Genomic DNA, 171950 nt, shown 5'->3' with positions numbered 1-171950 from the left:
CGTCACCCGCGGCCGCCCAAAGAAAAAATCCGAACCCTAAACGAGGGTTCGGACTATTCCGATGTCCTGAGACATCACAGTGGAGCCGATGACGGGAATCGAACCCGCGTTCTCAGCTTGGGAAGCTGATGTTCTGCCATTGAACTACATCGGCATTGCTGCGCTAGCAGGCTAGCACCTGCGGCTCGACCGGCAGCCAACGATCGCGCCGAGCGTGCGGAATCGTCGGCGGAACCGCCGACAAGCCGATCAAACCGCACTGTCGGCGCTGCGGGCGATGCGCCAGCCGAGCGGATACGCTCGTCCGGTGCTGCTCTCCGATCGTGATCTGCGGGCCGAGATCGCCGCCGGCCGGCTGGCCATCGACCCCTTCGACGACGCCCTGGTCCAGCCGTCCAGCGTGGACGTCCGCCTCGACAATCTGTTCCGGGTGTTCAACAACACCCGCTACACCCACATCGATCCCGCCCAGCAGCAGGACGAGCTGACCACGCTGGTCGAACCCAAACCCGGCGAGCCGTTCGTGCTGCACCCCGGCGAGTTCGTGCTGGGCTCCACCCTGGAGTGCTGCACGCTGCCCGACGATCTGGCCGGCCGACTCGAGGGCAAGTCGAGCCTGGGCCGCCTCGGGCTGCTGACCCACTCCACCGCGGGATTCATCGATCCGGGCTTCTCCGGACACATCACCTTGGAGCTGTCCAATGTGGCGAATCTGCCGATCACGTTGTGGCCGGGTATGAAGATCGGCCAGCTGTGTCTGCTGCGGCTGACGAGTCCGGCGGAGCACCCATACGGCAGTACGCGAGTAGGGTCGAAATATCAGGGCCAGCGCGGGCCGACGCCGTCCCGCTCGTACCAGAACTTCATCCAGTCCGGTTAGCCCTTCGGCTGTGCCAACCGGCGCGCGGCTGCGATGAAGCCGGTATCGGCTGGCCCTGCGGGGGTACGGCCCTCAGTACTGGCCGATCAGCAGTGGGTGGAGGTTAGCTGTGGACATCGTTCTCGGGGTCTCGGTGGCCCCCTCGACCGTCCGCATGGTCCTGGTGGAAGGCGAAGGTGCCGACGGGGTCACGGTGGAGCACGACGACTTCGACGTCGGCGCCGACACCCAGAGCGCCCCGGAGCGGGTGGTCTCGGCGATCCTGGGCACCCGCGAAGGTGCTCGTGAGGGCGGCTACCAGCTCAGTTCGACCGGTGTGACCTGGAGCGACCCGGCCGAAGCCACCGCGCTGCGCGAGGCCCTGATCGGGCACAAGGTCGAGAACGTGATGCTGGTGTCGGCGTTCCTGGCCGCCGCCGCGCTGGCTCAGGCGGTGGGCAGCGCGACCCGCTACGCCCGTACCGCCCTGCTGTTCGTCGAGCCCGACGCCGCCACCCTGGCGGTGGTCAACTCCGATGACGGCGAGATCACCGAGGTCCACCGGCAGCCACTGTCGCCCGACGACGACAGCGCGGTCGGCGAGTTGACCGAACTGGTAGCCGGCGCGCAACGGCTGGAGTCGCGTCCCGACGGGCTGTTCGTGGTGGGGTCGGGCGGCGTCAATGTCGCGATGATCAAACCGGAGCTGGACAAGGCCAGCCCGCTGCCGGTCAGCGCGCCCGAGGAACCCGACATGGCGTTGGCCCGTGGTGCGGCGCTGGCCAGTGCGCACGCCCCGCTGTTCGTGTCCTCCACCCGAGCGGTGGCCTGGGCGCAGGACCCCGGCACCGGCTCACTGGATCCGGCGGTGGTCAGTTCCGGGTACGCCTACATCCCCGCCGAGTCGGTCGACTACAACGCCACCGCCGACATCGAGCCGCTGGCCTACAGCGCGCTCCCGGACTACACCGACAGCGGCTATCTTCCCTCGGCCGCCCAGCGCGTCGTCGACCAGCCGGAGCTCGTCGACTCCCGGCTGCTGGACTTCAGCACCGGAATGCAGCAGCGCGAACGCAAACCGATGCTGGTCACCGGCGGCGTCGCGGCGTTGTTCGTGGTCGGGGTGCTGGCGTTGGCGGTAGCGCTGGCGGTGGGCATGCGGGCGGCCAACCACCACGGTCCCGACGTGCGCGCCAACGTCGTCACCCAGAAGCCGTCGCCGCCCAAGGCCGCCGTCCCGCCGCCGGCCCCGGCGCCCTCGGCGCCGCCCGTGCCGGCCGCAGAACCGGCCCCCCCGAAGGCACCGGCCCCCGCTCCGGCGCCGGCCCCGCGAGCGCCGGCACCCCAGCCCGTGGCGCCGCCACCACCGGCGTTGCCGCCGCCACCGGCCGCGCCACCGCCGATCATCCCGAAACTGGAGATTCCCGGGCTCCCCGGTGGTCCGCCGATACTGGGCCCGCCCCGAGGCGGCTGGGGTCCCGGCAAAGGCCACGGCAAGGGCCCCGGCCGCGGTGGCCGCGGTGGTGGTGGTGGGATCCCGATCCCCATCCCGATTCCGGGCCTCCACTTCTGAGGTGGGGATTTATCTCGCAAACCGATAAGATGGGCTAATCAATCGGCGGCCGAAGGGGAGGAGGTGCAGTGGACATCGTGCTCGGCGTGTCGGCGGCGCCGCCGTCGGTGCGCATGGTCCTCGTCGAGGGAGAAAACGCCGGTGGCGTCACCGTCGACGAGGACGGCTTCGAGGTCGACACCGCGGGCGCGGCATTCCCCGACCAGGTGGTGTCGGCCATCCTGGGCACCCAGGAGAGCGCGCAGCAGGGCGGCTACCGGTTGGCGTCGACGGGGGTGACCGTCGCCGATCAGCGGCAGGCCGGGCAGCTGCGCGACGCCCTGGCCGACCGCCGGGTCGAGAACGTGATGCTGGTGTCGGCCTTCCTGGCGGCGGCCGCGCTGGCCCAGACGGTGGGCGGAACGATCGGCTACGAGCGGACCGCACTGATGTTCATCGAACCCCAGGGTGCGACGCTGGCGGTCGTCGACTCGACGGACGGCTCGATCACCGAAGTAAGCCGCGTGGCGCTGCCGTCCGACGACGACGCGGCGCTCGCCGAGCTGACCGCCCTGGCCGCCCGGGCCGGTCGGCTCGAGTCCCGGCCCGAGGGGCTGTTCGTGGTCGGATCTGGCGTCAATGTCGGCCTGGTCAAGCCCGAGCTGGACGCGGTCAGCGCGATCCCGGTCAGTGTTCCCGAGGAGCCGGACACGGCGCTGGCACGGGGAGCGGCGCTGGCCAGCGCTCATGCCCCGCTGTTCGACTCGTCGACGTCGGCGCTGGCCTGGGCCCGCGACCCGGGGACCGGCGTGATCGACCCGGAGCTGGTCGCGCTGGCCTACGCCCAGCAGGCCGACTACGACGCCACGATCGGGGAGTATGCGCTGGCCTACAGCGCGATCCCCGACGATGCCGACAGCGGCTACCTGGCCTTCGGCGATGCGGAAAGTACCGCGAACGTCATCGCCGCCGACTATCACCCGCCGAGTGCCGGCGTGCGGCGTGCCGATGAGCTCGAGCCGGCTCAGCGCCGCAACCCGTTCCTGCTGGCCGGTAGCGGCCTCGCGGCTTTCTTCGTCGTCGGGGTTGCCTCCTTGCTCGTGGCGCTGGCGGTCAGTATCCGGCCGACCGCATCCGAGCATCCCGCGCCGAGCCAACACATCGTCGTACCGACCCAGCAGGCGCCGGCACCGGTTCCCGAGGTGGCGCCCAAGGTGCCGCCGGCAGCTCCGGTACCGGCGGCCCCGGCACCGGCGGCCCCGGCACCGCCCGTTGCGGCGGCCCCCGCGGCGCCCGCGCCGATGCCCGCAGCTCCGGCGCCGGCCCCGGCCCCGGCCGCGCCGGCTCCGGCGGCCCCTGCGCCGATACCGATCCCGGTGCCCATCCAGGTGCCGGCCCCGCGGGTCGAGATTCCGTCGCCGGCGGCCCCGGCCCCGAAGCAGCCGGAGTTGCCGCCGATCTTCAAGCCGCCCGCCCAGAATCCCCCGAAGAACGACAATCCGTCGTGGCTACCCGGGAACAACGGGGGCGGCAACAAGAAGGACAACCCGTCGTGGCTGCCGGGCAACAACGGGGGCGGCAACCCGTCGTGGCTGCCGGGCGATAACGGCGGCGGCAACAAGGGCGGCAACCCGTCACCGTGGCTGCCCGGGGTCGGCACCAACGGCGGCGGCAACAACCCCTGGCTGCCGGGTCTGGGTGGCGGTGGCAGCGGCGTTCGCGGCGGCGGTGGCGGCTCGTGGTTCCCCGACTTCGGTGGCGGGGGTAAAGGTGGTGGCGGCGGCAAGGGCGGCTGGCCCTTCTGAGCGCCCCGATAATCCACTAGCCTGACGGCGTGGATTACGCCGCAGCATTGCTCGATGAGACCCGCGCTTTCGGCGAGCTGGTCCGCGCCGGTGATCCCGGGCTGGCGGTCCCGACCTGCCCGGAGTGGAATCTGACCCAGCTGTTCCGCCATGTCGGGCGGGGCCATCGGTGGGCCGCGCAGATCGTCGCCGACCGATTGGACCACGCACTGGATCCCCGTGACGTCGTCGACGGTAAGCCGCCGGCGGAACCCGACGCGGCCATCGGCTGGCTGAACGACGGCGCCCAACGGGTGCTGGACGCGGTCGCGCAGGTCGGCCCCGACCACCCGGCCTGGACGTTCCTCGGGCCGCGACCGGCGTCCTGGTGGGTGCGCCGCCGGCTGCACGAGGCGACGGTGCACCGGGCCGACGCCGCACTGGCGCTGGGCGGCGATTTCGCCCTGCCGGCGGAGTTGGCCGCCGACGGCATCTCCGAGTTTCTCGACCTGATCACGGTACGCGCCGGGCGCGACGGGCAACCGCCGCTGGCCGACGGCCAGACCGTGCACCTGCATGCCACCGATGACGGACTGGGACAGGCGGGCGAGTGGACCATCAGCCGGTCTGCCGACACCGCCGCGCTCGTCTGGTCGCATGAGCACGGCAAGGGGTCGGTGGCATTGCGGGGTCCGGCCCGCGACCTCTTTGTGGCGATCATGAGCCGGGTTCCGGTGGCCGACACCGACATCGTGGTATTCGGCGACGCGACGGTGTGGCAGGAGTGGGTCGAGCACACCGCCTTCTGAGGGCGATCCGGCACGGTAGTTTGCAGGGCATGAGCACATCGGAGATCGCAACCGTCCTCGCCTGGCATGACGCTTTGGCCGCCGGCGACCTCGACACCTTGGAGCAGTTGTCCAGCGACGGCATCGAGGTGGCCGACGCGAACGGCGCCGCGCAAGGCCATCAGGCGTTGCGGCGATGGGCAGCCGAAGCCGAGATCACCGCCGGCATCGGCCGGATGTATGTGCACGGCGGCGTCGTGGTGGCCGAATTGACCCCCGTCGGCGCCGGGTCCGCCCAGGCGGTCGCGTTCCGGGTGGTGCGCGATCAGGTGGCGGCGGTGTTCCGTCACGACGGCCTGGATGCGGCGCTGGCCGCCACGGATCTCACCGAGGCCGACCGGGTCGACTGAGCCTGCGCTGATGGCGGTTAGGCTCGACGGCATGCGCGGGATCATCCTGGCCGGTGGCTCGGGCACCCGCTTGTATCCGATCACGATGGGCGTCAGCAAGCAGTTGCTGCCGGTCTATGACAAACCGCTGGTCTACTACCCGCTGTGCACCTTGATGCTGGCTGGTATCCGCGACATCCAGGTGATCACCACCGGCCACGACGCGGCGGCGTTTCATCGATTACTCGGTGACGGAAGCGCATTCGGGGTCGACATCAGCTACGCAGTCCAGGACCAGCCCGACGGGCTGGCGCGGGCGTTCGTCATCGGCGCCGACCACATCGGCGCCGAGTCGGTCGCGCTGGTGTTGGGGGACAACATCTTCTACGGTCCCGGCCTCGGCACCAGCCTGCGTCGGCACCAAGCTGTCTCGGGTGCTGTCATTTTCGCCTACTGGATGGCCGATCCGTCAGCCTATGGCGTGATCGAGTTCGATGCCGACGGGACGGCGGTGTCGGTGGAGGAGAAACCGGCGACCCCCAAATCCCACTACGCGATACCGGGCCTGTACTTCTACGACAACGACGTCGTCGAGATCGCCAGGGGCCTAAAGCCTTCGGCGCGTGGCGAATACGAGATCACCGACATCAACCAGGCCTACCTCGAGCAGGGCCGGCTCAGTGTCCAGGCGCTGGCCCGCGGCACCGCCTGGCTGGATACCGGGACGTTCGACTCGCTGCTGGACGCCGGCGACTACGTGCGCACCATCGAGCGTCGCCAGGGACTCAAGATCGGCATTCCCGAGGAGGTGGCCTGGCGGATGGGGTTCATCGACGACGACCAGCTCGCTACCCGAGCCGATGCGCTGCGCAAGTCCGGGTACGGCGATTACCTGTCGGGGTTGTTGGAGCGCCGGTGACAGCAGGCTGCGCCAGCCAGCAGCGGTGAACACCTTTCAAGAAGGCGGCGGCAGTGGTAGAACAACCCGCATGAGGAACACCAGCCGGGTTGCGGCGGCCAGTGCCACGGTGGTCCTGGGGTTTGTTGCGCTGGGCGCGGCAGGGGTGGCACAGGCCGAGCCGCGCTACCACTGGTGCCCCGGCGAGCAGTGGAGCGGGTGGATGGGCTTCAACTGGAACACGAACTACTGCCACGACAACCACTATCTCGACAACGTTCCGCACGACCCGGAACATTGGCAGAACGGCGGCACTTACGATCCGGGCTGGCCACCGCCGCCGCAACCGCCCTATTACAGCCGGTAGCCCGCCAAGAAGTTGCCCAGCCGTTCGATGGCGCCGGACAACTCACGGGCCCACGGCAGCGTCACGATGCGCAGATGGTCCGGCGCGGGCCAGTTGAACCCGGTTCCCTGAGTCACCAGGATCTTCTCCTGCAGCAGCAGATCCAAGACCAGTTGCTCGTCGTCCTGGATCGGGTAGACCTCGGGGTCGAGTCGCGGGAACGCATAGAGCGCACCCCTCGGCTTGACGCAGGAGACGCCGGGAATCTCATTGAGCTTGCTCCAGGCCACGTCACGTTGTTCGAGCAGTCGACCGCCCGGCAGTACCAGATCATCAATGCTCTGATGGCCGCCCAATGCCACCTGAATGGCATGCTGTGCCGGCACATTCGGGCACAGCCGCATGTTGGCGAGCAGATTGATGCCCTCCAGGAAACTGGTCGCGTGCTCCTTGGGGCCGGTGATCGCCACCCAGCCGGCCCGGTAACCGGCCACCCGGTAGGCCTTCGACAACCCGTTGAAGGTCAGGCACAGCAGATCCGGCGCCAGGGCGGCCATATTCGTGTGCTCGGCGTCGTCGTAGAGGATCTTGTCGTAGATCTCGTCGGCCAGCAGCAGGAGTTGATGCTTGCGGGCCAACTCGGCGATCTGGCTGAGCACCTCCCGCCCGTAGACGGCGCCGGTCGGGTTGTTCGGGTTGATCACCACCAGCGCCTTGGTCCGCTCGGTGATCTTCGATTCCATGTCGGCGATGTCGGGCTGCCAACCCTGAGTCTCGTCGCACAGATAGTGCACCGGCGTCCCACCGGCCAGCGACGTCGATGCCGTCCACAGCGGATAGTCCGGAGCCGGGATCAGCACCTGATCGCCGTTGTCCAGCAGTGCCTGCAGCACCATGCTGATCAGCTCGGAGACCCCGTTGCCCAGATACACGTCGTCGACGTCGAAGCGGGGGAACCCCTCGACCAGTTCGTAGCGGGTGACCACCGCGCGCCGCGCCGGCAGGATGCCCTGCGAATCCGAATACCCCTGTGCGTCCGGCAACGCCTGGATCATGTCGCGCATGATCACGTCGGGCGCCTCGAACCCGAACGGCGCCGGGTTGCCGATGTTGAGCTTGAGGATGCGGTGCCCCTCGGCCTCCATCCGGGCGGCCTGGGCATGGATCGGACCGCGGATCTCGTAGAGAACGTCCTGCAGTTTGGTCGACTGCGCGAACGTCCGCTGCCGCAGCTGGCTGCCGACGGCAGGCCAGGGCATCTGGTGAGGCAACTGGTGAGCGGTCACGTCGACAATGGTCCCATAGCTGTCCAATCAAAATTTGCCCGAGAAACAAGTTGGGGCCGTATGTGCACCCACACGGCCCCAACTTGTTATCTCAGCGTTTGCCCGGCGGTCGTGCTCCGCGCTGGATTCCCAGGCCCTTCACGGCGGGCTGTTCGTTGGGGGCCTCCGCCGGGGCGGCGGCCTCCGGAGCCGCCGCGGGCTCGGTGGCCGATGAGGCCGGCTCCTCAGCGGCCGATGCGGGCTCGGCGGCCGCAGCGGCCGGTTCCGCAGCTGCCGGGGTTGCCGCGGCGGGCTTCTTGGCGCCCGGCTTGCGGGCACCGGCCGCCATACCCAGGCCCTTGACCGGTGCCGCGGGTTCGGCCGGCGCTTCGGGTGCCGCCGGTTCCGCGGGCGCGGCAGCGGTGGTCGCTTCCGGGGCGGCCGGAGCCGCCTTCTTGGCGCCCGGACGCCTGGCCCCACCGGCCATCCCCAGCCCCTTCGCCGGGGCTGCTGGAGCAGCGGGTGCCGCGGTGTCTGCCCCCGTGGCCGCCGGTGCCGCTGTGGCCTCGGCGGCCGGCGCGGCAGTCTTCTTGGCTCCCGGGCGCTTGGCCCCGCCGGCCATCCCCAGCCCCTTGGCCGGGGCCGCGGTCTTGGCCGCTGCTGCCGGAGCCGCGGCGGGTTTCTCCGCCGTCGCGGTGGCCGCGGCAGCAGGTGCCGGCGCCTCCTTCTTCGGCGCCGTCTTGACGCTCGCAGCGGCCGCCGCCGCAGCGGTGCCCTTCTCCGGCAACGTCACCCCGGACATGTCCAGCGAGTCCAGCAGCAGCTGGGCGATGTCACGTACGTCCACGCCGGAACGCCCGGAGGCCTCGATCCGGTCGTCGAGGCCGTCACTGATCATCACCCGGCAGAACGGGCAGGCGGTGGCGATGGTCGTGGCTCCGGTGGCCAGCGCCTCGTCCACGCGGTCGTGGTTCACCCGCTTGCCGATGTGCTCTTCCATCCACATCCGGGCGCCGCCGGCGCCGCAACAGAACGAGCGATCGCGGTTACGCGGCATCTCGACCAGATTGGCTCCCGCGGCGGTGACGAGCTCGCGCGGCGGCTCGTACACCTTGTTGTGGCGGCCCAGGAAGCACGGGTCGTGGTAGGTGACATCACGCGACATCGGCGTGACCGGTATCAGCCTCCGGTCCCGGACCAGCCGGTTGAGCACCTGGCTGTGGTGCAGCACCGTGTACTCGCTGCCCAACTGCGGGTATTCCCGCGAGATCGTGTTGAAGCAGTGCGGACAGCTGGCGATGATCTTGCGGTCTGGTCTCTCCAGGCCGTCGAACAACTCGTTGAGCGTCTCGACGTTCTGGGTTGCCAACTGCTGGAACAGGAACTCGTTGCCGGATCGCCGCGCCGGGTCACCGGTGCAGGTCTCGCCGGTGCCCAGCACCAGGAACTTCACCCCGGCGGCCGCCAGCAGTTCGGCGGTCGCCTTGGTGGTCTTCTTGGCGCGGTCCTCATAGGCGCCCGCGCAGCCCACCCAGAACAGGTACTCGAAGCCGTCGAAACTGTCGACGTCCTGGCCGTAAACCGGGATGTCGAAGTTGAGTTCGTCGATCCAGGCGGTGCGCTCGCTGGCGTTCTGCCCCCAGGGGTTGCCCTTGTTCTCCAGGTTCTTGAACAGCACGGCCAGCTCGGACGGGAACTCCGACTCCACCAACACCTGGTAGCGGCGCATGTCCAGGATGTGGTCGATGTGCTCGATGTCCACCGGGCACTGCTCGACGCAGGCGCCGCAGTTGGTGCACGACCACAACACGTCCGGGTCGATCACGCCGCCCTGTTCGGCGGTGCCGACCAGCGGGCGGGTGGCCTGCTCCGGGCCGGAGCCACCGATGCGCTCGAAGCCCTTCTCCGGCACATGGTGACCGGCCAGCGGTTTGGCGTCGGCCAGGTCGATGTCCATGTCCGGCGCGTCCTTGGTGCCGAGCAGGTAGGGCGCCTTGGCCATCCAGTGGTCACGCAGGTCCATGATCAACAACTTGGGGCTCAGCGGCTTGCCGGTGTTCCACGCCGGGCACTGCGACTGGCAGCGGCCACACTCGGTACAGGTGGCGAAGTCGAGCATGCCCTTCCAGGAGAAGTCCTCGATCTTGCCGCGGCCGAAGACCGCGTCCTCCGGCGGGTCGTCGAAGTTCAGCGCCTCGCCCTCGTACTCGATCGGCAGTAGCGGGCCCAGCCCGTCGGGCAACCGCTTGAAGGTGACGTTGATCGGGGCCAGGAAGATGTGCAGGTGCTTGGAGTGCAGCACGATGATCAGGAACGCCAGCGCCACACCGATGTGCAGCAGCAGCGAGACGGTCTCGATGGTCTCGTTCGCGGCGAGCCCCAACGGCTCCATGATCTTGCCCATCAGCTGCGACAGGTAGGCGCCGTTGCCGTAGGGCAGGCTGCCGGTGTTGACCGCGGCGCCGCGCAGCAGCAGGAAGGTCCACACCACGTTGAGGATCATGACCAGGATCAGCCAAGCGCCACCGTTGTGCGAGCCGTAGAACCTCGATTCCCGGCCCATCTCGCGCGGATTGCGGATGATGCGGATGATCATGAACGCGAAGATCGACAGCGTGACCGCGGTGATGAAGAAGTCCTGCAGGAAGCCCAGCGCATCCCACTGGCCGATGACCGGGATGGCGAAGTCGTGCTTGAACAGCTGACCGTAGGCCTCGATGTAGACGGTCAGCAGCACGATGAACGCCCACATGGTGAAGAAGTGCGCGATGCCCGGAATCGACCACTTCAGCAGCTTGGCCTGGCCGGCGACCTCACGGACCTGGGTCCACACCCGGGCACCGACGTCGGACACCCGTTCGGCGCCGACCTTCTGGCCGGACATGACCAGCTTGTACAGCCAGAACACCCGGCGTACGGCGAGAACTGCGACGAGCGCTGTCATGGACAGCCCGACGACCAGCCTGATCATCATCTGGACATTCTCGGTCACGGAGCGCCTCTCTCATCCAGAAGTTACCAGCCAGTAGCTTAGCTGAAGTTACTGATGGGTAACTTACCGTCTATCTTGCGCAATACCTGCTCAAGCGCTGCTTGATGCTCGCCCATAGTGCCACCCCGTTCTCGTGCAGCGCGACGCAGGCTGGCCTAACTGTATCGGTTTGCGACTGTTCGGAAGGGTTTTCGCGGCGTGGCAGCGCTATTGACCATCCGCCCCGACAGTGGTGGTCGGCGGCGCTGCGGTCGTGGTCGGGGGCTGGGTGGTGGTGGGCTGGGTGGTCGTCGGCGCAGTCGTGGTCGGCGCAGTCGTCGTGGGTTCGGTGGTCGTGGTCGGGGGTTCGGTGGTGCTGGTAGCCGGCGGTTCGGTGGTGGTGGTGGTGGTAGCCGGTGGCGGTGCCTCTTCCTGACCGGTGGGCGCCGGGGCGATCGGATTCGGGGCGGTCGACCCGACCGGGGGCGCCACGGTGGAGGTGACCGATGTCGTCGCCGGCGTGGTGTCGCCGGAGTCCTTGTTCACCAGCCGGACCATGCTCCACACCAGCGCGGCGATCAGCAGGGCGGTGAGCACACCCCAGCCGATGAGCGCGAGCGGCCTCAGGTACCAGGGGGCCGGCGGCGGTTCGGGCCAGCCGGGCTGCGCTCCGGTGGGCTCACGGTACTCGCTGTAGTAACCGGCCGGCTCGTCATACCTGTCGGCCCCGCGGTAGTCGTAGTCGGCCATCCGGGTCGGTTCGTCGTTGGGGTCGTCCGGCGTTCGTTCCACGCACACCGATGGTAGGTGCTGCTGCTGACGAAACCCCGCGTCGGCGGCTGACGACTCGCTGTGCCGTCTAGCGGGTGGCGCGGCGTCGCGCGACGAGCCCGAACACCGCCCGCCAGCCGAGCAGGAACACGGCGGTCACCGTCGACGCGACCGCGACGAACGACCACGCCACGCCCGTAGCGGTCGCCGCCCGCAACGCCATGCCGGCCAGCACCGTCGAGATCCAGACGATCACCCCGGTCGGGACGACGGCGGTCGGCCTGCGCCAGCCGCGGGATATCAGCCAGCCCAGCACCGTACCGCTCAGAAACGGCCAGGCCGTGGTTGCCAGGCCGCTGATATCGAGGCCCTCGTCGTGACTGCGGCGCCCCAGCGCGCAGAACACCAGGACGGCCACCACGTCGATACCGAGCCAGGCCGGATCACGCTGCGGTCGCATGCGGCGAGAGTACCGAGCCGGCCTACCGGTACGGCGGGATGGTGATCACCGTCGGCAGCTCGGGAACTTTGGGCACCGGCGGGATGGTGATCACCGACGGCAGCGACGGCAGGCGCGGCCGGTGACGATGCGTCTCGCTGGGCGCCGGGGGTTGCCGCGGCGGGGATTGTTGGGGTGGCGCCTGCCGAGGCGGGGGCGGCGCAGCGGTGGTGCTCGACGCGCTCGGCGGGGTACTGGTCGGACTGGTCGTGCTGGTCGGACTCGTCGTGCCGGTGGTGGTGCTCGAGGAGCTGCTCGCCGGCGCGGTACCGCCGTCCCCCGGTCCGCGGCTGGTCAGCTGGACGATGCCCCAGATCACCAGCGCGAGCATCAGCAGAATGAGTCCGAACCAGGCGGTCAGCACCGATCGTCGGCGAAACCAGGGGGTGGGCGCCGAGGCGGCGAAGTCCGCGGTGTCCGGATCGCCGGGAAGTTGCTGTTCGATCGGGGTGTAGGCGGGGTTGTACTGGGTCGGCGCATTGCCGGGCTGGTAGCCCGGGTCGCCGGGGTGGTGCCTGGGGCCGGCGGGGCCGAACGGCGCCGGCTGCGGCCCGGGCGGCTGCGGCCCGCGTTGCCCGTACTGGGTGGATCGGGTTGGGTCGTCCCCGGGTGTGCCGGAGCCGGGTGAAGATCCGAAGCGCGCCATTCCAGCGATCGTAACGGAAAGCGGTGGCTGCGGAGCTGGGCCAGAGGTCAGAATGTCTCGACCTTGTCGATGCTGACGAACATGCCGTGACCGGTGCGGTCGTTGGTGAATCGGGTGCCCTCGACGTCGGCGTCGATCTTCCAGCCCTCGGCGCGGTAGGTCAGGTAGTCGATGGTGACGACCGGGATGTCGCCGAGGTTGCCGAGCACCCACTGCACGGTGCCGTCGGAACTGACGCTGACACCGTTGGCATGCTCACCGCCCTTGAGCGGGCTGTTGGTGAACTCGGCTTCGCAGTCGACCTGCCGCGTCGAGATCTGGCATCTGGTCCGTCCGGACTTCGTCTCGATGAAGACGTAACCGTTCTCGTCCGGCGGTAGGGCGATGGCGTCGCCGGGCTTGCCCGGGGTGCTCGACGACGGCGGCGCGACGGGGGGCGAGGTGCTCGGCGGGGCGGTGGTGGGGCGGGGTGTCCGCAACGACGGCTCCGGTGGCCCGCTGCCGCCGGGCGCCGCGGTCGGGTTGCCGTCGACGGTGGTACTACAGCCGGCCAGCAGCAGCGCGGCCGCCAGCGCCAGTTGCCGGCTGAACGCCTTGGTTCTCGCCTGATCCGGTACCTGCACGCAGTCCCCCGCCGACATCGATTGCGCCACAGCCTACGCACCCTGTGACGTGAGTGGCTGCAGTGACGCGCGGTTCCGGGCGGCCGGCACCGACCGGTCGGCGGCAGCGAAATCCGGCTGCGGGAAATCCGATTACGAGAAATCCCGGAATGCCAACACGCCCCCGGCAACCGCCGTGACCGCGGCGAGCGCGTAGCCGAGCACCGACCACCAGCCCGCATGCAGGTAGGCGGTGATGGCGACGATCGCGATGGCGCAGAACACCAGCACCATCCCGTACAGCGGAGGCTTGGCTGCGTACCGGTTGCCGGGCATGTGGTTTCGGCCTCCTAACTCGTCCTACTCGTCCGCTTCGGATTGCGCGGCCACCGCAGGCGGTTGCTCGCCGGTGTCGGTGGGGGGAACGGCCGCGGCCTTCACCCGGTTACGCACCAGGTACCAGCCGGCGATCAGGCCTGGTCCGCCGACCAGCACCGCGGCGCGGATCCAGACGCCGTATTCGGGGTCGAACATCATCAGCACCACCACGGCGGCCAGGAACGCCAGGGTGACGTAGCCGCTGTAGGGCGCCAGTGGCATCCGGAAGGCCGGCCGCTGCAGATCGCTTCGCTTGGTCAACGACAAGAACCGCAGCTGGCAGGCGACGATCGTCGCCCATGCCGTGATCACGCCCAGGGCGGCGATGTTGAGCACGATCTCAAAGGCGTGCTCCGGGACGACGGCGTTCAGCGCGACCCCGAACAGGCCGATCGCGCCGGTCAGCAGGATGCCGCCGTAAGGCACACCGTTTCCGGACAGCGGTGCGGTGAACTTCGGACCGCTGCCGTTGACCGCCATCGATCGCAGAATCCGCCCGGTGGAATACAGGCCGGCGTTGAGGCTGGAGAACGCCGCGGTGAGCACCACCAGGTTCATCAGGCCGCCGGCACCGTTGAACCCGATCTTGGCGAAGAACGTCACGAACGGGCTCTCGCCGTGCTTGTAGGCGGTGTAGGGCAGCAGCAGCGACAGCAGTACCACCGAGCCGACGTAGAAGATCGCGATCCGGGCCACCACCGAGTTGATCGCCCGCGGCATGATCTTCTCCGGCTCGGCGGTCTCGCCGGCGGCGGTGCCGACCAGTTCGACCGCGGCGTAGGAGAACACCACACCCGAGGTGACCAGCACCACAGGGAGTAGTCCGGTCGGCAGGAGGCCGCCGTTGTCGACCCACAGGTGCAGTCCGGTGGACTCGCCGTCGACCTGGAAGCGCCCGCCCAGAAAGACGGTCCCGACGATCAGGAAGGTCACCAGGGCCACCACCTTGACCAGTGCGGCCCAGAACTCCAGCTCGCCGAAGAGCTTCACCGAGATCAGGTTCATCGAGACCACCGCCACCAGTGCGATCAGTGCCAGCACCCACTGCGGGACGACGTGGAACGCGCCCCAGTAGTGGAAGTACGTCGCGATCGCGGTGGTATCGACGATCCCGGTCATCGACCAGTTGAGGAAGTACAGCCAGCCCGCGACGAATGCCGTTTTCTCCCCGAAGAACTCGCGGGCATACGACACGAACGATCCCGAGGTGGGGCGGTGCACCACCAATTCGCCGAGCGCCCGCAGGATGAAGAACACGAAGATGCCGCAGATCCCATAGACCAGGAACAGGGCGGGGCCCGCCTCATGCAGTCGCCGGCCGGCCCCCAGGAACAGCCCGGTGCCGATCGCCCCGCCGATGGCGATCATCTGCACCTGACGAGGGTGGAGATCCTTGTGATAGCCCTCATCTTCGCGGGCCAGCGCGGCCGGCGGGGCCAGGTGAGGGTCGGGGACCATAGACATCGGTGCGAGGGTAACCCACCGGGCCGGTCGTGGGAGGCCGCCGAGCAGCGGTCCCGAAGGCGGTGTCAGCGCGCCGATCACCGCCGGTGTGCTCCGGCGGGTCGCGTGCCGGCTCAGTAGGCTCTGGTTGTCTGACGGGCCAAGCGGTGACCCCGAGTGGCGGGAGGTCGATCATGCGACCAGTTCTGTGGGGCCGGTGGGCGTTGCTGCACGGGCTTCCGCGGACGTTCCTGGCGGTGCAGGCGCGCCGCGGCGAACCCCTGGCACGGTTACTCGCCGGCCCGATGCGCGGCGGTGAGCCCGAGCCGTTGATCGAGCAGATTCGTGCGGCCGGAAGCCTGACTCGCACGCCGTTCGTCTCGGTCACCGCCGACCACGGGCTATGCCGAACCATCTTGCGCGATGACCGGTTCGGAGTGAGCAACCCCGCCAACATGAAGCTGCCCCGACCGGTTCGCTGGTTGATCAGCCGAACGGATCCGCAGTTGCCGAATCCGGCTGAACCGCCCTCGATGCTCATGGTCGATCCGCCCGATCACACGCGCTACCGGCGCGCCGTGGTGCGCGCGTTCACGCCTCGTGCGATCGAAAAGCTGCGCGCGCGGGTCGTCGAGATCACCGACGACCTGCTCGACAGTTTGGAATCCGCACCGCAGCCGGACCTGATCGCCGACTTCGCGGGTCCGTTGCCGGCTCGGATCATCGCCGAGATACTCGGCATCCCCGAGGAAATGCGGGCGCCGATGCTGAACCGGGGTGAACTCGGAGCGCCGTTGCTCGATATCGGCGTGTCCTGGAAGACATTTCGGCGCGCGATGCAGTCACTGCGGGATAGCGACCGTGATTTCGGCGACCACATCGAACGGTTGCGTGACGAGTCCGGCGACGACATCTTCAGCCAGGTGATCCGCGACGGAGACCTTGACCGGCGTGAACTGGGCGTGACGGCGTTGTTGGTCGTCGGCGCGGGATTCGAGACCACCGTCAATCTCATCGGCAACGCGATCGTGCTGTTGCTGCGTCACCGAGACCAGTTGGCGATGCTGCGTGAGGATCCCGAGTTGTGGCCGGGCGCGATCGAGGAGGTGTTGCGCTTCGACAGTCCGGTGCAGATGACGTCACGCAATCCGCTCTGCGACCTGGAACTCGACGGACACCGCCTCGCCGCCGGCGAAACGGTTGCGCTGCTGCTGGGCGGTGCCAACCACGACCCCGACGTGTTCGAAGACCCCGGCCGGTTCGACATCACCAGGGCCAACGCCAAAGAACACCTGTCCTTCAGCAGCGGAATCCACGCCTGCCTCGGGGCCAATCTGGCCCGCATGGAAGCCGCCATCGCGCTGCGCGCGCTGTTCGAGCGATTTCCCGACCTGGCGCTCACCGGCACCCCGACACCGCGGGGGTTGGCCACCTTGCACGGTTTCCGGTGCATACCGGCCACGACGGGTGCCTCGGCGCGCCCGACGAGTACTTAGCCGTGTCCCCCGCACCGGTCAGGGCGTGGCGGCTTTCCGGTTGACCAACCGGGCGCCCAACTCGCCGGGTCCGACGCGGTGACCTTCCGCGCAGCGGATCTCCACCGACGCATCGGCGTCGCAGCCCAGATGGGTCAGCCCTATCCGGCTGCGGTTGGGCAGGTGGCGTTGCCCCCACTGGAACATCGCCCAGACCACCGGCATGAAGTCGATCCCGGCCTCGGTCAGCACGTATTCGTCGCGACTGCGCTGGCCGGGCTCACGATACGGCCGCCGGGCCAGTAATCCGAGGTCGACGAGCTCGGCCAGCCGGGTGGCGGTCGCCGCTTTGGTGATGCCCACCCGGTGGGCGAAGTCGTCGAAGCGGGTGGTGCCGTAGTAGGCCTCCCGCATGACCAGCATCGCGGACTTGGTTCCGACGACCGCCATGGTCTTTTCGACCGGACACTCGCCGATCGCCGACCAGGAATCACGGTCGGCGAGCGCCCCCTGCAGAAAAGTCATCTCGATCACCTCTGAGTTGACTCTACTATACCCAGGGCGTATACCTGGGTATAGATAACAATACTCAGCGGGTAGGAGAATTCGCGATGACCGGATATCAAGGACGCGACGCCGTCATCGTCGGCGCCGTACGCACTCCGATCGGCAAGGGCAAGCCGGGCGGTGCCCTACACGGTGTCCTGCCCGCCGACCTGCTGGCGCACAGCTTGCGGGAATTGGTGCGGCGCACCGGCGTCGATCCGGCCCAAGTCGACGACGTCATCGCCGGTGCCGTCACCCAGGTGGGCGATCAGGCCGTCAACATCGCCCGCAACGCTTTGTTGGGAGCGGGTTTTCCCGAATCGGTTCCCGGCACCACCATCGACCGACAATGCGGCAGCAGTCAGCAGGCGATCAGTTTCGCCGCCCAGGGCGTGCTGGCAGGCGCATACGACATGGTGATCGCAGCCGGGGTGGAGTCGATGAGCCGTGTGCCGATGGGCAGCTCGGTGCTGCCGGGCAGCAATCCCTTCGGCGAGGACATGACGCGCCGGTATCCCGAAGGGCTGGTGCCGCAGGGCATCAGCGCCGAGCTGATCACCGCCCGGTGGGGTTTGTCCCGGACCGAACTCGACGAGTTCTCCGCAACCAGTCACGAGAAGGCCGCGCGGGCCACCAAAGAGGGGCTCTTCGACGAGGAGCTGGCTCCGGTCGCCGGCCTGACGACTGACGAGATCATCCGACCCGGCACCACCGTGCAGACCCTGGCGGGATTGCGGCCGGCGTTCTACGACGAAGCGGTGAAAGCGCGTTTTCCGCAGATCAACTGGGAGATCACCGCCGGCAACTCCTCACCGCTGTCCGACGGCAGTGCAGCACTGCTGATCACCAGCGGCGAAGCCGCTCGAAAGTTGGGCCTGCGGCCCCTGGCACGGATCCACACCACCACCGTCGTCGGGTCCGATCCGCTCTACATGCTCACCGGCGTCATCCCGGCCACCGAAAAAGTGTTGCGGCGTGCCGGGTTGACCCTGACCGATATCGACCTGTTCGAGGTCAATGAGGCGTTCGCCCCGGTGGTGCTGGCCTGGGCGAAAGAAACCGGCGCAGATCTGGCGAAGACCAACGTCAACGGCGGCGCCATCGCGATCGGGCATCCGCTCGGCGCCAGCGGCGCACGCCTGATGACAACACTGGTGAACGCGTTGCAGCACAGCGGGAAACGCTTCGGCCTGCAGACGATGTGCGAGGGCGGCGGCATGGCCAACGCCACCATCATCGAGCGCCTGGGCTAGCAGGGTCCGTCATGAGCACCGAACCGAACGTCTCCCGCACCGAGCGACTGGCCCGTCGCGTCGCCGACCTCTACGCCGCCGACGCCCAATTCCAGGCAGCGCAACCGGACCCCGAAGTCATCGCGGCGGCACGCCGGCCTGGTTTGCGACTCGCTGAGGTGTTGCAGACATTGGCCGGCGGCTATGCGGAGCGCCCGGCCGTCGGGGAGCGCGCCCGTGAGCTGGTGACCGATTCTGCGACGGGCCGCACCACAGCGCGGCTGTTGCCCAGGTTCGAGACGATCAGCTATCGGCAGCTGTGGGCGCGGGCGGGGGCGATCGCCGCCGACTGGCGGCACCACCACAGCCATCCCGTGCAGCCCGGCGATTTCGTCGCCACCATCGGTTTCGCCAGTGCGGACTATCTGACCATCGACCTGGCCTGCGCCTATCTCGGCCTGGTGTCGGTGCCGTTGCAGCACACCGCTTCTGCATCGCAGCTGAGGTCGATCGTCGGCGAGGTGCAGCCGCGGGTGGTCGCGGTGGGCGCCGCGTACCTGGAGCTTGCGCTGGAATCGGCGTTGGACGGCCCGTCGCTGCGCCACGTGCTGATCTTCGACCATCAGCCGAAACTCGATGCGCACCGGGAGGCGCTGGCACGGGCTCGCGAGCGCATCCGCGGCGCCGGCGTCCCGGTCGTCGTCGAGACGCTGGACGAGGTTGTTCAGCGAGGCCGCGCGCTGCCGCCCGAGCCGCTCTACACCGCAGGCACCGACGAGCGGCTGGCGATGATTCTCTACACCTCGGGCAGTACCGGCGCACCGAAGGGCGCTATGCACTCCGAACGGACGCTCACCAAGCTGTGGACGGCGGCGTCAACGTTTCTCTCGTCGTCGGAGACACCGGTGTTCAACGTCAACTTCATGCCGCTCAACCACCTCGGCGGCCGGCTGCCGTTGGTCTCGTCGTTCATGGCCGGCGGCACCAGTTATTTCGTAGCCGAGCCCGACCTGTCGACGCTGTTCGACGACTGGTCACTGGTGCGCCCCACCGAGCTTCCGCTGGTACCCAGAGTGATCGACATGCTCTACCAGCGCCACCGCAGCGCAGTGGCCGGATCGATCGCCGGCGGCGCCACCCCCGAGGCCGCGGAGGCGGACGCGGCGGCTGAGCTACGCGAGGGACTGCTCGGCGGTCGGGTGCTGGGCGGGTTCGTCGGCACCGCGCCGCTGGCTCCGGAGATGGCGGCGTTTCTCGAATCAGCACTGCAGGTACACCTCGCCGACGGCTACGGCTTGACCGAGGTCGGCGGGGTCGCCCGGGACGGCGCCATCCTTCGGCCGCCGGTGCTGGACTACAAGCTCGTCGACGTCCCCGAGCTCGGGTACTTCACCACCGACCGGCCGCATCCGCGCGGTGAACTGCTGATCAAATCGGCAACCGCCACGATGGGCTATTTCAAGCGCCCCGACGTCACTGCCGAGGTCTTCGACGACGACGGCTACTACCGCACCGGTGATGTGATGGCCGAGCTGGCACCGGACCGGTTGGCCTACGTCGACCGCAGCCGAAACGTGCTCAAGCTCGCGCAGGGTGAGTTCGTCGCGGTCGCGCGCTTGGATGCGGTTTTCGCCGCGGCACCCGGGGTGGGCCAGATATTCGTCTACGGCAACAGCGAACGCTCGTACCTGCTCGCGGTGATCGTTCCGACACGCCAGGTTCGCGAGCAATTCGCCGGCGACGCCGGCGCGCTGAAGGCCGTGCTCCGCGATTCGCTGCGGCAGACCGCCAAAGCGGCCGAGCTGCAGTCTTATGAGGTCCCGGTCGACTTCCTGGTCGAGACAGCACCCTTCACCGCCGCATCCGGCCTCGTCTCGGGCGTCGGGAAGCTGTTGCGCCCCGCGCTCACAGCGCGCTACGGCCGGCGACTCGAGCAGCTCTACACCGATATCGAGCTGGCGCAGGCGGACGAACTGCGTGCGCTGCGCAACTCCGCGGCCGACTCGCCGGTGCTCGACACCGTGCGCCGGGCCGCGGTCGCGGTGCTCGGCTCCGCGGGCGCCGACGTGGACCCGGACGCCCACTTCACCGATCTTGGCGGCGACTCGCTGTCCGCCCTGACGTTCTCGGAGCTGCTGCACGACGTCTTCGCGGTCGACGTACCCGTGGGAGTCATCATCAGCCCGACGTCAACCCTCGAGCAGCTTGCCGACCACGTCGCTGCGCAACGCGGGTCGGCGTCGACACGGCCCACAGTCGCCACGGTGCACGGGCCCGACGCCGCTGTTTTACGGGCGAGCGACCTACCCCTGGAGAAGTTCATCGATGCCGTGACGTTGGCGGACGCCGTGACACTTCCGCACGTCACCGGCGAACCGCGCACCGTCCTGCTCACCGGCGCCAACGGCTATCTCGGCCGGTTCATCGCCTTGCAGTGGCTGGAAAGGCTCTCACAGAGCGGCGGCACACTGATCTGCATCGTGCGCGGCAGCGACGACGCGGCGGCGCGGGTACGCCTTGAGCAGATGTTCGACAGCGGTGACGTAGCGCTGCGGCGGCGTTTTCGTGCACTGGCCGCCGAGCATCTGGAGGTCATTGCCGGCGACATCGGCGAACCGCACCTCGGGCTGGACACGACCACCTGGAATCGGCTGGGGCGCAGCGTGGATCTGATCGTGCACCCGGCCGCCCTGGTCAACCACGTGCTGCCCTACGAGCAATTGTTCGGCCCGAACGTCGTCGGCACCGCGGAGGTGATCCGGCTGGCGATCACCACCCGGATCACGCCGATCACGTTCCTGTCGACGGTGGCGGTTGCCATGACGGTCGACCCGGCTGCCTTCACCGAGGACGGCGACATTCGCGAGATCAACCCGGTACGGGCGATCGGCGACGGCTACGCCAGTGGCTACGCCAACAGTAAGTGGGCGGGGGAAGTGTTGCTGCGCAATGCGTTTGACCACTGCAGGCTGCCCGTGACGGTCTTCCGATCGGACATGATCCTCGCGCACCGTCGCTATACCGGCCAGCTCAACGTCCCCGACGCATTCACCCGACTGGTCTTCAGCCTGCTTGTGACGGGTATCGCGCCACGGTCCTTCTACGAGACGGGGGCCTCCGGTGAGCGGCCGCGCGCGCACTACAGCGGCTTGCCGGTTGATTTCGTCGCCGAGGCGATTGCGGTCCTGGGCGCGCGCGGTGCCGGCGGATTCCGATCCTTCGACGTGATGAACCCGCACGACGACGGTATCTCGTTGGACACCTTGGTCGATTGGCTCGGCGATGCCGGCCATCGGATCGAGCGCATCGATGACTATGACGCGTGGTTGGGGCGCTTCGAGACGGCGTTGCGGGCGCTTCCGGAAAAGCTGCGCCGACACAGCGTGCTTGCGCTGCTGGATTCCTACCGGAAACCGCAGCAACCGCTGCGCGGCGCACCGGCGCCGACGGCGGCCTTCCGCGCCGCGGTGCAAGCCGCACAGGTCGGTGACAACGACATTCCGCAGTTGTCGGCGGAACTGGTTGAAAAGTACGTCGCCGACCTGAAATACCTCGGCGTGCTGCCGGCCGGCAGTTCGACAATCGTTGAGACACAATAAAAAGGACGCTGAAAATGAATCAGATTCGAGCCGCCGCCGTGCAGATCAGCCCGGTGCTCTACAGCCGGGAAGGAACCGTCGAACGAGTGGTGGACAAGATCGAGCACTTGTCGCGCCAGGGTGTGCGGTTCGCGGTCTTTCCCGAAACGGTGATCCCGTACTACCCGTACTTCGCGTTCGTGCAGCGTCCGTTCGAGATGCGCCCGCAACACCTCACGTTGATGGAGCAGGCCGTGACGATCCCGTCGCCGGAGATCGATGCGATCGCAGCCGCGGCCAGACAAGCCGCAATGGTGGTGTCCATCGGTGTCACCGAGCGCGACGGCGGCTCGCTGTACAACACCCAGCTGCTGTTCGACGCAGACGGCAGCCTGCTGCAGCGGCGGCGCAAGATCATGCCGACCTATCACGAGCGGATGATCTGGGGGCAGGGCGACGGCAGCGGGCTGCGTGCCGTCGACAGCGCGGTGGGACGGATCGGGCAGCTCGCCTGCTGGGAGCACTACATCCCGTTGGCCCGGTATGCCTTGATCGCCGACGGCGAGCAGATCCACGCGGGCATGTGGCCGGGCTCGTTCGCCGGCGAGTTGTTCGCGCAACAGGCCGAGATCAGCGTGCGCAATCACGCACTCGAATCGGGTGCCTTCGTTGTGAACTCCACCGCCTGGCTGGACGCCGACCAGCAGACCCAGATCATGGCCGACACCGGGTGCCCGATCGGTCCGATCTCGGGCGGGTGCTTCACCGCGATCATCAGCCCGCACGGGGAGCTGATCGGTGAGCCATTGCGTTCCGGCGAAGGTGAGGTCATCGCCGACCTGGACTTCTCGCTGATCGATGCGCGCAAGTCGCAGATGGATTCGCACGGCCATTACAGCCGCCCGGACCTGCTGAGCCTGCGGGTGGATCGCACCCCGCGCGCCCACGTCCAGGAGCGCTTCGAAGAACCTGCAGCTGCCGATGTCGAGGAGATGGATCGTGTCGCAGTCTGATCCGCGCGAGATCCGGTTCTCCGGAGTCCGGGTGCGCTATGAGAGCACGAAGAGCTACGACGAGCTGGTGGCCGCATTGTTCGCCGACGTCGGCGATCGGCCGGTTCCGATCGAGGACATTGCGAAGGACTTCCCGAGCTGGGACGCCTATCGAGACGAGATCCAAACCCATGTCGGCCCAAGCGGATTCATGCTGTTCACGATCTTCGATCATGGCGGCTGGATCACCAAGGCCGGCATCAACCGAGAAGTGTTGCGGGTCATCATCGGCAACCCGCTGATCGCGATCACGATGTTGCGCCACGACGTGACGGCGGGCCTGTTCGCGCCGGTGGAGTTGCTGATCGTCGGCGAGGAAGACGGCAGCAGCAGTTTGACCTACGTCAAGCCCTCATCACTGATGGTCGTAGAACCCAACCCCGCGCTGCTTGCGGCCGCCGAAGGGCTCGACGCCAAGTTGGCGGCGCTGGCCGCGAAGGTCGCGGGATGAGCGCCGCCGAAGGCGGCAGGCGGATCTTCTTCGCGGGCGCCTCGGGTGTCGTCGGCAGTCGGCTCGTCCCGATGTTGGTGCAGGCCGGCCACACCGTCGGGGCGATGACGCGGTCAGCCGCGAAGGCCGACGGGCTGGCTTTCCTGGGTGCCCAACCGATCGTCTGCGACGTTTTCGACCGTCCGGGTCTGACCAGCGCCGTCCGCGCCTTCTCACCCGACCTGGTGCTGCACCAGCTGACGGATCTTCCCGACGACCTGGACGATCTGCCCGAGGTGTCGCTGCTCAATGCCCGGATACGGGTGGAGGGCACCCGCAATCTCCTCGGCGCGTTGGAGGGCTTGCCACCGACGAGGATCGTGGCCCAGAGCGTCGCGTGGACGATGCGACCCGGCCCCGAAGCCGACGCGGTGGTGACACTCGAGGAAGCCGTCCTCGCGGCGAACGGCGTGGTCCTACGCTACGGATTGTTTTACGGGCCCGGCACCTACTACCAGGGGGAACTCCCGCCGGCGCCACGCGTGCACATCGACATCGCCGCCGCGCGAACCCTCCAGGCCCTCGAGGCGCCATCGGGCATCTTGACCGTCGTGAGTAGCTGACCGTCTCCCGGGAACAAACCCCGGACCCGCCCCGTTGACCACTACGACAAGTTGAGTCGTACGCACTCAAGTCTGGGTTGACAGCAGGGCTGCCGGAGGCGCATCCTTGAGCGCAGTCCGCTCAGACTAGGGAAGCGTCTATCAGGGAGGAAACCACAATGGCTCGTGCGGTCGGAATCGACCTCGGGACCACCAACTCTTGCGTCTCGGTGCTGGAGGGCGGCGATCCTGTCGTCGTAGCAAACTCGGAGGGCTCGCGCACCACCCCGTCGGTCGTCGCGTTCGCCCGCAACGGTGAGGTGCTGGTCGGCCAGCCCGCCAAGAACCAGGCGGTCACCAACGTCGACCGCACCATCCGCTCGGTCAAGCGCCATATGGGCACCGACTGGAAAGTCGAGATCGACGGCAAGGACTACACCGCGCAGGAGATCAGCGCGCGGGTGTTGATGAAACTCAAGCGCGACGCGGAGGCCTACCTCGGTGAGGACATCACCGACGCGGTCATCACCGTGCCCGCCTACTTCAACGACGCCCAGCGCCAGTCCACCAAAGAAGCCGGCCAGATCGCCGGCCTGAACGTACTGCGCATCGTCAACGAGCCCACCGCGGCCGCGCTGGCCTACGGCCTCGACAAGGGCCACAAGGAACAGACCATCCTGGTCTTCGACCTCGGCGGCGGTACCTTCGACGTTTCGCTGCTGGAGATCGGCGAGGGCGTGGTCGAGGTGCGGGCCACCTCCGGCGACAACCACCTCGGTGGCGACGACTGGGACGACCGCGTCGTGGAGTGGCTGGTCGACAAGTTCAAGGCCACGTCGGGTATCGACCTGACCAAGGACAAGATGGCGATGCAGCGGCTGCGGGAGGCGGCCGAGAAGGCCAAGATCGAGCTGTCGAGCTCACAGAGCACCTCGATCAACCTGCCCTACATCACCGTCGACGCCGACAAGAACCCGCTGTTCCTCGACGAGCAGCTCACCCGCTCGGAGTTCCAGAAGATCACCCAGGATCTGCTGGACCGTGCCCGCAAGCCGTTCCAGTCGGTGATCAAGGACGCCGGTATCTCGGTGTCGGAGATCGACCACGTGGTGCTGGTGGGTGGTTCCACCCGGATGCCCGCGGTGACCGACCTGGTCAAGGAGCTGACCGGCGGCCAGGAGCCCAACAAGGGCGTCAACCCCGACGAGGTTGTAGCGGTCGGAGCCGCACTTCAAGCGGGTGTCTTGAAGGGTGAGGTGAAAGACGTTCTGCTGCTTGACGTCACCCCGCTGTCGCTCGGTATCGAGACCAAGGGCGGCGTGATGACCAAGCTGATCGAGCGCAACACCACGATCCCGACCAAGCGGAGCGAGACCTTCACCACCGCCGACGACAACCAGCCGTCGGTGCAGATCCAGGTCTTCCAGGGTGAGCGCGAGATCGCCTCGCACAACAAGCTGCTCGGCTCCTTCGAGCTGACCGGTATCCCGCCGGCCCCGCGCGGTGTCCCGCAGATCGAGGTCACCTTCGACATCGACGCCAACGGCATCGTGCACGTCACCGCCAAGGACAAGGGCACCGGCAAGGAGAACACGATCAAGATCCAGGAGGGCTCCGGCCTGTCCCAGGAGGAGATCGACCGGATGATCAAGGATGCCGAGGCGCACGCCGACGAGGACCGTAAGCGTCGCGAAGAGGCCGACGTGCGCAACCAGGCCGAGTCGCTGGTCTACCAGACGGAGAAGTTCGTCACCGAGCAGCGCGACGCCGAGGGTGGTTCGAAGGTTCCCGAGGACACCCTGGCTAAGGTCGACGCGGCCATCGGCGAGGCGAAGAAGGCGCTGGAGGGCACCGACATCGGCGCCATCAAGTCGGCGATGGAGAAGTTGGGCGTCGAATCGCAGGCGCTCGGCCAGGCGATCTACGAGGCCACCCAGGCCGAGCAGGCCGCCTCCGATGCCGCGGGCGGTGCGTCCGCCGGCGCTGATGACGTCGTGGACGCCGAAGTGGTCGATGATGGAGACACCAAGTGAGCGAAGGTAATCCACGCGAACCATCTCCGGAAACGATCACCGTCACCGACAAGCGCCGCATAGACCCGGAAACCGGTGAGGTGCGGGCGGGTGCTGCCGGGCCGGCTCCAAGCGAGCCGGCACCGGCGGCGCCGGTCGCCGATACCGGCGAAGTCGACCAGGTCGCGGAGCTGACCGCCGACCTGCAGCGGGTACAAGCCGACTTCGCGAACTACCGCAAGCGGGCGCTGCGCGACCAGCAGGGCGTCGCGGACCGGGCCAAGGCCTCGGTGGTGACCGAGCTGCTGCCGATCCTCGACGACCTGGACCGCGCCCGCAGCCACGGCGACCTCGAGTCGGGGCCACTGAAGGCATTGGCCGACAAGCTGACCAGCGTGCTCGACGGGCTGGGATTGGCAGCGTTCGGCGTCGAGGGCGACGAGTTCGATCCGCTGCTGCACGAGGCCGTCCAGCATGAGGGCGACGGAAGCCATTCGGTGATCGGCACCGTGCTGCGGCAGGGTTACAAACTCGGTGACCAGGTGCTGCGCCACGCCATGGTCGGCGTGGTGGACACTGTTCCGGACGGTGACCAGGGCAGCGGTGGGGACGAAGCCGGCGCCGACGACGAAGATGCCGGCGACGAGAATTGATCCAGGTGAGGAGGTGACGCGGCATGGCTCAACGTGAATGGGTCGAGAAGGACTTCTACAAAGAGCTGGGCGTCTCCTCCGACGCCAGCGCCGAGGAGATCAAACGGGCGGCCCGCCGGTTGCTCGCCGAGAATCACCCGGACCGCAACCCCGGTAACAAGGCGGCCGAGGACCGCTACAAGGCGGTGTCGGAGGCCAAAGAAGTGCTCACCGATTCGGCCAAGCGCAAGGAATATGACGAGACCCGTCGGCTGTTCGCCGGCGGCGGGTTCGGCCGGCGCTTCAACGGCGGTGGCGGTTTCGGCGGCGGCAACTTCGATCGGTTCAGCACCGGCGGCGACGGCGGCGAGTTCAACCTCAACGACCTGTTCGGTGCCGCCGGTCAGACCGGCGGCGCCAACATCGGTGATCTGTTCGGCGGGCTGTTCGGCCGCGGTGCACAGCAGCGGCCCAGCCGACCGCGGCGCGGCAACGACCTGGAGACCGACTCCGAGCTGAGCTTTTTGGAGGCCACCAAGGGCGTCGAGATGCCGTTGCGGCTGACCAGCGCGGCACCGTGCACCAACTGTCACGGCAGTGGCGCGCGGCCGGGCACCAGTCCACGAGTGTGCTCGTCCTGCAACGGCTCCGGCGTGATCAGCAGCAACCAGGGCGCGTTCGGATTCTCCGAGCCGTGTACCGACTGCCGTGGCAGCGGGTCGATCATCGAACATCCGTGTTCGGAGTGCAAGGGCACCGGGCGGGCGGCCCGCACCCGCACCATCAACGTGCGTATTCCGCCGGGTGTCGAAGACGGCCAACGGATTCGGCTGGCCGGCCAGGGCGAGGCGGGGCTGCGCGGTGCGCCGTCCGGCGACCTGTATGTGACGGTGCGGGTGCGTCCGGACAAGGTTTTCGGACGCGACGGCGACGACCTGACGGTCACCATCCCGGTCAGCTTCTCCGAACTCGCCCTGGGCACCACGTTGTCGGTGCCGACGCTGGACGGCAAGGTCGGCGTGCGGGTGCCGAAGGGCACCGCCGACGGCCGGATCCTGCGGGTTCGCGGACGCGGCGTCCCCAAGCGCGGCGGCGGTAACGGCGACCTGCTGGTCACCGTGAAGGTCGCGGTCCCGCCGAACCTGGAGGGCCACGCCCAGGAAGCTTTGGAGGCGTACGCGGCAGCGGAGCGGTCCAGCGGGTTCGACCCGCGGGCGGGATGGGCGGGTAACCGACCATGAGTAAATCCGAGAAGAACTCCCGCACCTTCCTGATCTCGGTGGCCGCCGAGCTCGCCGGCATGCACGCGCAGACGCTGCGGACCTATGACCGGATCGGTCTGGTCAGTCCGCGCCGCAGCGCCGGCGGCGGGCGGCGCTACTCCGAGCGCGATGTCGATCTGCTGCGTGAGGTGCAGCGGCTCTCGCACGACGAGGGTGTCAACCTGGCCGGTATCAAGCGGATCATCGAGTTGACCAACCAGGTCGAGGCGCTGCAGTCCCGGATCAAGGAGATGTCGGCTGAGCTGGAGATGTTGCGTGGCAACCAGCGCCGCGAGATCGCGGTGATGCCCAAGAGCACCGCCGTGGTGGTGTGGAAGCCGCGTAGTTCCTAGCTCCCACCTGGCGCGAGCAGACGTGAAAGCCCCTATTTGGACCGCCAAATGGGGGCTTTCACGTCTGTTCGCCGGGTGTTAGGCGACCCGGATGGAGAACTGCGCCACCTCGGGTTCGCCGCGACGCGCCATGCGGTAGCCGCCGCGGCGCAGCGCGTCGGTCGGTGCGGCCATCGGTTCGAAGCAGATCACGTCCTCGGTGGCCGGTGCGTAGATCTGTGCCGCCGGATAGCCCGCGTCGAAGTGGACCTCGATACGTCGGCCACCGCCGGACAGCGCGAACACCGCGCCGGGGGCCACGTCGTCGAAGCCGTCATCAAACACCTTCTCGCCCAACACCTCGGTCGCCGACGGGTAGGGCGCAGTCGCTCCGGTGGGGATGCCGCGGGTATCGACCATCCGCGAGCGCATCGGCGGTGTGTCGATGCGCCACTGCTCCCGGGGCACACCGGGCAGCTGTAGATACGGGTGGAACCCGAAGCACAGCGGCACCGCCGCCTCGCTGGTGGCAGTGACGCTCGTGCGCACCGTCAGCGTGCGGTCGGCGATCCAGGCAGCCAACCGCAGCAGATGCGGAAACGGGAAGGACGCCAACAGGTCAGGCCGCGAACCGAAGTCGAGCTCGGCGGTCAGCGTGGACGCCGACCGTTCGGTCACCCGCCAGCCAGGGTCGCCGGCGAGCGTGCCGTGGATCGGGGCGCCATGGGCGTCGGTGTGCACTCCGCCAGACCCCGGGGTGAGCGTGACCTCGGTGTCGCCGACGCGGTATAGGTTGCCACTCAAGCGGTTTGCCCACGGATACAACAGCGGAAGGCCCATGGTCTTGTGATCGGAGACGTAGGCCTGCAGTCCCCTGCGCTGCCCGAGCAGCTCCACACCCGCGTCGGACAGCGAGGTGCCGATCATGCCGGCGCCCGGGACGAACGTGGCCACCAGCTGCGACGACGGATCGCGTAGCGTGCAGGACTGGAAGGCGGTCATTATCACTCCGACAGTGGGTCGTGTTGAATACGTTGCGCCGGCGCGCCTTTAGCGAGCAGCGCCGCCTTGGTCGCCAGGGTCATCTCGGGCCCGCCGCAGATCAGGATCTGGCGATCGCTCCAGCTGCCGTAGCGGGTGACCACATCGGCCAGCCGTCCGGTCTGCCGCACATGCAGGCCCCGCGGCGGGGTCGCGTCGGGATAGTCGGCGGCCCAGCCGGGGTCGCGCGCGTACTCCGACACCGGGGTCACCGACAACCACGGGTTGTGCGCCGCGATCTGCCACAGTGTGGGCAGGTCGTAGAGCTCGCACGGGTACCGCCCACCGAAGAACAGGTGCACGCGCGGGTTCACGCCCCACCGGGTCAGGTCCATGATGATCGCCCGCAGCGGTGCCAGACCGGTGCTGCCGGCGATCATTAGCACGTCACCCGCGTCCCGGTCGACGTGCAGGCCGCCGTGCGGGCTGGACAGCCGCCAACGGTCACCGGGCCGGGTCTCGTTGACGATCGCGGGGCTGACCAGGCCGCCGGGGACCCCGCGCACGTGGAATTCGATCGCACCGGTCTCGTCGGCCGGGATGGCGGGCGAGAGGTAGCGCCACGAGCGCGGGCACTGCGGTACCTCGACTTTGACGTACTGGCCGGGATGGTAGGGCAGCGGGCGGTCCAGCTGGATCCGGACGACGGCCAGGTCCCGCGAGACCCGCAGCTGTTCGACGACGGTGCCGTCCCACCAGGCCGGACCGTCCTCGGCGTCGGCGGCACCGCCCATCACCCCGATGATCAGATTCAGTGACTCGCGGGCGGCGTCATCGACAGCGGGAACCCAGGAGGCTGCCAGCTCGTCACGGAGGGCGGCGTAGAGGGCTTGGCCCATGGCGGCGTAGTGGTGTTGTGTCACACCGTATTTACGGTGATCTCGGCCGAGTTGCGCCAGAAATGCGACCGGCTCCTGGGCGCGCTGGGCGACGAGTTCGCCGTACACCCAGCTCATCGCCTGGGCGAAGGCGACGCGGATGGCGGTCAGGTCGGCGGGGAAGAGGTCTCGAGCCGACGGGTCGGTGCCGAACCAGCGGATGAACAGGCGCCCGACGAAGCTGTCGCCGCCGCCATCGGAGCCGGCGAACGCGTTGCGCAGCACCTGCAGTGCGTCACGGTCGTCTAGGCCCACGGCCGCGATCTTATGCTGACCAGCGGTGATAACGGCTAGAGCGCGTGAATTCCGTTGTAGGTCACCATCGCACCGATGAGGACCAGGATGACCGCGAGTAGCGCGGCGTGTTGCTGCTCCATCCAGGCTTTGAGCCGGTTGAGCGCCGGATCGAACCGGTCGCTGGCTGCCAGGTAGCCCGCGATCGGGACCATGACCGTGGATGCGGCAACGGCCACGAAGAGCACGGCCGCCTGCCAGTTGCCCGTGGCCGTCAGTCCGGCGCTGCCGATGGCCAGGCCGGCAGCAGCGCACATGAACAGCACCTCGGGCCGGATCACGGCCAGTGCCACGGCCGTCAGGCCGGCCCGGGGCGCGGTCATGGAGGTGAATCTGCGCATCCAACCCGGCATTTCGCCGTGCCGGTGCCGGGTTGCCCAGCGGTAGCCGCCGAAGGCGATCAGCGCCATGCCGACCACGATCCGCAGCCACGACGCCCAGGTCGGCGGCGTGTCATTCAGGCCGCCCAGCAGGCCGGATGCGGCGACGAAGGCCGCGGTGAGGGCGGCCAGCCCGGCCAGCCAGCCGATGAGGAACGACAGCCCGGTCTCGCGCGGGCGAGCGGTGTGCAGCACCAGCACCGCGGGGATGACGGTGATCGGGGAGAGTGCCACCACCAGGGCGAGCGGAATCAACGTGGTCAACAACGAACCCAGGCCGGACGTCATGGCAGCACCGTAGCCGTTCGGCCCGCGGGCATCGCCGATGACGGCGCCGAACCGTCTGACACTTGCCATATACCCCTACCGGGTATACGTTCGCAGCAATGTTTCGACGGAAGGCGGATATGCCACCCAGGCCGCAATGTCCGGATCAGCGTCGGCCCGGCTCGGCGACGAGTCGCCGGTTCGGGGTGGCGGGCGTCATCGCCGCACTGGCCTGCACGCTGGGCTGCTGCCTGCCGGCGATCCTGGTGGCACTCGGGGTCGGCGCATCCGGGGCCGCAGGGATGGGCCATGCGGGGCACAGCGCCGGCGAGTCCCGGGGCGCCCTGCTCGACCTGTTGCACCGGGTCAGCCCGGCGCTGTTGATCGCGTCGATCGCGCTGGTCGCCGGCGCATTTGCGATGAGGCGTCGCGCGGCGGTGCTGCCCGCGCTGTTGGCCGGGGTGGTGTTGTACCTCAGCGTTCACGGTCAGACAGATCCCGCCGTGATGTATGCCGGTATGGCCATCGGCTACAGCGTCTGGATCAGCCTCTATTTCTGGACGCGCCGGTCAGCGCAGGCCTGCGAGCCCCAGGCGGGTGGCGTAGGCGCCGAGGTCGACGCGACTCACCGGGAGCCGCCCGTCGGCCCAGTCCAGGACCAGGGCGGTGAGCGCTCCTGACAGGGCGCTGGCGTGCAGGGCGCGGGTGGTGTCCGACATCGGATCGGTGACGCCTGAGACGCTGTTCGATCTACTCGATGCCACGCAGTCGGCCGGTGTGCTGCCCTCTGACCACAGTTGGCTGTCCCGGGCGTTGCTGGGAGCCTCGAAGCCGCCCCCGGCCGGCGCAGAACGCCGGCCGGGCACTGCGGCTGTCCTGAGTGCCGCCGCCGAAACCGGATAATTGGGGTTGAGCGGAACAGACTCAACCTTGACGACGTTGGACAACACGACAAGCATTTTTGGCGAGCCCTCGCAGGCCCGCTCTGACCCCGATATGGAGGTGTCGTGGACTCGTTCAACCCGACCACCAAGACGCAGGCGGCCCTGACCGCGGCCCTGCAGGCGGCGACCGCTGCCGGAAACCCCGAAATCCGGCCGGCGCACCTGCTGCAGGCCCTGCTGACCCAGAATGACGGGATCGCCGTGCCGCTGCTGGAGGCGGTCGGGGTGAACCCCGCGACGATCCGCACCGAGAACCAGCATCTGCTCGACCGGCTGCCGCAGGCCAGCGGCGCCAGCGCGCAACCGCAGCTGTCCCGCGAATCCCTGGCCGCGATCACCGTCGGTCAGCAGCTGGCCACCGAGATGGACGACGAGTACGTCTCCACCGAGCACCTGATGGTGGGTCTGGCCACGGGCGACTCCGACGTCGCCAAGCTGCTCACCGGTCACGGCGCTTCACCCGAGGCGCTGCGGGAGGCGTTCACCAAGGTGCGCGGCAGCGCCCGGGTCACCAACCCCGACCCCGAGGCCAGCTACCAGGCGCTGGAGAAGTACTCCACCGACCTGACCGCCCGCGCCCGCGAAGGCAAGCTCGACCCGGTGATCGGGCGCGACACCGAGATCCGCCGGGTGGTGCAAGTGCTGTCCCGGCGCACCAAGAACAACCCCGTGCTCATCGGTGAGCCCGGCGTCGGCAAGACCGCGATCGTGGAGGGCCTGGCCCAGCGCATCGTGGCCGGTGACGTCCCGGAGAGCCTGCGCGACAAGACCGTTGTCTCGCTGGACCTGGGCTCGATGGTGGCCGGCGCGAAGTATCGCGGTGAGTTCGAGGAGCGCCTCAAGGCCGTCCTCGACGAGATCAAGAACGCCGCCGGGCAGATCATCACCTTCATCGACGAGCTGCACACCATCGTCGGCGCGGGCGCCACCGGTGAGGGTGCGATGGACGCCGGCAACATGATCAAGCCGATGCTGGCCCGCGGCGAGCTGCGGATGGTCGGTGCGACCACGCTGGAGGAGTACCGCAAGTACATCGAGAAGGACGCCGCGCTGGAGCGCCGCTTCCAGCAGGTCTACGTCGGCGAACCGTCGGCCGAGGACACCATCGGCATCCTGCGCGGCCTCAAGGAGCGCTACGAGGTGCACCACGGTGTGCGGATCACCGACTCGGCGCTGGTCGCCGCGGCCACTCTCTCCGACCGCTACATCACTGCCCGTTTCCTGCCGGACAAGGCCATCGACCTGGTCGACGAGGCCGCGTCCCGGCTGCGGATGGAGATCGACTCCCGGCCCGTCGAGATCGACGAGGTCGAACGGCTGGTGCGTCGGCTGGAAATCGAAGAGATGGCGCTGAGCAAGGAAGAGGACGACGCCTCCAAGGACCGGCTGGAGAAGCTGCGCGCCGAATTGGCGGACTACAAGGAGAAGCTGGCCGAGCTGACCACCCGCTGGCACAACGAGAAGAACGCCATCGACGTCGTCCGCGAACTCAAGGAGCAGCTGGAAACCCTGCGCGGGGAGTCCGACCGCGCCGAACGCGACGGCGACCTGGCCAAGGCGGCCGAACTGCGATACGGGCGTATCCCCGAGGTGGAGAAGAAGCTCGAGGCGGCGCTGCCCAAGGCCGAGGCCCGTGAGCAGGTGATGCTCAAGGAGGAAGTCGGTCCCGACGACATCGCCGACGTGGTGAGCGCCTGGACCGGTATCCCGGCTGGGCGGTTGCTGGAAGGCGAGACCGCCAAGCTGCTGCGGATGGAAGACGAACTCGCCAAGCGGGTCGTCGGACAGCGCAAGCCGGTGCAAGCGGTCTCCGACGCGGTGCGGCGCAGCCGGGCCGGGGTCGCCGACCCCAACCGGCCGACCGGTTCGTTCCTGTTCCTCGGCCCCACCGGCGTCGGCAAGACCGAGCTGGCCAAGGCGCTGGCCGACTTCCTGTTCGACGACGAGCGGGCGATGGTGCGCATCGACATGAGCGAGTACGGCGAGAAGCACTCGGTGGCCCGGCTGGTCGGGGCGCCCCCCGGCTACATCGGCTACGACCAGGGCGGTCAGCTGACCGAGGCGGTGCGCCGCCGGCCCTACACCGTGGTGCTTTTCGACGAGGTGGAGAAGGCGCACCCGGACGTGTTCGACGTGTTGCTGCAGGTGCTCGACGAGGGCCGGCTCACCGACGGCCAGGGCCGCACCGTCGACTTCCGCAACACCATCCTGATCCTGACCTCCAACCTGGGATCGGGGGGCACCGACGAGCAGGTGATGGCCGCGGTGCGGTCCGCGTTCAAGCCCGAGTTCATCAACCGGCTCGACGACGTGCTGATCTTCGAAGGTCTCAACCCCGAAGAGCTGGTGCAGATCGTCGACATCCAGCTGGAGCAGCTGTCCAAGCGGCTGGCGCAGCGCCGGCTGCAACTGGAGGTCTCCCTGGAGGCCAAGAGGTGGCTGGCGCACCGCGGGTTCGACCCGATCTACGGGGCGCGTCCGCTGCGCCGGCTGATCCAACAGGCCATCGGCGACCAGCTGGCCAAGATGCTGTTGGCCGGGGAGGTGCATGACGGCGACATCGTGCCGGTCAATGTCGGCGTGGATGGCGAGTCGCTGATCCTGGGCTGACGCTCCCCCGATCAGGTCCCCCGCCGCGCGGCGGGGGACCTCTTCATGGGCCTGCTTGCGGATGCGATGACGAAGCTGATCGGTTACTCTAACGGCGCTGAGAAAGTCCGGGTTTTTACAATTTCGTCGTTAATTCAGAGGGGGCAGGCCATGTCAGGTCGTCGTCATCGCCTGGTCGGCGCCGTCAGTGCGGCGGGGGCGTTTCTTGCGCTGAGCGCGCCCGCGCCGGCGGCCCACGCCGACTGGGACGACCTGTTCCAGCCCATCCTCGACGCCTTCAGCATGGTCGACCCGGGCATTGCCGCCGACGCCGACCCGGGCAGCGCGTTGGCCTCGTTGGACACCCTGTTCGACGGCTGGTACCAGGACCTCGTCTACACCCCGCTCAACAGCATCGCGCCGTGGCTGTTCGGTTCGGATCTGCCGGGCAGTGCTGCCGACTACGGCCCGGACACCCCGGTTGCGGACCTCCCGTCGAGCTTCACCGTCCCGATGGAGGTCAATCTGACGACCCAGCCGGTGATCAACGTCTCGATCGGCGGCGGCGCACAGACAGAGGTGCTGGTCGACACCGGCGCGGCCGGGCTGGTCGTGCCGATCTGGAACATCAACCCCTTCGGCATTACCGGCCTGCCCACCGGCTTCAACATCGGCCAGTTCGGCGGTGCGCTGAACTACTTCTATCTGGAGCTGCCCACCACGGTGACGTTCACCGGCGTGGGAGGCGACACCGTCACCGCCGACACCACGGTGGATGCCGTGCTCTTCGCGTTCCCGGCGGACCTGAACCCCTTCGGTTCCTGGTCCATCTACGACTACCTGGCGGGCAGCTCCACCGGCATCTTGGGTATCGGACCCAACGCGCTCGGACCCACTCCCGACCACATTCCGACCGCTGATCTGCCGGGTGCTCTCGGCAACGGCGTGCTGATCGACCAGGCGAACAAGCAGTTGATCTTCGGCGACAACCCGTACGAGGGCGGCACCGTGATTGCCGGGTCACCCTGGGCGGCGCTGAAAGTGCAGCTCAACGACGGGCCGCTTACCAACGTCAACGCGGTGATCGACTCCGGCGGGGTCTACGGCACCATGCCGACCTCGGCGCTCGGCAACGTCACCCCGACCGCCGCCGGAACCCTGCCCAACGGCACCGACATCTCGGTCTACACCAAGGACGGCACGCTGCTGTACTCCTACACGGTGGGCTCGCAGGCGGGCGAGGTGCGCAGCCCGACAGTGATCAGCGGCAACAGCATGAACACCGGCAACTGGCTCTTCGGCCAGCAACCGGTGTACATCAACTACGGCGTGGAGGGCGGGCAGACCATCGTCGGCGGCACGCTGATCCAGGCCGGAAGCTGACCGCCCGACAGCTCCGTTTTTTTGGCTCTTTCTTGGGTGAATCCCCTGGTGCTCTAGGCCCCTGCCGGGGTTAACGTAACCGCTGTTGGTCGCGGCTGTCCGTGACCGGGGGAGGTTGCGGGTATGTCGGCAGCTCATCGGCGCCAGGTGATCGGTGCGACCGCGACGGCCGGGGCGTTCCTGGCGTTCGCGGCTGCGCCGGCGGCCAATGCCGACTTCGACGATCTGTTCCAGCCGATCATCGACGCGCTCAGTGCGGTCGACCCGGGCATCGCCGCCGACACCGACCCCGGTTCGGCGCTGGCCTCGCCCGACAGCCTGTTCGACGGCTGGTACCAGAATCTGGTCGCCACCCCGATCAACGATCTCGAGCAGTGGATTTTCGGTGGGGCCGCCGACGCGAGCACGGCCGGCAGCGCCGCCGCATCCGGCGCGGACGCCGCCGTCCCGGACAGCTTCACCGTCCCGTTGCAGGTCAACGCCACCACCGAGCCCGTGGTGGACGTCTCGGTAGGCGGCGGCGCGCCGGCACCCGTCCTGGTCGACACCGGCGCGGCCGGCCTCGTCATGCCGATCTGGGACATCAACCCCTTCGGCATCACCGGTCTGCCCACCGGTTTCAACATCGGCCAGTTCGGCGGCTCGCTGGACTACTTCTACGTCGAGCTGCCCACCACCGTCACCTTCACCGACGCCGCCGGCGACCACGTGACCGCCGACAGCACCGTGGATGCCGTGCTGTTCGCGTTCCCGGCGAACTTCAACCTGTTCGGCCCGTGGTCCATCCAGGACTACCTGGGCCCGGCCAACGTCGTCGGCGTGCTGGGGGTCGGGCCGAACGCGCTCGGGCCGACACCGGACAGCATTCCGACGGCGGCGCTGCCCGGAGCTCTCGGTCAGGGCCTGCTGATCGACCAGGCGAACAAGGAGTTGGTCTTCGGCGCCAACCCGTTGACCGACGGAACCTCGGTCGCCGGGGCGCCTTATGCCCAACTGGATCTCAGCATCAACGGCGGTACCCACCAGGCCGTCCAAGCGGTGGTCGACTCCGGCGGGGTGTACGGCACCATGCCCTCCTCGGTGCTCAACGGCGTCACACCGGACAGCAACGGCGGCCTGCCCGACGGGACGACCATTGCGGTCTACCAGCACGGCACCAACAACCTGCTGTACGAGTACACGGTGCACAACTCGAACACGGCGTTCAACTCCCCGACCGTGACCACCGGCGACACCATGAACACCGGCAACTTCCCGTTCGCCCAGCAGCCGGTCTATATCTCCTACAGCCCGACCGGCACCGGGACCACCATTTTCGGCGGCTCCAACGCCCTCGAATTGTGACGTTGACCTCTTGGAATCGTGGTGATACGCGGTTGTAACCGGCAAGCGTTCTCGCTTCCGGGCCGACAGCAGATACGCTAGGCGTAATGGTCCCGCTCTGGTTCACACTGTCCGCGCTGTGCTTCGTCGGCGCGGGCGTCTTGCTGTACGTGGACCTCGACCAGCGCCGCGGCCGCAGCCGGCGCCGTAGATCCTGGGCCCGCTCGCAAGGCTTCGACTTCGAACCGGAGTCCACCGAGATCCTGCGACGCTGGAAACGCGGCGTGATGTCGACGGCGGGCGATGCGCCCGTCCGCAACGTGGTGCTCGGTCAGATCCGCGGCGAGGCGGTCTACATCTTCGACCTCGACGAAGTCGCCACGGTGATCGCACTGCACCGCAAGGTCAGCACCAACGTCGTCGTCGATGTGCGGCTCAAGGGTCTCAAGGAGCCACGCGAGAACGACATCTGGCTGCTCGGGGCGATCGGTCCGCGGATGGTCTACTCCACCAACCTCGACGCGGCCCGCCGGGCGTGTGACCGGCGGATGGTCACCTTCGCCCATACCGCCCCGGACTGCGCGGAGATCATGTGGAACGAGGCGAACTGGACCCTGGTGAGCATGCCGATCACCAGCACCCGCGCCCAGTGGGATGAGGGACTGCGCTGCGTGCGCCAGTTCAACGATCTGCTGCGGGTACTGCCGCCGATGCCGCGCCGTCAGCCGGTCGAAGCGGCGACGGGGTCAGCCAAGCCGGCGAGCCGACGCAACGGACAGCCCAGCCACCCGCTGGGCTCGGGCGGTGCCGTGGACTCCGCCGAGGACAGCGCAGCCGATCAGGCGTCGTCGCCGTCCCGGGCGGTCGCGCCGCCGGCGGGAAACACCGCCGCGGCCGCCGAGCCGCGGTCGCGGCGCCGCGCCGCCCGTGACGAGCCGTCGGGCATGCTGCGCGCCCCGGCCCCGGGCCGCAACGGCCGGCAGACAGCGCACTATCAGCGCTGACGTCCGGCTTCGTTACGCTGTGGGCATGTCGCGTCCTGCCAGACCTACGGCCCTGGTCACCGGGCCTACCTCGGGACTTGGCGAAGGCTACGCGCGCCGTTACGCCGCCGACGGCTATGACCTGGTCCTGGTAGCCCGCGACGCCAAGCGGCTGAAGGCGCTGGCGGCCGAACTGCGCGGCAGTCACGGCGGTGACGTCGAGGTGCTGCCGGCCGACCTGGCCGACGCCGACGACCGGGCCAAGGTCGCCGAACGGCTGCGCGCCGGCGTGCGGGTGCTGGTGAACAACGCCGGTTTCGGCACCTCCGGAGAATTCTGGACCGCCGACCCCGAGCTGTTGCAATCCCAGCTGGACGTCAACGTCACCGCGGTGATGCAGCTGACCCGCGCGGCACTGCCGGCCATGATCGAGGCCGGCAACGGAACCGTCATCAACGTGGCCAGCGTCGCCGGGCTGCTGTCCGGTCGCGGCTCGACATACTCGGCCTCCAAGGCCTGGGTGGTGTCGTTCACCGAGGGCCTGGCCGGCGGGCTGGCCGGCACCGGGGTCGGCATCCACGTGGTCTGCCCGGGCTATGTGCGCACCGAGTTCCACGAGCGCGCCGGCATCGATATGGGCACGCTGCCGTCGTTCATGTGGCTGACGGTCGACGACGTCGTCGCGACCAGCCTGGCCGACATCGCCCGCGGCGACGTGATCAGCGTGCCGGGCCTGCAGTACAAGGCGATCACGACGGTCAGCCGGCTGATTCCGCGCGGGTTGTCGCGGACGCTGACCAAGACTTTCGGGCGGGGCAGTGGGCGCACTTGACAGCGGAGAGCGCGACGAACTGGCCGCGCTGGTCCGCGAACTGTCGGTGGTGCACGGGCGCGTCACGCTGTCGTCGGGCGCCGAGGCCGACTACTACGTCGACCTGCGCCGCGCCACCCTGCACCATCGAGCCAGTGCGCTGATCGGCCGGTTGGTCCGCCAGCTCACCGATGACTGGGAGTACGTGGCCGTCGGCGGCCTGACGCTGGGCGCGGATCCGGTCGCGACCGCCGTCATGCACGCCCCGGGCCGGCCGATCGACGCCTTCGTGGTGCGCAAGTCGGTGAAAACCCATGGCATGCAACGCCTTATCGAAGGAGCGGATGTGGCGGGGCGGTCGGTGCTGGTGGTAGAGGACACCAGCACCACCGGCGGGTCGGCGCTGACTGCGGTGCGTGCGGTGCGGGACGCCGGTGGGCACGTCGTCGGTGTGGCGACCGTGGTGGACCGTGCCACCGGGGCGGCGGAGGCCATCGAGGCCGAAGGTGTGCCCTACCGCAGCGTGCTCGGCCTGGCCGAGCTGGGACTGGGCTGAGCCGGGTTGTGCGGACGCTGATCCTGGCGGTGCTGGCGCTGGCCGTCGCGTGCGTGGCGGCCTGTTCGGCTCCCGCTGCGAGCGGCCCCTACGGCGCCCAGGGCGCGCGGATCGGCGAGGCACTGCCGTTGCTGGGCTGGGAGCTGACGCTGACCAACCTGCGCTGGGAGGTCGATTATGTCCTCGTCGACGTCAAGGCGCACGTCCCGGATCCGGGCGTCCCGCACCTCGCGGCCGGCGAACTCCGGTTCGGGATCTACGGCACACCCGCCCGCCCGGTCGAGGCGACCGGTCTGGGTAGCTGCGATGCGCTGGGGGAGCTGACGCCGGCGCCGCTGTCGGCCCGCGAACCCGACCGCTTGGACGGCACCGTGTGCCTGGGGCCACTCAAGGAACGCAGCGCGGTGCGCGGCGTCTACGCCTACTCGCCGGCCGACCGGATCAAGGACACCACGGTGGCCTACCCCGCGGCGTTCCCGGTAGGGCTGCCGCCGATCAACCCCTACGACACCGGCTTGGTGCTCACCCCGCAGGGGGTGGCGGCATACCGGGCCGACGGCGTCCCGCTGGCGCCGAGCGCCCTCGGTGACCCGAAAGCGTTCTCCGGCAACGGATACATGGTGTTGAGCCTGACCGCCGACGCGGTCGCGGGACAGTACCGCGACGACGCGGAGGCCCGGGGCGGGCCGCTGATGCTCGTCGCGGGTCCGGCGACGCCGATGCCCGGGCTGGGGCCGGATTGCCTGGCCTTTGGGTCGTCGGTGCTGATCCTGCCCGAGGCGTCGCTGAACTCGGTGCACGTACCGACGTCGCTGTGCACGCACGGTGAGATCAACGCCGCGGTGCTCTACGCCTCGGTGTCGGTGGTGGGCACCCACGCCGCCGTATGGGCCACGTCGTGACCGAGCGGGTGGGCGAACCCGGCCCCACCGAGTGGTTCCCGCCGGCCAACGGCGTCGGGCCGTGGCAGGGCGAGCCGCCCACCGATCCCCGCTACGATCCGGAACTGCTGCGCGATGGCGACCGCCGCAACGTCGTCGACGCCTACCGCTACTGGACCCGCGAGGCGATCATCGCCGACATCGACTCCCGGCGGCACCGGCTGCACGTGGCGATCGAGAACTTCGAGCACGACGCCAACATCGGCTCGGTGGTACGCACCGCCAACGCGTTCGCCGTGCACACCGTGCACATCGTCGGGCGGCGGCGGTGGAACCGGCGCGGCGCCATGGTCACCGACCGCTACCAGCGGCTGCGGCATCACGACCGGGTGGCCGGCCTGCTGGAGTTCGCCGCGCAACAGGGCCTGACCGTCGTCGCGGTGGACAACGTCGCCGGCGCGCAGCGGTTGGAGCAGACCGTGCTGCCGGGCGACTGCCTGCTGGTGTTCGGCAGCGAAGGCCCCGGCCTCAGCGACGAGATGCGTGCCGGCGCCGATCTGCTGGTGTCCATAGCCGCGTTCGGCTCCACCCGCAGCATCAACGTCGGGGTGGCGGCCGGCATCGTGATGCACAGCTGGATTGCCCGGCATGGCAACCTGGAAAACGCCTGGTAAGAGTCGCGCCTTACGGAGAGAATCCTCGACCGCATGGTGTGCTGACGGCATGGCCGGCAGCACGTTCAGATCGCTGAAGGTCTTCAATTATCGGCTCTGGGCGGGCGGGGCGCTGGTCTCCAACATCGGAATCTGGATGCAGCGCACCGCGCAGGACTGGCTGGTGCTGACCGAGCTCACCGCACGCAGCGGAACCGCGGTCGGGGTTGTCATGGGCCTGCAATTCGGGCCCCAACTGCTGCTGCTGCCCTGGACCGGCTATGCGGCCGACCGTTTCGACCGGCGCAAACTGCTGATCGCCACCCAGACGGCTCTGGGCGTCTTGGCGCTCGTCCTCGGCCTGCTCACCGTCAGCGGCGTCGTCCAGCTGTGGCAGGTTTACGTCCTGGCGTTGCTGTCGGGCTGCATCAGCGCGGTCGACATGCCGGCGCGCCAGACGTTCGTCTCGGATCTGGTGGGAGACGACGACCTCTCCAATGCGGTGGCGCTGAATTCCGCGTCCATCAACGCCGCGCGGATGATCGGTCCTGCCGTCGCCGGGGCGCTGATCGCAGCCGTCGGCACGGGGTGGGCGTTTCTCATCAACGCGGCGTCCTTCGGTGCCGTGCTCGCCTCGCTGGCGCTGTTGCGGGTCCGGGAGCTCTATCCCAACGCCCGTGCCGTCGGACCGGCCCGCGGCAATCTCATGGAGGGTTTGCGCTACGTCTGGGCACGTCCGGATCTGAAGGCGATCCTGTTGATGTTGTTTCTGATCGGTACCTTCGGGCTCAATTTCCCGATCTTCATCTCGACCATGTCGGTCACCGTCTTCCACGGCGGCGCAGACCAATACGGGCTGCTGTCCTCGGTGATGGCGGTCGGCACGCTCGCCGGAGCACTGCTGGCCGCGGGATGGGAGAGGCCCCGCTTCCGGTCACTGCTCTTCAGCGCGGCAGTCCTGGGTGTCGGCTTCGCGTTCGCCGCCGTCGCGCCCGATGTCTGGCTGTTCGGTGTCGCGCTCGCCGTGATCGGGGTGTCCACCCTGACGTTCACCAATGCGACGAACAGCCTGATGCAACTGACCACCGAGCCGGTGATGCGCGGGCGAGTGATGGCGCTGCGGCTGGCCGTCGCCGTGGGCACCACGCCGATCGGTGCGCCCGTCATCGGCTGGATAGCCGATGCGTTCAGCCCGCGCTGGGCGCTGGGTGTCGGCGCGCTGTCGGGGTTGGCCGCGACCGCCGTGGCGCTGGCCTACCTCGCGGGTCAGCGTCGTGGTCCGGCTTCTCGGTAGTCCTGGGATGGCAATGCCCGATACGGCAGGATCTACCGCTATGGATCTGCTATGGGCGAATCGGGCCGAGAGCGCCGAGGCCGCTGTCACCGCGAGACATCTCAAACCGCTCTGGCACCTCCCGGGCACCCACCTCGGTGTGGTGGCCTGGCCACCGGTCCGCCGGGCGCCGCACTGGCACTACTGGTGGCAGGCGCACCTGCTGGACTGCCTGGTCGACGCGCAACTGCGCGACCCGCAGCCCGAACGCGTGACGTCGATCAAGCGCCAGATCCGCACCCACCGGTTGCGCAACATGTTCCGCTGGACCAACGCCTACTACGACGACATGGCATGGCTGGCGCTGGCCATCCAGCGCGCCTGCCGGGTCACCGGGATCGACCGGCATCGTGCGCTGCGCACGCTGACCCGCGAGCTGACGGACTCCTGGATGCCCGAGGCCGGCGGCGGGATCCCGTGGCGCAAGGACGAGCAGTTCACCGAGCCGTTCTTCAATGCCCCGGCCAACGGGCCGGCCGGGATCTTCCTGGCGCGTGAACCCGGGTGGCTGCAGCGGGCCCAGCAGATGGGCGACTGGATCGACGCCACCCTGATCGACCCGGAGACCCATTTGGTGTTCGACGGCATCCGGTCCGGGTCGCTGGTGCGCGCCGAATACACCTACTGCCAGGGCGTGGTACTCGGCCTGGAGACCGAACTGGCGGTGCGCACCGGCGCGCCGCGGCATGCGGCGCGGGTGCAGCGTCTGGTCGCCGCGGTCGACAAGCAGATGGCACCCGGCGGGGTGCTCAAGGGCGCCGGTGGTGGCGACGGCGGGCTGTTCGCCGGGATCACCGCCCGCTACCTGGCGTTGGTCGTCACCGATCTACCGGGAGAGTCCCCCGCCGACACCGAGGCGCGCAGCACCGCGGCCGAACTGGTGCTGAGGTCGGCGCGGTCGGCGTGGGACTACCGGCAGTCGGTGGACGGCCTGCCGCTGTTCGGGGCGTTCTGGGACCGGCCCGCCGACGTACCCCGGGCCGACGGCGCGGTGGCCGCCTCCGTCGCCGGGGCGGTGTACGAATCCGAGGTGCCCGAACGCGACCTGTCGGTGCAGTTATCGGGCTGGATGCTGATGGAGGCCGCACACGTCGTAGCTGCCGCCCGCCCGCCTGGCTGACCGGGTGGGCTACTCGGGATTCTGCGTGCTGAGCGCGGACTCACCGTCGGGGGTCTCGGCCGCGCGATTCTGCCGGCGCGCCAGGTAGGCCTTGGTGGCCGAGAAGATCGCCGGCAGCAGCGAGACGAACAGGATCCCGATGATGATCAGTTCCAAATGGTCGGTGATGCCCGGCACCTTGGTGCCCAGCAGGTAACCCGTCAGGGTCATCCCGGCCCCCCACAGGATGCCGCCGACGATGTCGAAGGCCAGGTAGACGGGGTAGCGCATATAGGACACGCCGGCGATCGGCGGGACGAAGGTCCGGGCGAACGGCACGAAGCGGGCCAGGATGATCGCCACCGGACCGTACTTTTCGAAGAAGGCATGTGAGTCGGTCACATAGTGCTTCTTGAAAAAGCGGGAGTCTTCCTTCTTGAACAGCGCCGGACCGATACGACGGCCGATGAAGTAGCCGCACTGGTCACCCAGCACCGCCACAACCGCCACGGACGGCGCCAGCACCCAGATGTCGGGGTTGCCGGCGGCGGCCAGCAGACCACCGGTGACCAACAGTGATTCACCCGGCAGCAGCGGAAACAGCAGACCGGTCTCGATGAAGACGATCACCAGGATGGCCGGGAGTACGGCGTGCTCGAATACCCCGCCCTGCCCGATCCAGTACATCGGATCCAAGATGTGGGGCATCGCCGCCACCGTCATGCTCATGACGCACCAACATACCGGGGGCCATGAGCCAAACTGGCCCTGAGATACTTGATGTCAGTTTCGGTCAGCCAGGAGGAGAGTTCCATGCCCATCGCCACCCCCGAGGTCTACGCCGAGATGCTGGGCCGCGCCAAGGAGAACGCGTACGCGTTCCCGGCGATCAACTGCACGTCGTCGGAGACCATCAACGCGGCCATCAAGGGTTTCGCCGATGCCGGCAGTGACGGCATCATCCAGTTCTCCACCGGCGGCGCGGAGTTCGGCTCCGGCCTGGGCGTCAAGGACATGGTGACCGGCGCGGTGGCGCTGGCCGAGTTCACCCACGTGATCGCCGCCAAGTACCCGATCAACGTGGCGCTGCACACCGACCACTGCCCGAAGGACAAGCTGGACAGTTTCGTGCGTCCGCTGCTGGCGATCTCGACCGAGCGGGTCAAGGCGGGCAAGAACCCGCTGTTCCAGTCGCACATGTGGGACGGCTCGGCCGTGCCGATCGACGAGAACCTGGCCATCGCCGATGAACTGCTGGCCAAGGCGGCGGCCGCCAAGATCATCCTGGAGATCGAGATCGGCGTGGTCGGCGGCGAAGAGGACGGCGTGGAAGCCGAGATCAACGAGAAGCTCTACACCACCCCGGAGGACTTCGAGAAGACCATCGACGCCCTCGGTGTCGGCGACCACGGCGAGTACCTGCTGGCCGCCACGTTCGGCAACGTGCACGGCGTCTACAAGCCCGGCAACGTCAAGCTGCGCCCCGACATCCTCGGTGAGGGCCAAAAGGTGGCGGCGGCCAAGCTGGGCCTGGCGGCCGGCTCCAAGCCGTTCAACTTCGTCTTCCACGGCGGCTCGGGCTCGCTGAAGTCGGAGATCGAAGAGGCGTTGCAGCACGGCGTGGTGAAGATGAACGTCGACACCGACACCCAGTACGCGTTCACCCGGCCGATCGCGGCGCACATGTTCACCAACTACGACGGTGTATTCAAGATCGACGGCGAAGTGGGCAACAAGAAGGTCTACGACCCGCGCAGCTACCTCAAGAAGGCCGAGGCCGCCATGACCGAGCGGGTCATCGAGGCGTGCAACGACCTGCACAGCGCCGGCAAGACCCTGAGCTGAGCCCGCCTTCTACGACGAGCAGTCGCGAAAGCCCCCAAATCCAACGCGGATTGGGGGCTTTCGCGACTGCTCGCGAGGTTGTTACCCGCCGTGGGACTGGCAGATCTTCCACTGGTCGTCGCGGAACTGCAGGTCGAAGCTGCGGGTTGAGCGGACCCGCGGCGCATAGGCCATAAACGCGGTGACATTGGCTTCGGCGTGGCCGTCGTTGACCACGACCTCGTCGATGCTGGCGACCACCGGATACTGCTTGGCCGCCGCGATCCGGCGGTAGGTCTCGTCCCACGCCTTCTGGTCGTAGTTGACGTAGCGGTCGCGGATGTCGCCGCAGGTCAGGCTGCGCAGCGCCGCCAGGTCGCCGTTCTGCATGGCGATGTCGAAGTTCAAGATGGTGCCCCGGACCCGCTCTTCCTGCGAGGCGGCCTGCCGGTCGTCGCGGGTCAGCCACAGCGTGCCCAGCACCGCGACCACCGCCAGCACCACGATGATCAGGATCAGCGCCAGCACCCAGCCCCAGCTGCGGGACACGGTGGCGGGCAGCTTGGCGCCCAGTCGCGGCGGAATCTGTTGCGGTATCGCCTTTCCCGCATCACCGGCCTGCCGGGCGATGAGCTCGGTGTCGGCGTCACCCACCGACGGCATCACCTCGGTCGCCCCGTCGAACCCGGGCGCGGTGAACCGCCGCTCCGGCGGTCCGTCCGGGCCGGAATCGGTGGAGGTGGGTGCGGCCTCGGTGGCGATCACCTCGGTGACGGCATCGGCATCGACGTCGGAGGCATCCGACGAGGCGGTGTCGGCGGCCTCTGGAATGACCGTGGTGGCGGTGTCGTCGTCCTCCCCGGCGACGACCGGGTGCACGTCGGCGGTCTGATCGGGCTCGGTGGGCTGGATCGGGGGGCCATCGGGAGCGGAGTCGTGACCGGATGCGGGCGGAGCGGGGATGTCGTCGCGGTCGGGGCCCGATGGGTTCGGCATAAGCTACTGCTGTCCTCCCGCTAGCGAATCTGCTGGGCGCCAGCTTACTGAGCGAGGCGGCGCATCGCTTTAGTGGCTGGCCATGGACGGCACGGCACAATGGGCGATGTGACTCTCACCGGTGATCTCCTCAGCCCCGATCCGATCTTGCTTCCCGGCGACCCCGACGCCGAGGCCGGCCTGCGTGCCAACCAGGACCCCGCCGTTGTCGCGGCCGGGCATCCGTCGGCCTCGGTGGCGTGGGCGGCGCTGGCCGAAGCGGCACTGACCGAGGGCAAGGCGGTCACCGCCTACGCCTACGCGCGCACCGGCTACCACCGGGGTCTGGACCAGCTACGCCGCAACGGTTGGAAGGGCTACGGCCCGGTGCCGTACGCACATGAGCCCAACCGCGGCTTTTTGCGGTGTGTGGCCGCGCTGGCGCGTGCCGCCGATTCCATCGGTGAGACCGACGAGCGGGCCCGCTGCCTGGCTCTGCTCGACGGGTGCGACCCCGCCGCCCGCTCGGAACTGGGGCTGAGCTGACCGTGCGATAACCCCTGCAGGTCAGCATCCGATGGGGCAATCGCCGCCTTGCCCGGGCGGTTCCACCTGCACGGTGGCGTGGGTCAGGCCCCGGGCTGCCAGCACCGCCCGCGCCTCGCCGAGCACCCGGCCGGGGTCGGCAGTGGTGCGCAGGTGGGCGGTGGCCATGTCCTGGCCCGGAACCAGTGTCCAGACGTGGAGGTCGTGCACGTCGGTAACGCCGTCGACGGCGCACAGTGCCGCCCGTAGTTCGGCGACGTCGATGTGGCCGGGAGACGCCTCGGACAGGATCCGCAGCGCGTCCCGGGCCAGTGCGAACGCCCGCGGCAGCACCCACAGCGCGACGAACACGGCGACCACCACGTCGGCGTAGGGCCACTCGGTGGTGACGGTGACGACCCCGGCGATCAGCACCGCGACGTTTCCGACCGTGTCGGCGACCACTTCCATGTAGGCGCCGCGCACCGCCAGGCTGCGCTCGGTGTGCGACCGCAGCAGCAGGATGACCACGACGTTGACCGCCACACCGGCCAGCGCGATGACGATCAGCGGCAGGCCCGGCACATCCGGCGCGGTCCCGATGCGCCGGATCGCCTCGGTCAGGATGAATGTCGCCACCCCGACCAGCAGCACCGCGTTGGCGACCGCGGTGAACACCTCGGCGCGGTGCCAGCCGTAGGTGCGTGACGGCGACGTGCTGCCGCGCCGGGCCAGCATTACCGCGGCGACCCCCATGAACAGCGCGGCCAGGTCGGTGAGCAGGTGCCCGGCGTCGGCCAGCAGGGCGATCGAGTTGATGGAGATCGCGGTGCCCAGCTCGATGAAGAAGAACCCGGTCAGGATCGCCGCCCCGATGGCCATCCGGGACAGCCGGGCGTCGGCGTGATGGTGATCGTGACCGGTGGCCATGGCTAGCAAATATAGGTCGCGGCGCCGTCGCGGGGGCTGTGCGATCAGAACCAGCTGTTCCAGAACTGCGTCAGGCTCATCCCCCACGACACCAGCAGGCGCGGCACGGCGAACAGATCGACGAACCAGAGCACCAGCCCGAAGAATTTCTGGTTCAGCATCGGTGAGGAGATCAGCAGCACCAGCAGCACCAGCAGGCCCCACTGTGAGAACGGCGCCACCGCCCGCTGGGTGGCCGGGCTCAGGTGCGGCTCCAACGCGCCGTAGCCGTCCAGCCCGGGCACCGGCAGCAGGTTCAGCATCACCGCGGTGACCTGTAGGAAACCCAGGAACGCCAGACCGGAGAAGAACACCGGATGCGCCGGGTCGTAGAACACCCGGGTGGCGCCGAGCAGCAGCCCGGCCAACACCAGGTTGGCCGTCGGGCCGGCCAGGCTCACCAGACTGCGCCGCAGCGGCGTCATGAACGACGTCTGCACGTACACCGCACCGCCCGGCAGGCCGATGCCACCCAGCGCGATGAACAGCAGCGGCAGCACCAGCGACAACCCCGGGTGGGTGTAGCGCAGCGGGTTGAGGGTCAGGTAGCCGCGCATCTCCGCACCGCGGTCACCGAACCGCCAAGCGGTGAAGGCGTGGCCGAATTCGTGCAGACACAGCGACACCAGCCAGCCGGCGATGACGAACACGAAGACCCCGGCATAGGCCATCGGCCCGATCTCGCCGGCCGCGCGCCAGGCCAGCGCGCCGCCGAGCGCGGTCACGGCCACCAGCGCCAGGAAGACCGGGCTGGGCCGCACCGCCTGGCCACGCAGCGGGCGGACGTTCACGCCCGTGAACCTATCGGATCTCTCGGAGCTACCGGACCAGCAGCCAGTCGTCGATGTGGCGATAGAAGGTGGATCGTTTCACCGTCCGGGTGCCGTAGACCCCGTCGCGCACCACCAGCGCGCCCGTGGTGCCCAGTTGCGCGGCCCGGCCGGTCACCCAGTGGCGCACCCGCCCCCGCCGCGCCGGGACGCCGGCCCGCAACCCCGGCGCGGCGCCGATCGGTTCGATCAGCACTTCGGCCACGTCGCCGTCGAAAAGCGCGGCGTCGTCGACGATCCCCTCGCCGTGCAGCGTTTCGGCGCCGTCGATCGGTAGCCAGCGACCGGCGCCGGCCAGTGCGGTTCCGGCATCGTCGCGGATCAGCGGCACCGGGCCGGCGGTGCCGTGCCGGGCACGCCGCGCCGCCCGCCAGCCCGCAGGCAGCCGGTAGGCGCGGGTGGCGGCGGTGCGCCGCGGCGGCGCGTAGCCCAGCTCGACGTCCAGCCGCTCGGCGCGCAGCAGCCGGGTGAGCACCCGGGCCAGGTCAGGGTCATCCCCGACCACCACCAACCGGCGGAAGTGTTCGATCGCCGCGGCTACGGCGTGCTCGGTGTCGTCGCTGACCGGCACGGGCGGAAGCCCCCGTAACGGGCGGGGTAACGACCGCCCGGCAAACAGCAGAACGGCGGTTTCAGGGCCGCTAGTGGTGTTCAACGCGCTCCTTGTGAATCACTTCAGATAGGCTCAGACCCCGGCTGGACCACAGTAAGCCAAGACAGTTAGCGAGAAATCCATGCCGGCAATCGTCGTCATCGGCGCCCAGTGGGGTGACGAGGGCAAAGGGAAAGCCACCGACCTACTCGGCGAACGAGTGCAGTGGGTGGTGCGCTACCAGGGCGGCAACAACGCCGGCCACACCGTGGTGCTGCCCACCGGGGAGAACTTCGCGTTGCACCTGATCCCCTCGGGGGTGCTGACGCCGCACGTCACCAACGTCATCGGTAACGGTGTGGTGGTCGATCCCGGGGTGCTGCTCGACGAGCTGGCGGGGTTGGAGCGGCGCGGCGTGGACACCTCGCGGCTGTTGATCTCCGCCGACGCGCACCTGCTGATGCCCTATCACGTCGCCATTGACAAGGTGACCGAGCGCTACATGGGTTCCAAGAAGATCGGCACCACCGGCCGTGGCATCGGGCCCTGCTACCAGGACAAGATCGCCCGCATCGGGATCCGCGTCGCCGATGTGCTCGACGAGGAGTCGCTCGCTCAGAAGATCGAGGCCGCCCTGGAGTTCAAGAATCAGGTACTGGTCAAGATCTACAACCGCAGGTCGCTGGAGCCGCAGCAGGTGCTCGAGGACCTGCTGGTGCAGGCGGAGGGCTTCAAACACCGCATCGCCGACACCGCGCTGGCGCTGGGCGCCGCGCTGGACCGCGGCGAGCACGTACTGCTGGAAGGCTCGCAGGGCACCATGCTCGACGTCGACCACGGCACCTACCCGTTCGTGACGTCGAGCAACCCCACCGCCGGCGGCGCGGCCGTGGGCTCCGGCGTCGGACCCACCCGCATCACCACGGTGCTGGGTATCTTGAAGGCCTACACCACCCGGGTCGGCTCGGGGCCGTTCCCCACCGAGCTGTTCGACGCCAACGGTGAGTACCTGTCCAAGACCGGCGGCGAGGTCGGGGTGACCACCGGTCGGCAACGGCGGTGCGGCTGGTTCGATGCGGTGATCGCCCGCTACGCCACCCGGGTCAACGGCATCACCGACTACTTCCTGACCAAGCTCGACGTGCTGTCCACGCTGGAGACCGTGCCGGTCTGCGTCGGCTACACCGTCGACGGCAAGCGCACCGACGAGTTGCCGATGACCCAGGAGGAATTCGCCCGCGCCGAACCGGTCTACGAGGAACTGCCCGGCTGGTGGGAGGACATCTCCGGTGCCCGCACCTTCGAGGAGCTGCCCGCCAAGGCGCGTGACTACGTGTCGCGACTGGAAGAGATCGCCGGAGCGCAGGTGTCGTGCATCGGGGTGGGTCCGGGCCGGGAGCAGACCATCGTGCGCCGTGACGTGGTGCGGGACCACGCGTGAGCGACGAAGGGCCCGAGGAACTCGACCCCGACTACGCCAGCCACGGCGGGTTCCCGGACTTCGCGGTCGTGGACCCGAGCCCGGGCTTCGCGCGTTTCGTCACCACGATGCGGCGGCTGCAGGATCTGGCGGTGTCCACCGCCCCCGACGACGCCACCTGGGACGACGCCGCCGACCGCGCCGAAGCGCTGGTGGGGCTGCTGGAGAAGTACCCGGTGTCGCAGGCGGAGGCCCCGGCCGGGCGGGCACCGTCGCTGCCGGGCATGGGCAGCCTGCTGATGCCGCCGTGGCGTATCACCCGCTTCGAACCCGACGGTGTCTCGATGCGGGGCTCATTCAGCCGCTTTCACGTGGGCGGCAACTCCGCGGTGCACGGCGGTGTGCTGCCGCTGCTGTTCGACTGGATGTTCGGGATGGTGGTCCATGCCGCGAATCGCCCGATCAGCAGGACGGCGTTCTTGCATGTCGACTACCGCCACGTCACCCCGATCGACACCCCGCTGGTGGTTCACGGCCGGATCGACAAGGCCGAGGGGCGCAAGGCCTTCATCAGCGCCGAACTGACCGACACTGACGGCACGCTGCTGGCCGAGTCGCAGGGACTGATGGTGCGCTTACTGCCGGGGCAGCCCTAGCGTCGATCGCCCGCGCGGCGGAGCCGGGCGCTGGGGGCCGACGCCGTCAAGCTGAGCTCGGACCCGCGACGGTCATCGCGGCGAACAGCGCCAGGAATGACGCGGCGGGGACCGTGTTGGGGATGCTGTCGCGGACCCGGATGTGGGCGCCCACCGCGAGGATGAAATACAGCGTCAGTGCCGCGGTGGTCAGCCGGGCCAGCACCGGGAAGCGGCGCGCCGACAGCAGGCCGACCGCCGATGCGACCTTGACGATCGGCAGGATCGGGCGGATCTGCTCGGGACACTCCACGGTGTCGAGCGCCTTGGCGATGTAGGGCACCGGGATGGCGCAGAGCACGGCGTCGGCGGCCTGAAAGGCGGCCAGCCCGGTGTAGGTCTTCGGCGACGTGAGGGCACTCATGGGACCGACTCTAGGCGCGCACCACCCGAACCGCCCGCGCGGTCAGTCCAGGTTGAGCGTCGCCTCTTCCAGATCCAGCCCGTGCAACAGGGTGCGCAGCACCTGGTCGTCGATGCGGCCGACGTCACGCTCGTCGATCAGCGCCGCACGCTCGGCGGCCAGCATCTCCAGCCGCAGCCGGCGAAATGCGGCGGCGGCGGTCTCGTCGCTGTCATCGTTGCCCGGATCCAATCGCCGCAGCCGTTCCCGGGCCGCGTTGCGACGCCGGGTGTTCCAGGTGCGCAGCGCCTCGGCGGCGCGTTCGCTGGCCGGTGACGGCTCGCTGGCCGCCAGCACCTCATCGAGCCGGTCGGCGGCGGCCAGCGCCGCTTTGTCCTGCGCGGCGGCCGCGGCGATGGCGTCGCTGCGGTCCTCGTCGGTGCGGACGCCCAGCCGCCGGATCAGCCACGGCAGCGTCAGCCCGTGCAGCAGCAGGGTGCCGACGACCACCACGAAGGTCAGAAACACCAGCTGCGGCCGGCCCGGGAACCCCTGCCCGGCCAGCGTCGTCAACGGCACACCGAAGGCGGCCGCCAGCGACACCACACCGCGCATTCCCGCCCACGCCAGGATGAACACCGCCCCGGGAGTGGGTGCCGGTTCGCGTTGCCGAATCCTCGCCGACAGCATCCGAGGCAGGTAGGAGAACGTCACCACCCACAGCGCACGAACCAGCAGCGCCGTGATGAACACCGCGACCGATGCGACGGTCAGGGTCGAGAACCGCACGCCGTGCATGTTCTGTACCACCGTGGGCAGTTGCAGGCCGATCAGCAGAAATGCCAGCGACTCCAGCACCAGTTGAACCGCTCGCCACACCGCCTGGTCCTGCAGCCGGGTGGCGTAGTGGGCGCGGGTGAAACGCTGCCCGAGAATCAGGGCGGCGACCACCACCGCGAGCACCCCGGAGCCGCGGACGTCTTCGGCCACCAGATAGATGACGAACGGGGCCACCAGCCCGACCGCGCTCTCCACCAGCGGGTCGGTCAGCCGGTCGCGGATGATCACGATGAGCGCCCCGAAGACCACCCCGACCGCCACACCGCCGACGGCCGCCAGTACGAAGGTCGCCAGCCCCATGCCCCAGCCGGTTGCGACGCCGATTGCCGCGGCCAGGGCCACTTTGTAGACCGTGAGCGCGGTCGCGTCGTTGAGCAGGCTCTCCCCGCCCAGCAGCGTCATGGTCCGCCGCGGCAGGCCGACCCGGCGGCCGATGGCGGTGGCCGACACCGCATCCGGCGGGGCCACGACCGCTCCCAGCGTCAGCGCGGCCGCAACGGTGAACTCCGGCACGGTGAAGTAGGCGACCATGCCGACGGCGACGGTGGTGGCCAGCGGCAGCCCGACCGCCAGCAGCATGATCGAACGCCGGTTGCGGCGCATGTTGATGAAAGAGCTCTCCAGCCCGGCCGACCACAGCAGTGGCGGCAGGATCACGAACAGCACCAGGTCGGGGCGGAGCTCGATGTCGGGTACCCCCGGGATCAGCCCGACCAGCAGGCCGGTGATCACCAGTACCAGCGGCGCGGACAGCTGACGATGCCGGGCGATGGCTGCCACCAGTACCGCGCCCACCAGCGGACCCAGCAGCACCGCGTTCACCGTCGCCACACCCCCAATGCGTTTGCACCTTTATCCTTGAGCACCATGCAACATTGCCTTGGCGCGGGAGGGTAGGGCAGTTGAACGGGGAGGCCGAGGAAGGGCGGGAGTCCGAGACTGAGCGGTTGACCGCTGCCGGCCCCGGTCGGACCCGGGTGGCGCTGCTCGGCTCGGGTGAGCTCGGCCGCGAACTGGTGACGGCGCTGCAGCGGCTGGGCGCCGAGGTGATCGCCGTCGACCGTTACGCCGACGCCGCGTTACACCGGATCGCCGACCGCTCGATGGTGGTCGACCTGAGCGACAATGACGAACTCGCCGCGGCGATCCGGTGGTTGCAGCCCAAGTTCGTGGTGGTCGGTTCCGAGGTGGTGGCCACCGAGGCGCTGACGGCCGTTGTCGACACCGGCTTCACCGAATTGGTGCCGGGCATCCGCGGCGCCCGGCTGGCCGCCAACCCCGAGGGGTTGCGACGGCTGGCGGCTGATGAGCTCGGGCTGCCGACGGCGCCGTTCTGGTTCGCCGGCTCAGTCGAGGAACTTCGGGCGGTGGCGGAGCACGCCGGGTTTCCGATGGTGGTCAAACCGGTGATCGGTGCGCTCGGCGAGGGCCGCTCGGTGATGGTGCGGGACAGCGATATCGAACCCGCCTGGCAACGCGCGGTCGCGGCCGCCGGCCCCGGGGCAGACCCGCGGGTGCTGGCCGAGCGGGTGGTGGAGTTCGACAGCGAGGTCACGCTGCTGGCGGTGCATCGCGACGGCACCGACGGCCCGGCACTGGATTTCTGCGCACCCATCGGGCATCGCAGCGAAGAGGATCCGAATGGGCAACTGATGGTGGAACTTTGGCAGCCCTATCCGATGACCGCGGTGGCGCTGGACACGGCCAAGTCGGTCGCCGCGCGGGTGGCCCGGGCGCTCGGCGGACGCGGCCTGTTCGGGGTGCAACTGTTGGTTCACGGCGACGAGGTGTACTTCACCGGCGTCGACGTGCGCCCCTACGACGCGGCATTGCTGACACTGCGCACCCAGCGGCTCTCCGGTTTCGAACTGCAGGCACGCGCCATCCTCGGGCTGGCGGTCGACTCCATCATGATCTCGCCCGGCGCCGCCCGGCTGATCTACTCGCGGCGGCCGCCGGGTGCGGTCGCCACCGAAGCCACACACGACAGTGTGGCGGTGGTCGCCGATGCGCTCAGCGTGACCGAAAGTGATGCGGTGGTGTTCTCCCACCACGAGGGCCACCCCCGCCGGAGGCTCGGTTTGGCATTGGCCACCGGTCCGGACGTGGCGGTGGCCCGCGAACGAGCCGAGCAGGTCGCGGCCGTGCTGGGCAAGCTGTGGCCGTGACCCCCGCGGTGGCGTGAGCCCGCCGCGGGTGCGAGACTTCGGCAGGTGAGCTACGCAGGAGACATCACACCCGAGCAGGCCTGGGCGATGCTGCGCGACGACCCCAAGGCGACACTGGTCGACGTGCGCACCGACGCCGAATGGCGCTTCGTGGGACTGCCCGACCTGGCCGGCCTGGGCCGCGAGGTGGTCTGCGTGGAATGGGTGCACTCCGACGGCAGCCCCAATCTGGACTTCGCCCGTGAGCTGACCGCCCGGGTACCGGCCGGGCCGGCAGTCTTCCTGTGCCGCTCCGGGAACCGCTCCATTCCGGCCGCCGAGACCGCGACAGCGGCCGGCATCGCCCCGTCCTACAACGTGCTGGACGGTTTTGAGGGTCAGCTCGACGAGCATTCCCACCGCGGCGGAACCGGTTGGCGCGCACTGGGATTGCCCTGGAAACAGTCGTGAACGATCGGTCGCACTCGGGTTCATGCGCCGGTTCCAGCGTCGGCTCTCCTTCGTCGAGCCTCGCTGAACCGTCGGTCCGCGTCCCGAAACCGTTGCCGGACGGCGTCAGTCAGGCAACGCTCGGGGTGCGCGGCGGGCTGCTGCGCTCGCAGTTCGACGAGACCACCGAGGCACTGTTCCTCAGTTCCGGCTATATCTACGATTCCGCGGCCGCTGCCGAGCAGGCGTTCGCCGGTGAGGTCGACCGGTTCGTCTACTCTCGCTACGGCAACCCGACCGTCTCGATGTTCGAGGAGCGGCTTCGGCTGATCGAGGGCGCCCCGGCGGCGTTCGCGACCGCCAGTGGTATGGCGGCGGTGTTCGTGTCACTCGGCGCGCTGCTGGGCGCGGGCGACCGATTGGTGGCCGCGCGCAGCCTGTTCGGGTCGTGTTTCGTGGTCTGCAACGAGATCCTGCCCCGTTGGGGGGTCGAGACCGTCTTCGTCGACGGCGACGACATGGCGCAGTGGGAGCAGGCGCTGTCGGTACCCACCACCGCGGTGTTCTTCGAGACGCCGTCCAACCCGATGCAGTCACTGGTCGACATCGCCGCCGTCACAGAGCTGGCCCACGCCGCCGGCGCGAAAGTTGTGCTGGACAATGTGTTCGCCACACCGCTGCTGCAGCAGGGCTTTCCGCTCGGGGTGGACGTGGTGGTGTACTCGGGCACCAAACACCTCGATGGGCAGGGCAGGGTGCTCGGCGGGGCGATCCTGGGCGAGCAGGACTACATCGACGGTCCGGTGCAGAACCTGATGCGTCACACCGGCCCGGCGATCAGCGCATTCAACGCCTGGCTGCTGCTCAAAGGCCTTGAAACACTGGCCGTTCGGGTCGACTACGCCAATGCAGCGGCGTTGCGGATCGCGGAGTACCTGGAACAGCACCCCGCAGTGCGTTGGGTGCGGTACCCATTTCTGCCATCGCATCCGCAGTACGACCTGGCGCGCCGGCAGATGTCCGGCGGGGGAACCGTCATCACTTTCGAGCTCAGAACGCCGCGGGATGCCCCGGATGGCACGGCCAAACAGCGGGCATTCGAGCTGTTGGACAAGCTGAGGTTGATCGACATCTCCAACAACCTCGGGGATGCGAAATCACTGATCACCCACCCGGCCACCACCACCCACCGAGCGATGGGGCCCGACGGGCGGGCCGCGATCGGGCTCGGTGACGGGGTGGTGCGGATCTCGGTGGGGTTGGAAGGCGTCGACGACTTGATCGCCGACCTGGATCAGGCGCCGGGATAGGTTTCCGGTCAGTCGTTTTCGATCACGCCGGTGGCGTGTTGGGCACGGTCTTCGTAGGCACGCCGGGCCTCGGTGTCGAACTGCAGGAACACCGTGTTGTTGCCGGTTTTCTTGTTCAGCCAGCGGCGACCGCGATCCGGTAGCAGGGTCGCCAGGATCGCGGTGCGGCGCCCGAAGCTTGGCACCGAAACCAGGGTCTTCGGCTTGTCGAGCACCTTGACCACCGCGGCCGCGACGTCTTGCGGCTCGACCGGCTTCTGCGCGGCCGACGGCGTGGTGCCCGAGATCAATTCGGTGTTGGTGAACGTCGGCAGCACCGCGCTGACCGCGACGCCCTGCGGGGCGAACTCGTCGGCCATCGCGGTGGTCAGCCCCACCACCGCGAATTTCGTTCCGGCGTAGAGCACTTGGCCGGGTACCGCCACGATCCCGGCCATTGAGGCGATATTGATGATGTGGCCGCTGCGGCGTTTGATCATCTCGGGGAGCACCAGCTGGCAGCCATTGAGCACGCCGTAGAAGTTCACCTCGGTGGCTGACCGGAAGGTCTCCGGTGTCTGCTCGAGGAAGGGTCCGACCGGCATCACGCCGGCATTGTTGATCAGCACGTCGATGTGGCCGTCACCGTCGGCGCGGGCCTTGTCCAAAAACATCGAGAACGATTCGCGGTCGGTGACGTCAAGGGGGTGGCCGGTGACCGGGCTGCCGGTGCCGAGTTGCTTTACCGCCTCGTTGAGCACATGGGTGTCGCGGTCGCCGATGACGACGCGGGCGCCACGGCGCAACAGCGCGGTGGCGGTCGCCAGCCCGATGCCACGGGCGGCGCCGGTGATGGCGATGGTCTTACCGCGGATGTTGTCCACACCGAGAACTTAACAGGTGTCAAATTGTTCCGTCGAGGATCTCCCGATGCGGACCGGGGACCGGCGGGGCCTCAGGCCCAGCGGCCCAGGATCTCCCCGGCGTGCTTACCCAGGCTGACCTGCAATAGCGGGCCGAAACTGATCCGCCCGATGCCGAGCGGGCCGAACGAGGCCGGGTCGTCCTGGTCTGGTGCGGCGAGCGCGTTGACCGGCTTGGGCAGCCCGGCGGCCAGGGCACGCAGGGTGTCCGCGTCGTGGCGGCCCACCGGGTAGAGCACGTCGGCACCTGCCTCGGCGCAGTCGGTGAGCCGGGCTATGGCACGGTCGATGCGATCGGCGTCGTCGCCGTCCTTGCGCAGGAACAGATCGGTACGGGCGTTGATCACGATGTGGGTGCCCGCGCTATCGGCTGCTTGGCGCAGTGCGGCGACGTACTCGGCGTGCTCGGACGCCGACCGCAGTCGCTTGTCCTGGCTGTGCACCGAGTCCTCGATATTGGCCCCGACCACGCCGGCGTCCAACAGGGCTTCGACCAGCCGCTGGGGGGACTCGGCGTAGCCGGATTCGATGTCGAGTGACACCGGCACGTCGACGGCCTCGGTGATCTGGCGGACCCTGCCCAGCACCTCGGCGAAGGACATGCCCTCGCCGTCGCTGCGGCCCATCGACTCGGCCACCGGCTTGCTGCCGACCGTCACGGCGCTGAACCCGGCACCCACGGCCAGCTTGGCCGACCACACATCCCACACGGTGGGCAGGACCACCGGATTGCCCGGCTGGTGCATCGCCAGGAACGCCGCCGCCCGCTGCCCAAGAACCTCGTGACTCGTCATTTCTCCAACTCTTCCATGTGGTATTTGCTGGCCGACTGTCGGGGCGTGTTTTCGGCGAACCTTCCATCGATACGTGCCAACGGTCTGTGACTGTCAACGAAGTGTGGGCGTGAACTGAGAACTGCTGCACTGATCTTCGGCCGAAGTCCGAATTCGTAGTGGTGACGGTGGTGCAGGCGGCACGCTGATGTGCATCGGCGGGGAGGGTGGACCCGGTGGCGACCCTGGTGAGCCCGGGGCGACCAGCGCCAACGGCGGCAGCACCGGGACGCCCGGTTCGCCCGGTCAGCCCGGCGAGCCGGGTCCGCACGGCCCGCCGCCGAACAACCAGGACTGACGGCTCTCAGTCGTTCTGCTGATCCGAGATCGCCGCGCGCAGCTGGTATTTCACGACCTTGCCGGACTGGGTGCGGGGTAGGGCGTCGACGAATTCCAGCCGAATGGGCAGTTTGAACGCCGCCAGCTTGTCGCGGGCGAACTCACGCAGCTCCTCCAGCGCCAACGTCGCACCCGGGCGCAGCGCTACCACGGCGGTCACCGCCTCGCCCCATTTCTCGTGCGGGGTGCCCAGCACGGCGACCTCGGCCACGGCCGGATGCCCGTAGAGCACATCTTCGACCTCGGCCGGGTAGACGTTCTCGCCGCCGGAGATCACCATGTCCTTCACCCGGTCGATCACCCAGACGTAGCCCTCGTCATCGGCCTGGCCGATGTCGCCGGTGTGAAACCACCCCTCGGCGTCGATCACCGCGGCGGTGGCTTCGGGATTGCGCCAGTAGCCGGCCATCACCTGCGGGCCGCGCACGCAGATCTCGCCGCGGGTGCCGGCCGGCACCGGGACGTTGTTGGCGTCGACCAGGCGCACATCCGATAGGGGCAACACTTGATTGCCCGCGGCGCCGATCTTCACACCGACCTCGTCGGTGCGCAGCACCAGCGCCAGCGGCGCCGTTTCGGTCAGCCCGTAGCCCTGCGCGAACGGGATGTCCCGCTCGCCGTAGCGGTGGATCAGCGTCTCGGGCACCGGGGCGCCGCCGCAGACGAGGTACCGCACGCTGGACAGGTCGGCCTCGGCGAACTGCGGTAGTTGGGCCATGAACAGGAACATCGCCGGTACCCCGAACATGGTGGTGACCCGGTGTTCGGCGATGAGCGTCAGCGCTTCGGCGGGATCGAAGGCCGGCATCAGCACGATCCGGCCGCCCTTCTGCAGGGTCAGCAGGGTGGTGACGTTGAGTCCGCCGATGTGAAACAGCGGTGCGCAGACCAGCGACACATCTTGTTGGCTGGTGTCGAACGACAACAGCGCATTGATGTTGTTCCAGAACAGGTTTGCGTGGGTGAGCATGGCGCCCTTGGGCCGCCCGGTGGTGCCCGAGGTGTACATGATCACCGCGATGTCGTCGGGCTCGCAGAACACCGGGTCGGCCAGCGGAGCACGGCCGGCGAGCAGCGCGTCGGCAACCTCCCAGCCCGGCACCGGAGTCAGCGCGATCGCGCGTCGCAGGCCCGCCTCGGCGCGTATCGGGTCGATCACCGCGGCGCGTTCGGCGTCGGCCAGCAGCGTGTGCACTCCCGCGTTGTCCAGGATGTAGCAGAGTTCGTCGGCGGTGAGCCGCCAGTTCAGCGGTACGAATGCGGCGCCGATCCGGGCGGCGGCAAACAGCGTGACCAGAAAGTCGGGGTGGTTGAGGCCGACATAACCGACCCGATCGCCGCGGCGCATCCCGCCGGCGACCAGTTCGGCTGCCAGACGGTCGATACGGTCGGCGAAATCCCCATACGTCCAAGTGTTTTCGCCGAAAGTGATCGCCGGCAGCCGCGGCGTTGCCGCCGCCCGCCGAGCGATCCAGGAGCCGAGGTCGATCGCAGCTGTGGTCACCGGGTGAACGCTAGCCGCGCGGGCGTGCGCGGGGGCACGATTCGGCCGGGCCGGCCGCTCGGCGCAGGGCCGCGGCAATTAACGCTCGGCCTGATTTTTTATGCCTGCCGCCGCCGGCACTTCGGTAAAAGGTGAGAACGTCGGGCGCCATTATGTGGGTAACGGAATTATTCGCATTGATTTTAACTGTGAACCGGTGTGACGACCGTCTCAATTTCCCTTCTCACCTGGGGAAATGCTGGTCGATGTGCGGGCGGTGGCGTGCCGGGTGACGGTAGATGAACGGCCATTGAATTTTGTTGTTCGGCGAACTTTTCGGCTCGCGCATTTGGACTTTGAAGCGCTACGTTCATCCTCGCCGCGCTGACCATTGCCCGGCAGGTGAGGAAGGGCTTCAGGAGATGAGCGGTCGCCGGGTTGGCGGTTGGGGCCGAGGGGTAGTCGCGGCGGTGTTGGCGTTGAGCTCCTGCCTGCTGGCCGCGCCGGCCGCGCATGCCGACTTCGACGACCTGCTCGACACCCTGCTCGGCGCCGGTGTCGATGTGGACCCGGGCGCGCTGCCGGCAGATTCGGCCGATATCGGCGACCTCGGTGTCCTGCAGGACCCGCTGAGCCAGCTCGACCGGTTGTTCCACGACTCGCCGAGCTACGCCGACGGCACACCCCAGGAGCCCGGCGAGCCGGCCGCCGGCGCGCCGACCGACGACCCGTCCGACTCGACCGCGGGTGGCGAACACAACAGTGAGAGCGGCGGTTCCAACAACCTGCCGAACCTGCCGAAGTTCAGCATGCCCGGCAGCGGCTCCGGCGGCAGCGGTGGCGGCCCCGGCGGCGGCAGCGGCGCCGGACCCGGTGGTTCCGGCGGCTCCAACCCGGGCGCCGCGAAGACCAAGGCGAACACCAACGGAACCGGCGGCGCGCCGGTGACGCCGGCCCCACAGCCGTAGCCGGGCGGCGGCGGTAGCCGGGCAGCTGGCAGGCTGGCCGCGTGCCCGGTTCGATCTGCGACATCCTGCCGTCGGTGGCGGCCGCGCTCGGGGCGCCGGGCGCAACCGATCTGCTCGGCCTGCGCGAACGGATCGGCGAGGTGCGACGCGTGGCGGTGGTGTTGGTCGACGGGCTCGGCCACCACCTGTTGCCGCAGTTGGCGCAAGACGCCCCGCTGCTGGCCTCGGTGCTGGCCGGCACCACCGGTCAGCTGACCGAGCTGGCTTGCACGTTCCCCTCCACGACGCCGACCAGCCTGGTGTCGTTGGGGACCGGTGTGCGGCCGGGAGAACACGGGGTGCTGGGCTTCACGCTCAACGTCCCCGGCACCGACCGGGTGCTCACCCACATCTTCTGGCGAGACGACCCCCCGCCGGCGACGTGGCAGCCGGTGCCGACCTGGTTCGAGCGACTCCGCGACGGCGGCATCGCCGCCCGGGCGGTACTGCCGGAGATGTTCATCGGCAGCGGGCTCACCGAGGCCGCCTACCGCGGCGCGGAGTTCCGCCCGACCGCCAAAGGCGAGCACTACGCCGCCCGAGTCGCCGCGGAACTGGTGGCGGCCCCCGGCCTGGTCTACGGCTACACCGCGGCGCTCGATCACGCCGCGCACGTCTCGGGCATCGGCTCGCCGCACTGGCAAACCGCGGCCGCCAAGGTCGACGCCCTGCTGCAGCATCTGGTCGAGCAGCTGCCGGATGATGCCGCGCTGGTGGTCACCGCCGATCACGGCGGGCTCAACGTGCCCGACCCCGCCCGTATCGACCTGGATGCCGATCCGCGGCTGCGCGCGGGCATTCGGGTGGTCGCCGGCGAGCCGCGGGTGCGCTACCTGCATACCGAGGCCGGCGCGACTGCGGACGTGCTGGCGGCCTGGACTGAACTGCTGGCCGGGCGGGCCGTGGTGCAAACCCGCGAGCAGGCGGTGGCCGCCGGGGTGTTCGGGCCGGTGCGCGATCAGCACCTGGCGCGCATCGGCGACGTGGTGGTGACCTGCACGGGCGACACCGCGATCCTGGCGACCGAGCACGAACCGCCCCAGACGGCGCAACTGGTGGGCTTCCACGGCGGACTCAACCCGGTCGAGACGGCGATCCCGCTGATCACCCTGCGTTGACGCGGCGGCCACGGCGCAACAGTGCGAGTGGCACCCGCCATCGCATCAACGGTGAAGGGCTACTCCGAGTCGCCGTACTCGTCGAACCAGTGCGCCAGTTTGCCGCGCCGGCTGACCGCCCGCAGCCGTCGTTCGGCCGACGCGCGGGTCTTGCTGGTGGTGACGATGAGCAGTTCGTCGCCGACGGTGATCCGGGTGTCGGGCTGCGGGACGAAGGTTTCGCCCTTGCGGATGATCAGCGTGATGACACTCGGGTCGGGCAGCCGCAACTCGAGGACCGAGACGTTGTGCAGCTTCGATTCCGGCTGCACGGTCATCGTCAACAGCTCGGCCTCCAGGACGTCCAATGGCGCCGCTTCCACCTGGATCTCCCGGGTGGCGTCCCGCGAGATCAGCCCCAGCCAGCGCGCGAACAGTCCCAGGCTGGGACCCTGGACCACGGTGTAGACCACCACCAGGATGAACACGATGTTGAGCAGTCGGTAGCTGTCCGGCACGCCCTCCACGATCGGGAACGTCGCGAGCACGATCGGAACCGCGCCGCGCAGGCCCGCCCAGGACAAAAAGATCTGTTCGCGCCACGGCACCTTGAACCAGATCAGCGAGGCCACCACCGACAGCGGCCGGCTCAGCAGCAGCAGCACGGCCCCGATCAGCAGCGCCGGGACCAGTTCCCCCGGCAGCTGGCTGGGGCTCACCAACAGGCCGAGCAACACGAACAGGCCGATCTGCGCCAGCCAGCCCAGCCCCTCGGCGAACGAGCGGGTGGCCGCGCGGTGCGGCAGGCCGGAGTTCGCCAGCACCACCCCGGCCAGGTAGGCGGCGATGAACCCGCTGCCGTGCACCCAAGCGGCCGCCGCGAATGCCACCATGCCCAGCCCGAACGTCGCCAACGGGTACAGGCCGGATGCCGGAAGGGCGGTACGACGCAGCGTCATCGCCCCGAGCAGCCCGGCAATCAAGCCGATCGCCGACCCCACCGCCAACTCGAAGACGACGTCGGCGATGGCGTGCACCGGCGCGATCGTCAGCGGTGTGGTGCTCAGCATCAGAACTACGATCGCCGCGGGCGCGTCGTTGAAGCCGGACTCGGCCTCCAGCAGACCGGCCACCCGCCGCGGCAGCGGCAACACGCGCAGGATGGAGAACACCGCGGCCGCGTCGGTGGGTGAGACGATCGCGCCCAGCAGCAAGGCCAGCTGCCAGCTGATGCCCAGCAGCAGGTGTGCGGCCACCGCGGTCACCGCCATGCTGACCACCACACCCACCGTGGCCAGCACCGCCGCCGGCGCGAGCAGCTTGCGGATGTTGGCGAACTTGGTCGTCAAACCACCTTCGACCAGGATCACCGCCAGCGCGGTGGTGCCCAGATCGCTGGCCAGTTGTACGTCGGAGAAGTCCAGTCCCAGCCCGTCGTTGCCGATTGCCACCCCGACGAACAGGAACAGCAGCAGGCTGGGCAGGCCCACCCGGTCCGCGGCCCGGGTCGCGATGATGCTGGCCAGCAGAACCAGGCCCCCGATCAGCAGGGCCAGGTAGAGCTGCTCCAGGGTCATCTGATTCCCATTCGAACCGGCGGTGGTGGCCGAACCCGCTCGTGTGATTCGCTCAAAGACAGCGGGTTCGTGTTATCTGTCAGTAAATCAGTACTGCCGTCGCAACTGTGGTACACCCGGAGCAGCCGGGAGCGATGCGGGGATGAGGTGAGCGATCATGCGGGTGGGGATCGCCGGTGCCGGCGCGGTCGGGCGATCGGTGGCGCGGGAACTGATCGGCGACGGCCACCGGGTGCTGCTCATCGAGCGCAACCCGGCGCACTACGAACCCCATTCCGTTCCCGGGGCCGAGTGGCTGCTGGCCGACTCCTGCGAGCTGTCCGCGCTGCAGGAATGCGGCATCGAGATCTGTGATGTGGTGATCGCCGCCACCGGCGACGACAAGGCCAACCTGGCCACCGCCTTGCTGGCCAAGGCAGAGTTCGGGGTGGCCCGGGTGGTGGCCCGGGTCAACAACGCGCGCAACGAGCGGTTGTTCACCGAGGAGTGGGGCATCGACGTGGCGGTCTCCACACCCCGAGCGATGGTCGCCGCGGTGGAAGGCGCCATCGACGTCGGCCACCTCGTGCCGTTGATGGGCTTGCGGCGCGGTCAGGCCAGCCTCACCAAATTGACACTGCCCGAAGACAATCCGCTGATCGGGCGACTGATCTGCGACATCGCGCTGCCCGAGGGTGCGGCCCTGCTCGCGGTGCTGCGTGGCGAGTCGGTCATCCTGCCGCGCGCCGCCGACGCGCTGCGGTCCGGCGACGAGATGCTGTTCGCGTCGGTCAGCGGGATGGATGATCAGGTCCGAGCGGTCGTGCATGGGGTGCCGGCCGGCAAAAGAACGCTTTGACCGCCGTGCCGCCGCGGTGGACAGCCATGAACACGGCAGTTACTTCCGGGGATGACGCGGCCAGCCTGGCCGCGGGCGCCGGCGTCATCGCCACGGTGCTGGCCGCGGCGCGGGCCGCGGCGACGTCGCGCGAATTGATCAACGACCCGTTCGCCGCCCCGTTGGTGCACAAGGTCGGCCTGGAGTTCTGCATCCGGGTGGCCGACGGTGATCTGGACATCAGTCGGCTGGGCAAGGATGGCGGGTTTCCGCGGTTGGCGGAGTTCTCCGCGGCGCGCACCAACTTCTTCGACGCGTTCTTCACCGACGCCGCGCGCGGCGGGATCCGCCAGGCCGTGATCCTGGGGTCGGGACTGGACACCCGCGCCTACCGGTTGTGGTGGCCGGCCGAGACCACCGTCTACGAGGTGGACCATCCCGCGGTGGTCGACTTCAAGGCCACCACCATGCGTGACTGGGGCTGCGTGCCCAGTGTCAACCGTCGCGCGGTCGGTGTCGATCTGCGCAGTGACTGGCCGGCCGCGCTGCGGCGAGTCGGTTTCGACGCCGCAGCGCCTACCGCGTGGGTCATCGAGGGTCTGCTGGTCTGGTATGTGCCGTCGGACGCCCAGAATCGGCTGCTCGACGGTGTCACCGCACTCAGCGCGCCGGGCAGCCGGCTCGCCGCCGACCATGCGGTGCCGCCGAGTCGACCGCAGGCGGTGCATCACGAGTCACTCGTGGAGCGCTGGCGGCGACGTGGCCTGAGTTTGAGCGGGCCCGGACCGTTCTATTCCGGAGAGCACACCGACGTGGTGCGGCATCTGAAGGAAAGCGGCTGGGCGACGGTTGAATCCGGAATTGCCGAGCTGTTCTCCGTGGCGCGGCTGCCGCGGCTGACCGACCGCGAACTCGACGGCGCCCCGGCCGTGATCCGGTACGTCGCCGCTACACGAAGCTAGCCGCTGATCTCTCCCGGCGGGAGTGGCGCGGGAAGTGTTGCGGGAGAATTTATCTCGGATCACGTGACAACTTGTGCGAATCGCGTCACTATGCCGGCCGGTGGCCCCACACCGGCCGGAGTTTATACAGCGCTGGATAGGAAAAGCGTCAGGCGTCGAATAGCTTTGATTGCCACTGTAATTCGCGGTGGGAGTTATGTGTGCTGATCGCCACGGGGCCGGCGGTCGGTCTCCGGCAGTTTGTCCAGGGCGGGCTTTCGAAAACAATCTTGCAGTTCTTACACAGCAGATTCCCGGAAAGCGTCCCTAGGTTGATGGTTCGTCAATCGACGACCGACGCAACGGGGCGTGAATAACGTTTATTGCCAGGAGGTTACGTCGTGATCACACGCCGCTTCCCGCAGCTGTCTCTGCTCGATCGCCACGCCCTGGTGCCCGATTTCCACGGTGCAGCCCTCCGCGTTCCCCTTGATTCGGGACGGCCATGACGGGCGCCTCGTTCTAGGCCTGCTGGCCGACGTGTCCAAGCACCCACGCGAGTCACCGCCGCCCGCGGCATCGTCGCCGAAGGGAAACGCCGGGCAAAGCGTGAGTCTGTTGCGAAAAGGCGGGTGGAAATGGATTTCGGGACGTTACCGCCGGAGGTGAACTCCGGGCGGATGTACGCCGGGGCGGGCCCGGTGCCGTTGCTGACCGCGGCATCGGCCTGGAATGAGCTGGCAGCGGAGGTGCACGCCGCCGCAGCAGGTTACGGTGCGGTGCTATCCGACCTGTCCGCCGATTGGCATGGGCCATCCGCGGCGGCCATGACGGTGGCGGCTTCGCCGTACGTCGAGTGGATGAGCGGGCTGGCCGCCCGGGCCCAGCAGGCGGGGGCACAGGCGGCCGCCGCTGCCGCCGCCTACGAGGCGGCGTTCGCCGCGACCGTTCCGCCGCCGGTGATCGCTGCGAACCGCAGTCTGCTGCTGACGTTGATCGCAACGAACATTCTGGGGCTCAACACTCCGGCGATCGCGGCCACTGAGGCGCACTACGCCGAGATGTGGGCGCAGGACGCCGCCGCCATGTACGGCTACGCCGGCGAATCGGCGGCAGCCACCCGGCTCACGCCGTTCGCCGAGCCGCCACCGACCACCAACCCGGCCGGCATCGCCGACCAGGCGGGCGTCTCGGCGAAAGCGGTGGCGAGCTCGGGAAGCGCAGCCGGGCAGCAGGTTTCGCAGACGCTGTCAACGCTGCCGTCGCTGTCGGCCGCGCCTGCCGAGGCGGGCTCGGCGTTGCCGGGAGGTCTCGGCGCAGACCTGGCCAACTGGAACACCATCATGGCGACCCTGACGGGTGCATACAGCCCGCTGCTGGGGTGGTCGTCCATCCCCGGCGGCCCGTTGCTGTCCTTCGGGCAGATCTGGAGTTGGGCTATCAACGCGATGGGTGCCGGCTCCTACCTGGCCGGCCCCAAGCCCATCACCGGCGCGTTGACGCCGCTGTCCGCGATGGCGAACCAGACCATGCCAGCGGCAGGCCTGGGCGGTGCTCCGGTGACGGGCGCGCTGGGTCGGGCGGCGCTGATCGGGAAGCTGTCGGTGCCCACCGCGTGGGCCACATCCGCGCCGGCGATCCAACCGGTCGCCTTGTCGCTGCCGGCCGGTGCGGCCGCCCCCGCCATTGCGTTTGCCGGAGCGGACGCGTTGTTCAGCCAGATGGCGCTTTCCAGCCTGGCCGGACGTGCCATGGGCGCCGGCACCGGCCACGCAGCCGGCGTGGCGGTGAGCCGTGCCGGCGGGTGCGGGGTCAGTGCCGATGTCGTCGGCGCCATCGCAGCCGAGGCAGATCCCGCGGCAGCCACCATCGTGGTGATCCCGGAGCTCGGCGATGACTGACTCCCCGAGACCGGGCCGGGGCCCAGCACGCGCCGCCGGGGTGTGCACAACCAGAAGGGGGACGACCCAATGTACTTCGCGTTGATACCGCCCGAGGTCATCTCGGCGAACATCTACACCGGCCCCGGATCCGGGCCGCTGCGGTCGGCAGCGGCGGCGTGGGACCGGCTGGCCGGTGAACTGGCGGCTGCGGCAGCCGATTACGCCGCCGTGGTGGCGGGAGTGGCCGGTGAATCGTGGGCCGGACCGTCGGCCGAGTCGATGACGGCTGCGGCCGGCCCCTTCGCGCTGTGGATGTCGGCCACCGCGGGGAAGGCCGCCGAGGCGGCCGCCCAGGCGCAGGCCGCCGCGGCGGCGTACGAAACCGCCTACGCTGCCGTGGTGCCACCGGAAGCGGTGGCGGCCAACCGCGCCCAGCTGATGTCGCTGCTCGCGACGAACATTGCCGGGCAGAACGCGGCAGCGATCGCGGCGACCGAAGCCCAGTACCTGCAGATGTGGGCCCAGGATGCGGCGGTCATGCAGGGCTACGCCGTGGCGTCAGTGGCCGCCACGCGGATCAGTGCCTTCACCGAACCGCCGCAGACCACCGACGGCACGCCGGTCGGCCCGGCAGTCGCCACCGCCAACCCCCTGCTGCAGGCCGGTGCCGACCTCGCGACCGGGTATACCACGCTTTTCAACGACCTACTCGCCAGCCTGACCGGCTCATCGGAGGCCGGGGCGACGGTGGCGGCGATGTACTCGGCCGTCAGGGCTCCGCTCGGCTTCACCGCACAGTTCAACTACGTCTCCATGCTCGCCAACTTTCCCATTCAGAACTTCCTGAAGTTCGCGCCGCCGCTCGGACGTGCCCGCGTCGAGATCCCGGCGACCCGGCTGGGTGCCGGGCTCGCGCTGCCACCGGCCGGGGGACTGGCCGCGGCGGTCTCGGCCGGAACGGGCGAAGCCAACATGGTCGGGTCGCTGTCCGTGCCGCCGGCGTGGGCGGCACAGAGCCCGGCGATCCGGCTGGCGGTCAGCGCGGCGCCGGATGCCGCTGCGTCCGCGGCCATTCCCGGTGGCCTGCTGAGTCAGATGGCGCTCGGCGGGATGACCGGCAGCGCGGTCGGCAGCGTTGCATCCGGGTTCACCGCCGCGGCCGCGGGGCGGACCCGCGTCACCGCGGGCCGAGGCGCCAAGACACCCGCCCGGCTCGATCAGGTGATCGCCAAGCTGCGGCATCAACCCGACTCGGTGCAGCACTGGAACACCGACCAAGCCGGGTTGGACAGTCTGCTCGAGGAGTTGTCGCGGAAGCCGGGCATCCACGCCGTGCATCTGCGGGGCGCCAGAACGAGGGCGGCCGCGAAGCCGGCGACCTGAGGTCCACAACGAGGTGGCCCGCCTGCCGGCGCGGCTGATTTTCAACGGTGGTGATGATGGCGAAGAGAATCCCGGTGTGGGCGGTCGCGGCATTCGCGGTGCTGAGCGCCGCCCCGGCTCAAGCGGATCCCGAGGGCGCTGGCGATCCCGGCTTCCTTGCGGCCCTTCGGCAGTCGGGCATGACGTTCGCCGGCGACGCGCAGGCGATCGCGGCTGGCCGGGCGGTGTGCGGCCTGATCAGCAACGGGGAGTCCGGCTTACAGGTCGTCAAGGAACTGCAGAATGATAACGCCGCCCTGACGCTGGACGGCGCCGCGCAGTTCGCGGTGATCGCGGCGTCCGCGTATTGCCCCGGGCAGTTGACCGGTTCCAAGCGGTGAGCGCGCCGCCGAATGCCGCCTCCGTGACCGGGGACCGGTGCCAGACCGGGCCCCGGCGCGGTTCGAGGACTCGCCCTCGGTCGCGTCGGGGCCCGGTTGTGCCGTCAGTGTCGCGGCTAGCGTTATCCGGCCATGAACTCGGCGTAGGCCGAAGCCAATTCGGGCGGAAGCACCGTCGTCTGGCACTGCCGTTGCTTCTCACCGATCGGTGCCAGGATGCCACGCAGCTCGTAGTACTCCTGCGGGTTGGCGGTGAAATAGCTGCGCACGTCCGCTGCAGCCTGCGGCCGCGGCTGGCTGATCGCCTGGTTTACCACCGCATTGGCGCCGGGGTGAGTGCTCAGGTACTGCCGAGCCGAACCGGTGACCGAGTCGACGGTGCTGGTCACCGCCGCGGGACTGCAGTCCGGTGCCGCTGCGGCCGACGGTGCGGCGATCAGCGTGGCCGCAGTGGCGCCCAGCAGTCCGGCCCCGAGGCCGAGTCGCCGAATCATGGTGCCGTCGAGGGGTTTCGACATGGATGTTTCCTTCCGGGGGTGAATGGATGCAATTCCCGTCCGGAGCCCAAGGTACGCGCGGGTGTGGGCAGTGCGGTGTGTGCCGGGGCACACCCGAATGCGCGCTGCGCCAACAGGTTCAGCACCCGCCGGTCGGTTGCCGGAAAACGGGCCGCAGATGCGGAACCCATCGGTAAGGGGTCTCTTAAATTCCGGGATCAGCGCTTATCGGATCGTGACCTTAAGGTTTTCCCGCACGGTCGATTGCGGCCTCGGCTGCCTCTCGGATCGGGCCCCGCCACACGTCGCCGTGACCGGGCGCCAGCACCTCGGTCTCCAGCAACGCCAGCGCCGACAGACTGCGGATGCAGTCCTGCTGGCTGTGGCTAAACAATGCCGGCAGCAGCTGTGGTCCGGTGTGCGCCAGCACCGGGTGGCCGGTGATCAGCGCGTCCCCGCTGGCCAGCACACCGTCGACCAGATACGAGCAGTGGCCACGGGTGTGGCCCGGCGTGGGGATGGCGGCCGGCCGGCCGGGCAGGCCGGCGGCGATCTCCCCGGTCAGCGGCTGCGCGGACGGGATGCCCTCGCGGTTCAGGCCGCCGTTGCGCAGTACGTGCAGGCTCCACCGTGCCCAACTCGGCCGCCACAGCTGCGGGGCCACCGCCAGCGGCGAGGCCTGCTCCAGATACTCCCGCTTGGCGTGTCCCACCTCGTCGGCGTGGCAGTAGACGGGCGTTCCGTAGGTTTTCGCGAGCCAGATCGCCGCACCGAAATGGTCGACGTGGGCGTGGGTGAGCAGGACCGCGCGCACGTCGGCCGCGTGATAGCCGAGGGCGCCCAGCGACGCCAGTACGTCGGTGCGGTCGCCGGGGTAACCGGCGTCGATGAGCAGTACGCCGGTGTCATCGGTGACCAGCAGCCAGTTGACCGCCTCTCCGCGGGCCAGGTAGACCCGCTCGGTCACCGGAACCACTTCGACCAGCCTCGCACCCATGCCCGTGAGTCTAGGAAGATGGCGGGAGAGTAGAAAAGGTGGACATGGTGGAACTGAAACTCGGATACAAGGCATCGGCGGAGCAGTTCGGGCCGCGGGAACTGGTGGAACTCGGTGTGGCCGCTGAGTCGCATGGCATGGACAGCGCCACGGTCAGCGACCACTTCCAGCCCTGGCGTCACGAAGGCGGGCACGCCCCGTTCTCGCTGGCCTGGATGACCGCGGTCGGCGAGCGCACCAAGAAGCTCCAGCTGGGCACCTCCGTGCTCACCCCGACGTTCCGGTACAACCCGGCCGTCATCGCGCAGGCCTTCGCCACGATGAGCTGCCTGTATCCGCAGCGGGTGTTCTTGGGGGTCGGCACCGGCGAGGCGTTGAACGAGATCGCCACCGGCTTCATCGGTGAGTGGCCGGCGTTCAAGGAGCGGTTCGCCCGGTTGCGCGAGTCGGTGCGGCTGATGCGCGAGCTGTGGCGGGGCGACCGGGTCGATTTCGACGGTGACTACTACAACCTCAAGGGCGCGTCGATCTACGACGTGCCCGACGGCGGTGTGCCGGTCTACATCGCGGCGGGCGGGCCGACGGTGGCGAAATATGCCGGGCGCGCCGGCGACGGCTTCATCTGCACCTCCGGCAAGGGCGAAGAGCTCTACACCGAGAAGCTGATGCCGGCCGTCCGCGAGGGTGCGGCGGCCGCCGAGCGAGACGTCGACGCGATCGACAAGATGATCGAGATCAAGATCTCCTACGACCCGGACCCCGAGTTGGCGCTGAACAACACCCGGTTCTGGGCGCCGCTGTCGCTGACCCCCGAACAGAAGCACTCCATCGACGACCCGATCGAGATGGAGAAGGCCGCCGACGCGCTGCCGATCGAACAGATCGCCAAGCGCTGGATCGTCGCCTCGGATCCCGACGAGGCGGTGGAGCAGGTCGGCCAGTACGTCAGGTGGGGCCTGAACCACCTGGTGTTCCACGCCCCCGGACACGACCAGCGGCGTTTTTTGGAGCTGTTCGCCAGGGACTTGGAGCCACGGCTGCGTCGGCTGGCCTGAGGCCCGTCGGCGTCTGGCGTCGGTGTCGGCGTCTGGCGTCTGGCGTCGGTGTCGGCGCACACTCAACGCCGCGGCCGCACACTCAACCCGAAGCGACCAGTATCTTCTTGCCTTGGTGTGACGTTGATTGTGCGGTCATGGCGTTGAGTGTGCGGTTTGGTTCGCGACACGCCCAGAACGCCGTACCAAACCGCACATTCGAGGGCCGCATTGAGTTGGCCTAAATCGGCTGCTGCAGAGGCGGTTTGAGTGAGCGAAGAGGGCTCTTCATTCAGCAGGAGGCTGCTTAGTGCTCTTGTCGGTCTCGCGGCGGAGACTTGCGACGAGTATGCCGAGGACGAGGATGACCGGGACGCTGATAAACCAGACCGTGAGCACGAGAATTGGCCCCCAAAACGTTAGGCACAAGACAACCAGCCGCACGTATTCGCCACCGTCGGGAACTGGCGACGTATCCCGTGCCGTAACAATCAAGCCGAGCGACTCTCCAAGCCCCACAATCAGGCAGCACGCGACCGCGACTACGGCTACCGACCAGAGCGCCCGCCGCAGCGATGGTTTGGCGAAGTGGAGGCTCATCGTCCCATCCCTACTGTCGGGACAACGCCATTGAACGGATCGATTAGCCGCGTCGTATGTTCCAAGAATGGGTCATGGGCGAACGGGATTGCATTTTCAAGCTCCCACTTCCAGCTCGGCATGTCGGGACGAACAGCCGGGATTGAGGTGTCGCCGATCCAGTGGTGGCGTTCAAGACTGGTGGCTGGTCCTAGAGCGCTACCCGAGTTGGCGGGGGTCCATTGCAACTGGACTGGTCCAGCGCCATCACGATACTGGTACGTCTCCATGCTCGGGTAGATTGTGGTGCTTCCACCGAGACCTATCGTTCCGTCTGGCTTCGGATCGAGGGTGAGTCGTCCGTTCACCGTCGCGCCTCCCCAGAGGCCCATCGGATTCTCGTAGGCGTCGTGCGCGTTGTAGGCGATGGTCACCCGCCCATCTGGCGATTGGGCCACATGGACATCGGGCACTGCTGCCGCTGCGCCGCCGCGTTGTCCGTCAACCGCCGATGTGGGGTTCTGACGGACCACAACCAACCCGTTGTCGTAGTCAACGAACATCGATACTCGTGACGCTTCGACGTCCGCATTTGCGCTGGGCCCTCGGTTATCACCGAAATTCTGGGGAACGAACCGCTGCAGGCGGAGGTCAGTGGCGTCTTTCCATATGTTTGCCACTTTGTCAGTCGGGATGAACAGATTGGAACGAACAACGCCCTTACCCGGTTGCGGAGTGATCCTTCCTGCCACGATCTCTGGCGGCACCCCGTGGTAATTGGGGTCATAGCTGTTTGGGTCCAGCGCTGCCGCCATCCGCCAGTCGTTTTCGCTCACCGGGTCGCGTCCATACACCTTGTTGAACGCTTCTCGTTGGTTGTGGGCGCGGTCGGAGTCGGTTTTCCAGCGGTCATCCAGCGGCACCGCGTGGGGTTGCCCATCAGCAGCTTCTGCCCCACCGTCGGCGCCTTCCCCCGGGAAGGTGAACCCGTGCAGTCCGGCGGTAGTGGTGGTGATGTTGCGGGAAATTTCGCCTTCGTTGTTGACCAAGCTGACAACCCGGGACCTGATGAAGCTGGCGTGGCCTTCGGCTTCTAGCTCGCGTGCCGCCTGTTCCGCGGCGGAACTGTAGTACGTCCGGGTGTCGGTGACCGAGTAGTCCTCGCCGACCTGGAAGTCGTCGCGCTCGGCTTCGTCGACGGCGTCAAGCACCGATTGCTTGTTTCCGTCTTGGGCGTCGGCGCCGCTCTCGGCGATCCCGGCGGCGGTCGCACACATATCGGCGGGGTTGCGCACGGCCACCACATCGGCGGCCGCACGGTCCTGGAACTTCTTGGCACCCGCGCCCGTCCACTCGGTGCCGCCGGGGCGCACCGAGGCATCGCGGATCTCGGTGAACGCGGTCTCCCAGCTGCGGCCGAGATTTCTCCAGGCGGCGGCGCTGGTCTTGAGGTAGTTCCAGTTCGCGTCCTCGATCTCGGCAAGCGTCGGAAAGGTCATCGCGGCTACCTCGGTATCCCGAACCCAGCAGCCGCACCGTCGTCGATGCCCGAGCCGCGCGGGGCCAACGGGGTCAAGCCGGCGGGGCGGCGGGTGACTGCAGCCAGGGCGGCGGCGCCGTCATTGTCCATCGCCTCGTAATCATGAGCGGCCGTCGTGAGCTTGTTCGAGGTCGCCGTCATCCGTCCGCGCATCGCCGTCGCGGCCCTACTCCCGCCGGCGTTCGTGGTACTGACCGCCGCCGCGCTGTCCTGCCAGCTCGATGCAGTAACTGCGGGCGGCATCGGCGCGACCTGAGCCGCCAGCGCCTCGCAGCGCTGCGCCAACTCTCGCAAGCTGGCAGGGGTGACCTGCAGGGATGCCGGGGAGGTCATGAGAAGAGCGTAGCGAGATTTTCAACGATGTCAGTTCACGATATTGGGGGGACCGCTCCCCACGGGCGCGCGGAAGCTTCGCCGCGTCAGCTGGCCTGAGGCCCGTCGGCGTCTGGCGTCGGCGCACACTCAACGCCGCTGCCGCACACTCAACCCGAAGCGACCAGTATCTTCTTGCCTTGGTGTGGCGTTGATTGTGCGGTCATGGCGTTGAGTGTGCGGGCGGGCCCCTAGAACGTCGACATCGGCCGCACCGCGTTGGCCATGTCGACCAGCGCGTAGCGGTGCGCCTGCGTCGGGGCCAGCCGGGCCAGCGCGCGCAGCGCCATCTCCACACCCAGCCGCAGGCCGTGTTCGGTGAACGGGAACCCGAGGATGTGGTTCGTGCTCGCCTCGTGCTCGGTCAGCCAGTCCATCGCCGCGCCCAGCACCAGCGCCCGAATCTGCAGCACCCGCGGCTCGGTGTCCGGCAGTGCCTCCACGCGGCGGGCGGCGTCGCGGATCTGGGCCTCGGTGATCTCGTTCTTCGACGGTCCGGACAGCAACGTCACCGCGCTGGTCAAGCGCGCGGTGGTGAAATGCCTTGAGGTGGCCGGTACTTCGTCGAGTGTTCGAACCGCTGCGGTGCGGTCACCCTCGACCGAAAGCGCGCGGGCCAGGCCGAAGGCGGCCGAGATCACGCTGTCGTCGGTGCGCCACACGCTCTCGTAGAACGCGCGTGCGTCCTCGGTGCCGGCCAGCTCGGCGGTGGCGGCCAGCGCCATCTTGGGCGCCAGCTCGCCGGGGAACATGTCGAGCACCTCGGTGAAATCCTTGCGGGCGGCTTCGTAGTCACCGGTGAGCAGCTGGGCCACGCCCCGGAACCACACCAGCCGCCACCGCCAGCCGACCTGCTCGGCGAGGTCGTCGAGCTTGCTGGTCGCTTTGGTGACATTTCCCAGATCCAGCAGCGCGCGCACCTCCATCAGCGGCAGTCCGATGGACTCCGACAGGTCGATGCCCTCCGCTTCCAGCGCGCTGTTGCGCACCGCACGCAGCGAATCCAGCGTCTGCACCGGCTCGCTCAGCTCCATCGACGTCAGCAGCGGCGCGGCGACGTCGCCGGGGTCGATGAGCGGCACCTGCAAGGCGGTGATGATCTCGCGGGCGGTCAGGTTCTGCGAGTGCACATGCCCGTCGCGGTAGACGTCGGTGTGCGCGACCAGCAGGTGCTCGCCGAACGTGGAGCGCGACCTGGTGAACACCGACGACAACCCGGGCCGGGGTATCCCGGTGTCCCTGGCAACCACCTCACGCAGCACACCCATCAGCTGCGAGGACATCTCCTCCGCGGAGGTGAACCGCCGGCGCGGATCCGGGTCGATGGCACGGCGCAGCAGCCGGTGATAGGAGTCGTACTTCTGCAGCACCGGGTCGTCGTCGGGTAGGCCGTCGACGTAGCGGCCCTCCCGGGTGCGCAGCTTCAGGGTCAGCGCCGCCAGGGTGCGGCCCACCGTGTAGATGTCGGTGGCCACGGTCGGTCCGGTCCGGACGATGTCGGGTGCCTGGTAGCCGGGGGTGCCGTAGAGGTATCCGAACGAGTTGATGCGCGACACCGCGCCGAGGTCGATCAGCTTGAGTTGCTCGGCGGTCAGCACGATGTTCTCCGGCTTGAGGTCGTTGTAGACCAGGCCCAGCGAATGCAGATATCCCAGCGCCGGGAGGATCTCCAGCATGTAGGCGATGGCCTGGGCCACCGGCAGCCGGCTGCCGCGCCGCTGCTTGAGTGACTGGCCGCCGACATACTCCATCACGATGTAGCCGACCGGATCGCCGTGCGAATCCGGATGCTGGACGAAGTTGAAGATCTTCACGATCGACGGGTGGGTCACCTCGGCGAGGAACTGGCGCTCGGCCATCGCGATGGCCTGCGCCTCGGCGTCACCGGAATGCACCAGTCCTTTGAGCACCACCGGGCGCTCGTTGACGTTGTGGTCGACCGCCAGGTAGACCCAGCCCAGACCGCCGTGCGCGACGCAGCCTTTAATTTCATACTGCCCGGCCACCATGTCACCGGGTTTGAGTTGCGGCAGAAAGGAATACGGGCTCCCGCAATGCGGGCACCAGCCTTCCGAGGCACCCTTGGCGTCGCCAGTGGACCGGCCGACCGGCCGACCGCAGTTCCAGCAGAAGCGCTTGGCCTCGGCCACCACCGGGTCGGGCATCAGCGCCTCGAGGGGGTTGGTCTCGGGAACCCGGGGGATCTCCACCAGGCCACCGCCGAGCCGCCGCCGCGGTGCCACGGTACGCACCACCGCCGCGACGCTGGAGTCGTCGTCGGCCGAGATCGCCGCGTTCGAACCCTCGCGGGGGCGGAAGATCGCCTGGGTGGACATCGGCCGGCGTACCGACGACGATTCGGCCAGCACGTCGGCCCGCTGGGTGGCCGGGCCGTTATCGTCGAAGTCGCCGGACTCGGCGGCCGAGTGCTCGTCGGCGCCGCGGTCCGAATCGTCGCTTGTCATCAGTCCGAGTACCTCGGTGTAGGCGGCACCGGTGCCGGGCCGAGCACCGTCAACCACTTGCGGTACAACGTGTTCCAGGTGCCGTCGCGGCGGATGCGTTCCAGGGTGCCGTTGACGAAGCGGACCAGCCCGGTGTTGTCCAGGTTGATCCCGATGCCGTACGGCTCCTCGTCCATGCTCGGCCCGACGATGTGCAGATACGGGTCCTGCGACATCAATCCCGCCAGGATCGAGTCGTCGGTGCTGACCGCGTCGACCTGACGTTGCTGCAGCGCCACCAGGCAGTCGGCCCAGTTCACCACCGAGACGATGATCGGCGCCGGGCTGATCTGCCGGATGCGGCGCAACGAGGTGGTGCCCTGGGCGACGCAGACCCGCCTCCCGGACAGATCGGCGGCCTGGCGGATCGAGGAGTCGCGCGGCACCAGCAGCCGCTGATTGGCGACGAGGTAGACCGTCGAGAAGTTCACCAGCTTCCGGCGCCCGCAGGTGATGCTCATGGTCTTGACAACGATATCGACTTCGGACTTCTGCAGCGCCTCAATGCGTTCGGCGGAGGCCAGGATTCGGTACTCGACCTGCGACGGGGTGCCGAAGATGTCGCGAGCTACCTCGCCGGCGATGTCGACGTCGAAGCCGGTGATCTCTCCGGTGATCGGATCGCGAAAGCTGAACAGGTTGCTGCCGATGTCCAGCCCGACGATCAGCCGGCCCCGGTGGCGGATCTTGTCCACTGCGGCGTCGGCTTCGGCCTTGCTGCGGAACGGGCGCAGGCTGGCGGTGGCGTCGCAGTTCTCGGCCGGCTCCGGCTGCCGCGGCGGCTCGGGCGGCAACTCCTGCATGCCGGCCGGAGTGGGCGGCGGCAGTGTCGGCACCGCGGTCGGCATCACGAACTCGGTTCGGCCGCACCCAGTCAGCCCCGACAGCACCAGCACCGCGCTCAATGCGCACACGAGCAGTCGGGGCCTGCGCCGGCTCATCATTTGTACTCGTTCAGTCGAGGCCACAGGCCGAGCGCGACGGCGATCGCCGCCCCCAGGCTGAGCACTGCGCCCCCGACCGGGGCCACCGACAGCACCCGGCGGGCGTTCAGGACGTCGTTGCGCAACTGGTTGCGGCTGTGCTGCAGCGCCTTGTCCAGCGCCGCGTCGAGCTGGTCGAACGCCGGGGTGGAGTCATCGCCGCTGCCGCCCAGCGCTACCTGGGTGGCGGCCCGGTAGTTGCCGACGCCGATATAGGCGTTCATCCGGTCGTTGGCCTGCCGCCATCGGGCCAGCAGCTGCCCGGCGTTGGCCAAGCCGGCCTTGTCGACGGCGTCGCCACGGTCCAGGTAGCCCTCCAGTTGCTGTTGCATAGTGTCGATGCGCTGGTAGAAGGTCTGCTTGCGGGCCTCCTCGTCGCCGCGGCGGATCAGCGACAGGGTCTCGTCGGCGCGCGCCTGCTGTGCGGTGATCGCCAGGTTGGTGATCGCCTTGAGGGACTCGGCGCCGGTGTCCTTGGCGTTGCGGCTGCCCGCGGTGGAGATCACCAGGACGGTGCCGACCCAGATCACCATCAGCAGGATCGCCATCCCGCCTGCGACCAGACCGGGGTTGATCCGGCGCCGGGTGTGCCGTGCCAGCCAGCGATGCGCAAACGCGCCGAACAGCACGGTGGCCGCCACCACCAGGATCACCGGGGCGGGCACCCGGGTCGACGCGGTGGTCTGGCTGTCCACCGTCGCCGAGGTGGCCTGGTAGAGCCGCTGGGCGTCGGGCAGGATCGTGTGCTGCATCAGCTCGGAGGCTTCCGACAGGTAGGACGAACCGACCGGATCGCCCGACCGGTTGTTGGTCCGGGCTGTCTCGATCAGACCGGTGTAGACGGCCAGTCCGTCATTGATCCGCCCCAGCAGCTGCAGCAGCGGCTCGTCGTTCAGGCCCCCGGCCGCCCGGGTCACCGCCACCGCGGCATCGGTGATGGCGTGTTCGTAGCGCTCCCGGACGGCTCGCGGCTCGCCCTGGGCGATGAACGCGGTGGCCGCCGCCGCGTCGGCGACCGACAGCGTGATGTAGAGCCGTCCCGCCGCGTAGGCCAGCGGCTCGGTGTGGTCGAGCACCGTGGTCAGGGTGTTCTGCCGGTTGTTGATCGCGGTGGCCGTGGCGAAGGCGCTGATGCCGCCGAGGGTGGCCAGGATGATGCCGATGGCCAGAATCCGCCCCGGGGTGGTGGTGAAGAACCACCAGCGGGGCCGGGCCGATTCGATCGGCGACCGTAACCCCGCCGGCTCCGTTGACGGATGCGCCAACTCAACGGTCACGGGTATTCAGGCTCCATCCTGCGGTTGTTCGCGCCCCCAACGATAATAAAGGGATTCTAAGAGCGCAGCCGTCATCCGCGCCGACCTGCGCGGTGGTTGTTGCCGAATTGGTCTCGCGATCTCGCTACAACCGAGACATTGCTCGCCCGATACGCTTCCAGGCGTGCGTGGTGACGGCGATGGCTGGGCGTTTTCTGACACCGGCGCCCGCTTCTGGGGCCGGCACGGCGCAGCGGGCCTGCTGGTGCGGGCACCGCGACCCGACGGGACCCGCACCGTGCTGCTGCAGCATCGCGCCTGGTGGAGTCATCAGGGCGGCACGTGGGCGCTGCCCGGGGGCGCCCGCGACAGTCACGAGACCGCCGAGGAGGCCGCGATCCGCGAAGCCCAGGAGGAGGCCGGGCTGCCCGCCGACCGCATCGTCGTCCGCGCGGCCGTGGTCACCGCGTCGGCCAGCGGCACCACCTGGACGTACACCACGGTGCTCGCCGACGCCGACGAACTGCTCCCGGTAGTGCCCAATCGGGAGAGCACCGAGTTGCGCTGGGTGGCTGAGCACGAAGTCGCCGAGTTGCCCCTGCACCCGGGATTTGCGGCCAGCTGGCGGTCGCTGCGCGGGCTTTGAGCCTCGCAGCGCCATTCCGGCTCGGCGAACGTGTACTCAGTGCGAAAAACGCCGAAAAATCTCGCACTCAGTACACGCTCGGCGCAGTCGGGCTACGCCCCGGTGAGCGCTGCCAGCAGCGCCGAGGCCGCGGCCTGCGGATCAGGCGCGGCGGTGATCGCCCGCACCACCACCACCCGCCCGGCGCCGGCCGCCACTACCTGCGGCAGCCGCTCGGCATCGATCCCGCCGATGGCGAACCACGGCTTGTCGGCGCGCTGGTCCACGGCGAACCTCAGCAGCTCCAGACCCGGGGCTTCCCGGCCGGGTTTGGTGGGGGTGGGCCAGCACGGCCCGACGCAGAAGTAGTCGACCGGTTCGGTCAGCGCCGCGGTGACCTGCTGGCCGTCGTGGGTGGACCGGCCGATCAGCACGTCGGCCCCGACGATCTCACGCGCGATCGGCAGCGGCAGATCATTCTGACCCAGGTGCAGCACGTCGGCCTCGGCGGCGCGGGCGATGTCGGCGCGGTCGTTGACCGCCAGCAGCGCGCCGTGCCGGCGGGCGGCGGCGGCCAGGGTCTCCAGCGCTGCCAACTCGTCGCGGGCCTCCAGCGGACCGAACTGCTGCTCGCCGGGCGAACCCTTGTCGCGCAGCTGGATGACGTCCACCCCGCCGGCCAGTGCGGCGTCGGCGAATTCGGCCAGGTCCCCCTTTTCCCGGCGGGCGTCGGTGCACAGGTAGAGCCGGGCGTCGACGAGGCGGGTCAGACGATCTGAGCGTTTGTGCATCCCTCGACGCTAGCGGCTAGCTTGGTGAGTTGACACCGAGGCGGAAGGGAGCAGCTCATGCCCAAACCCTCGCTCGGGTCGCTGGCCGTGATCGGCGGCGGTGTCATCGGTCTGTCGGTGGCCATGCAGGCCGCCCGGGCCGGGTGGTCGGTGCGGGTGCATCGCACTGCTGACCCCGGCGCCTCCTGGGTGGCCGGCGGAATGTTGGCCCCGCACAGTGAGGGCTGGCCGGGTGAGGACCAGCAGCTGCGGCTGGGGCTGCGCTCACTGGAGTTGTGGCACGACTTCCTCGTTCGGCTGCCGGCCGAGGTCGTCACCGCCCGCGAATCGCTGGTGGTGGCCGCCGACCGCGCCGATGTCGCCGACCTGCGCACCGTCGCCGACTGGCTGACCGCACAGGGCCACCCGGTGATCTGGGAATCGGCCGCGCGTGAGGTCGAACCGCTGTTGGCTGCCGGTATCCGGCACGGCTTCCGGGCACCCACCGAGCTGGCGGTCGACAATCGCGCGGTGGTCACCGCGTTGATCACCGCCTGCGAGGAACTCGAGGTGGCGTGGGCGGGGCCGGTGCACGAGCTCGCCGAGGTGGCGGCCGACGCGGTGGTGATCGCCAACGGCATCGACGCCCCGGCGCTGTGGCCCGGCCTGGCGATCCGGCCGGTCAAGGGCGAGGTGCTGCGACTGCGGTGGCGCAAAGGCTGTTTGCCGGTGCCGCAGCGGGTCATTCGGGCCCGGGTGCACGGCCGGCAGGTCTATCTGGTGCCGCGCCCCGACGGCGTGGTGGTCGGGGCTACCCAGTACGAGCACGGCCGGGACACCGCCCCGGTGGTCTCCGGGGTGCGTGACCTGCTCGACGACGCCTGCGCGCTGGTGCCGGCGCTCGGCGAGTTCGAGCTGGCAGAATGCGGAGCCGGTCTGCGGCCGATGACACCGGACAACCTGCCGCTGGTTCATCGGCTCGACGAGCGGACGGTCGTCGCCGCCGGCCACGGCCGCAATGGTTTTCTGTTGGCACCATGGACTGCCGAACAGGTTGTGTCCGAACTACTTCCGGTTGGAGTGGAGCCATGATCATCGGCGGTGTCGACGATGCACAGCGTAGCGATGAGGAGGAGCGGCGCATGATCATCAACGTCAACGAGAAACAGGTCGAAGTGGCCGACGCGACAACGGTTGCGGCGTTGCTGGCGTCGATGGGCTACCCGGACCGCGGTATCGCGGTGGCGGTGGACCAGGCAGTGCTGCCGCGGTCTCGGTGGGCCACCACGCTGAGCGACGGTGCCCGACTCGAGGTGGTGACGGCGGTGCAAGGTGGTTGACGACGCGAAGCTGACCATCGCCGGGCGGGAGTTCAGCTCCCGGCTCATCATGGGAACCGGCGGGGCGCAGAGCCTGGCGGTGCTCGAAGAGGCGCTGGTGGCATCCGGCACCGAGCTGACCACGGTCGCGATGCGTCGTGTCGACGCCGAGGGCGGGACCGGCATGCTGGATCTGCTGAGCCGGCTGGGTATCACGCCGCTGCCCAACACCGCGGGTTGCCGCAGCGCCGCCGAAGCCGTGCTGACCGCGCAGTTGGCCCGCGAGGCGCTGGGCACCGAGTGGGTCAAGCTAGAGGTGATCGGCGATGAGCGCACCTTGTTGCCCGATGCCGTCGAATTAGTCCGCGCCGCAGAGCAATTGGTGGACGACGGCTTCGTCGTGCTGCCCTACACCAACGATGACCCGGTGCTGGCCCGCCGACTGGAGGACGCCGGGTGCGCCGCGGTCATGCCGCTGGGGTCGCCGATCGGCACCGGGTTGGGTATCGCCAACCCGCACAGCATCGAGATGATCGTGGCGGCGGCCGGGGTTCCGGTGGTGCTGGACGCCGGCATCGGCACCGCCAGCGATGCTGCGCTGGCGATGGAGTTGGGTTGCGACGCAGTGCTTTTAGCTACTGCGGTCACCCGGGCCGCCGATCCGGCCGCCATGGCCGCGGCGATGGCCGGCGCCGTCACCGCGGGATATCTGGCGCGCCGAGCGGGGCGTATCCCGAAGCGGTTCTGGGCGCAGGCGTCGTCGCCGGCGCTGTGGGAGCTGGCTCGCAGCGAGAATGGCCGGCCATGAATCGTTATGTCGCCCTGGGTAGCTCGATGGCGGCCGGCCCCGGCATCCGGCCCGCTGCCGCCGGCGCACCCCGGGCGGCGGGACGCTCGGTCCGCAACTACCCCCACCTGGTGGCACACGCACGCAACCTAGAGCTCGTCGACGTCACGTTCTCCGGCGCGACGACAGCGCATCTGCTGACTGAACGCCAGCACGGTGCACCGCCGCAGGTCGAGGCGCTCGACGGCTCGGAAACTCTGGTGACGATCACGATCGGCGGCAACGACGTCGGCTACGTGCCGCTGTTGATGGCCGCGGCGCTATTGCCCCGGCCCGCCCGGCTGCTGCCGCCGGTCGGTGCGCTCTTCGACCGTCGCCAGCGCCAGCAGGCCCTCGACGAGGTCGAAGCCGCGCTGCAGGCGGTCGGCGCAGCGGTACGACACCGGGCGCCGAGCGCGCGGGTGCTCTTCGTCGACTACCTGACCCTGCTGCCGCCGGCCGGGTTGCGGGCGGGCCGGCTACCCGAACACGTCGTCGAGCTGGCCCGCCACATCGCCGACGAACTGGAGCGGTACACCGCCGCCGCGGCGGTCGCCACCGGCTGTGAGATCGTGCGGGCCGGCCAGGCCAGCCGCGAGCACCATCCGTGGTCGGCGCAGCCGTGGACGGTGGGCGCGGGCCTGCCGTTGCCGTGGCGGCCGTGGCCATTTCACCCCAACCCCGCCGGAATGGCCGCGGTCGCCGACATGATCTCGGCCCAGCTAGGTGCCGCCGATTAAGTCGTAGCGCCGGGTGCGCCCGGTTTGCCGGGGGTGCCCGTATCGCCGTGCACGGTGCTCTGCCCGGCCTTGCCGGCCGGGCCGCCGAGGCCACCGGCCGCCCCGTCGCTGCCGGCGCCGCCGTTGCCGCCGTTGCCCCCGACTCCACCGTCGCCGCCGAAGCCCGCGCCGCCGCCGCCATTTCCGCCGTGACCGCCGTTGCCGGCGTTGCCGCCTGTGCCGCTGGCCGCACCTCCGTCGCCGCCGAGGCCGCCGCTGCCGCCGTCTCCGCCCAAGATGCCCAAAATGACCGGAGTGCCGCCGCCGCCGTTGCCGCCGTCGCCACCCGCGCCGCCGCGGCTGCCGGTCCCAGTCGCTGCGCCGCCGTCCCCGCCGGCCCCGCCGTGGCCGCCGATCCCGCCGTCGCCGCTGCCGCCGACCCGTCCGCCATTGCCGCCGTTGCCGCCCGCGCCCCCGATGCTGCCCGGCCCGGCGGCCGTGCCACCCGTTCCGCCGTGGCCACCGGTTCCGCCGGCACCGAACTGCTGACCGCCGTCGCCGCCGATCCCACCGTTACCCCCGGCGCCGGCTGTACCTGATTCGGTTGCCGAGCCGTGCCCGCCATCGCCGCCGGCACCCCCGTTGCCGAACAACGTCCCACCGGCGCCCCCGTCGCCGCCGTTACCGCCCGCACCCCCGTCGATCCCGGCCACGCCGTCGCCGCCGTCGCCGCCGTTGCCGAACAGGCCGGCGTGCCCGCCGTCGCCGCCGGCCGCCCCTGCCACCGTGGAGGTCCAGCCGTTGCCGCCGTCGCCGAACCACACGCCGCCGTTGCCGCCGTCAGGGTTGGCCTCGGTCCCGTCGGCGCCGTTGCAGATCAGGCCGCACGCGTCGGGGTACAGCGGCGCGAAGAGCTGGTTGAGCGGCGTCGTGAGCTGCTCACCGAACGGCGAGTCGAGCCAGTCCTGCAAGACCGCGTGCAGCGGAGTGTAGAAGTCGAACGCGAGATTACTGTCGGCCGGTCCAGCCAAGTCCCAGCCCGAGCCGGTGACCAGACTGTTGAAGTCTTCGGCCAGGCTGCCCCAGGCGCTCGGATCGAACAGATCGGTCAAGAAGTCGTCGATGTCGGCGTGCGCCGCCGGGGCTGAGGTCAGCGCCGCGAGGCCGACGGCTGTGAATATCCCCAGCGTTGCGGGCGCTGCCCTCAGCTCGGTGCCACGCCTCTGCCACCGGCGTTTCCCTGCGTTTTCGAGACGATGAGACATCGGGCCCGACCTTCCTGCGATGACTAGAGACTGCAGCGCACCTTCGCGACTCGCGCGAACCTCTGGACGGGAGAACCGTACTAAATGGATGTAACAATGCCTATATCAAACCTTGCGTAGACAATTTACGTATGCGGAAGTACCGTGCTGTTCCTAAGGCGCCTATTAGCCAGGCGTTACAGCGCTCGGGCGCCATGGGGAGAAACGGGGACAAGATGGATGTTCGTCGCGGCGTCACAGGCAGCGGGAGTTCAGGCAGGGGCGGTTCCGGTCGGCGAGGCCGGCGCATCGTGGGCGCCTCCTCGGCCGTGGGGGCGTTTTTGGCGTTCGGGTTGGCGCCGTTGGCGACCGCGCCGGTCGCCGGTGCGGACTTCGAGGATTTGTTGACCGATCTGTTCGATCCGGCCGCGTGGGGCAACTTGTCCGGAGACTTCGACAGCCTGTTCACCTCGTCCGGTTGGGACCTGGCGGGGTCGGCCGATGCCACCGACATGGCCCAGATGTGGGACACGGCCTTCTACACGCCGTTGCACGCGGCATTGCAGAACTGGATCGACTCTGACTTCGGTTCGCAGGTCAACAATGTGATCAACCAGTTGACCGCGCCGTTCACCGAGGGTTTCTGCGGCATGATCTGCAACGGTGTCGACGGCACCGAGGCTGACCCTGACGGCGGCAACGGCGGCCTGTGGTTCGGCGACGGCGGCGCCGGTTGGTCCTCGACCATCGAAGGCGTGGCCGGTGGCAACGGCGGGCACGCCGGCGGTATCGGCGACGGCGGTGCCGGTGGTGCCGGTGGTCTGGGTGCTGATGGTGGCGACGGCGGTCACGGCGGTGAGATGTGGGGCAACGGCGGCGACGGTGGCGCCGGCGGGGCGGCCACGGCGACCCTGGCTGCGGGTAACGGCGGCAACGGCGGCTCCTCGGGTCAGGCGCAGGACTTCTTCGGGATGGGCGCGCTGGGCAACGGCGGCGACGGCGGTGTCGGTGGTGCGGGCTGGAACGGGGTGGCCGGCTCGTTCGCCAACGGTGGTGACGGCGCCGGTGGTAACGGCAGCAACGGCGGCAACGGCGGCAACGGCGGCGCCGGCTCGTCGATCCTGGGTATCGGCGGCAATGGTGGCACCGGTGGTGCGGCCGGTAATGGTGGTGTTGGTGCGGCCGGTACTGCGGCGAACGTCAATGGTGGCGCTGGTGGTGATGGCGCGGCTCCGGGTGCCGGTGGTCAAGGTGGCACCGGCGGCAGCGCCGATGGCTCCAACGGTGCTCGTGGCGGTGGCGGCAATGGCGGTAACGGCGGGGCGGGGTATGACCCGTCCGCGGACGCCAATGCAGCGGCGGGCGCCTCCGGTGGCAATGGCGGTAATGGCGGTAACGGTGGTGCCTATGGCAACGGCGGTGCCGGTGGCAATGGTGGCACGGGTGTGGCTGGTGCCGATGCGGTTGCCGGGTCGGGCATCGCCGGCGGTGCTGGCGGCAATGGTGGCAATGCCGGTAGCGGTGGAAGCGGTGGCGCGCTGAGCGGCAACGGCGGTAATGCGGGCGTGGCCGGTAGGGGTGCGGCTGGTGGTAATGGCGCGGACGCCACCACGGCGGCCGGTGCTGCCGGTGGTGCCGGTGGACAGGGCGGTGTCGGTGGTGACGGTGGTGCCGGTGGCACGGCTGCGGCCGGCACGGCCGGTGCTGACAGTGATGGCGCCGACGGTGGTGCCGGTGGCGATGGCGGTACCGGTAACACCGGCGCTGACGGTCAGGTGGCAACTGATGCGGGCGGGGCCAACCCGGTCGTGAGCATCCCGGACGCCACCGGTCAGGCCGGTGGTGCCGGTGGTGCCGGCGGCGACGGGGGTGCCGGTGGCGCAGGCGGTGGTACCACCGGTGACGGTGGTAACGGCGGTGCGGCCGGTAACGGTGGTAACGGTGCTACCGGCGGTCGCGGCGGTGTGGTGAACGACAACATCGCCGAACCGAACAGCTACGGGCCCGGTGGTGCCGGTGGTGTCGGTGGTGCCGGTGGCAATGGCGGTGCCGCGGGCGCCGGCGCGGTCAACGGTGCTGATGGGCTCCTGGGCGTCGGCGGTAACGGTGGTAACGGCGGTACGGGTGGTTTGGCCTCGCCGTACTCGCACAACAACGCGGCGATCGATCAGGCGGCCGGCGGTCTGGGGGCTATCGGTGGTAACGGCGGTGCTGGGGGTGCCGGTGGTACCGGCTTGCACGCCGGTACTGGTGGTGCCGGCGGTGCCGGCGGCGACGGCTTCGTCGATGGTGAGCCCAGCTCTTCGGGCAGTGGTGGTGCCGGCGGTGCCGGTGGCGCCGGTGGTGATGCCATCGCGGTGGTCGACGGCGGTGACGGGATCGGCGGCAACGGTGGTGTTGGCGGTGCCGGTGGTGCCGGTGGAGTCGGCAACCTCAACGACGGCGTGATCTTCCGCCCGGGCAACAATGTGGTTCCCGGTGGTAACGGTGGTGACGGTGGCGCCGGCGGTAACGGTGGTGCTGGTGCTGGTGGTCATGACGGCAACGGCGGCGACGGCGGAGACGGTGGCACCGGCGGCGACGGCGTCGCCAGTGGTGGCACCTTCGACGATGGCAGCATCAACAACGATGGCGGTGACGCCGGCAGCGGCGGTAGCGGTGGAACCGGCGGAAACGGCTACAACTCCGGTGACGGCGGCAACGCCGGTGCCGGCGGCAACGGCGGTATCGGAGCCGCGGGCACTGTCGACAATCCCAATGGGGGTAACGGCGGCGACGGCGGCAACGGTGGCAATGCCGGTGTGGCGGGCACAGCCAACGGCGGCACTACCGGGGCTGACGGCGCTACTGCCGACGGCGGTGCCGGCGGTGCCGGCGGCGACGGCATGGGCAACGTGACCGGCGTGAGTGGCGGTGGCACCGGCGGTAACGGCGGCGCCGGCGGCGCCGGTGGCGGCGGCACTCACACCGCGGGTAACGGCGGTGCCGGCGGCGCGGCCGGAAACGGCGGCTCCGGGCAGATCGGCGCCGACCCGGTTACCGGCCCCGGTCTGAATCTCAACGGCAGCAACGGCGGTGCCGGCGGTATCGGTGGCGCCGGTGGCGCCGGTGGTACCGCTACCGCGGCCGACGGTATCGGTGGCAATGGGGGTCAGGGCGGCGCGGGCGGCAGCGGTGGCGTCGCTGGTGCTGCCCAGCACAACGATGCCGGGCATGCCTACTCCCAGCACGCTCAAGTCGGCGGCAACGGTGGTGCCGGTGGTGCCGGTGGTGCCGGCGGTGCCGGCGGTGTGAACGGCCATGTGGGTGACGGCGCCGACGGTGGCGCCGGTGGCGATGGCGGCGACGGCTTCACCGCCACGCCCACCGACTACAACGGCGGGCGGGTCGACGTCGCCGGTAGCGCCGGTAGCGGCGGCACCGGTGGTGCCGGCGGCGCCGGTTTCAACCCCGGTGACGGCGGTGCCGGCGGCAACGGCGGCAACGGCAATACAGCCACGGTCAACGGGCCCGGCGGTACCGGACCCACGGGAATCACCGGCAGTGGTGCCCTGCCTGGCGCCGGCGGTGATGGCGGCGCCGGCGGTGACGCCATCGGTGCCGGCACCGGTGGCACCGGGGGTGCCGGCGGCAACGGCGGTATCGCCGGAGGTACGAACGGCAACGTGGCCGCCGCGACCGGTGGAGCCGGTGGTGCCGGTGGCACCGGCGGATCCAGCGACACCGGGGTCGGTGGTACCGGGGGGACCGGAGGCGCCGGCGGTGACAGCGAGACCACGGGCGGCGGTAACGGAGGCTCCGGTGGGGCCGGCGGCCAGGGCGGTGCGTCCGGGGCCACAACCGGCGACCCCGGGGCGGCGGGCGACGCAGCCACGGGAGCCGCGGGCGGCGCCGGCGGTACCGGTGGCGCCGGCGCCCAGCCCGCGCCTTAGGAGTTACCCCCACGCAACGAGCGTGCGGGGCATCGTCGCTGGCCGCGTAGTGCAGTCGGCTAAGGCTGGGCTCGCAGCTCGCGTGTTCACCGGATCCGTGCGGCGCCGGCACCACCTGAGCGCTGCCGCGTGCCACACAGCCGGGAGGCAGGGGCCCGAGCCGTGCGACATCGGCGCGGCGTGTACACCGGCTGCCGTCGTGGTCCGGGCGCGTCGATTTCGGCCAGGTGCGTGACGGTCATCGCCATCAGGTTGCGGTCAGCCGTTCCAGCTGATCCGACAGATCCGAACGGCGGTCACCCATCTCGGGACGTGGCCGTCGTTCTGCATCCCGGCGTTGACGCGGTCGTTTCGTTCCTGTGACCCGGGCCTGACCTATCACAGGACGCCCCACCCACTAACGTGGACGCGTGGATTACCAGAAGAAACTGATGCCCGTCCTCGGCACCGCGCTGGCCGCTGCGCTGTTCGCCGGCGGCTGCAGCAGCACACCGCCCACCGCCGAGCGGGCACCGGATGCCGCCGCAGCCGCGGAGTTCGCCAAGACTCTGAGCGACAAGGTCACCATCGACGCGATGATGGGGCACCTGCAGAAGCTGCAGGACATCGCCAACGCGAACAAGGACACCCGCGCCATCGGTACTCCGGGTTACGACGCCAGTGTCGACTACGTGGCCAACACGTTGCGCGAGCGCGGTTTCGACGTGGAGACTCCGGAGTTCATCGCCCGGGTGTTCAAAGCCGAGACGGGCTCGGTGCGCCTCGGCGACAAGACCGTCGAGGCCCGGGCCCTGCAGTACAGCCTCGGGACCCCGCCCGAGGGTGTCACCGGGCCACTGGTCGCCGCGCCGGCCGACGACAGCCCCGGCTGCAGCGCCGAGGACTACGACGGGCTGACCGTCAAGGACGCCGTGGTGCTGGTGGACCGCGGAACCTGCCCGTTCAAGGAGAAGATGGCCATCGCCGTCGAGCAGGGTGCGGTGGCGATGGTGGTCGCCGACAGCGTCGACGAAGAGAAGATGGGCGGGACACTGGGGGAGAAGACTGAGGTCAAGATCCCCGTCGTGAGCGTGACGAAGGCCGACGGCGCGATGCTGCGCGGCGGCCACGGCACCATGACCGTCAAACTCGACGCCCACACCGACGACATCCCGGCCCGCAACGTGATCGCCCAGACCAAGACCGGATCGACCGAGAATGTGGTGATGCTCGGCGCCCACCTGGACAGCGTCCCCGAGGGACCCGGTATCAACGACAACGGCTCGGGGGTGGCCGCGGTGCTGGAAACCGCGCTGCAACTGGGGGATTCACCTGAGGTGAACAATGCGGTGCGGTTCGGGTTCTGGGGCGCCGAAGAGCTGGGCCTGATCGGCTCGCGCAAGTACATCGAGTCGCTCGACGTCGAGCAGCTCAAGAACATCGCGCTGTACCTGAACTTCGACATGCTCGGCTCGCCGAATCCGGGCTACTTCACCTACGACGGCGACCAGTCGCTGGACCCGACCAAGCGCGGCCAACCGGTGGTGCCGGAAGGCTCGGCCGGCATCGAGCGGACCCTGGTGGCCTATCTCAAGTCCGCCGGCAAGGAACCGCGCGACACCTCCTTCGACGGTCGCTCCGACTACGACGGATTCACCCAGGCCGGCATCCCCTCCGGCGGGCTGTTCTCCGGTGCCGAAGTGAAGAAGTCGCCCGAAGAGGCGAAGCTGTGGGGCGGTGCCGCCGATGAGCCGTTCGACCCGAACTATCACCAGAAGGGCGACACCATCGACAACATCGACCGCGATGAGTTGGCGGTCAATGGCCGGGGCGTTCCCTACGCGGTCGGGATCTATGCCCAGGATCTCAGCGGCCGCAACGGAGTTCCGGTACGGGACGACCGCACCCGTCACGTCGTCACCACGCCGTGATCTGCCGGGCGGCCGCCCTGCTGGCGGGTGCCGGCCGTGCCTTGACGCCGGCACGGACCACCCGCGGTCGATAGCGGTCCCCGGAGGGGGTTCGGCTCCAGTCGCCGAGGGCGGGCGGACACGCGCCCGGAACCTCTTGCCGCGCCGTTCACCTAGGTGTGTTAATAATGCTCTGAAAGTGACGGAGCTGGCCGGAGTTGTTAAGAGGTGGTTATCACGCTCGGTGCTACGAATGGCCCGGCCGGACGCACGGGTGGCCACATCAGACGGCGCCCGAAAGACCGCAAAGCCCAGATCACGCGTGCGGCTGCGGAGGCGTTCAGTGCACAGGGTTACCACGCGACCAGCATGGAGGCGATTGCCACCAAGGTTGGAATCTCGGCGCCGGCGCTGTACCGGCATTACCCGAGCAAGTACCAGATGTTCGCCGTCGTCGTTGGCGCGCTCGGTCAACAGCTGGAGGACCGTACCGCGTTCATCGACGAGATTCCCGACGCGGAATTGGAACAGGATCCCGGGGCGGTCCTGGACCAGATCATCAACACGCTCATCTCGTCAGCGCTCGACAACCGCGAGGCCGGCGGGCTCTACCGGTGGCAGGGCCGCTACCTGCAGCCTGCCGACAAGGCCACGCTGACGGCGCACATCCACCAGGTCAACCGGCGGGTGCAACGCCCGCTCAACGTGCTGCGTCCGGGATTGACCTCCATCGAGCGGTGGACCCTGTCCGCGGGCCTGCTCAGTATCGCGGGCAGCGTCGTCGGGCACCGGTTGCCGATCTCGGACGACGAGATCAGGCCGCTGATGCTGGACACCGCGCGGGCGCTGGCCGGCGCCGAACTGCCCCAACAGGGTGACGTCGGGGTCAATCGCCCATCGGTGTGGCGCATTTTCACGCCGGACGCCGGGCCGTACGAGGCGTTGCTGCATTCGGCGATCCTGCTGTTCGGTACCAAGGGCTACGCCGAGACCAGCGTCACCGAGATCGCCGACGCCGTGGGGGTCCCCGCCTCCGGCGTCTATCGGTACTTCTCGAGCAAGAGCGACATCTTGACCACGGGTCTACAGCGTGCCGTCGACCGGATCGGCGGGGAGATGTCGGCGATCGCGGGCGTCTTCGATGACCCGCGCGAGGTACTGGCCCGCCTGGTCGAGGCGTTCGTGGCCACCATCTTCGCCAATCCCGAACTGGCGGCGGTCTACGACACCGAGCGGGTCAATCTGGGGCCCGCGGAGCGGGACCTGTTGCGCGATTCGGAGCGCGCCTTCATCGACACCTGGGTGGGGCCACTGACGGCGGTGCGGCCGGAGCTGGACGTCCTGCACGCGAGGTTCCTGGTGCACGCCTTGGCCGCGCTGGTGGACGACCTGGGCAGGCTGGACCGGGAAGGGCGGTCGTACGGTGACGCAACAGCCACCGCGGCACCGGGTTACGCGCAGGCCGCGCTGCGCAAACTCATGGAGGCCGTCGCGATCGGCGACAACTGACGGGTCTGGAGCCGGATCAGCTTCCGGCTCAGGCGATCTGGTAGTCCTCCAGCGGGAATCGGGAGCCATCCCGCACCGCGTGGCGCACCGTGGTGGGCCGCAGCAAGGTTGCTTCGCCGCTCGGGTTGAAGTAGTAGGAGCGTGACCCTGTGCAGCTACCGGCGTAGAACACCGAGCGGTCCAACCGCTTGGTCATGTCGTCGAGGAAGCGGGTATTGGCAGCCTCGGTGACCTCGAAGGTCGTCGCGCCGCGGCGCTGCAGTTCGCCGAACAACCGGCCCATGTGGCGCATCTGGTACTCCATCGTGTTGAAGAACGACAGGCCGCAGAACGCGTACGGGCTGGCCAGGCTCAGGAAGTTCGGAAAGGCCGGAATCGACACGCCCTGGTAGGCCTGGAACCGGTTCTCCCGCCACCACTTTCCCAGGTTGCGGCCGTCGCGTCCGACGATCTCGATCGCCGGGAAGTTGGCCTCCCACAGGTCGAAGCCGGTCGCCAGCACCAGCGTGTCGATCTCGCTCTTGCGGCCGTCGACGGTGACGATCCCGTCCGGCTCGATCCGTTCGATGCCGGCCGTCTCCAGGTGTACGTGCGGTTTGTTGAAGCTGCGGTAGTAGTCGTTGGACCAACTGGGCCGTTTACAGCCGATGTCGTAGCTCGGGGTCAGTTTGGCCCGCAGTTCCTTGTCGCGGATCGAGATGAAGCGGTGGATCTTGCACAGATCCATCGCGGCGATCGACAGTCGGCGGAAGAAGGGGAAGTTGAGCACCCCGACGAAAGTCATGAAACCCAGCAGGCTGTCGGTCACCCACCGCAGCGCCCGCTGGGCCAGCGGGACCCGCGCGAACAGTCGCTGCACGACTGGGGAGAACCCGAAGTCCAGTTTGGGTGCCACCCAGATCGGGGTGCGCTGGTAGACCGTGAGGTCGCCGACCGTCTTGGCCAGCTCCGGGATGAGCTGCACCGCGGTGGCGCCGGTGCCGATCAAGCCGACCCGCCGACCGTTGAAGTCGTGGTGAGCGTCCCACGCGGTGGTGTGCACCACCTTGCCGGCGAAATCGGCGATGCCCGGGATGTCCGGGGTGTGCGGCTGCGACAGGAAACCGGTCGCGGTGATCAGGTAGCGGGCGCTCAGCGTGGCACCGTCGGCCAGGCTCACCTGCCAGCGCTGGGCTTCCTCATCCCAGCGGGCGCCCTCGACGGTGGTGTTGAACCGCATGTGGCGGCGCACGTCGTACTTGTCGGCGACGTGCTCGGCGTAGCGCTTGAGCTCTGAACCGGTGGCGAACAGCCGCGTCCAGTGCGGGTTGGGCTCGAACCAGTACGAGTAGGTGGTCGAGGGGATGTCGACGGCCAGGCCGGGGTACCGGTTGACGTGCCAGGTTCCGCCCAGATCGTCCTCGCGCTCCAGCAGGACCATGTTGTCGTAGCCGAGCTTTTTCAGCTCGATCGCCGCGCCCATCCCGCCGAAACCCGCGCCCACGATGACGACGTCGACCAGCTCGCTACTCATGAAAATCACGGTACCTGACTCACCGGTAACCAGCGAGGCTGACCGGCGGCTCTCAGCTGAGCAGTCGCAGGGCGGCGTCGACGGCCAGCGCCGGCACGTCTACGGCCTTGGCGGCCAGGTCATGGCGGGCGCCGCTGATCTCGACGACTTCGTGCCGGGCCGGGATCAACGCGGCCGCGGCGTGAATCTCCGGCAGCGTCCCGAACGGATCCGAGCCGCCATGGGTGAACACGGTGGGCACGCCGATGCCGGACAGGTGTTCGGTACGGCGGCGCTCCGGCTTACCGGGCGGATGCAGCGGGTAGGAGAACAACGCCAGTAGGTCTACCGGCACGCCCCCGCCGGCCACCACCATCGAGGTTTGCCGCCCGCCGTAGGAGTGGCCGCCGGCGATCAGCGGACCGCCGGCCATGCCGCGCGCGTATCCGATCGCCGCGACGATGCCGTCCCGGTCGCCGGCCCCCGACCCCGACGGCGGACCCTTGGGGCGGCGCCGTCGAAACGGCAGGTCGTAGCGGATCGCCAGGAAGCCGCGCTGCGCCCACTCGTCGCAAAGCCGCTGCAGCATGGGCGAATCCCGGTTACCGCCGGCGCCGTGTGCCAGCAGCACCACCCCGCTCGGCGTGCCGGCGGGTTTGTGAGCGACGCCGGCGATCTCGTCGAGGATCACCGCGACAACCGGAACAGCGGTGAGACCGGGCCGTGTCCGTGCCCCAGCGGGTAGGCGGCGCGCAGGCACTCGGTGACCCAGTCCTTGGCGAACGCCACCGCGGCGGGAACGGTGTACCCGTGCGCCAGTGCGCAGGCGGTGGCCGCGGCCAGCGTGTCACCGGCGCCGTGGTCGTCGGAGGTGGCTACGCGCGGCCCGGGGAACTCCTGGAAGGCGGTGCCGTCGAAAAGCAGGTCGGGGCTGTGCTGCTCCGACGGCAGGTGTCCGCCTTTGACCAGTACCCACTGCGGACCGAGGGCGTGCAGCGCCCGGGCGGCCGTCCGCTGGGTCTCGGCGTCGACCACCTCGACGCCGACCAGCAGTCGCACCTCGTGCAGGTTGGGCGTCACCAGTGTCGCCAGCGGAAACAGATTGTTGCGCATCGCATCCAGCGCTGACGACGCCAGCAGCGCATCACCGTGCATGGATGCCGACACCGGATCGACCACCAGCGGTACGGTCAGCCCCAGTTCCCGCCAGGTCTCCGACACTCCCGTGATGATCTGAGCCGACGCCAGCATCCCGGTCTTGGCGGCCTGGATCCCGATGTCGGGCACCACCGCTTCGATCTGGGCGGCGACGGTGGCGGCGGGAACCTCGTGAAAGCTCTTGACGCCGACGGTGTTCTGCACCGTCACCGCCGTCACCGCGACGCACGCGTGGACACCGAGCATCGCGCAGGTGCGCATGTCGGCCTGAATGCCGGCGCCGCCGCCGGAATCCGACCCGGCGATGGTCAATACCCGCGCCGGGGTGGATCCGGACGGTGCCCGCGGCAGGAACTCCACTGTGCTGGATGAGTGGCGACCCGCTTCGCCCGGCTCCGCCGCGCTTGCGATCACCACTGGGTCGGATGAGTGGCGACCCGCTTCGCCCGGCTCCGCCGCGCTTGCGATCACCACTGGGTCGGATGAGTGGCGACCCGCTTCGCCCGGCTCCGCCGCGCTTGCGATCACCACTAGGTGGAGATCGGAAGGTACACCCGGTTGCCGTGCTCGGCGAACTCGGCTGACTTCTCCTCCATGCCCCTGGCGATGGCGGCGTCGATGTCCTCCTGGGTCTGTAACCCGTGCTCGTCCGCGTAATCGCGAACGTCCTGGCTGATCCGCATCGAGCAGAACTTCGGACCGCACATCGAGCAGAAGTGCGCGGACTTGGCCGGCTCGGCGGGCAGCGTCTCATCGTGGTACTCGCGCGCGGTGTCCGGGTCCAGCGACAACGCAAACTGGTCATACCAGCGGAACTCGAAGCGCGCCTTGGACAATGCGTTGTCGCGGTCCTGCGCATGCGGGTGGCCCTTGGCCAGGTCCGCAGCGTGCGCGGCGATCTTGTAGGCGATCACCCCGTCCTTGACGTCCTTGCGGTCCGGCAGCCCGAGGTGCTCCTTGGGTGTCACGTAGCACAGCATTGCGGTACCGGCCTGGGCGATGATCGCCGCGCCGATCGCGGAGGTGATGTGGTCATAAGCCGGTGCGATGTCAGTGGCCAGCGGTCCGAGTGTGTAGAACGGCGCCTCGTCGCACCACTCCTCCTCCAGTCGCACGTTCTCCACGATCTTGTGCATGGGGACGTGCCCCGGGCCTTCGATCATCACTTGGGCGCCACGGGATTTGGCGATCTTGGTCAACTCACCCAGGGTGCGCAACTCGGCGAACTGCGCCTCGTCATTGGCGTCGGCGATAGAACCGGGCCGCAGCCCGTCGCCGAGGGAGAAGGTCACGTCGTAGCTGGCCAGAATGTCGGCGAGCTCTTCGAAGTTGGTGTAGAGGAACGACTCCTGGTGCCGCGACAGGCACCACGACGCCATGATCGAGCCCCCGCGGGACACGATCCCGGTGACCCGCTTGGCGGTCAGCGGCACATAGCGCAACAGCACCCCGGCGTGCACGGTCATGTAGTCCACACCCTGCTCGCACTGTTCGATCACGGTGTCGCGGTACAACTCCCAGCTCAGCTTGGTCGGGTCGCCGTTGACCTTCTCCAGCGCCTGGTAAATCGGCACCGTACCGACCGGCACCGGGGAGTTGCGCAGGATCCACTCCCGGGTCTCGTGGATGTCCTTGCCGGTGGACAGGTCCATGATGTTGTCGGCACCCCAGCGGGTGGCCCACACCATCTTGTCGACCTCTTCGCCGATCGAGCTGGTCACCGCGGAGTTGCCGATGTTGGCGTTGATCTTCACTTTGAACGCCTTGCCGATGATCATCGGCTCCAGCTCGGGATGGTTGTGGTTGGCGGGGATCACCGCGCGGCCGCGGGCCACCTCGTCGCGCACCAGCTCGGCGGGGAAACCTTCGCGGGCGGCGATGAAGGCCATTTCGGCGGTGATCTCACCGGCCTGCGCACGCTGCAACTGGGTGCCGCGGTCGCGCACCACGCCCGGCCGGGCCGGCAGGCCGCGGTGCAGGTCGATCACCGCGTCGGCGTCGGTGTACGGGCCGGAGGTGTCATAGAGGTCGAAGTGCTCGCCGTTGGTCAGGTTGACCCGGCGGAACGGCACCTTCATCACCGCGCCACCGGGGGCTTCGATCTCGCGGTAGATCTTCTCGCTGTAGGGGATCGGCCCGGTGGTCACCTGGGGCTCGATACGGACGTTCGCGACGTCGGTCATGTAAATGTCCTCTCCCTCGCCGGAATTACCCGGTCAGGTTCGTACGGTCGACGGCCCCGGCCGTCCTCTCAGCGCACAGGTTGCGCTCCCGCGGTGTGGATTTTCTGTACTGCGATCACTGCACTGCCACGCTATCGCAGTGTGATGCCCGGCGTAAGGCGCCGACCAGGGTGTCGACGCCGGGGATTAGGCATCCGATCCTTTGCATAGCTAATATATGCGCTTTGGGTCGGAGAATCGCGGGAGAGACGATGACGGCGCACGTCGAGAGGGTGACCGCCGACTCCGGGGCTGGCGCACCCGGCGGCCGCCGGTTGCGCTACGGCCGCGATCACCCGCGCTACAAGTGGATAGCACTGTCCAACACCACGCTGGGCGTGCTGCTGGCCACCATCAACGGCTCGATCGTGCTGATCTCATTGCCGGCGATCTTCCGCGGCATCGGGCTGAACCCGCTGGATCCGGCGAACGTGAGCTACCTGCTGTGGATGCTGATGGGCTACCTGTTGGTGTCGGCGGTGCTGGTGGTGTTCTTCGGCCGGCTCGGCGACATGTTCGGCCGGGTGCGCATCTACAACGCCGGCTTCGTGGTGTTCACGGTGGCGGCGATCGCGCTGTCGATCGATCCGTTCGACCTCGGCGCCGGCGCCCGGTGGCTGATCGGCTGGCGGGTGGTGCAGGGCGTCGGCGGGGCGATGCTGTTCGCGTCGTCGGCGGCGATCATCACCGACGCCTTCCCGGCCAATCAACGTGGTATGGCGCTGGGGGTCAACCAGGTGGCGGCGGTCGCCGGATCCTTCGTCGGCCTGCTGATCGGCGGGCTGCTGTCGGAGTGGGATTGGCGGGCGGTGTTCTGGGTCGGGGTGCCGATCGGGGTGCTGGGCACCGTCTGGTCGATGCGGTCGCTGCACGAACTCGGCGAGCGCGCACCGGCCAAGCTGGACTGGGCGGGAACGGTGACGTTGGGGCTGGGGCTGACCGTGGTGCTGACCGCCATCACCTACAGCATTCAGCCGCATGGTGATTCGCCGACCAGCTGGACAAGTCCGGTGGTGCTGGGTTCGCTGGCGCTGGGAGTGGCGCTGCTGGTGCTGTTCTGCGTCATCGAACTGCGGGTCGCCGCGCCGCTGCTCGATGTGCGGCTGTTCCGGATCCCGGCGTTCGGAATGGCCAACGTGGCCGGCCTGTTGGCGGCGATCGGGCGCGGCGGTATGCAGTTCATGCTGATCATCTGGCTGCAGGGCATCTGGTTGCCGCTGCACGGCTACAGCTTCGAATCCACCCCGCTGTGGTCAGGCATCTACCTGCTGCCGATGACGGTGGGCTTCCTGTTGGCCGGGCCGGTGGCCGGGTCACTGTCCGACCGGCACGGCGCCCGCCCCTTCGCCGTCGGTGGGATGGCGCTGATGGCGGTGACGTTCGTGGCGCTGGTGCTGCTTCCCGTCGACTTCGACTATCGGGTCTTCGCGGCGCTGGTCTTCCTCAACGGGCTCGGCGGCGGGATCTTCACCGCGCCCAACACCGCTGTGGTCATGTCCAGTGTCCCGGCCGCCCAGCGCGGTGCCGCCTCGGGTGTGCGGGCCACGTTCTTCAACGCCGGCACGTCGTTGTCGATCGGTATCTTCTTCTCCCTCATGGTGATCGGCCTGGCGAACACACTGCCGGAGGCGATGGGTGCGGGGTTAGAGCACCGGGGAGTGCCCGCCGAGGTCGCACAACAGGTGGCCCACACCCCGCCGGTGGGCAGCCTGTTCGCGGCGTTTCTGGGTTATAACCCGATCGGCGAACTGCTGGGGCCCTCCGGTGCGCTGGAGCATCCCGGTGTCGACGCCCAGATGTTGACCGGGCACAGCTTCTTCCCGCAACTGATCTCCGGGCCATTCCACACCGGGTTGGCGGTGGTGTTCGCCGCCGCGGCGGTGATGATGGTGCTCGGGGCGCTGACGTCGTGGGCGGCGCCGGGGCGTTACGCCGGCGAGCCGGTGAACCGGTCCGACAGCACCCCGGGCGCCGTGTGACGGTGCACTTCGACGATGCCGCCGGGTCGTGACCGAACCGTGTGGAAACCGGTGGGTGAGTTGAATTGACCCGGGCGCATTCCTGATGCACTATGGACCGTGCAAGCACCTCGTTAGGTGAGGCGTCTGCACGGACACAGGCCACTGACCCCGAACGTCGAAAGACGCCCCGGGTCAGGACAGCTCCTCCCGGCTTAAGGGTTGAGCCCAAGTGGCTTCCGATCTACGGACACGCCGTGCAGTGTCGAAGCTCTGACGAGTGGGGTGCGGTCTTCCGACGGTCGTCGGAGCTGCCTCCAATGCCTGCGGTGAAACCGGCACGCCCACGCGTGCCCGCGACCGAGAGGAGGTGAGGGACGCATGAGTTCCGGTGATAGTCCGAGCCGATATCTGACTTCTGTTCCGTCCCCATCCGAACGGTCGCATACCGCCTCCAGCTGAGCTCCGATTCCGGCCTCCAGCTGAGCGCGTAGCGGCGTTACGCGACTAGGAGGCCATCATCATGGTTGCAATCGCCTACACCGACATCCAGGCGCCGGCTCCGCGTGCCAACAGCACGGCGAAGAAGGTGGACACCCGCCGGGGTGCACCGGCCGCGCCCGCCTCAGACCCGGTGGTCGACATGGCCACCCGGCTGCTCAGTGGTCCCCTGCACCAGATGTATGCACTCTTGTGGCGCGTCGGGGTGCTGACCGTCGACCACTGAGTCGACCGAGGCCAGCTCGGGCGTCTGCTAGGCGTCCTCTAGGGCCTCGCCGAGTTGCTCGAGTACCTCGCTGCGGTGGTTGTTGGCCAGAATGTGGCCGGCGGCCACCGCAGCGGCTACCGGCCAGTCGATGATCTCGAACGCGGCCAGCAGCGCCAGCCCACCGTAGTAGGCCAGCTGCTCGGGTCGCGGCACCGTCACCTTGCCGAACAGCGGCAATTCGACCGCGAAGCCCTCGGCAGCCCGGATGTGGGCCACCGCTTCCCGCTGGGATGCGCTGCGCCGCGTGCTGTCCGCCATCATGAGCCTCCTGGTGGCGACGGGTCGCCGGATGATCGGGCCGCGGCCGTTCCGCGACGAGAGCCGGTGTCCCCATTGTGCACAAGCCGCAGCCGTGGCGCGGAGTGGCCGTCGGAGGTCGGGGTGCCGTCCGGCTGCCGCGGCGTGGGCACCATGAACTGGGTGGGTTTGTCCGCGGACTCGTGCAGGCCGGACAGCAGCTTGGGCACCACGGCCGCGCCGGCGGTGGCCACCGTCGCTGACCCCAGCGCCTGAGCCCAGCCCAACGGACCCAGCGGGGTGCAGCCCAGCAGCTGGCTGACGCCCGGAATGGAGATCAACGTCCCCATCGCGGCGAGCGAGCCGACCGCGGTCGCCACCACCAGCGGGTCATGGGAGTCCAGCAGCGTCTGGCCCAGCTGGGCGGCGACCAGCGACACCAGCGCGACCGTGGAGGCCCGCTGTTGGCGCCCGGTCATCGAGGCCAGCGCCCATGCGCCCACCGCGGCCGACGCGGTCGTCACCCCGCGCACCGCCACCGCGCGCCACAGCGCGTCGGGGTCCGGGCCACGCGCCGTGGAGGCCGCCGAGTCGTTCAGTTCACTGACCGCCAGCGCGGTCGCCGGCAGCGCGTCGGTGAGCATGTTCACCAGCAGCAGCTGGCGGGCGTTGAGCGGTGAGCGCCCGGTGAGCGCGCTGCCGATGATCGCGAACGCCACCTCGCCGGCGTTGCCGCCCAGCAGCACCCCGACCGCTGCCTGCACCCGCTGCCACAGTTCCCGGCCCTCGTCCAACGCGTCGAGCAGGGTGTGGATCCGGCCATCGAGCAATACCACGTCGGCGGCGGTGCTGGCGGCCTCGCTGCCGTGGGCGACGACCGCGATCCCGACGGTGGCGGCGCGGATGGCCGCGGCATCGTTGGCGCCGTCACCGACCATCGCCGACACCTTGCCGGTGCGCTCCAGCGTCTGCACGATCTGCACCTTGTTCTCCGGTGACATCCGGGCGAACACCACCCGCTCGGCTACCGCGACCTCCTGTCCCTTGCGGGACAACGCATCCCACTCCGCGCCGCTGATTACCTGATCGGCGCTGATCTCCAGGCCGAGCTCCCGGGCGATCGCGGTGGCGGTGACCGGGTGGTCGCCGGTGATGAGCCGCACCGGGATCTGCCAGCGGTCCAGCTCGGCCAGCAGGCCGGCGGCCTCCGGCCGGGGGGTGTCGGCGATACCGATCAACCCGACGAACGTCAGCGCATCGCCACAGAACTGGCCGATGTCCTCCGGATCCGGGTCCTCACCCAGTGCGGCGACCTGCGCTGCGGAGAGTTCCCGCCGGGCAACGGCGATCACCCGCAGCCCCTGCCCGGCCATACCCAGCACCGTCTTGCGGATCGCCGGGTCGCCGCCGCAGGCGGGCCCGACGACCTCCGGCGCACCCTTGACGGTCAACTCGGCGCCGACGATCGACGCCGAGTAGCTGCGGCCGGACCGGAACGGCAGATGGGCGACCTCGCCGCGATCGGGATCCACCACGCCGGCAGCCGTCGCGGCGTCGATGATCGCGGCATCGGTGGCGTGCACCTGCCGGCCGTTGGTGGTCGGGGCGGCCTGCGCCGCGAACGCCAGCACCTCATCGGTGGTGTACCCCGGCGCCGGTGTCAGCTGTGTCACCCGCAGCCGGTTCTGGCTCAGCGTCCCGGTCTTGTCGAAGCACACCACGTCGACGCGGCCGAGCGCCTCCACCGAGCGCGGTACCCGAACCAGCACACCGGATTTGGTCAGCCGCCTGGCGGACGCCTGCTGTGCCAAAGTGGCCACCAGCGGCAGACCCTCGGGGATCGCCGCGACGGCGATGGCGATGCCGGAGGCCACCGACTGTCGCAACCCGATACGCCGGAGGACGCCCAAACCGGTCACCAGGGTGCCCCCGGCCAGGCTGATCCGCCAGGCTTTGCTGGTCAGCAGGCTCAGCTGGTGCTGCAATCCGACCGCCGACTGCTCGCCGGCGACCAGGTCGGCGGCGCGGCGACTGTAGGTGTCGGCACCCACCGCGGTAACCAGCGCCAGGGCGGTACCGGTGATAACCGTGGTGCCCGCATAGATCATGCATTCGCGCTCGGCCAGGTCCGCTCCCGGCGTCGCCTCGACCTGCTTGACCACCGACAGCGACTCGCCGGTCAGCGACGACTCGTCGACCTCGAGGTCGTCGGCGTCGATCAAGCGCCCGTCGGCGGGCACCACTTCGTGCGGCCGCACCTCGATCACGTCTCCGAGACGCAACTCCTCGGCGGGGACCTCACAGTAGCCGCCATCGGGCAGCAGCCGGCGTGCCGGCGGAACCTGTTCGTTCAACAGCACATTGAGCCGCCGCTCGGCCACCAGGCGCTGCGCGGCGGCCAGCATCGCGTTGCCGCCCAGCACCGAGCCGACCAACACCGCGTCGACCGGTGATCCGAGCACCGCGCTGGCGGCGGCTCCCAGCGCCAGCACCGGCGTGATGGGGTCGGACAGCTCGCTGCGGACTGCCTGCGCGAACTGCCAGATCATCCGCGGCGGTGCGCTGCGCTGGGCGCCGCGACGGGCCAGGTCGACCGCCGCCAGCGCGGCCGCCGCAGCAGGGGCGTGTTGGTCCCCGGCCGGGATCTCCGGCTCGGGCGGCGGCAGCATCGCGCGCACCTGGTCCACCGACATGGCATGCCACTCGTGCACCGCCGCCGGGCGTGGCATCGAGGCGTCCACCGCGCGCCTGGCCAGCCAGTAGCCGGACAGTGCGCCGGCGGCCGCGCCGGTGGTCACCGGACCCGGTCCCTGGCCACGTACTCCCGGCAGCATCAACAGTGCGCCCAGTGTCGACGCACCCGTGGCGATCTCGACGCCACGGCGGCTGGCGGATCTGGCCGCCGGCAACGCGTGCAATATCCGCCACGCCGCGGCCAGGTCGCTCAGCAACACATCGGCGCACCACGGCGGGGCGCCCTGCTCCGGCAGCATGCCCAGCGCCACGTCGGCCGCGGCCAGGGCCCCGACGGCCGCCGCGGACAACACCGCGACGTCGTGACCGTCGGCCTGGTAGGCGGTCACCGCCGCGGTCAGCGCCTCGTCCACCGCCGCACCGTCGAGCGGGCGGATGTCGTCGAAGATCGGCCGCAACTCGCCGAGCGCCTCGGCTTCGACGGTGACCACCTCGACATCGGCGTGTCGGGCCTCGGTCACCACTGCGGCGGCCAGCGGCAGCAGTGCGGGCTGGAACGAGGCCTGCACCCCGGGACGCTGACCGATCCGGTGCCAGCCCGGTTCGAGTCCGGCGTCATCCAGCCGGGACTGGGCCTGTGCCCACACCGCCCGAAGCTCGTCGTCGTCGGCGCCGCGCACCTGCATCACCCGCAGGGTTTTGCCGCACAGCACCCGCGGGTCGATGACCACGGTGTCTACCCGGTCGAGCTCGCGCAGACTGCTCGGGCGCAGCACCACCGCGCCGTGCTGGTTGGCCAGTCCGCGGCCGAAGGTGGCGGCGAACGACTCGCGTGCGGCGCGGGTGCCCTTGGGCGCTGCCACCGCCGCGGCGGTGCCGGCGAGGTCGGGGCTGCCGGTCGCGGCGCCGATCACCCCTGCTCCGATCGCCTGCATCACGGCGCTGCGGTTCAGGTGGCGTTCGACCGGACCCGGCGGCCGGGGAACCGGCCGTGGCGGAATGGGCACCGGCGGATGGTCGGCGTAGTCGGCGAGCTCGGGTTCCCGGCGGCGCCAGGCGCGCTCGGCGGCACGTTCTTCCCCGGCACGCATCGCCTCCATCGACAGGTCCACCGCCAGCGCGGTGGGTGCCTGGTTGAGCGTGTGCACGCCCGCGCCGGCCAGCGACAACAAAGCATCGGTCGCCTGCTTGCCGATGTTGTCCTCGAGCAGTCGCCGCAGCCGCGGCTGGTAGTCGACGACGACGACGCCGGCCTCCAAGCCCAGCGGCAGCACCGGCAACCGCAACAGCCGGCCGACCGTCGCCATGCCCAGGCCGGCGACGTGGGCGCCGAGGCTGAGAGCGCGCAGCGCCTGCGTCATGCCATCGCCGGGCAGGGTGGCCGGTGGGCGCCGGCGGTCGGTCGGCCGGCGGTTCAGCGAGGCTCGACGAAGGAGAGGTGAAGCTGGGACCGCCGCATGAACCCGACGGTGCTGGGCCTCGGTGTCGCCGACCACGCGGCACAGCTCACGCAACGAGACGACGTCGCCGCCGGCGTCGGAGTCGAGTCCGACCACCAGCCGCGACAGCGGGTGATTCAGGCGGACCGAGGTGACCCCGGGCAACGCTCGGGCCGCGCCCAGCACGGCAGTAGCCAGCTCGTCCCCGGCCGGCCCATCGAGCCCGCGCACCTCGACCCAGGCCCGGGCCTCGCCGCGGAAACACCGCCGGGACAACACCCAGCCGTCATCGCTACTCGGGAGGACAGCGCCCGCGATGCCGGTCGCGGTCTGTACAGACGCGTCGACCAATGCGGAGGTGAGCTGGACACCGAAGTTTGCCGCGCGCAGCGGAAGAGAGTGCCTGACGGCACGGCCTAAATCCACGCGGGCCCGTTCAGTGGCGCGCGCGAGCGCTGCTGCTGCCGCTGCGGGCCGGTCGCGCTGCCGCCTTCTTCGGCTGCGAGCTGCGCCGCGTGGTCGACGAACCCGAGGGCTTCGTCGACTTGGCCGATTTCACCGACTTCAACGGCCGGGCCGTCGCGGTCGAAGCGGCCGGCGCCTTCGCCGACGACTTCGCCGAAGGCTGCGCCGGCGGCGCGCCGTTATCGGAGCGGTTCAGCTGCTTGAGCACCAGGGCGGTGCCGCCCACCGCCACCAGCAGTGGCCACTCGACCAATCCGGTGACGCCGAGGGCGCCCAGGGTCAGCGCGGCCGCGGGGGTCGAGTGGCTGCCGGTGCTCAGGCCGCGCTGGGCACCGCTCGCCGCCCCCTTCAAGCCACCGATTACCCCGTTGAGTGCGGCCCCGCCGACTGCGCCAGCCGCCTCAGTTGTCATGGTCGCCGCGCGAGTCGCCGCTCCGGCCACCTTCCGTACCGTCCCTGCGACGGCGTTCATGGGTATTCCCTGCCCTTCAAACGAGGCAATTTGGTTAACCCGATCCATCCTATGCGAATTTCGGGTGAACCCGCGGAATCCACAACGAATTCATATAACCCGAGCTTTCGGAGCCGGCTGGATGTCCACCAGCACCGGCGCGTGATCGCTGGGCGACTTGCCCTTGCGTTCCTCCCGGACGATCTCGGCGTGCGAGACGCGGGTGGCCAGCGCGGGCGAGCCCAGGATGAAGTCGATTCGCATGCCCTGCTTCTTGGGGAACCGTAGTTGGGTGTAGTCCCAATAGGTGTAGACACCGGGGCCCGGCGTGAACGGTCGCACCACGTCGAGGTACTGCGCCTCGGTCAGCGCGTGAAACGCCCGGCGCTCGGGCTCCGAGACGTGGGTCGCGCCGTCGAAGAACTCCATGCTCCACACGTCGTCGTCCTGGGGTGCGATATTCCAGTCGCCCGTCAACGCGATCGGCGCCGAGGGATCGTCACGCAGCCAGCCTTCGGCGGTATCGCGCAACGCGGCAAGCCATTCCAGCTTGTAGGTGTAGTGCGGGTCGTTCAGGGCGCGTCCGTTGGGCACATACAGACTCCACACCCGGACTCCGCCGCAGCTGGCGCCCAGCGCGCGAGCCTCGACCGTCGGGTCGGCGTCCGCCTTGGCCCAGGTGGGTTGCCCGGGAAACCCGATCTCGACGGCGTCCAGACCGACCCGGGAGGCGATCGCCACGCCGTTCCACTGGTTGTGGCCGACATGTGCCACCTCGTAGCCGAGTTCGTGAAACGGCAGGGTGGGGAACTGCGCGTCGGTGCACTTGGTCTCCTGCATCGCCAGCACATCGACGTCGGCGCGGGCCAGCCAGTCGGTGACACGGCCCACGCGAGTGCGGATGGAGTTGACGTTCCAGGTGGCCAGTCGCAGCGCAGTCACGCAGTCACCCTAGATCGGCGACCCACGCCGCTACCGCAGCAGCCGGGCGTCCAGGTAGCGGGTGCGGTGCTGACCGGCGAATCCGAGCGCCTCGCAGAACTCGAACGCGCCGGCGTCATCGCTGCGTACCTGCGCGTAACCGCGGGCGGCCCCCCGCTCGGCGCCCCAGGCATGCAGTGCGGTGCAGATCGCCCGCCCGTGGCCCTGCCGGCGGCGGTCCTCGGCCACCCACAGGGCGGTCACCCCCAGCCAGCGGGCGCCGTCCGGGGCCTGGGTGACCGCGCCGCGCCCGATGGCCACCCCGGCTATCGAGGCGAACACCAGCTCACCGTTGACCACCGCGGTCAGCGGCCCCACCGGGTCGTCGGCGGGCCAGTCCGGGCCGGGCCGGTCGGTCAGCGTCACCTGCTCGGGCGCGGACCCGGCGGTCAACTCGCCCACCAGGGTGCGGATCTCCAACCGTGCGGGAATGTCTTCCGGCAGTCGCAGCAGCCGCTCCGGGACCGCCAGGGTCGGGGCCAGATCCCGTCGGGCATACCAGTCGATGATCGCCGGGATGGTGCTGGTGTGGGCGAACATGTCCAGGGGCACAGCCGAATTCGTCGCCAATGCGGTACCGGGCCCGGCCCGCAGCAACCAGCCGTCGAGCCACTGGTGTTCGCTGCCCGGCCAGGCCAGCGCGGCAGCGTGCTCCACGGCGCGGATCGCTGAGTTCTTCACCGGCCGATCGGTGAGCCGGCGCACGTACAGCACGTCGGCGTGCCGGCAATCGTGGACCACCCCGTCCGACGAGCGGACCCGCACCACCGTCCCGGCCGCCTCCAGATGCCCCACCACGTCGCCCATCGGCGGCTCCGAACCGGGCGGCCGCAGGTAGCGCAGGCTCACCCGGGTGCCGATGGGGGGCAGTTCGACAGGTGGCCGGTTCATCACCGGACCCTCAGTGACCGAACGGATCGGGCACGTCGCCCGGCATCCACGACAGGCCCGGCACGCCCCAGCCGTTGGACTTCACCGTCCGCTTCGCCGCTCGGGCGTGACGGCCCACCAGCATGTCCAGATACAGCAGGCCGTCCAGATGCCCGGTCTCGTGCTGCAGCATCCTTGCGAACAACCCGGTGCCCTCCAGTGTGACCGGGTTGCCGTCGGCGTCCAGGCCGGTGACGCGGGCCCATTCCGCGCGGCCGGTCGGGAACGACTCACCGGGCACCGACAGACAGCCCTCGTCGTCGTCATCGGGGTCGGGCATGGTCTCGGGCCGTTCGGAGGTCTCCAACACCGGGTTGACCACCACGCCGCGGCGCCGCGTGGTCGAGCGGCGGTCGTCGGCGCAGTCGTAGACGAAGACCCGCAGCCCCACACCGATCTGATTGGCGGCCAAGCCGACCCCGTTGGCGGCGTCCATCGTGTCGTACATCGTGGTGATCAACTCGGCCAGGTCGGCCGGCAGCGAGCCGTCATCGGCGACGGGGACCGGGCTGGTCGGGGTGTGCAGGACGGGATCGCCGACAATGCGGATGGGTACGACGGCCATGACCGAAAAGCTTAAGTGCCCGCCGCCGGCACAGTGCAGCGGCCACGGCGACTCGCGGGGCCGGCTCCCGGTTCAACACCGCGTGCCGTGATTGAATATTCGCTCAGGACAGGCCGCCGAAAAACGCAACGAACGTTCGACCAAAGAACTTTCCGGAAGGGTCCAGGAAACGATATGGACGGCGCCATGGCGCAAGCGAATCGATCAGGGGACGATTCGGAACCCACTGACGGCCTGAGCCGTCGCGAACACGACATCCTGTCCTTCGAGCGGGACTGGTGGAAGTACGCCGGCGCCAAGGAAGAGGCCATCAAGGAGCGGTTCTCGCTGTCGGCAACCCGCTACTACCAGGTGCTCAACGCTCTCGTCGACCGGCCTGAGGCGCTGGCCGCCGACCCGATGCTGGTCAAACGGCTGCGCAGGCTGCGATCGAGTCGGCAGAAGGCGCGCGCCGCGCGGCGTCTCGGGTTCGATATCACTTGAGTCGCCCGGAACCCCTGATTGCTGGGGGTTTAGAGGTCGAGGCCTGCTCGTCGATACAGTGGGCGCAATGAGCGACCACGTTCCCGACTCCTCCAGACTCCCGCTGCGGGCCATGGTGATGGTGCTGCTGTTTTTGGGCACCATCTTCCTGCTGGTCGGATTTCAGGCGCTCGGATCGTCCGGCAACGACGACGACACCGGCCACTCGCCGGCGTCGAAACCCGTGACCACCACCTCCGCGGCGGCCACCACCGACCGCCCCGCCCACCGGTCCGAGGTGCGCGTCTACAACATCTCCGAGCAGGCGGGCCTGGCCGGGCACACCGCGGAAGTGCTGCGGGAAGCCGGTTGGAATGTGACCGACGTCGGCAACCTCGAGCTGCCCGAGGTCACCGAGACCACCGTCTACTTCGGTGACGGCCCGGGTGAGCACGACTCGGCCAATGCCGTGGCCGAGGTGCTGCACGCTGCCGCACAGCCACGCATCCCCGACGTGGCCGAGCAGCCACCGGGCGTCATCGTGGTGGTCGCGGGTTAAGCTCCTCGCATGGTCAAAGGTCACCGCAGAGTTGTTGCCGCCGCTGTCTTCGCCGCCCCGGTTGTGCTGTTGGCGGCGTGCAGCCCCAACGAGCCGCCCTCCGACGTGCCGGGCACCACGCCGGCCATCTGGACCGGGTCCCCGGCGCCGTCCGGCGCGGCGAGCGAGCCGGGCGAGTCGGGCGGTTCCGACAACCTGGTGGCGCGCCTGACGACCGTCGACGGCGGCCAGGTCGCAACCGCGAAGTTCGAGTTCAGCAAGGCCGGCGGGAAAGAATTCGCCACGATCACCGTGGAGACCACCAGCACCGGCGTGCTGACGCCGGGCTTCCACGGCATGCACATCCACAGCGTGGGTAAGTGCGAAGCCGACTCGGTCGCTCCCGGCGGCGGCGCGCCCGGCGCCTTCCTGTCGGCCGGTGGGCACTTCCAGGCGCCCGGCCACAACGAGCACCCGCAGAGTGGCGACCTGACCTCGCTGCAGGTCCGCTCCGACGGCAGCGCGCTGCTGGTGACCACCACCGACGCGTTCACCCGGCAGGAATTGCTGGACGGCGAGGGGACGGCGTTGATCATCCACGCCGACGACGACAATTTCGCCAACATCCCGGCGGACCGCTACACCCAGGTCAACGGCACGCCAGGCCCGGACCAGATCACACTGACCACCGGAGACGCCGGCAAACGAGTTGCGTGTGGTGTCATCGGCGCCGGATAGCCTGCCGAACAACAGGGCTTCATCCAACGCCCGAATCGAGTTCGCCCACTGTGCCCGACCCACCCTCGGTGTGGAGTGGGAGTTCGCACTGGTCGACGCGGCGACCCGCGACCTGAGCAACGAAGCCAGCGCGGTGCTGGCAGAACTCGGCGAAAACCCGCGCGTGCACAACGAATTGCTGCGCAACACCGTCGAACTCGTCACCGGCATCTGTGACAGCACCGGCGAGGCGATCGAGGATCTGCGCCAAACGCTGGCGGCTACCCGGCCCATCGTGCACAGCCGGGGCATGGAACTGTTCGGCGCCGGCACTCATCCGTTCGCGCAGTGGTCGGCGCAGAAACTGACCGACGCGCCGCGCTACGCCGAGCTGATCAAGCGCACCCAGTGGTGGGGCCGGCAGATGATGATCTGGGGAGTGCACGTCCACGTCGGAATCTCCTCGGCCTACAAGGTCATGCCAATTATCTCGTCGCTGCTGCTGTATTACCCGCACCTGCTGGCGTTGTCGGCGTCGTCGCCGTGGTGGGCCGGCGAGGACACCGGCTACGCCAGCAACCGGGCGATGATGTTTCAGCAGCTGCCCACCGCCGGATTGCCGTTCCAGTTCCAGACCTGGTCGGAGTTCGAGGGCTTCGTCTACGACCAGAAGAAGACCGGGATCATCGACCACATCAACGAGATTCGTTGGGACATCAGGCCATCCCCGCACCTGGGCACCATCGAGGTACGAGTCTGCGACGGGGTGTCCAACCTGCGCGAGCTGGGCTCGCTGGTCGCGCTGACCCACTGCCTGATCGTCGACCTGGACCGGCGGCTGGACGCCGACCAATCGCTGCCCACCATGCCGCCGTGGCACGTGCAGGAGAACAAGTGGCGCGCGGCGCGCTACGGGCTGGACGCCGAGATCATCCTCGACGCCGACAGCAACGAGCGCCTGGTCACCGAGGACCTCGACGAGCTGCTCAACCGGCTGGAGCCGATCGCGGCGCGACTGCACTGTGCCGACGAACTGGCGGGCGTCGCCGACATTTATCGAACCGGCGCCTCCTACCAGCGCCAGCGCCGCGTCGCCGAGGAGCACGACGGCGATCTGCGCGCTGTCGTCGACGCGCTGGTCGCCGAACTGGACATCGAGTGATGGAACTGCCGATGTTCCCGCTGGAGTGGGTGCTGCTGCCCGGCGAGGAACTGTCGCTGCGGATCTTCGAGAGGCGCTACACCGTGCTGGTCGGGGACCTGATGCACAGCGGCGATCCGCGGTTCGGGGTGGTGCTCATCGCCCGCGGCCGCGAAGTGGGCGGTGGCGAGCAGCGCAACGACATCGGCGCAATGGCGGCCATCACCGACTGCACCGAACTCGGCGGCGGCCGCTATGCGCTGCGATGCCTGACCGGCGAGCGGATCCGGGTCAGCCAGTGGCTCCCCGACGACCCCTATCCGCGGGCAGACATCGAGGTATGGCCCGACGAGCCGGGGGAACCGGTGAGCGACAGGCAGTTCGGGGAGTTGGAAGAACGCATCGTCGCGCTGCACAAGCGGATGGCGGTGGCCCGCCGGCGGTGGGTGACGGCCGGGCGCGACGCCATGCTGGGTGGCCGCCGGTTGCGCTCGCTGGACCCGGTGCAACGGCTGTACTCGCTGGCCTGCCGGGTCCCGATGGGCGAGGCCGACCGCTACGCGGTGCTGGCGGCGCCGTCGTTGTCCGACCGGTTGACGGCGCTGTACGAGGCGATCGAGACCGTATCGGCGCGAGTGGAATTCGATATTCCTCGTTGATCCTCCCCTGGCGCGAGCGTGCGTGTTTGCACACGACACGCCGCTTCCTGACGTGCAACTGCGCACGCTCGCGACCAGAGGGCCGGCGCTATTTCAGGCAGCTGCCCGCATCGACGGTGAGCGGAAGACCGGTGACGTAACGGGATTCGTCTGAGGCCAGGAACAACACCGCGTTGCTGATATCGACCGGGTCCACCCAGCCGATCGGCAGCACGTGCATCAGCTGCGCCACCACGGCCATGTCGTCGGGCCCGGGGCTCTCCAGGTCGGGGCGGAACAGCTTCATGGTGCCCTCGTTCATGAACAGCGGGGTGTTCACATTGGTGGGGTGCACCGAGTTGACCCGGATGAAGTGCTGGCCGAGTTCGACGGCGAAGGTGCGCATCAACCCGACCACGCCGTGCTTGGCCGCGATGTAGTGACCGGTGTGCGGGTAGGCCTTGAGGCCGCCCACTGAGCTGGTCAAGATGATGGACCCGCCGTTTCCCCCGGCGATCAGATGCGGCACACCGGCTTTGACGGTCTTCCAGACACCGGACAGGTTGACGTCGATCATGTCCTGCCAGTCAGCCTCGCTGGTCTTGTCCAAGGTGTCGCCGCCGTTGCCGATTCCGGCGTTGGCCGCGATGATGTCCAGTCGGCCCAACTGCTCGACACCACTGTCGACCGCGGCCTTGAGCGCGTCGAAGTCCCGCACGTCGACCTGTGCCGTCACGATACGGCGGTCCAGTCCCTTGACCAGGTCGGCGGTCTCGGCGAGGTCGTCGGGGGTGGCTGCGGGGATCTCCTTGCTACTGCTGATCCGGGCGCACACATCTACGGCGATGATGTCGGCACCTTCCTGCGCCAGTCGCACCGCGTGGCTGCGGCCCTGTCCGCGGGCCGCGCCGGTGATGAGCGCGACCTTTCCTTCGACTCGTCCAGCCATGTCTGCACCTCCGTCTGTTGTTGGTCGATCGATCAGCAAGGCTGGCACCAAGCCGCGACGTTGTCAACAGTGGGTGCAGCGGGTGGGCGCCGGCGGCTCAGGCGGGATCGGTCAGCCGGCCGAGCTGTCGCTCGACGAGGGCGCGCAGCTCGTGGTGGCCGTAGGTGACGTCGACGGCCTCCTCGTTGCACAGGCTGCGTGCGGTCTGCGCGATCAGCATGGCTATCGCGACAGGTGGATACTCGTCGAGGTCGACACCCTTGGCGCGCAGTGCCACCGTGACCGCGGCGGTCTCGATGTCGCGGACCCGCTCGGCGTAGGCCTTGAGTTCGGTCCGGATCGCCTTGCGATGGTTGGCCAACGCCATGAACTCGGTATTCAGGCTGGTCACGCGGGCATCGCTATTGATGGCCCATAGCGTCTGGAGCGGATCGTCATCGGTGAGTGCGGCGCGCATCCGATCAAGTGCGACGTCGGCGCCGGCGCGCAGCACCTCGACGAAAAGGTCGTCCATGGTGGGGAAGTAGTAGTAGACCAGGGCCTGTTTCACCCCGGCCTCGGCGGCCACCCGCCGGGACGTCGCAGCGGCATAGCCCTCGTTTCGCATGATGCGGGCGGTCGCTTCGATCAGCCGTCGCCGGGTGGCGCCATCGGTCGATTTCGCCTTGCGCGGGGCCGCCATTCACCGCGTCCCGAGGTGGTGATCGCTTGACCGCCCGTCGTCGCACGTGGTAGGCATGGGACATTCTAGCAATTTGATCGATCGATCAGCGCGACGAGGTCGTGATACGAGCGAAAGGGCGCATCGCGTGATGACGGATCTCGCGGCGGTGGACTACTTCTCCGACGAAGGCGTAACTCAGGATCCCTATCCCTATTACGAATACCTCCGCTCGAACGGGCCCGTCTTCGCCGAGCCGCATCACGGCGTCGTCGCCGTCACCGGCTACGAGGAGGTGCACGCCGCGTTCAAGGACCACGACTCCTTCTCGGCCGTCAACGCGATCGGTGGGCCCTTCCCGCCGCTGCCGTTCGAACCCGAGGGCGACGACATCACCGAGCAGATCGAGGCGCATCGGCATCTGTTTCCGATCTTCGAGCACGTGGTCGTCCAGGATCCGCCGGCCCATGAGCGGACCCGCGCGCTGCTGGGCCGGATCCTGACCCCGGTCCGGCTCAAGGAGAACGAGGACTTCATCTGGCGGCTGGCCGACCTACAGCTCGATGAGTTCATCGCCACCGGCCGCTGCGAGTTCCTGATGGACTACGCCAAACCCTTTGCCACGCTGGCGATCGCCGATCTGCTCGGGGTCCCCGACGACGACCGTGCCGAGTTCCGCCGGGCGTTGGGCGCCGGCGAACGCCCGGGTGCCCGCGTCGGCGCCCTCGATGGCGAGCCGGTGGGCCTGAACCCATTGGACTACCTCGACGACAAGTTCAACGGCTACATCTCCGACCGGCGGCGCAACCCCCGGGCCGATGTGCTGACGATGCTCGCGGAGGCCACCTACCCCGACGGGGCGATACCGGAGGTGATGGAGGTGGTGCGACCGGCGACCTTCCTGTTCGGCGCCGGGCAGGAGACCGTCACCAAACTGCTCGGGACGATGGTGCAGGTGCTCGGCGAGCAGCCCGAGCTGCAGCAGCGGCTGCGCGAGAACCGCGATCTGATCCCGCGGTTCATCGAGGAATCGCTGCGCATCCAGAGCCCGACCAAGATCGACTTCCGGCTGACGCGTAAGACCACCACGCTGGCCGGCGTGCCGATCAAGGCCGGCACCGTGCTGATGTTGTGCCTGGGGGCGGCCAACCGGGACCCGCGGAAGTTCGAGAACCCGGATGAATTCAACTTGGACCGCAAGAACGTTCGCGAGCACATCGCCTTCGGCCGCGGCATTCACACCTGCCCCGGCGCGCCGCTGGTCCGGGTCGAGGGGCGGATCACCGCCAACCGGATGCTGGACCGGATGCGCGACATCAGGATCAGCGAGGAGCACCACGGCCCGGCCGGCGACCGGCACTACCGCTACGAGCCCACGTTCCTGCTGCGCGGGCTGACCGCGCTGCACATCGAGTTCGACCCGGTCGAACAGTAGGCCGTCCTCGCCGCAACGCGTCATCGGAAAGGTCAGCAATGACTCTCAGCTCTGTGTTGGATGAAGTGCGTCTGCGTCCCGGCGCGGGCGAGGTGATCCCGATCGTCGATCCGGCAACCGAGGAGCAGATCGGCGAATTCAACGACGGCGGCGCCGAGGCCGTCAACGACGCGGTTGCTAGGGCCCGGGCCTCCTTTGATTCGGGTGTCTGGAGCGCGATGCCGGCCCGCGACCGCGCCAAGATCCTGTGGCGCATCGCGGATCTGATCGATGAACATGCCGATGAGCTGGCCCAGATCGATTCGATCAACACCGGGATGCCGCTGATGCAGGCGCAGATGATCGTGCCAACCTGCGCCGAGATCTTCCGCTACTACGCCGGCTGGTGCACCAAACTCAACGGTGAGGCGCACCAGGTGCAGATGAGCGGTGGCATCTCCGGCGCGCATGCCGACCTGCACGCCTACACCCTCAAGGAGCCCTACGGGGTGGTCGGCCTGATCTTCCCCTGGAACGGCCCGGTCTTCAACGCCTGTACCAAGCTGGCGCCGGCGCTGGCCGCCGGGTGTAGCAGTGTGGCCAAACCTGCTGAGGAGACGCCACTTTCTGCGCTGGTCCTGGTACGGCTGCTCAGCGAGGCCGGGGTTCCCGACGGCGTCGTCAACCTGGTCACCGGTTACGGGCACACCGCGGGAGCAGCGCTGGTCGATCACCCCGGCGTGCAGAAGATCGCGTTCACCGGTTCCACCGAGGTCGGCAAGCGGATCGTGGCGGCGTCGGCCGGAAACCTCAAGCGGGTCAGCCTCGAGCTGGGCGGCAAGTCACCGGTGCTGATCTATGACGACGCGGACCTGGACACCGCCATCACGATGGCCGCAATGGGCATCTTCATCCACTCCGGGCAGGGGTGCATCTGCGGGTCACGAATTTTCGTGCAGCGCGGTGTCTACGACCAGGTGGTCGACGGTATTGCCATGGTGGCCAACAACCTTCAGCTGGGTGGTCCGCGAGATGAGGGCGCCATGATCGGCCCGCTGATCAGCGAGAAGCAGCTCAACCGGGTGATGGGATTCATCGAGGAGGGCAAGCGCGACCACGTCGACGTCATCACCGGTGGGCACCGGCTGGATCGCCGTGGCTATTTCGTGCACCCGACCGTGCTGGCCAATGTGGATCCCGGGATGCGGCTCTACCAGCAGGAGATCTTCGGGCCGGTGGTCACGGTGCTGCCCTTCGACGACGACGACGAAGCCGTCGCGCTGGCGAACGACTCCGAGTACGGCCTGGCCGCCACCGCCTGGACCCGCGACCTGAGCCGCGCCCACCGGCTGGCCAAGCGGCTGGAGGCCGGAACCGTCTCGCTGAACTGCCAGATGGTCTTCGACCACTCGGTGCCGTTCGGCGGCTACAAACAGTCCGGCTGGGGTCACGAGTGGGGCCGAGACGGCGTTGAGAGCTTCCTGCAGACCAAGTCGGTGTACACGCAGCTGTGAGTGTTGCCCGAGCCCCTGCCCACCCCGTGAGTGAACTCGGTGGGCAGGACTTCAGTTCATACCGATGCGAATGTTTTTGATCTGCAGAAACTCGTGGAGCCCGTCGGCGCCTCCGGTGCGCCCGAATCCACTCTGCTTGTAACCGCCGTAGGGGCCCTGCGGTGAGATACTGCTGATGGTATTGATCCAGACCGAGCCGGCTTCCAGCTGCCGGGAGATCCGGTGGGCGCGCAGCAGATCGCGGGTGTGGACGAACGCGTTGAGTCCGTAGCGGGTGCCGTTGGCCAGTGCGACGGCTTCGGCGTCGTCGCGGAACCTCATCACGGACACGACGGGACCAAACGTTTCGGTCTGGGCCAGCGGCGAGGAGTTGTCGACGCCGCCGAATACCGTCGGCTCGATGTAGTAGCCCGATGAGAGCTCACCACCGAGCCGCCGGCCGCCGGCAAGAAGTTCCCCACTGCCATCAGTGGCTGCCCGCCCGATCACATCCAGGATGCGGTCGGTGGCGGCCTGGCTGATCACCGGACCGAACATCACCGTGGGATCGAGCGGATCGCCCACCTTGGCACGGCCCACCGCGGCCAGGAACTTCTCGACGAAGGTGTCGTAGACCGACTCGTGCACCAGCACTCGGCTGGCGCAGGCGCAGCTCTGGCCGGACTGCATCAAGGGACCCTGATGCGCGGCAAGCTGTGCCGCAGCGTCGAGGTCGGCGTCGGCGAAGACGATACTGGCCGACTTGCCGCCGAGTTCGGTGACGACCGGGGTGAGGTTGACGGCGGCGGCCTGCAGCACGCTGCGGGCGGTGTTTTCGCCTCCCGTGAAATGGATCTTGCGAATGCCGGGATGGCGCACCAGCGCATCACCGCCCGCTGCGGCGGCGGGCATCACGCTGACCAGCCCCGGCGGCATGCCCGCCTCCAGACACAGTTCACCGAAGCGCAGCGCGGCTAGCGGCGCGAGCTCGGAGGGCTTGAACACCACCGCGTTGCCTGCTGCAAGCGCGGGTGCAACGCACGATCCGGCGACCACCAGCGCGCCGTTCCAAGGGGCGATAACACCCACCACACCGTACGGTTCGCGTTCGATCAGGTTGACGTCGAAGGATTCGCTCACCGGCGTGCTGGAGCCGTGCGGCTTATCGGCGTAGCCCGCGAAGTGGCGTAGGAATCGCTCGAGCAGAATTGCGTTCCCGGCGAACGAGATCGGTACCGCATAGTCTTGGACGTTCAGCGCGGCCAATTCGCCGAGATGCTGGTGCACCACGTCGGCCAAGTCGATCAGCAGGTCGCGGCGTCGGTCGACGGTCAGCGCAATCCATTCTCGCTGCGCCTCTTGCGCTGCGGCCACGGCCTGGTGAATCTCCGCTGCGCCGGCCAGTGTCACAGTGGCGTTCGGTCGGCCGGTGGCCGGATAGATGTGGTCGTGCGTGACGGGCAGCGTCATGCATTGCCTTCCTCAGCCCACTCCTGCGTGACGCGCTGCTTCTGCTCCTCGATCACGTCGAGCAGTCGCGACGCCTTGGGCCAGCCGTAGTAGGCACCGAACTGCAAGGCGGCCTCATCGATTTCGTCGAAGGACACGTCGCGGCTCTTCAGGGCGGCGTAGACGTGACTGAGGATCGGGTAGGGGGCATCCTGAAACGCCACGCACGCCACGGTCACCAGCCGCCGCTGCTTCATGCCCAGCCCGGGCCGCAGCCACATCTCGCCGAAGACAAAGTTCAAGATCCCCGCGCCCGAGTACGGGTCGTCGCGGGCCGGCACGTAGGGCAGGCAGTTGACGTCCCGGAAGGCCTGCTCGCCGACGAGCAGGCGAGCTTCGGGGTCGCTCGGGGTGGACAGCGGCAGCAGTGGTGTCGGCGGCGGTACCGGTTCACCGCGCTCGGTGTGGATGCGCGCCCATTGTTCGTCGACGGTCATGTTGAACAGGGACGCCTTCGGCCAGCCGGCGTACACGGCGAAATGCAATACGGCTTCCCGCATTTCGTCGATGGTGACGTCGCCGCTGTGCAATGCCGCGTAGATGTGTTCGCGTAGCGGCTGCTCGGTGTCGGCTGCGGCCAGGCAGGGCAGCGCGATGAACCATCGGTCGCGGCGACGCAATCCCGGACGCTGCCAGATCTCGCCGAACACGAAGTCGAGCAGGGTTGCGGCGGGGGCGGCGGTGTCTGGGATCGGGAGGGCCATCAACTCGGCGAATGCGCGCGCTCCACGCCCCGCCTCACCGGAGGGTGGCACCGGCATCCACCTTGAACTCCAGCCCGGTCACATGCCGGGACTCGTCGGAGACCAGGAACAGCACCGCGTTGCTGACGTCGCGGGCCTCGGTCATGATGATCGGCAACGCGTTCTGGAAGATCGGGCCGAGGTCGGCGCGCTCGCCGTGCAGCAGGGCGTGCAGCGCATCCGGCCGCATCCCGGTCTCCACCCCGGTGGGATGCACCGTGTTGACCCGGACATTCACCGCTGCAAGCTCATTGGCCAATGCACGGCTCATGCCCACCACCCCGTGTTTGGACGCGGTGTAGGGCGTGTGCAGCGGGCTGCCCTTCAGCCCGGCCACCGAACTGACGTTGATCAGGCTGCCGCCGTGGGAGACCAGGTGCGGCAACGCTGCCGCGCAGGTGTTCCACGCGCCGATCAGATTGACGTCGACCACGGTGCGCCACTGCTCGGAGGTGGTGGTATCCCAGGTCCCACCGGTGATCACCCCGGCGTTGGCGACCGAGGCGTCTAGACCGCCGAGCTGGGCGACGCCGTCGTCGACCGCGGTCCGCAGCGCGGCGGCATCGCGGACGTCCACCACACGGGTGACAGCACGGCGACCCTGTTCTTCGACCAGCCGGGCGGTCTGCTCGAGGTCTTCGGCCGCGGCCAGCGGATAGTCGATCTCCGGCAGCGACGCGCAGATGTCCACCAGGATGAGGTCGGCACCCTCCTCGGCCAGCCGCACGGCGTGGCTGCGACCCATGCCCCGGGCGGCGCCGGTGACCAGCACCCGCTTGCCCGCCACCCGCTGACTCATAGCTTGTTGCAGAAGCCGGCGTCGACGGGGAAGGTCACCCCGGTGACGTAGCGGGCAGCGTCGGAGACCAGGTAGGCGATCGCGGCGCTGATGTCTTCGGGTTCGAGCATGCCGACTGGCATCGGATTCTGCAGATGCGGGCCGCCGTCGGGGTAGTGCTCCAGGAACGATGTCATGGCCGGGTTCACCGCCATCATGGTGTTGACCGCGGTCGGGTGCACGGTGTTGACCCGGATGCTCTGCGGGGCAAGGGCGTTGGCCAGTGTTCGCATTAAACCGACGATGCCGTGCTTGGACGCCGCGTAGCCCAGACCGCCGCCCTGCAGCCCGCCGAAACCCTTGAGCCCGGCCGTCGAGCTGGTGAACACGATCGACCCGCCCCGGCCGCCGGCGATCAGGTGCGGAATGGCGGCTTTGGCGGTGTGGAATGAGCCGACCAGGTTGACGTCGAGCACGTCGGTCCACATCTGCAGGTCTTCCTCGTCGGTCAGCTCGCGAAACGCCATGGCGGCGATGCCGGCGTTGGCGCAGACGATGTCGAGCCGGCCGAAGTGCTCGACACCGGCGTCTAGTGCCGCCTTCAGCGCTGCGAAGTCGCGGACGTCGGCGACCGAGCCGATCATCTTGCCGCCCTGCGCCTCCACCAAGGCGACCGTCTCGTCCAGCTCGTCGCGGGAGCCCATCGGGTAGCCGTTGGAGGCGATGTCGGCGCAGATGTCCACGCCGATGATGTCGGCGCCGTCGGCGGCCAGGCGCACCGCGTGGCTGCGCCCCTGCCCGCGCGCCGCCCCGGTGATGAATGCGACTTTTCCATCCAGAGAACCCATGCCCGTACGGTAACCTGGTTACTCAACGACGGCAAGGGGGTGAATCGATGTCCGGTCCGGACGATCGGATCCTCGGCATCGTGGTCGAGATCCTGGAAACACAGGGCTACGACGCGGTTCAACTCCGCGAGGTCGCCCGGCGCGCCCGGGTGTCGCTGGCCACCATCTACAAGCGGTATGTCACCCGCGATGAACTCATCCTGGCCGCGCTGGACGCCTGGATGGTGGAGAACCGTTACTCCGGCGTGGTCTCGCATTCGCCGGAGCCCGGGGAGTCGCTATATGCCGCGCTGATGAGCCTGTACCGCACCCTCTTCGAGCCGTGGGAGCGCCACCCCGCGATGCTGACGGCTTACGTTCGGGCCCGCTCGGCGCCCGGCGGTGAGAAGTTGGTCCGTCGAGGCCTCGACGTGGTGGGCCCCGCGATGCGGGCGGCGCTCTCCGACGTCGACGAAACCTTCATCGCCGACCTGGATGTCATCATCTCGAACCTGATCTATGGGCTGTCCGCCCGCTTCGCCGCCGGCGAGATCGCGATCACCGACATCCTGCCCAGCCTGGACCGAGCGGTCTACCGGCTCACCAGTGGATACGAGGCCAGCCGGGGCGGTTAGCGCCGGCCGCGACGTCGCCGCACCGGCCGATGGCTCCTGACGTCAGCGATCGGCGTGCGTAAAACCGGTGATTTGTGCGGTGTGTCGGCCGGGGACACGCACGCTCGCGCAGGGGATGGGCTAGCGGTTGTCGGCGAAGGATCGCAGCGCGTCGATCTGGGCGGGATCCAGTGAGGGTCGGACGGTTTCGCGCGCAGCGTTGATATCGGCCATCGTCACGTCGGCGGCGTCGATGGAGCGCCGCATCGCGGTCAGGGCCGCTTCGCGCAGCAGCGCCACGCAGTCCGCGGCGCTGTAGCCGTCGAGGTCGGCGGCCAGCGCGTCGAGGTCGACGTCGTCATGCAACGGCACGGACTTTCCGGCCACCCGCAGAATCTGGCGGCGGGCGTCGGCGTCGGGGGGCTCGACAAACACCAGCTTCTCCAACCGGCCCGGCCGGGTCAGGGCCGGGTCGATCAGCTCCGGCCGGTTGGTGGCGCCGACCACGACCACATCACGCAGCGGGTTGACGCCGTCGAGCTCGGTCAGCAGCGCGGCCACCACCCGGTCGGTCACCCCGGAGTCGAAGCTCTGCCCCCGCCGCGGCGCCAGCGCGTCGATCTCATCGAGGAACACCAGCGACGGCGCGGAATCACGCGCGCGCTGAAACAGATCCCGCACCGCCCGCTCGCTGCTGCCCACCCACTTGTCCATCAGCTCGGCGCCCTTGACCGCGTGCACGCTGACCCTCCCGGAACCGGCCAGGGCGCGCACCACGAACGTCTTGCCGCACCCCGGCGGGCCGTAGAGCAGCACGCCGTGCGGGGGATCGACGCCCAGGCGGGTAAAGGTGTCCGGGTGCTGCAGCGGCCACAGGATCGCCTCGGTCAGCGCCTGTTTGGTGGCTTCCATATCCCCGACGTCATCGAGGGTGACCGAACCGACCGAGACCTCCGCGGCCGCCGAACGCGACAGCGGACGGATCACACTGAGCGCCCCGATCAGGTCCTCCTGGGTGAGCGTGGGTGCCTCGTTGCTCTCACTGGCCCTTGACGCCGCCCGCAGCGCCGCCTCGCGCACCAGTGCGGCAAGGTCAGCGGCCACGAAACCCGGTGTGCGGTCGGCGATCTCACCCAGCGTCAGGTCTGCGGTGGGAACCGAGATGAGCAGGGTGGCCAGCAGTGCGGCCCGGGTCGCGCCGTCGGGCAAGCTCAGCCGGATCTCCCGGTCGCACAACTCCGGTGCCCGCAGCCGCGGGTCGACCCGGTCGGGCAGCGCCGAGGTGGCGATGAACGCCACCCCCTCGGTGGCCACGGCGGTGCGCAGTTCGGCCAGGATCAACGTCGCGACCGGCTCCGGCGGCTCGGGCAGCAGGGTGTCTACGTCGGCGATCAGCAGCACGCCGCCACCGTCGCGGACCTTCGCCACCGCCGAGCGCACCGCGGCCAGCCGGTCATCGGCGGCCAGCGCCCCGATCTCGGGCCCGTCGAGCTCGAGCAGCCGCCGGCCCTCGCACACCGCCCGCACCAGCGTCGTCTTGCCGACCCCGGCCGGCCCCGACACCAGCACCCCGAGGTTGGTTCCGGCGTTGAGCGTCTTGAGCAGCTGCGGCTCGTCGAGGGCCAGCTTGAGCCATTCGGCGAGTTTGGCGGCCTGGGCCTCGCAGCCCTTGAGCTCGTCGATGGCGATCCGGGCCGGACGTACCTGCGCGGCGGCCGACGGCTTCGCCGTGACGGTGCCGCCGTTGCCCCAGGTAACCAGGGAATTTGGTTGCACACTCACCGGTCCGGCGGGATCCACCCCGGTCACCGTCAACAGCTCCGAGGTCCAGCTGATCCCTACCGCGGACGCGAGTGCGGTGGTGGCCGCCGAGGTCGAGGTGCCCGGACCCAGATCGCGCGGCAGTAGCGACACCGCGTCACCGACGGTGAGTACCTTGCCCAGCAGTGCTTGACGCAAAGTGGCCGGCGAGACCGACTGCGAGGCCAGCTTCGACCCGCTCAGCGTCACCGAGCGGGCGCCGTAGACGGTGGCTGCGGCTACCACCACCTCGGTGCCGTCACGCAGACCGGCGTTGGACAGCGTGACGTCGTCGAGCAGCACCACGCCGGCCGGCGAGCCTGCCGTAGCCAATCCGGCCACCGCTGCCGTGGTGCGCGAACCGGTCAGCGACACCGCATCCCATTCCCGGATGCCCAGGGCGGCAACGGCTTCGGGGTGCAACCGGACCACACCGCGGCGGGAATCGACAGCCGAGGTGTTCAGCCGGGCGATCAGCGTGAGGTGGCGGGGGGAGGTCCGGGAGGCATCGCCGTCCCGATGCTCTTCAATAGAACCCATGCGGCCATTATCGGCATACCACCGCTCGTTGCTGTCGGCGATCGGCGCGGTCACGCTGCTGGCGATAGCGGTGCCGTCTCACGCCGACCCGGCGAACCCACTGGCCGAACTGGTTGACGCCGCCGCCGGGCGGCTCCAGGTCGCCGATGACGTGGCGGCGGTCAAATGGCGGACCGGCGGAGCCATCGAGGACCCGGCCCGGGTGCAGCAGCAACTGGCGAAACTGGCCGACGATGCCGCCCGCGACGACCTCGACCCCGACTACGTGCAGCGGATCTTCGGCGATCAGATCGCGGCCACCGAAGCCGTCGAGCACCACCGGTTCGCGCAGTGGAAACTGGACCCGGCCACCGCGCCGGCGAGCGCCCCCGAGCTGGCGGAATCACGGGCCCGCATCGACGGATTCAACCGCGAGATGCTCAGCCAGATCGGGCTGCGATGGCAGCAGCTGCATTCGCCGGAGTGCGCCGCCCGGCTCAACGAGGCGGTGCGGGAGGTCAGCGCCGCGCGCCGACTCGCCGAGTTCGAACACGGCGCACTGACGTCGGCGACCCGCGAGTACTGCTCCGGATAGCTCAGCGGCCGGGCTTGCGCAACCGCAGCCGGGCCATCGATTGCCCGCTGGGCCGGCGGATGCCCAACGGGCGGCGTCCCGGCTGCGACCGGCGGATCTCCCGGCGCGCGGCCCGGCGTTCCCGGGGAGCGTGCTCCCACGCCTCCGGGTGCGCGGCCACCCAGCGCTGGCTGCGGACCGAGAACGGAATGGTGCACAGGTAGGCCACGATCAGCACCAGCACCAGCACATACGGGAACAGGAACGCCGCGGCGGCCACCAGCGCCAGCACCGCCAGCAGCACCGCCGCCAGATGCGGCGGCACCGAGACGGCATGCATCTTGCGCATCGGGATCCGGCTGACCAGCAGCATCGACGTGCCTACCACCCAGGCGCAGGTGAACCACTGCGACGTCCACCAGCCGTCGCCGAACTGCAGTTTCGCGGCCAGCAGGCCCATCAGCGTGATCGCTCCGGCCGGGGCGGGCATGCCGACGAAGAACTCGCGGGTATAGGCCGGCAGAGTGGCGTCGTCGAGCAACGCGTTGAACCGGGCCAGCCGCAGCACCACGCACACCGCATACAGCAGCACCACGATCCAGCCCGCCGGCTGCGTCGACAGCAGCGACACGTAAATCACCACCGCCGGCGCCACCCCGAAGTCGACCGCGTCGGCCAGCGAATCGATCTCGGCGCCCATCCGGGATTGGGCGTCGAGGATGCGGGCCACCCGGCCGTCCAGACCGTCGAGGATGGCGGCCGCCGCGATCAGCGCCATCGCCACGTGCGGCTGGCCGTCCAGCGCGTACTTGATCGACGTCAGGCCGGCACAGATGGCCAGCACCGTCATCGAGCTGGGCAGGATGTGCAGGCCGACCGGGCCCCGGGTGCGGGTCGTCGGGTGGACCGGGTGGGCGGAACTCGTCATGGCAGCTGGGCCAGCACCGTCTCACCGGCGACCATGCGCTGCCCCACGCCGACCAGCGGCTGCGTCCCGACCGGCAGATAGACGTCGAGTCGGGAACCGAACCGGATCAAGCCGTAGGTATCGCCGATCGCGACATGGTCACCGGGCCGGATTTCGCAGAGGATGCGCCTTGCAACCAGGCCGGCGACCTGCACGGCGATCACCTCGGCGCCCTCAGCGGTGCGGATCCGCACGCTGTTGCGCTCGTTGTCCTCGCTGGCCTCGGTGCGGTCCGCCGACCCGAACCGGCCGGCCCGGTGCAGCACGTCGAGCACCTCACCGCCGACCGGAGCCCGCTGCACGTGCGCGTCGAACACCGACATGAAGATGCTGACCCGCGGCAGCGGAGTGTCGGGCAGGTCCAGTTCGGGCGGCGGGGTGGCGCTGTCGACCAGGCAGACCATGCCGTCGGCGGGGGCCACCACCACACCGGGGCGGGTCGGCGGTACCCGGCGGGGATGCCGGAAGAATCCGGCGCTGGCACCCGCGGCCAGTAGCCCGGCTCCGCGCACCCAGCGCTGCTTGCGGCCCAACGCCGCCACGCCCAGACCGCCGGCGACGAACGGCAAGCCGGCGGGGTGCATCGGCGGCACCGTCGAGCGCACGAGATCGATCAGGTGTCGCAGACCGCCGGGATCATCTGCTGCGCGGGGTCGTCTGGCCATCCGGCCATCTTAGAAGCTGCCGGCGGTTCACCCGGTGAGGTCCCAAACCTCCACCGGGGTGCCGATCGCCAGTTCGGTCACCTCGTCGGCGATGTCGAGCAGGCAGTTGGCCGACGCCAGGTAGCGCAGATGGTGGGAGGCCGGCGGGCCGTAGTTGGTGACCGTCCCGGTTTCGTGGTCGAGCAGGCCGCGCCGGAACTGCCGCCGGCCCGCCGGTGAGGTCAGTTTCTCGCTGAGCACGGCGGTGCGGCGCAGCCGATCCGGGGCGGGCAGGTCCATCGCGCGGCGCAACACCGGGCGGACGAACACCTCGAAGGACACCTGCGCGCTGACCGGATTGCCGGGCAGCGTGATGATGGCAGCCTCGCCGACTCGGCCGATCCCCTGCGGCATGCCCGGCTGCATCGCGACCTTGACGAAATCCACCCCCTGGTCGCCGTCGCGGCCGAAGACGTCCTTGACCACCTCGTAGGCGCCCGCGCTGACCCCGCCGCTGGTGATGATCAGATCCACCGCGCCTTCTCGCACGCCGTACCGGTCGAGCACCGCGGTGAACTCGGCGGTGTCGTCGGCGACGGTGACCGCGGCCACCACCTCGGCCCCGGCCTCGCGCACCGCGGCGGCCAGCATCACTCCGTTGGACTCATAGATCTGTCCGGGTTCCAGCGGGCTGCCCGGTTTGATCAGTTCACTACCGGTGGAGATCACCAGCACTCGTTGGCGGGGCCGCACCGTCAACTCGGCCAAGCCCAGTGCCGCGGCCAAACCCACCGCCGGTGGAGTGACGACCTGCCCGGCCCACAGCACGGTCGCGCCCTGCGCGACGTCCCCGCCGGCGCGGCGGATGTGACGTCCCCGGGCGGTCGCGGCACTGATCGCCACCACGTCGACGCCGCCGTCGGTGGCCTCGACGGGAACCACCGCGTCGGCGCCGAACGGAACGGGCGCACCGGTCATGATGCGGTGGGCGGTACCGGGTTCCAGCGTGGGCACGTCGGTGCGGCCGGCCGGAATGTCTTCGGCCACCGGCAACCGCACCGGGCTGTCCGGTGTTGCCGCGGCCACGTCGTCGGCAAGTACGGCGTAGCCGTCCATGCCGGAGTTGTCGAAAACCGGCAACGAGATCGGCGCGGTCACCTCGGCGGCCAGCACCAGCCCCTCGGCGTCGGCGAGCGCAACGGCGCCCGGCGGGCGGGCCCGGATCAGCTCGGCGACGGCCCGCTGGTGCTCCTCGACAGATCGCATGACGACAGTCTGACTCAGGCCGCGACGGTGATTCCTGTCAGTTCCTCGGAGACCGCCCACAGCCGCTGCTGCAGTTCGGGGTGTCGGACAGCTCCCGTGCCGGCGTCGGCAGCGCGGAGCGGTTCTGCCCGCGGAGGTGACAGCGCCGCGGCGCTGGGTCATTCTCTGTTGCATGGCGCCCAACGCAGACCGTCCCGCGGAGATCACCATGGTCGACCCCGCCAACCCGCCCAGTCCCCGCGCGCCGTTGGTGTGGGCGCTGGTCGGCGCGGTTCCCTGGCTGGTGCTGGCAGTGCTGCAACTGGGGTGGGCGGTCGCCGACGAGCGGCTGGCCTGGTTGCACGCCGCCGCCTTGGCGGTCACCGTGCTGGGGCTGCTGGTGTCGGCGGGCGTGGCACCGCTGTGGCGCTATCGCGTACATCGGTGGGACATCAGCGATCAGGCGGTCTACACCCGCACCGGCTGGCTGGTGCAGGAGCGCCGGATCGCGCCGATCTCCCGGATCCAGACCGTCGACACCTACCGCGGGCCGCTGGACCGGTTGCTCGGACTGGCCAATGTCCGGGTCACCACCGCCTCGTCGGCCGGGGCGGTGCACATTGTGGCGCTCGACGCTCCCGTCGCCGACCGCGTGGTGGCACAGCTGACCGATATCGCCGCGCTGGGTGCCGGGGACGCCACGTGAGTCGCGAGCCGGCCTGGCAGCGGCTGAGTCCGCGGATGCTGCTGGTGCATCCGCTGCACGAAGCGTTGCGCGAACTACCGCTGCTGATCGCGGTGGTGGTGTTCGGCTCGGCGACCGACAACTCCGGCTGGGTGCTCGCCGTGGTGGGAGTGATCGCGGTGGTCGGGGTGACGCGCTGGTTCACCACCACCTACCGAATCGAGCCCGACCCCGAAGCCGGCCGGGTCCAGCTGCGCTCCGGGTTGTTACGCCGGAAGGTACTTTCGGTGCCGCGCAACAGAATCCGCTCAGTGGAGACCGATGCTCGACTGCTGCACCGGCTGCTCGGGTTGACGGTACTTCGGGTCAGCACCGGCCAGCAGGCCGCCGGGGACACCATGTTCGAGCTGGACGCTGTCGAGAGCAAGCAAGTGCCGCAGCTGCGTCGAATCCTGCTGGCGCACACCGGTCAGCCGGCTCGAACCGCCGCCGGGCCGGTTGCCGCCCGCACCACGGTGTTGGCCCGGTGGAGCCCGTCGTGGCTGCGTTACAGCGCATTGAGTCTCTCCGGGCTGGTGACGATCGGCGCCGCGGTGGGCGCGCTGTATCAGAGCGGCGCCGGGGAGGCACTGCGCGATTCGGCGCTGCACCGGTCCTGGCTGGCGGCCGCCGAGCGGTTCGGGGCGCAACAGACGGCCGCGGCGATCGCCGCTCTGGTGCTGCTGGCGGCGATCCTGCTAGCGGTGCTGCGCTCGGCGCTGACCTACGGAAACCTGGTGTTGTCCCGCAGGTCCGGGGCGGCCGGAGATGTGCTGGAGCTGAGCCACGGATTGCTGCGGGTGCGGCAGCACAGCTACGACATGCGCCGGCTGCGCGGCGGCACGTTGCGGCGGCCCCTGCTGGTGCGGCTGCTCGGGGGCGCCCGGCTGGACGCGGCGATGACCGGTGTCACCGGTGCCGGCGAATCCTCCGTCCTGCTGCCCCCCTGCCCCCGAGCGACCGCTGAGCAGGTGCTGACCGGGCTGGTCGGCGACCCGGTGGTGGTGACCGGGCCGCTGCGCAGGCACGGGCCGGCGGCGGTCCGCCGGCGCTGGACACGGGCGATGATGCTGCCGCTGGTTGCCGGCGCGGCGTTGGCCGCTGCGGCGGCGGTCGACGGTGTTCCGGTGTGGTACTGGACGGTGTGGGGGGCACTGACGCTGGGCGCGGCGCTGCTGGCCGCCGATCGGGCCCGCGCGCTGGGGCATCGCGTCGACCCGCAGTGGCTTTCGGCCCGCACCGGCAGCTGGGAGCAGCGTCGTTACTGCATCGCCACCGCCGGCATCATCGGCTGGACCGTGCACCAGAGCTGGTTTCAGCGTCGCGCCGGGGTGGCCACCCTGATCGCGGCCACCGCCGCCGGCGTCAAGGCCTATCGGGTGATCGACGTGCCCGAGGCGTTGGCGTGGTCGGTGGCCGCGCAGGCTTCGCCCTGGGTGGCGCACAGCAAGTGGGCGCGCTGACCCGACTCGTTCACCTCGGATTGGGAGGTGCCGGGGTCGGGCGATGCCGCTGACCTGGCGCAGCTGTGGGACACCTACTTCTACATGCCGTTGCACGACAGTTTGCCGGCCTGGATCAACTCGGATTTCGGTGTGACGTTCGCCGAGCGTGTAACTGCTGCGAAATTTCGCCGGATTTCTCGCAGTCAGTACACGCTCGGCGAAGCGGTGTCAGCGGTGTCAGCGGTGTCAGAGCTACAACTGCCGGATGGCCTCGATCCGCGCCCGCAGCTGATCCGACGTCGCCGCCGCCACCGGCGGGCCGCCGCAGATCCGGCGCAGCTCGTTGTGAATCCAGCCGTGCGGCTTGCCGAGCCGGTGATGCGCCGCCGACACCAGCGCGTTGAGCTCATGGCGCAGCGCCCGTAGCTGACCGTGCGTGGTCACCGGCACCGGAGCAACCCCGCCGGCCACCTTGCTGCGCCGGTCCAGCTGCTCTTCTTGCCTGCGCCGTAACAGGTCTCGCATCTGGTCGGCATCCAGCAGCCCGGGGATGCCCAGATAGTCGGCCTCTTCCTCACTGCCGGCCGGAGTGGCGGTGCCGAACGAGGCACCGTCGAAGATCACCTGATCCAGTTCGGCGTCGGCCCCCAGCGACTCGAAGCTGTTCTCCAGCTCCGAGGGCTCGTCGCGCCGGCGCTCGGCCTCGGCGAACTCGTCGCGTTCGGACTCCCGGTGCGGTTTGCCCAGCACATGGTTGCGCTGCGCCTCCAGCTCACTGGCCAGCTGCAGCAGCGACGGCACCGACGGCAAGAAGATGCTGGCGGTCTCGCCCGGCCGCCGCGACCGCACGAACCGGCCGATCGCCTGCGCGAAGAACAGCGGGGTGGACGCGCTGGTGGCGTACACCCCGACCGCCAGCCGCGGCACGTCGACACCTTCGGAGACCATCCGCACCGCCACCAGCCAGCGACTGGTGTCCGCTGCGAACCGGGCGATCTTGTCCGAGGCGCCCGCGTCGTCGGAGAGCACCACGGTGGGGGCCTCACCGGTGAGCGTGGTCAACAGCGCGGCGTAGGCGCGCGCCGTCTTCTGATCCGAGGCGATCACCATGCCACCGGCGTCGGCCATACCGCCGTCGCGCAGCTGGCGCAGCCGCTTGTCGGCGGCGGTGATGACCGCCGGCATCCACTCCCCGCCCGGGTCCAGCGCGGTGCGCCAGGCCCGCGCGGTGTGTTCGGCGGTCAGCGGTTCGCCGAGCCGGGCCGAGTACTCCTCGCCGGCGCTGTCTCGCCAGCGGGCCTCGCCGGAGTAGGCCATGAACACCACCGGGCGCACCACGCCGTCGGCGAGTGCCTCGGGGTAGCCGTAGCTGTCGTCGGCTACCGAGCGCAGGTGGCCGGCGCCATCGGGCTCGTAGGTGACGAACGGGATGGGGCTGTCGTCGCTGCGGAACGGGGTTCCGGTCAGTGCCAGCCGGCGGGTGGCGTCGGAGAACGCCTCGCGGATGCCGTCGCCCCAGCTTTTGGCGTCGCCGCCGTGGTGGATCTCATCGAAGATCACCAGGGTTTTCGCGGCCTCGGTGCGAACCCGGTGCCGGGTGGGGTGGCTGGCGACCTGGGCGTAGGTGACGACGACGCCGTGATACTCCGAGCTGGTCTGCGCATCGGAGTTGCTGAATCGCGGATCCAGCGCGATGCCGTGTTCGGCGGCGGCGGTCGCCCACTGCACCTTGAGGTGATCGGTGGGCACCACGATCGTGATGCGCTCGACGGTGCGGTCGGCCAGCAGCTCGGCGACGATCCGCAGCGCGAACGTCGTCTTACCGGCGCCGGGGGTGGCCACCATCAGAAAATCGCGCGGCTTGGCGGTCAGGTAGCGCACCAGAGCCCGCCGTTGCCAGCCCCGCAAAGCCCGGGTGCTGGGCGCTGCGTCAGCCCGCACCCGGTCTCCTATCTGATCGAGATGCAGTCTAGGGCGATCGCAAGCGCGGCGCTTGCGCCGGGTGCAGCGGGTCGCCCTTGGATCTGAGGGCGATCGCAAGCGCGGCGCTTGCGCCGGGTGCAGCGGGTCGCCCTTGGATCTGAGCCAAGCCGATAGCATCGCTGACGTGTCCAGCCCGGGTGAGCCGGAATCCGTCCGCGTCGAGCGGTTACTCGACGCGCAGACCAAAGCCGCCGCGCTGTTCGACGAAATCGCGCGCCGCAATCTGGTCCGCCCGGGCGTCGGCGAGCGGCAACTCTCCGATGAGATCCGGGACCTGGCCGCTGACATGTTCGGGGTGACGCGGCACTGGCATAAGCGGGTGGTGCGCGCCGGGGAGAACACCCTGCAACCGTTCCACGCCGACCCGCCGGATCGGCTGCTGGCCGACGACGACATCGTCTACCTCGATCTGGGCCCGATCTTCGAAGCGTGGGAGGCCGACTTCGGTCGCACCTTCGTGCTCGGCGCTGATCCGGACAAGCTGGCGTTGCGCGACGCGCTGCCCGGGGTGTGGCAGGCCGGGCGGGCGTTCTTCGAGGCTCATCCCGACATCACCGGCGCCCAGCTCTACGACCATGTCGTCGGATTGGCCGCCGAGCGCGGCTTCGAGTTCGGCGCCCCGATCGCCGGGCATCTGGTGGGAGAGTTCCCGCACAAGAAAATCTCCGGTGACGACACCCGGTTCTACATCACGCACGGATCCGATGAGCCGATGCGCCGTACCGACCGCACCGGTCGGGTCTGCCACTGGATCCTCGAGGTACACCTGGTGAACCGGGCCCGCGGGTTCGGCGGTTTCTACGAGGAACTGCTGGACGTGCGGTGAGGTCCGGGTCAGACCGGATAGACCACCCCGGTCAGCTCCTCGGAAACGGCCCACAGCCGCCGCTGGAGCTCGACATCGTGAGACTTGCGGCTCGACGCCACCACCTTGGGGTGACCGCGGCCCTGGGTGAGGCCATCCGGACCGAAGTACTGCCCACCGAGCGCCTGCGGGTCGGTGGCCGCGCGCAGCGTCGGCAGCGCGCCCATGTCTGCGCCCTGAAACATCGGCTTGATCAGCGGGTAGGCGACCGCGGCCCAGCGCGGCAGGTGCCGCATCAGCTCGGTGTTGGAGCCGCCCGGGTGCGCGGCCAGCGCGATCGTCGTCGCATGCGGGGCGAGCCGTCGCTGCAGTTCATAGGTGAACAGCAGGTTGGCGAGCTTGGACTGCCCGTAGGCCTCGACCCGGTTGTAACGGCGTTCCCACTGCAGGTCATCGAAGTGGATGTCGGCGCGCAACCGGTGCCCGATGCTGCTGACGGTCACCACCCGGGAGCCGGCGACCGGCAACAGCCGGTCCAGCAGTAAGCCGGTGAAGGCGAAGTGGCCCAGGTGGTTGGTGCCGAACTGCAGCTCGAAGCCGTCCTTGGTCGTCGACTTGGGCGGGTACATCACCCCGGCGTTGTTGATCAGCAGATCGATGCGGTCGTGGTCGGACCGCAACTGCTCGGCGGCGGCGCGGATGGAGTCCAACGAGCTGAGGTCGAGTTCCTGCAACGTAACGCTGGCACCCGGGCTGCGCTGCCGGATGAGGGTCTCGGCGTCCCTGCCCTTGTCGAGGTTGCGCACCGCCAGAACCACTTGAGCACCCCGCGCTGCCAGGCCAGCGGCGGTCTCGAAGCCGAGACCGGTGTTGGCCCCGGTGACGACGGCGACGCGACCGGCCTGGTCAGGGATGTCGGCGGTTGTCCACTTGGCCACGAGGCCCTCCTGAGCTGCGGTAAGGTAAACGGGGCGGACGCTCCGGTTGGTTGCAACTATACGGAGCGGACGCCCCGCTTTGTCAACCGATGAGGATCTCAAGTGGCCCAACCCGCACGCCCGTTGCGAGCCGACGCGGCCCGCAACCGCGCTCGCGTGCTGGAGGTCGCCTATGAGACCTTTGCGGCTGAAGGGCTGTCGGTGGCGGTCGATGAGATCGCCCGCCGCGCCGGAGTCGGGCCCGGGACCGTCTACCGGCATTTCCCGACCAAGGAGGAGCTGTTTCGGGCGGTCGTCAACGACCGTATGCAGCACGTCGTCGACGAAGGGCGGGCCCTGCTGGAATCCGATGATCCCGGCATAGCGATCTTCACGTTCCTGCGCTCGATCGTGCTGCAGTGGGGCGCGACGGATCGTGGCCTGGCCGAGGCGCTGGCCGGTGTGGGCATCGAGATCGGACAAGCTGCGCCCGAGTCGGAGGAAGCCTTCCTGGCGGTACTCGAAGCGTTGTTGCGCGCAGGACAGCTGGCGGGCACGGTGCGACACGACCTCGGGGTGCGCGAGGTCAAGGCGATCCTGGTCGGATGCCAGGCCATGCAGTCCTACAGCTCCGCAGTGGCCGAGCGCGTCACCGACGTTGTCATGGACGGTCTACGGGCGCCGCGATAGTCGGCCGCCGTGCCTGATTGCCGGGCCCCGCAGCTCCTTGCACTCTCAAAGGGCGAGTGCTAAGAATGACGTTGGCACTCGCGACCGGCGAGTGCTAGGTCGGGACGGTGAGGTACGGGGCCGCACCTGCGGAGCACACCCAACGCCGTCCGTCGCGGGCACTGACCCGACCGACAAGACGTGCACCCCCTAACCGGAGGAATCACTTCGCAATGGCTAAGCAAATTGCGTATGACGAAGAGGCCCGTCGCGGCCTCGAGCGGGGCCTCAACGCCCTCGCTGACGCGGTCAAGGTGACGCTGGGTCCCAAGGGCCGCAACGTCGTCCTGGAGAAGAAGTGGGGCGCCCCCACGATCACCAACGATGGTGTGTCCATCGCCAAGGAGATCGAGCTGGAGGACCCCTACGAGAAGATCGGCGCCGAGCTGGTCAAAGAGGTCGCTAAGAAGACCGACGATGTCGCCGGTGACGGCACCACCACCGCCACCGTGCTGGCCCAGGCGCTGGTCAAGGAAGGCCTGCGCAACGTGGCCGCCGGCGCCAACCCGCTGGCCCTCAAGCGCGGCATCGAGAAGGCCGTCGAGAAGGTCTCCGAGACCCTGCTGAAGGACGCCAAGGAGGTCGAGACCAAGGAGCAGATCGCGGCGACCGCCGGGATCTCCGCGGGTGACCAGTCCATCGGTGACCTGATCGCCGAGGCGATGGACAAGGTCGGCAACGAGGGTGTCATCACCGTCGAGGAGGCGCAGACCTTCGGCCTGAGCCTGGAGCTGACCGAGGGCATGCGCTTCGACAAGGGCTACATCTCGGGCTACTTCGTCACCGACGCCGACCGTCAGGAAGCGGTCCTGGAGGACCCCTACATCCTGCTGGTCAGCTCCAAGGTGTCGACCGTCAAGGACCTGCTGCCCCTGCTGGAGAAGGTCATCCAGGGCGGCAAGCCGCTGCTGATCATCGCCGAGGACGTTGAGGGTGAGGCGCTTTCCACCCTGGTCGTCAACAAGATCCGCGGCACCTTCAAGTCGGTGGCCGTCAAGGCCCCGGGCTTCGGTGACCGCCGCAAGGCGATGCTGCAGGACATGGCGATCCTCACCGGTGGCCAGGTCATCAGCGAAGAGGTCGGTCTGTCGCTGGAGACCGCCGACATCTCGCTGCTGGGCAAGGCCCGCAAGGTCGTGGTGACCAAGGACGAGACCACCATCGTCGAGGGCGCCGGTGACTCCGACGCCATCGCCGGTCGGGTTTCGCAGATCCGCGCCGAGATCGAGAACAGCGACTCCGACTACGACCGGGAGAAGCTGCAGGAGCGGCTGGCCAAGCTGGCCGGCGGTGTTGCGGTCATCAAGGCCGGGGCAGCCACCGAGGTGGAGCTCAAGGAGCGCAAGCACCGCATCGAGGACGCGGTGCGTAACGCCAAGGCCGCCGTGGAGGAGGGCATCGTCGCCGGTGGTGGCGTGACCCTGCTGCAGGTGGCACCGTCGCTGGACGAGCTGAAGCTCGCCGGTGACGAGGCGACCGGCGCCAACATCGTCAAGGTGGCGCTGGAAGCTCCGCTCAAGCAGATCGCCTTCAACGCCGGCCTGGAGCCGGGCGTGGTGGCCGAGAAGGTGCGCAACTCGCCCGCCGGTACCGGCCTCAACGCCGCCACCGGCGAGTACGAGGACCTGCTGAAGGCCGGCGTTGCCGACCCGGTGAAGGTGACCCGTTCGGCGCTGCAGAACGCAGCCTCGATCGCGGCGCTGTTCCTGACCACCGAGGCCGTTGTCGCCGACAAGCCGGAGAAGGCGGCCGCACCCGCGGGCGACCCGACCGGTGGCATGGGCGGCATGGACTTCTAAGTCTGGTTGCACGACGAGGCCCGGTCCCCTTCGGGAGGCCGGGCCTTCGTCCATGTTGACGCTGCGCTCATGGCGCAAAAGTGCGAGTGAGGTGCGCCCTGAGCTCAGCGTCAGCGAGGATGGCGAGATGGAAATCCTGCTGCTGGGCACCGGCAGCGCCGACGGCTGGCCGAATCCGTTCTGCCGCTGCGCCTCCTGTCGATCGGCGACCGTGGTTCGTGGGCAGACCGCCGCGCTGGTCGACGACGTCTTGCTGCTGGACTGCGGGCCGGAGGCGCCGCGGGCCGCCGCCCGCTTGGGCCGATCGCTGGCTTCGGTGCGCCACATCCTGTTCACCCACGGCCACTGGGACCACGTCGGGCCGATGGCGCTGTTGATGCGGCACTGGACGGGGACGGATGCGCCCCTGGACGTGGTCGGACCGGCCAGTGCCCTCGAGCAGTGCCGGGACTGGGTGGGCCCCGACGACCCGGTCCGCTTCGTCGAGGTGGCACCGGGTGACGACGTGGATCTCGGGGACTATCGGGTTCGGGTGCTGGCCGCCGCGCACGGGACTGACCTCGGCGGCGACGCGGTGCTCTACGACCTGGAATCCGTTGGCGGTCGGATCTTCTGGTCCTCCGACACCGGCCCGCTGCCGGCCAAGACACAGGCCGCAGTCACCGGCGCTGCCTTTGATGCGGTCTTCCTGGAGCAGACGTTCGGTCACCACACCGCGCACGGCACCGAACACCACGATCTGCCCGCGTTCGCGGCCACCATCCGCCAGCTGCGGGACTCCGGCGCGATCACCGACACCACCGACGTGATCGCCGTGCACCTGAGCCACCACAATCCGATCGAGCTGGAACTGACCGCGGTACTGTCGAATTCCGGCGCGCGACCGGGACGCGATGGTGAGGTGGTGCGAGTGGGTGCAGCCGGTTCCTCGTCGCGCATCCTGGTGTTGGGCGGGGCGCGGTCGGGTAAGTCCGCCCACGCCGAGGCGCTGTTGGCCGCCGAGCCGGCGGTGACCTACCTGGCCACCGGTGGGGTGCGAGAAGGTGATCCCGAGTGGGCGGAACGGGTTCGGCTGCACCGGTCCCGGCGGCCGGCATCCTGGCAGACGGTGGAGACCAGTGATGTCGCCGAGGCGCTGCGCACCGCCGAAACCCCTTTACTGCTGGACTGTTTGGGCACCTGGCTGACCGCCCGGATGGACCTGCACCGAGCCTGGGACTCCGGCGTGCTCGACGGCGTACACGCCGATATCGACGAGCTGGTGACCGCCTGGCGGGCCTGCCCGGTGCGGGCGGTGGCGGTCAGCAACGAGGTCGGCAGCGGCGTGGTGCCGGCCACCGCCTCGGGGCGGTTGTTCCGCGACCTGCTGGGGGTGCTCAATGCGCGGATCGCCGCCGAAGCCGACGACGTGGTGCTGATGGTGGCCGGCCGGCCGCTCAGGCTCCCTGCGCAGTGAGCTTCAAGTCGACACAGTCGCTGTAGCAAGGGGTTTCGCCCGGGGATTGCGGAGTCGCGACCCGAATCAGCACCGCCCGGCTGGGGGTGATCGCTACACTGGCCAGCTCGCCGGCATCGGAGACCTCGGCAGTGCCGTCGACGATCACGGTGTAGCCGCCCGGGGCCGGCGGTGGCCACATCACCGTCACGTCGCTGCTGCGCGCCAGGTTCGCCCGGCTGCGCCGGCCGCCGAGTGCGCCGATGCGCACGGTCTCGCCGTCAAGCGTCGGCATCACCGGTACCGGGTGTGGGCGGTTCTCGGTGTCGACAGTGATCAGATAGGCGTAGTCGTAGCCCACCAGTTTCTCGGCGAGCCGGTCGAAATCCACGTTGGAGGTCATGAATTACCAGCCTAGTCTGCTTTGAGCTGCACGCAGTCGTGGACGGTGCCGACCGCCCGGCCGTTCTCGAACACCGGCCGGTGCAGCAGGGCCTTGGTCGGTGTCACCAGCACCGGACCGGCCGGATCGTCGGGCACCTCGGCCTGGCCGTCGACGACTAGCGAGTACTCGCCGACCTGGCGCGCCGGCCAGACCAGGGTGACCGCGTCCCGGGCCGCCATGTTCTCCCGGCCGTGGCGGCCAACCGGGCCGACAGCCACCCGGGCGCCATCAAAGGTCGGGGTGATCGTGGTGGTGCGCACCCGGTAGTCGTCGCCGACGGTGACCAGGAACGCGTAGCGGTAGCCGGGCAGCAATTCGCCGAGGCGGGCGAGGTCGACGGGCTTGGCCATGGTGTCGAGCATAGGGCGCTGCGCAGATTCGACGGCTCCCGAAAGCGGTTGGAGTCCGCGGCAGCGACTACCAACTCAGCCGGGGTTGGGTAGTCGCCACCCCGCCCGGGTAGTCGGAACCCTCAAGCCGCCCCGGAATCGGTAGTCGTCCCAGGGATGCTGCGTGTCGCCCGGCCGGACACAGTGGACGGGACCGAACCGGGATCGGATGAAGGGAGGGCAGGCATGGCCCCGCGAGGGTCAAGCGATTCGACCAGGCGTCAGTGCCGTCCGGCTGATTGTCGATCCGGCGGCAGACAATCCGGGTGATCTCGGCCAAGATGACGGTATGGAATTTCGCTACCTGGGCAACTCCGGCCTGCAGATCTCCGAGATCACCTACGGCAACTGGCTCACCCACGGCTCGCAAGTCGAGAACGATGTCGCCACCGCGTGTGTGCATGCCGCGCTGGATGCCGGCATCACCACCTTCGACACCGCCGACGTCTACGCCAACGGCCGTGCCGAAGAAGTACTCGGCGCGGCACTGAAAGGCCGTCGGCGTGAATCGCTGGAGATCTTCACCAAGGTCTACTGGCCGGTCGGCCAAGCGCCACTGGGCAAGAACGACACCGGACTGTCCCGTAAACACATGATGGAGGCCATCGACGGATCGCTGCGCCGGCTGGGCACCGACTACGTCGACCTGTATCAGGCGCACCGCTATGACTCCTTCACACCGTTGGAGGAGACGATGCAGGCGTTCGCCGACATCGTGCGGGCCGGCAAGGCGCTCTACGTCGGGGTCAGTGAGTGGACACCCGACCAGATCCGCCAAGCCCACGGGCTGGCCCGCCAGCTCGGGATCTCACTGATCTCCAGCCAGCCGCAGTACTCCATGCTGTGGCGGATCATCGAGCCCGAGGTGGTTCCGGTCTGCCGGGAGCTGGGCCTGAGCCAGATCGTCTGGTCGCCGATGGCCCAGGGCGTGTTGTCGGGCAAGTACCTGCCCGGTCAGCCCCCGCCGGCCGGTTCACGCGCCACCGACGAGAAGGGTGGGGCGGACTTCGTCAAACGCTTCATGACCGAGGACGTGCTGACCCGGGTACAGCAGTTGCGTCCGATCGCCGAGGAACTGAACCTAACGACGGCGCAGTTGGCGATCGCCTGGGTGCTGCAGAACGACAACGTCGCCGCGGCGCTGGTCGGGGCGTCGCGCCCGGAGCAGGTGACCGAGAACGTCAAGGCGTCCGGGGTGCGGATTCCCGCCGAGCTGCTGTCCCGCGTCGACGAGGTGCTCGGCGACGCGGTGACCAGCGACCCGGCGCTGGTGGTCAAGTCCACCCCGACACAACGACTGCTCTGAGTCGTCACACCCGACACAGAATCTGGCTGTGCGGGATCGTCAGCCAGCCGTCCGGGTGGCCGGCCCAGTCCCGCCATGCCCGCGAAATCGCCTGCAGCTTGGCCTGATCGGCGGCACCACTGTTCAGCAGCTGCTCGGCGATGGCGGAGTGCAGGATCCGATCGGCCCACATGCCGCCCCAATGCTGCCGCTCGGCCGGGGTGGCATAACAGGTGGCGCTGGCCGACGGGGTGACGTCGCTGAATCCGGCCGCGTGCGCCCAGGCCAGCAGGCGCCGGCCGGCGTCGGGCTCGCCGCCGTTGGCCCGCGCGGCATCACGGTAGAGCCGCAGCCAGTCGTCCAACTCCGCTGACGCCGGATACCAGGTGAACGCCGCGTAGTCGCTGTCGCGCGCGGCCACCATCCCGCCGGGCTTGCAGACCCGGCGCATCTCGGTCAGCGCGGTCACCGGGTCGGCGACGTGTTGCAGCACCTGATGGGCATGCACCACATCAAAGCTGTTGTCGCCGAACTGCAACGCGTGCACGTCGGCGACCACGAAGTCGATATTGTGCTGCCCCCGCTCTCGAGCGCAGGTGCGGGCCAGCTCCAGCGCCTCGGGCACCGGCTCGATGGCCGTCACCCGGCCCGGCGCCACGATGCCGGCCAGATCCGCCGTGATGGTGCCCGGGCCGCAGCCCACATCCAGCAACCGCAGGCCCGGCATCAGCGATCCCAACAGATAGGCCGCGGAGTTCTGCGCCGTGCGGGCACGGTGGGCGCGCAGCACCGACTCATGGTGGCCGTGAGTGTATTTGGGCTCCGGGTGCTCCGTCACATCCGACAACGCTACGCCGGCGCCGGCTGACGGCCGCGCACCAGCCTGCCGGGCCGGGCCGCAGTGGGCTTGCCGTGTTCGGCGATGATCTCACCGGCGACGATCGTCGCCACGTAGCCGTCGGCGGTCTGGTCGAGCCGACGTCCGCCGGCGGGCAGGTCGTAGGTGATGACCGGCTTGTGCAGCCGTAGGTTCTGGTGATCGATCACGTTGAGGTCCGCCTTGTAGCCCACTGCGATCCGCCCCCGGTCCCCGAGACCGGCGATGCGGGCCGGCGTCGACGTCAGTTCGCGGATGGCCGCTTCGATGCTGAGCCGACCGGCCGCGCGATCACGTGCCCAATGGGTCAACACATAGGTGGGAAAGCTTGAGTCGCAAATCATTCCGTAGTGTGCGCCACCGTCGCCCAGCCCCAGCACCACGTCCTCGCGATGCATCAGGGCGCCCACGGTGTCCAGCGAGTTGTCCCGAAAGTTCGCCAGCGCGTCCAGCAGGATCGCGTGCCCGTCGTCGTCAAGCAACCGGTCGTAGGCCTCCTCGACCGGGGAGACGCCGCGGGCGCGCGCCCGTGCCGCGATGCTCTTCGAGGGATCCGGTTCGTAATCGGCGTCATCGCCGAGCGGGTACGTCCACTCCCACGACTGGGCGAGGTAGGCGATCGGGTTCGCCGGCACGATGCTGGCCCGATCGGCCAGAATCCGCTGCCGGACATCTGGTTTGCGCATCTGAGCGACCCGCTCCGGCAACGGCAGCCCGGCGATCTCCCGGTAGCTGGGGTACAGCACGAACGGGTTGATGCTCAAATCGAGTCCGACCATGAGTCCGATCGGTCGCGGGAAGACCTGCGCGGTGATCTCAGCGCCGGAACCGTTGGCCTTCTCCACCATGGTGAGGGCGTCCTGCCAGACCGGTTCACCGGCGTTGCCGATCAACAGTGTGAAGGTGACCGGCAGACCCGCATCGGTCGCCGCGTCGAAAACCTGCTGCAGCACCGGCTGATACGCGCCATCGGGCAGGTCGGGGACGAACTGGATCAGGCCGCCGCCGCCATCGGCGATGCCGCGGCCGATCTCCAGGATCTCGTCGTAAGCGGCGTCGTAGCTGGGGATCTGGGAGCCGGTCCGGGTGCGATGGGTGACCAGCCGCGACGACGAGAATCCCAGCGCCCCCGCCTCGGCGGCCTCTTGCGCGAGTTCGCGCATCCGCGCCAGATCCGCCGGTGTGGCCGGTTCGCGGTCGACGCCGCGCTGTCCCATCACGTAGACCCGCAGCGGCGAATGGGGCAGAAACGCCGCCACATCGATGTCCCGCTGCCGCGAATCGACGGCATCCATGAACTGCGGGAAGGTCTCCCACGTCCACGGCAGACCGTCGGTCATCACCACGCCGGGGATGTCCTCGACGCCGGCCATCACGTCGACCAGCACCTCGTGGTCGGCGATCCGGCACGGCGCGAAACCCACCCCGCAGTTACCCATCAGCGCCGTCGTCACGCCGTGTGACGACGAGGGATTGAGCCGATCCGACCAGATCGACTGCCCGTCGTAGTGGGTGTGCAGGTCGACGAAACCCGGTGTCACCAGCAGCCCGGCCGCATCGATCACGTGCTCGGTGTCGCCGCTGACGGTGCCGACCTCGACGATGAGTCCGTCGCGGACCGCAACGTCGCCGACGTACGTCGGGCCGCCCAGCCCGTCGACGATCGTGCCGTTGCGGATGACGAGATCAGCGACGTGCGTCATCTACACAATCTACGACCGTTTCGGTACCTCATGCCAGGGCATTTGCGTGATCGGTCGGCAAAACGGACCGGGTCTGCGGCCTTGGCGCGTGGCTATAGTGAGTGGTTGGAGCAACCCTGAAGCCTGCAAGGGATATGGAGGGGCAAACCGATGGTCGCCATGGAGCGTCTCGACTCGGACGGTATCCGGGAGCTGTCCCAGCGGACCGACAAACTCGGTGTGCTGTCGGTCAGCGTGAACGCGGATCCGAGCGGTGATCCGAACCTGCAAGCCGCCGCCATCGATCTGAAGAACCGTTTCCGGGAATTGCAGCGCCGGGTGGCCGCGGAGTCCAATGACAGCGGCCAGACCGGCGCGGCGTTGGAACGAATCTGGCCGCGAATTGCCGAGCTGGCCGACCCATCGGGCGCTGGCCGAAGCCGAATCCTGTTCGCCGGACTGGGAGATGACTGGGTGGTGCAACTGCACAGCGCACTGCCGATAGCCAGTCGCGTGGTGTTGGACGACCGCCCGTTCATCCATCCGCTGCTCGAGGTGATCGATGAAGGCCGGCCGGCGGGTGTGGTCCTGGTATCGGCCGAGGAGGCTCGACTGCTCGAGTGGCGCGTCGGGACTCTTGAGCTGCTGAGCCAGATCGAGCAGCAGTACATCCAGGCGCCGCACGAGCGTGCCGGGCAGATCGGTGGCGGCCCGCACGGGCAGTTCAACACGCCGATGCGAGAACAGCGGCAATCGCGCGAGCAGGACCGCGCACACCGTTTCCTGGATCAGGTGACGACGGTGGCTGCCCGGCTGGCCGCCGAGCGGGGCTGGGAGAGAATCCTCGTCAGCGGTGGGGACCGCTGGAGTGAGCCGGCCGTCGCGAAGTTTCCGCAAGCGCTGCACGACCGGATATTCGTCGATTCCCGAGTTCTGGGTGGACTCGATGCCGCTGCGTTGCAGACCGCGGTGACCGATTGGGCCCACGAGCAGCACGGCGAGCGTGAACGACAACTGCTGGACAGTGTCGCCGAGGGCGCTGCAGCCGGACATGCGGTGGCGCTGGGGCTGTCGGAGGTGGCCGCGGCATTGAACGCCGGTCGAGTCGCACACCTGATCTATGACCCGGAAGTCCGTTACACCGGCAGGGTGGGCGCCAACGGGGTTCTCTACGGTGGCGACGAGGTCGGCCCGGACGGACCGGGAGAACCGGAGCCCCGGTTGACCGAGCGGCTGGTGGAGCGAGCATTGCAGACTGGGGCCCGGGTCAACCCCATCGAAGGAGCAGCCGACGGGCAGCTGCGCGATGCTGCGGGCATTGCCGCGCTACTGCGCTGGTGATGCCGGCAAGGTCTGGCAATGCCGGGGAGGATCGATGGACCCGACGACACCCCGGAGGCTGCCATGACCGATGCCGCGTTACAGGGTCTGCTGCGCGACGCGTTCACCCGGCTGGTCGAACACGCCGATGAACTCACCGACGGGCTCACCGATACGGTGGCCACCTACCAGCCGACCCCGCAGGCCAACAGCATCGCCTGGTTGCTCTGGCACAGCGCGCGGGTGCAGGACATCCAGGTCGCCCAGGTCGCCGGCGTCGAACAGGTGTGGACCCGGGACGGTTGGGTGGACCGGTTCGGACTGGATCTGCCGCGCGACGACAGCGGGTACGGCCACAGTGCGGCCGACGTCGCCAAGGTCCGCGCCCCGGCGCAGCTGCTGGCGGGCTACTACCGCGCGGTGCATGAGCTGACCCTGCGCTACGTCGACGGCGTCACTGCCGACGAGCTGGCCCGGGTCGTCGATACGCACTGGGACCCGCCGGTGACCGCCGGGGTGCGGTTGGTCAGCGTCCTCGATGACTGCGCCCAGCACCTGGGGCAGGCGGCCTACTTGCGGGGCTTGCAAGAGCCCGCACCGGGCTGGACTTGACACCTGTCGAGGCGGGTGCGACCCGGATCACAACCGGGACTAGCATGGCGTCATGACCGCCACCACGCCCGCCCCCGCCCTGTCCGGCACCGACACTGTGCTCAACCCCGCCACCGGGGAGGCTGCCGGTGAGGTCCGCTGGACCGATCCGTCCGACGTCGAAGCGATCGCCGCCGGACTGCGTACCGCCCAGCGCGAATGGGAGGGACGCGGCGCCAAGGGCCGGGCCAAAGTGCTGGCCCGGTACGCGGTGTGGCTCGGCGAGCACCGGGACGAGATCGAGAAGATGCTGATCGCCGAGACCGGCAAGTCCAGCACCGACGCCGCACAAGAGGTGCCGCTGCTGATCATGATCCTGTCCTACGTCATCAAGGTCATGGACAAGGCGATGGCCCCGGAGTCCCGGCCGGCAGCGCTGCCGCTGATGGCGATCAAGAAGATCGCGGTGCACTACCGGCCGCGCCCGGTGGTCGGGGTGATCGCGCCGTGGAACTACCCGGTCGCCAACGCGTTGATGGATGCGATCGGTGCACTGGCGGCCGGTTGCGCGGTGCTGCTCAAGCCGTCCGAGCAGACCCCGCTCACCGCCGAGTTGCTGCGCGAGGGCTGGCAGCAGGCCGGCGGCCCCGACGTGTTCGCGGTGGTCCAGGGCGCGCGCGAAGTGGCCGAAGCGGTCATCGACAACTCCGACTACGTGCAGTTCACCGGTTCGACGGCCACCGGGCGCAAGGTGGCCGAGCGGGCCGCGCAGCGCCTGGTGCCGTTCAGCCTCGAGCTGGGTGGCAAAGACCCGATGATCGTGTGCGAGGACGCCGACATCGACCTAGCCGCACACGCCGCGGTGTGGGGGGCGATGTTCAACGCGGGACAGACCTGCGTCTCGGTCGAGCGGGTGTATGTGCTCGAACCGGTCTACGACAAGTTCGTCGCCGCGGTCGTCCGCGACGTGCAGGCGCTGCAGTTGGGCGCCGGTGAGGGCACCCACTTCGGGGCCCTGATCAACGATCAGCAATTGGCAGTCACCGAACGCCACGTCAAAGAGGCACTCGCCGCGGGAGCGCGCGCACTGACCGGCGGTGAACGCGCAGCCGGCGCGGGCAGTTTCTACCCGCCCACCGTGTTGGTCGACGTCGACCACTCGATGGCCTGCATGACCGAGGAGACCTTCGGGCCGACGCTGCCGATCATGAAGGTCGGCAGCGTCGAGGAGGCCATCCGGCTTGCCAACGACAGCCCCTACGGGCTGAGTGCCTCGGTGTTCTCCGACGATGTGTCACGGGCCAAAGACATTGCCCTCCAGTTGGATTGCGGGGCGGTGAACATCAACGACGTGATCGCCAACCTGATGTGCACGACGGCGCCGATGGGCGGCTGGAAGACCTCGGGTATCGGTGCGCGGTTCGGCGGCCTCGACGGGATCCGCAAGTTCTGCCGGCAGGAGGCGGTCGTGTCGCCGCGCACCAGCGTCGGTGCGGGCGGGAACTACTACCACAATTCGCTCAAGGCGCTGGCCCGGATGAACGCGTTGATGACCCGGATGGCGCTGGCGCGCCCGCGCCGCACGGCCAAATAGTGCGCTTCCTGACGGCCGCCCTGTTCTGGTTGCTGACCACGGTGACATTGGCGGTGACGCTGCCGACGGCCTGGGCGCAGTGCAACCTCGTCGACGCCGACGGCTACGCGCGGCTGGCGCAGCGGGCCGCGGCCCAACCGGCCCTGCAAGATGCGGTCGCCGCCGAACTCAGCTCCCAGGCGGTTCGACTGATCCGTGCGCAAGGCTTCCCCATCAACCCCGCCCCGGTGCGAGAGGCGGCCGCCGAATACACCGCCGGCCGGTCGTTCCCGGCACAGTTCGTGAAGCTCAACCGCGACGGGCACGATTGGCTGCTCAGCGGCGATGACACCGGCCCGTGGGAGATCGACGTGGTGCCGATGTTGCGGGACAAGGCGTTTGCGCAGCTGTTGGACGACTACAACGTCGCGCTGCCGGCGTCGATGACCGTGCCGCTGACGCCGACGTCCACCGAGGTGACGCGGCCCGGCGGATTACACCGGTTCGCGGTGTGGGGGCCGTCGCTGAGTTTGGTGCTGGTGGCGCTGACCGGGTTGTGTGCGGCCTTGACGATCGCCGCGGCGCGGCATCGCGGCAGGGCGGTGGCGAGCCTGGGCGTGTCGGGGCTGCTGGTGGGCGCGGCGGGCTGGTCGGGGCTCGAGGTGGCGCGGCGCTACCTGAACCAGGTGCTCAACCAGGCGACCGGCGACATCCGCCGCATCGCCGACGCGGTGGCCGATGTGGCCGAAGCCAGCCTGCACCAGTGGCTCAATGTGTCGTTGGCCGCCGGCGCGGTCATGGTGCTGGTCGGGGTGGCTGTTGCGCTCGCGGGCGGGCTGCGCAAGTCGTCCTGAGTTCACCGTCCGTCGAGCATCCGCCACAGGAACGAGAAGCTCAGCGCCGACTTGAACGCCGCCTGCGCGTTGTCGGCCGCCCCGCCGTGACCGCCCTCGATGTTCTCGTAGTACCAGACCTTTTTGCCGAGCTTCTCCAGCGCCGCGGTCATCTTGCGGGCATGACCGGGATGCACCCGGTCATCGCGGGTGGAGGTGGTGATCAGCACCGGGGGATAGCTCGGTTCTGCCGAAATGTTCTGGTACGGCGAGTATTCGCCGATGAACGCCCAGTCGTCCGGGTTATCCGGGTCGCCGTACTCGGCCATCCAGGAGGCGCCGGCCAGCAGCAGGTGGTAGCGGCGCATATCCAGCAGCGGCACCTGGCAGACCAGCGCCCCGAACTGCTGCGGATAGGCGGTGAGCATGATACCCATCAGTAGTCCGCCGTTGCTGCCGCCGACCGCGCCGAGCTGCGCCACCGTGGTGATGCCGCGGTCCACCAGATCGGCTGCCACCGCGGCGAAGTCCTCGGCCACCAGGTGCCGGCCCTCCCGCATCGCCTGGGTGTGCCAGCCCGGCCCGTATTCGCCGCCGCCGCGGATGTTGGCCAGCACGTAGGTGCCGCCGCGGGCCAGCCACAGCCGGCCCAGCACCCCGTCGTAGCCGGGGGTGCGGGCCACCTCGAAACCGCCGTAGCCGGCCAGCAGTGTCGGGCCCGTCGCGTCCTGCGGGCGGACTACGAAATACGGGATCGCGGTGCCGTCCTTCGACGTGGCGAAGTGCTGACTGACCTCCAGTCCCCCGGCATCGAAAAAGGCCGGAGCGGACTTGATCTCGGTCAGCGGCCCGTCCGCCGGGCCGTGCAGCAACCGCGACGGGTGAACGAATCCGCTCGAGTCCAAAAAGATCTCGTCACCGGTGTCGTCGGCGGCCGCGATCACCGTGTTGGTGTTGGCCGGTACCTCGGCAACCGGGCGGCGCTGCCAATCAACCGGGCTGACCACCTCCACCCGGCTGGCCACATCGTGCAGCGTGACCAGCACCAGTCGGTCACGGGTCCAGGCGTAGTGGTGCAGCGCGGTGTGCGCGTCGGGCTCGAAGACCACACTCAACTGTGCTGTGCCCGCCAAGAATTGGTCGTAGTCGGCCGCCAGCAACGAGCCCGCGGCATACGAGGCGGTGCCGGTGTCCCAGTCGGTGCGCAGCTCAATGAGGATCCACTGTCGATGCACCGATAGCGACGCGTCGGTGGGCGCGTCGATGCGGATCAGCTCTTGACCGCCGGGGACGCCGCGTAGCTCGTAGACCTCGTCGTTGAAGAAGTCGATGGCCCGCGAGACCAGGGTCCGCTCGAACCCCGGCGTGCGATCGCGTCCGGCGCCCACCACCACATCGGTCGCCTCGCCGGCGAACAGCGTCTCGGCGTCGGCAAGCGGCTGGCCGCGACGCCACCGCTTGACGATCCGCGGATATCCGGAGTCGGTTAGCGAATCCGCACCGAAGTCGGTACCCACCAGCACGGTGTCCTCGTCCTCCCAGCCGATCCGCGACTTGGCCTCGGGCAGCTCAAATCCGCCAGCAGCAGGGGGGACGAATTCCCTGGCGGCCATGTCGAATTCCCGCACTACCGCCGCATCCGAACCGCCGGGGGACAGCGAGACCAGCGCCCGGGTGAGTTCGGGCTCGATGACGTTGGCGCCGCCCCACACCCAGTTCCGGCCGTCGACTCGACTCAACTCGTCGACGTCGATGATGACCTCCCACTCCGGTGCGCTGCTGCGGTAGCTGTCCAGCGTGGTGCGCCGCCACAGTCCGCGCGGATTGGCGGCATCACGCCAGAAGTTGTAGAGGTGATCGCCGCGCCGCCGCACGTACGGGATGCGGGCATCGGTGTCGAGCACCTCCAGCGCCGCCGTGCGCATCGCCTCGAAATCGTCCCCCGCGAACTCGTCGACGGTCGGGGCGTTGTGGGCGCGCACCCAGTCCAGCGCATCGTCACCGGTGACGTCTTCGAGCCACAGGTACGGGTCGGTCGTCGCGTCGTCAGCCATGACCGCCATTGTGACCGCGGCGGTAATGTGAGGTGCACAACACCGTCAAGGCAGAGGGAAGTACTGATGACCGTCTATGCACGTCCGGGCAGCGCGGCGGCGCTGATGAGCTTTGAGTCCCGCTACGGCAACTTCATCGGCGGGCAGTGGGTGGCGCCGGTCGGTGGTGAGTATTTCGAGAACATCACCCCGGTCACCGGTCAGGTGTTCTGCGAGGTCCCGCGCTCGACTGCGGCCGACATCGAGCTGGCCTTGGATGCGGCGCATGCGGCGGCGCCGGCGTGGGGCAAGACGTCCCCGACCGAGCGGGCCGCGGTGCTCAACGCGATCGCCGACCGCATCGACGCGCACCGCGAACAGCTCGCGGTCGCCGAGGTGTGGGACAACGGCAAGCCGATCCGGGAGGCGCTGGCCGCCGACATCCCGCTGGCCGCCGATCATTTCCGCTACTTCGCATCGGCGATCCGCACCCAGGAGGGCGCGCTGAGCCAGCTCGACGACGACACCGTGGCCTATCACTTCCGCGAGCCGCTGGGGGTGGTGGGCCAGATCATCCCGTGGAACTTCCCGTTGTTGATGGCCGCCTGGAAACTGGCCCCGGCACTGGCGGCCGGCAACGCCGTGGTGCTCAAACCGGCCGAGCAGACTCCGGCGTCGATCCTGTACCTGCTGAGCCTGATCGGTGAGCTGCTGCCGGCCGGGGTGCTCAACGTGGTCAACGGTTTCGGGGTCGAAGCGGGCAAGCCGCTGGCATCGAGCAACCGGATCGCCAAGATCGGCTTCACCGGCGAGACCACCACCGGGCGGCTGATCATGCAGTACGCCAGCCACAACATCATCCCGGTCACCTTGGAGCTGGGCGGCAAGAGCCCCAACATCTTCTTCGCCGACGTGCTGGCCGCCGCCGACGACTTCCAGGACAAGGCGCTGGAGGGATTCGCCGGGTTCGCCCTCAACCAGGGCGAGGTGTGCACCTGTCCGTCGCGGTCGCTGATTCAGGCCGAGATCTACGACGAGTTCCTGGAGTTGGCCGCGATCCGCACCAAAGCGATCCGGCAGGGCGACCCGCTGGATCCGGCCACCATGGTCGGCGCGCAGGCCTCCAATGACCAGCTGGAGAAGATCCTGTCCTACATCGAGATCGGCAAGGGTGAGGGCGCCAAGGTCATCACCGGCGGGGAACGCGCCGAGCTGGGCGGGGAACTGTCCGGCGGTTACTACGTGCAGCCCACGATCTTCGCCGGCCACAACAAGATGCGGATCTTCCAGGAGGAGATCTTCGGCCCGGTGGTCTCGGTGGGCTCGTTCAGCGACTATGACGACGCCATCGCCCAGGCCAACGACACCCTCTACGGGCTGGCGGCCGGGGTGTGGAGCCGCGACGGTAACACCGCCTACCGGGCCGGCCGTGACATTCAGGCCGGCCGGGTCTGGGTCAACTGCTACCACGCCTACCCCGCGCACGCCGCCTTCGGCGGCTACAAGCAGTCCGGGATCGGCCGGGAGAACCACAAGATGGTGCTCGATCACTACCAGCAGACCAAGAACCTGCTGGTGTCCTACTCGGAGAAGGCGCAGGGTCTTTTTTGATGGGCCCGTACTGATGGAGGCACCGGCCTGATGGGCGCACCGGAGCGGGTGCGGATCACCGAGGCGGCAGCCGCACTGCTGGCACGGCTGGTGGCCCGGCACGGTCCGGTGATGTTCCATCAGTCCGGCGGCTGCTGCGACGGCTCGGCGCCGATGTGTTACCCCGACGGCGACTTCATCGTCGGTGACCATGACGTGCTGCTCGGTGTGCTCGACGTCGCCGGCGGCGAGGTGCCGGTGTGGATCTCCGGGCCGCAATTCGGGGCCTGGAAGCACACCCAGCTGATCATCGACGTGGTGCCCGGCCGCGGCGCCGGCTTCAGCCTGGAGGCGCCGGAGGGGCTGCGGTTCCTGTCCCGGGCGCGCGCCTTCACCGACGACGAGAACGCCGCGCTGGAGGAAGTCCCGGTGATCACCGGGTCGCTACCGCGCTGAGCGGGATTGCGGTCGTAGAATCTGCTGGTGTGATTCCGCTGCCGCGCCCCTGGTTGTTGAGCAGCATCATGCTGGTCGGAGCCACCGCCGGTGCGCTGGCCGGGATCGGGGCGACATTGCTGGTCACCGCGCCGCTGCGCCCGGACGTCGTGATCGCGCTGGTGCTCATCGCGCCCACCGTCGCCGGGCTGGTCCTGGTGTTCGCCGCGTCGCGCCGCTGGGTAACCGGACTGGGTGCGTTTCTCCTCGCGCTGGGCCTCGGCTGGTTCGGGGCGCTGGCGGCGATCCAGGCGGTCTCGGGTGTCTGAGACCACCGACACCGGGGCGCTGCCGATGACCGAGCCGCACATGGCGCCGATTTTCGACACCGGCCCGCATCCGGCGCCGCTGCCCGGGGCGTCCGGCGAGCTCGAACCACAACCGGGGCTCGAAGCCCGGCCGGAACCGGAGCCGAACGAGCCCGAGCCGAAGGCCGGCCCGGCCAAACCGCCCAAGCCGGTCGTGGTCGAGGGGCAGTACCGCTTTCTCAAGTGGTGGCAGTTCGCGCTGGTGCTGGTGGGCGTCTGGATCCCGGCGGCCGGCATCGGGCTGGGGCTGTTCTCGTGGTGGTATGCGCTGGCCGACAAGACCCCCGCGGTGTTCGTCGTGGTGGTCTATGCGGCCGGGTGCGTGGTGGCCGGGCTGATCGTGGCGATGGTGGGGGAGAAGCCGCTGTTGTCGGCGGTCGCGCTCGCGCTGATGACGGCGGTGTTCGCCTCGGCCGTCGCCGCGGCCCCGCTGTACGGCCATCACTTCTGCCAGCACGTGGAGCGCTGCGTCGGCGGAATCATCCCGTACTGAACGGATTGGCCGGCCGACGATAGGGTGAGCGGGTGACCCACTATGACGTCGTAGTCCTCGGAGCCGGCCCCGGTGGTTATGTCGCGGCCATTCGCGCCGCCCAGCTGGGCTTGAACACCGCCATCGTCGAACCCAAATACTGGGGCGGGGTCTGTCTGAACGTCGGTTGTATCCCGTCGAAAGCGCTGCTGCGCAACGCCGAACTGGCACACATCTTCAACCGCGAGGCCAAGACCTTCGGGATCAGCGGCGAGGCCACCTTCGACTACGGCGCGGCGTTCGACCGCAGCCGCAAGGTCGCCGAGGGCAGGGTAGCCGGGGTGCACTTCTTGATGAAGAAGAACAAGATCACCGAGATTCACGGCTACGGCCGGTTCACCGACGCCAACACCCTGGCCGTCGAGCTCAACGAGGGCGGAACCGAGAACGTCACCTTCGACAACGCGATCATCGCCACCGGGTCCAGCACGCGACTGGTGCCGGGCACCTCGCTGTCGGCCAACGTGGTCACCTACGAGGAGTTGATCTTAAGCCGGGAGCTGCCGGGCTCGATCATCATCGCCGGGTGCGGGGCTATCGGCATGGAGTTCTCCTACATCCTGGCCAACTACGGCGTGGACGTCACCGTGGTGGAGTTCCTGGCCCGAGCGCTGCCCAACGAGGACGCCGACGTCTCCAAGGAGGTCGAGAAGCAGTTCAAGAAGCTGGGCGTGAAGATCCGCACCGGCACCAAGGTCGAGTCCATCAACGATGACGGTTCCGCCGTGACCGTCACCGTCAGCAAGGACGGCCAGAGCGAGGAGCTCAGGGCCGACAAGGTGTTGCAGGCCATCGGTTTTGCGCCCAACGTCGACGGCTACGGGCTGGAGGCCGCCGGGGTGGCGCTGACTGAGCGGCGCGCCATCGGCGTCGGGGAGTACATGCAGACCTCGGTGCCGCACATCTACGCCATCGGCGACGTCACCGGCCTGTTGCAGCTCGCGCACGTCGCTGAGGCGCAAGGCGTGGTGGCCGCCGAAACCATCGGCGGCGCCGAGACGATGTCGCTGGGTGACTACCGGATGATGCCGCGCGCCACCTTCTGCCAGCCGCAGGTGGCCAGCTTCGGCCTCACCGAGGAGCAGGCTCGCGCCGAGGGCTATGACGTGAAAGTGGCCAAGTTCCCCTTCACCGCCAACGGCAAGGCGCACGGGGCGGGTGACCCGAGCGGGTTCGTGAAGCTGATCGCCGACGCCCGCTACGGTGAACTGCTCGGCGGGCATCTGGTCGGCCACGACGTCTCCGAGCTGCTGCCGGAGCTCACGCTGGCGCAGAAGTGGGACCTGACCGCCGCCGAGCTGGCGCGCAACGTGCACACCCACCCCACCATGTCCGAGGCGCTGCAGGAGTGCTTCCACGGCCTGACCGGCCACATGATCAACTTCTGAGGTCTTGGTTCCACGTCACCCGTCACCTCGAGGCTGTGGTTGGCGCGGAGCTATCTCGTACTTTTGCGCGCTAACTACAGTCTCGGCGTTTTGAGGTCAGGGCATCAGCGCGAAAACCCCGCACCCGACCAGCATTCCGGTCAGGTTCGCACCGGCGTTGACGACGTCGTTGCCCACCCACCGCCACCCGGCGGACGGCTCGGTGGGGCGCCCGCAGTGCAGCGCGTCCTCCACGGTGGCCCCGCAGGATCCGCAGCGGAAGCGGGTCTGCACGGTGGCGCCGATCACGGTGTCCACCAGCGAGCCGGCGATACCGGCCGCCAACCCGACCGGCACCATCACCGGCCCGCCGAACAGGGCGCCGAACGCGCCCACCAGCAACGCGCCCAGCACCGTTGCGGCCGAACCCAGCGGTGACACCGCGCCGGAGGTGCCCTTGGGAACCCGGCCGCGCGTCCGCAGCGACAGCGGCTCGCGCCCGGAGAACCGCCCGATCTCCGATGCCCACGAATCGGCGATGCCGGCGGCGATACCGCCGATGGACACCGCGTACCACAGCGGGTCGCGGGTGAACGCGAACCCGATCACCGGTACCAGCACCGGAAGACCCGCGTTGACCGCCACCTGACTGATACCGCGCATGCCCGCGGCACGGCCGGGCCGGCGGTAGGCGGTGAGGACGCTGGTCAGCGAGAAGAACACCGCGGCCGGGATGATCCAGGCCCAGCCGCCCAGGCCGACGGCGACGCCGGCGATCAGGCCGCCGCAGAGTGCCCCGGGCAGATCCAGCCAGCGCATCCGGATCATGAACGGCACGATGGCGCAGCCGAATACCACCGCGGCCAGCCAGCGCAGCGCATCATCGGTCGACAGGTCACGCGCGACGTGCAACAGCAGCGCCACCCACGGCGTGATGAGCAGGTTGTCCGCCGCCGGCACCACCAGCAGCTCCACGGCCGCCGTTGACACCGCGACGAACAGCGAAACCGCCACCGCCATAAACGTATTCAGTTCAAGACCCACCCGGCAAAACACCCATGACACGGCGAACGCGATGGCCACGAACGCCACCGAGCCCTCCAGGGAGCGCACCCCGCCACCGGACGCCACCCGGTGTCTGCCGAACCGGTCCCCGACCAGGGCGGCACCCGCATCGGCCAGCCCCAGCACCACCACCCCGGTCGCGATCGCGACCCGATCCGGCCAGAATGCCAGCACCGCGATCAAGGCCCCGCCGGCGAACCCGACCAGCCCGTAGTCGCGGGAGCGGGTGCCGTCGAACACCCCCGGCACCGGAACCAGGCCACGCTCCACGATGAACGCCAACGCCACCGTCGCGGCGGCCAGCACACCTGCCACCACCGCTCCGTTGGTCAGCTCGAACGCGGCCGCGGCGGCGAACAGCCCGCACAACGCGTGCGGGATCTTACGGGTGACCAGCGGTCCAGCGCCCCGCCGCAGCAGCATCCGCCCGACCACGATCAGTACGGCGGCGATCGCCAGCGTTCCGCCCCCGGCGACGGCCAGATCGTGCCAAACGGTATCCGCCACGCAGTGCTACTCGTCGAAGTCCAGCGGCACCCGCAGTGCGCTCAAGGTGGCGGCCAGTGCGTCGTATTGGGATGTCAGCATCACGAATTCGATCAGCCGCGGACGATCCAGATGCTTCGACAACTCCGCCCAGGTGGCATCGGAGAGGGTGCGGGTGCCGACGAGTTCGTCAATCGCGGTCAGCATGGCGCGCTGGCGAGCGGTGAGCTCGTCGACACGGGGGCCGTCGGGGCCTTCGAAGATGCGCGCCTGGGTGTCGTCGTCGAGGCCGGCCGCACGGCCCATTCGGCGATGGTGCTGCAGTTCGTACTGGCTGTCACGCAGGTGGCCGACCCGCAGGATCACGAACTCGGTGTCGCGGGTGGACAGCTTGCCGCCCCGCATCAACATCCCGCCGAACGGCAGCCAGGACCACATCAATCGCCGGTGCTGGCCCAGCGTGGTGAACAGGTGCGCCCTTGGCACTTGCTGACGACGGGCGATGACTTTGCAGACCAGCCAGTTGGCGAGACCGAGGTCGCGCAGGCCGGGGGCTTCGGGGATGCGAGAGTTCACCGCTGTTGCTTTACCAGATACGGCGACACCGTGCTGCGGTGTTCGTTGAGATCAAGGTCACGGCCCAGCGCCGGGAACGCCCGTTGCGGGCAGTTGTCGCGTTCGCAGACCCGGCAGCCCGCCCCGATCGGGGTGGCGTTATCACCGTTGAGATCCAGTCCTTCGGAGTAGACCAGCCGGTGGGCCTGGCGCAGTTCGCAGCCCAGCCCGATAGCGAAGGTCTTGCCCGGTTGGCCCCAGCGCGACGCTCGGCGCTCGACGGTGCGCGCCACCCACAGGTACTTGCGGCCGTCGGGCATCTCCGCGATCTGCACGCCGATCTTGCCCGGGTTGCCGAACGTCTCGTAGACGTTCCACAGCGGGCAGGTACCGCCGCTGGAGGAGAAGTGAAAGCCGGTGGCCGACTGGCGTTTTGACATGTTTCCTGCGCGATCGACGCGGACGAAGGAGAACGGCACGCCGCGCATCGACGGCCGCTGCAGGGTGGAAAGGCGGTGGGCGATGGTCTCGTAGCTGACCCGGTAGAACGCCGACAGTCGCTCGATGTCGTAGCGGAACGTCTCGGCACTGTCGTGGAACTGCCCGTAGGGCAACACGATCGCCGCGGCGAAGTAATTGGCCAGCCCCAGCCTGGCCAGAGTCCGCGAGTCCTTCGAGGTGAACTTGCCCTCGTCGACCATCGCCGAGATCTGGTCGTCGAATTCCAGGTAGGCCAGCTCGGCGGCCATCTTGAAAACCCGCTGGCCCCAGGACAGGTGGGTGGAGATGTCCAGGGTCTTGGTCGTCGCGTCGTAGCGGTGCAGCACCGTGTCGCCCAGATCGATCCGGCGGTTGATGTGCACGCCGTGTACCTCGGTGAGCCGGTTGGCTAACTCGACGGCCAGCTCGCCCTGGTGCCGGCGCATCCGGGTGGCCAGCTGCTCGGCGGCGGTGTCGAGTTCGTGCAGGTAGTTCTGTCGCTGATAGAAGTAGTCGCGGACCTCTTCGTGCGGCATGGTGATCGCGCCGGTGCCGCTGCCGTCGGTGTAGCGCTCTTCGGTGGCCGCGGCGAGTTGGGCGGTGGTGATCCGGTAGCGGCGGTGCAGGTTGACCATCGCGCGGGCCAATTTGGGGTGGGCGCTGACCAATTCGGCCACCTCGGTCAGTGCGACGTCGATGTCCAGGTCGCGGTCCATGGTGACCTCGCGCAACTCGGCGACCAGCCGGGTGTCGTCCTGGGAGGCGAAGAAGGTGGCGTCGACCCCGAAGACCTCGGTAATGCGCAGCAGCACCGCCACCGTCAGCGGCCGGACGTCGTGCTCGATCTGGTTGAGGTAACTCGGTGAGATCTCCAACATCTGCGCCAGTGCGGCCTGACTGAACCCGCGCTCGCTGCGCAGCTGGCGCACCCGGGAACCGACGTAGGTCTTGGCCACGCCGCCGAGGTTACCCGTTGCGAAGGCCGCGTTCGCATTATTGGCATGGCATGATCGCTCAGGGAAATCTACGGGGAGCATCGCGATGCAGCAGACAGACGAGCCGACCGGTTTGGCCAAGGTTTTGATGCCGGTGCCCGACCCGCATCCCGATGTGTTCGACCGGCAGTGGCCGCTGCGAGTCGCCGACATCGACCGGGCCGGCCGGCTCCGGATGGACGCGGCTGCCCGGCACATCCAGGACATCGGCCAGGACCAGTTGCGCGAGGGCGGCTACCAGGAGACCCACCCACTGTGGATCGTGCGCCGCACGATGATGGACCTGATCCGCCCGATCGAGTTCCAGGACATGCTGCGGGTGCGGCGCTGGTGTTCGGGCACCTCCAACCGCTGGTGCGAGATGCGGGTCCGCATCGACGGGAAACGCAGCGGCGGGCTGATCGAATCCGAGGCGTTCTGGATCAACATCAACCGCGAGACGCAGGGCCCATCGCGCATCTCCGACGACTTCCTGGCCGGACTGAAACGCACCACCAGCGTCGACCGGTTGCGCTGGAAGGCCTACCTGAAAGCCGGTGACCGGGAGGACTCGGCCGAGATCCACGAGTACCCGATCCGGTTCACTGACATCGACCTGTTCGACCACGTGAACAACTCGGTGTACTGGAGCGTGGTCGAGGACTACCTGTCGAGTTACCCCGAACTGCTCGCGGCGCCGCTGCGAGTGACGCTGGAACACGACGCTGCCGTGGCGCTGGGCGACAAACTAGAGATCGTCTCGCATATTCACCCGGCTGGATCGACCGATCGCTTCGGCTCCGCACTGGCTGATCGTGCTGTTAGAACGCTCACATACGTCGTCGGCGAAGAGGTGAAAGCGCTCGCCGCGATCTTTCCGCTGTAACACGTTCTAGTCAGTACGGGCGTACTGCTAATACCCCGGTTGACCTGTGCGGATATGTTACCCGCCGGTAGCTTATTGCGTGCGCGCCACGACAGTGTGTCCCATAGATTCTTCGCAAACTTCGCATAACGCTCGTACTGTTTTGCCAAAGTTGGCAACGAAAACCAGTGGACCTGGGCTGATGTGCTGTGCCAAGGTCGCCTTAACACACCAGTGAATCCGTCGGGGTGTTTGGCAAATTCGAGAAGCGCCCGACGATCGCGACCCAGAAGGAGTAGCCATGTCGACCGTTGGCACGCCGAAGAGCCCCGAGCAGATCCAGCACGACTGGGACAACAACCCGCGCTGGAAGGGCGTCACCCGCACCTACTCGGCCGAAGACGTTGTCGCCCTGCAGGGCCACGTCGTCGAGGAGCACACCCTGGCCCGCCGCGGCGCCGAGGTGCTCTGGGAGCAGCTGCACGACCTGGACTACATCAACGCCCTCGGCGCGCTGACCGGCAACATGGCCGTCCAGCAGGTCCGGGCCGGCCTGAAGGCCATCTACCTGTCCGGTTGGCAGGTCGCCGGTGACGCGAACCTGAGCGGCCACACCTACCCCGACCAGAGTCTCTACCCGGCCAACTCGGTGCCGCAGGTGGTGCGCCGGATCAACAACGCGCTGCTGCGCGCCGACGAGATCGCCAAGGTCGAGGGCGACACCTCGGTGGAGAACTGGCTGGCCCCGATCGTGGCCGATGGTGAAGCCGGCTTCGGTGGCGCGCTGAACGTCTACGAGCTGCAGAAGGCGATGATCGCCGCGGGCGTCGCGGGTTCGCACTGGGAGGACCAGCTGGCCTCGGAGAAGAAGTGCGGCCACCTGGGCGGCAAGGTGCTGATCCCCACCCAGCAGCACATCCGCACGCTGACCTCGGCCCGGCTGGCCGCCGACGTGGCCGGCGTGCCGACCGTGGTGATCGCCCGCACCGACGCCGAGGCCGCCACGCTGATCACCTCCGATGTCGATGAGCGCGACCAGCCGTTCATCACCGGTGACCGGACCGCCGAGGGCTTCTACCGGGTGCGCAACGGCCTGGAGCCGTGCATCGCGCGGGCCAAGGCCTACGCCCCTTACGCCGACCTGATCTGGATGGAGACCGGCACGCCGGACCTGGAGCTGGCCCGTAAGTTCGCCGAGGGCGTCAAGGCCGAGTTCCCCGACCAGATGCTGGCCTACAACTGCTCGCCGTCGTTCAACTGGCGCCAGCACCTCGACGACGACACCATCGCCAAGTTCCAGAACGAGCTGGGTGCGATGGGCTTCAAGTTCCAGTTCATCACGCTGGCCGGCTTCCACGCGCTGAACTACTCGATGTTCGATCTGGCCCACGGCTACGCCCGCAACCAGATGAGTGCCTACGTCGAGCTGCAGGAGCGCGAGTTCGCCGCCGAGGAGCGGGGCTACACCGCCACCCGCCACCAGCGCGAGGTCGGTGCCGGCTACTTCGACCGGATCGCCACCACCGTCGACCCGACGTCGTCGACCACGGCGCTGGCCGGCTCCACCGAAGAGGGGCAGTTCCACTAATCTGCCGAGCAGACACGAAAGCCCCTTGGCACCGACGTGTCGAGGGGCTTTTGTGTCTGTTCGCCGTACCAACGCAAGGAGTGCTGTGTCGATCCAACGAGTGGGTGTCATCGGAGCCGGGCAGATGGGCGCCGGCATCGCCGAGGTGTCGGCGCGCGCCGGCGTCGGCGTCAAGGTCTTCGAAACCACCGACGCCCTGGTCACCGCCGGCCGCAACCGGATCGTCAAGTCGCTGGAGCGCGGGGTGAGCGCGGGCAAGATCACCGAACGCGAGCGCGACGACGCCGTGGCCAACCTGACCTTCACCACCGACCTGGGCGAGCTGGCCGACCGGCAGCTGGTCATCGAGGCCGTCATCGAAGACGACGTCGTGAAGTCCAAGATCTTCGCCGAACTGGACCGGGTGATCACCGACCCGGACGCGGTGCTGGCGTCGAACACCTCCTCCATTCCGATCATGAAGATCGCCGCGGCCACGGCTAACCCGCAGCGGGTGCTGGGACTGCACTTCTTCAACCCGGTGCCGGTGCTGCCGCTGGTGGAACTGGTCAGCACGCTGGTCACCGACCCCGCTGCCGCCGACCGCACCGAGCAGTTCGCCAGCGCGGTGCTGGGCAAGCAGGTGGTGCGCTGCTCGGACCGCTCCGGCTTCGTGGTGAACGCCCTGCTGGTGCCCTACCTGCTGTCGGCGGTGCGCATGCTGGAGTCCGGTTTCGCCACCGTCGAGGACATCGACAAGGCCATCGTCGCCGGGCTCTCGCACCCGATGGGCCCGCTGCGGCTGTCCGACCTGGTCGGCCTGGACACCCTCAAGCTGATCGCGGACAAGATGTATGAGGAGTTCAAGGAGCCGCTCTACGCCGCGCCGCCGCTGCTGCTGCGCATGGTCGAGGCCGGCCAGCTCGGCAAGAAGTCCGGGCGGGGTTTTTACACCTACTGAGCCTGGGCGGTCCGCCGCCAGGGCAACATCGGCGACGGGTGCGGCCCGGCCCTGAATTTCTCCAGCGACCCGCCCACTTCGACGATGCCGCACAACGCATTCCAGCTCAGCATCGTCAGGTAGTCGATCAGGTCGTCGGCGCTCATCCGCGGGTCCAGCAGCCACGAGTGGGTGGCCAGCTGCACCCCGCCGACGATCATGTAGGCCCACGGCTCGACCCCCTGGGTGTCCATGCCGACCACATTCATCCGACGGCGCAGCATCACCGCGAGCATCCGGGCGATGATGCGCTCGGAGTCGGCGATCACCTTGCTCTTGGACGCCGAGCTGTTGGCCATCACGAACCGGTACGGCTCGGGCTCGTTGGCCACCGTCTGCACGTACACCCGGATGATCTCGCGGACGAGGTCGAAGCCGTCCAGATTCGCCGACAACGCCGCCGCCATATTGGGGATCAGGGTGGTCTGCGCGAAGCGCATCATCACCGCGGTGGTCAGGTCGTTCTTGTCGACGAAATAGCGGTAGAGCACCGTCTTGGACACCCCGACCTCGGCGGCGATCTCGTCCATGCTCACGTACCGGCCCCGGCGCCGGATCGCCTCGATCGTGCCGTCGATCAGGTCGTTTCGGCGGTCGACCTTGTGCTGGTGCCAACGCCGCTTTCGACCATCGGTCTTGGCGGTGCCGGCCCTAGGCTGCTCTGCCACTATCGCGGATTCCCATTCACTAGACGTATTAGATAATACGGCGCGGTCCAGCAAACTTCGCGAGCCGGTAACAGTTACCGGCGGTTTAGCGAGGCTCGACGCCGAAGCTGGAATCGCCGCATATACCGAGCGGCAAAGATGGCGGATGATGGTGACGTGGTGCATCGAGACAACCGCCCGACGTGGCCGGGTGCTGCACGGACGGTGCAGTCGCTGGCAGAGTCCTTCGCAGACGCCGATCCGGCCGCCGACGCGGTACGGCTGCGCGATCTGCGCCGGATGAAGGTGGTCGCGCTGAGCTTTCTGCTCGGCGCGACCGTCGTCTTCCTGCTGTGCCGGTGGGCGCAGGCAGACGGCACCGCGTCGACCTGGGTGGGTTATGTCGGCGCCGCCGCCGAGGCCGGCATGGTGGGCGCCCTGGCGGACTGGTTCGCGGTCACCGCGCTGTTCAAGCACCCGCTGGGAATTCCGATCCCGCACACCGCAATCATCAAACGCAAGAAGGACCAACTCGGTGAGGGCCTGGGCACCTTCGTGCGGGAGAACTTCCTGTCACCGCCGGTGGTGGAGACCAAGCTGCGCGACGCGCAGGTCGCCGGGCGGCTGGGCAAGTGGCTCTCGGAGCAGGCGCACGCCGAGCGGGTGGCCGCCGAGACCGCGACCGTATTGCGGGTGCTCGTCGAACTGCTGCGAGACGAAGAGGTCGCATACGTCATCGACCGGATGATCGTGCGGCGCATCGCCGAGCCGCAGTGGGGTCCACCGGTCGGCCGGATGCTGGGCACCCTGCTCGCCGAGCATCGGCAGGAGGCGTTGATCCAGTTGCTGGCCGACCGGGCCTTCCAGTGGTCGCTCAACGCCGGCGAAGTCATCCAGCGGGTGGTGGAGCGCGACTCGCCCACCTGGTCGCCGCGGTTCATCGACCATCTGGTCGGCGACCGGATCCACCGCGAGTTGATGGACTTCACCGACAAGGTGCGCCGCAACCCCGACCACGAACTGCGCCGCAACGCGACCCGGTTCCTGTTCGAGTTCGCCAACGACCTGCAGTACGACGCGGCCACCATCGCCAAAGCGGACTCGGTCAAGGACCAGGTGATGGCGCGCAAAGAGATCGCCAAAGCGGCGGCGACGGCGTGGGCGACCCTCAAGCGGTACGTGCTCGAGGGGGTCGACGACCCGACGGGCGCGCTGCGCACCCGCGTCGCCGCCGCGGTGGTGCAGATCGGTGAGTCGCTGCGGGACGACGTCGAGTTGCGCGACAAAGTGGACAACTGGATCGTCCGCGCCGCGCAGCACCTGGTGGCCCAATACGGGGTGGAGATCACCGCGATCATCACCGAAACCATCGAGCGCTGGGACGCCGCGGAGGCCAGCCGGCGCATCGAACTGCACGTCGGGCGTGACCTGCAATTTATCCGGATCAACGGAACCGTGGTGGGTGCGCTGGCGGGGCTGGGGATCTACGCCATAGCTCAACTTATGTTCTGACCTGCGCTAGCAGGTGCTTGCAAAAGTTAGCACTAGGCCGTATCGTGGCATTTGTCAGCAGTCGTAAGTCCACGAAAGGGGTCCCCGGTGTCGCAGGATGAAAACCTCGCCGCCGTCGTCTCCACGGCCGCGGCGGACATCGGCAGCTTCATCCGGGCGCAGCGCGAAGCCGCGCAGGTGTCCATGCGGCAGCTGGCCGACAAGGCCGGGGTCAGCAATCCCTACCTCAGCCAGATCGAGCGCGGGTTGCGCAAGCCCTCCGCTGACGTCCTCAATCAGATCGCCAAGGCCCTGCGGGTCTCCGCCGAGGTGCTCTACATCCGGGCGGGAATCCTGGAACCCGGCGAGAAGAGCGAGGTCCGCGACGCCGTCATTTCGGACGCGGCGATCACGGAACGGCAAAAGCAGGTTCTGCTCGACATCTACAGCTCCTTCGTCCAGCAGAACGAAGCCGACGGTGAGGAGACGACACCTGCCTGATCATCCTTCGTCCTCCTGACCGACAAGCCAGAAACCCAACCGAAAGGAAACAGACATGGCCGAGAACCCGAACATCGACGAACTGAAGGCCCCGCTGCTCGCCGCAATCGGCGCCGCCGACCTGGCCCTGGCCACCATGGCCGACCTCGTTGCCACCCTGCGCGACCGCGCCGGCGATGCCCGCGAGGACGCCACCAGCCGGGTCGAGGAGAGCCGTGCGCGGCTGAACAAGTTGCAGGAGGAGCTGCCCGAGCAGTTCGCCGAGCTGCGCGAGCGCTTCACCGCCGACGAGCTGCGCAGGGCGGCCGAGGGCTACGTGGAGGCCGCCAGCGGCCGGTACGCCGATTTGGTGTCCCGCGGTGAGGCCGCCCTCCAGCGACTGCGCAACCAGTCCGGCCTCGATGACGCCTCGGCGCAGGTTGAGGGTTACGTCGACCAGGCCGTCGAGCTGACCCAGGAGGTGCTGGGCAACGTCGCGACCCAGACCCGCGAGGTCGGCGAGCGCGCCGCCAAGCTGGTCGGCATCGAACTGCCCCAGAAGGAGGAGGCCAAGACGGCTTCCCCGGCGGCTGGAGCCAAGAAGGCTGCCCCGGCTGGTGGCGCCAAGAAGGCTGCCCCGGCCGGCGGGGCCAAGAAGGCTGCCGCCAAGAAGGCCCCGGCCAAGAAGGCTCCGGCCAAGAAGGTCACCCAGAAGTAAACGCAGTTCGACGCCAAGGACGGTATCCGCATAGGCTTGCAGCGTGGTCGCTATGAGCCTGGTGGGTATCGTCCTTGGCGTTTTGCAGCTTGTCGTGTTCGCGACCGCCGTGTACGCGTTCGTCCACGCGGCGATGCAGCGCGCCGATGCTTACACCGCCGCCGACAAGCTCACCAAGCCGGTATGGCTGGTGATCCTCGGGGTGTGCGGCCTGTTGGCGCTGGTGCTGCAGGTGATGGGCATGGCGATCGCCGCCTGCGCGGCCGGGGTCTACCTGGTCGATGTGCGGCCCCGATTGCTCGAGGTTCAAGGCAAGTCTCACTAGCGGCGATGTTGCGTTCGATCCTGTGCGCGGCCCTGGCGGCCGCAGTGGTCGTTGCGGCGCCGGCCGCCGCCGAGACCGTGGCGTTCGTCGACCGCACCGAGTGGGTGAGTTACTCGGGCGGGTCGGGACTGGTCAGCCTGCGGGTGTATCCGACGCCGGCCGGCCGGGCCGCGGCGGCGCGGGTGGACGCCGCGGCCGAGGGGGAGCAGGCCTGGCGCGAAGTGCTCGCCGCCGCCCCCGAGGCCGACACCGTCAGCATGCGCGACCAGTTCCGCTGCCACTGGAACTATGCCGAGTTCGCCCGGCCCGGCAAGACCAGCTGGAACCTGGAGCCGTGGCGGCCCGTCGTCGACGGTGTGGCGATGCTCGAATCCGGCTGTAACCCCGGCGCCGCGGAAGAGGCCTTCTGATGTCTGCTCACCGGTGGGACCGTGCGCGGGTGGCCGCACTTGTCGACCACACCCTGCTCAAGCCCGAAGCCACACCCCAGCAGGTCGTCGCCCTCGTCGCCGAAGCCGCCGAACTCGGTGTCGCCGCGGTGTGCGTCTCGCCGTCGATGGTGGCCGTCGCCGCGGCGGCCAATCCGGCCGGCGTCCGGATCGCCGCGGTCGCGGGCTTCCCGTCCGGCAAGCATCTGCCGGTGGTCAAAGCGCAGGACGCGGCGCTGGCCGTGGCGGCCGGGGCGACCGAGATCGACATGGTCATCGACGTCGGCGCGGCGGCGGCGGGCGACTTCACCGCGGTGGGTGCCGACGTCGGCACGGTGCGGGCCGCCGCGCCCGACGCCGTGCTCAAGGTGATCGTGGAGTCCGCGGCGCTGTTGGAGTTGGCCGGTGAGGACACCCTGGTCGCCGCCTGCCGCGCCGCCGCAGACGCCGGCGCGGATTTCGTCAAGACCTCCACCGGGTTTCACCCGGCCGGCGGGGCGTCGGTGCGCGCGGTGAGGCTGATGGCCGACACCGTCGGCGGCAGCCTCGGCGTCAAGGCCAGCGGGGGCATCCGCAGCGCCGACGATGCGCTGGCGATGCTGGACGCCGGGGCGACCCGGCTGGGACTGTCGGGCACCCGGGCAGTGCTCGACGGGCTGGGCTAGCGTTTACAGCCTCGCGAAGCACTGGCTCGACGACGACGCCGGGATAGTGGCGTTCCGCGTCGAAAACTTCACCACCACACCGGAATCGGTGACCTGCGAGCTGTCGATATGGATCCCCAGCGGCAGGTCGCCGGTCACCTTGCCGGTGAGGTCATCGAGGTTGCGCTGCACGGTCTCGCTGTCCAGGTCCTTGCCCAGCGCCTCAAGCTCCACCACCTCCAGGTGCAAGCCGTTGTCGACGATCTGCGGCTTGACGGTGGCACGGTTGAGCAGGCCCTTGAGCTCGACGGTGCCGGCGTCCGGATCGGTGCTGACCTTGCCGGTGACGATGCTGCCGATCACCGGGACCACATCCTGAATCGACTGCTTGATGCCGTCCGCCGGCCAGGTGATGGTGCCGTCCAGCGACCCGATGGAGCCTTTGGAATCAGCGCTCTTCTGCACGTGGACGTCGCGGATGTCCAGGTCCAGCTGCATGCCCTTGGCTTTGCGGATCTGGTTGCCAGCGGTCTGCACCGAGATGTGCGGATAGTCGCCCCGCAAGTACTGGGCCAGCACCGGCGGATCGGAGGCGAACGACACCGTGGCGCTGTCCTCCGCTTCGCACTGGACCGCGTCTGCGACCAGGCTCTTGGCCCGGTGCGTCGCATAGGCCTGTCCGCCGAACAACGCGACCACCGCCACGACCAGCAGCACTGTCAGTGCCAGCAGCACTGCCGGCAGGCCGGTGAACCGATGCTTGTGATTAGCTGCCCCGGATGTGCTCATCACTGCAGGTTACAGGTGGGCAAAGCAGGGGTCGTCGCTCCGCGGGATGGCGGCGTCCCGGCTGGAGAACCGCGCCACCACGCCGGTGTCGGTGACCTCGATGCTGTCGGCGCGCACGCCGAGCGGGTAACGCTTCGTCAGTTCCCGGGCGAATCGGTCCAGCTCCGGCTGGATCGATTCGCGCGGCAGGGTCAGCGCGCCCAGGCCGGTGAGTTTCTGCACCTGCAGCGACAGGGCACCGTTGACCACCTCGGGCTTGACCACGACGGTGGCCAGGCCGAACGCGCCCTTGAGCTCCACGGTGCCGTCCTGGGCATTGGTCTTCAGATCCGAGACCAGGTTGCCCAGCAGCGGGACCATCGACTGGACGGTCTCCTTGATACCGGCCGACGGCCAGGTCAGGGTGGCGTCCAGCGCGCCGATGGTGCCCTTGGAGTCGCCGGTGCCGTGCAGGTCGACGTCGAAGATGTTGAGGTCGGCCGTCATCTGCTTGGCGTCTTTGACCTGGTTGCCCGCGGTGTGGATGGAGATGTTGGTGTAGTTGCCGGTGAAGTGCTGCCACAGGAACGGCGGCGTCACCCCGAACGACACCGTGGCCTTGTCGTGCACCACGCACTCGGTGGCCTTGGCCACCTTGTTGTCGGCGATCCGGCGGGCGATCAGTTCCGCGCCGATCAAACCGGCCAGTGCCAGTGCGATCACCGTGACGAAGATCAGGACCAGGGCCAGCGGATCGCGCAGCAACCTGGCCGGCCGGTGATCGCCGGCCGGGGTCTTGATGACGGTGGTGGGCGGCTCACCGGCCGGCGGCGGCGAAACCGGCGGTGCGGCCGGCGGCGGGCCCGGTGGCGGCGGCGCGGGCGCGGCGGGCGCGCTGGGAATCCGGGTGGTGGGTTCGTCGCGCTGCCCGCCGACCGGCATCTGCCGGGTCGGTGAGGCGGACGGCTCCGGCGGGGGCGGGGGTTTGCCCTGGCCGGGCTGCTGCTCGGGCTGGCCGCTGGGGCGCGCCCAAGGTGACTGGTCACCGTGGGGAGGTCCGGGCGGATTGCTCACCCGCGCGATTCTGCCTTACCGACCTGAACGAAGTCGGCACGGTTGCTCAACACGGCCAGCGTTCGGCGCGCCGTGGTGACCACGTCGAGGTCGATGTCGCAGACCAGCAGCTGCGGGGCCGCCTCGGCCGACGCCACCGCCTCACCCCACGGGGAGGCGACCAGGCTGTGACCCACCCCGGTCGGTGCGCCGGAGGAATCTGCCGGGCCGTCGGCGCCGGGAAAGGCCTGCCCGACGGCGGCGACGTAGCTGGTGGAGTCCAGCGCGCGGGCGCATGCCAGCAGTTCCCACTGCCGCAGTTTCCCCGGCCCCGCCCCCCAGGACGCGCACACCGCGATCAGCTGCGCACCGCGGTCGGCGAGTTCGGTGTACAGCGCCGGGAACCGGATGTCATAGCAGGTGGACAGGCCGACGCCCACGCCCTCGACGTCGATCACTACCGGATCGAACCCCGGTGCGACCGTGCGCGATTCGGTGAAACCGAACGCGTCGTACAGGTGAATCTTGTGATAGTGCGCGTCGGTTCCGGGCCCGGTGGCCAGCAGCGTGTTTCTGACCCGCCCGTCGTCGGCTGGGGTGAACATCCCCGTGATGACGGTGACGCCGGCCCGGTCGGCGATCTCGCGCACCCGGGTTGCCCAGGGTCCGTCGAGCGGTTCGGCGACCGGGCCCAGCGGCACTCCGAACCGGCACATCGCGGCTTCCGGGAACAGCACCAGCTGCGCGCCCTGTCCGGCGGCGCGCTCGGTGTAGTCGGCCACCAGCTCCAGGTTGGCGGCCGGGTCGGTGCCGCTCAGAAGCTGCGCACACGCAATCCGCATGACGCCAGCTTATTCCGGCCGGGGCGCGCCGCCGTGGCGCAGCCACGTCGAGGTGAACCGTTGCTCGGCGGCCACCAGCTCGGCCAGCTGGGCGCCGATGAAGCTTTCGATCTTGCCGCCCACCAGCGGGATGTCGACCTGCACCGTCGCCGTCAGCGTCAGCTCACAGCCCCCGCCGGCCGGTTCGAGCGCCGCCTCCCCGGACAGCTTGGCCGGTGCGCCGACGATCTTGCCGGTGACCTCCGCGCGCGCCCTGCCGTCACGCACCGGACGCCACCTCTCGTGGCGTGTCACATTCAGGTCGCCGGGGTGGAACTGCGCCGCCAGCGCGGGCAGCTTGTCCCGGTGTATGCCCTGCGTGGTGACCACGTCGACACCGCCGTCGGCGTCGACGGCCATCGAGTCCAGCGCCACCGTGTCGGCGCCGGAATCGGCGAGTCGGGCCAGCCAGTACCGCTCCTCGGCGAATGCGGCATACACCTGTTCGACGCCCGCCGGATAGTGCGCGGAGAGCGTGAATGTACGCGGCATAGCTGGTCAGGCTACCGTTACCGGCCGTGGCGGGTTCTGAGTTCGCGGGCGCGCGTGTCGCCGAGGCGGTGCCGTTGGCGCCGTTGACCACCCTGCGGGTCGGGCCGGTCGCCCGACGCGTCATCCGCTGCGCCGATACCGAGCAGATCGTGGCGACCCTGGGCGCCCTGGACCGCGACGGCGTCCGCCCGCTGCTGCTGTCCGGCGGTTCCAATGTGGTGATCGCCGATGACCTGACCGACCTGACCGTGGTGCTGCTGGCCAGCGACACCATCGAGATCGACGGCAATCTGCTGCGGGCCCAGGCCGGTGCGGCCTGGGACGACGTGGTCGCCGCCGCCGTCGCCGCCGGGCTGGGCGGGCTGGAATGCCTGTCGGGTATCCCCGGATCGGCCGGGGCCACCCCGGTGCAGAACGTCGGGGCTTACGGCGCGGAGGTCGCCGACACCTTGACCCGGGTGCTGTTGCTGGACCGCAGCACCGGCAGCGTGCGCTGGACACCGCCCGCGGAGTTGAACTTCGGGTACCGCACCAGCGTGCTGAAGCACTCGGATGCCGCCGTGGTGCTGGAGGTGGAATTCGAGCTCGACCCCGCCGGGCGCAGCGCGCCGCTGCGCTACGGCGAGCTGGCCACCGCGCTGGGCGCCGGTGACGGCGACCGTGCTGACCCGGCCGAGGTACGTGCCGCGGTGCTCGCGCTGCGGTCCGCCAAAGGCATGGTGCTCGACGCGGCTGACCACGACACCTGGAGTGTGGGCTCGTTCTTCACCAATCCCGTTGTGCCCCATGATTCCTACCGTCAGATCGCTGAATGTCAGGCCGGCCCGGTTCCGCACTGGGACGCGCCCGGCGGGGTGAAGCTGGCGGCCGGCTGGCTGGTGGAGCGCGCCGGATTCGGCAAGGGCTACCCGGGCGAGGGTGCGGTCGCGCGACTGTCCAGCAAGCATGCGCTGGCGCTGACCAACCGGGGCGGGGCGACCACCGGCGACGTGCTGAGCCTGGCGCGCACCGTGCGCGACGGGGTCCACGACACGTTCGGCATCATCTTGCACCCGGAGCCGGTGCTGGTGGGTTGCGCGCTGTAATCAACATCGCAGGTGGTCAGGCGATTCCGGCCGGTATCTTGGGATGGCGTGAACGTGACCCGGCGGAAGGCTCTGGCGGCGCTGGCGGCCGGTGTGCTGGCGCCGCAGGCGCTGGCGGGTTGTTTCGGCCGGGCCGGCAACAGCGCCGACAACGCGCCGCCGGCGGTGCCCGCCCTGTCCTTCGAGCCCCCCGTCGGCCAGACCGACGTGCTGCCGACCGCCGAGGTCACTGTCACGGTCTCCGACGGCTGGTTCCAGCGGGTGGCACTGACCAGCCCGGCCGGCAAGGTGCTCAGCGGAACCTTCAACCGGGACCGCACCCGCTACACCGTCACCGAGCCGTTGGGCTATGACGCCGTCTACACCTGGAGCGGGTCGGTGGTGGGCCACGACGGCAACGCCGTGCCGGTCGCCGGCACGGTCACCACGGTGACCCCGAGTGCGATCATCGACGGCGGCTTCCAGTTGGCCGACGGGCAGACGGTCGGCGTCGCGGCGCCGGTGATCCTGCAGTTCGACGGGCCGATCAGCGACAAGGCGGCCGTCGAGGAAGCCCTGACCATCACCACCGAGCCGCCGGTGGAGGGCAGTTGGGCCTGGTTGCCTGACGAGGTGCAGGGTGCCCGGGTGCACTGGCGCAGCCGCGACTACTTCCCGGCCGGCACCACGGTCAACGTCGACGCCAAGCTCTACGGCCTGGCGTTCGGCGACGGCGCCTACGGCGCCCAGGACATGTCGCTGCAATTCTCGATCGGCCGCCGTCAGGTAGTGAAAGCCGAAGTCTCCTCGCATCGCATCCAGGTGGTGCGCGACGAGGGCGTCATCATGGATTTCCCGTGCAGCTACGGCGAAGGCGACCAGGCCCGCAACGTCACGCGCAACGGCATCCACGTGGTCACCGAGAAATACGCCGACTTCTACATGTCCAACCCGGCCGCCGGCTACCACAACATCCATGAGCGGTGGGCGGTCCGGATCTCCAACAACGGCGAGTTCATTCACGCCAACCCGGCCAGCGCGGGGGCCCAGGGCAACACCAACGTCACCAACGGGTGTATCAACTTGTCGACCGAGGACGCCGAGCAGTACTTCCACAGCGCCATCTACGGCGACCCGGTCGAGGTGACCGGCAGTTCGATCCAGCTGTCCTACTCCGACGGCGACATCTGGGACTGGGCGGTGGACTGGGACACCTGGGTCTCAATGTCCGAGCTGTCGGGCTCGTCGACTTCCGGGCCGCCGCGCACCTCGCTGCCCAGCACCGCACCGGCCACCCCGACCGACGCCCCGACGCTGTCGGGTACCCCCACGACACCGACGACGAGGGCGCCGGCGACTACCCGTCCCGGCGGATAGCCCTGGTTGCAGAGGCCTGGTCGCGCGGGCGGATCACGATCTGGTCCAGGTCGACGTGCGGGGGACGGGAGGCCACGAACCCGATCACGTCGGCGATGTCGGCGGCGGTCAACGGGGTCAAGCCCGCATACACCGCGTCGGCGCGCTCGCGATCACCGTCGAAGCGCACCAGCGAGAACTCCGTTTCCACCATGCCGGGGGCGATCTCGGTGAGCCGCACCGGTTTTCCCAACAGTTCGCCGCGTAGCGTGCGGTGCAGCGCACTCTGGGCGTGTTTGGCGGCGGTGTAACCGGCGCCGCCGTCGTAGATCTCGAAGGCCGCGATCGAGGTGACGGTGATGATCAGGCCGTCGCCGGAGGCGATCAGCCCGGGTAGCAGCGCGCGGGTCACCTGCAGCGTGCCCAACACGTTGGTCTCCCACATCCACCGCCAGTGCTCGAGGTCCGCTTCGCTGACCGGCGCCAGGCCCAGGGCGCCGCCGGCGTTGTTGACCAGCACGTTGATCGAGCCCGAGAGCGAGTCGCAGACCCGGTCGCACTCCTCGGCCAGCGCGGCGACCGCGGCCTGATCGGAGACGTCGGCCACGACCGCGGTGCCGCCGATCTGCTCGGCCAACGCGCTGATCAGGTCAGCGCGACGAGCCACGGCGATCACGTGAAAGCCTTGCCCGGCAAGGGTTCTCGCGGTCGCCTCACCAATCCCCGAGCTGGCCCCGGTGACCACGGCGATTCGTTGCGCGGCTTGCTGATGGGGTTGCGTCATTGCTCCAACTCTAGGAGCCCGCCGGTGATGCTTCACCCCGCTCGACGTGAGCCGGCTCACCCGTTGGTACTAGGGCGCGGCTACCGGCGGAGGACCATGCCCGCCGCTTCCGCCGCTTCCGCCGGCTTCGCCGGCAGCGGGGTGCCCATCGTGCCCCGGCTCGCCGATGCTAATGACGGACGCCAGCGGCACGGACGCGAAATTATCACCGCCGTTACCACCGCGACCGCCGTCGCCGCCCGCACCGGCCGCTCCGCTTCCCGAACCGGCGTCGCCACCGTCGCCACCCCGACCGCCGTCACCGCCGTAGCCACTGGTCGCCGAGGAGTCGGAGCCGGCGGCGCTCGCACCGCCGCGGCCGCCGGAACCTCCGTTGCCGCCGTCACCGTTGTGCAGGGTTCCCGCTCCGCCGTTGCCGCCGTTGCCGCCGTTGCCGCCCTGACCGCCGTCCCCGGCGACGACGGGAGCCGAGCCGGTGACCGAGTTCTCCCCTCCGGTACCGCCTTGGCCGCCGTCCCCGCCGGCACCGCCGGTGATCCCAGCCCCGCCGTGTCCTCCATTGCCCCCGCTCCCGCCGGCGGGCGCGGGTTCGGCACTGCTGGCATCCGGGCCGGGGGCGCCCCTGCCGCCGTGTCCGCCGGCCCCGCCATCACCGTGGCTGCCGCCGTTGCCGCCGTTGCCGCCGTTGCCGCCGGCGTTGCCGCCGCCGGCAGGGCTCCAGCCGTTGCCGCCCTGCCCGCCGTTGCCCACGGTGCCGGCTGGGGCGGAACCGTCGGCGCCGTCAGCCGCCCGGGTGTGGCCATCGCCGCCGATCCCACCGGCACCACCGCCGCCCGTCGCACCGAGATCGCCGCCGTTTCCGCCGTTTCCACCGCCGGGATGCGTGCTGATGCCGGTGGCGCCGTTCCCGCCGTCACCGGGTAGCCCGCTGTTCCCGCCGTTGCCCCCGGCTCCGCCGGCCCCGTCAGCGCCCGCATCGCCGGCTCCGAGAACCTGTCCGGCGGCCCCGCCGTCGCCGCCTGCCCCACCGTTGCCGGCGTCGCCGCCGTTACCACCGTCGCCGCCGCTGCCGTCGGTACCCGCCCCGAACGCGCCCTGGGCACCGGTAGCTCCGGTGCCGCCGTTACCGCCGGCGCCGCCGTTGCCACCGGCTCCGCCGTTACCGGCATTACCGGAGATCGATCCGCTGTCACCACCGGCTCCGCCGTGTCCGCCGGATCCGCCGCCCATGCCGGCGCCACCGTGGACGTCGGCGGCATCGCCGGCCCTACCGTGACTACCGGTGCCGCCGTGCCCGCCGTCACCCCCGTTGCCGCCGTCGCCGTGATCGCCGCCGGTGCCGCCGTGGCCGCCGTTGCCGCCGTCGGCGGCACCGATGCCGTGGCCGCCGTGGCCGCCGTCGCCCCCGTTCCCGGAGGCACCCGCCTGCAGCGACGAGCCGTCCGCACCGGTGTCGCCATCGGTGGCGCCGTCGCCGCCGGCGCCACCGACACCGGCGAGGCTCGCGGCATCCCCGCCGACTCCGCCCGCGCCGCCGTCACCGCCGCCGGCAACGCCGTGACCCCCGTTGCCGCCGGCGCCCCCATGGCCACCTGCCGCGGCGTTCCCGCCGGCACCACCGCTCCCGCCGTCACCGTCGGTACCTGCCGACTGCAGGCCGAAGAATCCGGCCGCTCCGCCCTTGCCGCCGGCACCACCGACCCCGCCGTTGCCACCAGCCCCGCCGTCGGCGCCGTTGCCGCCGGCACCGCCGTTGCCGCCGAGCCCGTCGTTGATGCTCGGGTCGGTGACCGTGAAGCCGGCGCCGCCGGCGCCGCCGCTACCGCCGAGACCGCCGTCGCCGCCGGTTCCACCGCCGCCGCCGTTGCCGCCGTCCCCGGCGGTGCCGAACAACCCGGCTGCCCCGCCGTTGCCGCCGATCCCGCCCTTGCCGCCGACCCCGCCGCTGCCGCCGGCAGTGCCGTGTCCGCCGTTGCCGCCGGCGGCGCTGATGTCGGTTCCGGCGGCACCGGCCTCGCCCATCACCCCGGCGGTGCCGGTCGCGCCGGCGCCACCCGCGCCGCCCGCACCGCCGTCGCCGGCGTCACCGAACAAGAAGCCGGCCGCTCCGCCGGTACCACCCGCACCGCCGTCTCCACCGGACACGCCGGCGGCACCGGCGCCACCGTCACCGCCGTTGCCGATCAACCAGCCACCGGCACCACCGTCGCCACCGGCACCGCCGTCGCCGGCCGCATCCAGCGCGCCCAGCCCGCCCATGCCGCCGTTGCCCAACAGGCCACCGTCCCCGCCGGCGCCCACCGCGTAGCCACCGTCGGTGACCCCGCCGTGGTAGCCCGCACCGCCGTCACCGAACAGCCAACCGCCATCGAAACCATCGAGGTGAGCTGCCGTGCCGTCAGCCCCGTTCGCGATCATCGCCCCCAAGCCCAGCGCCTCACTGAGTTGGTTGAGGCCGGCCAGGATCGGGTCATCGGCGGCGATCCAGGCCTGCATGCCCTCGTGCAGCGGCAGCCAGATGGCCTGAACCCACTGCGAAACCGTCTCCTCGAGGCCGGCCAGCGGGGTCACCGCCATCGCGCCCAGCTCCCAGGAGGCTTCGGCGATGCCCGGGTCGAAACCGAAGACGCCCGCGACACTGTCGAGGACAGTGGCGATGACTTCGTCGAATGGATCGGCCTGCGCGGCCGGCGCGGACCACGGGGACATCCCCAGGGCCAAGAATGCTCCCACCGCCGTGCCGGCAGCCGCTCCGGCGCGTCGGGCCCGCCGGATTCCGGCGTGGCCTGAACGGTTTGTGCACCCGGGGTTGCGGCGACCAGCCATCGTTACCACGCCTCCTTGCGTACAGCTCACGGAAATATGATGTAAATCACATCTGTTCTCAAGGTAGCCCTCGTCGGGCCCGGGTACGGCTGGAATTTGCAAATCCGTCAATACCGGGGCCGTCGGCTCGCCCCCGGTGGTCGTGATACATTTTCCGGCTATGTACCGCAGTGCCCGCTATCTGACGGCGGTCTGTCGCCTCGCCCACGGCGCGTGTTGTCGCCGCGCATGTTGCTGCGCTTGACCCGCTGCGAGTAGCGCTCCTTGAGGAGAGTTCGCCGGGTCTCAGCTGCAGCCAGCCCCCATCGGACTCTGGTAGACAAGGACCACAGCG

160 protein-coding genes, 1 tRNA gene, 2 pseudogenes and 2 riboswitches (1 of these 165 only partly in view) are annotated in these 171950 nt (G+C 69.0%); of the genes and pseudogenes, 91 read left to right on the top strand and 72 right to left on the bottom strand.

Annotated elements, in window-relative coordinates; genetic code table 11:
* Positions 1-80 precede the first annotated feature (80 nt).
* Positions 81-154: transfer RNA gene (locus ACAG20_RS15075), tRNA-Gly, on the bottom strand.
* A 153-nt stretch (positions 155-307) separates the two neighbouring features.
* Here ACAG20_RS15075 and dcd point away from each other — a divergent pair.
* The 7 genes from dcd to ACAG20_RS15040 all read left to right on the top strand — a co-directional run bounded on the left by dcd (position 308) and on the right by ACAG20_RS15040 (position 6637).
* Positions 308-880 (top strand): dCTP deaminase, encoded by a 573-nt coding sequence (gene dcd, locus ACAG20_RS15070; RefSeq protein WP_112689088.1) that lies wholly within the window; start codon positions 308-310, stop codon positions 878-880.
* Positions 881-989: 109 nt separating this feature from the next.
* Complete coding sequence (locus tag ACAG20_RS15065) at positions 990-2432, top strand: hypothetical protein (protein ID WP_370493118.1); 1443 nt, start codon at positions 990-992, stop codon at positions 2430-2432.
* A gap of 68 nt (positions 2433-2500) precedes the next feature.
* Positions 2501-4216 carry a hypothetical protein gene (locus ACAG20_RS15060; RefSeq protein WP_370493117.1) on the top strand — a complete coding sequence of 572 codons (1716 nt, stop codon included), beginning with the start codon at positions 2501-2503 and terminating at the stop codon, positions 4214-4216.
* Between the two features lie 29 nt (positions 4217-4245).
* Positions 4246-5004, top strand: a complete 759-nt coding sequence (locus ACAG20_RS15055) for a maleylpyruvate isomerase family mycothiol-dependent enzyme (RefSeq protein WP_370493116.1) — start codon at positions 4246-4248, stop codon at positions 5002-5004.
* A 29-nt stretch (positions 5005-5033) separates the two neighbouring features.
* Positions 5034-5393 (top strand): nuclear transport factor 2 family protein, encoded by a 360-nt coding sequence (locus ACAG20_RS15050; protein ID WP_112689351.1) that lies wholly within the window; start codon positions 5034-5036, stop codon positions 5391-5393.
* A 31-nt stretch (positions 5394-5424) separates the two neighbouring features.
* The gene (gene rfbA, locus ACAG20_RS15045) at positions 5425-6291 is read left to right on the top strand and encodes a glucose-1-phosphate thymidylyltransferase RfbA (RefSeq protein ID WP_112689349.1); all 867 of its coding nucleotides are present in this window, start codon (positions 5425-5427) and stop codon (positions 6289-6291) included.
* Between the two features lie 70 nt (positions 6292-6361).
* Positions 6362-6637 (top strand): hypothetical protein, encoded by a 276-nt coding sequence (locus tag ACAG20_RS15040; RefSeq protein WP_370493115.1) that lies wholly within the window; start codon positions 6362-6364, stop codon positions 6635-6637.
* On the opposite strand, the gene ACAG20_RS15035 is transcribed toward ACAG20_RS15040, so the two are convergent.
* The 8 genes from ACAG20_RS15035 to ACAG20_RS15000 all read right to left on the bottom strand — a co-directional run bounded on the left by ACAG20_RS15035 (position 6625) and on the right by ACAG20_RS15000 (position 15206).
* Positions 6625-7929 carry a pyridoxal phosphate-dependent aminotransferase gene (locus ACAG20_RS15035; protein WP_112689347.1) on the bottom strand — a complete coding sequence of 435 codons (1305 nt, stop codon included), beginning with the start codon at positions 7927-7929 and terminating at the stop codon, positions 6625-6627. The genes ACAG20_RS15040 and ACAG20_RS15035 overlap by 13 nt on opposite strands.
* A gap of 64 nt (positions 7930-7993) precedes the next feature.
* Positions 7994-10855, bottom strand: a complete 2862-nt coding sequence (locus ACAG20_RS15030) for a (Fe-S)-binding protein (protein WP_370493133.1) — start codon at positions 10853-10855, stop codon at positions 7994-7996.
* Positions 10856-11080: 225 nt separating this feature from the next.
* Positions 11081-11644 (bottom strand): hypothetical protein, encoded by a 564-nt coding sequence (locus ACAG20_RS15025; RefSeq protein ID WP_370493114.1) that lies wholly within the window; start codon positions 11642-11644, stop codon positions 11081-11083.
* Between the two features lie 67 nt (positions 11645-11711).
* Positions 11712-12083 carry a DUF3054 domain-containing protein gene (locus ACAG20_RS15020; RefSeq protein ID WP_370493113.1) on the bottom strand — a complete coding sequence of 124 codons (372 nt, stop codon included), beginning with the start codon at positions 12081-12083 and terminating at the stop codon, positions 11712-11714.
* 22 nt (positions 12084-12105) lie between these two features.
* Positions 12106-12768, bottom strand: a complete 663-nt coding sequence (locus ACAG20_RS15015) for a hypothetical protein (protein WP_370493112.1) — start codon at positions 12766-12768, stop codon at positions 12106-12108.
* A gap of 47 nt (positions 12769-12815) precedes the next feature.
* A complete protein-coding gene (locus tag ACAG20_RS15010; protein ID WP_370493132.1) occupies positions 12816-13391 on the bottom strand; it encodes a hypothetical protein in 576 nt (191 codons plus the stop codon).
* A 132-nt stretch (positions 13392-13523) separates the two neighbouring features.
* Positions 13524-13706: a hypothetical protein gene (locus tag ACAG20_RS15005; RefSeq protein WP_112686269.1), complete on the bottom strand. Its 183-nt coding sequence runs from the start codon at positions 13704-13706 to the stop codon at positions 13524-13526.
* A gap of 24 nt (positions 13707-13730) precedes the next feature.
* Positions 13731-15206 carry an amino acid permease gene (locus ACAG20_RS15000; RefSeq protein WP_370493131.1) on the bottom strand — a complete coding sequence of 492 codons (1476 nt, stop codon included), beginning with the start codon at positions 15204-15206 and terminating at the stop codon, positions 13731-13733.
* Positions 15207-15385: 179 nt separating this feature from the next.
* Here ACAG20_RS15000 and ACAG20_RS14995 point away from each other — a divergent pair, with 179 nt between their 5' ends.
* Complete coding sequence (locus ACAG20_RS14995) at positions 15386-16687, top strand: cytochrome P450 (protein WP_370493111.1); 1302 nt, start codon at positions 15386-15388, stop codon at positions 16685-16687.
* 18 nt (positions 16688-16705) lie between these two features.
* Here the strand turns inward: ACAG20_RS14995 and ACAG20_RS14990 are convergent, their stop codons facing one another.
* Positions 16706-17191 (bottom strand): winged helix-turn-helix transcriptional regulator, encoded by a 486-nt coding sequence (locus ACAG20_RS14990; protein ID WP_370493110.1) that lies wholly within the window; start codon positions 17189-17191, stop codon positions 16706-16708.
* A gap of 86 nt (positions 17192-17277) precedes the next feature.
* Between ACAG20_RS14990 and ACAG20_RS14985 the strand changes: the two genes are divergently transcribed.
* The 9 genes from ACAG20_RS14985 (at position 17278) to ACAG20_RS14945 (ending at position 28365) form a co-directional block, all read left to right on the top strand.
* Positions 17278-18465 carry an acetyl-CoA C-acyltransferase gene (locus tag ACAG20_RS14985; protein ID WP_370493109.1) on the top strand — a complete coding sequence of 396 codons (1188 nt, stop codon included), beginning with the start codon at positions 17278-17280 and terminating at the stop codon, positions 18463-18465.
* Positions 18466-18476: 11 nt separating this feature from the next.
* The gene (car, locus tag ACAG20_RS14980; protein ID WP_370493108.1) at positions 18477-22043 is read left to right on the top strand and encodes a carboxylic acid reductase; all 3567 of its coding nucleotides are present in this window, start codon (positions 18477-18479) and stop codon (positions 22041-22043) included.
* A 14-nt stretch (positions 22044-22057) separates the two neighbouring features.
* Positions 22058-23035 carry a nitrilase-related carbon-nitrogen hydrolase gene (locus ACAG20_RS14975; RefSeq protein ID WP_370493107.1) on the top strand — a complete coding sequence of 326 codons (978 nt, stop codon included), beginning with the start codon at positions 22058-22060 and terminating at the stop codon, positions 23033-23035.
* Positions 23004-23525 carry a DUF302 domain-containing protein gene (locus ACAG20_RS14970; RefSeq protein ID WP_370493106.1) on the top strand — a complete coding sequence of 174 codons (522 nt, stop codon included), beginning with the start codon at positions 23004-23006 and terminating at the stop codon, positions 23523-23525. Before ACAG20_RS14975 ends, ACAG20_RS14970 begins: the two co-directional genes overlap by 32 nt.
* Complete coding sequence (locus ACAG20_RS14965) at positions 23522-24127, top strand: NAD-dependent epimerase/dehydratase family protein (protein ID WP_370493105.1); 606 nt, start codon at positions 23522-23524, stop codon at positions 24125-24127. Before ACAG20_RS14970 ends, ACAG20_RS14965 begins: the two co-directional genes overlap by 4 nt.
* 158 nt (positions 24128-24285) lie before the next feature.
* Positions 24286-26139 (top strand): molecular chaperone DnaK, encoded by a 1854-nt coding sequence (gene dnaK / locus ACAG20_RS14960; protein WP_370493104.1) that lies wholly within the window; start codon positions 24286-24288, stop codon positions 26137-26139.
* A complete protein-coding gene (gene grpE, locus ACAG20_RS14955; RefSeq protein WP_112686285.1) occupies positions 26136-26771 on the top strand; it encodes a nucleotide exchange factor GrpE in 636 nt (211 codons plus the stop codon). Before dnaK ends, grpE begins: the two co-directional genes overlap by 4 nt.
* Before the next feature lie 23 nt (positions 26772-26794).
* Complete coding sequence (dnaJ, locus tag ACAG20_RS14950) at positions 26795-27991, top strand: molecular chaperone DnaJ (protein WP_112686287.1); 1197 nt, start codon at positions 26795-26797, stop codon at positions 27989-27991.
* Positions 27988-28365 (top strand): heat shock protein transcriptional repressor HspR, encoded by a 378-nt coding sequence (locus tag ACAG20_RS14945; RefSeq protein WP_370493103.1) that lies wholly within the window; start codon positions 27988-27990, stop codon positions 28363-28365. Before dnaJ ends, ACAG20_RS14945 begins: the two co-directional genes overlap by 4 nt.
* Positions 28366-28443: 78 nt before the next feature.
* Here the strand turns inward: ACAG20_RS14945 and ACAG20_RS14940 are convergent, their stop codons facing one another.
* Genes ACAG20_RS14940 through ACAG20_RS14930 form a run of 3 tightly spaced genes read right to left on the bottom strand, consistent with a single transcriptional unit; the run spans position 28444 to position 31225 of the window.
* The gene (locus tag ACAG20_RS14940) at positions 28444-29346 is read right to left on the bottom strand and encodes an aldose 1-epimerase (protein WP_370493102.1); all 903 of its coding nucleotides are present in this window, start codon (positions 29344-29346) and stop codon (positions 28444-28446) included.
* Positions 29347-29348: 2 nt separating this feature from the next.
* Positions 29349-30518: an FAD-binding oxidoreductase gene (locus ACAG20_RS14935; protein WP_370493101.1), complete on the bottom strand. Its 1170-nt coding sequence runs from the start codon at positions 30516-30518 to the stop codon at positions 29349-29351.
* Between the two features lie 35 nt (positions 30519-30553).
* The gene (locus tag ACAG20_RS14930) at positions 30554-31225 is read right to left on the bottom strand and encodes a GAP family protein (RefSeq protein WP_370493130.1); all 672 of its coding nucleotides are present in this window, start codon (positions 31223-31225) and stop codon (positions 30554-30556) included.
* 98 nt (positions 31226-31323) lie between these two features.
* Between ACAG20_RS14930 and ACAG20_RS14925 the strand changes: the two genes are divergently transcribed.
* The 12 genes from ACAG20_RS14925 to ACAG20_RS14870 all read left to right on the top strand — a co-directional run bounded on the left by ACAG20_RS14925 (position 31324) and on the right by ACAG20_RS14870 (position 43780).
* Positions 31324-31884, top strand: a complete 561-nt coding sequence (locus ACAG20_RS14925) for a hypothetical protein (RefSeq protein WP_370493100.1) — start codon at positions 31324-31326, stop codon at positions 31882-31884.
* A complete protein-coding gene (locus tag ACAG20_RS14920; protein WP_370493099.1) occupies positions 31871-32107 on the top strand; it encodes a hypothetical protein in 237 nt (78 codons plus the stop codon). The genes ACAG20_RS14925 and ACAG20_RS14920 overlap by 14 nt, the downstream gene beginning before the upstream one ends.
* Positions 32108-32211: 104 nt before the next feature.
* On the top strand, positions 32212-34758 hold the full coding sequence (clpB, locus tag ACAG20_RS14915) for an ATP-dependent chaperone ClpB (RefSeq protein WP_370493098.1): 2547 nt from the start codon (positions 32212-32214) through the stop codon (positions 34756-34758).
* A gap of 150 nt (positions 34759-34908) precedes the next feature.
* Positions 34909-36120 carry a PecA family PE domain-processing aspartic protease gene (locus ACAG20_RS14910; RefSeq protein ID WP_370493097.1) on the top strand — a complete coding sequence of 404 codons (1212 nt, stop codon included), beginning with the start codon at positions 34909-34911 and terminating at the stop codon, positions 36118-36120.
* A 123-nt stretch (positions 36121-36243) separates the two neighbouring features.
* Complete coding sequence (locus ACAG20_RS14905) at positions 36244-37464, top strand: PecA family PE domain-processing aspartic protease (protein WP_370493096.1); 1221 nt, start codon at positions 36244-36246, stop codon at positions 37462-37464.
* Positions 37465-37550: 86 nt separating this feature from the next.
* The gene (ttfA, locus tag ACAG20_RS14900; RefSeq protein WP_370493095.1) at positions 37551-38447 is read left to right on the top strand and encodes a trehalose monomycolate transport factor TtfA; all 897 of its coding nucleotides are present in this window, start codon (positions 37551-37553) and stop codon (positions 38445-38447) included.
* Between the two features lie 25 nt (positions 38448-38472).
* Positions 38473-39258, top strand: a complete 786-nt coding sequence (locus tag ACAG20_RS14895; protein ID WP_370493094.1) for an SDR family NAD(P)-dependent oxidoreductase — start codon at positions 38473-38475, stop codon at positions 39256-39258.
* Entirely contained in the window at positions 39245-39793 is a 549-nt protein-coding gene (gene pyrE / locus ACAG20_RS14890) for an orotate phosphoribosyltransferase (protein WP_112688258.1), read from the top strand. The genes ACAG20_RS14895 and pyrE overlap by 14 nt, the downstream gene beginning before the upstream one ends.
* Before the next feature lie 8 nt (positions 39794-39801).
* Positions 39802-40695 (top strand): hypothetical protein, encoded by an 894-nt coding sequence (locus tag ACAG20_RS14885; protein ID WP_370493093.1) that lies wholly within the window; start codon positions 39802-39804, stop codon positions 40693-40695.
* Positions 40680-41348, top strand: a complete 669-nt coding sequence (locus ACAG20_RS14880) for a TrmH family RNA methyltransferase (RefSeq protein ID WP_370493092.1) — start codon at positions 40680-40682, stop codon at positions 41346-41348. Before ACAG20_RS14885 ends, ACAG20_RS14880 begins: the two co-directional genes overlap by 16 nt.
* A 49-nt stretch (positions 41349-41397) precedes the next feature.
* A complete protein-coding gene (locus tag ACAG20_RS14875) occupies positions 41398-42621 on the top strand; it encodes an MFS transporter (protein WP_112688252.1) in 1224 nt (407 codons plus the stop codon).
* Positions 42622-42661: 40 nt separating this feature from the next.
* Positions 42662-43780 (top strand): glycoside hydrolase family 76 protein, encoded by a 1119-nt coding sequence (locus tag ACAG20_RS14870; RefSeq protein ID WP_370493091.1) that lies wholly within the window; start codon positions 42662-42664, stop codon positions 43778-43780.
* Positions 43781-43789: 9 nt separating this feature from the next.
* Here ACAG20_RS14870 and ACAG20_RS14865 read toward each other — a convergent pair whose 3' ends face one another.
* The gene (locus ACAG20_RS14865; protein ID WP_112688248.1) at positions 43790-44488 is read right to left on the bottom strand and encodes a DedA family protein; all 699 of its coding nucleotides are present in this window, start codon (positions 44486-44488) and stop codon (positions 43790-43792) included.
* A gap of 84 nt (positions 44489-44572) precedes the next feature.
* Here ACAG20_RS14865 and fbaA point away from each other — a divergent pair, with 84 nt between their 5' ends.
* A complete protein-coding gene (gene fbaA, locus ACAG20_RS14860; RefSeq protein ID WP_112688246.1) occupies positions 44573-45604 on the top strand; it encodes a class II fructose-bisphosphate aldolase in 1032 nt (343 codons plus the stop codon).
* A gap of 81 nt (positions 45605-45685) precedes the next feature.
* On the opposite strand, the gene ACAG20_RS14855 is transcribed toward fbaA, so the two are convergent.
* Complete coding sequence (locus tag ACAG20_RS14855) at positions 45686-46579, bottom strand: hypothetical protein (protein ID WP_370493090.1); 894 nt, start codon at positions 46577-46579, stop codon at positions 45686-45688.
* Positions 46580-46687: 108 nt separating this feature from the next.
* Here ACAG20_RS14855 and ACAG20_RS14850 point away from each other — a divergent pair, with 108 nt between their 5' ends.
* Entirely contained in the window at positions 46688-47104 is a 417-nt protein-coding gene (locus tag ACAG20_RS14850; RefSeq protein ID WP_370493089.1) for a DUF3151 domain-containing protein, read from the top strand.
* 21 nt (positions 47105-47125) lie between these two features.
* On the opposite strand, the gene ACAG20_RS14845 is transcribed toward ACAG20_RS14850, so the two are convergent.
* The 3 genes from ACAG20_RS14845 to ACAG20_RS14835 are packed head-to-tail and all read right to left on the bottom strand — an operon-like array spanning position 47126 to position 49537.
* Complete coding sequence (locus ACAG20_RS14845) at positions 47126-48013, bottom strand: cation diffusion facilitator family transporter (protein ID WP_112688242.1); 888 nt, start codon at positions 48011-48013, stop codon at positions 47126-47128.
* A 44-nt stretch (positions 48014-48057) separates the two neighbouring features.
* Positions 48058-48843: a site-2 protease family protein gene (locus ACAG20_RS14840; RefSeq protein ID WP_370493088.1), complete on the bottom strand. Its 786-nt coding sequence runs from the start codon at positions 48841-48843 to the stop codon at positions 48058-48060.
* Between the two features lie 28 nt (positions 48844-48871).
* Positions 48872-49537: a peptidase M50 gene (locus ACAG20_RS14835; protein ID WP_370493087.1), complete on the bottom strand. Its 666-nt coding sequence runs from the start codon at positions 49535-49537 to the stop codon at positions 48872-48874.
* Positions 49538-49616: 79 nt separating this feature from the next.
* On the opposite strand from ACAG20_RS14835, the gene ACAG20_RS14830 reads away from it, so the two are divergent.
* Both ACAG20_RS14830 and ACAG20_RS14825 read left to right on the top strand, forming a co-directional pair.
* On the top strand, positions 49617-50915 hold the full coding sequence (locus ACAG20_RS14830) for an adenylosuccinate synthase (protein WP_112689458.1): 1299 nt from the start codon (positions 49617-49619) through the stop codon (positions 50913-50915).
* On the top strand, positions 50912-51550 hold the full coding sequence (locus ACAG20_RS14825; RefSeq protein WP_370493086.1) for a PaaI family thioesterase: 639 nt from the start codon (positions 50912-50914) through the stop codon (positions 51548-51550). The genes ACAG20_RS14830 and ACAG20_RS14825 overlap by 4 nt, the downstream gene beginning before the upstream one ends.
* Before the next feature lie 46 nt (positions 51551-51596).
* Here ACAG20_RS14825 and ACAG20_RS14820 read toward each other — a convergent pair whose 3' ends face one another.
* Both ACAG20_RS14820 and ACAG20_RS14815 read right to left on the bottom strand, forming a co-directional pair.
* Complete coding sequence (locus tag ACAG20_RS14820) at positions 51597-51953, bottom strand: DoxX family protein (protein WP_112689462.1); 357 nt, start codon at positions 51951-51953, stop codon at positions 51597-51599.
* 42 nt (positions 51954-51995) lie between these two features.
* A complete protein-coding gene (locus tag ACAG20_RS14815) occupies positions 51996-53594 on the bottom strand; it encodes a Na+/H+ antiporter (RefSeq protein WP_370493129.1) in 1599 nt (532 codons plus the stop codon).
* A gap of 125 nt (positions 53595-53719) precedes the next feature.
* Between ACAG20_RS14815 and purT the strand changes: the two genes are divergently transcribed.
* The 3 genes from purT to ACAG20_RS14800 are packed head-to-tail and all read left to right on the top strand — an operon-like array spanning position 53720 to position 56679.
* Positions 53720-54940: a formate-dependent phosphoribosylglycinamide formyltransferase gene (gene purT / locus ACAG20_RS14810; protein ID WP_370493085.1), complete on the top strand. Its 1221-nt coding sequence runs from the start codon at positions 53720-53722 to the stop codon at positions 54938-54940.
* A gap of 45 nt (positions 54941-54985) precedes the next feature.
* Positions 54986-55390: a rhodanese-like domain-containing protein gene (locus ACAG20_RS14805; RefSeq protein ID WP_370493084.1), complete on the top strand. Its 405-nt coding sequence runs from the start codon at positions 54986-54988 to the stop codon at positions 55388-55390.
* Positions 55387-56679, top strand: coding sequence for an O-succinylhomoserine sulfhydrylase (locus ACAG20_RS14800; RefSeq protein WP_370493083.1), 1293 nt, complete (start codon positions 55387-55389; stop codon positions 56677-56679). The genes ACAG20_RS14805 and ACAG20_RS14800 overlap by 4 nt, the downstream gene beginning before the upstream one ends.
* 8 nt (positions 56680-56687) lie before the next feature.
* Here the strand turns inward: ACAG20_RS14800 and ACAG20_RS14795 are convergent, their stop codons facing one another.
* From ACAG20_RS14795 to ACAG20_RS14785, 3 genes are all read right to left on the bottom strand, one after another.
* Positions 56688-57542 (bottom strand): SDR family oxidoreductase, encoded by an 855-nt coding sequence (locus ACAG20_RS14795; RefSeq protein ID WP_112688493.1) that lies wholly within the window; start codon positions 57540-57542, stop codon positions 56688-56690.
* Between the two features lie 71 nt (positions 57543-57613).
* Positions 57614-58375, bottom strand: coding sequence for an isocitrate lyase/phosphoenolpyruvate mutase family protein (locus ACAG20_RS14790; RefSeq protein WP_112688495.1), 762 nt, complete (start codon positions 58373-58375; stop codon positions 57614-57616).
* Positions 58376-58718: 343 nt separating this feature from the next.
* The gene (locus ACAG20_RS14785; RefSeq protein WP_370493082.1) at positions 58719-60257 is read right to left on the bottom strand and encodes a long-chain fatty acid--CoA ligase; all 1539 of its coding nucleotides are present in this window, start codon (positions 60255-60257) and stop codon (positions 58719-58721) included.
* Between the two features lie 401 nt (positions 60258-60658).
* Between ACAG20_RS14785 and ACAG20_RS14780 the strand changes: the two genes are divergently transcribed.
* A complete protein-coding gene (locus ACAG20_RS14780) occupies positions 60659-61204 on the top strand; it encodes a hypothetical protein (RefSeq protein ID WP_370493081.1) in 546 nt (181 codons plus the stop codon).
* A 41-nt stretch (positions 61205-61245) separates the two neighbouring features.
* Positions 61246-62361, top strand: coding sequence for an alkaline phosphatase family protein (locus ACAG20_RS14775; RefSeq protein ID WP_370493080.1), 1116 nt, complete (start codon positions 61246-61248; stop codon positions 62359-62361).
* 59 nt (positions 62362-62420) lie between these two features.
* Here ACAG20_RS14775 and ACAG20_RS14770 read toward each other — a convergent pair whose 3' ends face one another.
* Positions 62421-63917: a potassium/proton antiporter gene (locus ACAG20_RS14770; protein WP_112685054.1), complete on the bottom strand. Its 1497-nt coding sequence runs from the start codon at positions 63915-63917 to the stop codon at positions 62421-62423.
* A 157-nt stretch (positions 63918-64074) separates the two neighbouring features.
* Between ACAG20_RS14770 and ACAG20_RS14765 the strand changes: the two genes are divergently transcribed.
* The 5 genes from ACAG20_RS14765 to ACAG20_RS14745 all read left to right on the top strand — a co-directional run bounded on the left by ACAG20_RS14765 (position 64075) and on the right by ACAG20_RS14745 (position 69321).
* Positions 64075-64755, top strand: a complete 681-nt coding sequence (locus ACAG20_RS14765) for a TrkA family potassium uptake protein (protein ID WP_370493079.1) — start codon at positions 64075-64077, stop codon at positions 64753-64755.
* 26 nt (positions 64756-64781) lie between these two features.
* Complete coding sequence (locus ACAG20_RS14760; RefSeq protein ID WP_112685050.1) at positions 64782-65696, top strand: SAM-dependent methyltransferase; 915 nt, start codon at positions 64782-64784, stop codon at positions 65694-65696.
* Between the two features lie 617 nt (positions 65697-66313).
* On the top strand, positions 66314-67576 hold the full coding sequence (locus ACAG20_RS14755; protein ID WP_370493078.1) for a PPE family protein: 1263 nt from the start codon (positions 66314-66316) through the stop codon (positions 67574-67576).
* 69 nt (positions 67577-67645) lie between these two features.
* Entirely contained in the window at positions 67646-68941 is a 1296-nt protein-coding gene (locus tag ACAG20_RS14750; RefSeq protein WP_370493077.1) for a PPE family protein, read from the top strand.
* Positions 68942-68997: 56 nt separating this feature from the next.
* Positions 68998-69321 (top strand): DUF732 domain-containing protein, encoded by a 324-nt coding sequence (locus tag ACAG20_RS14745; protein ID WP_112685068.1) that lies wholly within the window; start codon positions 68998-69000, stop codon positions 69319-69321.
* A gap of 122 nt (positions 69322-69443) precedes the next feature.
* Here the strand turns inward: ACAG20_RS14745 and ACAG20_RS14740 are convergent, their stop codons facing one another.
* Positions 69444-69839 (bottom strand): heme-binding protein, encoded by a 396-nt coding sequence (locus ACAG20_RS14740; RefSeq protein WP_370493076.1) that lies wholly within the window; start codon positions 69837-69839, stop codon positions 69444-69446.
* A 220-nt stretch (positions 69840-70059) separates the two neighbouring features.
* Positions 70060-70803 carry an MBL fold metallo-hydrolase gene (locus tag ACAG20_RS14735; protein WP_205868840.1) on the bottom strand — a complete coding sequence of 248 codons (744 nt, stop codon included), beginning with the start codon at positions 70801-70803 and terminating at the stop codon, positions 70060-70062.
* Between the two features lie 56 nt (positions 70804-70859).
* Between ACAG20_RS14735 and fgd the strand changes: the two genes are divergently transcribed.
* Complete coding sequence (gene fgd / locus ACAG20_RS14730) at positions 70860-71870, top strand: glucose-6-phosphate dehydrogenase (coenzyme-F420) (RefSeq protein WP_370493128.1); 1011 nt, start codon at positions 70860-70862, stop codon at positions 71868-71870.
* A gap of 267 nt (positions 71871-72137) precedes the next feature.
* Here fgd and ACAG20_RS14725 read toward each other — a convergent pair whose 3' ends face one another.
* From ACAG20_RS14725 to glnX, 6 genes are all read right to left on the bottom strand, one after another.
* The gene (locus ACAG20_RS14725; protein ID WP_370493075.1) at positions 72138-72449 is read right to left on the bottom strand and encodes a hypothetical protein; all 312 of its coding nucleotides are present in this window, start codon (positions 72447-72449) and stop codon (positions 72138-72140) included.
* The gene (locus ACAG20_RS14720) at positions 72446-73927 is read right to left on the bottom strand and encodes a hypothetical protein (protein WP_370493074.1); all 1482 of its coding nucleotides are present in this window, start codon (positions 73925-73927) and stop codon (positions 72446-72448) included. The genes ACAG20_RS14725 and ACAG20_RS14720 overlap by 4 nt, the downstream gene beginning before the upstream one ends.
* A 5-nt stretch (positions 73928-73932) precedes the next feature.
* On the bottom strand, positions 73933-74301 hold the full coding sequence (locus ACAG20_RS14715; RefSeq protein WP_370493073.1) for a type VII secretion target: 369 nt from the start codon (positions 74299-74301) through the stop codon (positions 73933-73935).
* 230 nt (positions 74302-74531) lie between these two features.
* Positions 74532-76805, bottom strand: a complete 2274-nt coding sequence (locus ACAG20_RS14710) for a serine/threonine-protein kinase PknG (RefSeq protein WP_112685064.1) — start codon at positions 76803-76805, stop codon at positions 74532-74534.
* On the bottom strand, positions 76805-77785 hold the full coding sequence (locus ACAG20_RS14705; protein WP_112685040.1) for a glutamate ABC transporter substrate-binding protein: 981 nt from the start codon (positions 77783-77785) through the stop codon (positions 76805-76807). The genes ACAG20_RS14710 and ACAG20_RS14705 overlap by 1 nt, the downstream gene beginning before the upstream one ends.
* Positions 77785-79104 carry a protein kinase G-activating protein GlnX gene (gene glnX / locus ACAG20_RS14700; RefSeq protein WP_370493072.1) on the bottom strand — a complete coding sequence of 440 codons (1320 nt, stop codon included), beginning with the start codon at positions 79102-79104 and terminating at the stop codon, positions 77785-77787. The genes ACAG20_RS14705 and glnX overlap by 1 nt, the downstream gene beginning before the upstream one ends.
* Before the next feature lie 163 nt (positions 79105-79267).
* On the opposite strand from glnX, the gene ACAG20_RS14695 reads away from it, so the two are divergent.
* Entirely contained in the window at positions 79268-79729 is a 462-nt protein-coding gene (locus ACAG20_RS14695; protein WP_370493071.1) for an NUDIX domain-containing protein, read from the top strand.
* 92 nt (positions 79730-79821) lie between these two features.
* Here ACAG20_RS14695 and thiE read toward each other — a convergent pair whose 3' ends face one another.
* Positions 79822-80499, bottom strand: a complete 678-nt coding sequence (gene thiE / locus ACAG20_RS14690) for a thiamine phosphate synthase (RefSeq protein ID WP_370493070.1) — start codon at positions 80497-80499, stop codon at positions 79822-79824.
* A gap of 57 nt (positions 80500-80556) precedes the next feature.
* On the opposite strand from thiE, the gene thiO reads away from it, so the two are divergent.
* Genes thiO through ACAG20_RS14670 form a run of 4 tightly spaced genes read left to right on the top strand, consistent with a single transcriptional unit; the run spans position 80557 to position 83363 of the window.
* On the top strand, positions 80557-81570 hold the full coding sequence (gene thiO / locus ACAG20_RS14685; protein WP_370493069.1) for a glycine oxidase ThiO: 1014 nt from the start codon (positions 80557-80559) through the stop codon (positions 81568-81570).
* Between the two features lie 50 nt (positions 81571-81620).
* Entirely contained in the window at positions 81621-81818 is a 198-nt protein-coding gene (gene thiS / locus ACAG20_RS14680) for a sulfur carrier protein ThiS (protein WP_370493127.1), read from the top strand.
* A complete protein-coding gene (locus ACAG20_RS14675; RefSeq protein ID WP_370493068.1) occupies positions 81811-82605 on the top strand; it encodes a thiazole synthase in 795 nt (264 codons plus the stop codon). The genes thiS and ACAG20_RS14675 overlap by 8 nt, the downstream gene beginning before the upstream one ends.
* Positions 82602-83363: an SGNH/GDSL hydrolase family protein gene (locus tag ACAG20_RS14670; protein ID WP_370493067.1), complete on the top strand. Its 762-nt coding sequence runs from the start codon at positions 82602-82604 to the stop codon at positions 83361-83363. The genes ACAG20_RS14675 and ACAG20_RS14670 overlap by 4 nt, the downstream gene beginning before the upstream one ends.
* On the opposite strand, the gene ACAG20_RS14665 is transcribed toward ACAG20_RS14670, so the two are convergent.
* Complete coding sequence (locus ACAG20_RS14665; RefSeq protein WP_370493066.1) at positions 83360-84607, bottom strand: PGRS repeat-containing protein; 1248 nt, start codon at positions 84605-84607, stop codon at positions 83360-83362. The two genes, ACAG20_RS14670 and ACAG20_RS14665, sit on opposite strands and share 4 nt — an antisense overlap.
* Positions 84608-84822: 215 nt before the next feature.
* Here ACAG20_RS14665 and ACAG20_RS14660 point away from each other — a divergent pair, with 215 nt between their 5' ends.
* The 3 genes from ACAG20_RS14660 to ACAG20_RS14650 all read left to right on the top strand — a co-directional run bounded on the left by ACAG20_RS14660 (position 84823) and on the right by ACAG20_RS14650 (position 91916).
* Positions 84823-88518 (top strand): PGRS repeat-containing protein, encoded by a 3696-nt coding sequence (locus tag ACAG20_RS14660; protein ID WP_370493065.1) that lies wholly within the window; start codon positions 84823-84825, stop codon positions 88516-88518.
* A 431-nt stretch (positions 88519-88949) separates the two neighbouring features.
* On the top strand, positions 88950-90428 hold the full coding sequence (locus tag ACAG20_RS14655; RefSeq protein WP_370493126.1) for a M28 family metallopeptidase: 1479 nt from the start codon (positions 88950-88952) through the stop codon (positions 90426-90428).
* A gap of 207 nt (positions 90429-90635) precedes the next feature.
* Entirely contained in the window at positions 90636-91916 is a 1281-nt protein-coding gene (locus tag ACAG20_RS14650) for a TetR/AcrR family transcriptional regulator (protein WP_370493064.1), read from the top strand.
* Between the two features lie 28 nt (positions 91917-91944).
* Here ACAG20_RS14650 and ACAG20_RS14645 read toward each other — a convergent pair whose 3' ends face one another.
* From ACAG20_RS14645 to thiC, 5 genes and pseudogenes are all read right to left on the bottom strand, one after another.
* Positions 91945-93429, bottom strand: coding sequence for a flavin-containing monooxygenase (locus ACAG20_RS14645; protein WP_370493063.1), 1485 nt, complete (start codon positions 93427-93429; stop codon positions 91945-91947).
* 52 nt (positions 93430-93481) lie between these two features.
* Positions 93482-94099: an alpha/beta family hydrolase gene (locus tag ACAG20_RS14640; protein ID WP_370493062.1), complete on the bottom strand. Its 618-nt coding sequence runs from the start codon at positions 94097-94099 to the stop codon at positions 93482-93484.
* Positions 94096-94926, bottom strand: coding sequence for a bifunctional hydroxymethylpyrimidine kinase/phosphomethylpyrimidine kinase (gene thiD, locus ACAG20_RS14635; protein ID WP_370493125.1), 831 nt, complete (start codon positions 94924-94926; stop codon positions 94096-94098). The genes ACAG20_RS14640 and thiD overlap by 4 nt, the downstream gene beginning before the upstream one ends.
* A gap of 54 nt (positions 94927-94980) precedes the next feature.
* Positions 94981-95097, bottom strand: a pseudogene (locus ACAG20_RS14630) (hypothetical protein); the annotation flags it as partial.
* The gene (gene thiC, locus ACAG20_RS14625; protein ID WP_370493061.1) at positions 95097-96749 is read right to left on the bottom strand and encodes a phosphomethylpyrimidine synthase ThiC; all 1653 of its coding nucleotides are present in this window, start codon (positions 96747-96749) and stop codon (positions 95097-95099) included. The pseudogene ACAG20_RS14630 and the gene thiC, both read right to left, overlap by 1 nt.
* Positions 96745-96851: riboswitch (TPP riboswitch) on the bottom strand. (Overlaps the previous gene by 5 nt.)
* A 149-nt stretch (positions 96852-97000) precedes the next feature.
* Here thiC and ACAG20_RS14620 point away from each other — a divergent pair.
* Both ACAG20_RS14620 and ACAG20_RS14615 read left to right on the top strand, forming a co-directional pair.
* Entirely contained in the window at positions 97001-98767 is a 1767-nt protein-coding gene (locus ACAG20_RS14620) for an MFS transporter (protein WP_370493060.1), read from the top strand.
* A gap of 102 nt (positions 98768-98869) precedes the next feature.
* Positions 98870-99038, top strand: a riboswitch (M-box (ykoK) riboswitch).
* Between the two features lie 231 nt (positions 99039-99269).
* Positions 99270-99473, top strand: a complete 204-nt coding sequence (locus tag ACAG20_RS14615; protein WP_370493059.1) for an Rv1535 family protein — start codon at positions 99270-99272, stop codon at positions 99471-99473.
* 27 nt (positions 99474-99500) lie between these two features.
* Here the strand turns inward: ACAG20_RS14615 and ACAG20_RS14610 are convergent, their stop codons facing one another.
* From ACAG20_RS14610 to ACAG20_RS14585, 6 genes are all read right to left on the bottom strand, one after another.
* The gene (locus ACAG20_RS14610) at positions 99501-99776 is read right to left on the bottom strand and encodes a hypothetical protein (RefSeq protein WP_370493058.1); all 276 of its coding nucleotides are present in this window, start codon (positions 99774-99776) and stop codon (positions 99501-99503) included.
* The gene (locus ACAG20_RS14605) at positions 99773-104311 is read right to left on the bottom strand and encodes an HAD-IC family P-type ATPase (protein ID WP_370493057.1); all 4539 of its coding nucleotides are present in this window, start codon (positions 104309-104311) and stop codon (positions 99773-99775) included. Before ACAG20_RS14605 ends, ACAG20_RS14610 begins: the two co-directional genes overlap by 4 nt.
* A 10-nt stretch (positions 104312-104321) precedes the next feature.
* Positions 104322-104822 carry a hypothetical protein gene (locus ACAG20_RS14600; RefSeq protein WP_083036433.1) on the bottom strand — a complete coding sequence of 167 codons (501 nt, stop codon included), beginning with the start codon at positions 104820-104822 and terminating at the stop codon, positions 104322-104324.
* Positions 104823-104912: 90 nt separating this feature from the next.
* Entirely contained in the window at positions 104913-105734 is an 822-nt protein-coding gene (locus ACAG20_RS14595; protein WP_370493124.1) for an exodeoxyribonuclease III, read from the bottom strand.
* 39 nt (positions 105735-105773) lie between these two features.
* Positions 105774-106673 carry a GNAT family N-acetyltransferase gene (locus ACAG20_RS14590; protein WP_370493056.1) on the bottom strand — a complete coding sequence of 300 codons (900 nt, stop codon included), beginning with the start codon at positions 106671-106673 and terminating at the stop codon, positions 105774-105776.
* Between the two features lie 10 nt (positions 106674-106683).
* A complete protein-coding gene (locus tag ACAG20_RS14585) occupies positions 106684-107277 on the bottom strand; it encodes a peptide deformylase (RefSeq protein ID WP_370493055.1) in 594 nt (197 codons plus the stop codon).
* Between the two features lie 174 nt (positions 107278-107451).
* On the opposite strand from ACAG20_RS14585, the gene ACAG20_RS14580 reads away from it, so the two are divergent.
* The 5 genes from ACAG20_RS14580 (at position 107452) to ACAG20_RS14560 (ending at position 110794) form a co-directional block, all read left to right on the top strand.
* On the top strand, positions 107452-107760 hold the full coding sequence (locus ACAG20_RS14580) for a DUF3263 domain-containing protein (RefSeq protein ID WP_013827346.1): 309 nt from the start codon (positions 107452-107454) through the stop codon (positions 107758-107760).
* A 67-nt stretch (positions 107761-107827) separates the two neighbouring features.
* Positions 107828-108298 (top strand): LytR C-terminal domain-containing protein, encoded by a 471-nt coding sequence (locus ACAG20_RS14575; RefSeq protein WP_041316859.1) that lies wholly within the window; start codon positions 107828-107830, stop codon positions 108296-108298.
* Between the two features lie 9 nt (positions 108299-108307).
* Positions 108308-109015 carry a superoxide dismutase family protein gene (locus ACAG20_RS14570; RefSeq protein WP_370493054.1) on the top strand — a complete coding sequence of 236 codons (708 nt, stop codon included), beginning with the start codon at positions 108308-108310 and terminating at the stop codon, positions 109013-109015.
* Between the two features lies 1 nt (position 109016).
* Complete coding sequence (locus tag ACAG20_RS14565; RefSeq protein WP_370493123.1) at positions 109017-110156, top strand: glutamate--cysteine ligase; 1140 nt, start codon at positions 109017-109019, stop codon at positions 110154-110156.
* Positions 110156-110794: an LON peptidase substrate-binding domain-containing protein gene (locus ACAG20_RS14560; RefSeq protein WP_370493053.1), complete on the top strand. Its 639-nt coding sequence runs from the start codon at positions 110156-110158 to the stop codon at positions 110792-110794. Before ACAG20_RS14565 ends, ACAG20_RS14560 begins: the two co-directional genes overlap by 1 nt.
* Positions 110795-110882: 88 nt before the next feature.
* Here the strand turns inward: ACAG20_RS14560 and ACAG20_RS14555 are convergent, their stop codons facing one another.
* Positions 110883-111722 carry a mycofactocin-coupled SDR family oxidoreductase gene (locus ACAG20_RS14555; protein WP_370493052.1) on the bottom strand — a complete coding sequence of 280 codons (840 nt, stop codon included), beginning with the start codon at positions 111720-111722 and terminating at the stop codon, positions 110883-110885.
* Between the two features lie 97 nt (positions 111723-111819).
* Positions 111820-112404, bottom strand: a complete 585-nt coding sequence (locus ACAG20_RS14550) for a TetR/AcrR family transcriptional regulator (protein WP_370493051.1) — start codon at positions 112402-112404, stop codon at positions 111820-111822.
* Between the two features lie 130 nt (positions 112405-112534).
* Between ACAG20_RS14550 and ACAG20_RS14545 the strand changes: the two genes are divergently transcribed.
* Positions 112535-113818: a cytochrome P450 gene (locus ACAG20_RS14545; RefSeq protein ID WP_370493050.1), complete on the top strand. Its 1284-nt coding sequence runs from the start codon at positions 112535-112537 to the stop codon at positions 113816-113818.
* A gap of 38 nt (positions 113819-113856) precedes the next feature.
* Positions 113857-115311, top strand: a complete 1455-nt coding sequence (locus ACAG20_RS14540; RefSeq protein WP_370493049.1) for an aldehyde dehydrogenase — start codon at positions 113857-113859, stop codon at positions 115309-115311.
* A gap of 51 nt (positions 115312-115362) precedes the next feature.
* Here the strand turns inward: ACAG20_RS14540 and ACAG20_RS14535 are convergent, their stop codons facing one another.
* The 4 genes from ACAG20_RS14535 to ACAG20_RS14520 are packed head-to-tail and all read right to left on the bottom strand — an operon-like array spanning position 115363 to position 119168.
* On the bottom strand, positions 115363-116760 hold the full coding sequence (locus tag ACAG20_RS14535; protein ID WP_370493048.1) for an aldehyde dehydrogenase: 1398 nt from the start codon (positions 116758-116760) through the stop codon (positions 115363-115365).
* Positions 116757-117560, bottom strand: a complete 804-nt coding sequence (locus ACAG20_RS14530) for a carboxymuconolactone decarboxylase family protein (protein WP_370493047.1) — start codon at positions 117558-117560, stop codon at positions 116757-116759. The genes ACAG20_RS14535 and ACAG20_RS14530 overlap by 4 nt, the downstream gene beginning before the upstream one ends.
* Positions 117538-118341 (bottom strand): mycofactocin-coupled SDR family oxidoreductase, encoded by an 804-nt coding sequence (locus ACAG20_RS14525; protein ID WP_370493046.1) that lies wholly within the window; start codon positions 118339-118341, stop codon positions 117538-117540. Before ACAG20_RS14525 ends, ACAG20_RS14530 begins: the two co-directional genes overlap by 23 nt.
* Positions 118338-119168, bottom strand: a complete 831-nt coding sequence (locus ACAG20_RS14520; RefSeq protein ID WP_370493045.1) for a mycofactocin-coupled SDR family oxidoreductase — start codon at positions 119166-119168, stop codon at positions 118338-118340. Before ACAG20_RS14520 ends, ACAG20_RS14525 begins: the two co-directional genes overlap by 4 nt.
* Positions 119169-119215: 47 nt before the next feature.
* Between ACAG20_RS14520 and ACAG20_RS14515 the strand changes: the two genes are divergently transcribed.
* Positions 119216-119782 (top strand): TetR family transcriptional regulator, encoded by a 567-nt coding sequence (locus ACAG20_RS14515; RefSeq protein WP_370493044.1) that lies wholly within the window; start codon positions 119216-119218, stop codon positions 119780-119782.
* Between the two features lie 120 nt (positions 119783-119902).
* On the opposite strand, the gene ACAG20_RS14510 is transcribed toward ACAG20_RS14515, so the two are convergent.
* Positions 119903-122101 carry an AAA family ATPase gene (locus tag ACAG20_RS14510; RefSeq protein WP_370493043.1) on the bottom strand — a complete coding sequence of 733 codons (2199 nt, stop codon included), beginning with the start codon at positions 122099-122101 and terminating at the stop codon, positions 119903-119905.
* Between ACAG20_RS14510 and ACAG20_RS14505 the strand changes: the two genes are divergently transcribed.
* The gene (locus ACAG20_RS14505) at positions 122100-122675 is read left to right on the top strand and encodes a chorismate mutase (protein ID WP_370493042.1); all 576 of its coding nucleotides are present in this window, start codon (positions 122100-122102) and stop codon (positions 122673-122675) included. The two genes, ACAG20_RS14510 and ACAG20_RS14505, sit on opposite strands and share 2 nt — an antisense overlap.
* A gap of 1 nt (position 122676) precedes the next feature.
* Here the strand turns inward: ACAG20_RS14505 and pssA are convergent, their stop codons facing one another.
* The 3 genes from pssA to glp are packed head-to-tail and all read right to left on the bottom strand — an operon-like array spanning position 122677 to position 125531.
* The gene (pssA, locus tag ACAG20_RS14500; RefSeq protein WP_370493041.1) at positions 122677-123582 is read right to left on the bottom strand and encodes a CDP-diacylglycerol--serine O-phosphatidyltransferase; all 906 of its coding nucleotides are present in this window, start codon (positions 123580-123582) and stop codon (positions 122677-122679) included.
* Positions 123579-124286, bottom strand: a complete 708-nt coding sequence (locus ACAG20_RS14495) for a phosphatidylserine decarboxylase (RefSeq protein WP_370493040.1) — start codon at positions 124284-124286, stop codon at positions 123579-123581. The genes pssA and ACAG20_RS14495 overlap by 4 nt, the downstream gene beginning before the upstream one ends.
* Before the next feature lie 27 nt (positions 124287-124313).
* Positions 124314-125531, bottom strand: a complete 1218-nt coding sequence (gene glp / locus ACAG20_RS14490) for a gephyrin-like molybdotransferase Glp (protein WP_370493039.1) — start codon at positions 125529-125531, stop codon at positions 124314-124316.
* A gap of 172 nt (positions 125532-125703) precedes the next feature.
* On the opposite strand from glp, the gene ACAG20_RS14485 reads away from it, so the two are divergent.
* Both ACAG20_RS14485 and ACAG20_RS14480 read left to right on the top strand, forming a co-directional pair.
* Entirely contained in the window at positions 125704-126216 is a 513-nt protein-coding gene (locus ACAG20_RS14485) for a PH domain-containing protein (RefSeq protein ID WP_370493038.1), read from the top strand.
* A 35-nt stretch (positions 126217-126251) separates the two neighbouring features.
* A complete protein-coding gene (locus ACAG20_RS14480; RefSeq protein ID WP_370493122.1) occupies positions 126252-127697 on the top strand; it encodes a PH domain-containing protein in 1446 nt (481 codons plus the stop codon).
* A gap of 234 nt (positions 127698-127931) precedes the next feature.
* Here the strand turns inward: ACAG20_RS14480 and ACAG20_RS14475 are convergent, their stop codons facing one another.
* On the bottom strand, positions 127932-129620 hold the full coding sequence (locus ACAG20_RS14475; RefSeq protein WP_370493037.1) for a DEAD/DEAH box helicase: 1689 nt from the start codon (positions 129618-129620) through the stop codon (positions 127932-127934).
* Between the two features lie 166 nt (positions 129621-129786).
* Between ACAG20_RS14475 and ACAG20_RS14470 the strand changes: the two genes are divergently transcribed.
* Positions 129787-130488, top strand: a complete 702-nt coding sequence (locus ACAG20_RS14470) for a M24 family metallopeptidase (protein ID WP_370493036.1) — start codon at positions 129787-129789, stop codon at positions 130486-130488.
* Between the two features lie 8 nt (positions 130489-130496).
* Here ACAG20_RS14470 and ACAG20_RS14465 read toward each other — a convergent pair whose 3' ends face one another.
* Positions 130497-131405, bottom strand: coding sequence for an SDR family NAD(P)-dependent oxidoreductase (locus tag ACAG20_RS14465; protein ID WP_370493035.1), 909 nt, complete (start codon positions 131403-131405; stop codon positions 130497-130499).
* Between the two features lie 102 nt (positions 131406-131507).
* On the opposite strand from ACAG20_RS14465, the gene ACAG20_RS14460 reads away from it, so the two are divergent.
* The 3 genes from ACAG20_RS14460 (at position 131508) to ACAG20_RS14450 (ending at position 135368) form a co-directional block, all read left to right on the top strand.
* The gene (locus ACAG20_RS14460) at positions 131508-132074 is read left to right on the top strand and encodes a TetR/AcrR family transcriptional regulator (protein WP_370493034.1); all 567 of its coding nucleotides are present in this window, start codon (positions 131508-131510) and stop codon (positions 132072-132074) included.
* 212 nt (positions 132075-132286) lie between these two features.
* Positions 132287-133912 carry a chaperonin GroEL gene (gene groL / locus ACAG20_RS14455; RefSeq protein WP_370493033.1) on the top strand — a complete coding sequence of 542 codons (1626 nt, stop codon included), beginning with the start codon at positions 132287-132289 and terminating at the stop codon, positions 133910-133912.
* Between the two features lie 127 nt (positions 133913-134039).
* A complete protein-coding gene (locus ACAG20_RS14450; RefSeq protein ID WP_370493121.1) occupies positions 134040-135368 on the top strand; it encodes a bifunctional adenosylcobinamide kinase/adenosylcobinamide-phosphate guanylyltransferase in 1329 nt (442 codons plus the stop codon).
* On the opposite strand, the gene ACAG20_RS14445 is transcribed toward ACAG20_RS14450, so the two are convergent.
* Together ACAG20_RS14445 and ACAG20_RS14440 are read right to left on the bottom strand one after the other, a co-directional pair.
* Positions 135349-135750 carry a pyridoxamine 5'-phosphate oxidase family protein gene (locus ACAG20_RS14445; protein WP_370493032.1) on the bottom strand — a complete coding sequence of 134 codons (402 nt, stop codon included), beginning with the start codon at positions 135748-135750 and terminating at the stop codon, positions 135349-135351. The two genes, ACAG20_RS14450 and ACAG20_RS14445, sit on opposite strands and share 20 nt — an antisense overlap.
* An 11-nt stretch (positions 135751-135761) precedes the next feature.
* Positions 135762-136142 (bottom strand): hypothetical protein, encoded by a 381-nt coding sequence (locus ACAG20_RS14440; protein ID WP_370493031.1) that lies wholly within the window; start codon positions 136140-136142, stop codon positions 135762-135764.
* Between the two features lie 328 nt (positions 136143-136470).
* On the opposite strand from ACAG20_RS14440, the gene ACAG20_RS14435 reads away from it, so the two are divergent.
* On the top strand, positions 136471-137487 hold the full coding sequence (locus ACAG20_RS14435; protein ID WP_370493030.1) for an aldo/keto reductase family protein: 1017 nt from the start codon (positions 136471-136473) through the stop codon (positions 137485-137487).
* 4 nt (positions 137488-137491) lie between these two features.
* Here the strand turns inward: ACAG20_RS14435 and ACAG20_RS14430 are convergent, their stop codons facing one another.
* Together ACAG20_RS14430 and ACAG20_RS14425 are read right to left on the bottom strand one after the other, a co-directional pair.
* Positions 137492-138304, bottom strand: coding sequence for a class I SAM-dependent methyltransferase (locus tag ACAG20_RS14430; RefSeq protein ID WP_370493029.1), 813 nt, complete (start codon positions 138302-138304; stop codon positions 137492-137494).
* An 11-nt stretch (positions 138305-138315) separates the two neighbouring features.
* The gene (locus ACAG20_RS14425) at positions 138316-140046 is read right to left on the bottom strand and encodes an amidohydrolase family protein (protein WP_370493028.1); all 1731 of its coding nucleotides are present in this window, start codon (positions 140044-140046) and stop codon (positions 138316-138318) included.
* A 150-nt stretch (positions 140047-140196) separates the two neighbouring features.
* Here ACAG20_RS14425 and ACAG20_RS14420 point away from each other — a divergent pair, with 150 nt between their 5' ends.
* Genes ACAG20_RS14420 through ACAG20_RS14405 form a run of 4 tightly spaced genes read left to right on the top strand, consistent with a single transcriptional unit; the run spans position 140197 to position 144363 of the window.
* Positions 140197-141366, top strand: a complete 1170-nt coding sequence (locus tag ACAG20_RS14420) for a hypothetical protein (RefSeq protein ID WP_370493027.1) — start codon at positions 140197-140199, stop codon at positions 141364-141366.
* Between the two features lie 18 nt (positions 141367-141384).
* The gene (locus tag ACAG20_RS14415; RefSeq protein ID WP_370493026.1) at positions 141385-141957 is read left to right on the top strand and encodes a mycothiol transferase; all 573 of its coding nucleotides are present in this window, start codon (positions 141385-141387) and stop codon (positions 141955-141957) included.
* 52 nt (positions 141958-142009) lie between these two features.
* Positions 142010-143530 carry an aldehyde dehydrogenase family protein gene (locus ACAG20_RS14410; RefSeq protein WP_370493025.1) on the top strand — a complete coding sequence of 507 codons (1521 nt, stop codon included), beginning with the start codon at positions 142010-142012 and terminating at the stop codon, positions 143528-143530.
* Positions 143530-144363 carry a hypothetical protein gene (locus tag ACAG20_RS14405; protein WP_370493024.1) on the top strand — a complete coding sequence of 278 codons (834 nt, stop codon included), beginning with the start codon at positions 143530-143532 and terminating at the stop codon, positions 144361-144363. Before ACAG20_RS14410 ends, ACAG20_RS14405 begins: the two co-directional genes overlap by 1 nt.
* Before the next feature lie 2 nt (positions 144364-144365).
* On the opposite strand, the gene ACAG20_RS14400 is transcribed toward ACAG20_RS14405, so the two are convergent.
* Positions 144366-146405 carry a prolyl oligopeptidase family protein gene (locus tag ACAG20_RS14400; RefSeq protein WP_370493023.1) on the bottom strand — a complete coding sequence of 680 codons (2040 nt, stop codon included), beginning with the start codon at positions 146403-146405 and terminating at the stop codon, positions 144366-144368.
* 57 nt (positions 146406-146462) lie between these two features.
* Here ACAG20_RS14400 and ACAG20_RS14395 point away from each other — a divergent pair, with 57 nt between their 5' ends.
* From ACAG20_RS14395 to lpdA, 5 genes and pseudogenes are all read left to right on the top strand, one after another.
* Positions 146463-147986, top strand: coding sequence for an aldehyde dehydrogenase family protein (locus ACAG20_RS14395; protein WP_370493022.1), 1524 nt, complete (start codon positions 146463-146465; stop codon positions 147984-147986).
* 30 nt (positions 147987-148016) lie between these two features.
* A pseudogene (locus ACAG20_RS14390) lies at positions 148017-148409 on the top strand (DUF779 domain-containing protein); the annotation flags it as partial.
* 41 nt (positions 148410-148450) lie between these two features.
* Positions 148451-148729, top strand: a complete 279-nt coding sequence (locus ACAG20_RS14385) for a putative holin (protein WP_370493021.1) — start codon at positions 148451-148453, stop codon at positions 148727-148729.
* A complete protein-coding gene (locus tag ACAG20_RS14380) occupies positions 148722-149261 on the top strand; it encodes a hypothetical protein (protein WP_370493020.1) in 540 nt (179 codons plus the stop codon). Before ACAG20_RS14385 ends, ACAG20_RS14380 begins: the two co-directional genes overlap by 8 nt.
* 32 nt (positions 149262-149293) lie before the next feature.
* Positions 149294-150688, top strand: coding sequence for a dihydrolipoyl dehydrogenase (lpdA, locus tag ACAG20_RS14375; protein WP_370493019.1), 1395 nt, complete (start codon positions 149294-149296; stop codon positions 150686-150688).
* 96 nt (positions 150689-150784) lie between these two features.
* Here the strand turns inward: lpdA and ACAG20_RS14370 are convergent, their stop codons facing one another.
* The 3 genes from ACAG20_RS14370 to ramB are packed head-to-tail and all read right to left on the bottom strand — an operon-like array spanning position 150785 to position 154209.
* A complete protein-coding gene (locus ACAG20_RS14370) occupies positions 150785-152239 on the bottom strand; it encodes a DUF92 domain-containing protein (protein WP_370493018.1) in 1455 nt (484 codons plus the stop codon).
* A 6-nt stretch (positions 152240-152245) separates the two neighbouring features.
* Positions 152246-152794: a carboxymuconolactone decarboxylase family protein gene (locus tag ACAG20_RS14365; protein WP_112684140.1), complete on the bottom strand. Its 549-nt coding sequence runs from the start codon at positions 152792-152794 to the stop codon at positions 152246-152248.
* On the bottom strand, positions 152791-154209 hold the full coding sequence (gene ramB / locus ACAG20_RS14360; protein WP_370493017.1) for an acetate metabolism transcriptional regulator RamB: 1419 nt from the start codon (positions 154207-154209) through the stop codon (positions 152791-152793). Before ramB ends, ACAG20_RS14365 begins: the two co-directional genes overlap by 4 nt.
* Before the next feature lie 85 nt (positions 154210-154294).
* On the opposite strand from ramB, the gene ACAG20_RS14355 reads away from it, so the two are divergent.
* The 3 genes from ACAG20_RS14355 (at position 154295) to ACAG20_RS14345 (ending at position 157620) form a co-directional block, all read left to right on the top strand.
* Complete coding sequence (locus tag ACAG20_RS14355; RefSeq protein WP_370493016.1) at positions 154295-155113, top strand: acyl-ACP thioesterase domain-containing protein; 819 nt, start codon at positions 154295-154297, stop codon at positions 155111-155113.
* A 280-nt stretch (positions 155114-155393) separates the two neighbouring features.
* The gene (gene aceA / locus ACAG20_RS14350) at positions 155394-156680 is read left to right on the top strand and encodes an isocitrate lyase (RefSeq protein ID WP_370493015.1); all 1287 of its coding nucleotides are present in this window, start codon (positions 155394-155396) and stop codon (positions 156678-156680) included.
* A gap of 85 nt (positions 156681-156765) precedes the next feature.
* Complete coding sequence (locus ACAG20_RS14345; protein WP_370493014.1) at positions 156766-157620, top strand: 3-hydroxybutyryl-CoA dehydrogenase; 855 nt, start codon at positions 156766-156768, stop codon at positions 157618-157620.
* Here the strand turns inward: ACAG20_RS14345 and ACAG20_RS14340 are convergent.
* Positions 157614-158327 carry a TetR/AcrR family transcriptional regulator gene (locus tag ACAG20_RS14340; RefSeq protein WP_370493013.1) on the bottom strand — a complete coding sequence of 238 codons (714 nt, stop codon included), beginning with the start codon at positions 158325-158327 and terminating at the stop codon, positions 157614-157616. The genes ACAG20_RS14345 and ACAG20_RS14340 overlap by 7 nt on opposite strands.
* Before the next feature lie 138 nt (positions 158328-158465).
* Between ACAG20_RS14340 and ACAG20_RS14335 the strand changes: the two genes are divergently transcribed.
* The 6 genes from ACAG20_RS14335 (at position 158466) to deoC (ending at position 162413) form a co-directional block, all read left to right on the top strand.
* Positions 158466-159818 (top strand): DUF445 domain-containing protein, encoded by a 1353-nt coding sequence (locus ACAG20_RS14335; protein ID WP_370493012.1) that lies wholly within the window; start codon positions 158466-158468, stop codon positions 159816-159818.
* 87 nt (positions 159819-159905) lie between these two features.
* The gene (locus ACAG20_RS14330; RefSeq protein WP_112684147.1) at positions 159906-160298 is read left to right on the top strand and encodes a helix-turn-helix domain-containing protein; all 393 of its coding nucleotides are present in this window, start codon (positions 159906-159908) and stop codon (positions 160296-160298) included.
* Between the two features lie 55 nt (positions 160299-160353).
* Entirely contained in the window at positions 160354-160995 is a 642-nt protein-coding gene (locus tag ACAG20_RS14325; protein WP_370493011.1) for a heparin-binding hemagglutinin, read from the top strand.
* 52 nt (positions 160996-161047) lie between these two features.
* Complete coding sequence (locus ACAG20_RS14320) at positions 161048-161320, top strand: DUF2516 family protein (protein WP_112684149.1); 273 nt, start codon at positions 161048-161050, stop codon at positions 161318-161320.
* 5 nt (positions 161321-161325) lie between these two features.
* Complete coding sequence (locus ACAG20_RS14315; protein ID WP_370493010.1) at positions 161326-161730, top strand: DUF2599 domain-containing protein; 405 nt, start codon at positions 161326-161328, stop codon at positions 161728-161730.
* Complete coding sequence (gene deoC / locus ACAG20_RS14310; protein ID WP_370493009.1) at positions 161730-162413, top strand: deoxyribose-phosphate aldolase; 684 nt, start codon at positions 161730-161732, stop codon at positions 162411-162413. Before ACAG20_RS14315 ends, deoC begins: the two co-directional genes overlap by 1 nt.
* Before the next feature lie 3 nt (positions 162414-162416).
* Here deoC and ACAG20_RS14305 read toward each other — a convergent pair whose 3' ends face one another.
* The 4 genes from ACAG20_RS14305 to ACAG20_RS14290 are packed head-to-tail and all read right to left on the bottom strand — an operon-like array spanning position 162417 to position 165586.
* Entirely contained in the window at positions 162417-163181 is a 765-nt protein-coding gene (locus ACAG20_RS14305; RefSeq protein ID WP_370493008.1) for a DUF2993 domain-containing protein, read from the bottom strand.
* Between the two features lie 9 nt (positions 163182-163190).
* A complete protein-coding gene (locus ACAG20_RS14300) occupies positions 163191-164234 on the bottom strand; it encodes a DUF2993 domain-containing protein (RefSeq protein WP_370493007.1) in 1044 nt (347 codons plus the stop codon).
* Positions 164231-165055, bottom strand: a complete 825-nt coding sequence (locus tag ACAG20_RS14295; protein ID WP_370493006.1) for a carbon-nitrogen hydrolase family protein — start codon at positions 165053-165055, stop codon at positions 164231-164233. The genes ACAG20_RS14300 and ACAG20_RS14295 overlap by 4 nt, the downstream gene beginning before the upstream one ends.
* A 9-nt stretch (positions 165056-165064) precedes the next feature.
* Positions 165065-165586 carry a DUF2505 domain-containing protein gene (locus ACAG20_RS14290; protein ID WP_370493005.1) on the bottom strand — a complete coding sequence of 174 codons (522 nt, stop codon included), beginning with the start codon at positions 165584-165586 and terminating at the stop codon, positions 165065-165067.
* Positions 165587-165612: 26 nt separating this feature from the next.
* Between ACAG20_RS14290 and ACAG20_RS14285 the strand changes: the two genes are divergently transcribed.
* On the top strand, positions 165613-166671 hold the full coding sequence (locus ACAG20_RS14285) for a UDP-N-acetylmuramate dehydrogenase (RefSeq protein ID WP_370493004.1): 1059 nt from the start codon (positions 165613-165615) through the stop codon (positions 166669-166671).
* 12 nt (positions 166672-166683) lie between these two features.
* Complete coding sequence (locus tag ACAG20_RS14280; protein WP_370493003.1) at positions 166684-168027, top strand: Ig-like domain-containing protein; 1344 nt, start codon at positions 166684-166686, stop codon at positions 168025-168027.
* On the opposite strand, the gene ACAG20_RS14275 is transcribed toward ACAG20_RS14280, so the two are convergent.
* The gene (locus ACAG20_RS14275; RefSeq protein WP_370493002.1) at positions 168008-168790 is read right to left on the bottom strand and encodes an SDR family NAD(P)-dependent oxidoreductase; all 783 of its coding nucleotides are present in this window, start codon (positions 168788-168790) and stop codon (positions 168008-168010) included. The two genes, ACAG20_RS14280 and ACAG20_RS14275, sit on opposite strands and share 20 nt — an antisense overlap.
* A gap of 69 nt (positions 168791-168859) precedes the next feature.
* Positions 168860-171499 (bottom strand): PE family protein, encoded by a 2640-nt coding sequence (locus ACAG20_RS14270; protein ID WP_370493120.1) that lies wholly within the window; start codon positions 171497-171499, stop codon positions 168860-168862.
* 450 nt (positions 171500-171949) lie between these two features.
* Here ACAG20_RS14270 and ACAG20_RS14265 point away from each other — a divergent pair, with 450 nt between their 5' ends.
* Position 171950, top strand: partial view of an ROK family protein gene (locus ACAG20_RS14265; protein ID WP_370493001.1) — a 1-nt sliver only. Its footprint extends 1268 nt past the window's final position; only 1 of the gene's 1269 nt is visible here; only part of the start codon is in view: it crosses the right edge, with 1 base visible at position 171950; its stop codon lies beyond the right edge, outside the window.

This window comes from Mycobacterium sp. pW045 (assembly GCF_041287085.1).
GTDB lineage: Bacteria > Actinomycetota > Actinomycetes > Mycobacteriales > Mycobacteriaceae > Mycobacterium > Mycobacterium algericum_A.
This window is presented reverse-complemented; position numbering and strand designations above follow the sequence as displayed.

What these genes read in the sequence shown, in the direction of transcription:
- ACAG20_RS15050 (WP_112689351.1), top strand. Translation starts at nt 5,034, where the DNA reads ATGAGCACATCGGAGATCGCAACCGTCCTCGCCTGGCATGACGCTTTG.
- rfbA (WP_112689349.1), top strand. Translation starts at nt 5,425, where the DNA reads ATGCGCGGGATCATCCTGGCCGGTGGCTCGGGCACCCGCTTGTATCCG.
- ACAG20_RS15040 (WP_370493115.1), top strand. Translation starts at nt 6,362, where the DNA reads ATGAGGAACACCAGCCGGGTTGCGGCGGCCAGTGCCACGGTGGTCCTG.
- ACAG20_RS15030 (WP_370493133.1), bottom strand. Translation starts at nt 10,855, where the DNA reads ATGATGATCAGGCTGGTCGTCGGGCTGTCCATGACAGCGCTCGTCGCA.
- ACAG20_RS15020 (WP_370493113.1), bottom strand. Translation starts at nt 12,083, where the DNA reads ATGCGACCGCAGCGTGATCCGGCCTGGCTCGGTATCGACGTGGTGGCC.
- ACAG20_RS15015 (WP_370493112.1), bottom strand. Translation starts at nt 12,768, where the DNA reads ATGGCGCGCTTCGGATCTTCACCCGGCTCCGGCACACCCGGGGACGAC.
- ACAG20_RS15005 (WP_112686269.1), bottom strand. Translation starts at nt 13,706, where the DNA reads ATGCCCGGCAACCGGTACGCAGCCAAGCCTCCGCTGTACGGGATGGTG.
- ACAG20_RS15000 (WP_370493131.1), bottom strand. Translation starts at nt 15,206, where the DNA reads ATGGTCCCCGACCCTCACCTGGCCCCGCCGGCCGCGCTGGCCCGCGAA.
- ACAG20_RS14995 (WP_370493111.1), top strand. Translation starts at nt 15,386, where the DNA reads ATGCGACCAGTTCTGTGGGGCCGGTGGGCGTTGCTGCACGGGCTTCCG.
- ACAG20_RS14990 (WP_370493110.1), bottom strand. Translation starts at nt 17,191, where the DNA reads ATGACTTTTCTGCAGGGGGCGCTCGCCGACCGTGATTCCTGGTCGGCG.
- ACAG20_RS14985 (WP_370493109.1), top strand. Translation starts at nt 17,278, where the DNA reads ATGACCGGATATCAAGGACGCGACGCCGTCATCGTCGGCGCCGTACGC.
- car (WP_370493108.1), top strand. Translation starts at nt 18,477, where the DNA reads ATGAGCACCGAACCGAACGTCTCCCGCACCGAGCGACTGGCCCGTCGC.
- ACAG20_RS14975 (WP_370493107.1), top strand. Translation starts at nt 22,058, where the DNA reads ATGAATCAGATTCGAGCCGCCGCCGTGCAGATCAGCCCGGTGCTCTAC.
- ACAG20_RS14970 (WP_370493106.1), top strand. Translation starts at nt 23,004, where the DNA reads ATGTCGAGGAGATGGATCGTGTCGCAGTCTGATCCGCGCGAGATCCGG.
- ACAG20_RS14965 (WP_370493105.1), top strand. Translation starts at nt 23,522, where the DNA reads ATGAGCGCCGCCGAAGGCGGCAGGCGGATCTTCTTCGCGGGCGCCTCG.
- dnaK (WP_370493104.1), top strand. Translation starts at nt 24,286, where the DNA reads ATGGCTCGTGCGGTCGGAATCGACCTCGGGACCACCAACTCTTGCGTC.
- dnaJ (WP_112686287.1), top strand. Translation starts at nt 26,795, where the DNA reads ATGGCTCAACGTGAATGGGTCGAGAAGGACTTCTACAAAGAGCTGGGC.
- ACAG20_RS14945 (WP_370493103.1), top strand. Translation starts at nt 27,988, where the DNA reads ATGAGTAAATCCGAGAAGAACTCCCGCACCTTCCTGATCTCGGTGGCC.
- ACAG20_RS14940 (WP_370493102.1), bottom strand. Translation starts at nt 29,346, where the DNA reads ATGACCGCCTTCCAGTCCTGCACGCTACGCGATCCGTCGTCGCAGCTG.
- ACAG20_RS14930 (WP_370493130.1), bottom strand. Translation starts at nt 31,225, where the DNA reads ATGACGTCCGGCCTGGGTTCGTTGTTGACCACGTTGATTCCGCTCGCC.
- ACAG20_RS14925 (WP_370493100.1), top strand. Translation starts at nt 31,324, where the DNA reads ATGTTTCGACGGAAGGCGGATATGCCACCCAGGCCGCAATGTCCGGAT.
- ACAG20_RS14910 (WP_370493097.1), top strand. Translation starts at nt 34,909, where the DNA reads ATGTCAGGTCGTCGTCATCGCCTGGTCGGCGCCGTCAGTGCGGCGGGG.
- ACAG20_RS14905 (WP_370493096.1), top strand. Translation starts at nt 36,244, where the DNA reads ATGTCGGCAGCTCATCGGCGCCAGGTGATCGGTGCGACCGCGACGGCC.
- ttfA (WP_370493095.1), top strand. Translation starts at nt 37,551, where the DNA reads ATGGTCCCGCTCTGGTTCACACTGTCCGCGCTGTGCTTCGTCGGCGCG.
- ACAG20_RS14895 (WP_370493094.1), top strand. Translation starts at nt 38,473, where the DNA reads ATGTCGCGTCCTGCCAGACCTACGGCCCTGGTCACCGGGCCTACCTCG.
- ACAG20_RS14880 (WP_370493092.1), top strand. Translation starts at nt 40,680, where the DNA reads ATGGGCCACGTCGTGACCGAGCGGGTGGGCGAACCCGGCCCCACCGAG.
- ACAG20_RS14875 (WP_112688252.1), top strand. Translation starts at nt 41,398, where the DNA reads ATGGCCGGCAGCACGTTCAGATCGCTGAAGGTCTTCAATTATCGGCTC.
- ACAG20_RS14870 (WP_370493091.1), top strand. Translation starts at nt 42,662, where the DNA reads ATGGATCTGCTATGGGCGAATCGGGCCGAGAGCGCCGAGGCCGCTGTC.
- ACAG20_RS14865 (WP_112688248.1), bottom strand. Translation starts at nt 44,488, where the DNA reads ATGAGCATGACGGTGGCGGCGATGCCCCACATCTTGGATCCGATGTAC.
- fbaA (WP_112688246.1), top strand. Translation starts at nt 44,573, where the DNA reads ATGCCCATCGCCACCCCCGAGGTCTACGCCGAGATGCTGGGCCGCGCC.
- ACAG20_RS14855 (WP_370493090.1), bottom strand. Translation starts at nt 46,579, where the DNA reads ATGCCGAACCCATCGGGCCCCGACCGCGACGACATCCCCGCTCCGCCC.
- ACAG20_RS14845 (WP_112688242.1), bottom strand. Translation starts at nt 48,013, where the DNA reads ATGGCCACCGGTCACGATCACCATCACGCCGACGCCCGGCTGTCCCGG.
- ACAG20_RS14830 (WP_112689458.1), top strand. Translation starts at nt 49,617, where the DNA reads ATGCCGGCAATCGTCGTCATCGGCGCCCAGTGGGGTGACGAGGGCAAA.
- ACAG20_RS14820 (WP_112689462.1), bottom strand. Translation starts at nt 51,953, where the DNA reads ATGAGTGCCCTCACGTCGCCGAAGACCTACACCGGGCTGGCCGCCTTT.
- ACAG20_RS14790 (WP_112688495.1), bottom strand. Translation starts at nt 58,375, where the DNA reads ATGACGAGTCACGAGGTTCTTGGGCAGCGGGCGGCGGCGTTCCTGGCG.
- ACAG20_RS14780 (WP_370493081.1), top strand. Translation starts at nt 60,659, where the DNA reads ATGAGCGGTCGCCGGGTTGGCGGTTGGGGCCGAGGGGTAGTCGCGGCG.
- ACAG20_RS14770 (WP_112685054.1), bottom strand. Translation starts at nt 63,917, where the DNA reads ATGACCCTGGAGCAGCTCTACCTGGCCCTGCTGATCGGGGGCCTGGTT.
- ACAG20_RS14765 (WP_370493079.1), top strand. Translation starts at nt 64,075, where the DNA reads ATGCGGGTGGGGATCGCCGGTGCCGGCGCGGTCGGGCGATCGGTGGCG.
- ACAG20_RS14760 (WP_112685050.1), top strand. Translation starts at nt 64,782, where the DNA reads ATGAACACGGCAGTTACTTCCGGGGATGACGCGGCCAGCCTGGCCGCG.
- ACAG20_RS14755 (WP_370493078.1), top strand. Translation starts at nt 66,314, where the DNA reads ATGGATTTCGGGACGTTACCGCCGGAGGTGAACTCCGGGCGGATGTAC.
- ACAG20_RS14750 (WP_370493077.1), top strand. Translation starts at nt 67,646, where the DNA reads ATGTACTTCGCGTTGATACCGCCCGAGGTCATCTCGGCGAACATCTAC.
- ACAG20_RS14745 (WP_112685068.1), top strand. Translation starts at nt 68,998, where the DNA reads ATGGCGAAGAGAATCCCGGTGTGGGCGGTCGCGGCATTCGCGGTGCTG.
- ACAG20_RS14740 (WP_370493076.1), bottom strand. Translation starts at nt 69,839, where the DNA reads ATGTCGAAACCCCTCGACGGCACCATGATTCGGCGACTCGGCCTCGGG.
- fgd (WP_370493128.1), top strand. Translation starts at nt 70,860, where the DNA reads ATGGTGGAACTGAAACTCGGATACAAGGCATCGGCGGAGCAGTTCGGG.
- ACAG20_RS14725 (WP_370493075.1), bottom strand. Translation starts at nt 72,449, where the DNA reads ATGAGCCTCCACTTCGCCAAACCATCGCTGCGGCGGGCGCTCTGGTCG.
- ACAG20_RS14720 (WP_370493074.1), bottom strand. Translation starts at nt 73,927, where the DNA reads ATGACCTTTCCGACGCTTGCCGAGATCGAGGACGCGAACTGGAACTAC.
- ACAG20_RS14715 (WP_370493073.1), bottom strand. Translation starts at nt 74,301, where the DNA reads ATGACCTCCCCGGCATCCCTGCAGGTCACCCCTGCCAGCTTGCGAGAG.
- ACAG20_RS14710 (WP_112685064.1), bottom strand. Translation starts at nt 76,805, where the DNA reads ATGACAAGCGACGATTCGGACCGCGGCGCCGACGAGCACTCGGCCGCC.
- ACAG20_RS14705 (WP_112685040.1), bottom strand. Translation starts at nt 77,785, where the DNA reads ATGAGCCGGCGCAGGCCCCGACTGCTCGTGTGCGCATTGAGCGCGGTG.
- thiE (WP_370493070.1), bottom strand. Translation starts at nt 80,499, where the DNA reads ATGCACAAACGCTCAGATCGTCTGACCCGCCTCGTCGACGCCCGGCTC.
- thiO (WP_370493069.1), top strand. Translation starts at nt 80,557, where the DNA reads ATGCCCAAACCCTCGCTCGGGTCGCTGGCCGTGATCGGCGGCGGTGTC.
- thiS (WP_370493127.1), top strand. Translation starts at nt 81,621, where the DNA reads ATGATCATCAACGTCAACGAGAAACAGGTCGAAGTGGCCGACGCGACA.
- ACAG20_RS14670 (WP_370493067.1), top strand. Translation starts at nt 82,602, where the DNA reads ATGAATCGTTATGTCGCCCTGGGTAGCTCGATGGCGGCCGGCCCCGGC.
- ACAG20_RS14665 (WP_370493066.1), bottom strand. Translation starts at nt 84,607, where the DNA reads ATGTCTCATCGTCTCGAAAACGCAGGGAAACGCCGGTGGCAGAGGCGT.
- ACAG20_RS14660 (WP_370493065.1), top strand. Translation starts at nt 84,823, where the DNA reads ATGGATGTTCGTCGCGGCGTCACAGGCAGCGGGAGTTCAGGCAGGGGC.
- ACAG20_RS14655 (WP_370493126.1), top strand. Translation starts at nt 88,950, where the DNA reads ATGCCCGTCCTCGGCACCGCGCTGGCCGCTGCGCTGTTCGCCGGCGGC.
- ACAG20_RS14645 (WP_370493063.1), bottom strand. Translation starts at nt 93,429, where the DNA reads ATGAGTAGCGAGCTGGTCGACGTCGTCATCGTGGGCGCGGGTTTCGGC.
- thiC (WP_370493061.1), bottom strand. Translation starts at nt 96,749, where the DNA reads ATGACCGACGTCGCGAACGTCCGTATCGAGCCCCAGGTGACCACCGGG.
- ACAG20_RS14620 (WP_370493060.1), top strand. Translation starts at nt 97,001, where the DNA reads ATGACGGCGCACGTCGAGAGGGTGACCGCCGACTCCGGGGCTGGCGCA.
- ACAG20_RS14615 (WP_370493059.1), top strand. Translation starts at nt 99,270, where the DNA reads ATGGTTGCAATCGCCTACACCGACATCCAGGCGCCGGCTCCGCGTGCC.
- ACAG20_RS14610 (WP_370493058.1), bottom strand. Translation starts at nt 99,776, where the DNA reads ATGATGGCGGACAGCACGCGGCGCAGCGCATCCCAGCGGGAAGCGGTG.
- ACAG20_RS14600 (WP_083036433.1), bottom strand. Translation starts at nt 104,822, where the DNA reads ATGAACGCCGTCGCAGGGACGGTACGGAAGGTGGCCGGAGCGGCGACT.
- ACAG20_RS14590 (WP_370493056.1), bottom strand. Translation starts at nt 106,673, where the DNA reads ATGAACCGGCCACCTGTCGAACTGCCCCCCATCGGCACCCGGGTGAGC.
- ACAG20_RS14585 (WP_370493055.1), bottom strand. Translation starts at nt 107,277, where the DNA reads ATGGCCGTCGTACCCATCCGCATTGTCGGCGATCCCGTCCTGCACACC.
- ACAG20_RS14580 (WP_013827346.1), top strand. Translation starts at nt 107,452, where the DNA reads ATGGACGGCGCCATGGCGCAAGCGAATCGATCAGGGGACGATTCGGAA.
- ACAG20_RS14575 (WP_041316859.1), top strand. Translation starts at nt 107,828, where the DNA reads ATGAGCGACCACGTTCCCGACTCCTCCAGACTCCCGCTGCGGGCCATG.
- ACAG20_RS14570 (WP_370493054.1), top strand. Translation starts at nt 108,308, where the DNA reads ATGGTCAAAGGTCACCGCAGAGTTGTTGCCGCCGCTGTCTTCGCCGCC.
- ACAG20_RS14560 (WP_370493053.1), top strand. Translation starts at nt 110,156, where the DNA reads ATGGAACTGCCGATGTTCCCGCTGGAGTGGGTGCTGCTGCCCGGCGAG.
- ACAG20_RS14555 (WP_370493052.1), bottom strand. Translation starts at nt 111,722, where the DNA reads ATGGCTGGACGAGTCGAAGGAAAGGTCGCGCTCATCACCGGCGCGGCC.
- ACAG20_RS14550 (WP_370493051.1), bottom strand. Translation starts at nt 112,404, where the DNA reads ATGGCGGCCCCGCGCAAGGCGAAATCGACCGATGGCGCCACCCGGCGA.
- ACAG20_RS14545 (WP_370493050.1), top strand. Translation starts at nt 112,535, where the DNA reads ATGACGGATCTCGCGGCGGTGGACTACTTCTCCGACGAAGGCGTAACT.
- ACAG20_RS14540 (WP_370493049.1), top strand. Translation starts at nt 113,857, where the DNA reads ATGACTCTCAGCTCTGTGTTGGATGAAGTGCGTCTGCGTCCCGGCGCG.
- ACAG20_RS14535 (WP_370493048.1), bottom strand. Translation starts at nt 116,760, where the DNA reads ATGACGCTGCCCGTCACGCACGACCACATCTATCCGGCCACCGGCCGA.
- ACAG20_RS14530 (WP_370493047.1), bottom strand. Translation starts at nt 117,560, where the DNA reads ATGCCGGTGCCACCCTCCGGTGAGGCGGGGCGTGGAGCGCGCGCATTC.
- ACAG20_RS14525 (WP_370493046.1), bottom strand. Translation starts at nt 118,341, where the DNA reads ATGAGTCAGCGGGTGGCGGGCAAGCGGGTGCTGGTCACCGGCGCCGCC.
- ACAG20_RS14520 (WP_370493045.1), bottom strand. Translation starts at nt 119,168, where the DNA reads ATGGGTTCTCTGGATGGAAAAGTCGCATTCATCACCGGGGCGGCGCGC.
- ACAG20_RS14515 (WP_370493044.1), top strand. Translation starts at nt 119,216, where the DNA reads ATGTCCGGTCCGGACGATCGGATCCTCGGCATCGTGGTCGAGATCCTG.
- ACAG20_RS14505 (WP_370493042.1), top strand. Translation starts at nt 122,100, where the DNA reads ATGCGGCCATTATCGGCATACCACCGCTCGTTGCTGTCGGCGATCGGC.
- ACAG20_RS14510 (WP_370493043.1), bottom strand. Translation starts at nt 122,101, where the DNA reads ATGGGTTCTATTGAAGAGCATCGGGACGGCGATGCCTCCCGGACCTCC.
- pssA (WP_370493041.1), bottom strand. Translation starts at nt 123,582, where the DNA reads ATGACGAGTTCCGCCCACCCGGTCCACCCGACGACCCGCACCCGGGGC.
- ACAG20_RS14495 (WP_370493040.1), bottom strand. Translation starts at nt 124,286, where the DNA reads ATGGCCAGACGACCCCGCGCAGCAGATGATCCCGGCGGTCTGCGACAC.
- glp (WP_370493039.1), bottom strand. Translation starts at nt 125,531, where the DNA reads ATGCGATCTGTCGAGGAGCACCAGCGGGCCGTCGCCGAGCTGATCCGG.
- ACAG20_RS14485 (WP_370493038.1), top strand. Translation starts at nt 125,704, where the DNA reads ATGGCGCCCAACGCAGACCGTCCCGCGGAGATCACCATGGTCGACCCC.
- ACAG20_RS14480 (WP_370493122.1), top strand. Translation starts at nt 126,252, where the DNA reads ATGCTGCTGGTGCATCCGCTGCACGAAGCGTTGCGCGAACTACCGCTG.
- groL (WP_370493033.1), top strand. Translation starts at nt 132,287, where the DNA reads ATGGCTAAGCAAATTGCGTATGACGAAGAGGCCCGTCGCGGCCTCGAG.
- ACAG20_RS14450 (WP_370493121.1), top strand. Translation starts at nt 134,040, where the DNA reads ATGGAAATCCTGCTGCTGGGCACCGGCAGCGCCGACGGCTGGCCGAAT.
- ACAG20_RS14445 (WP_370493032.1), bottom strand. Translation starts at nt 135,750, where the DNA reads ATGACCTCCAACGTGGATTTCGACCGGCTCGCCGAGAAACTGGTGGGC.
- ACAG20_RS14440 (WP_370493031.1), bottom strand. Translation starts at nt 136,142, where the DNA reads ATGGCCAAGCCCGTCGACCTCGCCCGCCTCGGCGAATTGCTGCCCGGC.
- ACAG20_RS14435 (WP_370493030.1), top strand. Translation starts at nt 136,471, where the DNA reads ATGGAATTTCGCTACCTGGGCAACTCCGGCCTGCAGATCTCCGAGATC.
- ACAG20_RS14425 (WP_370493028.1), bottom strand. Translation starts at nt 140,046, where the DNA reads ATGACGCACGTCGCTGATCTCGTCATCCGCAACGGCACGATCGTCGAC.
- ACAG20_RS14420 (WP_370493027.1), top strand. Translation starts at nt 140,197, where the DNA reads ATGGTCGCCATGGAGCGTCTCGACTCGGACGGTATCCGGGAGCTGTCC.
- ACAG20_RS14415 (WP_370493026.1), top strand. Translation starts at nt 141,385, where the DNA reads ATGCCGGGGAGGATCGATGGACCCGACGACACCCCGGAGGCTGCCATG.
- ACAG20_RS14410 (WP_370493025.1), top strand. Translation starts at nt 142,010, where the DNA reads ATGACCGCCACCACGCCCGCCCCCGCCCTGTCCGGCACCGACACTGTG.
- ACAG20_RS14400 (WP_370493023.1), bottom strand. Translation starts at nt 146,405, where the DNA reads ATGGCGGTCATGGCTGACGACGCGACGACCGACCCGTACCTGTGGCTC.
- ACAG20_RS14395 (WP_370493022.1), top strand. Translation starts at nt 146,463, where the DNA reads ATGACCGTCTATGCACGTCCGGGCAGCGCGGCGGCGCTGATGAGCTTT.
- ACAG20_RS14355 (WP_370493016.1), top strand. Translation starts at nt 154,295, where the DNA reads ATGCAGCAGACAGACGAGCCGACCGGTTTGGCCAAGGTTTTGATGCCG.
- aceA (WP_370493015.1), top strand. Translation starts at nt 155,394, where the DNA reads ATGTCGACCGTTGGCACGCCGAAGAGCCCCGAGCAGATCCAGCACGAC.
- ACAG20_RS14335 (WP_370493012.1), top strand. Translation starts at nt 158,466, where the DNA reads ATGGCGGATGATGGTGACGTGGTGCATCGAGACAACCGCCCGACGTGG.
- ACAG20_RS14325 (WP_370493011.1), top strand. Translation starts at nt 160,354, where the DNA reads ATGGCCGAGAACCCGAACATCGACGAACTGAAGGCCCCGCTGCTCGCC.
- ACAG20_RS14320 (WP_112684149.1), top strand. Translation starts at nt 161,048, where the DNA reads ATGAGCCTGGTGGGTATCGTCCTTGGCGTTTTGCAGCTTGTCGTGTTC.
- ACAG20_RS14315 (WP_370493010.1), top strand. Translation starts at nt 161,326, where the DNA reads ATGTTGCGTTCGATCCTGTGCGCGGCCCTGGCGGCCGCAGTGGTCGTT.
- deoC (WP_370493009.1), top strand. Translation starts at nt 161,730, where the DNA reads ATGTCTGCTCACCGGTGGGACCGTGCGCGGGTGGCCGCACTTGTCGAC.
- ACAG20_RS14305 (WP_370493008.1), bottom strand. Translation starts at nt 163,181, where the DNA reads ATGAGCACATCCGGGGCAGCTAATCACAAGCATCGGTTCACCGGCCTG.
- ACAG20_RS14295 (WP_370493006.1), bottom strand. Translation starts at nt 165,055, where the DNA reads ATGCGGATTGCGTGTGCGCAGCTTCTGAGCGGCACCGACCCGGCCGCC.
- ACAG20_RS14290 (WP_370493005.1), bottom strand. Translation starts at nt 165,586, where the DNA reads ATGCCGCGTACATTCACGCTCTCCGCGCACTATCCGGCGGGCGTCGAA.
- ACAG20_RS14275 (WP_370493002.1), bottom strand. Translation starts at nt 168,790, where the DNA reads ATGACGCAACCCCATCAGCAAGCCGCGCAACGAATCGCCGTGGTCACC.
- ACAG20_RS14270 (WP_370493120.1), bottom strand. Translation starts at nt 171,499, where the DNA reads ATGTCCCCGTGGTCCGCGCCGGCCGCGCAGGCCGATCCATTCGACGAA.